Source organism: Shewanella mangrovisoli, from assembly GCF_019457635.1.
Classification (GTDB): Bacteria; Pseudomonadota; Gammaproteobacteria; order Enterobacterales; family Shewanellaceae; genus Shewanella; species Shewanella mangrovisoli.
The window spans coordinates 4436240-4666925 of the sequence record NZ_CP080412.1 but is presented as its reverse complement, the minus strand read 5'-3'; the positions used below and the strand labels follow the sequence as shown (position 1 = coordinate 4666925).

Below are 230686 nucleotides of genomic sequence, written 5' to 3'. Positions count from 1 at the left end.
CTTTAGCGGTAAACAGCTTGTCTTGAATATCGTTAGCGCTTGGCATTCCCGCGTGTAACAGGCTTAACCAGTGGCGCGAGGTGGTGTTGCGTGTCTCTGTGGGTTTGGCGGCTAGCTCAACGGGCGTTTCGATTTGCACATCTTCCAAATTCGCTAAATCCCGTGCGCCTATCATGCCAGTGCGGTCGAAACATAACTCTACATGGCTGCCTTGGTCCTGCAACACTATGGCGCTTGGCGCATCTTTAGTGCCGTTGAAGGCAACAAACTGCTTGGTTTGGCGTAATCCGCTGTGGCTGCCGTCGGCAAAAAATGCCAGCAGATGTTGGTAGTAAACCACATAGCTGATCACATCCTGGTGCGAACCCGCATCCAGTGGGAAATGACGGTCGAGGAACTGCTTCGCCTGGGCCAGTTTTTCATGCTCGGCCACGTTCACTTGGGCGACGGCAAGCACTTCTTCTGCGATGAAGCTGTTTAGATTCGGTTGGATCTGGTGGCTATTGATAATTGACATATTCATCGCTGTATCCTCTACACATTCAAATTAAAAATTAGGGCCTTGATTTCACTTCTAATGGTTCAACGTTTGTCTTCAATTTGGTTTGTCCGACAGAGTTAATGGTTAAGCAGTGTCAGGTGGATAACCTGTCTCGATTGCTTAATTTGTAGTCTAGTCTTTTTTTGACTACAATTTCACAATAAAAATTTTACAATGTGAATTTTACAAAATGCGCAATGACCAGAGCTTGATGAGAAAGTCACATTTCCTAGGGACAAAAATACGTAACCTACGGAAACGTAACAATTTAACCATGGAAGATTTATCGGCACGTTGCATCCGCGTCGATGCGGGCAGTGCGCCCTCTGTGTCATATTTGTCGATGATCGAGCGTGGAAAACGCGTACCCAGTGCCGAAATGTTGGCCGTGATTGCCACGGTTTTTCAAAAGGATGTTGACTGGTTTTTAGACGACGTGCCCGAGGAAAGTGCCATCACGCCGGACAAAGGCCGCCGTGGTGGGATTAGCGGCATGGCGCTCGAACCCAGCTTTTTGTTTTCAAATGATATTTTGCAAATAGCCATCCCTGAAATGCTATCCCAGACTGGGATCTCGGGCCGGCAATTTGCCCACTTATTAATCCGCGCCCATCAGGAACATCATCAAAACCATTTCCCCGATCTTGAGCGTGCCGCCGAAGAGGTTGGGTTAAAACGTATGCCCTTATCCCTCGAGGAGATGCTGGATATTGCCAAGGGCGTAGGCTTAAAAATTAAATGGATAGATAGTACGCCCCAGGAAGTGATCGACGAGCGCGGCGTAAGCTCTCATCAGTTAGTGACTTCCTTCTTCGAGCCGCCCAGCACAATTTACATCAATAAAGTCCTTAAAAATCGCCCCAGTCGACTGAAGTACGATCTCGCCGCCCATATCGGCCATTGCGTATTGCACAACAAGGATGGGCTTAAGAGTGTGATGATCTCCGGCCGTAAATTGGAGATGGATGAAGAAGTGACGATGCAATCTAATACACTGAACGCACAAGATATTTTACATGCGTGGCGCGACTTTGAGTCAAGCTTTTTTGCCGGAGCCTTGTTATGTCCTAAGGTGCCCTACCGACAGCTACTCGACCGCCACGGTTACGAAATTGAGGTGCATAAGCAGCTGCAAGTGTCGGCCTCGGTCGCCATGCGGCGGATGACTGTCGTATCGCCTTATCCCCATTGGCATTATTTTGATGCTTACGCGCCGGGCAAACTCAAAGCAGTTTACCGTGGCAATGGTATTCCCCTGCCTTGGGGCAACATGCGGCTGGTGGAAGACCCTTGCCAGCACTGGGCGGTGTTTAGAATGATCAGCGAGCCTTCAGTTGGGACATCCGCGCAAATTTCGATTTTAAATGTAGGCAATGAGCCACGGATTTACTGCTGCGAGTCGATTAAGGTCGAAGACTCGGCGGGCAACCCCCATGTGCTCTGTGCCGGTATCGATTTGAATCCGGCCATTGAAGCCCAAGGCAAAGATGCGCTCTCTATCGCCCATGATTTAAAAGCCGCCTGTGTCTCTGGCGGCGGCTCGGTCGCGATTCCCAAGCATATTAAAAGCGATCTAGTCAGCGTGGCTAAGATATTGAATATCAACTGGATTGAGCGCGGTATTAAAAATGATGCCCGACTGATTTGCTCCCGCGGCGCCGTCTGCCCACGGCAACCCAGCTGTTATCAAGCGGGTAAATCGCAGTGTGATGGGGCAACGTAAATCACTATTTGATTTACGTTGAGTTTTGCGGCCTTACGGCCGAGAAAGTCGTGGGGCTTCACCCCACACCCGACCAAGGAGGACTGCTCGTCCTATCCTCCTTGGATGCTCCATGACGCCCCAACGGAGTTGAAAGCCCCTTGTGCTCATAGCCAAATTTGCTATCGCTTCCGAAGGATGCGTCCATGCACCTGCGAAAGCTAGCTCGCCATCCATGGCGAGACTCACGCAATTTGTCTATTCGCCCTGCGGCAACTCCGAGGGGAGTCGTATTCTGCGGCATTAGAGGTGAAACTATGTCAAAAAAACAAAGCCTTGAAAAATATTCTAGGCAGATGATAAGTTGCTGCTAAAACTAAACATTTATCAAAAAAATAACATTTAAGATGTTTCTAATGGGTTTCACGAGAAATCTAATAATGCACTGTTAAGGGATATACATGGAAGTCAGGAACGTAATAGAGATAGATTTCAGTCAGAAACTTGAAATCAAAATTAATAACCAATCCCCTGTAGTGCTGACAGATCTTACAATGTCGCTTCTCAGTATTAGTCAGCAATATCATAGATTTATCGAGTCTGAAACTAACCAAGACTACAACCCTAGTACGGAGCTTTTTGTAAAAGAAGTTCGCACAGGCTCGATCATTGTCGAGCTGGTAGCTCTTACGATGCCAATTCTCCCATTAGTATGGAATGGTGGGTCGCTCTCTGAGTGGACAACTCAGGCTAAAGCTGTCATCGATTGGCTACTGGGTAAAGTGGGCACGCCGCCGAAAGAGATATCCAAGCAAGACTTGAAACAATGGAAAAATATTCTAGAGCCAGTAGCAAAAGACCATGGTTCTCAACTTAATTTCACCGTATCTGACGGTGGAACTGTAATTAACCAGTTTTTTATAAACTCTCAAGAAGCCAGTGCCGCCCAAAATACAATTCAGCGCCAACTCGAGCGTCTTGAAGAGCCTGATGATCACATTCATAAAAATAAGGTAATGTACTGGTATCAAACAAAATTTGATACAGAGTCCCATACTGGCGATAAGGCGACAATTGAAGATATTTCAAAAAAACCGTTAAAAGTAATATTTGAAAATAACGCAGTGAAAGAAGCTATGCTTGCAGGGGATGAGCGGTTTGCTAAGCCTTGGCACAAGCTTGCATATGTCGTTGATGTTGAAGTTCAGACAATAAATAGTGTGGCAAAAATGTACACTATTCTTCGTTACCACCAAGAGCATACATTTGACCCATTAGAATAAAAATATATTTCAATTAAATTAAGTAATTATATTTTTGTTTAGTTTCTGTAGGTGTTTAGTTTCACGCATACTTTAAGATTAAGCACTGGCATGTAAGTGACCGTTGGTGGCATGGATGCCGCCGTCGAGCCTATAGGGATATATTCACGGCGAGTCACTGGAATGCCAGTGCTTAATCATTCACAAGGCTTTAGTAATTGCTTTGGAAGTAAGAAAGCTAAGCCCTAATCTGTCCTGTGCCTGAAACCAGATATTTTTCAGTGGTTAAGGCTTCGAGTCCCATGGGGCCGTAGGCATGCAGCTTAGTAGTGGCGATACCGATTTCGGCGCCGAGGCCGAGTTCGCTGCCATCGGAAAAGCGTGATGAGGCATTCACCATAACGACCGAGGCATCCACTGCGCGTTGAAAGCGGGCGGCGGTGAGTTCATTGTCGGTGCAAATCACCTCGGTATGGTGGCTGCCAAACTTAGCGATATGTTGGGTGGCGACCTCAAAACTGTCGACTTGGCGAATGGCGATTTCTAAGTCCAAGTATTCTTGGCCAAAATCTTCTTCTGCCATATAAGTGCAGGCGTCGAAATACGCGGCGGCCGGAGGACATGCATTGATTTTAACTTGATGCTCGGCTAGTGCTTTGGCGACGCGGGGCAAGAATCGCGGTGCGATATCCTTATGCACTAACAAGCCTTCGAGGGCGTTGCATACGCCTGTGCGTTGGGTTTTACCATTAAGCAGCAAATCCAAGGCGATATCTTGATTGGCGTCCTTATCCACATATAAATGGCACACGCCCTTAAAGTGCTGAATAACCGGAATGCTACTGTTTTCAGTGACGTAATTAATCAGTCCTTCGCCACCGCGGGGGATGATCACATCGATAAATTCCCGCTGCTGCATCAGTTCGAGCATTAGGGCACGGTCAGGATCGGGGATCACGCTGATAAGTGCTTTAGGCAAGCCATAGGCGGTCAGTACCGCCTGTAAAATGCTGGCGATCACTTGGCTGGTGTGTAGCGCTTCCTTACCGCCACGCAGGATCACCGCATTGCCGGATTTAAAGCACAATGCGCCGGCATCGGCGGTGACATTAGGGCGCGCCTCATAAATCATACACACCACGCCGAGTGGCACGCGCATCTTACTGATAGATAAACCATTGGGGCGTTTACCGATAAAACGCTCACGCCCAACGGGATCGGGCAGAGCGGCGATGGTTTCGATTCCTTGCGCCATCGCCTCGATGCGGTGTTGGTTCAGCGTGAGGCGATCGACCATTGCAGGGCTTAAGTTATCCTGAGTCGCTCGGTGCACGTCAATTAGGTTCGCGCTTTGGATTTCATAACTTTTTTCCCTTAATGAGCGCGCCATATCCAGTAATACGGTGTTTTTAAGCGACTCATCGAGTTGGGCGAGTGTGCGGGCCGCATGGGCGGCATCGGCAGATATTTGTTTAATTAGGCTCATAGTTTCTCCACTCAAATGGATTTAAGAATGGCGATATTCTTATCGGAAATGATGGGGCCGGTTTTTTGCTGGAATTCACTGGCAAACGCCTGATCATCCTGCTCGGTAATAAAGCTCAGTAGGCAACTGCTGTAGTTAGATTTGGCTTTCGCCAACTTAGTGCCATCGCCTTTACGCACCAGAATGGTGTCGCCTACTGAGAAATCCCCTTTGACTTCAACCACATCATCGCTGGTTAATTGCTCGCTGTGCTGATCGAGTGCGAGGTCAAAATCATCCTCGACGATCACTTCGCCCTGCGCCTGCGAGGTGTGGGTCATCCAATGCAAATGCTCCTGCATCGGTTTTTCGTAGGGGGTAAAGAGGGTGCCCGGATTTTGCCCCTTTAGCAGTTGGCTAAAGGAATCGGCATTAAAGCCATTGATAATAAAGGTCTCAATGCCGTGGGAAATGGCTTTTTCGGCGGCTTGGATCTTAGTGCGCATGCCTCCGGTGCCAACATCGCTGCTGACGCCTCCCGCCATGGCATAGATATCGGCATTGATTTCAGTTACTTGCTTTATCAACTTGGCATTGGGATGCTCGTGGGGATTTTGATCGTAGAGTCCATCCACATCCGAGCAAATCACTAAGGTGTCGGCATCGGCCGCAGCCGCCACCATGGCCGAGAGATTATCGTTATCGCCAACCTTGAGTTTGTCGGCGGTCACGGCGTCATTCTCATTGATAATCGGCATTAAACCGTGTTCGAGCAGGCTAAAAATAGTGTCTCGAATACTGATATAACGCTCGCGATTACGTAAGTCGCCATGGGTCAGCAGCAGTTGGGCGGTAGGAAAATCAAATAGCTTATTCCACGTCGCCATCATATCCGCCTGACCCGCGGCCGCCATGGCCTTTTTGACCGTGACACTCGGCTGAGCTTGGCCCTCAAAATGATGCCACCCAGCGGCAACCGAGCCGGATGAAACCAATACCACTTGAATACCTTGGACACGGCAATAAGTAATAAACTGCGCGATCCCCAAGAGATAATGACTACTGCAACCTTGCTTGTGGGGCGCGATTAAGGCGCTCCCCACTTTGACGACGATACGTTTACGGGGAGAGTCTGTCATAACGCCTCCTTAGCTTTCCTCGGCCAGTACACGACCAGCCTGATGGAACTGCTTAGTGGTTTTAGCGCACGGGTCGTTATCGAATTTGCTCACCAGATAAATCACTGTGCTGCTGACACCAAAGCCTGGGATCATCTCATACACTAAGCTACTCAATGCCTTACCATCGGCAAGCACGGGGGCATAAATCCAAAAGAGTACCGTGAGCGCGCCCGAAATAATCCCCGCAATCGCTGCCTTATGGGTGAGATTGGCTTTATACAAACTAAACAGCACCAGTGGACCGAAGGCGGCACCAAAGCCTGCCCACGCATTACTCACGAGGGAGAGGATGCTGTTAGAGCGATCAAGCGCCAGCAACGTTGCGACAATGGCAACACCAGCGACCCCGTAACGACCCATTTTCACCATCTCTTGCTCGCTCGCTTGTTTCTTCGAGAGGGTGCGATAAATATCTTCGGTCAACGAACTCGACGAGACTAATAACTGCGATGAAATCGTGCTCATAATGGCTGCGAGAATTGCTGCCAGCAGGAAGCCGCTGATTAAGGGGTGGAACAGTAGCTCTGAAAACACGATAAAGATGGTTTCAGGATCCGAAAGCTTCATGCCAAATTTATTGGCGTAGGCGATACCGACCAAGCCCGTCGCTAGGGCGCCGATAATGGTCACTGTCATCCAACTGATGCCGATGCGGCGTGCGGTTTTAATATCGGCGACCGAGCGGATCGCCATAAAACGCACAATAATATGCGGCTGGCCGAAGTACCCGAGTCCCCACGAGAGGCTGGAGATTAAGCCAAGTAGAGTCACATTTTGCATCGCGTCGGTAAAATGCGGGATCGACTGATAGGCAAAGTTCATCATACGATCTGCGCTGGTAAATTCTTGATATGCCACGAAAGGTACTAAGACCAAGGCGACAAACATAATGCAGCCTTGCACAAAGTCGGTAAGGCTAACGGCTAAAAATCCCCCCAACAGAGTGTACGACACCACGACGGCTAAGGTGACGACTAGGCCAATATCGTAGTTCAGCCCAAAGGCGGATTCGAACAACTTGCCGCCTGCGACTAATCCCGCCGAGGTATAGAGGGTGAAAAAGATCACTATGATGGCGGCGGCAATTATACGAATGCTGTTATCGGCCTGACCAAAGCGTTTGGCGAAGAACTCAGGAATCGTCAGCGCGTTATCGGCGACCTCAGTGTAGACCCGCAATTTAGGGGCGACAACCAGATAATTGATTAGAGCACCAATTAATAATCCGAGGGCGATATACAGGGTTTCAAACCCCACTAGGAACATGGCGCCGGGCAGGCCCATCAGCATCCAGCCACTCATATCCGAGGCGCCAGCCGAGAGAGCCGTTACGTGCGGACTCACTTGGCGGCCACCTAAAATGTAACCAGAGACATCATCGGTCGACTTACGATAGGCGAACAAACCAATAGCGAGCATGGCAATAAAGTAAATTGCCAATGAAACGTAAGAGAGGGAATTCATCGATTATTTTCCTCCTAACGCTTTGTTATTTTGAATGAAGCTCGGTTTCAAAATGACAAAGAGATAGGTACTTAGAATGGCGAACAGGCAGAAATATTGTAGTGTTCCATGAAGGCGTTCCCGGGTGGAACGGATGATCTGTGAGATGGGGTTTTCATCTGTAGCATGCTTAGCTGACATAATGCCTCCTTGTTTTATTTAAGATGAATAATAGTTAGTGCTATAACTATAATAAGATCTTTATTAGTGAAATATCAAGTTGAAATGCCCAGTTTGCATGCTTTTGGTTGGCGTAAAACAAGGGAAATTGATTTGAATACTGATAAATTTACCTGTGCATTTAATGGTAAATTGGGGCGAAAGAGCTGGATGTTAAGTGCGGATACATAAGCTTGATGGCTTAGCGTTGAACATAAAAAAGCGGCGCTGAGAATATCAGAGCCGCTTCGATAAAATGCAATATTCACAGGCTATAGAGCCTGATTTAAGGCTTGAGTCATGCGCTTAGCGCATAGTCACAAATTCCTCAGCACCAGTGGGGTGGATGGCGACAACGGCATCGAAATCGGCTTTGGTGGCGCCCATTTTCATGGCGACACCAAACCCTTGGAGAATTTCGTCCATACCAAAACCAATGCCATGAATACCCACGACTTTTTCTTCTTTACCCGCGCAGACTAGCTTCATTTTACAGGCCTGACGGTGGCTAGTGACGGCGGTATACATTGAGGTAAAGCCTGAGGTGTAAACCTTTACATTATCATCACCGTATTGCGCGCGGGCTTCTGGCTCGGTTAATCCCATAGTGCCAATCGGAGGATGGCTGAATACCACGGTTGGGATTTGGCTGTAATCCATTTTGACATCGCTCATGCCGTTGAATAGGCGCTCAGAGAGTAAACGACCGGCCTTAACTGCAACGGGAGTCAGCTCCACACCGCCCGCCATAATATCGCCCACGCAATAAATGCCTTTGTGGGTGGTATTTTGCTGCGCGTCGGTAATCACATAACCTTTGCTATCCAGTTGCACCTCGGTGTTTTCTAAACCGATATTGCCTGTTGCTGGTGAGCGGCCAATGGCCCAAATCAGGCAATCGACGGTCACGCTTTCGCCATTCTCCAGATTTAGAGTCAGGCTGTCGTCGGCATTTTTGACCACAGATTGTGGGACGCTGTTAGTGTGCAGGGTTGGGCCTTCGGTCTTCATGGCATCGACTAGGGCATCGATTAGCATAGGATCGAAGTTACGCAGCGGCGCATGTTTACGCACAAACAGGTGAGTCTCACTGCCAAGTGCATGTAAAACGCCCGCGACTTCGACGGCGATATAGCCTGCACCGACGACAGCGACACGTTTAGGTTGTTCGCGCAGGGCGAAGAAACCATCGGAATCAATACCGTATTCCGCACCCGGAATGTTTGGGATAGTTGGCGCGCCGCCAGTGGCGATCAGGATATGGTCAGCCGTGTAGTGCTCACCATTTACTTCAATCGTGTTGCCATTAACGAAGCGGCCATAGCCATTCAGCAGGGTGACTTTGTTATTGGTAAAGCCGCGACCGTAGGCCTCGTGGATACGACCGATATAGGCTTCGCGGCTGTTCACTAAGGTGTTCCAGTCGAATTTGTTGACTGAAACATCAAATCCATAATCTTTGGCGTAGAGGTTCATGGCTTCGGCGATATGCGCGCCATACCACATGACTTTTTTAGGTACGCAGCCCACGTTTACGCAGGTGCCGCCAACATGTTTTGCTTCGATGAGTAGAACTTTAGCGCCACGCATGGCAGCTCGGTTAGCTGAGGCGATACCGCCGCTGCCTGCGCCTAGGCTGATATAGTCAAAATGTTGAGCCATGAGTTTCTCCGTCTAACTCTAAGAATGAGGTGCTTATTAGCAGAAGGTCATTGTAGGTTGGAATGGGTTTGCAGACCAGCCCATTAGGTTGCTTTGCTATAGACCTTGTTTTGCCGCCAAAAATCTCAGCAAAGCACCTACTTTATCTTTGGGCGGTTAGCTCAAACTTAACGGCGATATTGGCAACGATAGTGATCGTCTTGGTTTGGCCCTTCGGCGCCGCATTTGAGGCATTGCCATTCCTGCTGACGGGCACTGAGTTCATCGGTCTGATAGCTCGCGGCTTTGTCGGGGCGGTTGCCAATCTGGGTTTCGAGTTGTGACATGCGGGCATTGAGCCAACGACAACTGGGGTTGTTAGCGACTCTCTCTCGGCTGGCGAGTTGTTGCTTGCGGCTCTGCTTTTTCTTTTTCGATGACGTCGACTTTGCCTTATGGGTATTTGTTTTCGCAGGCACATTGTCAGTATCTATGACGGGAGATTGGTAATCTAAGGCGCTTTGTTGAGTCGGGATCGGGAGCGGTTTCCCTTCACTATCGAGTAGGGTTCCTAAAGGTAGGGGCTCAGTTGTGGCTTGTTTGGATAATGCTCCTAACTCAGGCTCGGCAGCAAATGATGATAAGCCATAAAATATCAATAAGATAAATGCGTTAGACAGCCATTTTATATGATGAGTTAACATTCCCTGTTCCTCGCCCATGCTGAGTCGTTCCATCGACTTCTTGAGTGTAGTTAGGGCGAGAAGAGTTTGCCAAACGGAGAAGCGTGCTTAAAAACTTAGAAACTCATATTAAAGTGGACACCCGCATAGGTTTGATCCTGCGAGCTAAAGTCGCCATTGGCGGCCGCTTCTAGTTCAATATCGTCCTGGGCAATGCTGTGGCTAATATGGCCACTGAGACTCATATTATCGGCCAGATCATAATTAGCCTCCAAACCAAATTGGAGGTGATTACGGCCATTGTGTTCTTCTGTTCGATATTTAAAATCAAGCCCTTGGGTTATATAAGGCGCGAGAGTAAAGCTTTCACTCAGTTGCCAATAACTGTGTAGACTCAGCTCGACAAAATAGCCTGCCGCCTCGGTGGAATACACATAACTCACCGAGGGCACTAACCAAGGGGCGGCGGTGTAGGCTAATTCTGCGAACAGTTCGTTATCCTGACAGCGACTGCTGCTATAACCTTCAATCCGCTGATAGCCCAGATTCGCCTCTAAGTGTTCGCTAAGGTTTAACGCGTATTCGAGACCAATGTTCCACTCGGTATAAGCTTGGCTATCGCCGCGTCCGACAAGGGCGTAGGTGGTGAGATTGCCGTATTGGACGCTAGCATTTAGCCAATAAATTCCGCCCTCGGCCAGATTATTGCGCCCCTGGGACACATATTTGCTATCCCAACCTAAGTCTAGATTCGCGGCCCAAGGTGCTGTGGTTGCTGCGGGTAATACGCTGCTTGAGACACCTTCGGTTTGCACTAAGCTCTCGTTCGCCAAGCACGGGTGACTCAAGTAAATGACGCTAATCACGCCGACGGCACTAAGGATGGGATGAAGTGAAGCTGCCATATTTAAGCCAATCTGATAAAAGATGCGGAATATGTGCAGATATTAACTCAGGCGAATATGATCGTTAATGAGAATGGATTCGATTTGCGATCAGCTCGTCAAGATTGAATAAGTAAATTTGGTGTAAATCTTAATTGTGAACTGGTTCGCTTTTTTCTTTGTTGAATACGGCTAGGTGTATCTGCGAAGGGGGCAATCGGTTTTCTCGCCTTGATAAATAGTAGATAAGCCCTTATTTATTAGCTACACAGATTGTAGAGGAACCATTATGAGCAACCCTTTGCTTAACGGCGCAAAATTACCGCTTTTTTCCCAGATTAAACCTGAACACATTCAAGTTGCCGTTGAGCAGGCCATTGCTCAGTGTCGTGCCAAGATTGATGAAGTGCTGCAAACCCCAGGGCCTTTTACCTGGGATAACTTAGTCGCTCCGCTCGAGCAAGTGGATGATGAGTTAAGTCAGATTTGGTCGCCTGTCTCCCATATGAACTCAGTGGTGAGCACAGATGAATGGCGCGCCGCCCATGATGCTTGTTTGCCACTGTTATCCGAATACGGCACCTATGTGGGTCAACACCAAGGGCTGTATCAGGCCTATAAATCCCTGCGTGCATCGGCAGACTTTGACCAATTAAGCCAAGCACAACAGATGGTGATTGAGCACAGCTTACGGGACTTCGAGCTTTCAGGTATCGGCTTAGACGATGGGCAAAAAGTGCGTTATGGCGAAATCGTTAAGCGTCTTTCTGAACTTACCAGCGGTTTTTCGAACCAACTGCTCGATGCGACCCAAGCTTGGACTAAGTTAATTACTGATGAGGCAGAACTAGCCGGTTTACCCGATTCAGCCAAGGCGGCCGCAAAAGCGATGGCCGAGGCGCGCGAACTAGAAGGTTGGTTATTTACCTTAGATTTCCCTTCCTATTTACCCGTGATGACCTACAGCGAAAACCGTAGCCTGCGTGAAGAGTGTTATCGCGCCTTCGTGACGCGCGCCTCGGATCAAGGCCCAAATGCGGGCGAATTCGATAATGGTCCCTTGATGGACGAAATCCTTGCGCTGCGCCACGAGTTGGCACAGTTGTTAGGCTTTGATAGTTTTGCCGAAAAATCCCTCGCGACGAAAATGGCCGAAACGCCTGCGCAGGTGATGGCATTCTTAAACGAATTAGCGCTGCGCTCTAAGGATCAAGCCAAGACCGAACTGGCTGAGTTAAAAGCCTTTGTGCTGGAGCAGTACGGCGTGAGCGAAATGGCTTCTTGGGATTTGAGTTTCTACGCCGAGAAGTTACAGCAACATAAGTATGAGATTTCTCAAGAGTTGCTGCGTCCTTACTTTCCCGAAGATAAAGTGCTTTCTGGCTTGTTTTACACCGTCTCGCGCCTATTTGGCTTAAAGATTGTCGAGCAAACTGAGTTCGACCGTTGGCATAAAGACGTGCGTTTCTTCGATATTTTCGACGAAGCGGGCGAGCATAGAGGCAGCTTCTATTTAGACCTATACGCCCGCACGGGTAAACGCGGCGGCGCTTGGATGGATGATTGCCGAGTGCGTCGTCACACGCCTACGGGTCTACAAAAGCCTGTGGCTTATCTCACCTGCAACTTTAACGGCCCAGTAGATGGCAAACCGGCACTCTTCACCCACGATGAAGTGACGACGCTGTTCCACGAATTTGGCCATGGCATTCACCATATGTTGACCAAAATCGACGTGGCAGGCGTGTCAGGTATCAACGGTGTGCCTTGGGATGCGGTCGAATTACCTAGCCAGTTTATGGAAAACTGGTGCTGGCAAGAAGAAGCCTTAGCGGAGATCTCCGGTCACTACGAAACCGGTGAGCCTTTACCAAAAGCCATGTTAGACAAGATGTTAGCGGCGAAAAACTTCCAATCAGGCATGATGATGTTGCGCCAGCTGGAGTTTTCACTGTTTGATTTTAGACTGCACCACGAATATGACCCCGCCAAAGGGGCGCGTATTCAAGAGACCTTGGACGAAGTGCGTCGTCAGGTAGCCGTGTTAATTCCGCCTGCATTTAACCGTTTCCAACATGGTTTTGCGCATATTTTTGCGGGCGGTTATGCCGCGGGTTACTACAGCTACAAGTGGGCAGAAGTGCTGTCGGCGGATGCGTTTTCTCGCTTCGAAGAGGAAGGCATCTTCAATCCTGACACTGGCCGTAGCTTCCTACACAACATTCTCGAAATGGGCGGTTCAGCCGAGCCTATGGACTTGTTCAAACAGTTTATGGGTCGCGAGCCGAGTATCGATGCGCTGCTGCGCCACTCTGGGATTGCTGCTTAAGCCGCGCTAAATAGGAAAGCTTGAGCATAAAAAGGCGCCATTTGGCGCCTTTTTTGTGAGCTAGATCTCGCTTGCCCTCTGGTATGACCTCTGTTAGCCTGTGGCTCTTATTTTTAGGGCGACTGCATATGAATCTGTATTTCCGTTTGTTTTGGTTGTTGTTTTGGCGCACGCGTCACTGCCGTAAGATTGATTTTTTGGGCACGAGCCGCATTACTTACCGGGCATTGCCTAGCGATTGCGATATCAACTTCCACCTGACCAACTCCCGCTATCCGGCGTTTATGGATCTGGCGCGCACTTATATGTTGGCCGAAATGGGGTTGTTGAAGCGTTTCCTCAAATTGAAGTGGATGCCGATTGTTAACGCCGCCGAATTTACCTATATCCGCGATATCAAGCCCCTGAAAAAGTTTGAGATTGAAACCAAGGTCGTGGGCTGGGATGAGAAATATTTTTATATTGAACAACGCTTTGTGAGCGAACGCGGCTTGCACTGCATAGTGCATGTGCGTGGGGTGTTTGTCTGTAAAGGTAAGCAAGTTCCCTTGGATGTGTTAGTCAAAGAGGCGGGTTATACCGATCCTGCTCCCGAGTTGCCGCCAGAAGTCATTAAATGGAAAGCGTTTTTACAGTTGAAGAAAGAACGCAATCTCTAATGTGTTGGCATTAGGGAATACTCCTAATGCCAGTGTCTTCCTCCATTTCGGCGAGTAGCACTTCTTCAAGCACCAGCATCCAGGCGCCGCGCAGCTGCGCCTGTTGCCAGTAACGTACTAACTCATCTAAATCCAGCAGGTTTAAGTGGGCAAAACTGTAGCTTAAACAGGGAATAAGTGCGCAGTCGGCCAAGGTAAAACTGTCGCCGCATACCCAGTGGTTTTGGCTCAAATGGGCATCAAGTCGCTGAAACTGGATAAACATCTGCTTTTCTATCTGCTTGATCTCAAATTCATGCCCTTCGGGCGCATGCTTTAATTTTTCCAATTGAAATAATGGGTTATTGATATCGTTATCAAAAATGCGATCGAATAAGCGCACCGCTAAATTGCGCTCGGGTTCGGCGGGCAGTAACTCGGTACCGTTTCGAAAATGCCTGTCTAAGTATTCGATGATGATGCTGGACTCGGGGAGCAGTTGGCCTTCGTGGGTTTTGAGTAACGGCAGTTTGCCGGGAGGATAAAATTGCTGGAATGTTTGACGCGCTAACGGGTCGCGCAAATCGGTGATCCGCGGGTAAAAGTTCGCTTGTTTTTCATAGAGAGCAATCAACACCTTCTGTGAATAACGTGATAAAGGATGATAGAACAGCTCCATAGGTGTCGACCCCACAACCCCTGCATTTTTTGACTCTACGACTTAACTTTAGTCGCTATCAAGGCGCTTGCTGTAGGATTTCCCTTAAAAGTAGTGGAAGTGACGTAAAAGTGGTTTGCCATGCGGAATGATCCACTCGCGCGAAAATTCGGTACTATTAGCTTTAACATCGCAGTGAAATAGAGATAACCAAAGGTAACCGTATGAGCCAGTTAGAAAGTTTCTCATCCATCTATGCCAGAGCGAGTGAGCGCAAGGGCGGTAAAAAGGGGCTCGAAGCATTGTTGCCAGGCTGCCTGACCAGTGCCGAAATTCGCCAGTATGATGATGCCACACTGCTCTCAGCTATGAGTCGGCAGGTGTTTCAGAGTGGCTTTGTCTGGCGTGTGGTCGATAATAAGTGGCCCGCCTATGAGAAGTCTTTCTTTCATTTCGTGCCTGAAAAGGTATTGATGTTGTCGCCCGAGCAGATCCAAACCCGCGCCGCGGATGCGACCTTAATTCGCCATTTAAAGAAGACCCAAGCGATTTATGATAATGCCTTGATGATCCATGATATCGCCCGCGAACATGGCAGCTTGGCTAAGCTGATTGCCGACTGGCCGACCGAAGATATCGTCGGGCTTTGGGCACTCTTAAAGAAACGAGGCGCTCGCCTCGGCGGCAATACTGGACCGTATTTCCTGCGCGGCATTGGTAAGGATACCTTTTTGTTAACCGATGATGTGCAAGGTTATTTTAAGGCGCATAAGTTGGTGGATGCCGGTTTTAGCTCGCAAACCGCGCTAAAGCAGGTGCAGGCAGCCTTCAATCAATGGCAGCAAGAATCGGGTCGGTGTCTTGCGGATATTAGCCGAGTCTTAGCCTGTAGCGTGGGTGATAATCGTATTTAGATAAAAAAGGACCAGCCAAATTGGCTGGTCAAGGCTCGATATTTCAAGCAATTGGAGTACTGCAGGGAAGCAGCGGGATGAACGGGTAAGTCACATAACGATTAAAAGCTTTTACTGATCCCAATGACGACTCTGTCATCGAAGATTTGAGTTTGAGTGCCATAGACCTTATGGTCACTGTCGACAGTGCTGCCGTGGTAGCGTAGGTCGAAGTTGAGGCCGTAGTAAGCTTTGCTCAAGCCAATGTTCCAGTGGCCCCAACCTTCGGCGCCATCACCCGTGAGGTCTTGATAACCCACAGAGGCCGAGATTTTTACGCCATTGTCAAAGCTATAGCTTGGGTGCAAGGCATAGTTAACCCCGTGCCAGCCATCGACACCAAACCAATCATCAACCGTTGGGGTGACTTCGAGTTGCAGATTTGCGCGGCCAAATTGTTTACCCACTTTTAACCATAACTCGGTGTAGTTGGAGTAGGACGCACCTGGGTAGAGGTATGAAAACAACATCACATCATAGGTAAAACCTGAGTCGCCAAATTCCCCCGCTTTACCAATAAAAGGTGCGGTAACGATCTCTAAGTTAGGGTCGGCGAATTTGATGTTGGAGCTAAATACCCCAGCATACCAGCCTTGGTTGTGGTTCCAGCTCAGTGTGCCTTGTACGACGGGAATATCGCCGTCTAAGGTTTCTGATTCACCACGAAACACATAGTCGGATGCAAAGTTAAGGTTGCCGTTAATGGTGCCGCCAAAGAGTTGATTATCTTCGGCGCCGTGGGAGCTTGCCGCCAAAGAAAGCAACGCCCCTGTCAGCAAAAATTTAGTACGAGTCTTCATAATCATCATCTCAAAGTATTGGGAATTGTTAGCGCACCTTTATCGTAAAAATAAGTTGTGAATAGCGCTGCAACTTGGGATGAACCAATGACGAAAAGATATGAATGAATGTGAACAAGCGGCGAAATAACCGAGTTTGCCGGAGATGTGTTTGTGATCTAATTAATAAAAATACGTTTTTTGGGAAGCAGAGTTTCATTAAATGGGGTGTAAAAAGCCATTTCAGATTTGCCCTCAATTAAGCTTGGTCATAAAATGTCGCGTTCAAAGAGTTGAGTGTCACTCATTTCTGCTGATATGTAGATTCAAAGCGAATTTACATAAACCATACATCATTACCGTTACATCAATAGAATTAAGCATTCGAGTTTTGTAGCGTCTTGTTTGCATCACCATGAGTGAGAGAGCCATATTGGTCTCTGGCAGACAAGCCAAGCTAAACGACTGATGGTATATGCAAAAATGCTTATTTATTGGCGTAATGTAGTCGGATAAGTGTCATTTATATCGAATAGACTGTTATCAGGGTTCGCTTGATAGCAGCCTGTGGTGTCGAACAGGTTTGCAACATTTTCGATATAGAGTAGGCTGAATAAGTGTTTTGTATCGTACAACGCTAACAAGCTTATCCACTATTAACATATTTCTTAAATAGGATAACAATTCAATCAATAAGGTATTCGCGAAGGTGTGAATATTTTCATTAGTTTACACTTTAGTTTGTTTATCTTTCTTGTTCATCCTTATAGGGTATGCGATAAGTAACAGATTTGATTTTAGTTATAATTACGGCCGTCAGTTCACCTTTGAAAGCGTGAAAAAACGGTAGCGTTAATATTTAAAGGAGTTCTCATGCGGCAGACAATTAAACTTGCCTCAGTAATCAGCGTGGCGTTGTGGATGGCAGCTTGTAGCCCTCAAGAGGATAAGGCAGCTCAAGCCGGCGCTGGGCCGCAGAGCATGGAAGTTGGTGTAATCAACGTGGCGGCTAAGCCTCAGGTTATCCAAATCGAATTACCCGGCCGTAGCAAGGCGTTCCTCGAAGCCGAAGTACGTCCTCAAGTCAGTGGTATTATTACCAAGCGTAGCTTTGTCGAAGGCGGTCATGTGAAGCAGGGCGAGTCCCTCTATCAAATCGATTCCGCGCCTTACAAGGCAGCACTGGTGAGCGCTAACGCCGATTTAGCCAGAGCGAATGCAAGTCTTGCTTCTGCTAAGGCCAAAGCGGCCCGTTATCAACAACTGGTTAAGACTAACGCCATCAGTAAGCAGGATTTCGATGAAGCCGAAGCGGCTTACAAAGAAGCGCTGGCAAGCGTGACAGTCGCTGAAGCGGCAATCAACACCGCCAAAATCAACCTCGAATACACCGAAGTGTTAGCGCCAATTTCTGGCCGTATCGGTAAATCGAGTGTGACTGCGGGTGCGCTGGTCACGGCAAACCAAAGCCAAACACTGGCGACCATTCAACAGCTCGATCCTATCAATGTGGATATCGCCCAATCGAGTGCCCAATTGCTGCGCCTAAAAGCGAAATTACAGCAAGGCAAGTTGCAAGCGGCTGATAACGCTGACGTGCAGTTAGTGCTCGAAGACGGCACTGTTTATGGCCACAGCGGTAAGCTGCAATTTGCTGAGGTGAGTGTGGATGAAAACACGGGCTCAGTGATCCTGCGTGCTGAATTCCCTAACCCAGATGGCCTCTTACTGCCTGGCATGTATGTTCGCGCCGTGCTGAATACTGGTACCGATCCTCAAGCTATCTTAGTGCCACAAAAAGCCATTAGCCGTAACGCTAAAGGGCAAGCCGTGGCCATGGTGGTGAACGATCAAGGTGTAGTGGAAGCAAAAATTGTGACCACAGCTGAAGTTATCGACAATCAATGGCGTATTACTGCCGGTTTGGAAGCGGGCGATAAGTTGATTGTGGAAGGATTACAAAAAATCCGTCCAGGTGCACCAGTCACTCCCAAAGTTATTTCTGAAACCCAAGCACAATAGGGCATAGCTATGGCACGTTTTTTTATTGATCGCCCCATCTTTGCGTGGGTGATCGCCTTAATTATTATGTTGGCGGGGGTTCTGTCGATCCGATCCCTGCCAGTCTCGCAGTACCCCAGTATTGCGCCACCGACAGTGGTGATCAGTGCGAACTACCCAGGTGCATCGGCCAAAATCGTTGAAGACTCAGTGACTCAGGTGATTGAGCAACGTATGAAAGGTATCGACCACCTACGTTATATCGCATCGACCAGTGATAGCTTTGGTAACGCGTCTATTACTTTGACCTTTAACGCGGAAGCCGATCCGGATATCGCGCAGGTTCAGGTACAGAACAAGTTACAGGGCGCAATGACTTTGTTACCACAAGAGGTGCAATCTCAAGGGGTTAACGTTAACAAGTCAAGCTCGGGCTTCCTAATGGTACTGGGCTTCGTCTCGACTGACGGTTCTTTAGATAAGGGTGACATCGCCGACTATGTGGGCGCTAACATCCAAGATCCTATGAGCCGTGTACCTGGCGTGGGCGAAATTCAGATTTTCGGTGCCCAATATGCGATGCGTATATGGTTAGATCCACTGAAGCTGACCCAATACAATCTCACCAGCTTAGATGTGGTGAGCGCTATCCGTGCGCAAAACGCGCAGGTATCAGCGGGTCAACTCGGTGGTACACCATCACTGCCTGGACAAGAGTTAAACGCGACTGTATCGGCACAGAGCCGTCTGCAAACGCCAGAACAATTCCGCAAGATCATCATCAAATCCGATACATCGGGTGCGAACGTGTTCTTGGGTGATGTGGCGCGTGTTGAGCTAGGTTCTGAAAGCTATGCGGTAGAGTCGCTGTATAACGGCAAACCCGCTTCTGGTATTGCGATTAAGTTGGCTACTGGTGCTAACGCCTTAGACACGGCAGAAGCCGTTCGCGCTAAAGTTGAAGAGTTACGTCCCTTCTTCCCTGCTGGGCTAGATGTGGTTTACCCCTACGATACAACGCCATTCGTTGAGAAATCGATTGAAGGCGTGGTACACACTCTGCTCGAAGCTATCGTACTGGTGTTCGTCATCATGTACCTCTTCCTGCAAAACTTCCGTGCGACGCTCATTCCAACCATCGCAGTACCTGTCGTATTGCTGGGTACCTTTGCGATTCTGTCGGCAACGGGCTTCTCCATCAACACCCTCACCATGTTCGCTATGGTGCTGGCAATTGGTCTGCTCGTGGACGACGCGATTGTGGTGGTGGAAAACGTTGAGCGGGTAATGGCTGAAGAGGGTTTAAGCCCACTCGAGGCGACCCGTAAGTCGATGGATCAAATTACTGGCGCGTTAGTCGGTATCGGTCTGACCTTGTCAGCGGTATTCGTACCTATGGCGTTTATGTCGGGTTCAACCGGGGTAATTTACCGTCAGTTCTCGATCACTATCGTTTCTGCGATGGCGCTGTCTGTGCTGGTGGCCTTGATTTTAACGCCTGCACTCTGTGCGACCATGTTAAAACCTTTGAAGAAGGGCCATGGCCATATCGAAACCGGTTTCTTCGGCTGGTTTAACCGTGGCTTCGATCGCTTAACGAATCGTTACGAATCGAGTGTGGCTGGCATTATAAAACGTAGCTTCAGAGTCATGATGATTTACGCTGCATTAGTTGTGGCTGTGGGCTGGATCTTCATGCGCATGCCAACGGCATTCTTACCCGACGAAGACCAAGGTATCTTGTTCACGCAGGCGATTTTGCCAACTAACTCAACCCAAGAAAGTACGCTTAAAGTGTTGGAGAAGGTCTCTGATCACTATCTGGCTGAAGAGGGCGTGAGATCGGTATTCAGCGTGGCGGGCTTCAGTTTCGCGGGTCAAGGCCAGAACATGGGTATTGCCTTCGTTGGTTTGAAGGATTGGTCAGAGCGTGAAGCGCCAGGTATGGATGTGCAATCCATTGCGGGCCGCGCGATGGGCGTATTCAGCCAAATGAAAGAAGCCTTTGTATTCGCCTTCGTACCGCCTGCGGTAATCGAGCTGGGTACGGCTAACGGTTTCGACATGTACCTGCAAGATAAGAATGGCCAAGGGCACGACAAGTTAGTCGCTGCGCGTAACCAATTGTTGGGCATGGCGGCACAGAATCCAAACCTCGTGGGCGTTCGTCCAAACGGTCAGGAAGATGCGCCAATCTATCAGTTGCATATCGACCATGCCAAACTGAGTGCCTTAGGCATTGAGATTGCGAACGTGAACAGTGTACTCGCAACCGCATGGGGTGGCTCTTATGTAAACGACTTTATCGACCGTGGTCGTGTGAAGAAGGTTTACGTACAGGGTGATGCGCAATACCGTATGCAACCAGAAGACTTAGACACTTGGTACGTGCGTAACAGCAAGGGTGACATGGTGCCATTCTCGGCCTTCGCAACGGGCGCATGGGAATATGGTTCACCTCGTCTAGAACGCTTCAACGGTTTACCTGCCATGAACATTCAAGGCGCAACGGCTCCTGGTTTCAGTACCGGTGCGGCGATGAATATCATGGAAGACATGGTGAAGCAGTTACCTCCAGGCTTTGGTATCGAGTGGAACGGCTTATCCTATGAGGAACGTTTATCCGGTAACCAAGCGCCAGCGCTGTATGCTCTGTCGATTCTGGTGGTATTCCTCGTACTGGCAGCACTTTATGAGAGCTGGTCTGTACCGTTCGCAGTAATCCTAGTGGTTCCGCTCGGTATTATCGGTGCCCTGCTGGCGATGAATGGTCGTGGCTTGCCAAACGACGTGTTCTTCCAGGTGGGTCTGTTGACGACGGTCGGTTTGGCGACGAAGAACGCCATCTTGATTGTGGAATTTGCCAAAGAGTTCTATGAAAAAGGTGCGGGTCTTATTGAGGCGACCTTACATGCGGTCCGCGTGCGTTTGCGTCCAATTCTGATGACGTCACTCGCCTTCGGTCTGGGTGTTGTACCGTTAGCGATTAGTACGGGTGTAGGTTCTGGTAGCCAGAACGCCATCGGTACTGGGGTACTCGGCGGTATGATGAGTTCGACCTTCCTGGGTATCTTCTTCGTGCCGTTGTTCTTTGTGATTGTGGAACGTATCTTTAGTAAGCGCGAGAAGAAAGGTAAAGAAGAAAAGCCGACCTCGGCGGAGTAATCTAACCTAACACTCTTAAAGCCCTGCACATGCAGGGCTTTTTGTTGGTGTATCGTTACTACGATGGATAGCCAGCATTAGCCAATTCAGGCATATTGGTGGAATCATAATGGATGGAGAGCTTGGTAGTCGGCACAGGAACTTGCGGCACTGGATAAAGCCATAGCCAAGGGAAAGTGGTTTTTTATCCTAGTGGTTGGCGTGTTGTTTTGGGGTTGTATGACTTCAGTCGTGGTCGCCACTATCCATTATTTGACCTCAGATACATCCTTTTGGGGTGAATTAGCTCGGGCACTCTATCTTTATCCTGCGGCAGGTATTTTATTTGGTTGGTTTGCTTGGGTGCGACTACAACGTAAAAGAGATAGACTGCGCGCCGAATATTATCAGCCGCATAATGAGTAACAGTGCGTTGGCTTTAGGAGCAAAGTGGTGTCATCGGTGAGAGGTTTTATGACTAAGCAGCTTATCATGGCCGTCGTTTGCCATTGCATCGCCGTGGGCATGGTCGCCTATGGCGCCTATGAGTTTTATCTTGAGCAGCTGGTCGTTCCTGAGCTGACTCGACTCTTCGCCGTCGCAGTATTTTTTATTGGCATGGGGCTCGACCCTAATATGTTTTTTACTCCCCTCAACCAAGTGATGAGTCAGGCCGAGGATAAATCGCCTAAGGCAAAATTACAGACTGTGGTGTTTAATCTGGGGGTTTTCTTGCTGATCTGTAGTTTTTTAATGGAATGGTTGTACGACTGAAGCCGTTAATCCCTGCATGAATTCGCACATCAAAAAGGGCGTCGAGCTTAGCTTCGACGCCCTTTTTGTTAGAGATGGAGTTAGACCGGCTTAAGGCGTGTAGTAAGTGGCTGCGCCTGGCCCCACTGGCAGACCAAAACCAAACACCCACAGGAAGAAGAACGCCGTCCAGCCAACGAAAAACACTAAGGTGTACGGCAGCATAGTGGCGATAAGCGTGCCTATGCCAAGGTTTTTCTGGTAACGGCAAGCCACGGCTAAAATCAACCCGAAATAACTCATCATAGGCGTGACTAAGTTAGTCACTGAGTCGCCAATACGGTAGGCCGCTTGAATGGTTTCGGGCGCATAGCCGACTAACATCAGCATGGGCACAAAAATCGGTGCGGTAATGGCCCACTGGGCCGAAGCGCTACCCAGCATCAAGTTGATAAAGCCACAGAGCATAATAAAAAACAGGAACAGGATTGGCCCAGTTAAGCCAATGGATTGCAGGGCATCGGCACCCAGCACGGCTAGCACGGCGCCGAGATTACTCCAGTTAAAAAAGGCCACAAATTGCGCCGCAAAGAACACCAGTACGATATACAGTCCCATAGTGCTCATACTGTGTGACATGGCATTGATAACGTCTTTATCGTTTTTAATGCTGCCAACGACCTTACCGTAGACAAAACCTGGGATAGCAAAACAGATAAAGATAAAGGCGACTATGCCTTTGAGGAACGGCGAACCCGAGACCAGGCCGGTTTTAGGATCGCGCAGTGGCGCACCCTCTGGCACGACTGACAGCGCAAGGATTACCGCTAGCACTAGCATAGATAATCCCGCCCACTTGAGGCCGCGTTTTTCCAGCTCGGTGACATTGCCCATGGATTGATGCACGGTTTCATCGGCATCATCGCCTTGATACTTGCCCAGTTTCGGCTCGACAATTTTCTCGGTCACAAAGGCCCCGAGGAAAGTGATCACAAAGGTCGAGACAAACATAAAGTACCAGTTAACCTCAGGGCCGACGTTGTAGTCGGGATCGATCATTCGCGCCGCCGCCTCAGTGATACCCGATAACAGCGGATCGACAGTACCGAGCAATAGGTTAGCGCTGTATCCCCCCGATACCCCGGCAAATGCCGCGGCCAGTCCCGCCAGTGGATGACGACCTAAGGAATGGAAGATCATCGCCGCCATGGGAATTAATACCACATATCCAAGCTCTGCCGCGGTGTTCGACATAATGCCGGCAAATACGATAGTTAACGTCACCAATCGCTTCGACGCGCCCATAACGAGTGCCCGCATCGCGGCGGATAACAGTCCAGAACGCTCGGCGATACCCACACCCAGCAGGGCGACCAGCACAGTGCCTAAGGGCGTAAAGCCGGTGAAGTTAGTGACCAAGTTGGACACTATCATCCGCAAGCCTTCGGCATTCATCAGGCTGACGACATGGATAAGTCCATCGGCGCCACGGCCGTGGGCGCCTTCGGGGCGCGGATCGGTGACCGTTAATCCAAAGTAGCCCGCAATGCCGGACACTAAGATCACAGCGACACAAAACAGGGCGAACAAGGTAATAGGATGGGGGAGTAAGTTCCCTAAGCGTTCGACAATATTAAGAAAACGGACAAACCAGCCGCGAGAACTCATGTCGTCGGCCTGTGGTGAATTGACGGGAATATCGTTGGATTTCGAACTCATTCTCTTGCCTCTGTCGACCTTTGCTAGCGCATTCTTTACCCGGGAGCAGAATCGATGCGGCGTACTTGGCAGAGCTATGTCTGGCCCAAGTGGTTTGATTAACGCTAAGGTGAAAGTTAAAAAATTGGCCGAAAAGTATGATGGTTAAGCTTTAATTGAAACTTAAATGTTGCAACTGCGGCTGTGCGGCGGATTATGGGGGAAATGCGGGGTAAAAAAATGGACTCACTAGGAGTCCAGTATTCACGAGCAAAAAGGTTGCTCTTAACGTTGTGCATATACACTATAGCCTAGTTTTTCTGTATCCAAGCTGAATAATCTCGCTGGTTATTTTGTTGCTTAATGCTCTGACCAGAATCGCTAAAGCTAATATTTCATTGCGTTAGCTATCGCTTTAGATGAAATTCTTAGCCATTTATGTTTAGCTGTACCCGTTGAGACTAAGAACAAACCCTAAGGATGGAAGATGGACAAACTGTTATTAGGATTAGCGCTGATTTTTATCGTCACCTATCTTTGGTACGTCAGCCTAGTCAAAAAGCGCAATACCGCCCTCGAAGCCCTGTCGGGGATCGATGTGCAGTTAGCCAAGCGCGCCGATCTTGTGCCCAATATCCTCAAAATCGCCAAGCGATTTATGGATCATGAAAAGTCATTACTCACTGAAATCACTGAGCTACGTACGCAATTAACCCGCAATTACAACAAGACAGATCCGAATGCGGTGAAAGAGCATATCGCGCAAGCCGAGAAGCTTAACGATAAAATGGGTGCCTTGATGGTGAGCGTTGAAAGCTATCCCGAGCTGAAGTCAGACAACACTATGCTCGAGGCGATGCAAACCTATAATGAGGTTGAAGCCCATATCTCTGCTGCCCGCCGTTTCTATAATTCGGCGGTGTCTGAGCTAAATACCGCCGTTGAGATTTTCCCTGGGTCGATTATTGCGTCGATGGCAAACATTAAGGTGATGCCATTCTACGAGGTGAATGAAGCCTCTAAAGCGCCCATTGACGCGGCGGATTATCTGTAATCCTTCGATATTTGCGGGGCCAATATAGGCTCCGCAAACATATTAACTGAATGAATATAATCACCTTTATCTTCGGCAGTCCTATCAAGGCTCAGCGGCAGGCGGCAAGATTGTCGGCGGACGCTTCGGATAGCGAGTCGCTGCAGGAGTACTACGATACCCAGCTGGCGCCGCTGGCCGCCCGCTATGAAACCAAGCGCGTCAACAGCCTTAAGGCGACACGTAAACGCTTGTATCTTAGTTTGGCGATTGTCGCAGGTCTTGTGCTGTTAGCGCTATTGGGGCATAGCCGTGGACTCATGCTGTTTCCACTGCCGTTAGTCGCGCTATTGGGATTAGGGTTTTGGAGTTTTACACCGACTCGGCAGTTTAAGCGGCAAGTGCAGCAAGAAATTTATCCCATCATGTTTAAGTACTTTGGTGAGGATTTTATCTACAACCGTGAGATGCGCCTCGACATGAATCGCCTCACTGCGGCTAAGGTGCTACCCAATTACGATAAGGCGAGCTTTGGTGATTATATTCAAGGTCAATACAAGGGCATTGAGTTAGTCGTCAATGAGTTAACCCTGACCAAAGACGTGCGAGTGGAGGAGTGGGACGGCAATAAACGCCGAACCGTGACTCGCACCGAGACTCGCTTTCGCGGCACTGTGGTTGAGCTGAGTAGCCATAAGCAATTTATTGGTCATACCGTGGTATTAAAGGATCGCGGCGGACTGGCAAATTTTTTATCCGACAGCCACTCAGGGCTGCAAAGGGTGAAGCTTGAAGATCCCCTGTTCGAAAAAGAGTTCGATGTGTTTTCAACGGATCAAATCGAGTCGCGCTATTTGCTCAATACCGCCTTTATGGAGCGCTTGCAGCAATTGGCAAAGTCCTTCGATGGGGAGATTCAATGCGCCTTCTTTCGCAACCGTTTGATCTTGTTTTTGCCTAATCGCCGCAGTCGTTTCCAAATGCGATCTATCTTTGACAGTGCGCATTTTTCGGCGGAATTTAGCCAGTTAAACCGTGAGATGAAGCAACTCTTTGCTATTATTGAAGTACTTAAACTCAACGAACATACGGGACTTTGATGCCAGCAACGCATTCTTCGCCACTTTGCCTTAAGTCGATAGCCATAGCTAGCCTTGGTTTGTGCTTGGCTTGGGGAAGTGTTGCGGCCGCGTTTGCCGAAGAAGCCAAGCCTAAGCCCCGTATTGTGGCCCGTTATTCTGAAAGCGGTATTGTGAGTAACACTGGGCAAGAAAAAGTCAAAGTTTATCAATATCTACAGGCCAATGGTGTCACTGCTTTTACCGATAAAGCGCCGACCACCAATGAGTATCAAATCCTGCTCTATGACTGTTTTGCCTGTCGTCCTGATTCCAAAATTGACTGGAATGGCATTCGGTTGTTTACCCGCAATTACGATAGTTTGATCAGCCGTGCGGCCCATAAACATCAATTAGATCCAGCACTTATCCGTGCCGTGATTCATGCCGAGTCGGCTTTTAATGCCAGAGCCTTGTCGCGCACTGGCGCAATGGGTTTGATGCAATTGATGCCCGAAACGGCCAAAGAGATGGGCGTGACCAATGCCTTTTTACCGGAGGAGAATATTCTCGGTGGCAGTAAGTATTTGGCGCAAATGCTAAAACAGTTTAATGGTGATATTGCATTGGCCTGCGCGGCCTACAATGCAGGGCCAACCACTGTGACCCAATATAACGGTATTCCTCCCTATCCAGAAACCCAAGCCTATGTGGAGCGGGTGCAAATTCTGCTAAAACGTTACCGCAGCGCCAAAGTCTAGCGGCACTGCCACTCTCTATTTAACCTGAACTCGGGGTAAAGAGTGTCGAAAAGATGCCAATTCAGTGGCTCTACTTATCCCGAGCTTAGGTGATTTCATGCTGAAAAAACAAAAGCAGCGTACCTAGGAGGTGACGCTGCTCTGCTACATGCGATGAGGACGCAATAGGATTTGCTTATTCGCCGACTTCCCATTTGACGATGACATTGCCATCCGCTTGGCCTAAGTTTTTGCCAAGATAGTCGAGCATGTCGGTCGCGATTTCATCCAGTTGCCAAGGTGGGTTAATCACCCATAGGCCTGCGGCTGTCATGCCAAATTCATTGGAGTCCGGTTTGATTGCCTGTTCGATACGCAGCTGGCGCTTAATACCGCTGCCAGCTAAGCGGGCAAGCATTTCTTCCGTCTGCGCGCGGTTAACTACGGGATACCAGAGCATAAATACGCCCGTGGCAAAGCGTTTATGCGCCTTGATTAAGGTCTCGGCGACCGTTTGATAGTCAGTCTTAATCTCATAGCTGGGGTCGACAAGCACCAGTGCGCGGCGCTCTAGTGGCGGTACCGCAGCAATCAATCCTTTAAGGCCGTCGCCCTTGATGACTTTTACCTGCTTATCCTGCTCGAAATACTCATCCAGCAGCAGATGATCGGTACCGTGCAATTCGTGCAGCAGCATACGATCCTTCGGCCCCAGCTCCATATCGATAATGGCGGGAGAACCTGGGTAAAAGTTGAGTTCTTCTGGATTGTCTTCGTTAAAGTGACGCACCGCATCCACATAATCCTGCAGAGATTTTGGCAGATCGGTTTTATTCCAAAGCTTAGCTACGCCTTCGAGGTATTCACCTGTCTTCTGGGCAAACTCATCCGTTAACGCATAACCACCCGCACCCGCATGGGTATCGATATAGACTAAGGGTTTGTCTTTCTTATGCATTAACTGCAAGGTTTGCAGCAAAATAGCGTGTTTCAACACATCGGCATAATTGCCGACGTGATAACCGTGGCGGTAACTTAACATGGAGGATCCTAGTTATTTGCAAACAATGCAAAGGGAGGCAAACGCATGTGGGCAATTATACCTAGGATGCCCTAAAGCGTAAAACGAATGCCTCAGTTAGCTGTTTTTTTCTGGGCTAACCAGTGGGTGGGTGTTTGCATTTGATAGGTTTTTAGCCACAGCGAGGCTGGTGCAGGTTTGCCAAATAAGTAGCCTTGGAACTGCTCACACCCTAGCGCCGTGAGTTGTATCAATTGGGTTTCTGTTTCAATCCCCTCGGCAATTACATTGAGTTTTAGACTCTTCGCCAACAGAATCGCCGCGTTGACTATTTGCGTATGGCGCTCGCTAATGCCGAGCTGGCTGACAAAGTAGCGATCAATTTTTATGGTGTCGGCACTGATATCGATCAGCTGGCTCAAGGATGCGTGGCCAGTCCCAAAATCATCGATAGCAATGGAAACGCCCATTCTCGCGAGTGTATTTAAGCGCCTGCCGGTTTCTTTGTGCGTAGAAAACACTGAGGTTTCGGTGATTTCAATTTCTAAAATTGGAATGAGTTCGGGATGGTTAATGTACGTCTGGATCAGCACCTTGAAGAAGCGATCCGACAGAATATCTTGTCCCGATAGGTTGAAGGCAATCTTAGTCATAGGCACATTTTTTGGCCAAGCACGGATCAATTGGAGTAATTGCCTAAACACTTTAATGGCGAAAATTGCCTGCAACTGCGATGACTCTATGATGGGGATAAAGGTGCTTGGCATAATCATGCTGTCGTCTTTGTCGAACATTCTGGCGAGTGCTTCGAAGCTGACAATATGGCCATCGGCTAACACTTTGGGTTGCAGCCACATTTCCAGTCGGTTGTGTTTTAGTGCGTCGCGGATTTTGCTTTCTTGCGAGGAGGCTTCAAGTAAATTGTTAATTAAACCAACGTAATACACCATAACTGGGTTAGCTTGGGTGGTTTGTTTAATGGCAATCAAGCATTGCTCTGCGGCTTGTTGTGGAGCGGATTTATTACCCGAACTACAACCAACGCGACACTCTAAATGGTATTCAATTTGTTGTTCTTGCTTTAGTTTTAAACTTGTGGGGATGCGTAGACGCAACTGTGGTGCGAGTGTCTCTGGCGAGATGAGTGGCTGTTCAGTGAGTTCCAGGGCGAAGGATGCCCCCCTAAAGCGGTAAATTTTGGCCTGATGGCCGAAGCGTTCTTTAAGCTCTAATGCAAAGGTTTTGAGGATAGCGTCTCCCACACTGATGCCAAAGGCGGCATTGATTTGGCTCAGGTTATCAATCTTAATCAAGGCCACAGTCATTTCTTGATGAATTGCACTGGGGGCCGGATTGTACCAATGGTTCTCGTTGGGTAAGCCCGTGACCAAATCATAAAAATGGGTGCTGATATGGTGTTTTTTGAGCCGATTGAGTTCGAGCTCATGGTTGGCTTGTGCCGTGATATCGTGGCAATGGAATAGCAGTGTATCGTGGTGCTCTAATGACGCTTTTTGCAGGAGGTATCGGCTGCTGTCATTATTTTTTAGACGGGTTTGAAATGAGGCGGCCAGCAAATTTATGTTGGTATCTTGGTCCACTGCAAAAATGTCACACAGGCGAGTGCGATTGAGCGTGACGTCCGCCGCGATTTGTTTCGCCGCATTATTCAAGTTGAGGATCACTCCATCTTCATTACAGAAGAAGGAGGCGGTGCCATTGTTGTCAAAGATTTCAGCATATTGATCCAAAGAGCGCTGTAATGCGTGCTGATGCTGGATCATTTGCTTCGCATGGACTTTTTGGGTTTTTAACAACCGCATGGCTGACAATGGGATGCAGATATTAAAAAACATAAACAACAGCCCATTGAGATAAGCATGGGTCGCGGGCAGGCTAATATCCACATCGACAATAGGCGGGAGATTTTGGTTACGCAGCAGCAATAAAAAAGGCAGCGTATTGAAGCACATCATCCAGAAGGCGACTTTTCTACCAAACAGGAAAAGCGCCATCAGTGGCAGCGTATACAGGAAGGTAATGCCCGCCTGCGACAAGGTAAAATCGGGAATAAACAACAGCATTGCCAAGCAGGCCGCTACCACCATGGCCAGCAAGCAGATTGAGCTCGCCAGTAAATATTGACGGGTGAACCATAACGCGAGGAATAATACGGTTAAAAAACTGACCGTAATGCCAATAATAAAGCTGAGATTGAGTTCATATGCGATCAATGAGCTGTGCAGCACTATGCTGGTGGTCAGAATGGCGCCACTCAGCAAAATAATCCGCAATAAACTGGTTTTTAATATGGTTCTATCGGGGTTTAAAAAATCTTGCTCCCTGATAAACAAAAAACCTTTCAGCCAGTTAAGCAAAAAATGTCCTTATTCCATACGGAAGTCGCTAAGGTTGACTGGGGATAAGAGATATAACATAAATTGCTTAACTGTCATACAAATAGATTATAATTTATATAAATCAGTAGATTACAATGTGATTCATGTTTGAGCTTATGTCGGATGAGTTAGACAAATTGACCAATAAGCAGAAACTCGCAAATAGGGGGATTTGCTTGCATGTTCATCAAGGCGGTTCTTTGGCATAATGGCCGCAATTTCTCCCCGTTAAACAGTGATCCCTTTGCCTATTCCAGTCTTTTTTAATCAGCAATTTCCAACTCTTGTGGACATTTGTGCCCGCTGGCAACTGGTGTTTGATGCCGATGCGCCATTTGAATTGCGTTTTGAATCAGACACCTTGACGCTACATAAGCGTGATGAACCTAAGCTCGATGGCATAGTGGTGGATTTTGTAACTGGCGCGGTTGCCCATAGGCGCAAGTTTGGTGGCGGTCGTGGTCAGTCGATAGCTAAGGCTGTCGGGTTAAAGCAGGGCGTTACGCCAAAAGTGGTCGATGGTACTGCGGGCCTTGGTCGCGATGCTTTTGTGCTGGCAAGCTTAGGTTGCACTGTGACTATGGTAGAGCGCCATCCTGTGGTGGCTGCATTATTAGAAGACGGTCTGCGCCGCGCCTATCAAGATACCGAAATCGGCGACTGGATGCGTGCACGTATGCAGCTTTTCCATGGTTCCAGCCTCGAAGCGCTTGCTAAGCTCGAGCAAGAGGTCGATGTCGTCTACCTCGACCCTATGTACCCTCACCGCGACAAATCGGCCTTAGTTAAAAAGGAAATGCGGGTCTTCCAAACCTTAGTCGGTGCAGACCTCGACGCCGATGGTTTGCTCGCCCCCGCCATGGCCCTAGCCAGTAAGCGTGTGGTGGTTAAACGCCCCGATTATGCCGAAGATCTAGCTGGGGTTAAGCCCAGCATGGCTATAGAGACCAAGAAAAACCGCTTCGATGTTTATGTAAAATCAGCAATGAAGTAGGCTATAAGCTGAGTATTAAATCTATATAGCTGTCGCTGAACCCATAGATTGACAAATTTAAAGCATATTTTGACATAAAATGGGGTTCTGTAATTTACAAATAAAACACAACACCAATTAAATTAATGAGTTACATTGGTGCTGAAGTGTTGTCTGACAAATCCATAAAAATAGAAGCAGTAATGCTTCTATTCAACCTCTTACTTCCAAAGTCTCTAACAAAGAAATGCCCCATTCCTCGTTAGCAAAGTAGTATCTAGCTCACTTTAACATCAGTATGTTGACTCAATTTTAGTAATGCTACAGAGTTACAAAAGGACTCTGACATTTATAATGTGTCTAACGGGCTAGTTGTTCCCGCAAAATGTTGGCCAAGTACATGTGTATAGATTTGTGTGGTACTAACGTCATTGTGGCCCAGTAACTCTTGAACACTTCTTATATCACGACCAGCTTGAAGTAAATGGGTTGCGAAGCTATGCCTAAACGTATGGCAGGTGACGCGTTTATTCATTTGAATATTACGCACGGCATTCCCGAGCGCTTTACGAATAACACTTTGATGTAAATGATGCCTGCAAAGTGTTCCTGTATAAGGATTGATACAGGTTGTGCTGGAAGGGAAAATAAACATCCACCCGTGTTGCCTAAACGCATTGGGATACTTACGTTCTAATGCATTTGGCAGAGATGGACCTATCCCTTGCTGGTTATCATTCTGTTGAATTTTAATAGCCTTTTCAATATATGTAGTGAGCTTTTCTGCGCATCTATGGCTGAGGATGGTTTGCCTATCTTTATGTCCTTTACCGTCTCTAACGGTCAGCGAAGCTCTCACAATATCAATATCTTGGATACGTAACCTGAGGCATTCTGAAACTCTTAGTCCACTACCATAGAGTAGTTCTATTATTAGCCTATCGCGGCCATCAAGTTCATTTAGTATTAGTGAGATTTCTGATGGGGATAACACTGTCGGTAAATGTCTCTGTTTAGTGGCATAGCAAAAACCTAAATCCCCAAGCTCATGGTGCAAATGCTTCTGATACAAATAGGCTAATGCGTTAAGTGCAATTTTTTGTGTGTTGATGGCCACATTTCGTTGATTGGCAAGGAAGGTTAAAAATTGTGTAACTTCTTCCGTTCCCATTGTTTCAGGGTGACGCTTGTTGTGAAAGTTAATAAAGGCCTTGATCCAATAGAGATAGGTTTTTCCGTTCTAATACTGTAACCACGCATACGCATTTCTTCTTGAAGGCCGCTTAGAAATGGGCTTTTTAGACTCATGATAACCCTCGCTCTTAAATACTGTTATTTTATACAGTATTGTTTAAAATTCCCGGATATCAAGGAAAATAGTGGAAAAATTTTGCGCGTTTGTACACGGACTAATTTATATAATTATTTTATTTCAATCAGTTATGTGCTTGCGATTTGAGATAATAGGTTTGGAAAACGCGCATGCGCGTTTTTCCAGATAGTATATTTAAAGAGAAGCTGATAAGTTATTTGCAATACAAGTAGTTAACTGTGCGCGTTTTTACTGGTCAAACGAGGTAAACGCGCATGCGCACTAATAAAATGTTAGGCAAAACATACATCCAGATAGAAGTAGATAAAAATGACATTTACAGAAGCAAAACACGAGTTTGACAATAAATACGGAACGGCAACAGAATACGACTGTTTCTTACCAGAGCATTTGACTTTTGGACGAAAGACCAATTTCAAAAAGAAGAACGGACAACCTAACGAACAATATTACAAGTGGCAATTCCTGTATTCTATTGTGCAATCAGGTCTTTTTGCCAAAGATTATATCGGGACAGAAGTTCAATTTCCGAAAGGCAACAAATCTTCTGCACCGCTCAAACTTGACGGAGCAATTTTTGACGACATTACTTGGTTTGACAAATACAAAGACTATCACGAAAACGGAAACAATGAGAGTTTAGAGTGGCTTCGTGAACATTTGATTGTTGCACTTGAATTTAAAAAAGAAGACAACAAAAATGTTGCTGATGTTTGGGACAAACAACTCAAAGCATATCTAAACGAAAGTCGCAGACCTTTTTGTTTGGCTGTTTTGTATGACACCGAAAGACTTTATTTATTCCGAAAGCACAACAATAAATTTTTACGATACAGCGAAGAGTTTAACACCAAAGGAGAAGAAAGCAAAACCAAAGAACTTGCCTTACACCTTCCCGACCCCTACATAAATCTTCCAACTTTTGAAGACTTATTAGAGTGGACAGAAACCTTTGCAATTGACCGCTCAAAAAGAGCCATCACCGACTTAGATATTATTTCAGGAGTTCATTCAACGCAAATCAATGATGCTATGAGTAGCATTTTGCGGACAATGGATAAAGTTGGAATGGTTAACCAAAAAGGATTTGAAATTCTTATCCAAATTCTTTCACTGAAAATTTATGATGAAAAAAGAAATGAAAAAACGCCAAAGCGTTTTTTAGACTTTTACATTACAGACGAAGAAAAAAATTTCAAAACTCTTGCAGATAAAGCACTTCAAGAATTTATCAAGCGTTTTAATGCGTTAAGAGATGAAGCAGCAGGAACTTACTATCGAATATTAAAAGACAATCCACTAAACGTAAAAAACGAAAATCATATCAAAGTTTTAATTGAAGTAGTTTATCAATTTCAAGATTACTCTTTTGTGCGCTCACATAAAACCGACCTTTACCAGTTGGTATTTTATAAGTTTGCAACACCATTTTCAAAAGATCAAAATGCTCAATTTGTTACACCACTTCCATTGATTGACTTTTTGGTAAACATTGTAAATCCGAGAAATGGTGAAACCATAATTGACCCAACCGTAGGAATTGCCGATTTTCTTTCCGTCTCCTACGTGAACTCAAATAGCAAGTTGGACGACAACAACATTTTCGGAATGGACATTGACGACCAAATGGTCATGCTTGCAACCTTGAATATGCTTTTGAACGGAGACGGAAACGCCAAAATAAAAGCAAAATCGGGTTACGGCTCTTTACTTTCTAAGTTTGACCACAAAGGTGACATTCTCGACCTTGTGCCGTCAATGAACCAAAAAGGGAATTGGGACGACAGACCAGATGATAACCAACTTAAAAAATTTGATGTAGTTTTAACCAATCCACCATTTGGCGAAGACCGTGCATTTGTGCCGAAAGACGACAAAGATTTGGAAATGATACAATGCTACGAGCTTTGGCACTTGTATAGCAACAAAGGCGAAGAGCAACCAACAGGCAAAAAGAAGAAAGCCGAAAAGCAAGCGAGCAAAATAGATTTAGGTGTAGTATTCCTTGAAAATGCTTACCGTATTTTGAAAGAAAACGGAAGGATGGGAATTGTTTTATCCAACTCAATTGCCAGTATTGACACTCATAAAATTGCCCGTAAATGGTTAATGGACAAAATGCGAATTGTTGCCATTTTTGACTTGCCAGCTAATGTATTTGCAGAGACAGGTGTAAACACTTCAATCATTGTTGCCTATAAGCCAAATGAAAAAGAATTAGCAAAACTGAAAGAGCAGAATTATCAAGTATTTTTCAAAGGCATTGAAAAAGTTGGATATGAAGTAAAGACCAGCAAACGAGTAAAATTCTTCTCACCAAACTATAAAATCAATTACGAGAACTTTGAAGTTGAGATTGACAAAGACGGACGAGCTTTACTTGATGAGGAATTTACAGAAACCGTTGCAGACTTTAAAAAATGGTGTTTAAGCCAAGAAAAACAATTACAGGATATTTTTATTAAGGCGAAGTAAGTATGAGCAATAGTTACGTTAGAACACCAACCGCAATTTCGTTTTCTCATATTGTAGAGAAAGACTTTACGCTTTCTTCTTCGCAGTATATGGATTTGGTAATGCCAAACCAAAACTTCCTTTATGTAAGGGATTTTCTTGTCAGGCCTTTACAACGTAAAGATTTAGGCGTAGAAGTAGGCTCATTGAATTATATAGGAAAATCAACTCATTATTTTTTAAGGACAAAAGCACTTCAACAGCATACATTTTCACCAGAAATAGCAAGCGAAACAGCATTACCAATAATGCCAAATTGCTTTGTGAAAATGAATTTGAAAAAAGGCGATTTGATTATTTCCAAAGACAGCAATATTGGAGAAATCGTGATTTTGGATAAAGATTATCCAAACTATATGCTTTCAGGTGCTTTATACAAATTGCCAGTTTCAGAAAAGAAATACTATTTGTTGGCTTTTATCAAACACAATGTTTTTCGGGAGCAGTTAGACTTTATGGTTCCCAAAGGGGCGACAATTAGACACGCAAAAACATTGTTCTTGGATTGTAAAATTCCAATGCCAAATCACAATTCAGATAACACAATCAAATTTGTTGAGATGCTAACACAAGCTATAATCAACAAAGAACAACTTATCAAGAATAGGCTCGAGAACATTTTAAATCTCATAGAACAAGAACTTTTATCTAATCAAAAGTCAAACAAGTTTAAGTTTGAATTGCCTAATATAAATGAAATTGAAAATATTGGGAGATTAGATACAAACCTCTATCGTGAACATTTCAAGAAAATTGTTTTTCAAATAGAGAACTACACAAACGGATTTCAGACCATACAGGAATTAGGTTTTTCGCTTTCACGTGGACAAAACTTACAAGTGTCAAATATTGGCGACAGTGTTTACAGTAAAAAGAAATACAACAGATTCTACACTTTGATGTTACCAAAGTTTCTTTCAAAATATGGAACTGTTGACAAAATAGAATATTTAGGAAACCCTAATTCATTAAAGACACTGAAAAAAGGAGATTTAATTTTTGGTGCAGAAGGTTTTGAAAAAGGTAGGTCAATCGTAATTATTGAAGAACAAGACAGAGTAATTACAAATATTCACGGTATAACAATTCAACAAGAAGAACACAACGTGAATAAAGCAATCTTTGCAAAGTGTTGCTTAGATTATTTTAGAAGTAAAGGGCTAATTGACCTTTATGCGGTTGGCGGAAATGGCGGGAGTTTGGCTCAAAAGTATTGGGACTTAATTCCATTCCCAAAATTTGACAAAAAGAAACAAGACGAGATTTCATTGCTTTATCACAACCCAAACAGCAATTACCAAGCAGAAACATTCACATTGGACAACTTTTTAGAGCAAGACAATGCTTTCAATGAAACGGCAGGAATTTATGAGTTGGACAAGACAGCCAAACAATTAAAAGAAATACTAAACAAAGCGATTGACGACATAGCAAACGACAGAGAAGTTTATATCGGTTTTAAATAAAATGCCTAACAAAAAATACAGCGGACGCAAAATGCCGCGCCGCTGATTTTGTCGTTAAACCCATAGAATTTTTAATCCGAAACTCAAAAATTAGAGTTGGGGATCTAACACGCTTTTGTCCCGAAGCGTGCTGAGTAAGGTTATTAAATCTACAGACAGGCTACGCTGATGCTAAACAGGTGAGCAAATTCCATGGGTCATCTATAACTCGTTGATTGAATTTAGAGCTTTTAGTCACAGGTAACTCAGTTGTTTTTCCATGCATTTTAACGCCCTCTTGTCCCTTAGTTATTGAGGATTAAGGCAATAAAAAAGCGCTAACCTAGGTTAGCGCTTTTGTTTTTGAATAAAGGTTATGTTTATCGCACTAAGGTAAACAGTGGGGTTTGACTGACCGCTTGAAAATCCAGCGCCATGGTTACACTGAGTGCTGTGATGGTAATAATTGAAAAACCAAACACTTGTCTGGCCCAACGTGGCATATCCACATCTTGACGATAACCTTTGAGGGCCATAGTTAGCCACCAGAGGCTGGTGGCACAGGTCACGGCCATAAAGGCGGTGCCTGTGTAACCTGCGAGTGGCAGCATGGTGCTGACCAAGGCGAACACTGCGATATAGAGCACTATATGGTGCTTCGCCTTGGCCATCCCTTCGGCGACGGGCAGCACGGGGATCTTCGCGGCTGCATAGTCATTAAAGCGGAAAATCGCGATGGCGTAGGAGTGTGGCATCTGCCAGAGACTGAACATCAGCAATAAAATCACTGCGCCCATATCCATTTGCCCCGTCACGCTGCAATAGCCCACCACGGGCGGTACTGCGCCCGAAAAGCTGCCGACTAAGGTGCCGTAAACCGAGTTTCGCTTCATATAGAGGCTATAAATCCCGACATAAACGACATAACCAATCGCGGCAAACAGCAGGGCTAAGGCATTGGTGAACAGGGCTAAGATGCCAAATCCAAGCACGCCTAAGGCGATGCCAAACAGCAAGACATGGCTTAGGGGGATTTCGCCCGTGACGGTGACGCGTTTGCAGGTGCGCTGCATTTTGGCGTCAATGTCACGGTCAATACAGTTATTAATCGCACAGCCTGAGGCGACGACTAAGGATAATCCCACTAAGCTTGCCAGCATCAAGACCAGATCCACATCGCCCTTCGCGGCCAATAGGAAGCCGCCAGCAACGGAAATCAGATTCCCGAAAATGATGCCAGGCTTAGTCACCTGTACATACCCTTTGAAGCGTGCTTTCCATTGCGTCGATGTCAATCTAGCTTGTGTGTTCATTTGCTGTGTCTCGTTACATCATCAAAGCGTTAGCTTCGAGAATGATCCATACCGACAAGCCAACCACCATCACGATGATCAGCGCGGTAAATAGGAAGGAGAAAGTGTTGATCTTGCCTTCCTTAGAGAAGTCCAAGTGCAGGAAGTACTTAAGGTGTACCAAAATCTGCACCAGTGCCGTGACAATAACGATGGCAAGCGTCGTCGATTGCTCGAAGTGATGGGTCATTACCGCCCAGAATGGGATGGCAGTTAACACCACTGACAGCACAAAACCGACTAAGTAGGACTTGATGCTGGCGGCCAGATCGTCTGCGCCATGGCTATGGTCATGTGATTGAGTATGTGCGCCCATTACAGTGCTCCCAATAAGTACACAACGGTGAATACGCAAATCCACACGATGTCGAGGAAATGCCAGAACAAGCTTAAGCAGCTCAGGCGAGTGATGCTGCGGTTGCCTAAGCCAGTTTTGGCGACTTCAATCATCATGATTGCCATCCAAACTAACCCAGCGGTCACGTGCAAGCCGTGCATGCCCACTAAGGTGAAGAAAGATGACAGGAAGGCGCTGCGTTGTGGGCCGTTGCCATGTTCGATCAGGTGATGGAACTCATAGACTTCCATGCCGATAAACACACAGCCCAGTGCAAAGGTAATGGCTAACCAAGTGAGGGTTGCCGCCTTGTTGTGGCGCTTAGCGAAAATCAAGGCAAAGCCATAGGTAATACTACTGAGCAGCAGGGCTGCGGTTTCGATCAGCACAAAGTCCAGTTCGAAAATGTCTTTACCCGAGACACCGCCGTCGGTGTTCATATAGAGCACGGCGTAGGTGGCGAATACCGAAGCAAACAGGATGCAGTCGGTCATCAGGTAGAGCCAAAAACCAAACAGGGTGTTGCCACCCGTGTCATGGTGCTCGTGGTGCTCCTCGGCGTGAGCAACTTCTAAATCAGCTGGGATTGCAACACTCATATCAGCCCCTTACTACATTGTTTAAGTGAGCATTTTCAATGCGTGCCACTTCATCGGGTTGAACGTAATAGTCGACATCGTTGTTATAAGCACGGAATAAGAACACGATAAACGCGCCCACCATGCCCACAATCGCGAGCCACAGAATGTGCCAAATCGCAGCAAAACCAGCGGCAGTAATGCCCAGCGCCATTAAGATCCCGCTCGGGGTATTCTTCGGCATATGGATTGGCTGATAGTGTTTGAGGCGTTGATACGCGGAGCCTTTTTCTTTGGCATCGGTAAAGGCATCGATATCAGATACTTGTGGCAACTTAGCAAAGTTGTAGAACTGTGGTGGTGAGGCGGTTGACCATTCCAGCGTGTGGCCATTCCATGGGTCGCCCGTGGTGTCACGGTTTTGGTCGCGGTCACGGATACTCACGTACAGCTGCACGAATTGCAGAATGATACCGACCATGATGATGCAAGCACCCACGGCAGCGATATAGATCCACATGTTCCATGCTGGGTTATCGATGTGGTTGATACGGCGAGTCATACCCATAAAACCGAGTACATACAGCGGCATAAAGGCCACATAGAAACCAATTTGCCAGCACCAGAATGAGGCTTTACCTAAACGCTCATTTAAGTGGAAACCCGTCGCTTTCGGGAACCAGTAAGCAAAACCGGCTAAGTAACCGAACACGGCACCACCGATAATGGTGTTATGGAAGTGAGCGATCAGGAACAAGCTGTTGTGCAGTACGTAGTCGGCGCCAGGTACGGCCAATAACACGCCCGTCATACCACCAATGGTGAAAGTCACCATAAAGCCTAAAGTCCACAGCACTGGCACAGTTAAGCGCAGGCGGCCGCGGTAAATAGTGAACAACCAGTTAAACAGTTTTACCCCAGTCGGGACCGCAATCACCATGGTCATCACACCGAAGAAGGCGTTGACGTTGGCGCTCGAGCCCATGGTAAAGAAGTGGTGTAACCACACGATAAAACCGAGGATCGAAATCGCGCCACTGGCCCATACCATGGAGGAATAGCCGAACAGACGCTTAGAGGTAAAGGTTGAAATCACATCCGAGAAGATACCGAACGCAGGTAAAATCAGGATGTAAACTTCAGGGTGACCCCAAGCCCAGAACAGGTTGATATACATCATGGCGTTACCACCACCATCATTGGTGAAGAAGTGGAAACCCATGTAGCGATCGAGTGTTAACAGCGCTAAAACCGCAGTCAGGATCGGGAACGATGCCACGATCAGGATGTTGGCCCAAGTACAAGTCCAAGTGAAGATGGGCATTTGCATCAGCTTCATGCCTGGAGCGCGCATCTTAAGCACAGTCGCGATAAAGTTGACCCCGGTTAAGGTTGTCCCTATCCCCGAAATCTGTAGTGCCCAGATATAGTAATCGACCCCGACACCCGGACTGTAAGCCAGCTCAGACAACGGCGGGTAAGCCACCCAACCGGTACGGGCGAATTCACCTAAACCTAATGAAATATTGATCAGCACGGCACCAGACGCGGTTAACCAGAAGCTGAGGTTGTTCAAGAAGGGGAAGGCAACGTCGCGGGCACCGATTTGCAGTGGCAGCACTAAGTTCATTAGACCGATCATAAATGGCATCGCCATAAAGATAATCATGATCACGCCGTGGGCAGTGAAGATTTGGTCGTAATGTTCTGGCGGCAGATAACCTGCGGCGCTATTGGTGGCCAGTGCCTGTTGGGTACGCATCATGATGGCGTCGGAGAAACCGCGGATCAACATGATGAAGGCAAGCACTATGTACATGATACCGAGGCGTTTATGGTCAACCGAGGTTAACCAGTCGTGCCAAAGCACGCCCCATTTTTTGTGTTTAGTGATCAAGGCTGCGACGTACAGGCCTATCACGGCAACAACCGCAAGGGTCACCATGATGATAGGCTCATGATACGGGATCGCATCTAAGCTTAATTTACCGAGAAAAGACATGATTACTCCGCCTCCACTTGGTGAGTGGATGAGTGTTCTGTTGATGAAGTGTCAGAATGGGTTGAGCTTTCCATGTCGGCCATCTTCTGTTCGCTCGCCATATGCGCCATATCGTGGTGCATGCCAGCCATATTGTGGTCGGTACCCATGTGTTCCATACCTTCATGGCCTGCCATGTTCTCATTTGAGTCCATGTGCATGTATTGCATAACGATTTGATCGAACATGCCGCGACTAACTGAGCCAAAGTATTCAACAGGATTGTTTTCACTCTTCTGTGCTAAGGCTTGGTAAGTTGCAGAGTCTAAGGTCTTAGTCGCCTGTTGTTTGGCCTTGGCTACCCAAGCATCGAAGTCGGCTGCCGTTGGCGTGGCAATGGCTTTAAACTTCATGCCCGCAAAACCTGCACCGCTATAGTTAGCGGAAATACCGTCATAGGTACCGGGTTCGTTGGCAATCAGGTGCAACTTAGTCGTCATCCCTGCCATGGAGTAGATTTGGCTACCTAACTGCGGGATAAAGAAAGAGTTCATAGCGGTATCAGAGGTGATCTTAAAGTTCACTGGTACATTCGCAGGGAACGCCAGCTCGTTTACCGATGCAACACCTTGTTCTGGATAGATAAACAACCATTTCCAGTCCATAGAAACCACTTCAACCGTAATCGGCTTGGCGTCGTGTTCGAGTGGTTTGTAAGGGTCGAGATCATGGGTTGAACCCCAAGTGATCACGCCTAAAATCACGACGATCACAATCGGCACAATCCAAACCACGGTTTCAATCGCACTTGAGTGGGACCATTTAGGAGCAAAAACCTCATGATCTCGGCCATCGCGGTATTTCCATGCGAAGAACAAGGTCATGAAGATCACGGGGATAACCACAATCAGCATGAGTAGGGTAGCGATGATGATCAGGTGCTTTTCATCGACACCGATCTGGCCCTTGGGATCCAATACGCCGCCATCACAGCCTGCGAGCATCAGGGCAAGCGCCGCGAATGCTACTTTACTTAAATTTCGAATTAACAAAGGAAGATTCCTCTAACCCTAAGGTTTACAACTCTGCCCAGAGAGATAGGCAGTAGCATTGAGCGGCGTTATCCGAAGGCAAATCCGAAAGTGGCTCGAGCGCGGCACAAAAAATGCCTGCCACCCCAATACGAGATTGAGGATCGACTTTCAGCGCTTAATGCTAAATTTGAATTTTAAAACAGAGAGTTACAATGGGGGGGCGCGACAACCGTGCGCAAGGTGCTCGAGGGATTTTAGCCTTGGGGGTGCTAAAAACTGGCCAGCATTAGTGAGGTCTAAGCTGTTGAAAAACTTAAAGCCATTGTCGAACAGATTCCACAATTGCTTAATTATCTGGGGGTTGAGCAGCAATACGCTCAGTAGCGTGGCGCCGAAGAACTCAATTAAAAAGCCATCGCTTAGGGTGATTAACTCGCCAATATCGATACAGCCACCAACCATCACCGACACTAGGTCAGCAGCGGGCAGCACAAACAGTAACCCAAAGAGTAGGGTTAGGTTTGTCATACTGAAGTGGGAGAACCTCGCAACGAGATTCAATCCTTCAGCGATAAATTGGCTGAGTGCGAATTTCAATTAACAGGTCCGGCTGAACGGGAGGAAATCGTTGGCTGAATAAAAATTCAAGCTGCAACTTTTTTGTGCGGGCGGGAGGATAACAAGAAGCGGGGATTGATTGAAAGTGGATCACTGGCTCAAAACGGCTTTTGCATTAAAAAAACCTTAATTAAAACTAAATTTAAACACTTCATTAACCAATTTAACTGAATTTATATCGATTACACTCGCAAAAAATAGGGTTAATGTGAGCTGAATCAGAAAATGCCTTGGGTTAAATGTGAACAGTTTTAGGCAAGTTTTGATGGCTTATCCAGCGGATTTTGTCGTCTGTCTTGGCTAAAATTAGCGATAGCTTATTTAGATTGAATATGAAATGTTGAGCCGTCATCAAGGCTGTAGAAGGTCGATGGCTTTCGTACCTAGTCGGCGAAATTGGCGCGAGTTTACCAGATAGATGCCTGCAAAAAGAACCTCCACAAGCCGATTTTTAGGGGACTTTTCAATACAGAGTCTGTTATCAGCTTGAGATTGATTTGCGGATTAAGGCATTATGGTGCCTGTCTGAGTTCCAGCTTAGTAATAAAAAGGGATTGTATATCAAAGCATTTGCTCATTATCTTAAGGTCAATATCCTCATTGCCTTGGCCTATTTTGTCGTTGGCAAAATAGGCTTGTTGATTGCCCTACCGCCAGGTTACTCGGCCGCCATCTGGCCCGCGTCGGGGATTGCCATCGCCTCCTGCATTATGTGGCGCCAATATGCCCCTTGGTTTGGGGTGCTGCTTGGCTCTTGGCTGATTAATATCAATATCGGCGGAGCGCTTCACTTCGGTTGGCTGCCCTTAGCCATTGCCTCTGCTTCGAGCTTACAAGCCTATGTTTCGGCCAAGGTGATCCGTCGTATCGACCCCGTTTTCACCTTAGATAAACCCAACACTGTGATTAAATCCTGCCTCAGCCTCGCGCTGACCTGCATGATTGCCACTTTGTTTGCAAATGCCGCCTTGGTGGTCCACGGCACCATTCCGCTCAAGGATGCCTTGGGAAGTACGGTTAATTGGTGGATTGGTGACTTACTCGGGGCGGTGATCTTTATTCCGCTCACTATGTTGATCTTCGATCAGCGCTCAATTTGGCGTTCGAGGCGTGTTCAGACAGGACTGCCGCTGTTGGTTGGTTTTTTATTCTGCGTCGGGATTTATTACTACTCGGATATGAACCAGCGGCAACAACTGCAAGATAAGTTTCAAATCCAATCCAATGCCATTATCAGCAGTGTGGAGAGTTTCCAAGAGTCTAACTTACAGCAAGTGATTGCCTTGGCCAGCCTGTTCGATAATAGCGAACAAGTGTCCGAGGATGAATTTATTCAGTTTGGTAAGCGTAACCAACTGCAACTCGATGGTTTTCGGGCCTGGGCTTGGTCGCCACTGATTGCCGCGAACGATAAAGACAGTTTCGAGACCGAGACCAGCACCGAGCTCGGTGAGCCCTATAAGATTAGATACTTAGAAGGCGGTGCACCGAATGCCGACGGTTGGCTGGTGCCCGTTAAGTTTGTGCAACCTATGAATACTAGCCGCGCCGCACTCGGGTTAGACATCAATGGCGAGCCCTCAAGGGCGGCTGCGATAGCAAAAGTGCGCGCGACCCTATCACCTGTGATGACGGGTAAAATTCAGCTGGCGGAAGATCCTAATGGTCCTGGTGGTACTCTGTTCCTCGCGCCCGTATTCGACCGCATAGGCAATATCGTCGGCTTTTGTTCGGCGGTGATCGATCTGCAGTCGATTATCAATGAGGTCGAGCAGGTCAAAGGCTTGCATTGGCGCCTGACGGACATGAGCGCCAATGGCGCCTTGCTTTACGCCAATAGCCAGAAGACGTTTCCTGATTTTGAAGGCAATATCCATAGCGACAAGATGGGCCAGTACTTTCAGGCGAACCTCATGCTGGCTGACAGGCACTGGCATATAGTGATCTATGAATCCTATTCCTCCTTGATGGGGGATACTTTTAGCCTGTCGCTGCTGATGTTACTGCTCGCCTTTATTACCTGCGCCGTAGTTGGCGGTATGACCTTAGTTTCATCGGGAGAGCGCCACCGCATCGCCGAAAAGGTGGCTGAAAAAACCATGGCCCTCTCGAAGGAAATTGCCCGCAGCCAGACCTTCCAAGCCACCTTGATGGAGAGTGAGCAAAGGTATCGCACCTTATTCGATAAAGCCCCCGTTGGGCATGCCTTAAAACGGTTAGAAGACGGGCAGTTTGTCGCCATCAACCAAGCCTTTATGGAGATAACCGGTTACACCCTAGAAGAGTTGCAAGCCATAGACCCATGGGAACTCACCCCCATTCGTTATCAGTCGAGTGAAACCGAGCAGCTCGAACGCCTCAAGCAAACCCGTCGTTATGGCCCCTATCAGAAGCATTATCGCCATAAAGATGGTCAGCTAGTGGCCGTGAGGCTGAATGGTTCCCTAGTCACCGCTGCCAATGGTGAGCAGCTGATCCTGTTTATTGTGGAAGACATTACCGAGCAGGAACGCACAGTTGCACGGGTTAACCTCTTAGCTCAGGTGTTCCAACAAAGTGGTGAAGGCATCACCATCATGGACGCCAATGACATCATAGTGGATGTGAACAGCGCCTTTACTCAGATCACTGGCTACTCAAGGGACGAGATTATCGGTAAAAATTGCCGTTTCCTCGAGGCCGAGCGCACCGACCGTAGTATCGATGCACAGGTGCGCGCCGCCCTCGAACAGACCGGATTCTGGCAGGGGGAAGTGTGGGACAGACATAAAGAGGGCTTTGATTTCCCGAAATGGTTAATGATGTCGATAGTGCGGGATGAGACGGGCGCGATTAGCCATTACATCGGCAGTTTTACCGATATCAGTGAGCGTAAGGTGAATGAGGAGCGTATCCACTTTTTAGCTCACCACGATTCGCTAACCTTGCTGCCGAATCGTTTGAGCCTGCAATCGCGTTTGGAGAAAGTCTTTCAAGAGGCATTTATCTCCAAAACTCAGATCGCCGTGATGTTTATCGATATGGATCATTTCAAAAATATCAACGACACCTTGGGCCACCATGTCGGTGATATGTTGTTGCTCGAAGTGGCGCGGCGCTTGAAAAATATTATGGGCAATGACGATATCGTCGCGCGTCTCGGCGGCGATGAGTTTGTGGTGGTGTTGTCCGATACGGATCACGATAGAGTCGCTAAGGTGGCAGAAGCGCTACGTAGCGGTTTGAATCAAACCTATCTTATTGATAATAAGCCATTACACTCATCGCCGAGTATTGGTATTAGCCTGTTCCCAACCGATGGTGACAGTGTTGAAGCGCTTATGAAAAATGCCGATATGGCCATGTATCGTGCTAAGGCGGCGGGACGTAACAACTACCAGTTTTTCACCGCTGCGATGAACACCTTAGTGACTGAGCGCCAGCAAATCGAAACAGGGTTAAGGCAGGCGATAGCCTGTAATGAACTGCTTCTACATTACCAACCACAGGTGGATATCAGTTCCGGGCAAGTGGTTGGGGTCGAGGCGCTGATCCGCTGGCAACATCCGGAATTAGGGTTAGTCGCGCCCGATCGTTTTATCCCGATCGCCGAAGAAATTGACATGATCATCCCCATCGGCCAATGGGTATTAGAAAACGCATTAGCACAGCTGGCCGAATGGCGTGACAAGGGCGCTAAAGGATTGCGGATGGCGGTTAATCTCTCGGCGCATCAATTACGTAAAGACACCATAGTCGCGGATATTATCAACGTGCTTACCAAGCATAAGTTGGGCAAGGGGGCGCTCGAGCTTGAAATTACCGAGAGTGTCGCCATGCAGTATCCCGAGCAAAATGCCAAGTTACTGGCCGAGTTGCGCCAGCATGGCATCGAATTGGCCATCGATGACTTTGGGACGGGTTATTCATCACTCTCTTACTTGAAGTTATTGCCCTTAGACAGGCTCAAGTTAGACCGATCCTTTGTGAAGGATATTGAGAGCGATCCGAACGATGCCGCCATCAGCGCGGCGACGATTTCAATGGCACATGAGTTAGGGCTGACAGTGGTGGCCGAAGGGGTCGAGAATGAGGCGCAACTGGTGCTGCTCTCGAGCATGGGCTGCGATTTAGTGCAGGGATATTATTTTAGTAAACCACTGGCTGCCGATGACTGTTTCCGCTTTATCGAGCGCAATTTTTAGGCCGTTTTTTTATCCATTTAGAACTATACTTGGCTAAATCCGGCGATGGAAAGATGGATAAACTAAGGACGGCGTCATGCAAGTTATCTTCACCAAAGGTTCGAAGCGTTACGGGCAATTGCGTTGTGTGCGCATGGATGGCAGCGAGACCCAGACTCAAATGCCCGAGCAGGGGATAGCACCCCACGATATGATCCACTATGTTGTTGAAAAACGTCTGCATATTCAGGGGGCATTTTTTGCCCAAGTGCGAGCGGGGGCCGATATTAGCTTCTCTCTCGAACATAACGAAGCCTCCTTAGCCGTCGCAGATAAGACCTTAATTTGGCAAACCGAGTCGATTGTCGAATCCCTGCAATCCCTACTATGGTCCGCCGATACACCGACCTATGCTGGGTTTTTATACCTGTTAGAGCAGAGTTGCAGTAACCGTAAACTCGCGTTGCCCGAGGTCTCTCAAACGGACTTTGAGCATATTATCAATGAGATAATGGATCTAACCCTCGAATGGCAGGGCATGGGAGAAGGCCAGTCCTTGACCTTAAAGTTTTAAGCTGTTGAACATAAAAAAGAGCGCGAATTTTCGCGCTCTTTTTATTGGTAAAGATTATTCCCGGTGGCGGCGCTCTTGGCTCTGCGCCGATCTGCCTTGGTTATGCTCAGGGCTGCGGGCCATCTGCATATTTTGGCGTGGCTCGCTCTGCCTAACTCTCGTTTCTTCCCGCTGTCTTGGCTGCACTTGGCGGGGTTGTTCAATGCGCTGCGGTTCGGCGCGTCTCACCTCGGGGCGAGTTTCCTGCCTCTGTGGCTGAGTACGGGTCTCAACGCTGCGCGGCTGCTGCTCTCGAGTCTGATACTGGCGTTGTGGACTCTCCTTAGCTTGCTCCCTCGTCGCTTTTGCCTGCATTTGCCTTACCTGATTATCATTGCGGACATTGTCGTTACGCTCTCTTTTGTAACCGTCCTTGTTCGCTTGCGCAGCGTTTGTCGGTGTCACGCGGCGCTCTTTTAACTCGGCCTGAGTGTTTTGGTAACTGGGCGTACGCTCGCGGCTGTAGTGATTATCGCGGCTTACGTTGTTGCCTCTGTCCTTATCTTGGCGCTTGTCATAGTTCTTGTTGTCGCGGTTATAACGTGCGTCTTGATGTTCCCGCGATTTCGAGTATTGGCTGGTAAAGTGTTGACCACTGCCAGTGGAGTGAGAATCGCGGCCACGGAACTTGTTGTCACCGTAGTAGCGTTCTTTCACCACGGGATTATGGTACACCACGCCGCGTCTATGCTCGGGCTTATGCTTCCAAGGTTGAGCACCGTAGCTGACTGAGTATCGCTCCCTTGGGCGATAATGGTGGGAGTGACGGTGATCGACAACGACAACTCTGTGGCTGTGCCAATGGAACGAGCTAAAGAAGTAGTTGAAGGAAATATGGATCCCGGGTGACCAGTAAAAGTAACTATGACTTGGGCGGTAAGGGTAGCCCACATAACCACCGAATTCCCAATACACGGGGGGATAGGCCACGCCCCAGCGCCAAGTGCCGTAAACCACGCGGGGATCATAGTAGGGCACATATACTACTTCGCGGCGTGCGGGCTCTATGATGATTTGGTTGTTGGCACGGGTCACCGCCATATTGTCCATATTGGTCAAGCTGTTGGCTTTATCCGCTTGTTGTCTGAGCGACTGGATGCCGTCCATTACTTGGCCTTCATCGGCCAAGAAGGCTTCGCCGAGCTTCTGGGTCCAATCTAAGTCTTCGCTCATTTTTTCTAAGACGTTAGGGAACGCCATCAGGGCTTTAACACTCGGATCCCAGTCCTTGTCTTCGGTGCGAGACATCACCTCGTCGGTCGATAGCTTAGGATTATCCTCTAACCAACGCTGCGCTTGTACCACTTCGAGTGGATAGGTTGAGGCGATCAAAATATGGCTCAATAAACTATCGGGATAGAGTGCAATGGGCGCAAGCATCTGTTCGAGTTCGGCTTGGCTCAATGAAGCACTTGAACCTTGGCTGACTGATACGCCTTCGGCTTGAGTTGGCGCGGTGAAAGGCAAGGTCATTAATGCCGCCGATAACACCAGCCATTTCCATCGATGTAATCTGTTCATGGTTCGCTCCAATAATCCTATTTGAGGATGTTATTGGCATCATAGGCGCGTGAATATGAACATAAGCTGAAAGTATTTTGTAGGGTAAAAAGAGTATTGCAGCGCCATTCTCAGCTTAAAAATTAACTATCTTTATGAAAAATTAAAGATTAAGCCGAGTGAGTGAAGTTAACGGTAAACTTGGCGCCGCCTAAGTTTTCTGAACGGGATACAGAAATGCGGCCGTTATAGCTATCCACTAAATCGCGGACAATCGCTAGGCCAATGCCGTTGCCTTGGCGGTAAGAATCGGCGCGGATCCCACGCTCAAATATTTGAGTTTGCAGGGCTTCGCTGATCCCAGGACCATCGTCCTCAATACAGAGCTGTAACTGATAGGCATTGCCTGTGACGGTTAATTTGACCTGTGACTTGGCAGCCTTACAGGCATTATCGAGCAAGTTACCTAAAATTTCGGTGAGATCGGCCTCATCGCCCTTAAATACGGCCTGTGGGGCCATTTCACCACTGAGATCTATCTGCGGTTCTCGATAAATCTTGGCTAAGGTGCGAAGCAATTTGGCGCCAACCTCATCCACCTTAATCCCTAAGTGCCATGATGCCGATGCTGCCGTTTGGGCGCGTTTAAGCTGATGACTGATGATGCGACTGATATTCGACACTTGCTCGCTCGACGCCTCGCTTAAGTCTGCTTGGCTCTTAATCACAGCGAGTGGTGTTTTTAAGCTATGGGCCAAATCCGCAAGAGCATTGCGATAGCGTTTACGCTGGGTTTGCTCGGTATTGAGCAGGATATTCAATTGCCGCGCGACTTCCTGCAACTCGCTCGGGTACTGGCTACTGAGCTGGGTCGATTTACCCTGTTCGACATCGTGCAGTTCTTGGGTAAAGCGTGCCAGCGGTCTAATAGTCCAAATCAACCAACTCAACTGAAACACCAGCATGACTAGGATTAAGATCAACAACCAAGTCCAAAGCTGTTGATTAAACTGGGCAATTTGCTGTTGAAATTCCAACTCATCCTTAATGATATGGATAGTCACAGGCACGTTTTCGTTCAGGCTGGCAAAGCTGACGCTAAAGCTGTAGATAAGATGCGGCGCACCATCGAGGTCGATTTGCTCAAATGCACTCTTGCCCGTGGGAGGAATCGTAAAATGCTCTGGCGGCGTGATGCCCATAAAGGATTGCGAATGCCAGACTATGTTCTGCTGATGCTCGGCATTCTCTGTGGTGGCAATGGCATAGAGGCCCGATTGGATCAGGTTAAAGCGGTTTTCGAGCACTAATTCGGGGATAAAAATCCGTTTGTTTTCGACCTCTGTCACCGCTAATACCGAATACACATAGGCGCTCAGCTCGTTTTTGGCGGCGCTTTTTACTTGTTCGGTAAAGGCATCATTGAGGGCGACCCCAATCAGTGGCAGTAATACCAAAATAAACAGCAGCGCGCTGAGGACGAGCCGAGTTTTGAGGGAGTTTAATAACTGCCATGCAAGCGCACGTTTACTCATCTGGGGAGATGACTCTTAAGCGATAACCTTGGCCGCGCAGGGTTTCGATCAGATTGTATTGGTTATCTGGGTCGAGCTTTTTGCGTAAACGGCGGATAAAGACTTCGATAACGTTGGAGTCGAGGTCAAAATCCTGATCGTAGATATGTTCGGTGAGCGCGGTTTTTGACTTCACCTCGCCCTGATGCAGCATAAAGATTTCGAATAGCTTGTATTCAGAGCCGCTTAGGGTGACGAGTTCATCCCCTTTACGCACCTCTAAGCTACTGGTATTTAAACTAAAGGGACCGTTAGTGATCACAGGACTCGCCTTACCGGCCGAGCGGCGGATCAAAGCTTTGAGTCGAGCCACTAATTCTTCGGGATGAAAGGGCTTGGTGAGATAGTCATCGGCACCCGCATCGAGTCCCTCGACTTTATCCTGCCAGCTGTCGCGCGCGGTTAAGATCAAGATGGGGAACGCGCGTTCCTTTTGGCGCACGCGGCGAATCAGGCTAATGCCGTCGAGTTTAGGTAAACCGACATCGATAATCGCGGCATCATAATTATATTCAATGGCTTGGAATAAGCCTTCTTCACCGTCGCTGGCGACATCTATGCTGTAGTGAGCATCGAGCAAGTGCTGTTTTAAGTTGGCTTGAAGTGCTAAATCGTCTTCAACGAGTAAGAGTCGCATATTAATTCCTCGACACGCGCCCAGTGGCGGCATCCACCGAAACAGAAAAGACTTGGCCATCGTTATTGAGGATTTTGACTCGGTAGCCCGAACCACTCGACTGCACGCTGAGCACTTTTCCTCGATATTGACGTTGCGCCATGGCCACGGCTTGATCTGGGCTATTCACCACTAGGCGGCGCTGTTCATTCTTCACGCCTTGGCCGCGCGATTGATTACGATCATCGTGTTTATCATTGCCCGCCATGCTGCCAAAGGAGGTGCATAAGCAAGCGACTAGGGTCAGTGTCAAACCAAGTTTCATATCTGTTACCCGCGCATGTTCGGCGATCTTAAGTGAATAGCTAGATGGATAGCTTATCGAGTCGACTAAGAATACCTCATCACCATAACAAACACATAGAGATCAGCCAATTGGTAAACACAATTCCTTTAAAATTCACTGTGATTCAGGTGAAATCGATTTGTAAATTACCGCCTGAACCTATTTAGCGCCCACGAGTCATATCCAGTGTTCGTGTGACATATTAGCAGTGTTAACCAAAACAGATGAATTGAGGCTGAACGGCATTTTTGCTCGCAAAAACGGCAGATTTTAATGTTCAGCTTATGTTCACCTTGAGTGCCCTCTAATGTCACCAATTTGAACGGATTATCCAATGGGGTATTCAAGATGAACGCACTCAATAAACAAGGTATGGCTACCACCACAAACACCGCTTTCGTTAAGGCGATGGCATTGGCAGGCGCATTACTGACATCATTCGTGGTAAATGCAGAATCCTCTGATGAGCCAAACCTAGCGCCTTTTAGTGCGGCCAGTATCGGGATAGCGAAAAAAGCCGATACCGAGCAAGCCGCCGCGCAAGAGCAACAAGCCTTAAGCCTACTGCAACAGGCTGCACCTGCTCAAACAGTGGGGGAAGCCGCTGCGGCTGCGGTCAAATCTTTAGCGCCGTCGTTATCGGCGAAAAGCCCGAGTGCTCATCGCGTGCAATTGATGGGCGCGACTCCGATGACTCGCGAACAAGTGATTGCTAAGCACACGAGTCAGCCTATCCCAAGCTCGAGTGCGACCAGTGAAGATCCTTACCGTGCGCCCGTGTATCACAGCTTTGCGATTTTTGATGCCAGCAGCCGTTTGTTTGAAGACTTTGATTACGATGGTTTTTATCAAACCTTCAGCGTGACCTTCGATGTGGATGTGTTTGGCTCATATCTTAATGAACGCGCCGATCTGTTTGCCGAGTTGTACCTCAGTCGTAACGGTGGCCCTTGGGTGCATTACTACACCACGGACGTGTTTACCATTTACGGTGACTCGACGCAGGACGATTACGAAGTGCTGACGACTCTCTACACTGGCTATCCAACGGATCACTACGATGTATTAATCGATGTTTATGAAGTGGGTTATAGCGATATTGTCGCCACCATTAGCGCCGATGACACCGATGGCTTATATGCCTTACCGCTGGAAAGTAGCGACCGTGACCGTGTTGACGAAGTGATTGTGGTGGAAGAAAGCGGCGGCACATTGTCTATCTTTGCCTTGCTTGGCCTTGGGTTGTTCGCTGCACTTCGCAAGCGAGAAAAATGGATTAATACTCTGAAATAAACTCTTATGTAAGACCAACAGGGTTATACAGAGTCATCACGCCTACCTAGAGTAAACAGCATGTCTTACACTAAAAAGCAGCGTATATCGATACGCTGCTTTTTTAATTTAGTAATGCGCAAAGTAAAACCTGCAGAAATTATGCGTATGCTCACTTTCTACACAGAATGATTTTTGTTATTGTGGAAATCAAATTTTAAATCAGTGAGTTGTGGATAATCTTGTCGAGTGAACTGAGGTGAGATTAGCGTATGCACACAATAAAAATGTTACAGAGTAGATATATAGGAGCTTTATTTGAATAAAGATATTCAAAAAGATATCTATCGAATTCGAGAAATTCTTGCAGGATTTGAAAAGTCTGACTTTCATAGTATGACTAGCTTTCATTTTTCATCAGGCTTTCCCGCTGGCTGCTGTGGAGACGCTACCGATCTGCTTGGTTTATATTTATTGAAATATCATGGTTTAGATAGTGTGTACGTTTGTGGCAGCGGATTAGGAGATAACTCAAACCAAACTCACGCATGGTTGGTATGCCAAGGTTACATTATCGATATCACCGCCGACCAGTTTAACGATGACGGTTATGATCTACCTTCAGTTATCATCGATAAACAAAGTCTATTCCATGAACTATTCGATGAAACGACAAGTCGTCCAATAAGTATTGAATATCTCAAAGGTACTGGCATTCCAAGTGTATTGACAAAAGTACTGTCAGTAATGCAAAAGCGGGAAAGTGCTCTATAACTCTGGGCATTAGGACGTATTATTCATGCAACGTAGCGAACTAATACTTAAAGAAAAGCTTGGAATGCTCATTGACTCAATATTTGAAGGGCAGCCAACAGTTTTCGAATCATATTCAAAATACGATTTGGATACCTGTCGCTTCGATCGCGCTGAGGATCTTAAAATATATGTTGAATCTGAAAGAAGCAAAGGTGAATGTTTTATCGATCTGGCTATACATTATCCAGCAACTAAAGGATTCGTTTATGAGCAGCAAATTAGTCTCAACTCAGCTAAATTTAACGGTGCGAAACTTAGGTTTCGAACCAGCGGCTGGGGGCTAATTCACTTTCAACTAGATTTCAGAGCGTCTAGTAAATTGGAGTGCAGGATTGCCGTGAACTCTGAAAAGAGAGCTCTGGGCTGGAGTAGCACTTATCCTGATTTGCAATCCCCAGCACTTTGGGATTGGAAAATGGTCGAAACAAATGCACGAAGACTTATTCGAGTATTAAGGAAATGCTCCTAACAGTTGCTCATACTCACTTCGTCAGCCAAGGCAGGCCTCTATCCCAAAGTAAAAACTTGCTATTCCCCTATATGTGTTCTTGCATAGCAATTTGCTTCACTGCACAAATCCCCTTTTTCTCTCTGTGTTTATCATTTCCGATTCGGGCTAGTATGGGCAAGTTACGTTAACTAAAGGAAGAGAGACATGATTGCTCAAGGTCAAACATTACCAGCGGCGACGCTAAGCCAACTGACTAAAGATGGCGTGGTAAATCATCAAGTTACCGAGCTGTTCGCGGGTAAAAAAGTGGTATTATTTGCAGTGCCTGGTGCTTTCACACCAACCTGTTCTGAAGCGCATTTGCCAGGTTATGTCGTACTGGCCGATCAATTTAAAGCTAAAGGCGTGGATTTAATTGCCTGTGTATCGGTTAACGATGCCTTTGTAATGAAAGCCTGGGGCGAAGCGCAAAATGCGTCTGAACTACTGATGTTAGCCGATGGCGATGCGAGTTTTACTAAGGCGCTGGGACTCGAGATGGATACCGCTGGCTTTGGCGGTGTACGCTCACAACGTTATGCGATGATCATCGATAACGGTGTGGTGACTTTACTGAATGTAGAAGCACCTAAGTCATTTGAGGTGAGCAAAGCCGAAGTGGTATTAGCGGCACTTTAATGCCTGATTAGAAAAAAATGGGAGCCTAGGCTCCCATTTTTATTGGTATCAAGTTTAAGCCGCTCGGGCTGGTACAGTGTTGGTGTCGGCTATGCCCAGGCTGGTCTCAATATCTTCCACACTTTGTTGCACTTCTTGGGCAATCACTTCACTCTGCTGCGAACTGGTTTGCGCTTGGTCTTTTAGGTTATCCATGCTGCGAACAAACTCATCGAGGTAATCGACTTGTTCTTTGGCGTTAAGCGAACCCTGCTTGGCGGTATTGGCCATTTCACTCGCTTGATTTTGCACGGTTTGCGCCACATGCCATAGGCTCTGTGCCCGTTGTTTTTGGCTGTCGGTTGCTTGGGCAATGCCATCAACACTTTCGCCGAGAGCGAGGTTCGATTGGGTGAGCTGATGCAGGATTTTCACGATTTCATTTAACGACACCTGAGTGCGTTGACTCAGGCTTCGCACTTCGTCGGCGACCACGGCAAAGCCGCGGCCTTGCTCGCCCGCACGGGCGGCTTCGATAGCAGCATTCAGTGCCAATAGATTGGTTTGCTCGGCAATATTGCCAATCACATCAATAATTTTGGCCACATCTGCTACCGAGTTATTCAGACTTTCGAGCGAGGCGTGGCAAAGGCCGACTGCCGTTTGGGTTTGTTCTGTGGCACTCAGTACCGCTTCGGCCTCGGTCTGGCTCGACTGCATTTGGCGCATGGTTTCGGCTGCGCTTTGTTCAACAAGGGCCGAGGTGTGACTGACCTCATTGGCGAGGCTGCGGATATGTTCGGTTTGCGACTGAGTGTCGGCGACTATGGTCTGAGTGTGTTCGGTGTGCTGCGACAGTTGGGTAATGCGTGCGACCAACTGACTTAAGGATTGAGAAACCTTAGTCATTTGTTGGCGTTGGAGTTCGTCTTCTTGCTCGAATCTGTGTAGCAATTGATTGAAATGGCCTGCAATTTGGCCGGTTTCGCAGCGGCGATTAATGTCCAAGCGTTCGCGACTGTTGGACTCGCTTAATTGCATAAAGGCTTGGTTGAGGCGTTTAAGGGGTTTAACCACGCGGTTCTGTTGCAGGATTAAATAGCCGATAGCAAACAGCGCCATAATCGAAACCATTGCATAAAGAATGACTTGTAACTCATATTTGAGTTGTTGGTTTTTGGCGGCCTGCGCCTCACCTAGGGCGATAAGTTGCTGTTCAACTCTGCTAATGGCTTGAATTAACTGCTCTTGCATCTCCTGATTGGCTTGCAGCAGTTGGTGGGTATTGGCGACTTCTTTATTGTATCGATTGGCTAGACTTAACAGCTCGCTGCGATCATTTTCACCCACTTCAATCTGCTCAGGTTCACTTGCGCCAAGGGCAAATTCATCGGCTTCCTGCTGCTCGTACACGCCGATTAACGGCAGGGCGTTCAGTTGGTCTCGCCACTGGTTTAGTTCTTTGCTGGTGCTGTCGAGAATATTTTTAAGCTGCTGATTTTTATCGATGAGATAGCCATCGGTCAGCTGCGATAACTGATAAACAATGCTGGGTAAGTCGCGGCTTAATTGCAGATATTGTTCGGCCACAGTGGCATTAACGGCTAAACCTCTGTCGGCGTAACTGCCGAGCCTGCGGTTATAGTCGAGCATTTCGGATTCGGCGTGGGCCAGTAGCTGTCTTGGATTGCCCGCGAGTTTGCCGGCGGCGCGGTATTTGGTATCTAAGTCTTGAATAAATTGACTCAGGCCAGTTTGCAATTCCTCATCGGCACTGCCCGCTGCGGCGAGGTTGAGTTCGCTGAGCTCAGTTTTAATTTTACTCAGTTTGGCTTTGGCTTCTTCGAGTTGGGTCGCGTTGCCGCTGGCTAAATAGCCATCGAGATCGCGGCGTACCCCCACGAGAAAATCCTGTTGTAAGCCTTGGAGCACTTGGGTTTGTTGCTCAATCTGTTGTCTTTGATCGCTGCTCCACAGCACCACGGCTGCTAATAGTCCAGCAAGCAATAACAACAGCGCCGAAGCTGAGAGTGACAGCGTTGAAATCTTCATGATGCAATCTTCATTGGAAACTTTAGGAAGTTAACTGCCTAGAGTTTATGAATTTCGCGTGACATAAATATGACAACACGAGTTGAATGTCAGCGTTGTCATTCTGAATTTAGGATTTATTCTAGGGGGAGCCAGACTTGGGCTTTTAAGCCGCCCTCAGTGCGGTTAGATAAGGTCACTTGGCCTTGGTGACGGTCGATAATTCGTTTGATGATAGCCAGCCCTAGGCCCGAGCCAACACTACCGCGTGCAATATCACCTTGGGTAAATGGCTGAAACAGTTTGGGAATTTGTGATTCATCAATCCCGGGGCCATTATCCTCAACGCTAAAACCGATCCGCTTGCCATCAAATTGCGAGCTGATTCGCACCCAGCCCGAACCATAGCGGAAGGCATTTTCGACCAGATTGCTGAGCACTCGCTTAATCGCCAGCCCTTGGAACAGGGCCTCGGGGCAATCGCTCAGTACGACTTCAATTTCACCGTCGCGGTTGGCTTCGGCCTGCGCGATATCTTGGATCAGTTTATTGATTTGCCCGGGCTCGCGGCTCGCCTCCTGATCTTGGCGAATATAGGCAATAAACTGGCTGATAATGGCGTCCATATCTTCGATATCGTTGACGATACCGTCTTTAAGATATTGATCTTCTTCGACCATCATTTCGGAGGCGAGGCGAATGCGCGTCAGTGGCGTGCGTAAATCGTGGGAAATTCCCGCCATCAACAGGGCTCTGTCCTGTTCGAGCTGTTTCATGCTGTGGGACATCTGGTTAAAGGCATTAGTCACTTCGACCAGTTCGCTGGAGCCTTTAAGCGGCAAGGGCTCGGGAAACTCACCGCGGGAGACTGCTATTGCGGCTTTTTGTAAGCGTCTGAGCGGCCTGTTTTGCTGGCGGGCAAACCACCATCCACCGGCGACACTGAGTGCACCGATCACCATTAAGTACAGTGTGAGTGGTGACAAGTCGGAAACGTTTTGCCCTATGAGTGGCACTTTAATCCACACCGAAGGCGCCTGCGGCGGGCGGATCCAAATTTGTAATACTGTGCCGTGGGTGACGCGAACTTCAGCATCGCCACCTAGGTATTCCGACATCTGCGATGACCAAAAACCGTAGTAGGTGGCCTGTTCGATTCCCGCTTCGCGGGCCTGTTGTTGGTTGTAGACCTTCATGCCATCGTCACGGACTTTGGCATTGAGTGCATCGACTATGGTTAAGTGTTCGCGGCCGATATCGATACCATCGACAAATAACAAATTGATTTGGCGGGCAATTAACTGGTTGATTTGCTGATAACTGGGCTTTAACACATATACAGCCACAGTGACATAGGAGACCAGCTGATTGATCAACAGTAGACAACCAATCAGCATGACGGTTTGGCTAAAGGCGCTGCGGGGAAGAAAGCGCCACCAAAACTTAGGTTTCATCTTGATGCCAACGCACTGGCGACTTCAGGCAAGAATGGCTCATCGACGGGCTGCACCATCGGGTACAAACACATAGCCAAGACCCCACACGGTTTGAATGTAGCGCGGATTAGCGGGATCTTTCTCAATCAATCGGCGCAGGCGCGAAACCTGTACGTCAATTGAGCGCTCCAGCGCCGAATAATCACGGCCACGGGCGAGGTTCATCAATTTATCCCGCGATAAAGGCTCGCGTGGATGAGTCACTAACACTTTTAATACCGCAAACTCGCCACTGGTGAGGGCGATGGCCTCATTGCCGTGGTACATCTCACGGGTGGCTAAGTCGAGGGAGAATTCGCCAAAGCTAATTTCGGCTTCCTGCTGCGCGGGTGCGCCGGGCACATCTTGGATTTGACGACGCATTACCGCTTTGATCCGTGCCAATAATTCCCTTGGGTTAAAGGGTTTCGGCAGGTAATCATCGGCGCCGAGTTCTAGGCCGATAATGCGGTCGACCTCATCGCCCTTGGCGGTGAGCATCACAATCGGAATCGTGCTGCCCTGTTGGCGCAGGCGACGACAGATGGATAAGCCATCTTCTCCAGGCAACATCAGATCGAGCACTATCAGGTGAAAATTTTCCCGCTCCAATAAACGGTCCATCTGCTCAGCATTGGCCGCACTGCGCACCTGATAGCCTTGCTCCATCAGGTAACGCTCGAGTAGTGCTCGTAGGCGCATATCATCATCGACGACGAGGATTTTCGAGGTTTCTTGTCCCATGGGATGTCCTTAAATTGCTCGGATTATTGCTTTTATTCTTTATGCCGTCATACAACAAAGATTAACTGGCTGAAATTGAAAACGAATCTGCCAAGAATGTGCTTAATATAGCCGGATTCAATCTGAGCGACTAGCTCATGATGTAAGCCAATCGTGGTCGAATTCGGCTAATTGCTAACTCATGTTAATACTAAGCAAATGAAATTGCATGGGAATCATGACATTTATCTAGTATGTAACTGAAATTGTAACTAAATTGGCACTAGCGACTTTTGACGCATTTATTGGCTTAAACGCTAAGCTTTATGGCAAAAGTATTTTGATTAGTCCAGAATCATAACTCTATGATTATTAATTATTAGGTGCATATGACCCTGTCGATGAGTTACAAGCAAGCCTCCAAGTGGGGGTTATTCGTCTTGCTCGTGGGACTGTTTTTCAGTGTCGTGCTTGCTTGGCAGGTGAGTCGTATCAATGCACAAACTATTTCGCAGGCGCTAGAAGAGCGCGCGCAGCAGATCAGTGAGAATGTGACTAACCGGATTACCCTGTACCAATATGGCCTGCGGGGCGCCCGAGGCATGATATTGACGGCGGGCGAAGACCATATTAGTCGTTCCATGTTTCAAAACTACAGCCTGACGCGGGATGTGGATGAGGAGTTCCCTGGCGCCCGGGGTTTTGGTTTTATCAGGCGCGTCACTAAAGAGAACGAAGCGCAGTTTTTAGCGCGGGTTAAATCGATGGATTGGCCTGACTTTCATATTCGTCAGCTCAATCCAAACGAGGGCGAAAAATATCTTATTGAATATATTGAGCCGCTCGACCGCAATAAGGCGGCAGTCGGCTTAGATATTGCCTCCGAAAGCCATCGAAAAGAAGCCGCAGACCGTGCCTTGTTGTCGGGGGCGGTGCAAATCTCTGCACCTATTACCTTAGTACAAGCTACGGGTAAGCCACTGCAATCGTTCCTTATTTTATTACCCGTTTATCGTACCAATGTGGTTCCCGCTACTCCGGAAGAACGTCTGGCTCAGGGCTTTGGCTGGAGCTACGCGCCGCTGGTCACGACCGAAATCTTAACGGGCTTATCTCTTCATCAGAAAATGACCAAATTGATGCTGAGCGATGTGACGGATGAGCAGCAGCCGATCAATTTCTTCGAAACCCACGCCAATGACTTAAGCGAGTTATCGGATTACAGCTACAAGTCCACTAAGACGATTTTTGGGCGGCATTGGCAGTTTGAAGTGATTGCTTATCCGGCATTTATCAAATCATTACATTTAAATAAGCCGAGTCTAGTGTTGTTCAGCGGCTGCCTGTTTAGCCTGTTGCTGGCGGCCTTGATTGCTATGTGGTCTTTGAGCTTACAGCGTAAACAGCAAGTGTTGACCGAGCAGGCTCGGCGCGCCAGCATGTTGGAACACTCCCTCGACGGTATTATCAGCTATGACCTTGCCGGCAATATCACCAGTTGGAACCAAGGCGCAGAGCGACTCTTTGGTTATACGGAGCCAGAAACACTGGGATTGCCGAGTAGTGAGTTGATTGTGCCCCCCAGCATAGTGCTCGAGGAGCAGGCACTATTTGCCGACGTGTTAGCCGGAAAAACTGTGCTGAACAGGGTATCGCGCCATCAACGCGCCGATGGCAGTAACCTGTCGACTTCGACCACGGCGTTGCCCATTTACGATGAACATGGCGACATTGTTGGCTTGAGCCAAACCATACGGGATATCACGGCGCAGCAGGATGCCGAGCGGCATATTCTTAACCTCAACGCCAGTCTTGAGCGCCAAGTCGCGAAGCGCACCCATGCGTTGCAACAGGCTCTACTCGAGAATCAGGCGCTGCTCGATACCATCAACCAACAGTTGCATTACTCAGTCACCGATTTAGACGGGGTAATCTTAGATGTGAATGAACACTTCTGTTTGATCAGTGGCTATGCGCGGGAAGAATTAGTTGGTAAGACCCACGCGGTGCTTAAGTCGGGTGAGCACGATGCTGCGTTTTGGAAGACGATGTGGGAACAGATTAAGGCGGGTAAATCCTGGCATGGAGAAATCTGTAACCGAGGGAAAGATCAAGAGCTGAAGTGGTTCGATACTGTGATTGGTTCAGTATTCGATGAGCATGGTGAAGTCGAGCGTTTTGTGGCGCTGCAAACCGATATTACCGAACGTAAATTGGCACAGATTGAAAAAAATCGGATTGCGACACTCCTAACTAATGTGCTGGATGCCGCCTCCGAAATGTCGATTGTTGCCGCCGATCCGCAGGGCATCATCACCATCTTTAACCGCGGTGCCGAACGCATGCTGGGGTATTCTGCCGAGGAGATCATAGGTAAAACCACCCCTGCACCATTCCATATCCCCGAGGAAATAACCGCAAGGGCGGCTGAGCTTTCTGAGGAGTATGGCCAAACAATTCAAGGCTTTGATACGTTTGTGCATAAGGCGCGGGAAGATGGCTCCGAAACCCGCACTTGGACCTATGTGCGTAAAGACGGTAGCCAATTCCCGATATCGCTCTCGGTGACGGCGATGCGTGGTAATGATGGTGACATTTTGGGATACCTTGGCATTGGGGTGGATATCTCGCAAATTGTGGCCCAGCAAGAAGCCTTACTCACGGCGAGTAACCACCTAAGCAAGGCGGCCGAAGTCGCTAAGCTCGGGATCTGGACTTGGAACTTGCTCGATAACTCGTTGCAGTGGAACGATCGCATGTTTGCTATGTATGACCAGCCTGAAAGTCTAAAGCAGCAAGGACTTAGCTATGAACATTGGCGGATGCGAGTGCACCCTGATGATGTAATCGAGGCCGAAGAAACGCTTAAACGCGCGGTCGAGCATGATGAACCCTATGAGCCGATTTTTAGGATCCTAACAACGGACGGTGAGATTAGGTATGTGCAGGCCGCCGCTAAAATCGAACGGGACAGACAGGGTCATATGATTCGAGTCATTGGCATCAATATCGACATCACCGCCCAGCGGCAGTTAGAAAAAACACTCAGAAATGCCAAGCAGGAGGCGGATACCGCCAATGCAGCTAAGTCGGCGTTCCTTGCCAATATGAGCCATGAAATCCGCACCCCGATGAATGCCGTGTTGGGGATGTTGCAGCTGATGCAATATACCGCCCTCTCGGTGCAGCAGCAGGGTTATGTGACTAAGGCGCAAACGGCCGCTAAATCATTGCTTGGGCTGTTAAATGATATTTTAGACTTCTCAAAAATTGATGCGGGTAAGTTGAAGCTCGACCTTCATCCTTGCTCGATTGAATTGCTGATGCGGGATCTCGCAGTGGTACTGTCGGCCAATCATGGCAATAGCGATGTCGAAGTGATGTTCGATCTCGACTCAGCGCTGCCCGCGTGGTTGCTGGCCGATCAGTTAAGGTTGCAGCAGATTTTGATCAACCTTGCTGGTAATGCCCTCAAATTTACCCCACACGGTCAAGTGATCGTCGGGCTGGAATGTCTACGCCACGAGGCGGAGAGCGTTACTGTGCAGTTTTCGATTGTCGACAGCGGTATTGGCATCAGCGAGGAGCAAATCGAGCGGATTTTCACTGGCTTTGAGCAGGCTGAGTCTTCCACTTCACGCCGTTTTGGCGGTACTGGGCTTGGGCTTGCGATTAGTAAACGTCTCGTCGAATTAATGGGCGGCCAACTGCAAGTGACCAGTAAGGTCGGTGTGGGCAGCCGTTTCTGGTTTGATTTAACCTTCCCCGTGATGGAAGTGGAGGCTAACCCACGCGCCGATTTGAGCGGTTATCGTATTTTGGTTGTTGATGACAATCAGATCACGACTGAGATCCTATCGAAAATCCTCAGCGATTACGGCTGTGTGGTTGAAACTGCCTCGGGTGGTTATCAAGCCATAGAAAAAGTGAAACAAGCCACTGCCAATGCTCAGCAATTTGATGTGGTATTGATGGATTGGCGCATGCCGGATATCGATGGTTTACAAACTGCAGAGATGCTGAAAAATGCTGGAACTGGCAATTATACCCCGCTGGTGGTGATGTTAACGGCCTACGGCCATGAAGTGATAGCCGAGAGCCAGCATATCAACAACGTGCCTTTTGTGAACTTTTTAACTAAACCTGTGACTTCACAAATTCTGGCCGAAGCCGTGCTCAATGCCATCGAAGGCAAGACCATGGACGCCAATCCTAAACCGCGCTCACAGCGACTCTTGGCGGGGCTCACGCTGTTAGTGGTTGAAGATAATCAATTAAACCGCGAGGTGATTGACGAGCTGCTCACCTACGAGGGCGCAACCGTTGTGCTGGCCGAAGGCGGCATTGAAGGGGTTACCCAAGTATTAGACAGCGGCGACATGTTTGATGCCGTGATTATGGATATGCAAATGCCGGATATTGATGGCCTTGAAGCCACGCGGCGGATCCGCGCCGATGGCCGCTTTGACCAGTTGCCTATCCTGGCGATGACGGCGAATGCCTCGCAGGCAGATAAACAGGAATGCCTCGAGGCGGGCATGAATGCCCACGTGAGCAAACCCATAGATATGCAGCAGTTATTGCCGAATATTCTGCGGCTGGTGGGGCGTGATGCGGCACAGTTCGCAGAGCCTGAGTCAATGCATCTTGACGCTCAACATAATCTCGAAGGCGAAACCCTGCTTGACGATATTCGCTTGATCCTGCGCCGCTTTGGCGGCAACCAAGTGTTTTTCGAGAAAATGGCGAGCAGTTTTGCCCCTGAAATGACCAAACAGCTAAGCTTATTCAAGCAATCGACAAAAACCTTTGATTACGCCACCACAGCGGCGATTAGCCATGCGATTAAAGGCATTGCCAGCAACTTTGGCGCGAGGCGTTTAGCTGTGCATGCAGCATTTTTAGAAAAACAATTTAAACAAGAAGGCCTAGAGCTGCTGGAAATAAAATGCTGGACGGATACACTGGAGTCTTTAATTAATCAAAGTATTGAGCAGCTTTCTGGCTTTTTACCCAAGACACAGTTAAAACAGCCGCAATTGAGCGAGCCTGCAAACGGTGTTTTGGATATACAAAGTGTTCGAGCCGAGTTGGATAACTTGGCCTCCCTCTTACAGGAAAATAACTTAGAAGCCGTGACTCTTGTAGATAAACTCGCAAAACCGCTCTCACAGCATCCACAATGGACGGAGCTGAATGGACAAGTGCAATCCCTCGCCTTTATGCAAGCCTTAGAGACATTGCGTGCGATGATGTTGGAGAATGCCTAGTGCAGTATTTAAGTGAATTAATGGCGACGCAACAGGCCACCAAAGGCAAGATTTTGATCGTGGATGATCAGCCACTGAATATCAAAATCTTGCACCAACTCTTCCATGAGGAATATGAGATGTTCATGGCGACGAGTGGTGAGCAGGCGCTGCAGGTATGCCAAAAAATGCAGCCCGATCTGGTGTTGTTAGACATCGAAATGCCTGAGATGACAGGTTATGAAGTCTGTCAGCGACTAAAAGCCGATCCTGCCACCGCCAATATTGGGGTGATCTATATAACCGCCCATTTTGATGAGATGGAAGAAGTGAAGGGCTTTCAACTCGGCGCGGTGGATTTTATTCACAAACCGATCAACCCCATCATCACCAGTGCGCGGGTAAAGAACCAATATCTACTTAAGCGCCAATCCGATGTATTGCATTCCATCGCCTTGCTCGACAGTTTGACTGGCGTGGCTAACCGTCGCCAATTCGAGCAACGCTTACCCGAAATCTGGCGTCATTGCAGCCGTAATCAGGCGTATTTGTCCGTTATCATGCTGGATGTGGACTTTTTTAAACGCTATAACGATCGCTATGGTCATCAGGAAGGAGACCAATGTTTGCGACTGGTCGCCGATGCCGTCAAAGGTATGTTAAAACGTCCTAACGATCTTATCGCCCGCTACGGTGGCGAGGAGTTTATCTGTATCCTGCCAGAGGCTAAGCTGTCTGGCGCCATGCGTCTCGCACAGGCGATGGTAGATGCGGTGCATGCCCTGCATTTAGAGCATCTAGACTCAGAGTTTGGTGAGGTCACAGTGAGCGCCGGAATTGCCACAATTCAACCAGTCGCCGAGCAAAGTTGGGAGTCTTTGGTTGAAGTTGCGGATCAGCAGCTATATATCGCTAAACATAATGGCCGTAATCAAGTCGTTGGTATCGATATCGAACCGGCGCAATAATCTTGTTTGAGTGTCGAGTAAAGTGACTCGACATGGTTAAACCTGTGGATAGTTGAGTTATGAAAGCGCATTTGATCACCCGCCAAGGCTGGATGACCTTAGATAAAGAATTAAAGTACCTGTGGAAGGAATATCGTCCGCAGATCACCCTTAAAGTGCAAGAGGCAGCCGCCCAGGGCGATAGAAGTGAAAACGCGGATTACACTTACAATAAAAGACTTCTACGTCAAATAGATAGTCGGGTTAGATATCTGGTCAAACGCCTCGAAGAACTCAAAATCGTCGACTATTCTCCCCAGCAGGAAGGCAAAATTTATTTTGGCGCTTGGTTCGAGCTCGAAAACGAAGTGGGCGAGCGCGTGCGTTATCGTATCGTCGGCAAGGATGAGCTCGACACTAAACTCGGCTACATCACCATAGACTCCCCCATGGCGCGGGCACTGATCGGCAAACTGGTCGATGATGAAGTGGTCGTGCAAACCCCCTCGGGTCCGAAGGAATGGTATATCAATGACATCCGCTATACCCCATTCGAGACGCCGCTCGAGGGCGAGCCTGAATAACCTTTAGTAGATCAAACTCTCGTCGATTTTCATGCTGAAATCGACAGCATCATATGAAATAACGACTGCGCCTGTGGTATCTTGGGCGCAATTAGGATCAATCAAACCCTTAGGCACGATACTTTATTTATGCAGACTATTGCCCAAATTATTGCTCAGGAACTGAATGTTCAGGAGCATCAAGTCACTGCCACCATAGATTTGCTCGACAATGGTGCCACAGTTCCCTTCGTCGCCCGTTACCGTAAAGAAGCGACCGGTGGTTTAGATGACACCCAATTACGTACACTGCACACCCGTTTAGGCTATTTGCGTGAGCTGAATGACAGACGTCAGGTCATTTTATCCAGCATTCAAACTCAGGGTAAGTTAACGCCTGAATTACAAAGGGAAATCGAAGGTGCCGACAGCAAGACCCGCCTCGAGGATCTGTATCTTCCCTTCAAGCCTAAGCGCCGCACTAAGGGCCAAATAGCGATTGAAGCAGGAATAGAGCCGCTTGTTGAAGCTGTGCTTGCCGATCGCAAGGCGGATATTGAAGCATTGGCGGCGGGTTATCTGAATCTCGAAGCGGGTTTTGCCGATACTAAAGCTGTGCTGGAAGGCGCCCGTTATATTCTGATGGAACGTTACGCCGAAGATGCGGAATTACTGCGTAAAGTTCGTGACCACCTAAGTCAAAACAGTGTGTTAGAAAGCCGTGTTATCGCTGGCAAAGAGAAGGAAGGCGCGAAGTTTCGCGACTATTTCGAGCACAACGAACCTCTGGCGAAAGTGCCATCACACCGCGCCTTGGCGATGTTGCGTGGCCGCAATGAGGGTTTCCTCTCCTTATCGATGAATGCCGATCCTGCTGCCGAAGCGGGTCAGGGCAGTTACTGCGAAGTCATTATTAGCGAACACTTAGGCCTAAAACTTGGCGAGAGCAGTGTCGACCAATGGCTTAAGACCGTTGTGACCGCTACATGGCGGATTAAAATTGCCCTGCAAATGGAAACCGAGTTTATCTCGCAAATGCGTGAGCGCGCCGAAGCGGAAGCCATTAAAGTGTTTGCCCGTAACTTAGGCGACTTGTTAATGGCCGCACCAGCGGGTGCCAAGGCGACTATGGGGCTAGACCCAGGTCTACGCACGGGCGTTAAAGTGGCTATAGTGGATAACACGGGTAAGTTAGTGGCACACACGACTATCTTCCCCCATGCGCCGCAGAATTTGTGGGACAAGTCAATTCGCACCCTCGCCAACTTAGCGCAAATGCATAAGGTGGAGTTAATCGCGATTGGTAACGGCACTGCATCACGCGAAACAGACAAGTTAGCGGGTGAGTTGATTGCCAGCCTTAAGGACAGCCAACCGCAACTGACCAAGGTGATGGTGAGTGAAGCGGGCGCGTCCGTGTATTCCGCCTCCGAACTCGCCGCACTGGAGTTCCCAGAGCTAGATGTGTCTATCCGTGGCGCCGTTTCTATTGCTCGCCGTTTACAGGATCCCTTAGCGGAACTGGTGAAGATTGAGCCTAAGTCCATCGGTGTGGGTCAATACCAGCACGATGTGAGTCAAAGTCAGCTATCTAGCTCGCTCGAGGCCGTGGTCGAAGACTGCGTAAACGGTGTGGGCGTGGATTTAAACATGGCATCGGTGCCTTTGCTGTCGCAAGTTGCTGGCTTAAACAAAACCTTAGCGAAAAACGTGGTCGATTACCGCGATGCTAATGGCGCCTTCAAAAACCGTAAAGAGCTGTTAAAAGTACCACGCTTAGGCCCTAAAGCCTTTGAACAAGCTGCGGGCTTTTTGCGGATCCGTGATGGCGACAATCCCTTAGATATGTCGGCGGTTCACCCCGAAGCCTATGCACTGGTCGAAACCATTGCGAAGACCAAGCAAGTGGAGTTGGCGAGCCTTATCGGTAATTCTGAGCTGCTACGCAACATCAAGCCGCAGGAGTTTACGACCCCTGAGTTTGGTTTACCGACAGTGACCGACATCCTAAGCGAACTGGATAAACCGGGCCGCGACCCCCGTGGTGAGTTTAAAACCGCCAAGTTTAAGGATGGGGTTGAGGAGCTTAAGGATCTGAAGCCTGAGATGATCCTCGAAGGTGTTGTCACTAACGTGACTAACTTTGGTGCCTTTGTGGATATCGGCGTGCACCAAGATGGTTTAGTGCATATCTCATCATTAACCGACAAATTTATTACCGATCCCCATACCGTGGTGAAAGCGGGTGATGTCGTGAAAGTGAAGGTGATGGAGGTCGATGTCGAGCGTCGTCGTATTGGCTTGAGTATGCGTCTGGATGAGGCTATCGATCAGAGCAAGAGTCAATCACGCGGCCCATCTCAAGGTAAGCCACAGGCTCATAAGGGCAATATACAGCATAAATCTGCGCGTCCCGCGCCAAAAGCTGCACCTGTCAACGCGGCCATGGGCAATGCCTTTGCCGACGCCTTCGCTAAGCTGAAAAAGTAATCTGACTCTGGTCGGCTCGAATATACACTTGTGTGCGAGCCGACATTTTTTTACTTGTTAGCCACAAAATTGTTGCATATATGCTGTCCTAGGTAATATAAAGTCGGCATTTAATGCAACGTTAAGCAAAATCGGTTGTCATAACACAACTTTTTCACCGATTTTTCTCAAATTGACACTCCAAAGCTGAGTGGAAGTTTACTGTTTTGGGGTTATACATGCAGTCAGGTTTATCCGCTCGTGGACGTCAGCCCGCCCATGGGCCGTTTCGCGTCATTCTTATTTTCAGTCTGTTAGTACTCGCTATTGCTACGGCTAGCCGCGTTGGCTTAGGTCTGTGGCAGGGCGAACGTGTGGCCGCCGTTGACGGTTGGTCGCATCTGTTACTGCAAGGTATTCGTGTCGATATCGCAACCCTGTGTTGGTTATGGGGTGTCGCCGCCTTAGGTACGGCGTTGTTTTCAGGCGATCATCTGCTTGGCCGCATTTGGCAAGGAGTGCTGCGCCTATGGCTAACCTTAGGTCTGTGGGCCATTGTATTCCTTGAGGTTTCAACGCCAGCCTTTATTGAAGAATACGGCATTCGCCCGAACCGCTTGTATGTGGAGTATTTGATTTACCCCAAAGAAGTGCTGTCGATGCTGTGGGCGGGACGCAAGCTGGAGCTGATTTTCTCTGTGTTGCTCACCCTCGCGACGCTGTGGGGCGGTTGGACTCTCAGTGGTAAGTTGACTAAGAATCTGCGTTTCCCACGTTGGTATTGGCGTCCTGTGTTAGCTGTCATGGTGATCGTCGTGACCCTGTTGGGCGCGCGCTCAACCTTAGGCCATCGTCCAATCAACCCCGCGATGGTGGCATTTGCCGATGATCCATTAGTTAACTCTTTGGTGATTAACTCCGCTTATTCGCTGGTGTTTGCGATTAAGCAAATGGGCAGCGAAGAAGACGCCTCTAAGGTGTATGGCTCCTTAGACAGAGAGGAGATCATCAAGACAATCAGGCAAGAGAGTGGCCGCCCTGAGAGTGCCTTTACCTCGAGCGACATCCCCTCATTAAGCTTTAACCAAGCCAGTTACAACGGTAAACCGAAAAATCTCGTGATCCTGTTGCAGGAAAGCTTAGGCGCCCGTTTTGTGGGGAGTTTAGGCGGTATGCCTTTAACGCCGAATATCGATGCGCTCTCACAGGAAGGTTGGTATTTCGATAATCTCTACGCTACTGGCACACGTTCAGTGCGCGGAATCGAAGCTGTGACGACAGGTTTTACCCCAACGCCGGCCCGTGCCGTGGTGAAACTTGGTAAGAGCCAGACGGGCTTTTTCACCCTCGCCGAATTGCTGAAAAACCACGGCTATACCACCCAATTTATCTACGGTGGTGAGAGCCATTTCGACAATATGCGCAGCTTCTTCCTTGGTAATGGATTTAGCGACATTATCGACCAGAAGGATTATCAGTCCCCGGCCTTTGTTGGCTCTTGGGGCGCTTCAGACGAAGATTTAATGCGTAAGGCGAACAGTGAGTTTGAGCGTCTTCACAGTGAAGGTAAGCCATTCTTTAGCTTAGTCTTTAGCTCGAGTAACCACGATCCATTCGAATTCCCCGATGGCCGTATTGAGCTGTATGAACAACCTAAGCAGACCCGCAATAACGCGGCTAAATATGCCGATTATGCAATTGGTGAGTTCTTCAAACTGGCGAAAAATGCTGACTACTGGAAGGACACTATCTTCATCGTAGTCGCCGACCACGATAGCCGTGTCGGTGGGGCCGATCTGGTGCCAGTCTCGCGCTTCCGTATTCCTGGGCTAATTATTGGGGATAATGTTGCGCCAAAACGCGATCACCGTGTCGTGAGTCAAATCGATTTACCGCCAACCTTGTTATCTTTGATTGGTATTTCAGACTCTTACCCTATGCTCGGTCGTGACTTAACTCAGGTTAGCGACGATTGGCCGGGGCGTGCGCTGATGCAATACGATAAAAACTTTGCCCTGATGGAAGGTAAAGATGTAGTTATCCTGCAGCCGGAGAAAGCGGCGCAGGGCTTCCAGTATGATGAAAAGACCGAGCACTTAACCCCTTATGCCCCAGCGGCGCAGTCGCTGGAGAAAAAGGCCTTAGGTTGGGCTCTGTGGGGCAGCCTAGCCTACCAGCAAGAGCTGTATCGCTCGGGTAAATAACCGAATTAAAAATGCCGCTGATTAGCGGCATTTTTATTTTGAAACTTGTCTTTAAACCAGCAGATCTTAAATCCAAGCCGACATAGCAGGTTCGGCTTCGGGCTGAGTCTGCTGCGCATAGTATTGTCCAATACGCTGGCCAACCTGTTGATAAAACTGAGGAGACTCCCCTTGCATCGGCTGACGCGTCGTCGCTGTCGTGGTTTTCGCTGTGGTATTGGCGGGGCGAGGAGTGTTTTGACCGACCTTTAGTCGAATATCTTTACGCTGCAGCGCCGCTGGGCCGCGCACTGGCACTTTAAGGGTTTTTGGGAGCGCCCGATCGGCAGCAACTATCGGAGCTTGTTTCTCTTGCTGTTGCTGACTCTGTTGCTGTGAAGACTGCTGTTGTTGCTGTTTGTCTTGAACTTGTTGCTGATTTTGCTCGAGCAAACGTGCCTGCTGCTGAGTTTGATCTGCGGTACGTTCATTTTGCGGATTAAAGGCGCGCTCTTCATGGCCCTTAGTCGCGGCCTGCGGCGGGATAACCACGGGTTTGAGCTGATTGTCGACCCGAGCCGAGTCCGTCGCGACATTGGTCGTCGCTATCGGAACTTGGGGGTAGTTACTGACAAGCAGCATGAAAAATTCCTTGTGGCCTTAATGGTTAAATACTAGCCACTTATTGCTCAAAGATAAAGCGTTAGTCCTTGAATTGCGCCAGCCAAGGTGTAATTGCCTGCACGAATTCTTCCCTGTGGGACACAAACGGTGCGTGGGATGCCTTGGCGAGCATCACATCTGTGATGTGGCTTGCTGTGGGCATCTTAGGTTGAACGCGTTTGGGCACGAGTCCATCGAGTCGACCCCAGATCCGCAGCCAAGGTTGCTGTATCGCCGATAATTGCGGCCTAAGATCGATTTGATTCAACATATCAAGACCTTGCGTTAAGGCGGCTGCATCAGGTAGCGGGCGCGCTAGCACTAAATCCCGCAGCTGCTTGATATCGTCTTTAGCGGTTTCGCTGCCCATGGCCTGAATCGCTAAAAAGCGCTCAATCGTCTTTGGTAAATTTTGTCCAAGCTGCTCGCCAAACATGCTGAGCACCTGCGGTGGAATGCCAGGCCATGCTTCTTCCTCCCTCGCCATAAAACAGGGCGAGGACGCGATAGTCATTAAGCCTTTGACATGGGAGGGATAGCTTATTGCGGCTTGGGTGGCCACTAAGCCACCCAGTGACCAGCCGGCCCAAATCGCATTGGCGGGCAAGGCATGGATTAGCGCATCCACCCAAATCGCTAAATTGCCTGCGATTGGCTGACTTAGGCCAAAGCCGGGCAGATCGACATAGTGGACTCTATACTCAGAAAGCTGCTCATGGAGCGGCGTGAAGACGGCGCTATTAACCCCCCAACCGTGGAGTATCACCAGATCCGGCCCTTGGCCTCGGATGTCGATATGCAGTTGGGGATGATGGGCTGGCGTCGCAGAGTTCACTAAAATACCTCTAATAGGAAGTTGTATGTCGGGCGATAGCAAATGGACTTGGTCGCAACAGGGAGCGAAGCTGTTACGCATAGTTTCGCATTTGGGGCAGCGTTACTTGGCGGGCAGTTTACCTAACCGCTGCTTACTGTGCCACCAATCCCTCAATGCAAAGGAAGCGGGATTTTGTCAGGTATGCCTGCAAACGGGTTTGTATCACAGCCCAATTTGTTTAGGTTGTGGCAAATCCATGTCACTTGAACTCGAATATTGCGGAGAGTGCCAACGGCATCAACCGCGAAAAGTCATCGCACCTTGTAGTTATCATCAAGGTTTTGGCCCTTGGATAGCGGCCATTAAATATCAGGGGCAACTCGCCGCCTTACCCATATTGTGCCAAGCCTTAGTGGCGCGCATTGATCAGCTTGAACAGCAAGAATTTATCACGCTGCCGCAGGCCATAGTGCCAGTCCCTTTACACCCTAATCGGCTGCGTCAACGTGGATTTAATCAAGCATGGTTAATTGCCCATGAATTATCGAAGCAGCTCTCGCTGCCACTGGCCTGTGACGGATTAATTCGGCGGCAGGATACCCGCCCACAAGCCGGACTCAATGGCACACAGCGACGACGAAATCTACAGGATGCTTTTGAGTTAAATGCAGATTTTGCTTATCAACGGATTGCGCTGGTGGACGATGTGGTGACGACTGGCACAACAGTGGCAGAAATTGCCCGTTTGTTCGAGGCGCGATATATACAGGTGCAAATATGGTGTCTAGCCAGAGCCGAAGCGCCGGGTTTATTGGATGATATTGCGAGTGAAAACGACGATCCGCGTTAGCTATCCGCTAGTGCTCTACAGGTTAAGTTGTTGCATTGAAAGCGTGATGGATTTTGCAAAATTCCAGAACTTGCTACCCTAGGGACTACAAAGCGCGTGTGAGTAGGAGTATCATACGCCTAATTCTTACTAAAACACTCAGGTATCCCCTGACGGAGCTGGTTTCCATGATTACTATTTCCGATGCGGCTCAGGCCCATTTTGTAAAGTTGTTAGCCGATCAACCTGAAGGCACTCATATTCGCGTATTTGTGATCAGTCCAGGTACCGCACAAGCCGAGTGTGGCGTGTCTTACTGCCCGCCTGACGCCGTTGAAAGCGATGATATTGAATTAGAATTCAATGGCTTTAGCGCTATGGTTGACGAGAAGAGTGCGCCTTTCTTAGAAGAAGCCTCAATCGACTTCGTGACCGATCAATTAGGTTCGCAATTAACCCTTAAAGCCCCTAACGCAAAAATGCGTAAAGTGGCTTCAGATGCGCCTTTAGCAGAGCGTGTTGAGTATGTGATCCAATCTGAAATCAACCCACAACTGGCAAGCCATGGTGGTAACATCATGCTGGTTGAAATCACCCAAGAAGGCGTAGCGGTACTGCAGTTTGGCGGTGGATGTAACGGTTGTTCGCAAGTTGATATCACCCTAAAAGATGGTATCGAGAAGCAGCTATTAGATATGTTCGCAGGTGAACTCTCTGGTGTGAGCGATGTGACCGATCACCAACACGGCGCGCATTCTTACGCTTAAGCTGGTGTTGAACTGAATAAAAAACGCGACCTGTGAGTCGCGTTTTTTTATGGCGTTTTGTGGCTACAGCTGGGTTTTCAGGTTGTCAGCTAAAAACTTATCGAGCGCCTTAAAGGTGGTTAACCTATGGTCATTGTTACTTAAATAATGGTCACCATTTTCGAGCTCAATATATTCGACGTTTTTCTTACGTGATTTCAGTTCGTCGAACATTTCGCGGCTATGTTGCACCTTAACCACTCGGTCCTTATCGCCATGCAGTAGTAATACCGGGATGCTGATCTTATCGGCCTTACTGACGGGTGAGCGCTCATAGAGGGCGCTAAAATCATCGCCAATTTGTTCTTTAACGACTTCATAATTGGTAAAACGGCGACTGGATTTTACCAGGTAAGCCACGTCTGTCACCCCTGCCACACTGACCGCGCAGCGGTACAGGTCGGGTGTCATCGCCGCACCCATTAAGGCGGCATAACCACCATAACTCGCGCCGACGATACAGATACGCTGTGGATCGCTAATCCCTTGATTGATTAGGTAACGTGTACCATCTTCCACATCGTTTTGCATTTCGAGCCCCCAGCTTTTGAGGCCGGCCTTCATAAACTCATAGCCGTAGCCCGCCGAGCCCCTAAAGTTCATTCGAAATACCGCGTAGCCACGGTTGGCGAAAAACTGCGCCCAATAATCGAAGTCGTTACTGTCGTAACTTATGGGGCCGCCGTGGGGAAAGATAATGGTGGGGAGTTGCTTGGCCTCCAAACCCTTTGGCACTGTAAGGTAAGCATCGATTTTGAGTTTATCCCGCGCTTCGTAGCTCAGATAGTGAGTATCGGCGAGTTGTTCGCTGCTTAGCTGGCTATATCTATCGGCAATCGGAAATAACGCCTTTTCATCCCTATCGCCGAAGTAATAGGTGCCAGGTTGAGTCGAACTGGTGGAGTAGACGATATAGCGGCGTTCATCCGCGCTAAATTGGGTGATGTAGTTATGGGCATTGGGCAATACTGCTTTTAGTCCATTTTGCAGACCCGCATATTCAGGATCCCAGAAGGTGTACTCTTCGCCGTCGCCTTCACTGATCCCAATGACTTTTTTCTTGAGTTCTGAATAGATGAGATTGCCTTCAACATCGGTATCTTTGTTGGCGTACACCAGCTCCTTGGTGAGCTTAGGATCGGTTAAATTCACCTTGAAGATAGCTTCAAAGCCTTGGTGGTAGGCGCGTACGAATAAGATGTTGGGGTCGGCATCGAAACCTAGTGGCCAGACGCTCTCGTCGGAGAAGGCTTTAAAGGTCCAGAGTAAGCGTGGCTCTGCCTTTTGTTCCGGTTGCTCGTAGATCCGGTACTCAGTGTCATCGTTATAGATGGAGATACGGACCTTGTGCTGCCTGTCGGTAATCCAGCCGATGATTTTACGTTTAGAGTTTTGAATAAACGAGGATTTACCCTGAGAGAGATTGACTCTAAGCACGCTGTCTTCACCCACTTCTTCGCCCATACCATCGAGGGAGAGCAAGATATTATCAGGGTCATCCGGCATCATATCGATAATCTGTCCCTGATGTTGGGGGATCCAACTGAGTCGGTCGATGACGCTACGGGCGAGCACGCTCGTGGTTTTTCGCGTGGTTAAATCGTACTTCACCAAGCGAGTTTCGGTCGTCGGTGTGCCATAGCGATTTGCCGGAAACTTAGCGCTGATCAGCAAAGTGGTGTCATTTGCCCACTGTAATGACAGCAGGACAAACTTCTGGTTATCGGTGTGAATCGCGTAATCTTTGTTGCCCGTTTCTAAATCGAGAATACTGACCACTGTGCCCTTAAGTTTGGGCTGGTCTACCCGAACGATAGAGGCAATTTTTTTGCCATCGGGCGACAGTTGCACTGAGCTGACATCGGGAATACTGGCAAAGGCCTCGACGGCAAGCTGAGGAACGGTTTGGGCAAGCAGTGGCAGACTTAGCCACAGGAGTAACAAAGGTAAAATCCTTTTCATAACGCATCACAATTTTATTACAATGATGCCGCGTATCTTAATGGGATAACCTTAAGTAAGCTACTGTCTTTACAGAACTAATTAAGAATAAATGCCTTGCTAAAGCGGTAATGTGCCGCTAGGGTGAAGCTGCGCGTTAGCATAAAGGCTGTCATGGCCGCCCACAGTGCATGGTTAGCCTGCTCGGGAGGCAACAGCGATTGCAGCAAATACCATGTCGGGAAGAAGGCGCCAAATGTCGCGATAATCATACTGTTACGCATCACTTTTCCCTTAGCGGCGCCAATATAAACCCCATCAAACAGATAGGAACTAAAAGACCAAAGCGGCAGTAATATCAGCCAAGGCAGATAAATTTGCGCTGTGGTTCTCACCTCATCAATATTGGTTAGCAGCCCGATGATACGGTCTCCAAAAAGATAAAATATCAGGCTGAAACCCAATGCAGAGATGGCGGACCAACACCAAGCCAGGAGTACAGCTTCGCGCAGTGGCTGTGTGCGTTTTTGTCCGTAGGCTTTGCCCACTTCCGCCTCGGCATAATAGGCAATGCCATCGAGGGCGTAGGCGATTAATAACAGTAAATTCAACAAGACGGCATTGGCTGCGACCGTATTATCCCCAAGGCCTGCACCGTGAAAAGTCATAAAGGCGAAAGCGACTTGCAGGCATAGGCTGCGGATAAATATATCGGTATTGAGTCTAAGCAGCTGGCCGTAACCCGACAAGTTCAGGTGAACTCTAATATCGGCAAATTGGAATCGAGGTATTAACTTAAGCTGTTGTAATACCATGTAGAGCGCAACGCTAAAGGCGGTGATATCCGCACATAGTGAGGCAAGTGCTGCCCCTTTAACTCCCCAGCCTAAACCTAAGACGAACAACACATCGAGGATAATATTGGCTAAGTTGGCGAAGATAAGCTGCCACATGGCCGCCTTGGGCTGTTGTCTGCCAAGGAGCCAGCCGAGCATCACTAAATTGAGCAGGGCGAATGGTGTCGACCAGACTCGGACTTGAAAATATTCTCGGCAATAACGCTCGACTTCCACACTCGCCTCGGAGAGGCCGAGCGCTAAATTCAGTATCGGGATCTGTAATAGGATCACAGCGATACCCAGCCCTGTCGCCAGTATGGCGCCTTGGACCAGCAACTTTAATTGGCGCGCGGTATCGTTTGCGCCATAGGCCTGTGCGACCAATCCGGTAGTCGCCATCCGTAAAAAGCCTAATAACCAAATGATTAATGTGATAATCGTTGACCCGAGTGCGACGCCCCCTAAATAATAGGCGTCACTTAAATGCCCGATGACGGCCGTATCGACCAATCCCAACAGCGGTACCGTGATATTGGAGAGGATCATCGGCAGGGCAAGCGCGAGCAGCTGGCGATTCTTGGTGCCATTCAACAGGAGCGCGAGTGCGGTGGATTTTGCGGTAGTCATTGATTCAGAGGTATTCACATTATGGTTAAACGTGCGTTATTGGCACTCTTAGGGCTGATGACTTTCTCGGCCCATGCTGTGGTCATTTTACAGTATCACCATGTGTCAGAAACCACACCGGCGGCGACGAGCGTCACGCCTGCACAATTTCGTGAGCAAATGCAGTTTCTGGCGGACGATGGTTTTAAGGTTATCCCTTTATCCCAAGTGGTTGAGGCGATCAAAAACAAGCAAGATTTACCCGCAAAAACGGTGGCGATCACCTTCGATGATGGTTATCGCAGCATCGCGACCACAGCGCACCCTATCCTAAAGGAATTTGGTTTTCCCTACACCCTATTTGTGGCAATTGAGCCGATTAAACAAAAGTTTACCGAGATGATGACCTGGGAGGAGCTGATTAAGCTCTCCAAGGAAGGGGCTGACATTGCTAACCACAGCTGGGCCCATGAGCATCTGATCCGCAAACTCGATAATGAATCCCAAAGCCAATGGCTAGCGCGAATTAAAGCCAATATTCAGGACACCGAAAACGCGATTCGTGAGGCGACGGGACAGAATTTTAAAATGCTGGCCTATCCCTATGGCGAATACAATCAGGCGATTCAAGATATGTTGAGTGACAATGGCTTTGTTGCTTTTGGTCAGCAGTCAGGTGCGGCTGGTCCCTATTCGCCACTCACGGCGCTGCCGCGCTTCCCTGTAGCGGGGCAATATGCGGATCTAAAGAGCTTAAAAGCCAAGTTATACAGCCTCAATATGCCAGTGCTTGAGCAAACGCCTAGCGATCCTGAGCTTAAGGGCGGGCATTGGCGCCCCGAGCTTAAGGTTAAACTCGATATGAGCGATATTTCGGCCAAGCAGGTCATGTGTTATATCCAAGGGCAAGGCGCTAAAACGCCGACTTGGAGCAGTGATAATGAATTTAGTATTCAAGCCGATTTAGCCTTACCAGCGGGGCGCTCACGCTACAATTGCACGGCGCCAAGCAAGACGCGCAACGGCTATTACTGGTTTTCGCAGGCATGGGTGAGACCCAAAGACGACGGCACTTGGGTTAAAGAGTAACACCTCAGCGGCGGCTATTTAGGTTTGTAGCTTTTGACTATTTTATCGAAGTCGCCGATCAAGGCTTGGTTGAGTACTTGAGGGGCTTTACCTAAGGCTGCGGTGGGTTTAAACACCGCAACCCGCGTGCCTTGGGGAGAAATCAGTACATAGCCAGCACTATGATCGACTTGATAATTATCCCCTTCGCCGACCATGGCATAGGTGAGGCCTAGGCTGCGGGTGAGGGGGAATATTTGGGTTTGCTCACCCGTCACTGCCTTAAACTCAGGATTAAAGAAATTCACATAGGTGAGGAGTTTCTCTGGGCTGTCCCGCTTCGGATCTACGGATAAAAACACGATTTGAATGGGGGCAATTTTTTTCAGCTCAGGATAGGCGGCGGCGAGTTTGTTTAAGGTGGTCGGGCAGACATCGGGGCAATAGGTAAAGCCGATAAAGAATAGGCTCCATTGATCCTTCAAATTCGCATTGGTAAAGGGTTTCTGCTGTTGATCGACAAGCTCAAAGGGCGCTAGCTCGAACGCCTCAGGAAACAAAAAACCACTCTCTAACTCAACGGGCTTAGGTGGATTGAACTTCACTGCAAATAGTCCACCCAACCCTATTAATAGAATCGCTATCACTAAGATCTTGTTGGAGATTCTTGCTTGCATATTTTGTCCTTTGACCATGCTCGCCCTATCGCTCGTTGCACATTAAGCCCAAAGATAGTGGTCGAGCAGTAATGCCATGAATAACAACATTAAATGATAAATCGAAAAACGAAACACCTGCATCGCCAGCCCTTCACGATCCTGATACTTTAACTGCCACGCTTTATAGATAAATCCCGTGCTGAGCAAGCTTGAACACACAAAGTAGAGCGGTCCGCTCATCCCGACTAGTACTGGCAATAGGCAAGCAATCGCCAGCAAAATCGTATAGAGCAAGATACAAGTCTTAGTAAATTCTACCCCATGGGTCACGGGCAGCATGGGAATATCCACTTTGGCATATTCTGCGCGTCTGTGAATCGCCAGTGCCCAAAAATGCGGCGGCGTCCACAGGAATATGATGATCACTAGCAATAGCGCATGACCATGGAATTGATTCGTCACCGCCGTCCAACCCAAGAGCGGCGGCATCGCGCCCGCTAAACCGCCAATAACAATGTTTTGTGGCGTGGCCCGTTTTAAATAGGCGGTATAAATCAAGGCATAACCAATCAAGCTGGCAAAGGTCAGCCAAGCGGTGAGTGGATTAGTAAAAACATAGAGGATCACAAAACCTAGGCTGCCTAAGAGTGCCGCGAACAACAACGCCCTCGTCGCCGAGACTCGGCCCTTGGGCAGTGGTCGGTTATAGGTGCGTGCCATCATGCCGTCGATTCGCCTATCAATCAGATGGTTTAAGGCGGCGGCCGAACCCGCCATCATGGCGATGCCGAGTAAGCCTGCCACTAAAGGTTTGACTGGCAGTATGGTGGGCATGGCTAAACACATGCCGACTAAGACGGTGAGCAGCATTAAGGCCACTACCTTAGGTTTGGTCATCTCGAAATAGGCACGCCAAGCTAAGTGAACACTGGGGTGACTGCTGATAGAGAGTGGTTTTGCCATGATAAATCCCCCGATGATTAAGGTGCCCTGCGCCAAAGGAAATAGTTAATCGCGACTATGGTGAGTAGTAACAGCGCCGCGCCGCCGTTGTGGGAAACGGCAATCCCCAGTGGTAAATGCATCACCACGTTTGAAATCCCTAAACTGACCTGCAGTATCACTAAGGCGACCAACAATAGGCTTAGGGCCTTGAGCTGGGTGCTGAAAAATAACCGATAGGCGAGCAACAACAATAGACTGGCGGTAATGATGGCGCCGACGCGGTGGGCGATATGAATGGTCATGCGGGCATGGTAATCCAATACGCCAAATTCAAAGCTTGGGTGTTGCCCTTGGAAAGGGGAAAACGCATCGGCAATCGCGAGATTATCCATCCAATTTCCTTCGCAAATCGGCAGAGCCGTACAGGCGAGGGCGGCATAGTTGGAGGAGGTCCAAGCGCCGAGCATGATCTGACCTATCAGCACCACCAGACTCAGCAACGCCAGTTTCGGTAAGTGTTTACTCTGGCCGAGAAATTTAAGGCTCGTGCCTATCCGCGAACCATGGGCGCCATTAAATCCTACGCTCGCAACACGCTGATTGTGAATATCAGCGGTTTCGAAAATTCGCCTCGGACGCGTTCGCAGATACAGCAAGAGCAGGAGCGAGAGCAGGCTAAAGCCGCCAATTAAATGGGACATCACGACAATCGGCATTAATTTCATCGTCACAGTCCACATCCCCAACGCCGCCTGAAAGATGATGAGTAACACTATGGCAAAGGGGAGCTTTTTTGGGGCTTGGGATGTTTTCAAGCAAAGGATCAAAATCAGTAACACTAGGATGCCCAAGGCGCCCGCGATATACCTGTGGATCATCTCGAGCCAGGCTTTTTCGGGATGGATATCGTGGTCGGGAAACAGGGTTTGGGCATGGGAGATCTCATGGTCGTGGGTGGGCACTTTGATATGGCCGTAGCAACCGGGCCAATCTGGGCAGCCAAGTCCCGCGTCCGAGAGCCGAGTGTAAGCCCCCATTAAAATCACTAACAGAGTAAAGACTATGGTGATGCGTAGGAGCCAAGTCAGTTGCATTAGTCTACCCTCGATAGTTTTAATAACTTACGGAGATCAGCGACCAAGGCCTTACCCTGAGCTAAGTGTGCCGCCTTGCCTTGCACTTGGGGGTAACGCAGTACGAGTGCGCCGAGTGGATCGACAATAATCAGCTGCTGTTGGTCAAGCCATTGGCTGAGGCTTTGGCTGGCGGGCTGAGTGTTGAAGTTAAAGCTGCTTAATGCGCTTAAGTCACTGTCTGGATTCACCAGAATAAGCGGTTCGACACGAGCCTGATCCGGCCCTAAGGCGGTATGACTCTGACGCAGGATATACAAGCGCTCGCGGCAAGCTTCATCGCACTTTGCGGGCAATAAATACAGCAGTTGCCATTCCTTAGGCTGAGGATTGTTAAGGCCAAGACTGGTATAACTGGTTTCTGGGCTGATGAGCTCGCCATGGTTGGTGGAGCCGCCTTGATACCAATGCATGCTCAGCACTAACTTAGCGATGACTACAGGCGCGATAAAGGCCAGTAGCAATAACCCCAATGCGCGGTATTTGGCTGTTTGTTGGGAGTCCATATTTGCTCCTCTTATTGTCCCTAATGCTTTGTTTTATTAAAATTTTGCAGGTATCTGTTACTCGGTCTTAGTCGCTTCCTTATCGGTTTGATGCCGTTGTCGTGATTTTTTGAGGTATTTCGCTCCTTGCCAACCCATCAGCCCCGCAAACACAGTTGCCATGGCAAACCATTGCAATGCATACCCCCAATGTTTTTGGGCCGAGAGGGGGAAAGGCTGCCAAGGGTGGGGCAAGGCCTGCGCTGGTTGTAATTGGGGTAAGGCATCGGGTTGTAACACCGCGGGCAGGATGGGATGCCCTAACATTTGTGCCATCTCGGGTAGATTGAGATTTTGAAACCGAATCCGTTCACCTTGTTCCGTGGTGAAGGATTCTGCTAATAAATGATGGCTCAAGGGATTAATCTGTTTTTGATAGAGGCGGCCTGTAAGAGCCAATTCACCAACTATGGGGCTGACTTCGGGCAAGGCATCTCGGTGGGATTTAGCGGCAATAAAGCCGAGTTCGAGTAACAGCCAAGGTTGTTCAGCATCGTTTGCCTGATTTTCAGGAGATATTTGCAGCAATTGAAAGGCGAGATAGCCCACTTGTCCTTGATAGACCTGATTGTCGAGTAACCAGATTTGTGGATTAACGGGGCTGGCTTGAACCTCAAGGCGATACCCAGTAACGCCACCTTTAGCTAATTCAGCTATGAGCTGTTCAGGATTGAGTGCGGCAGCGGATTGTCTGGCCTCCATTTGTGCGAGTAGTTCGGTTTTTTCAGCGGCCCTGTCCATTTGCCACAAACCCAGCTTGACCAAAATCACGAATACCACCACAGTCAATATCAGCAGTAACAACATTCCCCTATGCCGCCAAATATATCTAGGCAGCTCCATTAATTTGGTCAACAAAACATAAGGATAGCGTATGAACATCCCGTTCATTTTTAAGTGTGTTTTAGTACTGCTGTTACTGTTTATCATTTTTAACCTAGGCAGAGCCTTAATCATTATGGTTAAAGGTGACGATCAAACCGCTGATCACCCTGTGCCTATGAGCCGCTATTTGGGCCGTAGGGTGATGTTTTCCGTACTGGTTATCCTGCTCTTGCTGGTGGCTTTAGGGACTGGACTGCTTGGTCTCAATCCCACGCCTTAAGCTTTCAACTAATTGTTTTAATGAATCTTTAAAGCACATAAACAAAGATAAACAGGCAGAGCCAGACTACGTCGACAAAGTGCCAGTACCAACTACCCGCTTGGAAGGCAAAATGCTTATCCGCACTAAAGTGGCCCTTTAACACTCTGAAAAACAAGACTAATAGAAAGATGGTGCCCAAGGTGACATGCATGCCGTGGAAACCCGTCAGCAGGAAAAAGGTGTTGCCATATACGCCCGAGGTGAGCGTTAGCCCCATCTCATGGTAGGCGTGGCTATATTCCTCGGCCTGCAAAGCAAGGAAGCTAATTCCGAGCAAAATCGTGAGTCCCAGCCAGAGGGTGATGGCCGAACGCTTACCCTTTTCTAAGCTGGTATGGGCAAAATGCAGCGTGACAGAGGAGGTTAGCAGCACAATGGTGTTGACTAGCGGTAGTCCATTCCATGGCATGGCTTCGGTTTTGGTACCATCTGGCGTGGTGAGGAGTGGCCAAACAGCCTCGAAGTGTGGCCACAGGACTTCGTGGGTCATGGCATTGTTGGATGCACCGCCGAGCCAAGGTACTGCGACCATGCGGGCGTAAAATAAGGCGCCGAAGAAGGCGGCGAAGAACATCACCTCGGAGAAGATAAACCAGCTCATGCCTTGGCGAAACGATCTATCCATTTGATGGGAGTAGAGGCCCGTCATCGATTCTTGGATCACGGTTCTAAACCAGCCTACCAGCATAAACAGGATGACGGCTATGCCTGCAAGTAGAATATAGCCGCCACCCGAAGCGCCAGATTTGAGTTGATGAACAAAATGTCCTGCACCAAAGGCAATTAAAAACAAGCCGATAGCACCAACAATCGGCCAAGCACTCTGGGCGGGGACGTAGTAAGTCTCATGTTTAGTGGTCATTTTGCAGCTCCTTGCTCTATGGCAGACGCTAACTGCTTGTCGGTAATGTCGTAGAGGGTGTAAGAGAGGGTTAAAGTGTGGATAGACTCGGGTAATTGAGGATCCACGAAGAAGATCAACGGCAGCTCGGCGCGACTCGCCGCGGCTAAGTGTTGTTGGTTAAAACAAAAACATTCGGTTTTATTAAAATAAGCCGCACCTTGTCCGGGCGAAATAGAGGGAATCGCCTGGCCCACAGTCGCTCTATTCGAGACGTTTTGCGCCAGAAATGCCGTGTGAATGAGTTCTCCTGGATGCACTTCGAGTCGCTTCGTTTGTGGCTCAAATTTCCACGGCATCCCCGTCTGCACCTGCGAGATAAACTCCACAGTTACCACGCGGTTCTTATCCACAGTGATCGCCTGATAACTGCTGGCAGTATTGGAGGTTTTGCCATTAATGCCCAGTTTTTCGCACAGGACATCGTAGAGCGGCACTAAGGCGAACCCAAAGCCAAACATTGCAAGGCAGCCCAACACCAGTAGGCTGATAAGCTTACGGTTTGACTTGATGTTGGGCTGATGGGGTTGGCCTTGCATGTTATTTCACCTCGGGTGGCGTGGTGAAAGAGTGGTAGGGCGCGGGACTTGGTAGGGTCCACTCTAAGCCTTCACTGCCTTCCCAAGGTTTGGCGGGCGCCTTTTCACCGCCCCGAATGCACTTAATCACCAGCACGAGGAAGATCAGCTGAGATAGACCGAAGGCAAAACCCCCAATCGATACGATTTGGTTTACATCGGCAAATTGAATCGAATAATCGGGAATACGCCTTGGCATACCCGCAAGACCTAAGAAATGCATCGGGAAAAACAACACGTTGACCGAAATCACCGAGCACCAAAAATGCCATTGGCCGAGCTTTTCGTTGTACATATGGCCGGTCCATTTAGGTAACCAGTAATAGGCCGCCGCCATGATGGAGAAAATCGCACCCGTGACCAACACATAGTGGAAGTGAGCCACTACAAAGTAAGTATCGTGGTATTGGAAGTCGGCCGGCGTGATGGCGAGCATCAAACCCGAGAAGCCGCCAATAGTGAACAGGATAATAAAGGCCACCGCGAACAACATTGGGGTTTCAAAACTTAGTGAGCCGCGCCACATAGTCGCTACCCAGTTAAACACTTTTACCCCAGTCGGCACGGCAATCAGCATAGTGCAGTACATAAAAAACAACTCGGCAAACACAGGCATACCGGTGGTGAACATATGGTGTGCCCACACGAGGAAGGACAGAATCGCAATACTCGCCGTGGCATACACCATGGATGAATAGCCGAACAATTTCTTGCGACTAAAGGCTGGAACTATGGCGGAGATAATGCCGAAGGAAGGCAAAATCATGATGTAGACCTCGGGGTGACCGAAGAACCAGAAGATATGCTGGAACATCACAGGGTCGCCGCCGCCTGCCGCCTCGAAGAAGCTAGTACCGAAAAACTTATCGGTTAACACCATAGTGACGGCGCCCGCGAGTACGGGCATAACGGCGATCAGCAAGAAGGCGGTAATCAGCCAAGTCCAAACAAACAGCGGTAACTTCATCCACGTCATACCGGGGGGGCGTAGGTTGACTATGGTGACGATCACGTTGATGGCGCCCATGATCGAACTTATCCCCATGATATGAATAGAGAATACAAATAATGCTGTGCTGTCAGGGCTATAAGTGGTCGAGAGTGGTGCGTAGAAGGTCCAACCGAAATTAGGGCCGCCGCCTTCCATAAACAGTGAGCTCAGTAAAATAGTAAAGGCAAAGGGTAGGATCCAAAAACTCCAGTTGTTCATCCGTGGAAGCGCCATATCAGGCGCACCAATCATCATCGGGATCAGCCAGTTAGCCAGCCCTGTAAAGGCTGGCATCACGGCGCCGAATACCATGATTAACCCATGCACTGTGGTCATTTGGTTGAAGAAGTTAGGTTCAACGAGTTGTAATCCGGGCTGAAAGAGTTCGGCGCGGATCACCATGGCCATAGCACCACCGGTTAAAAACATTATGAAACTAAACCACAGGTATAGGGTGCCAATGTCCTTGTGGTTGGTGGTGAGTAACCAGCGCATGATGCCTTTAGGTGCACCGTGATGGTGTTCATCATGGGCGGCAATTTGGTCTTGAGTCAGTGTGCTCATCTTAATCCCCTACTGTCCATGGCGAGCAATATCAGCGGGTTGCACTGTATCGCCGGTATTGTTGCCCCATGCATTGCGCTCATAGGTAATGATGGCGGCAAGCTGTTGTGGCGTAAGTTGTGTGCCAAATGCCTGCATCGCCGTGCCCGGTTTACCGTGCATCACTATGTCGATGTGATTGGCGATCGGACCCGTTGCGATAGCGCTACCAGCAAGGGCGGGGAAGGCGGGAGGCATACCTGCACCCGTTAGCTGGTGGCAGGCGGCGCAAATCGTGGCATAGGTCTTTTCCCCTTCGGCCATCAGTTCATCATGGCTAAGCGTGGGGAGACTCGCGGGATCGACGCTGGCGGTAGGTTCTGTCGCCGTTTTGGGTGCATCGGTGGTTGCTGGGGGCGGAGTCGTTGCTACTGGCTCGCTATTGGTGCCACCGGATTTATGGGCATCAACGTCTTTGGCTTGTACCGCATCACCCGTGTTATTGCCCCATGCATTACGCTCATAGGTAATCACGGCGGCAATTTCTTGGGTCGTTAATTGTTTGCCAAAGGCTTGCATGGCCGTACCCGCTTTACCATTGAGCACGATTTCAAGATGGCCGCTCAGTGGTCCTGTCGCAATGGGGCTGCCTTTGAGGTGTGGGAATACCCCCTGTAAACCTTCACCGTTGGGTTGGTGGCAGGCGGCGCAGTGACCAAGGTAAACTTGCTCACCCTGAGTCATTAGCTCTTCTTTCGTCAGTGTTTGCGATAACGCGGCTTGTGCGGCTTGGGCTGCGGCATTGGCGGCTTGCTTTTGCTCTTCAACCCAAGCATCGAACTCTGCTTCGGGTAATGCCTGCACCACTATCGGCATAAAACCATGGTCTTTACCGCAAAGCTCGGCACATTGGCCACGGTAAATACCGGGTTTGTCGATACGGGTCCACGCCTCGTTGATAAAACCTGGGTTAGCGTCTTTTTTAACGGCAAAGGCGGGCATCCACCATGAGTGGATGACATCCTCTGAGGTCATCAAGAAACGGATTTTGCGATTGATGGGTAATACTAGGGGTTTGTCGACCTCGAGTAAGTAGTGCTCACCCTTGGCTTCACTACCTTCGATTTGAGGTCTTGGGGTTGCGAGAATACTGTAAAAATCAATGTCTTGATCGAAGTAACTATAATGCCATTTCCATTGAGAGCCCGTGACTTTTACCGTGAGATCGGCATTGCTGGGATCTTCCATGGCAATCAGAGTTTTCGTGGCGGGAATTGCCATTAAGATCAGAATGACAAAAGGAATGATCGTCCACGCGATTTCGACTTTTGTACTCTCATGGAAGTGAGACGCGACTGCGCCCTTGGATTTTCTGTGGTTGATCATGGCATAAATCATCACGCCAAAAACCACTAGGCCTATTGCGCAGCAGATATACAGAATCGTCATGTGAAGGTGATATACCTTGCCACTGATTTCTGTTACGCCAGGGGTCATGTTGAACCGCATGTCCGCTGCGGCCAACGGTGGGGCGAATAGCACCACGAGTAAACAATACAACCATTGCTTCACAAGACTTCTCCTCTGCCAATTGCGAATAGCAACTACAAAGAAGAGCAACACAGTAAGTCTCAACTCTATGCAAACTCTTCAGTTCCCAAAAAAGCTTCTCTGACTTCAACGTGCGTTGGCGGCTTACTTTTGATTAAGTATTGTTACTGCTGGTATTAGCCACACTGGCACATACTGCTGAATAAAACCCATTATTCTCGATTTTTGTGGGCAAGAGATATTCGATAAATCGTCGATATTTTTTGCCTAAACGGGCGATATATTATGCTCGTCTGAATCAAACATACTTGCTGTTTAAAAATTGATCAAGATCACTTCTTTTTCTAATTGTCTGAAAAATTGCCAAAAAAAAGCCCCACATTCACAGGTGAGGCGGCTTTCAAGGCTAAATACGCGGTGCAAAAAATTTTAATGAACAGAGCTAAAAAAACTACCTTGGGCAAAGTGAGCGGGTTGCTTGAGTGTCGCGTCCGTAGTCGAGTGATTTACAACACCTTCGAGCACGATTCCCATGGCGCGGGCACTCTTGGCCACAATTTGCAAACGACGATTGTCGCGGGCATCGAGTGAGTGGATCCAAGTAATTACTGCGCTGGAAGTGCCACTGGTTAAGGCTTTTTCCATTGCCCACAGGGTTTCGACTTCATCTTTCGCATGGACTAAGAGAACTCGGTCCATACGCACGCCAGCGCTAGCCAGTAACTGCTTGTAGCCAATACTAGGTGGGTTGATGAGCACGACCCAGCGGCCTTGTTGGCTCAGTTGTGCTAACTGCTTGCTAAGTTGCATTAGCTCTTGGCGACCTTGGCTCTCGGTAGGCATAGTGATGATAGGCGTATGCTGCCAGTCAGTATCGGTTTCGCGCACCGCATCGAGCCATAAACCGGGGTGACGCGGGGCATTACCTAGTAGTTTGTTCATAGCCAATCTCCATTGCGGATCACCCCTACGGCGAGCCCTTCTATTGTTAGACTTTGGAAACTTAAATCGACTTTAATTGGGGAGTAATCTTCATTCTCTGCATGTAGATAAACTAGATTCCCTTTCTTTTCAAAGCGTTTAACTGTTACATCATCGTCGACGCGAGCAACAACTACTTGGCCATTGCGCGCTTGCTGTACTTTATGAACGGCGAGCAGATCCCCCTCGAGGATGCCGATGTTCTTCATACTGTCGCCTCTGACGCGTAATAAGAAATCGGCAGCAGGGTGGAACATGCTAGGGTCGACTTGGTAATACTGCTCGACATGCTCTTGGGCGAGGATAGGTTCGCCCGCAGCCACTTGGCCAATCAGTGGCAAGCCTGATTCGCTGTTATCTTCTTCCTCAACTGGGAGACGGATCCCGCGGGAAGTGCCAGGCATGATCTCGATGCAGCCTTTTTTCGCCAATGCCTTAAGGTGTTCCTCGGCGGCATTTGCACTTTTAAAACCCAAACGGGTGGCGATTTCGGCCCGGGTGGGTGGCATGCCAGTCTCGGCAATATTACGTTTAATCAGCTCTAAAATTTCGGCTTGGCGTGGCGTCAACGGTCTCATGTTCTTTCCTGTTTTTCTATACAGTTACTGTTAGTATATACAGTATTATTCGTAGTGCAAGTATTAACCACTTTTTAACGCGATTGGAGAGTATTAGCGAATGTTCCCTAGAATCTGGTATTCTATGGGGCTAATGAACGTACTTACATTGCATAAGAATAATGCCTAAACAAGACTCTCTTTGGTTGAAATCATTACGCTGGATCCAAAAACACTTAGTGCACACTATTGTTGTGCCGCAGGATCCCTTTGCCGATCTGAATCTGGACGCCTCCAGACCGCTTGCTTATGTAATGAAAACAGAATCCCTGAGTGATATTGCTGCGTTAAGCGAGATCACTACTAAGCTGGGTTTGCCAAGCCCCTACGAGCCGCTCGTGGTAAATGGCGTTGTCGCGCCCCGCGTAGTTTGCCTTGAAGGGCGTAAGCCTTTGTTTGGCGACCGTGCCAGCAATGAGCCATTCCTCGAATGTTTTATGCGTTTGTTGGCCGTACATAAAGAAAAGCCTGAGTTAGATATTCAGCTGGTGCCTGTGAGCCTGTATTGGGGCCGTACTCCGGGTAAAGAAGACGACACCATGAAGGCGGCTGTGCTTGAACGCGAGAATCCAACTTGGTTGCGTAAGTGCCTGATGATTCTATTTTTAGGTCGTCACAACTTTGTTCAGTTTTCTAATGCGGTATCGCTGCGTTACATGGCCGACGAGCACGGCACCGATATGGGGATTGCCCATAAGCTTGCGCGGGTGGCGAGAGTGCATTTCCGCCGCCAACGCAAGGTGATGACAGGACCTGTGCTGCCTAATCGTCAGGCGATGTTCCACTCCCTGTTGAAATCCGAATCCTTACGCAAGGCGATTCAAGAAGAAGCGGCGAGTAAGAAGATTTCCGAAACCCAAGCTCGTGAAACAGCAATTGAATATCTTGATGAAATTGCAGCGAATTATTCAGACAGCCTAGTGCGTATTGCCGAGCGTTTCTTAACTTGGTTATGGAACAAGCTCTACAGCGGTATCAATATCAAAGGTGCCGAGCAAATCCGCCAGCTGCACCATGATGGTCACGAGATTGTGTATGTACCTTGCCATCGCAGCCATATGGATTACCTGCTGTTATCTTACATACTGTATTACCAAGGCATGGTGCCACCGCACATTGCGGCGGGGATTAACCTAAACTTCTGGCCAGCAGGGCCGCTGTTCCGCCGTGGCGGGGCTTTCTTTATTCGCCGTAGTTTTAACGGCAATAAACTCTATACGGCCGTGTTCCGTGAATACCTCGATCAGCTGTTTGCTAAGGGATATTCGGTTGAGTATTTCTCTGAGGGTGGCCGTTCTCGTACCGGTCGTTTATTAGCGCCGAAAACGGGCATGATTGCCATGACGATCAACAGTGTGCTGCGTGGTATCGAACGCCCAGTCACCTTAGTGCCTGTGTATTTAGGCTACGATCACGTGATGGAAGTGGCGACTTATCACAAAGAGCTGAGTGGTAAGAAAAAACAGAAAGAATCTGTATGGCAAGTCTTTGGTGCTATTCGTAAATTAGGTAATTTTGGCCAAGGTTATGTCAACTTTGGTGAGCCGATTACACTGCAAAACTTCTTGAATGAAACGGCGCCAAACTGGCGCACTGAAGTGGCCGACGATCCCGAACAAAAACCGACTTGGTTAACCCCTGCGGTGAACGTGTTAGCGAATCGTGTGATGACCCGCATTAACGATGCTGCTGCCGCCAGTTCAATTACCTTAACCAGCTTAGTGCTGCTGGCGTCGGAGCAAAATGCCCTAGAGCGTTGCTTGCTCGAGCGTCAGTTAGATTTGTACTTAACTCTGCTTAAGCGTGTGCCTTACACTTCGTTTACGTCGGTGGCCGAAGGTGATGGCAAGCACTTAGTGCAGCAAGGATTAGAGCTGAATAAGTTCTCCATCCACGCCGATCCTCTGGGTGAGATAGTATCTATTGATGCGAACCAAGCGATTTCAATGACTTACTATCGTAACAATATCATCCACTTGTTTATCATTCCGTCGTTAATTGCCAGCTGTTTAACCAACAATAAGCAGATTTCAAGAGCTCAGATTTTGGGAATTGTGAGTGACTTCTACCCGCTACTTAAGGCGGAGTTATTCATGGGTATCAAGGATCTGCCAAGCTATGTGAATCAAGTGCTGGATCTGTTTATTGAGCAGGGCTTAGTGCAGGAAAGCGATACGCTGTCGGTGGTGACTGAGCACACTAGCCAAATGTTGTTGCTGGCCGGAAGCGTTAGCGAAACCTTGCAACGCTATGCGATTATTTTCAATCTCCTGGCCCACAGACCTAAGATGGAGCGTTCGGAGCTGGAGTCTGAAAGCCATCTGCTGGCCCAACGTTTAGGGGCGCTGCATGGAATTACCGCACCAGAGTTCTACGACAAGAAACTCTATAACACCTTGAGTGTTAAGCTTAAAGAGTTGGGTTATTTTTCCGAGAAGGAAGATAAATCCGACGTTGAGCGCATTCGCGATCAAGCCAATAGCTTACTTCGAGCCTCAGTGAGACAAACCATAGTGGCGAGCGTGACCGCGGAGCATATCGTTTAATGGCTAACCATATGAATGCGGCGAAGAATAAGCCGGTGGGCAAGTCTTTGCTTGGTGGTGCCATGATTATTGCTGGCACCACAGTCGGGGCGGGGATGTTTTCTTTGCCCGTTGTGGGCGCTGGCATGTGGTTTGGTTACTCGGTACTGATGTTACTCGGTATTTGGTTCTGCATGTTGATGTCGGGGCTGTTACTGCTCGAAACCAACCTGCATTTCGAGCCGGGGGCGAGTTTCGATACCCTGACCAAGGAAACCCTAGGCCAGTTTTGGCGGATTGTGAATGGGGTATCGATTGCCTTCGTGCTCTACATCTTAACCTACGCCTATATCAGTGGCGGCGGCTCGATTGTTAACCATAGCCTACAGGGCATGGGGATTGAGTTACCCCAGAGTGTCGCCGGATTAGTATTTGCGGTTGTGCTCGCCTGTATCGTGTTGATCAGTACCAAGGCGGTGGACCGTATTACGACCATAATGCTCGGCGGGATGATCATCACTTTCTTCCTCGCGATTGGTAATTTACTGATCGAGATTGATGTGACTAAGTTGCTCGAGCCGGATGGTAATCAAAGCTTTATGCCTTATCTGTGGGCTGCCTTGCCCTTTGGTCTGGCAAGTTTTGGCTACCATGGCAACGTGCCGAGTTTGGTGAAGTATTATGGCAAAGATTCATCGACCATCATCAAAGCGATTTTCGTCGGCACTTTCATCGCGCTGATCATTTATGCCTGCTGGTTAGTCGCCACTATGGGCAACATTCCACGCAGCCAGTTTAGTGAGATTATTGCCCAGGGCGGTAATATGGGCGTGCTAGTCGGCGCCTTGTCGAAAGTGATGGAAAGCAGCTGGTTAAACAGCATGTTAACCCTGTTTGCTAACTTAGCTGTGGCGTCTTCTTTCCTCGGTGTGACCTTAGGCTTATTCGATTATTTGGCCGATTTATTCGGGTTCGATGATACGCGCTCGGGGCGGATGAAAACGGCGGTAGTTACCTTTGTGCCGCCGACCATTTTAGGTTTGTTATTCCCCGATGGCTTTTTGATTGCCATAGGTTTTGCTGCCTTAGCGGCAACCGTGTGGGCCGTAATAGTGCCTGCACTGATGGCCTATAAATCGAGACAGCAGTTCCCTAACCATCAAGGTTTTAGAGTCTTTGGTGGCACGCCCTTAATTATCCTTGTGGTGTTATACGGCGTGGTGACTGGGGCTTGTCATCTACTCGCGATGGCGAATCTATTGCCGCAGTTCTCCTAAGTATTTCTCGTACGAATCAAGCCCTCAAATTGAGGGCTTTTTCTTTATATTCATCTTTTTATCGCCAAAACTGGACAGTTGCCTAAACTCCAGCTTAACTCGAACACATTATCTGTTTGATTGGAGTCTGCAATGAGGATTACTCAGTACGCGCAGGGACAGGCCTGTTGGGTCGAACTGGCGAGCCATGACTGGCAGGGTGCACAGGCGTTTTACCACGCGCTGTTTGGTTGGAATGCGGTGGAAATGGCGATTCCTAATGGCCATTTCTCGTTGTTCAACCTCGACGGTGATGACTTAGGTGCCATGTATCAAATCCCTGAGTCAGAACCACAGATCCCTAGCCACTGGCGGATCTATTTTGCGGTTAAGGATATCGAAGCCACGGTTGCCGCCATCCTTGCTGCGGGTGGGCACTTACATATGGGACCGCATGTGGTGGGTGATGCGGGCGTGATGGCGCAGGTGAGTGATCCCGAAGGTGCACGTTTTGCCCTGTGGCAGGCGAAAAACCACCCTGGCTCACGTCGCCAAGGCGAAGAAAATACCCTGTGTTGGGTTGAACTGGCCTGTCGTGAACCTGGCGCCGAAGCCAGTTTTTACACTCAAGTGTTTCCTTGGACCACGCTCCCCAGTCATGTACCCGGCATCGATTACACCGAGTGGCAAATCGACGGTCAGTCTATGGGGGGCATGATGAAAATGATGCCGGAATGGGGCGAGATCCCCGTCCATTGGATGCCTTATTTTGTAGTGGCTGATTGTGATGCCTTTGCCGCTAAGGCGCAGGGGCTAGGCGCACAGATATGCGTGCCGCCAAGTGATATCCCTGATGTGGGACGTTTTGCGGTGATTGCCGACGCGCAAGGGGCAACGTTTGCAATAATTCACTTAAAGTGAAGTGAAAATTACTGAGCAAAATCAAAGTGAGTTAGTTTGGCATATCAATTAATAACAGATCTGGGCAATTAGTCTTTTTCGCCTTCGGCGCCTTTGCGAGCAGACTCGGTAAAGAGTCGGATCTGTTGATGACCTGAGGCAGGCTGATGCGGATTTCACTCAAGAGTCCTTTGGCACAGTCTAGGGTGACCTTAGTGTGTGCACCTTGGCCAAAGCTGGCATCAAAGCTTTGATTTAGCTCTTGTTGAGTCACTTTTTTACCAATTCTTTCATGGATAAATTGTTGTACCCATGCCGAGGCATTCACTTCCTGCGTCAGCTGAGTCGCCAGTAAAAAGTAGTCATTAGGGTCTTGGTTGCGACAGGTGCCATGTTTCCACCATTCATGGCGTTCTAAACAGCTGCCGTAGCGGGCACTTGGCATCACTTCCTCGAGATTTTTTTGGACAGAGGCATTGAGTGGCACCTCGGGATAATCACAAAAATCACTCGGTTGTTGTTTCACGCTGCTGCAAAAGCCATAACGGGTGCCACATTGCTGGCGATTTGGCCACAGGCCATGCAGGCTAAAGTGTTGCCACTGAGGCGCATCACTCGTTTGGCTTAAGGCGCGGCACTCGGCTTTACGGCTGCCATAGAGTTCGCAAAAGGTGCTCTGCCAACTTAGGGCGAGCACATTGGAGTCGTAGTTATCCTCGATTTGGCACACATTACCTTGGCGCTTTTCTGGCGTGCCACGTTCTTGCGGGCTTTCACTCTTAACCGCCGTGCTCTCGCTAGTTAGGGTTGTTTGCGCGGGCTCGACATTCGCAGTGGGCTGAGCGGTCGCTATGGATTCGGCGGGCGCTGTAGCTGCGGCATTGTATTGCCCGCAATTACCTTTTATCCAACGCAGTGGCGAGCTGTTGGCATTGGTTCGCACCCTGAGCCAATCGGGATTCGTGCTATTACCTAGAATTTCGGCAACGGGATAACGCTCGCCAATATTGCTCTGCCAATCATCGGGATTGGTTTGTTTATTTTTAGACTGAAACAGTTCGCAGCGCTTGTTGGCGACAAACTCCCCCGAGGCGGGCGCTGCCTGAAGGGCTGTGGGCGTAAAACCAATCAACAACAGCCCCAGCAAGCCAAAGCTATGGCGATAAATACCTGCGCGGTTGTGGATGAGTAGAGAAAATAAAGCTGTCATTCGCTGGCGTCCTTTCTGCTATGGCGGTGGCACAAACACATGGCGTTGCATGCTGCTATTGTGCAGTGAAATTGCCGAATACGCGAATAGGATATTGACTGAAAAGCTAATTCGAATTCAAAAAACATAACCCCTAGCGTTAATCACGCTAGGGGTTATGGTGAGTTAAAGCGAACGATTATTCTGCTTTATTGATTTGGCGAGCGTAGATCAACAGATACAGTGCTGGCAGTACAAACAGCGACAGTATAGGTGCTGTGACCATACCGCCGACCATAGGTGCGGCGATTTTTTGCATCACATCGTTACCCGAACCTGCGCCCCACATGATGGGCAAGAGGCCGAAGAAGATGGTTGCGACTGTCATTGCTTTAGGGCGAATACGCATGACCGCACCTTCAATCAAGGCTTCTTTTAAGTCCTCGACTGTGTGGTAAGTGTTTTTCTCCTGCCGATGTTTAATGGCGTTATTGAGGTACACCAACATCACCACCCCGAATTCGGCTGCGACCCCAGCAAGGGCGATCATCCCCACTGCGACGGCGACCGAAATGTTGTAGTCGAGCAGATACAATAACCAAGTGCTACCCACGAGGGCGAAGGGGAGGCTGAGCATAATAATGCTGGCCTGCATGGTCGAGCCAAAGGTCATCATCAGTAGGATAAAGATCACCCCGAGTGCCATAGGGATCACTTGCTTAAGCTTGGCATCGACCCGCTGCATGTACTCGTACTGACCCGCAAAGCTATAGCTGTAACGGGGCGGAACAACGAGTTCTTCATCTAAAGCGGTTTTTGCCGCGGCGATATATTCACCAATCGAAGTGCCTTCGATATCGATAAATACCCACGAAATTAACCGGCCGTTCTCACTCTTAAGCATTGGCGCGCCATCGTTAATTTCGATATCAGCCAAGTTACGCAGCGGCAAATAATGCCCTGATTTAGTGATCACCGGTAGCTCGCGCAGTTTCTCGATATTGTCACGCAGTTCACGGGGGTAGCGCAGGTTGATGGGGTAACGCTCCGCGCCTTGAACTGACTCACCAATATCCATACCGCCAATCGCGTAACGTACTACATCTTGGATATCCTGTAGCGTCATGCCATAGCGTGCGGCCACATCGAGTTTAGGGCTGATATCGATATAGCGACCGCCACCACTGCGTTCGGCGTAGGCCGATTTAGTGTGTGGCACTTTACTCAAGATGGCCTCAATCTTAGCGCCTAGGGTTTGTAGCTCATTGACATCGGCACCAGTGATCTTAATACCCACGGGGGTTTTAATCCCCGTCGACAGCATATCGATACGAGTTTTAATCGGTTGCACCCAAGCGTTGGTTAGGCCGGGCACTTTTACCGTTTGTTGCAGCTGATTGATGATGCCGTCTAAGGTCATGCCCTCACGCCACTCTTCGTGGGGTTTAAGCATAATCGTGGTTTCGAGCATAGTCAGTGGCGCAGGATCGGTCGCGGTTTCGGCGCGGCCGACCTTACCAAATACGCGGGCTACCTCAGGGACGGTTTTAATCAAACGGTCGGTCTGTTGCAGCACTTCGGCGGCTTTACTGGCGCTGATCCCTGGCAGTGCCGTTGGCATATAGAGTAAATCCCCCTCTTCTAGGGCGGGCATAAACTCACTGCCCATACGCGTCATAGGATACCAAGCGCTCGCCAATGCCACTAAGGCAAGCAGAATGGTGATTTTAGGGAACTTAAGCACCAGCTTTAATGCCGGTTGATACAGGGCAATCAACACGCGGCTGATAGGGTTACTGCGCTCGCTTGGGATTTTCCCACGGATAAAGTAACCCATGAGAATCGGCACTAAGGTGATAGATAAAAATGCGGCCGCCGCCATGGCAAAGGTTTTGGTGTAGGCGAGCGGTGCGAATAAGCGTCCTTCCTGCGCCTCTAGCGCGAAGACGGGCACAAAGCTTAAGGTGATGATAATCAGCGAGAAAAATAGCGCGGGGCCGACTTCAATCGAAGCCTCGGTCACAATACGCCAATGCTCTTTTACCGAAGGCTCACGGTCGTACTCGGCTTTAAAATGCTCCAAATGTTTGTGTAGGTTTTCGATCATTACGATGGCGCCATCGACGACCGCACCGATAGCAATGGCGATCCCGCCAAGGCTCATGATGTTGGCATTCACGCCCATTTTGTTCATCACGATAAAGGCGATAAGAATCGACAACGGCAAGGTGATAACGGCGACTAAGGTTGAGCGGGCATGCAGCAAAAACAGCAGACATACTAAGCCCACGACCAGCATTTCTTCGACCACTTTGCTGAACAGGTTATCGACGGACTTTTGGATCAGTTGCGAACGGTCATAGGTTGGAATGATTTCCACGCCGTCAGGCAGACCAGTTTTTAACTCTTCGAGTTTGGCTTTGACCGCATCGATCGTCGCGAGGGCGTTTTCACCGTAACGCATGACCACAATGCCGCCCACGACTTCGCCTTCGCCATCTAGCTCGGCAATACCACGGCGAGAAGCCGGGCCTTTACGGACGGTGGCAACATCCTTAAGCAACAAACCTGTGCCTGATGGGCTAGTGATCCCTAAAGGAATTTCGCGAAAATCCTCTAAGGTTTGGCGATAACCCTTAGCGCGCACCATATACTCGGCTTCGGCCATTTCGACCACAGAACCACCTGCCTCGCTATTGGCTTTATCGATAGCTTGTTTAACGGCGGCGATATCGAGCTTGTAAATCGCCATTTTGTCCGGCTCAAGCACGATTTGATAGGTTTGCTCCATGCCGCCGACGGTCGCGACTTCGGAGACACCAGCAACACTTTGTAGCTCAAGTTTGAGATACCAATCCTGTAAGCTTTTCAGTTGCGACAGGTCTAAGTTGCCGGAGCGATCGACCAGTGCGTACTCAAACACCCAACCCACACCTGAGGCATCGGGGCCGAGCGAGGGTTGCACCCCTTGAGGCAAGCGACTGCTGATCTGGCTTAAATACTCCAACACTCGTGAGCGTGCCCAATAGATGTCGGTGCCATCTTCGAAGATCACATAGACATAGGAATCACCAAACATCGAATAACCTCGCACGGTTTTTGCACCGGGCACGGCTAACATGGCGGTTGAGAGTGGGTAAGTCACTTGTTCTTCAACCAATTTTGGCGCTTGACCCGGATAAGGAGTCTTAATGATCACCTGCACATCGGATAAATCCGGCAGAGCATCGAGCGGCGTTTTACGCAGCTCCTGTATCCCCCAGACAGTGATCATCATGGCGATAATCAACACCATGAGCCTTTGCCTGATCGAGGACTCGATAATATATTTCAACATAATCCGCTCCTAGTGCTGATGGCCGCTGCTTAAACGCATTAAGCTGCCCTTGAGGCTGGCCTCGGAGTCGAGTAGGAATTGTCCCGATGTCACCACGCGTTCACCTTCGCTCAGGCCCGAGACTATTTCGGCCTTACCTTGGCTCATCATGCCGACCGTCACGGCCTTAGCGGTGAAGCTGTCATCGGCCTGTTTCACTATCACGCGGTTTTCTTTACCCGTTTGGATCAGGGCTTCCTGTGGGATCACTAACACATCTTTATTCGGACCGCCGAAGAGCGAGACCTTGGCGAGTGTCTTAGGTCTTAGGGAAATATCGGTATTATTCAGCACCACGCGCACTCTTAAGCTGCGGGTGACGGGGTCCAGCTCGGGATAGATATAGTCAATGGTGCCTTCGATACCGCTGATATTCATCGCGGGTACCGAGACTTCGGCTTTTTGCCCTAGGGCAATCCAGCTTTGCTCATTTTCAAACACGTCGGCGATGACCCAGACTTTAGAGAGGTCGACGATTGACATCACTTCTGTTGATGGCTGGATATACATGCCATCGCGCACAGCTAACTCTTTAACAATACCATCTTGCAGGGCATAGAAAGGCACCCGGTATTGGGTTTTGCGTGAGTCAGCAAGTTGTTGGATTTGTTTTTCATTCATGCCTAGCAGCGATAAACGCAGCCCGGCTTTGCGGACTAGATCCTGATAACGGCCACTGTTACCCGCAGATTTGGCGGTATCGAGTGCTAACAGATAATCATCCTGGGCGTTAATCAGATCGGGTGAATAGATCTCGTATAGTAACTGGCCTTTTTTAACTGAGTCGCCCACAGATTTGATCATCAGCTTCTCAATCCAGCCAGTTACACGGGCGTGCACATGGTTGATTTGGCTCTCGTCGTAGTCAATTTGGCCGACGGTTTCGACAAACTTCCACAGGGTATCGCGTTTTGCTTCGGCGACTTTCAGCGCAAGCGCCTGTTGCATGCTGCCAGAGACATTAATGTTGATTTCCTGAGTATTACCGCCAGTTTCGACCTTCTCTAAATTCATGCCGCAGATAGGGCAAGTGCCTGGCACATCACTAATAATGTGGGCGTGCATAGGGCAGACATATTTAATGGTCGCACCCGAGCTTTGGCTTTTAACTAAGCTATTCGCTTTGGGTGTTGGTGTATCAAAGACTTGCGCCGCATTTTGGCTTGCCGCTTGATGCTCTGCATGTTGGGCGGCAGTGCTGGTTTCTTCCTCTTCTTCTTTTTCAACGAGGAACATATTGCACTTAGGGCAACGACCGGGTTCGTGGCTTTCGACCTCGGGGTGCATAGGGCAAGTGTAGGTTTTGACTTGATTTGCACTGTGAGTATCGTGCGCATGCTCGTGGCCTGCCTCTGCTTGAGTGGCTGGATTCGCGAGCTGGGCCTGGGTTAACCAAGGCGTACCCATCAGTAAACTACTGAGTATCAATACTGCCTTAGGGCCCGGCTTTTTTACTTTGTGAAATTGGTTCATATGCCTCATCTCCAGCCTAGCTTAGTGGTGCGCGTGATCTTTGTGCATTGCACCGTCAGCCATTTTTTCTTCCGTCGCTTTTGGCTCTAAGTTCATGCCACATTTAGGGCAAGTATCACCTTTGTTGCCTGTCACTTCGGGGTGCATAGGGCACACATAGGCTTGGGCTTGTTCCTGTGGCGCAGCATTGTTGTGGTGATGCTCATGGGGTGTTGCCGTAGCAAACACACTGGTGCTGGTCATTAAAAATGCAACTAAGGCAAGATTAGTTAAGGTTTTCATATTGTTCACTCCATCGGGTTTTATAGCCGAATATGAGTGCATAAAACGTGACTGCGAGATTCTAGCGCTTTGAGGCGCGAGAAAGGGTCGACACAGTGGCCTGTGTGTTCAGTACAACGCTTTTGCTTTACTCTGGGTGCTTAGATGTTGGCGCACCACAATAAACGGCGAAATAAATTGTTTTGTTAGCTTGGTTTGCCCTGAAAAAAGGGCGCAATGAGGCTAGGCTATCGGCGGTTTAAAGGCCGAAGACAAAGAGATCGAGTGGAAATGAGGCATAGGAGTGGCCACTGGGGTATCGCTCAGACTCACACTCGGCCAAAGGTGTGGGCTGAAAAGAGTGCCAGCAACTGAAATCATTAAACAATGTCCACAGTCGTTGAGACAGGATGTGGTGCCATCACAGCAGTGCTGCTTCGCGCCGGGAAGCATTTGATCGTTACAGCAATCTGTATTGGCCATTGTACTTGAGTCAGAGCGGTTCTCTGTGTTCATCTGCATCATGGCTGCATGGTCCATTCCTTGGCTGGAAGGATGATGAACCATAGCGCTCATCTCCATAGAGCGCATCACCATCGCGTGACCATTAGACGCAACACTTTGCCCGACGAGTGCGAGTAAAGTGAAAATGACTAATAGTGAACGACCCAGTGTGTGATGCATATGTATTCCAAATAATGAACGACTCGATTTTAGCATAGAGGCATTATCCTGCAATGCGTTAACTCACATTTCAGTTAATGCCCCTGCTTGTAAACTCCTAAGGTTTATTATTTAGAAGGGTGACTTTCCAGCATATCCGCCATTAATTGGCTGTGGTTTTGCAATGGTAGTTGCTGCGGAGCGGCGCCATCCACGCTTAACTGAATACTAGGGTTTTTAATAAAACGTTTAGCATCGGATTCGCTGACTAATTTAGTTGGGGTGTTGATTTGGTAATTGGATTCCGGCGCGACATTTAGGGTAAAGAATAAAGGCTCTGATTTGACCCACGTGCCGCTATCATCGGCGCGATAGCTAAACAGATCTTGATATTTAACTTCGACCAGCACTTTACCTTCAGGCAATTGCACAGGTTTAAAGGCTTTAGTGGCTTGGCCATTAATACTGACCACATTGAGGGTATCAGTGCCTTTTAAGGTTGCCGCAGTTGCAGTCACGCTAATCGCCAGAGTGCTCATGATTAAAGTAGCGCCAACGAATGCTTTATTTAATAAAGTGGCTTTCATAATAAACTCCAAAAATTTGCTGTATCGCGAGGGTGCGCAATCGTGGTGGCACAGTCGCAGAATATTGAATCGATTTAATCGTTAAAAAAGATCGGTTACAGCAAATCGGAGTTGGGAGGTGGCGTGGTTAACCCGAGGTCGGCCGTTTGAATCGCCCAACCTTGGACCGCAATACGCTTACTTGCATGATTCATCAAGGCAAGTTGAGGCTGTGAGGCGGTAAGATAAAGTTGTGCGAGACAATGGGTTTTACAATGGTTGGTAAGGGAGTCTTGGCAATGCAGCATGCATTCGTCTGGAGGACAATCTGGCATAGTACACTTCATCTTGCCATCGACCATCTGCATGCTGGGCGTATCGTGGAAGTCATTCATCGCTGAAGTTGGCATAGCATTCACCATCGCCGATTGGGCGATAAGTGAAAATAACAGTGCTATGGTGATCCAAAACTTAGCCATAAAAACTCACATAAAATAATGTCTACCTCTAATGACCATTAAAGTTGGTGAAAAGTTTCATATTTATTTTGTTTTTTATGTATCACACTGTGGCTTTGCAGGTTAAATGTCGTCTTGATCACATTTTTGTATTCTAAAAATGATTTCATTGCCTTAGCTTCATAAGGTAGTACTTAATCATTGGTCGCTTAGCATAATGATTAATGTATTAGCGTGAGTTGAAGTACCCTCAAGCTCTGCTAAGCTGGGTTGAGTGAGTTATGTATTAAGAGTTAGACCTAAGTCTCATTTTGCACTTTTAAGTTTAAATTAATGGGCATTTTTAGGCTTAGAATCAAATTTCTAATAAATGAAAAAATATAAAATAGTCTTATAAAAACTAATTTTGACAATATTTTTTGGAGATAGAGTGATGAACTGGCGTGCACTATTTAAACCAAGCGCAAAATATTCCATCCTGGCGCTGATCGTCGTCGGTATTGTTATCGGTGTTGTCGGCTATTTTGCAACCCAACAAACCTTACATGCGACAAGCGAAGACGCATTCTGTATGAGCTGCCATAGCAACCACTCATTGAAAGATGAAGTGTTAGCTTCTGCCCACGGCGGTGGTCGTGCTGGTGTGACTGTACAATGTCAAGACTGCCACTTACCACATGGTCCTGTGGATTACTTGATCAAGAAGATCATCGTATCTAAAGACTTATATGGTTTCTTAACGATCGATGGCTTTAACACTCAAGCTTGGTTAGACGAAAACCGCAAAGAGCAAGCAGACAAAGCTTTAGCTTACTTCCGTGGTAATGACTCTGCGAACTGCCAACACTGCCATACTCGTATTTATGAAAATCAACCTGATACCATGAAGCCAATGGCTGTGAGAATGCACAGCAATAACTTCAAGAAAGATCCTGAAGCGAGAAAGACCTGTGTGGATTGTCACAAAGGTGTCGCTCACCCCTATCCAAAAGGATAAGGTTTAGCGCTTCAATAGCTTGATATTCAAATCAAAAGCCCTCGAAAGAGGGCTTTTTGCTATCAGACCTTATAAGTCTTGGCTATTGATTAATGCCACTCTGCGGGACAAGGCGGTTAGCGAAATGTGATGCACCATTTGCGTGGGAGCAGTGCAGGCATCGGCAATCACTTGTACTGAGTAGGCTTGTGCCGCGGGCGATAGCGCCGTATGGGTCACGCAGTTTTGCGTCATGATGCCGCATAACAGTAAATGCTTGACCTGCATATCTTGGAGTAGATTGGCCAGCTCTGTGCCATCGAAACTGTCGGCAAATTGTTTTACCACAATAGGCGCTTTGGGCAGCTCTGCTAAAAGCGCTGGATGGATTTCAACCCCTTGGGTGTTTGGGTTAAAAAAGGGCGCCTCACCCTGAGTCGTATCGGCAATATGCTGCACGAGAATAATAGGTATCGCCTGTTGCTGGGCACGTTGCACTGAGTGCAAGGTGCGCGCTAATGCCTCATCGACTTGCCATTGTGGGTAAGCCCCATTGGGAAAGTAGTCATTCTGCACATCAATAATCACTAAGGCGCTGTTCGCTGAGATCTTGTTTAAGCTCGACATAATTTTCTCCTATTCGTTTTCTCTTGCAAAAGATGTCTTCGAAGGAGAGTTTGCGGTAGATTCATGCCCATTAAGAGTGGCAGAAATGACATCTATGGTGCTTAAATTGACAAATTTTGCCGAGCCATCCCCATTAAAAGTGGCGATATTAGCCATACCCGGTTGTTTAACTTCTGCCGTATTTGGCCTAGAAGAGATGTTGCTGGTGGCTAACAAGCTGATGTTAGCTGACGAAAATAATTCCCTAAGCTCAAGCAGTTTTGCAGTGACTCGGTTATCCCTAGAAGAGATGAGTCTCGAAGAGAGTTATCAGTTAGTGATTATCCCGCCGAGCATCGAGACTGAGTTTTACTTCAATGCGGCGCCTTCATTGCGATTATGGTTACAACAGCAACATGCCCAAGGCGCTATCCTGTGCTCCGCTTGTGCGGGAGCATTTGTGCTGGCCGCCGCGGGTTTACTTGATGGTCGCAAGGCGACAACCCATTGGGGATTAGTGGAAACATTTGAGACTCAATATCCGCAGGTAAAACTCGAGATCGAGAAAATCATGGTCAACGAGGGCGATATCATCACAGCTGCTGGCATGATGTCTTGGCTCGACTTGGGGTTGGAGTTAGTCGCGCAGTTTTGCCATGTGAAAGTCATGCGCCAGCTGGGTAAGTACCTTGTTATCGACACCGGCGGGCGTGAACAGCGTTATTACCAACAGTTTTTACCTAAGCGAGACCATGGGGATACTGTTATCTTGAATCTGCAAAATCGCCTACAAACCGACTATGGTCAGCCGATTAGTGTTGCGGCTTTGGCGCAGCAGTGTTGTATGGGCGAGCGAACTTTTTTGCGACGTTTTGTGAAAGCGACAGGGCATAAACCTAATGAATACCTGCAAAAACTCAGGATCCAAAAGGCCTGTGACTTACTCGAAAATAGTCCACAGAGTTTCGAGACCATAGCGCACCAAGTGGGCTATGAGGATGTGAGCGCCTGTCGTAAGGCCTTTACCCGTATTACCGGCCTAACCCCGAGTGCGTTTCGACAACGTTTTAGTACGCTTACGCCTGCGCCAACACCTGTCGACGATAGCTCAATAAACTAAATACGCCGAAGATAAACACTTGCAGATAATCTTGTTTGCGTAGTGTCAGCAGGTTTTTAAACAGCATATGGAAGATGGCAACTTGGAAGCAATGCATCAAGCAAGTAATGCCAAGCAAGATATTGAGAATAATGCCGATATTGCCTGCAAAAGGCATAACAAGGTTATAAGCCATCATCAGCCACGCGATTAAGGTAATGGCTTTGCCCATATTGATCAGTAACGACATGCTATTCCTCGGTGTTAGCCGGAGAGTCTTCGGCTTGGTATTGATATAAGCGATAGCTGACTTGCCCTGCGGTCTTGTCTTTGAGCGGTTGCCAAGTCGCTGGGACTGCCATTTGGGTTAATTCCGACTCAATCTCCACATAAATTAACGCACCATCATTAAGCCAACCTTTGCTATCCAATAGCCGAATGGTTTTTTCTGCCAAGCCTTTACGGAAAGGTGGATCGATAAACACCACATCAAACCCTTGGTCGCAGCCATTTTGCAGCACGACTAAAGTATCGGCGTTGAGTACCTCGGCATTGTCGCACTTGAGGGTATTGAGATTCGCTTTAAGTTGCATGGCGGCAGGGCGTTGCAACTCGATAATCTTGGCGTAACTGGCGTAGCGCGAGAGAGACTCAAGCGCCAAGGCACCACTGCCACCAAAGCAGTCGAGCACCCTTGCATGGGCAATATCATTGGCGAGCCAGTTAAATAGGGTTTCGCGGACTCTATCTGTGGTCGGCCGCAGGCCGTCTAAATCATGGATGGGCAGTTTGCGCGAACGCCATTGCCCGGCAATGATCCGCACTTGGCCGCTACCGGCTTTCTTGTTGGCCGTTTGACTCTTGGTCACTTGCTTGTTGTTTGCACGATTATTAGCCAAAGTGCCCCCGTGATTTTGCCTGAAGAAAGAAAGTGGTAGACTATGCCACCTTTATAAAGGCCACTATTTTATATCAAACTCCTAGTAAAAGGTGAGAAGGCTGATAGAGCAGAACTAATTGCCGACTTTTTGGGCGTAATTGCCGCGGTAATCTGGTATAACGGCAGGGTCTTATTTTAAATTCAACACTGAAGTAGAGCGCTGGAATTACACATGGCAAAGAAAGGTTTTTTCTCCTGGTTTCGTAAAGATAAATCACAAGATGAGGTTGTCGAGCAAACCCCAGTCTCTACTCCATCGCAAACCGAGCAAGCCGAAGCATTAGCAAAGCAGCAAGCTGAAGAAGCCCGTCTCGCGGCTGAAAAAGCCGCAGCCGAGCAGGCGCTAGCCGACAAATTAGCGGCCGAGCAAGCACTGGCAGAACAGTTAGCCGCTGAAAAAGCACAAACAGAGAAAGCCGAAGCGGAAAGAATTGCTGCGGAACAAGCCGCAAAAGCCCAAGCTGAAGCACTGCGTGTTGCAGAAGAGCAAGCTGCACGTTTAGCCGAACAGCAGGCAGCCGAAGCCGCGCGTTTAGCGGCGGAGCAAGCGCAGGCAGAACAGTTAGCCGCAGAAAAAGCCGAAGCAGAAAGAATTGCCGCAGAACAAGCCGCAAAAGCTCAAGCTGAAGCCCAGCGTGTTGCCGAAGAGCAAGCTGCACGTTTAGCCGAACAACAGGCTGCCGAAGCCGCGCGTTTAGCGGCGGAGCAAGCACAGGCAGAACAGTTAGCTGCAGAAAAAGCCGAAGCGGAAAGAGTTGCTGCGGAACAAGCCGCAAAAGCCCAAGCAGAAGCGGAAGCGCAGCGTGTTGCTGAAGAACAAGCCGCACGTTTAGCGGCGGAGCAAGCTCAGGCAGAACAGTTAGCCGCTGAAAAAGCCGAAGCGGAAAGAGTTGCCGCGCAGCAGGCCGCAGCAGCCCAAGCAGAAGCCCAAGCTGAAGCAGAACGAATTGCCGCTGCACAGAACCAAGCTGAACAACCCCTTGAGCAACAACCCGAACCTCAGGCAAAACCCGCCAAAGAAAGCTTCTTCGCGCGGTTAAAACGCGGCTTGATGCGCACCAGCGAAAATATTGGTAGCGGTTTCATTGGTTTATTCCGTGGTAAAAAAATCGATGATGATCTGTTTGAAGAGCTGGAAGAGCAGCTATTAATCGCCGACGTGGGTGTAGAAACTACTTCACGCCTTATCCAGAGCCTGACCGAACATGCGTCCCGCAAGCAATTAAAGGATGCCGAAGCACTCTACGATTTACTGCGTGATGAAATGCAGAAGACGCTCGACCCTGTCGCTATCCCTTTAGTGCCTGAAAATGCTAACGGCCCCTATGTGATTTTAATGGTTGGTGTTAACGGCGTGGGTAAAACCACCACTATCGGTAAACTGGCGAAGCAATATCAGCGTCAGGGTAAGTCTGTGATGTTAGCGGCGGGCGATACCTTCCGTGCTGCAGCGGTTGAGCAATTACAGGTTTGGGGTCAACGCAATAATATTCCCGTGGTGGCTCAGCATACGGGCGCCGACAGTGCCTCGGTACTCTTCGATGCGTTGCAAGCGGCCAAGGCCCGTAAGATTGATATCTTGATTGCCGATACTGCCGGTCGTCTGCAAAACAAGTCGCATCTGATGGAAGAGCTTAAGAAAGTGGTGCGGGTGATGAAGAAGCTTGACCCAGAGGCGCCGCACGAAGTCATGCTGACCTTAGATGCGAGCACGGGCCAAAATGCTATTAGCCAAGCGCAGCTATTCCAAGAGGCTGTGGGCGTTACCGGCATGACCATCAGCAAGCTCGACGGTACTGCTAAAGGCGGCGTGGTGTTTGCGATTGCCGACAAGTTTAAAATCCCGCTACGCTATATTGGCGTGGGTGAGCAAATTGATGATTTGCGTACCTTTAATTCTAAAGAATTTATTGATGCCTTGTTCACTCAAGAAAAAGCGGATAGCTAATTTATGATTGATTTTCAGCAGGTCAGTAAGATTTATCCTGGTGGCCAAATGGCACTGGAAGAGGTGAATTTTCATCTACAAAAAGGTGAAATGGCATTCTTAACCGGCCATTCGGGCGCGGGTAAGAGTACCCTGTTGAAATTAATCACAGTGATCGAGCGCGCAACCACTGGCCGGGTAGCGATTAATGGTCACGATATTGCCAAAATTAGCCCTAAACACGTGCCCTATTTGCGTCGTAATATTGGGATGATTTTTCAAAACCATCATCTATTGATGGACAGAAGCGTATTCGACAACGTTGCCTTGCCATTAGTGATTGAAGGTTTCTCCCACGGTGAGATCCGCAAACGTGTCGCTGGCGCGCTGGATATGGTGGGTTTATATGGCAAAGAGCGGCATAACCCCATTATGTTATCCGGTGGTGAGCAGCAACGTGTCGGTATCGCCCGCGCCATTGTGAATAAGCCGCCACTATTGTTGGCCGACGAGCCAACGGGCAACTTAGACCCTAAGTTGTCGATGGATATTTTGCGCTTATTCGAAACCTTTAACGATGCAGGCACGAGCGTGCTTATCGCTACCCACGATTTAGGACTGATCGCGCGGATGAAGTATCGCACTTTTACCCTGAAACAGGGTCGCATGCTCGGCGCACAGGAATTACACCATGGACACGCGACCGCTCGAGGTGATGGGCTATGAGTGACAATGCCAAACTAACGCGCAGCAAGTTGCCCATCTCGGGGCGTATCGTGATGTTTTTTATTCGTCATGTGCAGCAAGCCATGGCGAGTATGGGTGAGTTGTGGCGCAGCCCAGTCTCTTCGCTGATGACCATGGCGGTTCTTGGGGTGAGTTTAAGCTTACCTGCGGCGCTGCAAGTATTAGTGAAAAATGCCGAGACCATTACTAGCTCTTGGAACAGCGCGGCGGAGATTTCACTGTTTATCGATGAGAATCGCAGCGAGCAGACGATTCAAAGTTTACTGACCCGCATCCGAGCCTATGCCGAAGTGGAAAAGGTGCAGTACATCGACCGCAATCAAGCGCTCGAAGAGTTTCAGCGCCTGTCGGGGTTTGGTGAGGCGTTAGCCTATCTCGATAAAAACCCGCTGCCAGCGGTGATTACTGTGACGCCGACCCAGCGTTACTCCACTCCTGTGGGTGCCCGTGAGTTGCTGTCTAAGCTGGAGCGCGAGCCTGAAATCAGTTTTGGTCGCTTAGATATCGAATGGCTAGAGCGCCTGCAAGCCGTGGTGCGCTTACTCGAACGTACCGTGATGGCGATTGCAGCCTTACTGGTGCTCGCCGTGGTGTTGGTGATAGGTAACACCATTCGCTTGGCGATTATGAACCGTCGCACCGAAATTGAAGTGATGAAGCTGGTCGGCGCGACAGAGTCCTTTATTCAGCGCCCCTTCCTTTATACCGGCATTTGGTATGGAGTGATTGGTGGCGTATTGGCTTGGCTTATCATTAACATATTGGTTTGGTATCTAGATTCTGCCCTAGCCGAACTGCTCGGTTTGTACGGCAGTCAGTTAGAGATGAAGTCTTTGACCTTTACCGAACTGCTACAATTAGTGGGCTTAGCCTCCTTCTTAGGTTGGCTGGGCTCTTACCTTTCGGTAAGACAACATTTAAGAGCGATTGAACCCTCTTAATGATCAATCGTTTATCGTTTAAAAATGCGGCTAGATAAGGCAGGCGATGAACTTTTGTTCACTTGCAATGTCTATTCAACGGGGTTAAAAGTAACACCCCAGACGAGCGAAGGTTGACATACTCTGTCAATTAGCCGATAGTTCGTCAGCTCATCCTTAAGGTGTTTTGAGTTAAACCACAGGATGAAATCGACTTATATTTGATAAGTAGTAAGAGAGTAGGAGCGCGAATGACCTTTCAAACGCAATCAATGGCACTAACAGTCCCTCAGGGCAGCAGTAGTTTAGAAGCTTATATCCATTCAGTGACTAGCATGACAATGTTAGACGCTGAGACTGAGTATGAGTTAGCCAAGCGTTTGCAGGAAACGGGTGATCTGCAAGCGGCGAAGCAACTGATTATGTCGCACTTACGTTTTGTGGTGCACGTTGCTAAGGGCTACTCAGGTTACGGTCTGCCACAGGCGGATTTGATCCAAGAAGGCAACATCGGTCTGATGAAAGCGGTTAAGCGCTTCGATCCCGATGTGGGTGTCCGTCTAGTGTCTTTTGCTGTGCACTGGATTAAAGCCGAAATTCATGAATATGTGCTGAAAAACTGGCGCATTGTAAAAGTCGCAACCACTAAAGCACAACGTAAGTTGTTCTTTAATATCCGTAAAGCGAAAACTCGCCTCGGTTGGTTTAGCGATGATGAGGTCGCAATGGTGGCAGAAAACTTAGGTGTATCTAAGGCCGATGTGACTGAGATGGAATCACGTATGGCGGCGCAGGATCCTGCGTTTGACCTCAGCAGTGATAACGATGATGAGCAGGATTTTGCTCCTGTACATTATCTTGAAGATCATTCATCGGATTTAGCCGAAAACATCGAAAACGATAACTGGGAATCCAATGCCCAAGGTCGTTTATTATCGGCCATCAAAACCTTAGACGAGCGTAGTCAGCACATTCTGCGTGCCCGTTGGTTAGATGATGATAAAACCACACTGCAGGAATTAGCAGAAACCTATCAAGTCTCGGCTGAGCGCATTCGCCAGTTAGAGAAAAACGCCATGAACAAGCTTAAGGCTTGTATGGAAGCCTAATTCGGCTCGGCGTGAGAACATAGAAAAACCTGCTACGGCAGGTTTTTTTATGTTTGAAATTAACAGGATTCGGATTGAATCGTGGCAATAAGTTGCTTGCGATTCACTTTTAAACCCGTTTGTTCGGCATGCTCTGGCCAAGGGTAATAGCGGCGCGGCCTTTTAAAGCGAGCGATTTTATCGGCGAGAAAGACTTCAAGCTCAGCCTCTATCGAACTTATCTCTTGGCTTGTGCTGCCGAGAATAATGTCGCCACGAATAATGGCGGCGGGGAGTTGGTCAAAGGTCACGTCAGGCTGAGGAAAGACGATCGCCTCATCTATAAGCGGATGCAGTTTTAGCGCCGCTTCAATTTCCTCTGGCTGAATGTTTTCGCCACCACTGATAAACATATTATCGACGCGGCCCAAGATCTTAAGATTGCCGTTAGCATCCCATTCGCCCCTGTCTTTGGTATAAAACCAACCCTCGGCATCGAGTGGTTTTTCAATGCCTTTATCCGTGAGATAGCCCATAAATAAGCAATCTCCCCGTACCCAAATCACCCCATCGACAATTTTGAGCTCACGTCCTGGGAGTAATTTGCCACTGGTGCCATCGCTTAGCGCGGGGCCTGTGGTGATTTGCGAGCCCATCTCCGTCATGCCGTAGCTGGTAAAGCTGGCAATATGCCGCTGTTCGAGCTGTTTAAGTAAATCAATAGAAACTGCACCGCCGCCGAGTAGCAGGGCTTTAATACTCTTGAGTGAAGCCTGTTTGTCGGCGAGTAGATTGAGTAACTGTGTCGGCACGAGGGAAGCATGGGTTAAGCCGTCGCGCTCGATTTGCGCCTGCAGCGGGAGAGTCGGATCCGGCAGTACCACTGTCGCCGCCACTAAGGCGCAGCGGTTGAGAATGGCGAGGCCGCCAATATGAAACAGAGGTAACGACAATAACCAAGCATCACCTGTGACCAGCGGGATAAGACTGCGGGCGCCCTCGGCATTGGCAATATGATTCCCAAGATGGTGCACGGCCGCCTTAGGAAAACCACTGGAGCCAGAGGTTAAAATCACATTGCTTGGGCGATAAATATCAAAAGCTATCGCTGCTTGCTCATTGTTTGGACTCACATCGAGGCTAAAATCCAGCGTGAGTTGATGACTGCCTGACAAGGCCAACTCAGTTTCGCTCCAATAAAAAGGAATTTGGTGGCTATCGATAAGCCCTTGAACTTGCGCCAGCGGAAAACGTGGCGAGATAGGAAAAAAGATTGCGCCAATATCCACACAGGCCCAATACAGGCAAATCATCTCTAAATTATTGCGGCTGATGCATACCAATGGTTGCCCTTGGCCAACACCAATGCGCATGAGCTGTTCACCCAAGGCCAACACCATTTGGCTTAAGCGGGCGTAGCTGACGTCCTGCCCGTTGCACTTAACCGCCGTTTGTGTGGGCGAGGTGAGCGCGGCGTTATGTAATGGCGAAATACCTTGCTGTGGAATGGATTGGGATGATGTCAATGTTTTAGATTCGGACATTGGCGACTAATCCTGCTGCGTACTGGCGACAAGCTTAAGTTGATGAGGCTTCAAGCATTGTGGCTTGCCGCTTGGTACGATTAAGTCTTGGCTAAAGGCGCTCAAAGTAGCGAGCCCTGGGATTTCATCGGGCGTCAGTATGGCGGCTAAATGGGCCAAGTCATTGATGCCTAAGCTGGACTCAAGGCTTGAGCTTAAGATGCAGCGCACGCCATGGCTGTGAGCCTCATCGATAAGGCGCTGAAGTTTTTCAATACTGCCCAGTAGCATGGGTTTGATGATGAGTGCCGTGAGTCCCTCATGCATCACAAATTGATAATCCGGATCATTGAGGGATTCATCTAAGGCGTAGGACAGAGGAATAGCGCGATACAGGGTTTGATTATCCTGCGGATGCTGACAAGGTTCCTCAATATATTCAATGCTCTCTAGCGGTAAACAGGCAGCAAAATCGAGGGCTTGTTCTAAGCTAAAGCCACGGTTGGCATCTAAGCGCAGCTTGAGATCGGGTCTCTGACCTAAGATGCCATAAATCAGGCCCAACTCATCTTCCATTGAGGTTTGTGCGACTTTCACTTTGACTGAGCGCACGCCGCTATCGAGACTCGCAATGTTAGCGATCAATTCGGTTTTGGGCGCATCCGCCGGCTGATAGATGAGCGGCACTGTGCTGGTAACTGGGCGCACCGATTCGAGTTTTCCGCTAAGTTTGGCGTGCAATAGACTCAAGCCAAAGGCAATGGACGGATAGGGGCTCGCTTCGGCCTGCTCGAGTAAGTAATCGATAGGCTGATTTTGCAGTTCGGGCAATAGCGCCACTAAGGCCTGCTGTACTTCATCTAGGCTCTCGCGGCTAAAGCCGGACAATGGCTGTTGGTCGATATCAAACCCTGAGAGCGGCGCTATTTCAACCCGTTGCTCGCTTTCTTCGCCCTCTGCTTGTGCCTTTGCCTGCAACACTAAGCCCGTTCTGTGGTCGATGCGTTGTTTCCCCACGGGCAAAAAGCGGTCTAAGGGCAGGCGATATAAGTACAAGCTGAGCGACGTTAAGATCATATTTTCCCTAAATTTATCTGTTTCAAGTCATCGACTTTTTAAGCTTTAGTGCACTTAAGCAGGCGACTAATGCCGCTGGATTGGCTTGATGTATGTTATGCCCAGCCTGTTCAATCTGATGCAAGATGATGGGTTGTTGTGCTTGCCAATCCTTTGCTATCGCGGTGAATTTCGCATCTTGGCTGCCCGCAAAAAAATGGCTCTCACAGCTAAGGCTTGCAGGTACATCCCAGAGAGAGGCTTGGCGAGCCAGCGATGTGGCTAAAAAAATCTGTTTTACCGTTTGCTTGGGGTGTTGGTCGAGCAGCGCCGCACGCTTGGCTATCAAGGCATGCCGCGCCTTGTCCGACATATCGACAAACACTGCCTGTTGATACCAAAGCTGTAAAAAATCCCGGCTGCTTAAGCTGTGCAAGCGCTTAGCCCACAGGTTGTCGTTTTTACTGCGTGCGGTTTGCTCTGCGGTATCGGTTAGCCCGGGATGACAGGATTCTAGCCATAAGCTCAAAATGCGCTGCGGATACGCCTTGGCAAGGTGCAGGGCGATGCGGCCGCCGAGGGAATAACCGTAGAGAAAAAAAGATCCAATACCCAGGCGGTCGAGGCGGCCGATAATGTCTTGGACACAATAGTCGAAACCAATGGCGAGCGTCGATGGTGGCTCTTGCTGATTGTCACCGTGTCCGGGTAAATCGAGGCAGATACAATGGAAATGCTGGCTCAGTTCGGGGATAAGCGGCAACCAATCGGCCTTAGTCCCTAAAAAGCCGTGAAGCAGGACTAAGTTTGGCTGCGAGACTTCCCCGTAACGGGCCACGGTTGGCATTAGCTTTGTTTCACCCATAAATTCAGCGCGGCAATCTGCTCGCTGGCTTGATGTTGGCTCACACTGACTTCGATCACCGAAGCGCCCTGATAATCGAGCGCTTCGTGATAACAGCTTTGGAAGTCGGCTAAGTTATCCACTTGATTATAGGGCAGATTGAACATGGCTGCGGCATAACCAAACTCTAGACCATGGCTTAGGCGGTAGTAATCACTGCGCAGATCCTCATTGGGAACGGGCAAGAGATTGAAGATATTGCCGCCGTCGTTGTTGAGAATAATGATCACCAGCGGACTTGTTAAGCTACGGGCAATGGCAAAAGAGTTGAGATCATGCAGCTGGGATAAGTCCCCAATAATCAAGCTTGTGGGTTTACCTTGATGCGCGGCGATGCCGCAGGCGGTGGCCAGTAAGCCGTCGATCCCCGATGCGCCGCGGTTGGTATAGGTGGTGGCCGTGCAGCAACTCACTGGGGCGTACATATCGTATAAGCGCACGGGCAGACTATTGCCGATAAACAATTGCTGTTCTAACGGCCGCGTATTGGCAATGGCGCGGATAACCTGCGCCTCACCAAACTCACCTTGATCGATATTACGCACAAATAAACTATGCAATTCATCGTTGTAGGTGACTAAGGTGTTGGCCCAATTAGCCGAAGAGGAACGATACCAATTAAGTTGAGCAAATTGTGCTGCGTTGGCGTGCCAAATGTGTTTGGCATTATGGCTTGGATCGAGTCTGTCCTGCTGTGGCAGCACTTGCCAGTAACTGTGCCAGTTTTGCTCGGCAAGGTAAGCAATCAAACGCTTAGACAATAAGCGTCCACCAAACACCAGCACTCGGTCAGCCTCTTGCAACAGATTGCGCGCCTTGGGGTGTTGCAGTAGTTGGTCAATATTGCCGATCGCCGCCGGATGTTGTCGCAGTTGCGACTGGGCATCGGTCAGCAAGGGCCAACCAATCTTTTGCGAGAGTGCGATAAGCTGCTGTGGATCTTGCTCCGGCGTGAGCGTACCCGCGATGATGACACCCTTACCGTGGACGAAACGCATAATGGCGTCATCGCTAGGGCTGCTGAGTTGTTCACTCTTACCGTATTGAGTGTAGGGTCTGGCGTGTTGCAACCAAGTTTGCAGTGGCTTGAGATAAGGCGATTCGCTATCGAGAATGCTGCCATTCATCTCACTCGGATAGAGGGGTTCACGGTACATGCAGTTGATGTGCACAGGGCGTGTTTGGTTTGCTACCGCCTCATCGAGCGTTGTGAGCAACATCTGCGGCGCAATGTGGGCATCCGGCGTGGGCAGGTTTACCTGCTGGGCATAATTGGCAAAAATCGCCGGTTGCACTATGGCTTGGTTGGCGCCACAGCCGAGTAATTCTGGCGGTCTGTCGCCGCTTAAGACAATCAAGGGCACATGGGTCAACCAAGCCTCGACTATCGCAGGATAAAGGTTGGCGACGGCCGTGCCTGAGGTGGTGATAATTGCCACCGGGGCGCAGCTGGCTTTGGCTAATCCGAGGGCCATAAAACCTAAGCCGCGCTCATCGAAATGCAAGTGACGTTTAAGCTTAGTTTGCTGAGCCGCAGCTAAGGTTAGCGGTGTTGAGCGAGAGCCCGGTGCCATGCAGACATGCTGCACACCAAGACGTGCTAATTCTTCCAGAATAAGTGCGCCCCACATCAGGTTCAGTGTGGCTGTGTTTTCGGTTCGCATAGCAAGATCTATCAGGATAAAGATGGGCTTAGTGTAACGTGTTTGGCGGCTAAGATGTATGTCTGGCTTAACAAAACTTGGGGTTGTGCGCAGGAGGGTGAGGTGGAGCCTAAGCTAAGGCGCAGGTTGCCTATCACCTCGTATAACAAGATGGAAAATAAACAGTTATTATTGGTTAGATAATATTATCGACGATTTTCTTTATCTGCCCGCTTAGCCAGAGCAAGTCTTCATTCACCTTATTCGGTTGGTTTTTTTGCACGAGGAAAATCGTCGGCGCCTCGGTATGGGCGTACAAACGTTCGGCCTCAAGTTGCGATAACTGGCAGGTGTGTAACTCGGGAATATCGCTCACCATTTCATAAACTACCCGATAGGGCAGTAAGGAAATCGTCTGACTCTCGCCGAGATATTCAAACAGACTCGAAATACTGGTAATGGTAATTTCAGTATTGAGTTTTATGCCATGTTTAATACAGAACTCTTGGTACGGACTGAGCCGAGTGCTGGGATTACCGAGGTCCGTGTTCACATAAGGATATTCGGCAATGCTCTCAAGCGTGATTTCGCGCTTAAAAATCGGATGATTACGACTGGCGATGAGATAAACCTTGTCCATGTGTTGCAGCGTCGTGGTTTGCAACTTATCACCAAAAGCCGCCACATCGGCGGTGCTCTTATTGCAGCAAATGCCTAAGGACACATCGCCATTGATGATGTCCTGCGTCGTATGCAGCGACCAGGGGGTGATATTAATCTGCATGGGCTTTTGTTCATCCTTAATGGCCTGCATCAAGGCTTTAGGAAACGCATAGGCAATAAGGCCCGGCGCTGCGATTTCAACGTGGGTTTTGACTTGGCTTGCATTTGCCGCGCGCACCTTTTGAAATTTATCCGAGCATTCTATGGTTTGTTTCGCAATCGGATATAAATGAGTGACAAACTCATTGGGAAATAAGCCGTATTTTTTTCGAATGAAAAGCTCATCACCAAATGTCTCCCGCAGGTTTTTAAGGCTACGACTTATTTTTGGGGCAGGAATGTCCAGCGCCTTTGATACATAGGTTGCGGATTTGTTCTCATATAATGAAACAAGTATTTTTAAACTCAAAATATCGAGGTTGTCCATGTTATTAATATGCATTTTTAATATTCCTTAATATTGAGTTAACGCTATGAATAACACCTGATTATGATGTTATTTATTAGATTTAATGTGAAACCCGTCCCAAGTTTTGCACCTTTGATTTATCTATGTGTAACAGAAAGTTTAGATTTATATTTTTTATTTTTCAAAAAATATTTTTAATTTAATTTGAAATTTTACTTTCTGATATTTGGTTATTTGAATTTCAATTTTTCAATTAACTATTATCAATATATGCATTTAAGATTTATGTTAAACAGTAATGTGTTCCGTATCTTAACTTGTTGTTTATGTTTAATTTGTCATTTTTAAATGTGACGAAGATCAAAAAAATAATTCGGATTAACAATAATACTGAAGCTGCTTTAAAAGGAGATAACAAAAATATAATTGTGTTATTGGAGGCGTATATGAACACTTCAGTCATTCTCAGCTATGCGTTTATGTACTTTGTACTATTCGTCGCAGTGCCATTCGTGTTTGTAATGTTTGTCATGACCTGCATTAAGTTTTTTAGAGCAGATCCTGATGAAGCACATCATGAAATGAAACTGAAACCAGTGTTATTTGATGAAGAGAGTTTTAACTTTTTTAAATCACTCAAAACTGTCGTAGAAGGTAAATACGATGTCTGCTGCAATGTGCCATTAGACACAGTATTTGATATGGACCAGCATGATGCTGATTTAAATCATGAATGCCGTCTAGACTATGTGTTGATTGACCATGACTCATCTGAAGTCAAAATGGTGATCAGTGATGCTGGTAAGCAAATCAACTCACCCATGAAAAAGCTGTTCGGTAAATTCAATATTGGTTTTATTGAAATGAACCAACATAAGCAGTGGGATCCCCAAAGCCTTAAGCAAGCTTTAGCCGTCTGACCACGACTGTCGGGTTCGGAGCCTTCCGAACCCTGCTTCCTCTTTGCCTTCCCAATCTATCGATATGAGGACTCGCTATGTCTACACGACAATGGCTGTGGTCATTACGCTTGGGTGCCGTGGCTTTGCTACTCAGCTTTTCTGCAACGAGTGCCGAACCCGCTCAGCAAATCAACAGTGATGCTTGCATGAAGTGTCATAAGCGTAATGGTCAAATGTTAGGGCATCACGGCCAGGATGCCATGAAAATGACCTGTTCAAGTTGTCATGGTGAAAAGGGTGATCACCCTAAGAAACCGAATGATTTAGTGGTATTTGGATTAGAAGATGCGTCCGATACCGCCGCCCAGTTGAAAGTATGCCGAAAATGCCATACTCCCGCCAAGCTCAGTGCCCAAGAGTGGACGCATAATGTGCATGCACAAAAAGTGGCTTGTGCCGCTTGCCATAAATTACATAGCCCCACCGATCCTATGGCGGAGATGACGCCTAAGGTTCGCAGTGAGCTGTGCCGTAATTGCCATACAGGCCAGCAGGAGTAAGGTTATGGAAAATTCAAAAAGAAGATTTCTCAAAGGGACATGCGCCCTGTTAGCCGGTGCTTCGGGAGCGACCTTACTCGCGACTGTCAGTGCTTCGAACGAGGCGAAGGCCGAACCCAGTGTGAAGTATGCGCTGATCCACGATGAGACTAAGTGCATAGGTTGCAAGGCCTGTGAGGTCGCTTGCCGTGAAACCAACCAGGTGCCAGAGGGAGTTTCTCGGCTGAAGATAGAGCAAACTGGGCCCTACGGAGAATATCCTAACCAGTTTTATCACTTCAGTCGTAAGTCTTGCCAGCACTGTGAGGATGCGCCCTGTGTCAATGTTTGCCCGACTGGTGCCGCTTTTATCGATAAAGAGACGGGAATCGTGTCGGTGGATGCCTGGAAGTGTGTCGGCTGCCAGTATTGTATTGCGGCCTGCCCTTACAAAATTCGCTTTATCAATCCCGTTACCCACGCCGCGGATAAATGTGATTTTTGCCGTGAGACCAACCTTGCCCAAGGTAAACAGCCCGCCTGCGTCGCGGCTTGTCCGACTAAGGCATTGGTGTTTGGCAACTTAAAGGATCCCACTTCACTGGTGGTGCAAGTGCTGAAGGCGAACCCGACCCAAAGGGCTAAGGTCGACCTAGGAACGCGGCCAAAACTGTTCCGTATCGTGGCCAAATCAGGGGAGGTGGCAATATGAGCGCCCTACATTTTGATACGCTAGTGTGGCATTGGCCGATTGCGATTTACCTGTTTTTAGCAGGCGCATCGGCTGGCGCCATGTTCTTTGCGGTGTTACTCAAACATTTTGTGTTAAAGCATAACGCCTACCAGTCTGGCTTTGTGCAGGCGGCCTGTATTGTGGCGCCTGTGGCTGTGATGGCGGGTTTGGGCATCTTAGTCTTGGATTTAACTAAGCCCTTCGATTTTTGGAAGATCTTAGTCTTCTATAATCCTAAGTCAGTGATGTCGATGGGGGTGCTTATTCTACTGATTTACCAAGTCTTTATGTTTATGTGGATTGGCTTGTTATTCCGTAAACCTATCGATGCTTGGTGTGAGAATCGCTTCCCCATAGTGCTTAAGTTCACCGCTTGGTTGAGCCGTTTCGAGGCGACGATTACTGGTTTGTTGGTGATCTTCTCCCTTGCGCTTGGGGCCTATACCGGCTTTTTGCTGTCGGCCTTACCCGGCTATCCGATGTTGAAAAACCCCGTGTTGCCACTGCTGTTTTTGGCTTCGGGACTGTCATCGGGCGCCGCATCTTCTCTGCTGGGTGGCGTGTTGCTTAATGCGAATCCTAATGCCAAGGAAGTGCACTTTATCCACAAGGTTGAGATCCCACTGATTTTGGTGGAGATAGTGCTGATTTTCACCTTCTTTATGGGGCTGGTCTTGTCTGGAGGTCAGAGTAAGTTTGCCGCCTTCAATGCGATAGGTTACGGCTTCTGGGGATGGATCTTCTGGATTGGCATTGTCGGGCTGGGATTGTCTGGCCCATTGGCGATGAACCTGTTTATGACGGCCACTTCAAAACGTAAGTGGGTTTATGTTGCAGGCACAGCATGCTTAAGTCTCATTGGTGTGCTACTGCTGCGTAACTTTATTCTCTACACGGGGCAAATGACGGTCGTTTAATTGGGCACGGTTCGCCCAAGGTTATAGATAATAAGGAATTACGGTGAATGGCGAAGCGGTGTTTAAGGAATGCACCGTGAGCCAACCCCTTTAATGGACGCTGGCTGAGTGATTAAAGGAGTGTTGTCTTGTCGCGATTTGCTGTCACAGGGAGGTTATTGGGAAGGGAAGCCATATTTTTACATTTAGGTATTGTTTGCCCTGCCTCCACAAGGGCCTCGCCACCTTTATTCCTTAGGGGTGGCGTTTCTTGTTTGGGGGCAAAGCATGTTTATTCACCCGCGTTATTTATCCACTCGCTCATCACCACATGGGTTTTAATTTTAATGATGTCCGTGTGGGTATCGATATATTCACGAATTTCATGCAAGCGGCGCATCGACGGGGCGTGCACATACACCAGTAAATCCATATCGCCAGAGATACCGCGACAAGTGATCACCTCGGGGATAGCATGGAACACATGCACCACATCGGCGCAGCGCGGGCATTTATGCTGGATTTCGAAATAAGCCGATACTCCTTCCTTTTGCGATTCGCTCAGTAAAACCTGATAGCCGCGGATCACCCCAGTTTGCTCGAGTTTTTTGATCCGCTCGGCAACGGCGCTACGGGAAAGGTTCACCTGCTCGGCAATACTGGAGACACTCTGGCGAGCATCTTGGCGCAGGCTGTGGATTATGGCGGTATCAAACTTATCCAACTTGAGCTCCGATAAAAACGGGTTGTAAAAAAGCGCGAGGCACATCGCCAAGGCAAGCTAATATCAGTTAAGCACCTTGTGCTGGGGCTGTGCCGTCATTTTGCCGGAAATATGCATTTTTGCCGTCATTTTGCCGGTGTTTGCCACTAAGAACACTGAGATTGACGGCAGATTGCGGCGTAGAATCTCACTATACTGACGGCTTCAAAACCACTGAATTTTAACAGATGAACTCACATAGCGGAACTATAGGACGTTGGCAAGGCGCAGGCTTAATGGCCACCACTTTGCTGGGCACAGGGGTGTTTATTCTCCCGCAAATGACAATCGACAAAGCCCAAGCTGGCGCGCTTATCGCTTGGTCACTCCTGACCTTAGCCATTATTCCAGTGGCATTGATTTTTGGTCGACTGGCGAGCGTCTTTCCCCATGCTGCGGGTCCCGCTTATTTTGTGGAAAAGGCCTTTGGTCGAACCGCGGGCCGTACTATTGGGCTGATTTTTTTACTGGTGGTGCCCATGGGCGCACCGGCCGCGATTTTGATGACCTTCCAGTTTGTGAATGCACTCATTCCCCTCGATGGCTGGCCTAAGGTTGGCGCCGAGGTATTAGTGATTTTCGGCTTATTCCTACTCAATCTGCGTGGCATTCAAGTCTCGGCCAAACTGCAATTTGGCTTAACCCTTTGTATTGTTGCGATTGTGGTGCTGTTATTTGGGGCGAGCAGTGTGCAACCCGGGCACTTAACCTCATTAGCAAGCTATGGCACGCCAGAAATCCCCACCATTATGATTGCCGCAGGTATCGCCTTTTGGAGCTTCTTGGGGATTGAGGCCATGACTCACCTCGCCGATGATTTTCGCCGTCCACAGCAGGATATGATCCCTGCGATGATGATGGGCACTGTGCTGGTGGGCATTATTTATGTGGCCTGTACCTTGATTTTACTGTTAGTGCCGACCGATAAAAGCGTGGCCATGATCGGCGTGTTCGATGCGCTCTTGGGCGGCTATGGCGCACAAGTGATTGGTGTGCTGGGTATTGCCAGCGGTCTTGCCACGGTTAACGTGTATGCCGCCAGTGCCGCGCGTCTTATCTGGAGCTTTAGTAACGAAGGTATTTTGCCGCGCTGCTTTGCGGTAAAGAATCGTCACGGTGTACCTATCCGCGCTTTGGCGGCGTTACTCAGCGTGATGGCGAGTGTGATAGTGCTGACTCACACCACGGGCCAAGAGCTCGAACATTTGATTGCCTGGAGTAATGGAGTGTTCGTGGTGATCTACTTAATGGCGATGTTAGCCGCGGCAAAGTTATTGCCCCGCAGCAACTTACCCTTAGTGGTATTAGGTTGTGGCTTCTGTTTAGCCTTAGGGATCGCGCTTGGGGCAAGCATGGCCTATGTATTGGTATTGATTTTGTTCGTGGCGCCATTCCTGTGGTGGCAGAAGACGCATATCAGTCGCAAACAGAGCTTAGCGGTAAATAAAGTGTCCTAGTGGCCGAAGTGCTGAGCTATCACTGAATGACAGACCAGAACGCCAACCATAGCGCGTTCTGGTCTCTTGCCTTAAATCTTCTGATCCAGTTTAAAGTCGAGCTGCACCTGTTGATTCAGCTGTGGCACGGCCTTGCCCGAATCAAACTTAGGTTTGTATTTCCAGTTTTGCACCGCTGACAGCGCCGCCTTATCAAACACCCGCTTCGGATTGGCATCGAGCACGCGCACATTGCTAACAGTACCATCCGCCGTAATATCAAATCCCACGACCACATAACCTTCCTTGCCATTTTGTGCCGCATCAATGGGATAGCGAGGGGACACTTGCACCACAGGTAAGGCTTCGGCAGTCATTGCCGATTGGGTAAAGAGTGTGGTTTGGGTTGGCATTTCGGGGGTAAAAGTCTGAGTATTGAAGTCGACGAGCTGATTGCTCTCACCCTGAGCGGTAACGCGCTCCCTTGCCGGAATGGGTTTAGGTGGCTCAGGTTTACGGCTTTCCTTCGGCGGAATTGGCGTTCGCTCCGTCATCAAAATATTGATCTGCGGCGCATCGCTCGCTTGTCCGCTCAAGGGCTGCGGATTATGGATAAGTTGCGCCATAAACACGAACAAACCTAAGGTGATCAGTGCGCTAACAAGGATAATACCTGTGCGATTAACGAGTGCATTTTGGCCCATAGTGCTTCCTTACAATGGATGAACAAGATTTAATCTATATCACTCATTACTAAAATGTAGAAACATTTATTTACAAATAAGCATAATTGTTGAACGATTTTTCAGGGGCTGGAATGGCATAAAGCTCGAGCCCATCGCGTTATCGAGCGGATTTGTGGGGGATTGCTGTCTGTTTTAAAAGCCGTTTGAAGGCAGGCGAAAGTTGCAGACGCCATTGATATACGGCGATATCTTTGCAAGCGAGGCGAAGTTCTGTGTTCTATATTTTGATCATTCACGTCGAAGGAGAATAAATATGGATTCTGCTGCGCTACTGAGTCGAGTCGATGACTTACCCCGTTTACCTAAAGCCATCAGTGAACTGCTTGAAGTGGTTAACGATGATAATGCCACGGTCAAAAATATTGCGACTAAGGTGTCCCACGATCCCTTGATCAGCGCTAAGGTGCTGAGACTGGCCAATTGCGCCCACTATGGCCACAGCCGTGAGGTGGGCAGTATTGACGAAGCCGTAGTACGCCTTGGCATGCAGACGCTGCGGACGTTAGTCCTAGCGTCGGCGGTGATGGGGTCAGTGCCTAAATGCCAAGGGGTCGACCTCGCGCAGTTTTGGGGACAAACCTTTGAAATTGCACTCTATTGCCAAGAGATGGCCAAACGTTGTGGAGTGCAGCCCGATGAGGCCTTTACCTGCGGTATCCTTCACCGGATTGGTGACTTACTGATCGCGGCGATTTCCCCCGAAGATGCCGAGAAGATTACCGTAGCGGTGGCTCAGGGCAAAGATAAGCACATGTTTGAGCGTGAACTACTTGGCTATGACTCGCCCGATATTGGCGCTTTGTTGGCTAAAAACTGGAAATTCACCCCCGCGCTAGTACAGGGCATCCTTTATCAGGACCATCCCAAGGATTCGAACCCTTTCTCTAAATTGGCCGCCTTGCTGTGCCTCGCCTATAAAGTGCTGGAGGAGTGGGACAGCATAGACGATGACGATAAAACCAGTTGGTTATCGCAATTAGCGACTAAGAAGGGCTTAAAGATGGAAATGGGGGGATTGCGAGCCAAGTTAACTGAGCTTAGAGGCGCAGGATTCGAAATCGGTAAGGCGCTCGCCTAAGCCTGCTGGAACAGTCTGCGGCAATCTACGGCCTTGATTCAAAAGCATGAATGGCAGCACTGCGATTCATGCTTTTTTATGGGGTGCTTTTAGTGTGCCGCTTGGGTCGTTTCGATAGCCTGATTACGCATCTGGATCAGTTCACTGTGTTTGAGGTACAACAAATCGGCGGTGCGGCGAATGATTTGATCTTCGTACTGGGAGAGTTGTCCATCGGCATAGGCTAATTGCCACATAGCTAACAGCAATTGTTGTTTTTGCTCCAAGCTAAATTCGGCATTGATTGTATTGGTAAACTCAAATAACGAGGTGGCATTACCTTGGGCTTTTTTCGCTTCTTCAATCAGTTTATTGGCTTCCTGCGCTGGCATCGACAATGTCTCTGTCAGCAAGGTCGGCAGTAACGCCATTTCTTCCGCCGCGAGGGTTTCATCGGCAAATACCACTTCGAGCAACATACTCGCCGCCGCCAACTTGAGCTGGTGGGCTTTCTCCTCGGGGGAGATGGCCTGAGTGTGGGATTGAAGGAATCGTTTCAGCTTAGCAATCATAAAAGGGCACTGCTCTGGCAAGAAGGGATAACTAAATAGAGTGATTTACGGCGCTAAAGTTCACCCTAAGCGATGGGCTTAGGGTGAAAGCGAGGATTACAGCAGGGAATTTAGGCCCTTCATCAGGAGATCTGAGCTGCCTTCGGCGCCATTTGTCTCAAGGTAAGACTTGGCGATATTGATCATCGGCATGGCCAAATCTTTAGAAATACCCAATTTTTCAAAGGCATCTAACACCATAGCACTGCCTTGAAGGGAAGAGCCAATATTGCCAGCCTTAGATAGCAGGCCTGAAACGCCCGAGTTCGCGTCGAGTTTAGGCGCTGCGGCTAATAGGCTGTCTGCATTCGGAATGCTGGCGGCTAATTTGGTGTAATCATTCGAACCTAGGCTAGACTGGGCTAGGCCTAACAGGCTGCCTAAACCGCCTTCGGCTTGGTTTTGGCTTAAACCGAGTTGCGACATCACGCTACCGACTAACTCGTTAGATTGAGTCGCGGTGCCTGTGGCTACTTTTTCCGTTTTTGCTTGTGTTCCTGCGAGGTTATCTAACCAGCCTGCACTGGCGGGAGCCGCTAAAAGCGTGGCGCTGATCAGGATTGAGAGAGTGAGAGTGTGTTTCATGAGTGGCATCCTTTGAGGGTTTGCGCGCAATAAAGGGCCACAGTGTAACGGCTTTGCGACTTTTGTTGCAGTCCTTTTCTGTGATTTACGGTTCACTCAAGTGATTTGTGTTGTGCATTGGGGCGGGATTTTGGGTATCCTTAGCGGCAATTCACGGTGTTAATTTACTTCAATTATTTTGGAAAGGCGCATGTCACTATCCGCAATTTTGACCGAAGCTTATAACTTTTTCCGTAATCATCTCACTCAGCTTGCCATGCTGACAGTGCCATTGCTGTTAGTGCAGGTGGGGATCCAGCTGTGGCTAGGTACAGAGATGAGCAAAGTCGATCTGGAAAACCCGCAGTTTGGCGCGCCGCATATGATCGCCATGATGCTACTGCTGCTGATTTTTTCGGTGCTGATCGCCGCATTAACGCTGTTTTTAGAGCTGAGATCCCAAGGGCATAATCCCTCGACGGGAATGGTATTGAAGGCCAGCTTACCCTTTGTACCACCCCTGCTGCTGGCTGGCGTGTTTTCGGGACTGGCGATTTTAGCGCCTGTAATGCTATTTGCTGCGTTTGGCCCACTGTGGTTAGTCGGCCTCGTCATCAGTTTCTATCTATTTGCGCGACTCGCCTATGTGAACTTTATGGTGGTAGTTGAACGTTTAACACCACTGGAAGCCATTAAGGCAAGCTTTAGCTTTAGTGGTCCTATCGTACTGAAAACCATCGCCTTATTGATGCTTTATCTGCCGCTTTCTGTCGTGGGTGCTCAGCTCTCTGGCGCCGCTTCTCTGGGCGGTTTGCCTGTGCAAATGCTGGCGGATACCTTGATGGCATTTATCGGTCTATTCGTGAACTTAGCGCTGTTCCGCCTGTATATGGTGACTAAACAGCCCACCGCTGAATAACATCAACCGAGTACATTCGAGCTGAGGTAAGAATTTATGGGAACAGGGGCTGAGTTACTGGATAGCGAATTTATCCAAGGGTTTTCGGCCTCTCTCCTCGATGATTACCTCAACGCCAAAAACTATGTGCAGGATGTGCCTACTCAGTCACTGCTGCATATCCGCAGTTTTACCCACAGGCTGACCGAATTGCTCGGTCAGGATAAAGCCGTTTCCTTCACCAGTCCTAATCTCTATGACCGTATCGAGCTGTTAAACCAAAAGCGGCTGATCGATGTGAAGACGACCAGAGCCTTACATTGTCTGCGTGGCGATGGCAATCGTGGCGCCCACCCTGAAAAATACCATTTAACTCAAGAGCAGTTGCTCGCCTTGGCCCAAAAGGCCATCAAGGATGTGTTGGCCTTAATTGAGCACTTGTATCCTAAGGTGATTGGGCGAGCGGCTCCCGCTTATCGTTACCAAGCCAGTGACGCCGTAACTATCAAAGATCTCTGTTACCGCGCTGTGATGGAAGACGACCCTAAGGCACAATACCTTGTGGGGATCTCTTTTAAAACCAAAGCATTAATGCTTAAAGAGCAAGAGCTTGCCTTGGCTGACCAATCCTATGGTAATGAAGATGAAAATGGCCCAGCGGTAAAGGAAGTGGCACAAAAAGCCAGTGATACCTTTGCTAAAGCCGCCTATTGGTTTGCCCTTGCGGCGCCAAATCATTCCGATGCCCTCTATGAACATGGGGTTGGGCTTATCCATGGCTATCAAGGACAGGCCGATGCCATTCAGGGCGAAGCTGCAATTGCCAAGGCTGCTCAGGCGGGTGTCGTCAATGCAATGGCGTTACTCGGATATTTTTATCTGGTAGGCAGCGAATCATTTAAGCCGGATTTAGCGCAGGCGAAGCACTATTTACAGCTGGCGGCCGAGAGTGAACAGACCGAAGCCATGGCGAATTTAGGTGTGCTCTATTATCAGACCAAAGATCTGACTCAAGCCTATCATTTTATTAGTAAAGCGGCGCAAGCGGGTTATCCCCATGCCCAGTACCATTTAGCCTTAATGCTCGCCAACGGCGATGGTTGTCAGCGCGATCCTATCGTGAGTGAGTATTGGATGGCCGAAGCGGCCGAGCAAGGTCAGCTGGATGCCATGCTTACCCGCGCGCAGCACATGCTAAACGATGAAAGTGGTTTGGGTGGCGATGTGAGTCAGGCGGAGCGTTATCTACGTGAAGTAATTAAATACGGTCACAGCGTGCCAGCCATGATTGAATTGAGCATGGCACTCGCGGACGGTATTTTAGGGCGTATCGATGTGGTGGGCTCTGCGGCGCTGCTCAACCTGGCGCGCCGTCATGCTAATGCCAAAGAAGCCGAGATCATCGAGCCCCTATGGCAATCACTCGCATTGCAAGTTGATACTGTGCTGGAGATGACCCAAGATCCCGGCGAGATTCAAACCCTTAAGCGGGCAAAAACCTTACTCAATACTTAGTATTATTTCTCATCCTGTTGATGTTCAAAGGTGCGGCCGCGATATTGCTCTGCATGGGTTTCACGCACCACATTAGTGGAACGATAAAACTCAGTCTCTTGGCTTGCGGCTTCCTGCGCTTGTGCTTGGGCACGATTAAATTTACTCACTTGGCGCGCCACGTAAATGCGGCTAAATAACACTAAGCAACCGAGCGCAATGGCGCCAAATAAAAGCACAAAAGGCAATAAAAACAGTGATAAACAGATTAGGCTAACACTAACGGCCATGGCTAACCAAGCCCGTGCTCCTGAAATGCGTGGCTGAAATGGGCTCTGTTGAAATTGTTGATAGATCATAAGAACTCCTAATCAAAATGGGCGAGGCGTAAGGTCAATCATCTAAGGATTTGCCAACTTGGCGTCATCGAGAGGCCTCTTCCCAATGTTATGGAGAGTCAGTGTGCAATAAATAAACGGATTGGGTCACGTTAATTTGGGTTAATTTACGTTGTTTTACGTCTAGAAGCTTACATTGTTGTGTAATCTGAGGTGTCTGTGATCTTTTGGTTATCATTAGGTTTTTAATGATTTTATTGAAGTTATCTTTATGTTTTTGCTTAATTATTTATTAATTTGATGATAAGTGATTCTTTGTTTGTTGTGCAAGATGTGCGAAAATTTAACCGATATTTTGATTGGTTATGGCTAAATCTGTAAATTTATTACATTGAGTGATGACCATTCGTCCAATACCTTCCTTCAGTGCTGTGTAAATCGTAGAAACCAAAATGAACTCATATTCACTTAAACAAAAGATCCTGATTTCGGTCGTGATCGCCTTGTCCCTCGTGATCAGCTTGCTGTCTTGGCAAAGCTACTCCAGTCAAAAATCATTGTTATTGCAAAATAGCCTAGAGCAGGTGCAGCGCTTGGGTGAACAACAAGCCGAGCGCATTCAAGAATGGCTGGCTGGACGCCAAGATATCGTCGGCGCATTGGCCTCTAAGGTGGAAGATAACAGTTTAAGTGCATTGCAACAGGCGCAGGCCTCAGGGCGATTTCAGCTGACTTATTATGGTACCGAGACTGGGCAGATGTTGGACTCAGACCCAAGTATCGACCGTACAGGTTACGATCCGAGAACGCGTCCTTGGTATAAACAGGCGATGAATGAGCGCGGTTTAATCCTGACTAAACCCTATGTTGATGTGGCCTATAACGTGTTAGTGGTCACTATGGCGCAGGCCACTTCTCAAGGTGTGGTGGGTGGCGATCTCTCGATTGCGAGCCTAGTCGAGAGCGTGAATCGCATGACGCTCCCTGCCAATGGCTATGCGATCATGATGCACAAAGACGGCACTGTGATTGCTTACAAAGATGCCTCTAAGGCGATGAAACCTGTCGGCCAAATCGACAACGATCTGAATCATGACTTGCCGCAGCAGAGCCGCCAAGCGGGCGCCTTGCTGCCCATGTATTTTGAGAATGAGGGCCGCGACAAGTTAGTCTGGGGCGTCGATATTCCCAATACCGATTGGGAGTTGGTGATAGTGCTGGATAAGGAGACCCTAGAGGCACCTCTGACCGATCTTCTGCTGACGCAATTTGGACTTTCTGCCGTAGTGTTATTGCTGAGCGTATTGGCGATTTCGTGGTTGGTGAATCTACTATTAGGTCCACTAGGGCGCGTGTCTCAGGCGCTGGCACGCATTGCCGACGGCAATGGCGATTTAACTCAACGCATCGAGGTCGATACTCAGGATGAAGTAGGCGTGTTGGCCGATAGCTTTAACCGTTTTGTCGGCAGCCAGCATCAATTGATCAGCCATATTCGTCAGTTAGCCAGCGAGCTAGATGCGGATGCAGAGCGCAGCCTTAAAACCAACCATATTGCTGTGGCGGAGCTGCAACGTCAGCAGCAGGAAGTGGCCATGGTGGCAACTGCGGTGACCGAAATGGCGAGTGCGACTAATGAAATTGCCGCCAATGCGGAAAACACTGCGACAGCGGCGCAGCAGTCGGCCGCGAGTAGTTTCCAAGGCAAAGAGTTGGTTAATAAAACCCGCAGTTCGATCAACTCCTTGGCCGATGAAGTCGCTCAGGCAACAGACGTGATTGAGGATTTAAGTCGCCATGCTCAGTCGATTTCTAGCATTTTAGCTACAATTCAAGGGATTGCGGAACAGACTAACCTATTAGCGCTCAACGCAGCGATTGAAGCCGCCCGCGCGGGCGAACAGGGCCGCGGTTTTGCCGTGGTCGCCGATGAGGTGCGGGTATTGTCACGCCGGACTCAAGATTCGACCCAAGAAGTACATGCGACCATTGAAACCTTGCAACGCACCACAGCAAAAGCGGTGAGTTTGATGGAAAGCAGTCAAATGCTTGCGGGCAACAGCGTGGAAGATGCGAACGCCGCCGCGAAGGCGCTGGAAGAAATCACCCAAGCCGTGAATGTGATTTCGGATATGGCGGGGCAAATTGCCACTGCTGCTGAGGAACAAACGCAGGTTACGGGGGAAATCACCCAAAATACCGTGGCGATCAAGGACGTGACCGACGAAATCACTGAGGCCGCGAAGTCGGATCTGACTCAAGCCCAAGGATTAAAGGCGCGTGCGAACGATCTCAACGCCCAGGTCGCGACCTTTATTCTGTAAGTGTGTTGAGTTGAATCGGCCTAGGGTACGCTTGTACCCTAGGCTTTTTTTATGACTTTTATCCTAGGGTTGCATAAGCTTTTCAACACTTTGGCAGATGGTATCGCGCATCCATTTATGGCCTTGGTCTTCATCGTTGCGCTGATGCCAAAGCAGCACATAGGCCATAGGGATAAATTCAAAGGGTAGAGGCAACAGCCTCAGTGGATACAGCTTGCATGCGTGCAGTGCAAAGCTAGATGGTAAGGTAAAAATTAAATCACTGTGGGCACAGATGCTGGCCGCGCCATAAAAATCGGGCACAGTCGTGCTGATTTTGCGCCTGTGGCCAAGGTCGGCCAGAAAGTAATCCAGCGCCCACCAATCACTCCCTTCACAGCGCACCTGCACATGCGCCATATCCAAATACAAATTTAAATCCCACTGGGGCGAGGTGAGTGCGGTCATCAAAGGATGATCTTGGCGCACCAAACACACTTGCCTGTCGGTAAACAGGGTTTGGCAGCTAATGCCATCTGGGAGTCTGTCCGTTTGAGAGTCTGACAGTGGGTGTAGATCCCGCCCCGAGATCCCAAAGTCAATTTGTCCCTGCTGCAAATCGTGCATCGATTTCTCGGTCCACACATAGGAGTCGAGCTTCAGGTTCGGCGCAGTGCTTAATAATGGGCCGATAAAATAGGGAATTAAGGTTTCATAGGCGCTTTCAACCATGGCAAAGGAAAACTGCCTGTTACTGCTGGCTGGCGTAAACGTCGGCGGCTGCGTGAGTTGATATAAGTCCTGCAAAATATTCGGCAACTTGAGCCCAATATTGAGCGCATGTGCCGTGGGTTTAAGGCCATGGGCAGTGCGTTGGAACAGGGGATCATCTAAGGTTTCTCGCAGGCGATTCAAGCTCTTGCTCAACGCCGATTGGCTAATATGTAATCGACTCGCTGCGCGGGTGACACTCTGTTCTTCGAGCAAAACCTTCAATATCACCAGTAGGTTGAGATCGATTCTGGCTAAGTTGTCGAGATTCATAGATATTCCTCAGAGGAAATTCACTTTGGAAATTATACCATTTCTGTTCATACCTTGAGTTATTTAAAATAGCGCACATTGAAATACCTTTTACTGTTTAACCGAGATAAGTTTTATGCGGCGCAATCTGTTACCTATTCTGATGTCTTTGGTGCTACTCAGCCCATTGGCGATTGATATTTATCTACCTTCTATGCCAACCATGGCGGCAGAGTTCGCCGTGTCTGCCAGTGAAGTACAGTCCACATTAGTACTGTTTTTATTTGCTATGGGTGTGGGCCAAATTTTGATTGGTCCCTTAGCCGACCGTTACGGACGTCGACCCGTGGCACTCTTTGGTGTGTTGCTCTACGGCGCGAGTAGTTTACTTGCCGCCGCTGCGATTGAATTCCATTGGTTACAACTTGCCCGCGTGTTGCAAGGGTTAGCGGCCTGTTCAACCTCGATTGTGGTCTTTAGCGCGGTGCGTGACTGTTATTCGCCCAAGGAAGGCGCCCGTATCTACAGTTACTTAAATGGGGCTATCTGCGTGATCCCCGCACTGGCGCCCACCCTTGGCGGACTATTAGCCATGCAATTTGGCTGGCGTTCGACCTTTGTGTTTATGACCCTATACGCGATTTTGATGATGCTCTTGGTGGGCTATCGTTTACCCGAAACCCGTCCAGCCAATACGGTTAGCACAGGTCCTCTGTACCGCTGGAGTCGTTATAAACCTGTGCTGAGCAATACCCATTTCTTGTTCTATGCCTTTGCCTGTATGTCGGCGATGGCGGCGATTTTAAGTTATGTGTCTTACTCTCCCGTGTGGCTTATCGGCCATTTAGGCGTGTCAGAGTTAGCTTTCAGTGGGTTGTTTGGCTTGAATGCTTTGGTCAATATTGTGGCCTGTTTTGCCGCGCCAGTGGTGATCCGCAAGTTAGGCAACCGTCCAACTGCCATCCTTGCCTTAGTGCTACTGGTGCTCTCGGCGGTATTGATTATCGCAGCGCAAGCCTTTGGCCCAAGTGTGGGTATAGCTGCCGCCTTTGCCTTTATGCTGCCTATGATGTTGTTGTGTATTGGTTTTGCTTTCTTATTAGGCCCAGCGACCAGTATGGCGTTGTCTGCCTTTGGCGAGCGTGCAGGCACTGCAACGGCGATGTTAGGTTTTATTCAGATGAGTGGCGCGTCAGTCATAGCAGGCCTAGTGCAGCAAACTAACCTGACTGCACCCTATGCGGTGGCGTTAGTGATGGGCGTATTTTCTGTCGGATTACTCTCGATGATGGCATTAAGCCGCTTCGACCACTGGCACCAAGAGCAGTTAGCCGCCGAGCATTAATACGCCCTAAACGGCTAATCAAAGAAACACCCTTTGCCCGTAGCTTATTTGACCATAGCTACGGGCATTTTTTATCCATAATTCAAGCTGCTATACTGCAGGATAAACGTTTTATAGAGATTTTGTTTTGAGCCGCCACTATTGCCCTCATTGTCGTTATCCCCTTACAGCTTGCCTCTGTGCCAATGTGCAACCCATACAGCCGCAAACGCAGCTAGTGGTATTGCAACATCCCTCCGAAGTCGAGCATAAAAAGAATAGCGTTAAGGTATTAAGCCTAGTTATCCCAAACACCCAAGTGTATGTGGGCGAGACGGAAGCGGATTTTGCCTTATTGCGTGAACAATTGATGGATTGTGGGCGCCCTATCTATCTTGTGTATCCCTCTGAGCAGAGTGTGAGTGTCGAACAACAGAGGCTTAACACCGATTGTGTACTGTTGTTGATCGATGGCACCTGGCGAAAAGCCTTTAAAATCTTGCAACTCAATCCATGGTTGGCTCAATTGCCTGCGGTGCACTTGGCCGAAGGTTATGCCTCGAGATACAAGATCCGCAAATCGAGCCGCAGTGATAGTTTGTCAACCTTAGAAGCGAGTGCTTATATGCTAAAAGCCCTCGAGCCGGATTTAGATGTGTTGCCTTTACTGAATGCCTTCGATGCTATGGTGGAGCTGCGCATTCGGGCCATGCCAGCTCAGGTTAGGTTGCGTTATCAGAACGGAGAGTAAGTGATTTTAAATTCTTACGTTTTTGAGACCCCGTACGAATTAAAATAGTTAAAATCTTATTCAGATCACGCTAACGTAACGTAAAACAAGGTTTAATAATGAGGATTCATTTGCGCTGCAAATGATGAGATAGCTTTGCCAGCCAATTGCTTTGCAGGGGAGTGATTCCATACTTTATGGTGTGCTGGCAGGGCTATCGAGCCAATGATTCACCTTGAAACATCCACTCGATAAATCAATCAATTCTTACTGCATTGCAGCTCAACCTTAAGCGATACACCTTTCGGCTAAAAAGGCTTGGGTAAACTGCTCAACTGAACTGGGATAGCCAAACAAAAAGCCTTGCGCAAAACCTTGCCCCATATTGGTAATGATGTCTTTTTGCTGCTGCGTTTCAATGCCTTCTGCCACAAAATGAATGTCGAGAGCCTGTGCTAATTGCACTATGGCATGGCAAAGTTTTTGCCCGGAGGCATCATGTAAACGCAGGGCAAATTCAGCATCAATTTTCACGCTATCGATTGGTAAAGTGCCTAAACGACTCAGTGATGAGAGGCCTGTGCCAAAGTCATCAATCGCGATACCGACACCTAAGGCTTTAATGCGCTCAAGGGTCTGGCGAGCCAACTCGGGTTGACGTAACAATGCAGACTCGGTGATTTCTAAAATCAGTGCTTCAGCGGGCAGGGCGACCATTTCTAGGGCGCTAATTACTTGACCGACAAAATCCACATGCTCCAGCTGCAAGGGAGACACATTGACCGACACTTTAAAATCAGGCTGATAACTTGCGCGCCATATGGCCGCTTGTTTACAGGCTTGCTCAAGTGCCCATTGCCCAATGGTGATGATGAGCCCGGTTTCCTCGAGTAAAGGGACGAACTCGGCCGCTTCATAATGCTCACTTGGGGATTTTTGCCAGCGCAACAGCGCCTCGGCACCTATGGGCTTATTGGTGTGCAAATCCACAATCGCTTGATAGGCAAGATTGAACTGTTTGAGACTATGGGCATGCCTTAGATTATTGATAAGTTTTAATTTAAGCTCGGCGGCTTGGCTCATCGCTTTATCATAAAAGACTAAGTGTGGTTGGTTTTTCTTAGCGCTGTACATAGCGGTATCGGCTAAGCTAATCAGCTGTCCGGCTTGATCGCTGTGGGTTGGGAACAGCGCGATACCAATACTGGTACCGAGGAAGAACTTTTGCCCTTCGATTTCAAATGGACTGTCGAAAAGACTCAGTATTTGCTCGGCAAATAATTGAATTTCTTCCTTACAGCTGCATTCCTGTAGCACTAAGGTAAACTCATCGCCCCCCATACGGGCGATATCGGCCTTCTCAATGCAGCCCGCTTCTAAACGCGCGGCTACCAGTTGCAATACCCTGTCACCCATGGAATGACCAAAGCTGTCATTGATGTTCTTAAAACCATTGAGATCTAAAAACATTAGTGCGCCGAGGGCAGAAGGATCATCCCTCAGTTTCTCGAGGGCGCTATTGAGTATTTGCTTGAGATGATAACGGTTCGGCAGCCCTGTGAGTGTGTCGTACATGGCGCGGGTAGTGAGCTGCGTTTCGAGCAGCTTTTTGGTGCTGATATCGCTAAAAATATTCACATGATACAGGGCATTATCATCGGTCTCGATGCGGCGACTGCTCTGCCATGCGGGAAAGTGACTCCCGTCGGAGCGCTGTTTAAGTGTCTCGCCATGCCAAAATCCCCGAAGTTTCATGGCGGCTTGGCAATCGGTTTCTTGCCCTGACGGCAGGAGTTTGGCCTCTAAAAACTCAGGGGTTTTACCGATCAATTGTTCGGCGCTGTAACCACAGATACGGCACATTGCCTTGTTCACGGCCAAGATACGATTGTCAGCATCTGTGATATAAACGGCCTCAGCACTCTCTTCGAGCGTGGTCGCCATTATTTCCCGTGGGATATGGGCAAAGCCGTCGGAGATCGACGGTCGAACTTGAGTGCGACGATTGAGGGCTTGCAGCTCAACGAGCACCACGACCTGTTGCTGCAAATAACAAGGGTAGAGTCTTACCTTGGTTGGGAGTTCTTTACCCTGTTGGCTTAGGTGGAGCCAGCTAAATTCGACATGGTTCCCCGATGCCGCCTCAATAATCATTTCCCGAGCAAATTCAACGCTATTACGCCCGGAAGATTGGATCCTCGGTGAAAAGTCATAGGGCGTGGTATTCACTAAGGCATCGTATTCGGTGCCAAAGTAATCGAGGGTGGCGCTATTTGCGCTAATAAAACTAAAGCCTTGGATCAGGGCGAGGGGAGTCTGGTGCGGCTCGGCTTGCCAGCATGACAGCTTATCTTGCAATACAGGGTCATCTGTACTGAGTTTATTGAGCAAGTGTTGCCATCTGATCATTTAGGATACTCCCTTGTGACGCAAATTAAGGTCACATCCTACAGCCTAGGTACTTCGTTTATAACGAAATTAATTCAAATAGTACATCATTCCATTGAGGTTAAAAATAAACCTAATCGAGGTTTTGTTTAAATCACAACTAAAAACTGACAGTTTAAGATAGCTGATTTTCAGTGTTATACACGAAAATCCTCCTAACTCATCACTGCAAAATACGGTTTTATGCTATGTTTTGCCCTGAATGTTCAGTTTGCCGTGTCAATCAGCCGAGGAAGGACTCTAAGGAACATAGGATGCAAAAACTTATCCCCACCATCGCATTAAGTGTCGTTGTCGGCTTGGTATTGCCTACCGCGCAAGCGGCTGAACAGCCAAAGCCACGGCTGACCTTAGAGCAAAGGGCCGATAAGGCGCGCATCGATTCAGAAAGAATCGAGCAAGCGCAGCTGGAAAAGGCCCGCCGAGCCGCCCAAGAGACCTCGTCACGGGAAGAGAAAATCAGGCAACAGTCCAACCCGCAAGATTGGGAAGCCCAGCAAAAGCTCAAGGCACAAAAGCAGTTCGATGAACGGGAAAGCCGCGAGCAAAAATATCTGCAAGAAGCCAAGGAAGCGGCCGCCAAAGAGCGTAAAATCCCCAAACCTTAATCTTTTTAGTTAAAGGCAATATCCGTCGTTTGCCTTACGATGTCTCTAGGAACCGTCGTTGAACATCTGTCCCCTTTGCCACAGTGCCGATTTAGTGGCCTACCACCAAGATAAACGCCGTCGTTACCAACAGTGCCTGCAGTGTGCCTTGGTGAGTGTACCTGCCGAATTTTATCTAAGCCCTGAAGCCGAAAAGGCCGAATACGATAAGCACGAAAATCACCCGCAGGATCTCGGTTATCAGCAGTTTCTAGACAGAACCCTCGCCCCTTTGTTGGCGCGCTTTTCCCCTTCGGCTGCAGGGCTCGATTTTGGCTGTGGCGAGGGCAAAGCATTAAGTCTGCTGGCGAAAACGCGGGGTTATCGGGTTGAGAACTATGATCTCTATTACGCTAATCACCCCGAGTTACTCACGCGGCAATATGATTTCATTACCTTGACAGAGGTCATTGAGCATGTGAGTGATGCCGATGCTTTACTGACCTTATTAAACACTTTACTCAAACCCAAAGGCATTTTAGCCGTGATGACCAAGCGAGTGCTCAACCCCACGGCATTTAGCACTTGGCATTATAAAAATGATCCCACCCATATTAACTTTTACTCCGAAGCCACCTTTCAATGGCTCGCCGAGCATTACGGCTGGCAATTGGAAATCATCGACAAAGACGTCGTGTTTTTGCATCAAGCTAATTAACCTGAACTCAGGTTAATTAATGCGCTTGAGGCTTTTGCTGCCGCAGATAAGTTGGGATCTGTAAGTTTTCCAAATCAAACTTGGATGGCGCGGGGTCGGCGATTGATATCGCCTGACGCTTAATAAAATCATGCACATTGATATAGTTGTCATTAACTGCTTGGATAGGATCTTGAATTTCCGGCTGCGCAAATCCAATCCCCGTTGCTATCACCATGATTTCGAGCTCCGATTCGAGCTCAGGGTCGATAGTGAGCCCAATAATCACTAGGGCATCCCGCGGTAATTGCTCGTGTACAGTTGCGCCGATTTGGTTGTATTGACTGAGCTCTATCGTGTCTTTTGCGACAACGCTGACAATTGCCGCTTGCGCTTGATTGAGTTCGATATTATCGAGCAAGGGATGTTGCATGGCGCGTTTTACCGCCGAGATAAGATCCTCATCGCCCTGAAGGCAACTTACGCCCATTGCGGCGCGACCTTGGCGGCTGATGACGGAAATAAAGTCATTTAAATCAATATTGATAAGCCCAGCTTGGCTGATGGTATTAGCAAGTCCCAATAACACATCCTGTAAAATTTTATTACTCTCTTTGAAGGCATTGAGCAGGGTCACTTTGGCCCCAAGCACCTCGGCAAGCTTATCGTTGGGGAGAACGATAACGGCATTGGCGCTCTCCAATAATTCTTGCAGTCCGGCTTCGGCATTGGCCTTTCTGTGCTGGCCTTCAAAGCTAAAAGGCATGGTCACAACGGCGATAACGGGTTTGGTTAACTCTCGAGCGAGCTTTGCCACCTGTGGTAGCGCGCCCGTACCTGTACCACCGCCTAATCCCGCGGTGAGAAACACTATATCGCTATGCTGCATTTGTTCAGTTAATGCCTGTGCCGATTCAATCGCTGCCGCGCAGCCAACATCGGGCTTAGCGCCTGCACCTAAGCCTTTCGTCGTTTGTGGACCAATTTGAATGCGGTAATGGCTGCTAGTGGCGGCCATGGCTTGTGCATCGGTATTGACAGAAATTAATTCTACGCTGGATGGCAGATTGACTTGGCTGAGTTGATTAATGGTATTACAACCACAACCTCCGACGCCGAATACCGTTAATTTAGGTGTGGCGCCAGTTGCGGTTTCATGAATAAGTTCAAACATAGCGACTCTCGCAGTTAGCAATGATTAAGCAAGACTAACCTTGAGTTGCGACTCAGCTTGTCGCATCAATGCGATAAACGGTTTAACGGTATTTCGCCGCCATTTTTTGGCTGAGTGCGGCAAAGTGCTCCCGCAGTTTTACCGGTGCCAGTACCTCGGCGGTATCGGCCATTTCCCATAATGCTGCGCGCAGTTTTGGGGTATCAGTGACTTCTGCTACTACATAAAAGCGGCCATCTTCACGTAATTGCATGGTCTGGTTATCACTAAACTTGGCTTCGCGCATGATAAAGCTCGCCTTATCGGAGAGCAGCAGTTCGAGACGCATCTTCTCGCCACGCGAGCCCTGTGCGGTTTTATTGATATCAAAATCGGCACTCTTAACCGCCGCGCTGGGCAATAGCTGCGCGTTACGCAGTAAGACTATCGGTTTGTGGTGGCGGCGCTTATCAAAGCTGCCAATGGTAAAAGCGAGTAGCGCCACCCCATCACGAATTAAAATTCCTTGTGGATTAATGGGGTTGTAATGCAGCCAATGCATTTTGCCATTGATCCATTTTTTGATATCGCAGCGAATTTGTTTCTTATCCAAAATAGCTTGCTGTATGACTTCTAAAGATTGAGGTTGGTGCTGGGGTAGGATAAAGGGGTAAGGCTCGGGAAGTTGTGCGACTCTGCACGCCCAATAGAGCCAAGGATTTTCTGGATCGCTAGCCAGCACCTGATCTGCCCTGTCGAAGTAGGGCTGTAGTTGTTGCAAGCTTTGTGGTGGCATCAACTGACTGGCACTGCGCTTTAAAGTGGTTAAAGCCAGCGCCATATGTTGGTCCATTAGCTCTAGGTTCAACCCGCGCCAGCAGGACTCAATCGACCAACCATAGGGCTTGTTTCTATCATCGAGGCGTAAGCCAAAGGTGCCCATTTCATACATGGCCTTTAAATCCCTTTGCACTGAACGCTTACTGATATCCTGCGTGCGGTTTGCCAGCCGCTCGACTAATTCGTTTACCGAGATTTTACGTGGCGCCCGCGGGATTAAACTCAGTAGTGTCACTTGGCGTTGAAAGTTAGGCTGCATAGTGGATTTTTCGATATTTAGCGGAATAACAGCATATTAATCAAAGGCTGCGACAAAAGCTGTCGCAGGTTTCGAATGGTGTGTGAAAATCTCTCAAAATCCCGGCTGACTCACCTTGTGCGAGTAATCGCTTTGCCTCGTCTTTTGATTTCAGAAGGCCATCAACAATGGGTTTCGGCATGTTTTGCAAGCTGCGTGATTTACACTGAGTACACTAAAACATCCTTGCGCAATGTCTCCTTACTATTAAATCTATTAACAATTTCTCAATGTCCGTGTAGTTTAGATAGCTTATAAAAACAACAATAGGTTATCGCTATGACTGTATCCTCGGTATCGCGCGCTTTATCAACATCCTCTGTAGCCACATCCTTTGCACCTTATGTGAGTTCATTCGGTGTGAATACATCAAGATTCACCAAGAGCTTAATCGCCTCTGCTCTAACTTTGAGCTTGCTGGGGGCAGGGTTAAGTTCTGCCAATGCGGCGCAGCCCGATGCGGCCAAGTTGGCGGCGGGTGTGGAGCAAAAAGTGATCGACTGGCGCCGTGATTTGCACCAACATCCTGAGTTATCTAACCGTGAGTTTCGCACTAGCAAGATTATCGAAAAGCATCTGAAATCCCTCGGATTAGAAGTGCAAACGGGCATCGCTCATACCGGGGTTGTTGCTATCTTGAAAGGCGGAAAGTTAAAGGGCGGTAAACCCGGTCCCTTGATTGCGATTCGTGCCGATATGGATGCGTTGCCAGTGACCGAAGTCGTCGATGTGCCCTTTGCCTCCAAAGCGACGGATACCTATCGCGGTAAAACCGTTGGGGTGATGCATGCCTGCGGCCATGATACCCATGTGGCTATGTTAATGGGCGTGGCCGAGAACTTAGTGAAAGTGAAAGATAGCCTTGCCGGCGATGTGATGTTTATCTTCCAGCCCGCCGAAGAAGGTGCGCCCGATGGCGAAGAGGGCGGTGCGGAATTAATGCTAAAACAAGGGCTGTTTGCCAAGCGTAAACCCGACCAAGTGTTTGGCATGCATGTGACTTCGAGTATGCCAAGCGGCATGATTGGGGTGCGTAGCGGCCCAGCCATGGCGAGTGAAGATTCCTTTACGATCAAAGTGAAAGGCCGCCAAACCCATGGTTCGCGCCCTTGGAATGGCGTCGACCCTATCGTCGCCGCGGCGCAAATTATTACCAATGTGCAAACTATTGTCAGTCGTCAGGTGGATATTACCAAAGCGCCGGCTGTAGTGAGTTTTGGCGCGATAAATGGCGGTATTCGCTCGAATATTATTCCCGATGAAGTGGAACTGATTGGCACCATCCGCACCTTTGACCAACCTATGCGTGCCGATATTAAGGTGCGCTTGGCCGAAATCGCCGAGTTATCGGCAAAGACCTTAGGCGCGACAGCGACAACCGAAATCCATCAAGGTTATCCCGTGGTGGTGAATAATCCTGAATTGGTCGCCAGTATGCGCCCCGTGCTTGCTAGCGTGGTCGGCGATAAGATGCTGATTGAGCCGGGATTAATCACAGGTGCCGAGGACTTTTCCTTCTATGCTTTGGAGTCTCCTGGGATGTTTTTCTTCCTTGGGGTGACGCCGAAGGGCACTGATCCTGAAACGGCGGCCAGTAACCATTCTCCCGCATTTTATGTGGATGAAAGTGCACTCAAAGTTGGGGTAGAAGCCATGACCAAGGTTGCACTTACGGCACTTAAGGCGCAATAAATCGCTTAAGCCTTATTCCGTCACCTTTTCGGTATAACTTGAGCTTACAAAAAATCGGCGTGGGAAGGCCTTCCCACGCTTGATTTGCTAGGCAATTTGCCTTCATATGTGGATTTTTACAGCAAGGAGCGAACAAGATGAAGCGCACGCTATCGGCGCTGGTGTTGGCGATGGGACTCTTTAATCCCTTAAGCCAAGCACAGGCCACAACGGCAGAAGACATCAAGAGTTTTACGCTAGCCAACGGCATGAAAATCATGGTGCTAGAGGACTCTTCTATTCCCAATGCCAACATGTATCTGTTTTGGAAAGTCGGTTCCCGCAACGAAGTCCCGGGGATTACCGGTATCTCACACTTTTTCGAACATATGATGTTTAACGGCTCGAAAAAATACGGCCCAAAGATGTTCGACCGTACCATGGAAGCCGCAGGTGGGGCTAACAATGCCTACACCACAGAGGATATGACGGTCTACACCGACTGGTTCCCAGCTAATGCGCTAGAAACCATGTTTGACCTCGAGGCCGACCGTATCGCCAACTTAGATATCAATCCCGATATGGTGGAAAGCGAGCGTGGCGTAGTGCAGTCGGAGCGTTCGACTGGGCTTGAAAACTCCAACTGGAATACCCTCGAAGGCGAAGTTAAAGGCGTGGCCTTTTTAGCCCATCCTTACTCTTGGTCTGTGATTGGCCATGAGTCGGATATTGCCGCTTGGACCTTAGAAGATTTAGTGCAATACCATAAAACCTACTATGCGCCGAACAATGCGGTTGTGGTGATTGCCGGTGATGTAAAGCTGGCCCAAGTTAAGGCATTGGCGGATAAGTATTTTGCGCCCATTCCTGCGCAAACACCGCCAAAGGCTGTGCGTACCGTCGAGCCTTTACAAAAGGGTGAGCGTCGTACCTTCGTCCAAAAAGCCTCGGTCAGTACACCTAACGTGATGTTGGCGTACCATGTGCCAGCGGCGACCCATGCCGATTATTATGCCTTGGATCTGCTTAGCTCTATCCTAAGCCAAGGTAATAGCTCGCGTTTATATCAAGCACTGGTGGATAAACAAGTCGCGCTCGAAGCCGAGACCTATATGCCGATGTCGGTCGATCCTAACCTGTTCTATGTGATGGGCGTCGCCACGCCTGAAGTGAATGCTAACACCTTAGAGCGCGCGCTGATCGAACAAATCAATAGCATCGTGACCAATGGTGTGACCCAGCAAGAGCTAGATAAAGTCAAAAATATCAAATTGATGGACTTTTATCGTGCGATGGAAACCATCAATGGTAAGGCTAACACCATAGGCACCTATGAAATGTATTTTGGCAGCTACGATAAATTATTTAATGCGCCAGAGGCCTATAACAAGGTAACGCCTGCGGATATCCAACGTGTTGCCCAAACCTATTTACGCAAATCGAATCGCACTGTTGCGGTGCTGGCGGCAAACGAGGAGTCGGATCAATGAAACTCTCCTTTGTAAAATCATCCTTTATAACATCATCTCTGCAGCCGACTAAGTTAATGGTCGCATTAGCCCTAGGCACTAGCTTAGCCTTATCCGGCTGCGCCTCCACCACGGCACCTAAACGCGTAGATACTGGCAGCTTTGCCATGCCAAGTTACGACAAGTTAGTGCTAGATAACGGCCTGACGGTGTATTTAATGCCGCAGCGCGAAGTGCCGTTGATCACCCTAAACGCGGTCGTGCGTGCCGGGGCGGTTAACGACACTACAGCGGGTATTGCCCAAATGACCGCCGAAGGTTTACTCCTTGGCGCGGCGGGTAAGTCCAAGGCTGAGATTGAGCAGCAAGTGGATTTTCTCGGCGCTAGTTTAGGGGCCGAAGCCGACAAAGAAGGTAGCTATCTGGCCGCCGATTTTATGGCGAAAGATACCGATGTGATGCTCGGCCTATTCAGCGCCGCGCTATTAAGCCCCGACTTTGATTCGGCCGAGTTCGATAAGCTTAAGCAGCGCGCCATTGCGGGGTTGCAGCAGGATAAAGAAAGCCCGCGCGCCGTGATTGGTCGCTACTTCGATAAACTGGTGTTCGGCGCTCATCCTTACGGTAATGCCTCATCGGGTAATCGTGAGTCACTTGAGCAAGTCACAGTGTCGCAGCTGCGCGCCTTCCATAAGAGCTACTATCAACCCGCCAATACCGCATTAACTGTAGTGGGGGATTTTGATGTGGCGGCGATGAAAGCCAAGCTAACCCAGACTTTTGGTCAGTGGAAAGGCAGCGAAAAACTCGTTCAGCCCGTCTTAAACCAAGGTTTACCTAAGTTAACCCAGGCCAAAGTGCTGCTGGTGGATAAGCCAGATGCGATGGAAACCACCTTTGTTATCGGTGGTTTAGGCATTAGCCGTGATAACCCTGACTATGTGGGGCTAACGGTAGTGAACACCATTTTAGGTGGCCGCTTTACCTCTTGGCTGAACGATGAACTGCGGGTGAATGCGGGGCTAACCTATGGCGCGCGCTCCGGTTTTAGTCCTTATACCGACGCAGGTGTGTTTACCATTAGCACCTTCACTAAGACGGAAACCACTCAAGAAGCGATTGATTTAGCGCTGAAAACCTATGCTCGTTTATGGGAGAAAGGCGTCGACCAAGCGACTCTGGATTCGGCTAAGGCCTATGTTAAAGGTCAGTTCCCGCCTAAGTTTGAAACCTCGGGCCAATTGGCTGGACTCTTATCTGGCATGTATCTCTACGGCTTCGATGATAAGTTTATCAACGAGTTCCAAGCAAAAGTGGACGGCTTAACCTTAGAAGAAACCCAAAGGTTAGTGAAAACTTACTTCCCGCAAAAGGACTTACAGTTTGTGCTGATCGGCAACGCCAGCAAGATAGCGCCTATCGCGGCCAAGTATGGCCAAGTGCAAACCGTTGATATTAATGCTGTGGGTTTTGGTCAATAATCACTGGCGTTAGTGTATTTCGCCCAATAAAAAGGTCTGCATAGTGCAGACCTTTTGTTTTTCTGTTCTAGGTGTTATTGCGCACCGGGCTTAGCGTAATGAGTCATCCAATCCTTCACTTGGTTATACCAATAGATGGAGTTGTTTGGCTTCATTATCCAATGGTTTTCATCGGGGAAATAAATCATCCGCGATTCGACATTACGGGTTTGCAGGGTACGGAACAGCTCAAAACCTTGGCCGACGGGTACACGGTAATCGAGTTGCCCATGGCTGACTAAGGTTGGGGTATTAAAGTTGGCGGCAAAGTAATGGGGCGAAATGGCTTTATACAGCTCAGGATTATCCCAGTAGTTACCAAAGCGGGTGCTGTGGACGGCAAAGTCCGCCGACATTTGTGAGTACATGTCGTACACCGCCGCGTGGATCAGCAGCGCCTTAAAGGGATGAGGCTGGCCTAAAATAATCGAGGTTAAGTAGCCACCATAGCTGGCGCCGCCGGCAACCATACGCTCGCTATCGATCCAACTTTGTTGCTTAAACCAGTCTGCGGCTTTGAGCACGTCTTCGAGGGATTTGTTTTTCCAATCCGGGTTAATGGCGTCGGCAAACTCTTGTCCGAAGCCGCTAGAGCCGTGGAAGTTTGGCCAGGCGGTGACATAACCCCAAGAGGCAAAGGTTTGCGCATTCCAGCGGAAGTGGAAACCATCGCTAATGGCGTTATGTGGGCCGCCGTGGATCAGCATAAACAGTGGGTACTTTTTGCTGCGATCGAACCCAGGTGGATAGTGCACCCACATTTGAATGTCTTGGCCCTGATAACCTTTGTAGGTGACCGACTCATAGCTGCCTAAGTCGACATCCTTTAAAATCTCGTCATTAAACTGCTCTAAACGCTCGGTTTTACCATTGCGAGGGTTGATGCTGACTAAACGCGCGGGATACAAAAAGCTCTGATTGGTCGCAATCAACTGGCCATCTTTAGCGATAGCAGGTTGGCTATAGTCGGTCGCTTGGGTGATGGCCTTGGTCTTACCGCTCTTGGCATCGATATGATAAATACGGTTTGTCGCCGCATCATCAATGCTGGCATAGAAGCCCTTGCTATCGGGTGTCCATTCAAATTGAGACACAGAGCGATCCCAATCCGCAGTGAGCGTGGTGAGTTTGCGATTGCTCACATCCAGCAGCATCAACCTTGCGGTATCGGCATAAAATCCGGGGATTTTTTGACGAGTAAAGGCGAGGGTTTTACCGTTAGGGCTAAATGTTGGGTTTAGATCCGGCGCTGGGTTATCTGGAGTGATGTTGTCGGCTTTGCTGCCGCCAATGGTGGCGAGGAACAAGTCTAACTTAGGGTCGACGCGATTATCCGAACCATAGGCGCTGAAGGCGATTAAGCGTTCATCGGGGGAAATATCGTAACTTGAACTGCTTTGGCTTGAGCGTGGCAGTTCATGGCCTAAAGGCTGAGTCACGGCTTCAACCGCGCCGCCTATGGCTGGGATCCTAAACACATGGGCCTGACGGCGTTCGTCTAACCAATGATCGAACTGCGAATAGGGCAGCGCATTCCACTGGCGGGCGGAGACTTTATTGTCTTTATCTGTCTTGAGCTGGGCCTTCATTTGCTCCCAGTTCTGCTCAGGGAAGATATTGCTGATAAAATACAAATGCTTGCCAACCCACTTGATGCCATTGACGCCAGTGGGAATGTCCGTGAGTTTGCTAGCTTCACCCGGGCCGTCCATAGGTAAAAGGTAAATTTGGCCAGCGTCATCATCGTTACGTTCGCTGATAAAGGCTAAGGTTTTGCCGTCTGGCGAGAACACTGGCTCGCTGACTTTTAAGCCTTTGGCGGTAATCGCACGGCTCTGTTTACCTTCACCGTCGAAGCGCCACAGTTGGGTTGAGCCCTTGTCTTCCTTCAGGTCATATTCAGTCACAGGCGCAATAATGTGCTCGCCCGTGGAGGACACCACTGGGCTACCTATGCGTTTGAGTTGCCAAAGTAATTCGACTGAGAGTGGTTTGCTGGCTTCTGCAAATGCCGTGCTGAGGGGCATAAGCAGACTCAGCAGTATAATTCCTGCCTTCTTCACTAGATGTCTCCTTATCATTCAGAGTGTTATCGTTATATTTCCCATTAAACCCCAAAGTATAAAAACCGAGCATGAAATCAAGCTGAGTCTGTGAAGGTTGAGGCGGACTTTTATGTAAGTAACTGTAACCACTGGGCGCATTTTGATGACGAGGTAGGTTGGTCATGGCGCAAACTGTCGTGGTGTATTTGTGGCTAAGGTGTTTTAACGCTAATGTATTGGAAGATTGAAATAGGACTCGAATATGGCGTTAATCATCCCACAAAGACTGAGCAAGCTATTGGTCAAAAATGTATTGATACTCGCCTTGGGCAGCTTGGCTCTCTTTCCTGCGCAAGCCGCTAAGATCAGTTTTAAAGCCTTTTGTCCGCAAATGGTGGGGCAGTGGCAGGGCAATGCAGCTAAGGTGGGGGAGATCCCTAAGCAAGTTATCGTCAACGGCTTTTGCTCCCATGATCAGCGCCAGTTGATCCTTTCCGTGAGTGTCGGTACGCGCGCTCCCTACAGCGAGACATGGTGGTTTCGGGAGCAAGGCGAGCAAGTGCTGTTAACCTATTACGACGGTGTCTCGCAGGAAAAGCAGCAATTCTTTAGTTTATATCAACAAAATGGCGATTATTCCCTGCTGGGTGAGGGAGTCGTGAATGCGCGCGCCGCCTTAATCCAACTGTTATTCGAAGCTAAATCGCCCCAAGGCGCATGGCAGTGGACGCAAAATATCCAATATTTAGATGATGATATCGATCGCTATCAGCTCTTTCGCGGGATAGAGATGGCGCCTGTCGCGCCATCTTATTAAGCATACTTATTGACACCCGAATGGGCAGTTTTGAGTATGTTGTACGACTTAATCGTAAATGTTCGGCTCGAAACTTACGCAACTCACTTCGGGACAGAAGGACGCTAAATATAGAAGGGCTAATAACACTAAATGATTTATTGCTTGGTCATTTAATGCAAAGCTCATATTGAAGGGCGAGCCATGGTATTTGCTCACCGACACGCAGCAAGTCCATCCGTGGATGCTCGACCGCCCCATCCATGGGGCGGACGGTCGTGTCGCGAATCACCATGGCTCACCTTTTTAGCATTAGCTTAACCGGTAGATTTAAAAGCCTACACAGCATGCTTTGGGACATTTTCGAGTTAAAGCCTTAACTCGAAAATGTCTGTTTTGGATAAAAATATCTATGGAGATAACGTTGAGCGCAGGGGCGCGTTGTAAGTTGCGCATGTGCGATAAACTTCGCGCAGCGATTCGCTAAATGCGCGACTTACAATGCGTCCAGCAAACGAAGTTTGCGAGCCTGACGCGACTTGTTAAGTATTTGATGGTTTGAGAAGCAAAAGAAAACGTTCTTGAACCAGCAACTACTTGCGATTAATAAAAAGTAACCCGCTCAAGATTACTGCATTTTCCCTTATTGGCAATAGTTCAAAAAAAACGCGGACTTTGCGCCGCAGCATACTTTTAGAAACTACCTGCCATTGTATTTCACTGAAACCTCAGCAGATAAAAAACCCAACAGACTTGTTCAGTGCTGTGGTGGGTAGTGTGCCGAACTTTCTGTGAACGCATAACGATTTCATTTGGAACACAGACTTGGAAGAGCAAAAGGGCTTAATTACAAACTTTCCAAGTGAGACCCTTGCTTAGCGTAAACACAGCTCAAAAAGTACCAAGGCCAACACGGTTACGAAAACACTAAAACAAGTTCGAATATTTAACGCTTTGCTAATTGGCTGCCGCAGCGGAGCGTAGGCAGTCCAGTGGAGGCCACGCTTTTTGTGGCCGGAACGAAATTAAGCAACTTGTTATAAGCCGCCTACTCAATATTAACAACTTGGTATTTTGCCCCAAAACCATTGTTTTTATCTAGTTCTCGAAGTGTTATTACAGCACCATTTAGATCCTGTTTTAACAGAGCATGACGACCATAAATTACTTTAAATGAAGCGTTAGGTTCAGTGCCAACAATGACTTTTTTAACTTTCGCATTAAACAAATAGAAAGTTGACCACGTCGAGCAATCAGTTTCACCAAAGCATAGTTTTCCAGATTCCTTTTCAGTATCTAAAAGGAACTCTAGATCAGCCTGCACTTTGATTTCGTTTGCTGCGAATACAAAGCAAGGTAAAAGCAAAAAAGTGAAGATTAATAAGTTTTTCATAAAGGCTTATAACATTTTATTAGTGCGCATGCGCGTTTACCTCGTTGGACCAGTGAAAACGCGCACGGTTAACTATCTGTATGCAAAGAACTTATCAGCTTTCTGCCAAATACACCATCTGGAAAAACGCGCATGCGCGTTTTCCAAACCTATTAACTAAAAGTCTGCTTCTATAGTCACCTGATTTTATAGAGTTTTATCCTTTGCAGATGGAGTTAATGCGCACTGATATTGTCTGAAAATCATACCAAAACACCTAAATTTAAATACGACTGTATACCCACACATTGTTAGCCAATTTCTGGTAAGGCCAAACATAGGCAGATAGATAAGAATTTGTATGACAGCAGGAGTGGGAATTTTCGGTTGAGATAACGAGCCTAAACAAAGAATGGGGCAATATCTTTTAGCCAGATGAACAGTTCAATGGTCGTAAAGATTGTCATTGTTGCAACTGTGACCGTTGGCGGCATGGCCGCTCTTTCACATCCATGTGAACGCGGCATTTACACTTCCGTGTGCTGCAGATGCCGCCGTCGAGCCCTTAGGGATGAGTTTATGGCGTGTCACAGGGGAAACAATGACAATTCATCCAACATACCTGACGACAAAATTACTGGCTTTCAGCCCGAATTGAGTTAAAGCAATCTTTCGGAGTTGATGACTTAGTAATTGGAAAATTGGCTGGTTCAGCCCAGCCAATTCAAATCAGTATTCCTACCTATTAAATAGCGCCTTCAAACCCGAGCTGACGCCAGGCTTCGTAGCTGATAATCGCCACAGCATTGGAGAGGTTGAGGCTGCGACTGGTGGCCGCCATGGGAATACGTAATCGCTGCTCGGTTGGAATTGACTCGATAATCGACATAGGCAGCCCACGGGTTTCTGGGCCAAACAACAGCACGTCATCCTTGGCAAAACTGAGTTCAGTATGGGGGCGGCTGCCCTTAGTGGTACAGGCCATAATGCGTTTGCCTGCCATGGCTTCGAGGAAGGCATCGAAGTTTTTATGGCGAGTCACATTGGTTAAATCGGCATAGTCTAGGCCCGCGCGGCGCAGTTTTTTCTCTTCAAAATCAAACCCAAGCGGCTCAATTAGATGCAGTTGGCTGCCGTTGTTTGCGCAAAGGCGAATGATATTACCCGTGTTGGGTGCGATTTCTGGCTCATAGAGTGCGATATGGAACATGCTTGCCCGCCTATAAAAAATGACGCCCGATTATACGGCAAACAAGCCTTAAGCACAGCTCTGTGTGCGCATATCTACAGCGGCATAAACGCTAGTCCATTTTCTTTTCTCCCTATTCACCTTATCTCAGCACTTGCCTGTTTTATTCTCTCAAAGTAATATATCTCAATATCAAGATACTTTTTGAGAAGTCATTATGTCGTTTGTGATTGCGTTACTCGCCCCGGTGTTTTGGGGGACCACCTATGCACTGGTGAGTCTTTACTTACAGGATATGTCGCCTTACTGGGTGGCGGTTTGGCGCGCGCTGCCTGCCGGTATATTACTGCTGATGCTGCGGCCACGTTTGCCGACGCTGGCATGGTCTAAATTAAGCTTGCTGGCGTTTTGTAATATTGGCGCCTTCTTTGCGCTGCTGTTTATTGGCGCCTATCGGCTACCGGGTGCCGTCGCGGGCACGCTGGGGGCGACATTGCCATTAATCTTTTTGATCCTTGCTTGGCTGATCGATAAAATGCGCCCGGGGATGAAGTGGCTACTGCTCGGCTTAATGGGCCTCGGTGGCGTGATTTTATTGCTTAATCCCTCGGCGGATCTCGACCCGATTGGTGTCCTATGTATGCTGAGCGCAACGACTCTGATAGCCTTTTCTTCCCGCTGGATGCAGCGCTGGGATGTGGGCGACTTTTTAGTGCTTACCGCTTGGCAATTACTCTTGGGGGGATTGATGTTGATCCCGCTGGCGTGGTTTATGGCGGGGCCGCCACAGATACCGAGTATGGATGTGGTTCCCTCATTAATTTGGCTAGTGACCGCCAATACCGCGGTGGCCTATTGGGCTTGGCTCTGGTCAATGCGAAATTTAGGGCCAGAAATCATGGGGATGGTGGCTTTAGTCAATCCCGTGGTTGCCGTATCATTAGGCGTATTGATTGTGGGTGAAGCCTTAGATATGCGCCAGTGGGCAGGGATTTTAGTGATTTTACTGTCGCTACTGCTGATGAAGTTGCCGCAAAACTTGAGGTGGAATCCCTTAAAAGCGAGGGGTTAAATGCTAAAACACTTAGACTTGAACTTACTGCCCGTACTGGAAATTCTCCTCGAGGAGCAGAGTGTCACGGCCGCGGCGGCGCGGCTGCATTTGAGTCAGTCGGCGGTGAGCAAGCAATTGACTCGCCTGCGTGAAGTGTTTGATGACCCCTTATTCGAGCGTACCGCCTACGGTCTCAAGCCGACGCCCAAGGCGCTGTCGCTGGCACCTGACTTGCGCCAATGCTTACAGCAATTAGCGCAATTTACTCGACCAGACAGTTTTGAGCCCGCCTTAAGCCAACGCCAGTTTCGGATGCATCTGGTCGAAACAACCTATTCGCTGACCTTTCCACATTTTATGCCTTCGCTTTTAGCGCAGGCGCCCGGTGTGAGCATTAATTGCCAAACCTGGCGGCTGGATACCATGGAAAGATTGATGCGCTGCGATATCGATCTCGCCATAGGTTGCCGCGAATGGGATGAGCGTTCGCCCATGCATGTAAACCATATCCCGGATGATATCCATTATGTTGAATTAGTTCAGGATTACACAGTGTGCCTGATGCGCCGTGACCATCCAGCCCTTTCGCAGGAATGGAATCTCGACACCTTTTTAAGCTATCGCCAGTTACAGGTCGCCTTTGGTGGTTTGGAGCATTGGTTGTTAGACGATGTGCTGCAAATCCAAGGGCGTAAACGGGATATTGCGGTGAATATGACGGACTTTCAGAGTGCACTGGCCCTGTGTGAGCAGAGCGATTTGATCCTCTGCGCCCCTTCCCGTTATGCCTTAGCTGTGATGAAGTCGTTTGATCTTATGTATTTACCTTCGCCGATTAAGCTGATCCCCGGTGCGTATCTGCTGATGTGGCATAAGCATTTCGAGCACGATCTCAGCCATAAATGGCTGCGGGAACTAATTATCGACAAGGTCCGCGCCTCGCTCCCTAACTAACTTCTGCCCCAGTGTTTAGCCAAGCCCGCAGCTTAGGCAAAATCACCTGTCCATCGGCTAGGCCTTGGTGATACACGGCGGTCACTTTATCGATATTGCGGTCAAGCCGCGAGAGATTAAGTGGCGCAGCAGGGCGGATCACAAAGGTATTGCCGCTGGCTACACTCTGGGCGAGTTCCTCTAGGGATTGGTTATAACGTTGGTGGCGTACTTTGAGCGCGGTGGCTACCGCCGGATAAGCTTGATAACGCTTGCGCGCTAACCAATTGAACTTCATTGGCGATTTTCGATAGTTTGCGTCCTGAGTCAGGATCACCACCTGGCGTTTATAGCCCTCTTGCTGCGCCTGCGTGACCGGAATGGGCGCGGCGATGCCGCCGTCGAGGTAGGTTTGGTGGTTTATCCGATGGGGATTGGCCATAAAAGGCAGGCTAGAGGAGGCGATGAGCACGTCGAGCAATTTGTCGTGCTCCTGAAAATCGGCCATGCCAAAGTAATCGGTTTGTCCTGTCTGGCAGTTAAATGCCCCGACCTTAAACTCGGTTCCGCTGGTTAAAAAGGTTTTAAAATCAAAAGGCAGTAACTCATAGGCCATGCGCTTATAGGTAAAATCGGTATTGACGTAATTACCCGTGGCTAACCAGTGGCGCAGCCCCATGTAGCGCTTATCCCGCAGATATTGCTGCTGAATTTGTAAATTGCGGCCAAATTGGCGTGAAACATAAGAAGCGGGATAAATCGCCCCCGCCGATACACCAATCACATAGGGGAAGTGCAATTGTTGTTGCAAAAAGGCATCTAACACGCCGGCGGTATAAATTGCCCTCAGGCCGCCGCCCTCTAACACTAAGGCCACATCTTGCATTGAGTTACTACTGTTTAATCGAATGGATAGAACAGCATACTCTAACTCCACTGAGAAATGAAACGCGTGCCTACGAGTGCTTAGGCGAGGATGGCAAATCTTGGCGTGAGCTCGCAGGCGTTGGGCTGAGCCAGTGACGCTGGGGTCGGGCTAAAATCCATCTGGCTAAAATATTGACTGAGTGCCGCTATGGCTTCTTTCACTTTAGCGGGCTGTTTGTCCCGCGCGGAGGTCACGCTGTAAACGCTGTAGGTACGTAGCGACCACTCGGGTAAAAGCGTCACTAGTTGGCCAGATGCAAGATATTGATGTACTTCGGGCTCTGGCAACACGGCAAAGCCTAATCCATCGAGGGTGAGCTGGATTAGCGTCTGCATATTATTGACGTTGATGCGCTGGGCAGGGAGTTCTATTCGCTCTTGAGTCTGTGAATGGGTTAAGAACTCGGGTTTAGCATAGCTGTGGCTAATACGGTTGAACCCTTGTAAGTCGGCAGGGTGTTGCAGGCTCTGATGCTGGGGAATATAGCTAGGAGCAGCGCACAGCAACATGCGCCAATCCGCCAAGGGGCGAGCGATAAGGTTCGAATCCGATAGAGGGCCGATGCAAATCGCTAGATCGATTCCTTCGTTAACTATATCGATTGGGCCGTCCTGCAACTGCAGATTGAGGCTGATCTGCGGATGAGCCGCCAACAGGTGCGCTAATGGCTGGCTGAGTAAACCACCGCCAAAACCGACTGGGGCGGCGATTTTAAGCTCCCCCGAAGGTGTGCCCTTTAATGCGTGCAGCTGATGTTCGGCGCTTTCTACTATTTTTATGATTTTAATGCAGTTTTCATAAAATAATGTCCCCGCCTCTGTGAGTGTAAGATGGCGGGTATTACGGTGAAACAGACTAATTCCCATATCCATTTCAAGTTTTGCGACTTGTTGGCTCACCGCCGATGAACTCAGATTAAGCTGTGTTGCCGCAGCACTCATCGAACCTTTTTCCGCGATGGCGGCAAACACGATCATGCCCTTGACCATATTTCTATTCATTCTTAAGCAACTCTTACAAGTGATTACTCAAAGTCTAACTTGAGCCGATTGTAACATAGGGATACATTGCCGTATTGAAAATTATTATCATTTACAAAGGATCGAGGGAGATTCGTTGGTTATGTTGTTACGTCGTAAAAAGATCCTCGCACAGCTAGTTTCTGCCGCATTATTGCTACCCGCCACTCAGGTTTTGGCGGATGCCGCACCCGATCAAGACAAGATGATGGAAAGAATCGTTGTTACCGCATCGGGTTTCGAGCAGCAAGTGCGTGACGCGCCCGCTTCTATCAGCGTGATCACCCGGGAGGATCTCGATACACGTTTTTACCGTGACTTAACCGACGCCATGTTAGAAGTGCCCGGCGTGGTGGTGACTGGCGGTGCTGACCGTCGGGACATTAGTTTGCGGGGCATGGGCAGCCAATACACGCTGATCCTCGTCGATGGTAAACGTCAGTCTTCCCGCGAGACCCGCACCAACAGCGACGGTCCTGGTGTTGAAGGCGCTTGGACGCCGCCGCTCGCCGCAATCGATAGGATTGAAATTGTCCGCGGCCCCATGTCATCCCTTTATGGCTCCGATGCTATCGGTGGGGTGATCAACATTATCACCCGTAAAGTGCCCAATGAGTGGCAGGGGGAACTGCGCCTCGACACCACGCTGCAGGAAAAGTCGTCCTCGGGCAATGTGTATCAGGGCAACTTTTTTGTGAACGGTGGCTTGATTAAAGATCTGCTCGGCGTGCAGTTATACGGCCAATATACCCAGCGTGAAGAAGATAGTATCTACGGCGGTTATCGAGGTCGCGATGCGGATAATCTCACCGCCAGATTTGCCCTCACGCCTAACCAAGACCATGACATTATGTTAGAAGTCGGTATCGCCAACCAAGAGTTGGATAGCACCTTAGGGAAAACCGTTGCGCCATTGGCGCCGGGCGCCAGTTGTGGCCGCAGTGGTTGCCCAGCTTCGTCGACAACCGAATATGAAAACAGCACCATTTCGCTATCGCATACTGGGCGTTGGGACTTTGGTACCTCGGACACTTATATCAAGCACGAAGTATTTGATAACAAGTCCCGCAAGATGAAGATCAAGAATACCGATGCTCAAACTAGCCTGATCGCCACCTTAGGGGAAAGCCATACCGCCACCTTCGGCGCGGCCTTCAATAAGCAAGATCTTACCGATGAAACCGGCAATCAGGTCAGCGACTTAACCGATATTAGTCGCCGCCAATGGTCGGTGTTCTCAGAGGATGAATGGCGTATCGTCGATAATTTTGCCTTAACCTTAGGCCTGCGTTTAGACGATGATGAAAACTTTGGCGACCACCTCAGCCCGCGGATTTACGGTGTCTGGGGGCTGACCGAACATACTACCTTAAAAGGCGGTGTGTCGACCGGCTTTAGGGCGCCGAGCCTGAGGCAAACCGTGCCCGATTGGGGGCAGGTAAGCCGAGGCGGCAATATGTACGGTAACCCGGATTTACAACCCGAAACCTCTGTAAACTATGAGCTAGGCATTTACACCGATCTCACCGATTCCATTACCACCAGTGCTGGCGTGTTCTATAACGAGTTTGAGGACAAGATCACCCGTGTCGCTTGTCCTGCGACTCAATGTACCGATGGGCCGAATCAGTTTGGCTCCGACCCGACTACCTATGTGAATATCGATGAGGCAGTCACCCAAGGGGTTGAGTTTAGTATCGACTATAAAATCTTGAGCAACTTGGCATTGACGGGTAACTACACTTATACCGACTCGGAGCAAAAGACGGGTGCCTATAAAGGTAGTCCATTGAATCAATTGCCTAAACATCTGGTGCAATTGTCGGTTAACTATGAGCCGATCGATAAGTTAAGCACTTGGCTGCGGGTCAACTACCGTGGCGAAGAGAGTCAACCAACCACTGGGCCTTCCTCCAGCAGCTTGATTGCACCTTCCTATACGCTGTTAGATTTAGGGGCCAACTATCGCGTTAATGACAGCATTAAATTCAGCGCGGGTATTTATAACGCTTTCGATAAGGACATCACGGAAGAAGAGTACGGTTATATCGAAGACGGCCGTCGTTACTGGTTAGGTATGACCTATAGCTTTTAACCGAGTTTAAAAATAGTCGCTTAATACAAAAAGCCAGCATTTAGCTGGCTTTTTTGATTATTCAAAATCCGGTTTACGGATAAATAGGATGCTGAGATCCTGCGTTGGCGTGAACTGCTTTTGCTGGAACTCAAAGGTGAGTGGATCGGTTTTTTTAAGCTCGCCATCAAAACACAGGCTAATGAGATCTGTGGGCTGGGATTTTTTCAGCGTCAGTTTGAAGTCCTTAATCGCCCCTTGCCAGTTATTGGCCGTGACCAAAATATAGCTAAGGTGGCTCCATTCCACGCCATATTCAACATCTTCGCCGTCTTGTTTAACGATAAGGTTTCGCTTTCGAATACCTTGCTTAGCGCTTTCATCTAAACAGGCAAGTTCAGTGTAAGTATCGATAATACTATTGGCAGTATCGGGGATGCCCGTTGAGAGGCTCGGTGTATAACTGTGGCTGATAGAGACAGATTGGCCCGCGGGAAAGGTTTGTTCCCATACAAAGTAGTCACTCAGGGTAAAGGCGATTTGTTGCTCCTCATCTAACCATTCCTTGGGGAGCGCGGGTTTGCCCTTGGGGACTTCGCCAGATTCGACAAAGTAAGCGACTTCCTCTACGCCCCAGCCGAGATTTTTAAGCTCTAGTGAAATATCCGTCTTATCGGCAAGTTGGGCGACGAGCCTGTGCTCGGTTGGTTGGTTTTTGCCATTTACTTTGAGGGTGAAGTTATCGATGCTGCTGTGATCGGCTGAGCCAAAAAACATCGGCGGCATGGGAAAGGCGATGGGGACGATAAGATCCTGCGAGCTGGTATTGGTAAACACATAATCGACCCTAACTTCGGCCTCGCTGATAAAGAGCGACTCCTTGTCCATACTGATATGCGGCTGATATTTAAGGGTGATAGAGCCATTAGCATCGCCAAAACTGCTGTCATTGGCTAAGGCCGAAAAGCTCAGCAGCAAGGCGAGTAAACTGCCCACTAAGGTGCGAACATGGATTGGCATAAACATCTCTAAAAATAGCAATAAGGATTAGGCGCGGCGGGCAAGCTCAATGGCAGCGGCAATAGCATTGCGTGCCTGTGGGCTGTTCTTCCAGCAAGTGGTGCGTAACATGCTGGCGACTAGGTTGGCGATATCCTCGACCTCATGCTCGGCCAACTGCGCGAGTGAGCTAATGCCGATTTCTTCAAAGCGTTTAATGACTGTCGGGCCAACGCCTTTAACGGCGAGTAGTGCTTGTTTTTCTTGCTCATTAAAACCCATAACGAATACTCCTTTATTACTGGGTGACAGACTCATGCATGAGTGGTGGCAAGCGTAGCCTGAAATGGCGCTAACAAAAAGGCCCATCATGGGCCTTTTGTGGTTTAACTGATATTTACATATCGCAGGGCTTGAGTGGTTTACGTAACTGCGCACGTACGTTATCCATGCCGGCGTAGAACTCTTTCATCATTAACAGGCCCATCATCTTACCGTTATCTGTGATGATCAGATTATCGGGATCGGTGGGGTCATTCTTGATGGCGCCAATCAGCTTCATCGAGGTCATTTCCTTAAACAGCGCTGTGTCTAAGTTAACGCCAAAGGTCTCGCGGAAATATTTGCGCGATAGACGGCCTGAGAACATTCCCAGCAGGAAGCGATACTGCATTACATCCTTTTTACTGTAGTTTTTCTGTTGCTCGACGCCCATCTTGCCAGCGGCGATCCGCTCTTGGTATTTACGCAGGGAGAAGGTGTTGACGTATAAAGTGTCGTTCAGGAAGCTAAATGAGCCAGAACCCACCCCTAAATACTCATCGTAGTCGATCACATATTCGTCGAAGCCTTCGTCATTTGCCTTACCAAAGGCCCATGCAGACAACTGATTGTATTGACCATTTAAACTGTTTAAGATCTGGCGATATTGGTTGGCCATATCCGCCTGTGGTGCGGCCAGCTTGCCCTTAACACTCTTACGCGTTTGGTGCGTAATCATCAGCGGATAGGTGGTGATCTGTCTGGGGTCGAGGCGCGAGGCCATGTCTAAGTCGTGCTGGATCACTTCATCGGTTTGACCGCGGAAGCCAAAAATCAGGTCGACGTTGATAATAGGGAACAGCTCTTTGGCCGCCATAATCTTGTCGAAGGTTTGCTGACCCGTGCCGAATTTTTCGAGGCGGTCGGTCATTTTTAAAATGTCGTCGTTAAAGCTTTGTACGCCGATGGACATGCGGTCCACTAAGCCCTTGAGTTGCTTAAAGCCTGGGCTGTCTAAATGCTGTGGGTCCGACTCGCAGGACACTTCTTTAATACTTGGGAAGAGGGTCTTGGCATGCTCAATGGTGCGGGCGAGTTCGTCTTCTAATACTGTGGTGGTGCCGCCGCCAATGTACATAGATTCAAAGTCATAACCTAAGGCTTTGACCATCTCCATCTCTTTACGCAGAGAGATAAAGTAAGCGCGCGCCTTGTCTTCCTTAAACATAAAACGGTGGAAGGTACAGTATGAACACAAGGTATGGCAGAAGGGTACATGGGCATAAAGCATGTACTTTTTACCTTCAACCGGGGCGGGCATGATGTCGGCGGAGAGCGTATCGAGGCGAAGATTCTTATCGACATAATACTGCATGACTCGTTCCATCGAGCTGAGCATCCAGTTAGGGACGGTAATATTCGCTTGATAAGGCGTTGCGATCGCGCCATTGAGCGTTTGAATAACTGAAGACATAACGATTCCTATCTGAGAGTGCTAACCGTAAACACCGAAATTGCTTTAGGTAATTCACGACCACCTAGCGCAATTAGACTACCTCGTATGGAGTAAGCAAAACGTGAACTGGTTATAAGTTACGGTTTCCTAACAAGGAAATCACTGGCTTTTTGTTAAGCAGATCATGTTTTAGTAATTGTAGATGCATATTTACTGAGGTTTTTGGGCCTTTGTTGTTGAATTTGAGCGATTAACTTTAGGGCTCAATCGAAAGACTGAAATGATAAAAAGTTGAGCTTCTTACTTGTGGGTATTTTGACTTGTACTGAGGGTATCAGGCTGTCATTATCCCTGCGGTCATGGCTTTATCTCGCCAAACTGCCTGAAATCTCGGAGGATCCCCATTGGTTAATATCAACCGCTTTTTTCCGCTATTTGCCTTACTCGGGGCGGGTACGGCGTATTTGATGCCCGCGTGGTTTAGCGGATTGAAAACCAGCATAGTGCCGCTGCTGGTGGTGATTATGTTATCCATGGGATTGACCTTAGATGTGCGGGATTTTGCCAATGCATTCAAGCAGAAGCGCGCTGTTGTCACTGGCTTAATCTTGCAATTTACCCTAATGCCCTTAAGTGCCTTAGCCATTAGTTTGCTACTGGGGCTCAATCGTGAATTGACCATAGGCATGGTGCTGGTGGGGAGCGTGGCGGGCGGCACGGCATCGAACGTGATCTGCTATTTGGCCAAGGGCGATGTCGCCTTATCTATCACTATGACGGCGCTCTCCACCTTAGCGGGTGTGGTGCTCACGCCGTTGATTATTCAGCTATTAATCGGTGAGATGGTCGCCATTCCTTTAATGGATATGCTAGTCAGTCTCGTTAAAATCGTGCTTATTCCTGTGACTGTGGGTGTGGTGTTGAATCATTTCTTTAAACCGCAGGTGGCTAAACTTGCTCCTGCATTACCCATCATTTCTATCGTGGCGATAGTGCTGGCCATCAGCATTATTGTGGCCTTAAATGCGGGCCAATTTACGCAGGTAGGGCCTGTGATTTTACTTGCTGTGTTTCTACATAATGGTTTGGGACTCGTCTTGGGTTATACCTGCTGCCGCTTGCTCGGCTTTAACCATACAGTGTGTAAAACCATTTCGATTGAGGTGGGGCTGCAAAACTCAGGTCTTGCGACCGCACTATGCATCAAGTTTTTTAGCCCGCTCTCCGCCGTTCCCAGCGCGATTTTCTCGATTTGGCATAACCTATCAGGTGCCCTGCTGGCAGGATATTGGGCGAGCTTAGAGCAAGATCCAGATGGGGTGAAAACCATCACCAAATAGTGGGAAACGATAGCAGCCTTATTAATAGGTTGAAGCAACGTATATCTTAATGTCGTAGATGAAATATATGAGTGTTTTATTGATAAGTTAGAATGTGGTCACTCACTCATAAATGTGCATCGCTTAATTAGCATTAACTTATGCTGGCCGATTAACTTGTTGTTAAATTATGGATACTTGTTGTTAACTTTAATTAATTCGGTAAAGTAGCAGGCAAATTAAAAATATGATCTGTTTTTGCTAGTTTAGGGAACGAATATGACCGCAAAAGGAATCTGTCTATTACTTGGCAGCACACTAGTCTTATCTGCTTGTGGCGGTGGAGGTGGCGAATCTACAGCGCCCACATCACCGACCAATCCTCCTCCGACAACAACTTTTAAAGTTGCTGATTACCCAACGGAAGTTGCTGTCACTTCGCTATCGTTAGCGGAGAGTGTTTTGCAGGTTGGTTTTTTTGCTAATGACATCTTACGCAATTTCGATATCGAGGCTAATGGTGCTGAAAAGTCTTGCTCTAATGGTGGTTTAGCGACGATTGAGTTGATTGATAACGATGACTCAAAAGGCATTTCTGTCGGCGATAGTCTTAATATGTCCTATCGTGATTGTTACATTCAAGCACTCGACAGTACTGTGAATGGCGAAGGTTCATTAACGCTATCTGAATATCAACAGGGCACTAAGACAAAGGGGTCGATTGATATTTCTAATCTGCAGGTTAATGGAGATGATAACTTCAATTTGGTTGGTCAAATGTTGTTCGAAAATAACATTTCGCCGCAGCAAAGACAGTTGAACATTCAAAGCAAAAGCACTGTCAAATTAATTGTAAATAGTAATTCGGCGTTAAGTTTTACCAATCTCTCTATAACGAGAGTGGAAAACTTTTCCGATGCAACTTATGCGATTAGTGGTAAAGGCCAGATTTCGGTCGCACAATTTAATAATGGCTTTGGTTTTGAGTTTACTAAACCATTGAAAGGACATTTTAACGAATTTCCCCATGAAGGCTCGATTGTCGCCAGTACATCAGCTCAGGACTCAGTTCAAATGACGAGTAACTTCGTTACTGACTCTAAAATGCTCAATGTGAATACTGCTAAAGAAGCTTACATGGTTTATTGGAGTCAAATTGTTGAGGGAAGTTTGTGGCATCTTGAGGGTGGAAAATCCAACTCATCATTTGAGTTCCGCTCTGACAACTTTAACTATGTTGGCATTATTGAAGATCAGGATTTACAAGCATTTCCTGTGTCCGGCGGGACGATTCGATTACTCATGTCACGCCCTATCAAAGACCAAGTTTACGAAAGTTCTTTTGATGAGGATTCATGGCCATACCGAAAAGTTGCAGCCAAAATTAGCGTGAATGGTGCGATATTAAACATCACGCCAGAGACAGATTTAAAGGCGAATACGGTATATCGCTTTAATGGTGTTTTGCTTGAAAGCAAATTTGGTGCAGTGGCGAATACCATGTGGTCTGAACGTTTTAAAACCAGTGATGCAATCATTATCGATGTGGCTGCAAGTAGCTATTTATATAAAGCCAACGACACGCCAAAGCTCGATGCTTCACAAACCGTCATGAATAAAGGTAGTGCGCTGACATTTAAGTGGGTAGATGTGAATAATGTCGGTATTGTTTTTTCAAATCCAACCAGTGCCAAGACAGGTTTTACCGTTCCAAATGAAGTGACATCTGATGTCGAGATAAAGTTAGAAGTGTCCAATGGACAGGGATACCAAGTATTCCGAACTTTAACGATTCACTATTACGCTGGCAGTGACACATTCATGCACTATGTGAGCCCGCAAGGCGACTACATTGGTGGTGGGAAAACAGTGATTATGGATTCGAGCAGTGCAGTGTTCACGCCAACGAATTACGACAACCGCTTAAATGCAATCACCTTATCTATTGACGGAAATACTTGGTGGAGCTTTGATATTGCTGCACCCGCTGGTGAAAACCTGCAAGTGAAGAAATATATCAATGCTACTCGTTATCCGTTCCAAGGCCCCTTGACGGCAGGTTTGTCATTTACGGGTGATGGTCGTGGCTGCAATCAAAGTATCGGGGATTTTGAGGTGCTTGAGTTAAGCTATAATGCTGATAAATCTGTTAAATCTCTAGCAGTTAACTTTAATCAGCGTTGTGAAAATACCATGCCGCCTTTAAATGGTGTGATTCGTTATCACTCTTCGGTGGGAATTAACCACTAATCGATTATGAAGGCACCTTAGGGTGCCTTTATTTTTTTGATGTATTTAATGGCTCATTATGAATGAAGTGTACGAGTGCAGAGATTGTGATGTTGTCATTAATATCTGTTCAGCCCTTAATCGAAAATGGCCTAACATCTTGCGATATTAGGCCATGGTAACGACTTAGCTGACTCGAATTAGAGTCTAAAATGCGAGACTACGCCTGTTAACTGTTCTTTAGTGGCGGCCAAAGAGGTCGCGCTATTGAGGGTCGCTTTACCACTTTGATTTAACTCTTCAACCATTTCGCGAATGGTATTCAAGTTACGATTAATCTCTTCACTCACTGCGCTTTGTTCTTCGGCGGCGGTTGCGATTTGATTGCTCAATCCATTGATATCAAATACATAGGTGGTCAATGTCTCAAGGCTTTCGGTGACCAGCGTGGTGGTGTCCGCTGCGTCTTGGCAACTCTGCTTAGTCTCATCCATCGCATTAACGGCGCTGTTAGCACCCGTGCGTAGGCGTTCTAACATTTGATTGATCTCGGCCGTGCTTGCCTGAGTGCGAGCGGCGAGGGCGCGTACTTCGTCGGCGACGACGGCAAAGCCTCGACCCTGTTCACCGGCGCGGGCTGCTTCGATGGCGGCGTTAAGGGCGAGTAAGTTGGTTTGGTCGGCGATATCTCCAATCACATCTAAAATGGTGGCGATATGGCGAGTGTTTTCATTCATTTCCGCTATGGTGTGAGCGGCGGTATCGACCTTACCAACCAAGGCGACGACGGTGTTTGCCGCCTGTTCGACAGCCTTTTTCGACTTATCAGCCTGTTCATTCGCCTGTTGGGTAAAGCGTGCGGCGGAGGCGGCATCACCAGCCACGTTATGGGCTGTTGCACTCATTTCGGTCATGGCGGTAACCACTTGGTCGGTTTCTACCGCGTGGGTTTGCAATGCGTGGCTATTGGCATTGGACTGCACATTCAGCTGCCCAATTTGATCCGACATATGTTCAGAGGCCTGGGCAATATCGGAAATCATATGGCGCAAGTGGTCAATCACTCGGTCTAGATCGGCGCCAAGCGCGCAGAGTTCATTTTGACCACTGATTTGAGTCTTCTGGGTGAGATCGCCTGCGGCAAGGTGTTCTACAACCCGCTTGATTTGATTAACGATATTGACCAAACGTCTGCTCATAAACAGGGCGCTTAGTAAAGAAGCGACTATGGCGATCAGGATTAAACCAAGGAGCAAAGCCTCGGTGGCATTGACTTTGTCTTCGGCCTGTTTGCCTAGTTCATGGTTGCGTTGAGTGATCAATTTGACTAATTGATTGATCTCATTGCTCACTTTGGGCCCAAGTGCACCACGTTCTGGCGTGAGTTCAGGTTCGGTGCCCGTTTGTTTGGCGAAGGCTAACTCCTGCTGATAGAGACGCACATATTGCTCGATTTGTGGCAATAGCGTGCGGATCGTTCTGGCATCTTGCCCCATAAAATCGGTGTTAAATTCTGCGAGTTGCTCGACAAGCTGCCGCACATTGCGTTGCTGCAAGCTGATGGCGTCGCTGTTATGGACTAAGGTGGCTAAGCGCAACTCGAAGAAGGCTTCACGCACATTGGTGAAGGTTTCGGCGAGCTTGGTATTGTTGACGAGTCGACTGCTTGTGTTATTGAGTTCAGCAAAGCCCCGATAGGAGGAAATGCCGATAATGATCAATAAAATACTCGCAAACACTGATGGCAGCGCCGTCAATGTGCTGGTTTTTGCATTGTTAAACATGGTGGCCTACTGGGGTATCAATCAAGAAGGGGTGTAATTAAATTACACATTGAGGCCATTTTAACGCTTGGATTTCACTCGTCGCAAGGCGATATTTTGGACGTAATATCCATAACACTATGTTTTTAAATATGTTGTTTTTAGTGTGTTAACTATGGATGGCGTACTGGTTGCTAGGTGTTATGTAAGTTAAATTCATTTAATTTGCAGGTTATTGATTTTATTGCGGAAGTGGTTTTGCGAGCGAGTGCGCTTCTACAGTGCATTAACAGGCCAAACAGCCATTGTGAAGCGGATCTCAAAAGTCACAAATGTTTTAAGTTGTATCGTTAACATTTGTCTGTGCGTTCAAAATAAAACACCCCAGCAGTTGCCCTGCTGGGGTGTTTAATCAGTCAGCGAATCGCTTACTCTTTATATTTGAGTGTGCCGTTAGCCTTGATTTCGTCGTACCACAGGTTGTGGTGTTGGGTTGCCCAGTTTTCATCACAATAACCAGACACCATACACTCCATACCGCCTTCAGACATGACCGTTGCCATGAAGATATGCACGATAGAGAAGGCGCAGATCACGATGGCGCTCACTGAGTGCAATACCAGCGCGATTAAGCTTAAGGTGCGGCTTGGTTCGAAAAGATTTGGGAACAGTAACAACATGCCTGAGGCAGAAATCACTAATCCAAACAGGGCGAAGGCCCAGAACCACATTTTCTCACCGGCGTTAGCAAAACCTGCGTCAGGGTGCTTACCTTTGAAGGGACCAAAGTTGATGTAACCGCCAACAACGAGGAACCACTTCACGTCGTACATTTTTGGCAGCTGGTTCTTCGCCCATAACACTGTCATCAATGCCCAGCCGATCATGAACGGAATCGCCATCACATCGTGGATTTGCTTCGCGCCATAGACTATGGCTTCCCAGATGCCTTCGCCCAACCAAGGTTGGAAGAAGAAACGACCCGCTAACAAAGTTAAGCCCGTTAAAATCAACATTAAGCACGGAATCGCACCTAACCAGTGGATTGAAACGTCGAACTTTGACCAGCGATGCACTAGCTTGCCCGAAAAACCATGGTGTAGCTTGGAGATGCCGTTCACCTTGATAAATAAGACAAAGATAATGATCATGCCGAATAACGCCGCCATTAAGGCCGGCGCTAACCAGTCGCTACGCAGCTCCAGCACGCGCAGATCATAGGTATTGATCGGTTGTGCGTGGAACTCGCTTTGGGAGGTAGTGTATCCCGTGGCGCCGTCCTTCAGCTGTGCCCAAATTTGGGCATCAGAGGCTTGAGGTTGGAGCGCCTGTTCATCACCACCATTGGCTAGACACACGGCACTAAATAGCAGTGCTATGGCTAAACCTATGTGTTTGAACCATTTGTTCATCATACATCCTCTCTCGCTTAGTGGCGCCTGCTCGCAGGCGCCAAGCTAAGTCTGTGGACAGATCCTGTGACCTGAATTAATTCCAAGCCGCGTTTTTAGCGCCACGGTAAGCCACACGCTCACGGAAGATGCTAGAAACCACTTCTGCATCACCCGCTAACAGGGCCTTAGTCGCACATAGTTCTGCGCACATTGGCAGTTTGCCTTCGGCAATACGGTTTGAGCCGTACTTCTGGCGCTCTGCCTCTGAGTGGTTTTCTTCTGGGCCGCCAGCACAGAAGGTACATTTATCCATCTTACCGCGGCTACCAAAGGCACCTTTTTTCGGGAACTGTGGTGCGCCAAATGGACAAGCATACAAGCAGTAACCGCAACCAATACAGGCATCTTTGTTGTGTAGCACAATGCCGTCTTCGGTTCTGTAGAAGCAGTTTGCTGGGCAAACCGCCATACATGGCGCGTCTGAGCAATGCATACAGGCGACAGAGATTGAAGCTTCACCGGGTTGACCATCATTGATAGTCACGACGCGGCGGCGTTGGATACCCCACTCGAGAGCGGAATCGTTTTCGTTTTTACATGCGGTGACACAGCCGTTACATTCGATGCAGCGCTTGGTATCACACAAAAATTTCATTGTAGCCATAGTGGCAATTCTCCTAGCTTAAGCTGCACTTACGCTTTAACGATCTGACAGAGCGACGCTTTGGTTTCCTGCATTTGAGTCACAGGGTCATAACCATAGGTCAGTGCCGTGTTAGCGGATTCACCGATAACGTAAGGCACAGTGCCCTCAGGGTAGTTAGGCGCTAAGCTTTCACCGTGCATCACACCCGCAAAGTGGTATGGCATAAAGGTCACACCTGGTTTAACGCGTGGCGTTACCAGAGCTTGTACTTTAATGCGGCCACCTTCGGCGCCCTCTAACCACACAAACTCACCGTTGCGGATACCGCGATCGGCTGCGTCACCTGGGTTGATTTCAACAAACATTTCCTGTTGAAGCTCAGCCAGCCATGGGTTAGAACGAGATTCTTCACCACCACCTTCGTATTCCACTAAACGACCAGAGGTCAGTACCAGTGGGTACTTGCCGCTGAAGTCTTTCTCTTGGATTGACTTGTACAGTGTTGGCAGACGATGAACTTGCATATCGTCGTAGGTTGGGTATTTAGCCACTAAGTCACGGCGTGCTGTGTATAACGGCTCGCGGTGAACTGGCACTTGGTCTGGGAAAGTCCAAACAATACAACGGGCTTTAGCGTTACCAAATGGAATACAACCGTGCTTGATTGCCACGCGCACGATACCGCCTGATAAGTCGGTCTTCCAGTTGCGGCCTTCTGCTTCGGCTTTTTCTTCCGCTGTCAGGTCATCCCACCAACCGAGTTGCTTCAGCAGCTTATCGGTAAATTCTGGGTAACCGTCTTGGATCTCGGCACCTTTAGAGAAAGAGCCTTCGGCCAGCAGGTTTTTACCATTGTATTCAACGCCATAACGAGCACGGAAGTTACCGCCGCCGTCTTTAACGTGTTTGGATTGGTTATACAGAATTTGGGTACCAGGGTGTTTAGCTTCTGGTGTGCCCCAACATGGCCAAGGTAAACCGTAGGTTTCGCCCTTCGCTGGGCCGCCAGCGGCTTCGAGCGTCTTGTTGCTGAAAGTGCCCCAGTTTTGGGTGTGCAGCTTGATACGCTCAGGGCTTTGACCTGTCATACCGATGGTCCACATGCCGCGGTTGATTTCACGGGTGATTTCTTCGATAACCGGTAAGCCGTTTTCTTTGGCGATGCGTTTAGTGTATTGCTCGGCGATACCGAGTTTTTGCGCTAAACGGTACATGATTTCGATGTCGGTTTTTGACTCGAATAAAGGTTGGATAACCTGCTCACGCCATTGGATAGAACGGCCTGAGTTAGACACTGAACCTTGAGTTTCAAACTGAGTCGCAGCAGGTAACAGATACACGCCATTCTTACGACGGTGCATAACACCCGCCATGGTTGGGAATGGGTCGACAACTACTACTGTGTCCATCTTGTCTAAGGCATCACGCACTTCACGTTGACGGGTTTCAGTGTTGACCGATTGACCCCAGAAGAAGGCCATACGGATGTTGTCTTTCTGTGCCAGCTTGCTCTTGTCTTCTAACACGCCATCATGCCAGCGAGAACAAGGAATACCTGGGGTGGTCATTGGATCTTTGCCTAAGTAGGCGTTTTGATCGAAGCGGCTCTTCACCCACTCCATATCCAGATCCCACACATGGGTCCAGTGAGTCCAAGCGGCTGAGGTTAAACCGTAGTAACCTGGCAGGTTGTCGAACAGCAGACCTAAGTCAGTCGCGCCCTGTACGTTGTCGTGGCCACGGAAAATGTTAGTACCGCCGCCAGAAACGCCCATGTTGCCTAAGGCTAATTGCAGAATACAGTAAGCACGGGTGTTAGCGTTACCGACGTGGTGCTGAGTACCACCCATACACCAAATCACAGTACCTGGACGGTTTTCTGCCATCAGTTTTGCGGCTTGATAAACCACTTCTTCGCTCACGCCAGTGATATCCGCCACTTCTTTAGGTGGGAATTTTTTCACTTCTTCGCGGATGGTTTCCATCTCGAATACGCGTTGTTGGATAAAGGTTTTATCTTCCCAACCGTTTTCGAAAATGTGCCATAACATACCGTAGATAAAGGGAATGTCGGTACCTGGACGAATCGCGCAGTGCAGATCTGAGTGTGCGGCAGTGCGAGAGAAACGTGGGTCAACAACGATGATTTTCGCGTTGTTTTTCTCTTTGGCGATCAGAATGTGTTGCATTGATACTGGATGCGCTTCCGCTGGGTTTGCCCCGATCAGGAAGATAGCATTGGCATTCTGAATGTCGTTGAAAGAGTTAGTTTGCGCACCGTAACCCCAAGTGTTAGCAACACCGGCTACCGTGGTAGAGTGACAAATACGAGCAGAGTGGTCGACGTTGTTTGTGCCCCACATGGCCGCCAGTTTGCGGTACATATAGCAGCCTTCGTTAGAGAACTTAGCGCTACCCATGAAGTACACAGAGTCTGGGCCAGATTCTTTACGAATGTTGAGCATTTGGTCGCCCACTTCGTTAATCGCATCTTCCCAAGAGATTTTTTTCCACTTGCCATCAACCAATTTCATTGGGTATTTCAGGCGTTTTTCACCGTGGCCATGCTCACGCAGTGCAGCACCTTTCGCGCAGTGACCGCCGGCATTGAATGGGTGATCGAATGCAGGTTCTTGACCTGTCCACACACCATTTTGCACTTCGGCATACAGACCACAACCCACAGCACAGGCACTACAAATCGTACGTTTAACTTCGATCGGCGCGTCGTGTGGCACATCTTTGGCTTCTGCGCGGCGCATCATGCCAGTACCCAGCAGAGAAGCGGCTGCGATACCACCGGTAGTAATACCTGCTTGCTTGATAAATTGACGACGGCTAATGCCTAACGTCGGTTTGTCGGCCACTTGGGCGACATCGGACTTGCGAGTTAACTTCATCGCTGACTTCTCCTAGATTAGCTACGCAGGCTATCGTAATAGCTGATAATGTGCGCAGTTTCGTGGTAACCCTTAGGCTCTTTGGTTGTTACCTTGCTGCTCTCGCTGGCTTGGGCTGCGCTCATGCCGGTAGCGGCAATTGCGGCGCCGGCAACGCTGCCAACGGTGAGTGCTTTAAGCAAAGAACGGCGAGATAAATCGCTAGGTTGTTGCTTCATGCTGACTCCTGAATGAGGGGTTATGGTTCTTGGATGGCGCGACTTTTCGAGGGGTTTAACTTGTTATCAAAAAGTGAAGATTAGAGGTGGAAAAGATAATGAAATCATCTTGCTTGCCGTTAATCATCGCGCGTGAGGGCAATATAGTAGGAAAAGATTGAGTAGGATTTGATCTAGAACAGTTTGCAGCCTGACAGGCAGGCGCGCTGATGCAAAAGCGTTAACTCGCTCATGGTTTCAGCACTTGTGTGAGCGCGAAAAAATGGGTCGATTTTCGGATAAAAATGAAACGCTTGTTAATGGTTTGTTGTTTGGGTTCTGGCTAAAAAAACACCCCGCTGTGCGAGGTGTTTTTATTGGGGTAAAGCATTAGGTTTTAGTTAGTCTTTATAACGCAGACTGCCGTTGGCTTTGATTTCGTCATACCATAAATTGTGGTGCTGGATTGCCCAGTTTTCATCACAATAGCCAGACTTCATACACTCCATACCGCCTTCACTGAGTACGGTCGCCATCCAGATATGCACTATGGTAAAGGCAATCAGGATAACGGCACTGATCGAGTGGATCAGCAGCGCGCCCATTGAGGCTTCACGGGGCAGATCTAAGCCGGGTAATACCAACATGATGCCAGACACACTGATAAACAGCCCGAATAGGGTCAGTGTCCAGAACCACATTTTTTCACCGGCGTTAGCAAAACCACTGTCAGGGTGTTTGCCTTTGAATGGGCCAAAGTTGATATAGCCACCGACCACTAAGAACCATTTAAGATCGTACATCTTAAAGGTTTGTAGCGGCATCCATTTCACCACGCAGACAATCCACGCCATGATGAAAATCGGGCCAGCCCAGTCGTGCACGGTTTTACTGCCGTAGATCAGCGGTGCCCAGATGTCCGGCCCTAGCAGCTCTTGCACAACATGCTTACCGAGCATAATGGTTAAGCCGGTAAACATCAGTGTGAGACAGCTAATTGCCATGATCCAGTGGATCCAAAGATCCGCCTTAGACCAACGTGCCACCATCTTGCCTGAAAAGCCGTGGCTGAGTCTTGAAGGACCATTCACCAGGTAAAACAGTAAGAAAGCGCCAAACACACCCGTTACAGCCAAGGCCATAATTGGGGTGATGTATTGGTTTCTCAGTTCTTTACCTTGGTTACCGGCAACGTTAATCAACACTCCAGTTTCGACCCCTTTGGCCGTGGTATAGCCAGTTTCACCCGACTTTACTGCGCGCCACAGATCGGCTTCGCTGGTTTGCGCTTTCGCCTGTTGTTGACTCGATTGCTGATCACTTGCCTGTACTGGGCTTGCGCTCATTACTGAACCTAGGCCCAATCCCATCACGAGTACCATCAGAGCAAACAGACTGCGCAGTGATTTGTTTAACTGTTTGTTTAACATTTTCACTCCTTGCCAGAGGTTAGGGATGACTCCCTAACCTTCACTCTGCTTAGTTAATCTCACCGGTCTTTGGGTTGTAGCCCCAAATCACGTTAGGATTGCCTCGAGAGGCCATACGTTGACGGTAGATGTTTGATACCACTTCCGCATCACCCGCAAGCAGCGCTTTGGTTGAGCAAAGCTCAGCACACATAGGTAGCTTGCCTTCTGCAATACGGTTTGCACCGTATTTTTTATGCTCGGCTTCGGAGAAGGTTTCTTCTGGGCCACCGGCACAGAAAGTACACTTGTCCATTTTACCGCGGCTACCGAAGGCGGTTTTCTTCGGAAATTGTGGTGCACCAAACGGACAGGCATAGAAGCAGTAGCCACAACCGATACAGGTATCTTTGTTGTGTAGCACAATGCCATCGTCGGTACGGTAGAAACAATCTGCCGGACATACGGCCATGCAAGGAGCGTCGGTACAGTGCATACATGCGACTGAAATTGATGCTTCACCCGGTTGACCATCGTTAATCGTCACCACGCGGCGACGTTGAATACCCCACTCAAGCGCGGAGTCGTTTTCGTTTTTACATGCTGTGACGCAGCCGTTACACTCGATGCAGCGTTTGGTGTCACACAAAAATTTCATGACTGCCATAATGGCTTATCTCCTCATCAAGTAGGTTAGGCTTTGCTAACTTGGCAAAGGCTGGACTTAGTTTCTTGCATCTGAGTCACAACGTCATAGCCGTAAGTTAAAATGGTGTTTGCCGATTCACCTTGTACATAAGGTACTGTACCTTCTGGGTAATTCTTCGCGAGGTTTTCACCTTCGAAGATACCGGCGAAGTGGTATGGCATAAAACATTCACCCGGAACAACCCGTGGTGTCACCATGGCCTTCACTGTGATCTTGGCGCCTTCAGGGCTATGAACAAAGACATTGTCACCGTCACGGATACCACGGTCAGCAGCGTCTGCCGGGTTCATTTCGATAAACATTTCTTGTTGTAGCTCGGCCAACCAAGGGTTAGAACGAGATTCTTCACCACCACCTTCGTATTCCACTAAACGACCAGAGGTCAGTGTCAGTGGGAAGCCTTGGGTAAAGTCCTTATCTTGAATTGACTTATACAGCGTCGGTAGGCGAGCAACCATACGGTCTTCGTAGGTTGGGTACTTAGCGACTAAGTCACGACGAGGAGTGTAGAGTGGCTCGCGGTGCAGCGGGATATCGTCTGGGAAAGTCCACACGATACAACGTGCCTTCGCGTTACCGAAAGGAATACAGCCGTGCTTGATTGCAACACGTTGGATACCGCCAGACAGGTCTGTCTTCCAGTTTTTGCCTTCGGCGTATTTTTTCTCTTCTTCGGTTAAGTCATCCCACCAACCCAATTGCTTGAGCATGTCGGCGGTAAACTCAGGATAACCATCTTGAATTTCACTGCCTTTGGAGAATGAACCGTCGGCAAGAATGCTGACGCCATTGTGTTCAACACCATAACGGGCACGGAAAGTACCGCCGCCGTCTTTCACTTCTTTAGATTGATCGTAAAGAATTTGGGTACCAGGGTGTTTCATTTCTGGTGTACCCCAACATGGCCAAGGTAAGCCGTAAACTTCACCTTTAGCTGGGCCGCCCGGTGCGGTCAGGCTGTTTACATCGAAAGTGCCCCAGTTTTCTTGGTGCATTTTCAAACGTTCTGGGCTTTGACCTGTGTAACCGACGGTCCACATACCTTTGTTGAACTCGCGAGTCACATCTTCAATCAATGGCTCTTCGCCATTTACTTGGATGTGCTTACAGAATTCTTTTTCGATACCTAGCTTTTTCGCCAGTTTATACATGATCACGTGGTCAGGCAGAGACTCAAACAGTGGCTCGATGACTTTAGAGCGCCATTGAATCGAACGGTTAGTGGCAGACACTGAGCCGTAGGTTTCAAATTGGGTCGCCGCTGGGAGCAGATATACCCCATCTTTACGCTGGTGCATCACACCTGCCATGGTTGGGATTGGGTCGACAACGACCACTGTATCTAACTTGTTCAGCGCTTCACGCACTTCACGGCCACGGGTTTCGGTGTTAACCGATTGACCCCAGAAGAACGCCAGACGGATATTGTCCTTCTGCGCGATCTTGGTTTTATCTTCTAGTACACCGTCGTGCCAGCGAGAGCAGGGGATACCCGTTGAGGTTTGTGGCGTTTGACCTAAGTATTCGCCTTGGTCGAAACGGCCAGCAACCCATTTAGGATCTAAGTCCCAAACGCCAGACCAGTGCGCCCAGGCGCCTGAGGTTAAGCCGTAGTAACCGGGTAAGTTATCGAATAACAAACCAAAGTCGGTTGCACCTTGCACGTTATCGTGGCCACGGAAAATGTTGGTACCGCCGCCAGACACGCCCATGTTGCCCAGTGCTAACTGTAAAATACAGTATGAACGGGTGTTGGCGTTACCGACGTGGTGCTGAGTACCACCCATACACCATACGATGGTGCCTGGTTTGGTTTCGGCTAACATTTTAGCGATACGGTACATTTGCGCCTTAGGCACACCAGCAACGTGTTCGACTTCTTCAGGGGTATATTTTTTCACTTCATCGCGAATACGTTCCATGCCGTAAACACGTTGATTGATGAACTCTTTATCTTCCCAGCCGTTTTCAAAAATGTGCCATAACAGACCATAGATGAAGGGGATATCGGTACCTGGGCGGATATGCACGTACTCGTCAGACTTGGCAGCAGTACGGGTGAAACGAGGGTCAACAACGATGATCTTAGCGCCGCGCTCTTTTGCCACCAGAATGTGTTGCATGGCGACAGGGTGTGCTTCACTTGGGTTTGAACCCACGAACATGATGCACTTAGAGTTGCGGATATCGTTTAACGAGTTGGTTTGCGCACCGTAGCCCCAAGTGTTAGCAACACCGGCTACCGTGGTAGAGTGACAAATACGGGCTGAGTGGTCGACGTTGTTTGTGCCCCACAGTGCCGCGAGTTTGCGATATAAATAAGCCTGTTCGTTAGAGAACTTAGCACTACCCATAAAGTAGATAGAGTCTGGACCCGATTCTTGACGAATCGCCGTCATTTTATCGCCTACTTCATTGATCGCTTGTTCCCAAGAGATCTTCTTCCACTTACCGCCTTCTAACTTCATTGGGTATTTCAGGCGTTTTTCACCGTGGCCGTGTTCACGCAGTGCAGCCCCTTTCGCGCAGTGGCCGCCTTGGTTAAATGGATGATCGAACGCGGGTTCTTGACCTGTCCACACACCGTTTTGCACTTCAGCATAGATACCACAACCCACAGCGCAGTGAGAGCAAATGGTACGTTTGACTTCAGTCGGTGCATTGTGGGGGATATGTTCCTGCGCCTGTGCTTTACGCATCATACCTGTGCCAAGCATAGACGCGGCGGCGATACCACCAGTGGCAAGACCTGCAGATTTTAAGAATTGGCGACGATTAAGACCGAGGGCGGGCACTTTTGGCTCGACGACTTGGTCTGTTTTGCGGGTTAATCGCATCACACACACTCCTCTGGTTAGTTGTTCAACGACGCATAGTAGTTACGGATATGGTCGGTTTCGCGATAGTTGTCACTCTTAGGTTCGCTTGGGGCAACTGTTGGGGTGGCAGCCAGAGCTTGGCTACTGACAGTCGCAACCGCGCCAGCCGCACTGCCGAGTGCCAATGCTTTGAGCAATTGACGACGGCCCATGTCGGAAGCTTGCTTCTTCATAGTGTCTCCTTGTGTTACTGGATGAGGTGATGCATACCACGACCACCTCGGTTACTGTGGAAGCCTAAGCTTCCTTTTTGTGGCAAAGGTGAACCTTAAGTCCACCTTTGCCTATCAAACTAAAACGCGATAGGCACTGAATCTGCGTATCGCCAACCGTTTTAAGTTTAGTTCATTAATTCCACTTGTTTTTCTAAATCGCTGGCGGCGGGTTGTAGCTCCGCACTGCCGGGGCAATTGACGGGAATGTCTAAACTCAGTTGCTCAAATTCGGTGGCTTCCATCTCGAAAAATGCCTTCGCAAGATGGGCAACTGTGGCATAAAACGCCGCGCTTGGGGCTTTGCTGACGGCGTCGCAGAAGCGTTGAATCCAACTGCCGATGTGGCGTTGATAGAATGCCAATTGACGGTAGCCTGGCGCTTCTAGGATCAAGATGCCCATAACTTCGCACAGCGCGGCCACATGATCCTCGGGTTCTTTGACGTTTTCTTCACGTTCAAAACCGAGTTGCATTAAGTCTTGGCGCAGCAGAGCTAAAGGCTTATCCATCAGTGAGCCCGTCATAAACCAACTGCCATAGGGTAGGATTTCGCCACAACCCACACCGAGGAACAGGGCAAAATACTCATCTTCTAATTGTTCACTGCTGAACTGCTGGGCGGCCAATTGCAGGGATAACCAAGCCTTGGTCATCTCATTGTCTTCATTGGCATCGATTTCAAGATTGGCCAAAAATTGCAGCAGTTCAGGGCTTGGATGGCGACGCAACAGGGCGGCCAACAGTTGATAGATATCGGCTCTCAACTGATCGTTTTCTGATACTTGTCTTACTGATTCGGTCATAGCGGATCTCTTATCGCAGTTGCTTTTCAGGATCTTGAAGAATGTCTTCAAACATGTCTTTTACCCGGCAATCGCCACACATTTTCAGTCGTTCAATATTGGCTGAGAATGCGCTGTGCGCGCCGACCATATCCAGCATCCGATGCACCATAGATTGGGTCGCAAAAGGAGAGCCGCAGCGAATACATTCGAATGGGGCTTCTTCTTTCAGGGTTTGTAATTGCTGACGAGCAGCTTTATCAAAGTTAATTTGTGGCGTCAGGCTGATGACCTTTTCAGGGCACGCCGCCTCACATAAGCCACATTGAACACAGTTTTGCTCAATAAAGTGTAGTGCAGGTTTGTCGCCACCATCTTGCAATGCCATGGTGGGGCAAATCGCCACGCAGGACATACACAGAGTACATTTCTCGACATTGACGCTGACTTTGCCGTAGGGGACGTTGTTGATACTTAAACTACTGTTGATTTCACCTGCCTGGCTGTTCAGATGGTCAATCGCGTCAAACAAGGTGTTACGTTTAGTGGTCGATGCAAAAGCGCCCGGCACAATCACCGGCCAATCGAGGCTGATATCGAGCAGCGGCTCTAAATTCGCCAGCATGCTTGGGTCGATAAGGCTCAGGCGCTGCGGTTGGCCGATTTCATCTAACATGCTGTTGGCTAAGGCGAGTTCACCTTTCAACATTTGCGTGAGCGTGGGAGCTGTCGCCTCGGTATTGAGGATTAACACTTGGCGTGCGCCCCAAGCCAAAGCCGCTAACCAATGGTCAATGCTGGCAACGGTGATTTCTTCTAGGGCAACGGGGAGTACATCCCCGGCTAAGTCGTCACCTATCAAGCTGGCGCCAACCGCATTGTCGTGGAACAGGATCACGGGCGCGGTTTGGGCTTGTTCGCGATAACGGTTGATAATCTTATTCAGGTAAGAATGCAGTGCCTGTGGCGTCGGTAAGTCGTAACCAATCGCACCCGTTGGGCAGGCGCTCGCACAGCTGCCCGCGCCGTGGCAGAGGTAAGGGTCGACCTCAATTTTCTTGGCGACACTGCTAATCGCATCGGCTGGGCAGAAGTTGAGGCAACGGTTACAGCCGTTGATGCCATTACGGTCATGGGCGCACAGGTCGGCATTGATTTTGACGTAACGGGGTTTATCAAATTGCCCCACTAGTTCGGGCAATTGCTCCAGCGCATCGGCCAGTTTGGCTTCGTCTTGACCGACATAGAAATAACCCGGTGGCAGCATCTCTAAATTCAAGCAAGGTGTGCTGCTTAAATCGAGAATCAAGTCGAAATGAGGTTTACGAATGGCGACAACACTCAATTCCGCCGCGCCATTTTGATGCTCAACGCTGACCTGAAATTGACCTAAAAATCCTTTAATGCCAATGAGTTTGTTGTAGTAGCTTTCAACATCCGTCGCTGCAGCCATCACCTGTTCAAGGTGGGTTTCATCTTGGCTGGTAATCGCTTCGTTAGCCAAAATCACACGGCTCGCCATAGTGGACAATTTGTCCGCCGCGAGGCGTGCCAGATCCTCTGGGCCAATAATTAGCACTGTGCCTTCAGTGGTGTAGCTCACTGTTGGCGGGATCAGATTCTGTAAAATCTGCGTTTGGGCTAACACATTTTGCCGCGCTTGTTTTAGCGCAAGCTGGGTTTGATTGGTCATCAAATGAGTGCTCACATTGCGTTCCTGAACAGTACTTTGGCTGCTCTTTTATAGCTGTTTTGCTGCAGATTTAGGCGGTGATTTGAGACTAAGTCATTGCCTTTTCTGCTTTTATCTAAGTTTTTATCCCTTAGTACAGCAATTCACATACCAAAGTTATGGACATAAAAATTAGCTAAACTGACATTAAACAACTGGCTTTTGCATCTGAGCGGCAGGCTCTGGTGCATTTTGGGGTAGGTCATCAGTCTCCCCATCCAAATTGTCCGTGATCTGAGTGTTTGCTAATTCGGTTTCGACATTACTGTTTTTTGATTCCATTGCATTTTCTGTATTCACCACCGCGTCGCTGGGGATTGAGGTCGGATCTTCGTCTGACTCTTCATTCTCTTTGGTGATAAAACGGAATACTTTTTGAGCCAACTCGGCAGAGACCTCAGGCGTCAGCTTTGGCTGATTACTGTAGTCGAGCGCATATTCCAAGAGACCATCTATCTCATTGAAATGTGGCTGTTTCCACAAGGCTCGTAGCGCCGCTGTTTTGGCCGCAGGGTCAACATTGGCTCCCATAAACTTAGCAAAGCTGCCACCAATCTCAATTTCTTCGGGATTGGGTAGTTCTTCCGCGGTGAGGAGGCGATTGGGATTCTCATCGGTTTGTGGGAGGGGATCCTGAGGTTCAGAAGTCGGCGCGGCTGCCGCAACCACAGTTGGCTCAACAGGGGTATTTAAGTTTGCTTCCGCAGTTTTTTCGGCCGTTTGAGCTGCAAGTGCGGCTTCTTCGGCGGCGACCTGCTCTCGGCGCTGGGTCCAACGGCTAAAAAAGCCGTTTGCCTTTGGGGTTGAGTCAGCCATTAGTCCCTCCGCAATGGGTCGCGGCTAGGGCCTTGATTTTTACGGTGGTCGACATGCTTGCGACGATATGCGGCGATTTCAACTTCGCCGTATTGGGTGATAAAGGCTTCAATCCAGCAGGCGATCGCCTCGGGCATCAGCATGTTGATAACGGGGGTGTTGCCTTCAAGGCAGCCTGCCGCCACGTTTTGATCCGCCGAGAGTAGCGCGGGTACCCAAGTGCCATCTGCCATTTCATCGCAGACCAAGTACAGCATGGCATTGTCCATGTCGAGGTTGATGCGATAGCTGGCGCGCTCATCTTTGTGCAGTTCGAGCAGCACTAAGGTCGCGCCTTCGGGGGCGTCGTGGGTAGCAGGTAGCAGGTGATCGATTTCCCATTGTACCGAGGTCCAACGGCCCATTTGTTTCTCTACTTTTTTGAGCGAAACGTACATTGGCCAAACACTAGTGGTATGTTGCATTGTCTCTCCGTTTCAGCCGAGAGGGGGCGAACCTGAGCGAACGGTTCTCTTTCCCCTACTGATTGCGATAAAAGGTCACTGCAATATTAATGCCATTAAACAGGGGGGATTTGTTTGAGGTGGATCATCAAAACAAGGGTAAATTTAGGACATTTTGTCTAATTGGTCATTTTGTCTGGGACATTTACGCCCACTGGAATATTCATAATTGCGACGGATCACGCATTTAGCCCAGAGTTTCATACCTAGGTATAAATATTGCTATGCTGATGCCATCACACGTAAAGCGGTAACATTATGATTTCTGATAATAGTTCTAATATTGCTCAGCAAGCACAGCCCAATGACCCTCCATCGTCAGCGAAACCAGCCTTCACTTTCGTGAAAACCCAGGCTGAAGTGCCGTTAACGATTGCCGTCAAAGCCGTAGACGAATCGGGCGAAGTGATCGATAAGCATGTTGCCTGTGAGCGACCTTTAACGGTTTACCTGAACTGGCGTCCGATTGTGACCCTGATGACCTTAGGGGCTAAACCTGAGTCGCTTGCGTTAGGTTATCTTAAAAATCAGGGCTTTATTTCCGATGTCAGCCAGTTGGATTCAGTGATTGTCGACTGGAATGTGAACTCCGCCGCCGTGTTATCCCGTGAACAAACCGCCGATATCGAGCAAAAACTATCGGAAAAAACCGTGACCTCAGGCTGTGGCCAAGGAACAGTTTATGGCAGTTTTATGCAGGATTTAGATGATATCCAGCTGCCCACGCCAAGCCTTAAGCAGAGTACGCTCTACAGTTTGCTTAAAAATATCAATGAATATAATGACACTTATAAGAATGCCGGCGCCGTTCATGGCTGTGGTGTTTGCGAAAACGACCAAATTCTTGCCTTCGTAGAAGATGTAGGGCGCCACAATGCCGTGGACACCTTAGCGGGTGATATGTGGTTGGCTCAGGATCGGGGCGATAACAAGATTTTCTATACCACGGGGCGACTCACCTCGGAGATGGTGATCAAGGTTGCCAAAATGGGGATACCCGTATTGCTATCGCGCAGTGGCGTGACGCAAATGGGGCTAGAGCTTGCGCAGCAGCTGGGTATCACCATTATTGCCCGAGCGAAAGGGCGCCATTTCTTGATCTATCACGGTAGTGAAAATATCGAATTTGATGCGAATACCACTGCAGGCAAATAAGCTGCTAATGATGGTATCGGTTGAATTTAGAAGAGATAGGACGACAAGGATATAAGATGACATCCGCCAGTGAATTGATTTACATGAGCGCGAAGCAGGTTGCTGAGTATTTAGATCTGAACGAGAAGAAAGTCTACGCTATGGCGAATGACCGAATTCTGCCTGCAACGAAAATCACCGGTAAATGGCTATTCCCTAAGGTTCTAATTGACCGTTGGGTGATGGACTCCTGCCACAGCGGTATGTTAACCGACCGGCTCTTGATCACTGGCAGCGATGATCCTCTGCTTTCTATGTTAGTGGCGCGCTTGATGGCACAGGTGGGTAGCCGCGAACTGATCAGTTACAGCGCAACGGGCTCACGTCTTGGGCTAGAGCTATTAGCAAAGGGCTATGCCGACGTTTGTACTCTGCACTGGGGTAGTATGGAGGATAGGAATATCCGTCATCCAGCCTTACTTAAAGGTTATCAGAACCACCAACAATGGATCATGGTGCATGGTTATTCCCGCCAGCAAGGCTTGATCATGCGTACCGATATGCACCACAGATGCCAAGAAGAGGATAAGGTACTCACCTTACCCTGGCGTTGGGTCAGCCGCCAAGGTGGTGCTGGTAGCCAGCAACATTTAGAACAATGGCTATTAAAGCAAGGGGCACGTTTAGATCAACTCAATGTGGTGCTAACGGCCTATAGCGAGCGTGAACTTGCAGGGTATATTGCACGGGGTGATGCCGACATTGGTTTCGGTTGCCAATCCGTTGCCCTAGAGAGCGGCTTAAGCTTCGTGCCACTCGTCAAAGAGTCCTTCGACTTTGTGATGCCGCAAAGCATTTACTTCCGCAGACAACTGCAGCAGCTCTTTACAATGCTGAGCAGCGGGCATACGCGCCAAATGGCCACGTTATTAGGTGGATACGATCTTACCGATTGCGGGCAGTTACTGTGGAGTGCTAACTAACACCACAAGTAAGCGCGCGTTGCACGACCTTATACTTTTATATAGCAATATAAGTATAAGGTCGCGACTTCCTCTATTTACCTTTTCTATCCTCATTGCCGAATTTCATCTTTATTCCTTCTTTAATATTGCAACCACGCGTCTGTATTGAGTGATAAATCGTTTCACTTAGCGATTTTGAGCCGCACTCAGTGGTGATAAATACAGCGGTTGTGGATAACTATGGGTATAACTCGTGGGTAGCTTGTGCCTAGCTTGGGTGTAAAAAGGCATTTGAAAAATAATGCAAAAAACTTCAAAAAAGCCCTTGCACAAAAGTTTTCGGTGCCTATAATGCGCATCCACTGACACGGCAGACAGCGAGAGCGAATGCGGTATCAGTGCGAATCGAATGCAAAATGTGCAGTTGATTCGAAAGCGCCAAGAAGTTTTTAAAAACGCCTTGACGCGACAAGGGAAATGCGTAGAATACGCAGCCCTGACCCGCTGAGCGGTAACGCGAAGTGAGTGGTCAAATGCTCTTTAACAATCTAAACAAGAAATCTGTGTGGACACTCACAGGTGTTGAGTTAATCGAAATTACTCTGTCGTTTGGCGAGTAATCAAAATTTACATCAATGAATGAGTGTTCATAGCAATATGTACAGTTTGTTTTGACTTTCGGGTTGAAACGACAAATCAGAATTCATTGAGCCGAACCTTAGGGTTCACAAAACTTTTAATTGAAGAGTTTGATCATGGCTCAGATTGAACGCTGGCGGCAGGCCTAACACATGCAAGTCGAGCGGCAGCACAAGGGAGTTTACTCCTGAGGTGGCGAGCGGCGGACGGGTGAGTAATGCCTAGGGATCTGCCCAGTCGTGGGGGATAACAGTTGGAAACGACTGCTAATACCGCATACGCCCTACGGGGGAAAGGAGGGGACCTTCGGGCCTTCCGCGATTGGATGAACCTAGGTGGGATTAGCTAGTTGGTGAGGTAATGGCTCACCAAGGCGACGATCCCTAGCTGTTCTGAGAGGATGATCAGCCACACTGGGACTGAGACACGGCCCAGACTCCTACGGGAGGCAGCAGTGGGGAATATTGCACAATGGGGGAAACCCTGATGCAGCCATGCCGCGTGTGTGAAGAAGGCCTTCGGGTTGTAAAGCACTTTCAGTAGGGAGGAAAGGTTGTAAGTTAATACCTTGCAGCTGTGACGTTACCTACAGAAGAAGGACCGGCTAACTCCGTGCCAGCAGCCGCGGTAATACGGAGGGTCCAAGCGTTAATCGGAATTACTGGGCGTAAAGCGTGCGCAGGCGGTTTGTTAAGCGAGATGTGAAAGCCCCGGGCTCAACCTGGGAATTGCATTTCGAACTGGCAAACTAGAGTCTTGTAGAGGGGGTAGAATTCCAGGTGTAGCGGTGAAATGCGTAGAGATCTGGAGGAATACCGGTGGCGAAGGCGGCCCCCTGGACAAAGACTGACGCTCAGGCACGAAAGCGTGGGGAGCAAACAGGATTAGATACCCTGGTAGTCCACGCCGTAAACGATGTCTACTCGGAGTTTGGTGTCTTGAACACTGGGCTCTCAAGCTAACGCATTAAGTAGACCGCCTGGGGAGTACGGCCGCAAGGTTAAAACTCAAATGAATTGACGGGGGCCCGCACAAGCGGTGGAGCATGTGGTTTAATTCGATGCAACGCGAAGAACCTTACCTACTCTTGACATCCAGAGAATTCGCTAGAGATAGCTTAGTGCCTTCGGGAACTCTGAGACAGGTGCTGCATGGCTGTCGTCAGCTCGTGTTGTGAAATGTTGGGTTAAGTCCCGCAACGAGCGCAACCCCTATCCTTATTTGCCAGCGCGTAATGGCGGGAACTCTAGGGAGACTGCCGGTGATAAACCGGAGGAAGGTGGGGACGACGTCAAGTCATCATGGCCCTTACGAGTAGGGCTACACACGTGCTACAATGGCGAGTACAGAGGGTTGCAAAGCCGCGAGGTGGAGCTAATCTCACAAAGCTCGTCGTAGTCCGGATTGGAGTCTGCAACTCGACTCCATGAAGTCGGAATCGCTAGTAATCGTGGATCAGAATGCCACGGTGAATACGTTCCCGGGCCTTGTACACACCGCCCGTCACACCATGGGAGTGGGCTGCAAAAGAAGTGGGTAGCTTAACCTTCGGGAGGGCGCTCACCACTTTGTGGTTCATGACTGGGGTGAAGTCGTAACAAGGTAGCCCTAGGGGAACCTGGGGCTGGATCACCTCCTTACCTATACGACTAACTCGATGTTTGTTGAGTGTTCACACAGATGGCTTGTTGAACTTCTCGAAAGGGAAGGGAGAGCGAAATGCACCGCTTGCCGGTAAGCATTGTTCTTTAACAATTTGGAAAGCTGATAGTAATTAATACAATGATGTCTGTCGTTGTGTTAATACGAAAAATTGAGTTCTTAAAACACTTTTTAAGTGTCTTGAATATTCAAGTCTAAGGCGAGTCCATCTTCTTGGTCGAAGATGAGACAAGTAAAACCAGCTGGTCGCAACGGCTCAAGTGATGTGAAACTCATTTGGGTTGTATGGTTAAGCGACTAAGCGTATACGGTGGATGCCTTGGCAGTCAGAGGCGATGAAGGACGTAGTAACTTGCGAAAAGCGTTGGCGAGCTAGTAACAAGCATTTGAGCTAACGATGTCCGAATGGGGGAACCCGGCCGCATAAGCGGTCATCGTAACGTGAATACATAGCGTTGCGAGGCAAACGAGGGGAACTGAAACATCTAAGTACCCTTAGGAAAAGAAATCAACCGAGATTCCCCTAGTAGCGGCGAGCGAACGGGGATTAGCCCTTAAGTCAGAGGGGTGTTAGTGGAATGGTCTGGAAAGTCCAGCGGCACAGGGTGATAGCCCCGTACACGAAAACTAACCTTTGATGAAAACGAGTAAGGCGGGACACGTGATATCCTGTTTGAATATGGGGGGACCATCCTCCAAGGCTAAATACTCCTGACTGACCGATAGTGAACCAGTACCGTGAGGGAAAGGCGAAAAGAACCCCTGTGAGGGGAGTGAAATAGAACCTGAAACCGTATACGTACAAGCAGTGGGAGCGGTTCTTGAGACCGTGACTGCGTACCTTTTGTATAATGGGTCAGCGACTTACGTTTTGTAGCGAGGTTAAGCGAATAGCGGAGCCGTAGGGAAACCGAGTGTTAACTGCGCGTTTAGTTGCAAGGCGTAGACCCGAAACCCGGTGATCTAGCCATGGGCAGGTTGAAGGTTGAGTAACATCAACTGGAGGACCGAACCGACTAATGTTGAAAAATTAGCGGATGACTTGTGGCTGGGGGTGAAAGGCCAATCAAACCGGGAGATATCTGGTTCTCCTCGAAAGCTATTTAGGTAGCGCCTCGGACGAACACCTTTGGGGGTAGAGCACTGTTAAGGCTAGGGGTCATCCCGACTTACCAACCCTTTGCAAACTCCGAATACCAAAGAGTGCTATCCGGGAGACAGACGGCGGGTGCTAACGTCCGTCGTCAAAAGGGAAACAACCCAGACCGTCAGCTAAGGTCCCAAAGTGTATGTTAAGTGGGAAACGATGTGGGAAGGCTTAGACAGCTAGGATGTTGGCTTAGAAGCAGCCATCATTTAAAGAAAGCGTAATAGCTCACTAGTCGAGTCGGCCTGCGCGGAAGATGTAACGGGCTAAACATACCACCGAAGCTACGGGTGCAATTCATTAGAGTTGCGCGGTAGAGGAGCGTTCTGTAAGCCGTTGAAGGTGAAGGGGTAACCCACACTGGAGGTATCAGAAGTGCGAATGCTGACATGAGTAACGATAAAGGGGTGAAAAACCCCTCGCCGAAAGACCAAGGGTTCCTGTCCAACGTTAATCGGGGCAGGGTGAGTCGACCCCTAAGGCGAGGCCGAAAGGCGTAGTCGATGGGAAACAGATTAATATTTCTGTACTTCCGCTAACTGCGATGGAGAGACGGAGAAGGCTAGGCTAGCGCGGCGTTGGTAGTCCGCGTTTAAGGTGGTAGGTGGGTGACTTAGGCAAATCCGGGTCACTATACACTGAGAGCTGATGACGAGGTCCTAAGGGACTGAAGTAGTTGATGCCATGCTTCCAGGAAAATCTTCTAAGCTTCAGGTTAGCGGGAATCGTACCCCAAACCGACACAGGTGGTCGGGTAGAGAATACCAAGGCGCTTGAGAGAACTCGGCTGAAGGAACTAGGCAAAATGGTACCGTAACTTCGGGAGAAGGTACGCTGCTGTTGGTGATGGGACTTGCTCCCTAAGCTGACGGCAGTCGCAGATACCAGGTGGCTGCAACTGTTTATCAAAAACACAGCACTGTGCAAAATCGCAAGATGACGTATACGGTGTGACGCCTGCCCGGTGCCGGAAGGTTAATTGATTGGGTTATCGCAAGAGAAGCTCATGATCGAAGCCCCGGTAAACGGCGGCCGTAACTATAACGGTCCTAAGGTAGCGAAATTCCTTGTCGGGTAAGTTCCGACCTGCACGAATGGCGTAATGATGGCCACGCTGTCTCCAGCCGAGACTCAGTGAAGTTGAAATTGCGGTGAAGATGCCGTATACCCGCGGCTAGACGGAAAGACCCCGTGAACCTTTACTATAGCTTGGCACTGAACATTGACCCTACATGTGTAGGATAGGTGGGAGACTTTGAAGCGGGAACGCTAGTTCTCGTGGAGTCGTCCTTGAAATACCACCCTTGTAGTGTTGATGTTCTAACTTGGGCCCCTAATCGGGGTTAAGGACAGTGCCTGGTGGGTAGTTTGACTGGGGCGGTCTCCTCCCAAAGAGTAACGGAGGAGCACGAAGGTTGGCTAAGTACGGTCGGACATCGTACGGTTAGTGCAATGGCATAAGCCAGCTTAACTGCGAGACAGACACGTCGAGCAGGTACGAAAGTAGGTCATAGTGATCCGGTGGTTCTGAATGGAAGGGCCATCGCTCAACGGATAAAAGGTACTCCGGGGATAACAGGCTGATACCGCCCAAGAGTTCATATCGACGGCGGTGTTTGGCACCTCGATGTCGGCTCATCACATCCTGGGGCTGAAGTCGGTCCCAAGGGTATGGCTGTTCGCCATTTAAAGTGGTACGCGAGCTGGGTTCAGAACGTCGTGAGACAGTTCGGTCCCTATCTGCCGTGGGCGTTGGATGATTGAGGGGAGTTGCTCCTAGTACGAGAGGACCGGAGTGAACGAACCGCTGGTGTTCGGGTTGTCATGCCAATGGCATTGCCCGGTAGCTATGTTCGGAATCGATAACCGCTGAAAGCATCTAAGCGGGAAGCGAGCCCCAAGATGAGTCATCCCTTGGACTTTAAGTCCACTAAAGAGCCGTTCGAGACTAGGACGTTGATAGGTCAGGTGTGTAAGCGTTGTGAGGCGTTGAGCTAACTGATACTAATGACTCGAGAGGCTTAACCATACAACCCAGATGGGTTTTGCTAAGAGTACTTAGCTTGAATACAAACACTTAAGAAGTGTAACTCAAACCAGCTTTCCGAATTAATTTACTGCCTGCATGAGATAAGACGGGTAAGTGAATAACAAATTTGCTTGGTGACAATAGCATTGTGGTCCCACCTGATCCCATCCCGAACTCAGAAGTGAAACGCAATCGCGCCGATGGTAGTGTGGGGTCTCCCCATGTGAGAGTAGGTCATCGCCAAGCGCCTAATTAAACAATGAAGCCAGCTGCATAAGCTGGCTTTTTTGCTTTTGGCGTTTGCCATTTTAGATTGTGATTTTGAAATCATTCATTTCAATTTTCACCCTCTTTAACTCGCACATTCCTAATGTGCGCTAAATCGCGACTTGTAACCTTATTTCCTTCACGCTACAGAACCCGACCTCCGATAGTGGCTCTTGCTATTACTTCAGAGGTTACTTACCTTATGCAGTAATTTATTGGGGTAGCTAAGGATCTATGATGAAGTTAGAGATGATTTGTACTGGGGAAGAGGTGCTGTCGGGTCAGATTGTTGATACTAACGCGGCCTGGTTTGCCAGCACTATGATGGAGCATGGCATTGAGATCCAACGACGAGTGACCGTGGGGGATCGCCTCGAGGACTTAATTGCGGTTTTCCAAGAGCGTAGCTTGCATGCCGATGTCATCTTAGTAAATGGCGGATTGGGGCCTACCAGTGATGATATGTCTGCCGAGGCAATGGCTAAGGCCAAGGGAGAGTCTCTGGTTGAGAATCGCGAGTGGCGCCAACGTTTAGAAGATTGGTTTACGCGCAATAATCGCGAGATGCCAGTGAGTAATTTAAAGCAGGCGATGCTGCCTGAGTCTGCAGTGATGGTAGACAACCCTGTCGGTACGGCCTGTGGATTTAGAGTGAAGTTGAATCGAGCCTGGTTATTCTTCACTCCTGGTGTGCCATTTGAACTCAAACATATGGTGAAGGAACAATTTATTCCTTTTATCCGTGAAGAGTTTGACCTCGACGCTAAGGTGGCATTGAAGAAGTTGCTGACTATAGGTCATGGCGAGTCTTCCCTTGCCGACAAAATTGAGCCACTGGAGTTGCCTGAGGGGATTACTATTGGTTATCGCTCCTCCATGCCGCATATTGAAATCAAGATCTTTGCCCGCGGTGAGAAGGCGATTGCTTTGCTGCCACGGGTGACTGGGCACATCAAGATGGTGCTAGGTACTGCGGTTGTCGCCGAAGATAAAGCGACGCTTGCCGAGGAAATCCATGCTAAGTTACTGAATTCTGGATTGACCTTGAGTGTTGCCGAGTCTTGCACGGGTGGGATGATTACCAGCCAATTAGTCGACTTCCCGGGCAGTTCTTCCTATTTGCAACACGGTCTGGTGACTTACAGTAATGAGTCTAAGGTGCGAGTGTTAGGAGTTAATCCTGCAACCTTAGACGATCACGGCGCTGTCTCTATTCCCACGGTCGAAGAAATGGCTAAGGGTGCGCGTGCTATTTTAGACAGTGATTTTGCCTTAGCAACCAGTGGGATAGCGGGACCTGATGGTGGAACCGAAGAAAAGCCCGTCGGTACTGTCGCAATTGCCTTGGCAACCCGCAGTGGCGTCTACAGCCAAATGATAAAACTGCCGCGACGTTCACGGGATTTAGTGCGTAGCTTAAGTGCGGCGGTGGCCTACGATATGTTAAGGCGTGAATTACTCACCGAAGCTGTGATTGTGGATTACCAGTCGATAGGGCGTTTCAGCAAGTAACTTTTGGATACTTAAGGGTTTTAGTCAGTCTAGCTGGATTAATAAAAATGCTCCCTCGGGAGCATTTTTTATGACGAATGGTTTGCAACACAAGCCGCTATTTAGTGAATTTAAGGACTAATTTGCCAGGAACTACTTGAATGCTCTCGGTCATCTTGGCCATCAGCGCCTGATTACTGTCCTTCGTATCGAGCACATAAACAGGCTGATTCTCGAGGAAATGCCTTAAGTAGCTCATAACCTGTGGCGTCGCGCTACTGATGGCCTTTTCGATATCCTTAGGCGTTGATTCGACTTTCACCAATTCAAGCTGGCGTAGGTAGACGCTGTGGGTGGCAGTGTCATACCAAGGCTTGGCCTCAAAGGTGGTTGAAAGTTGCGCTTTCAACGGAAAAATAGGATTAGTGATGGACACTTGAGTGGCCGCACTTACGCTCATAGTGTCAGGCTTTTCGCCGAGTCTGACACTGATGTCGTTAATGCGCACTTGCGCGCCCACCAGTTGATTACCTTGTTTCACCTCAAAATGGATCTCTTTGCTGAGATACTGCTCCATTTCATGCTCGCTGATACTGTACTGCGTGACGCAGCCGCCAAGCAGTACAGATAATCCCAAGCAAAGGCTAAGCGTGAGTTCTTTCATTAACCTGTGTTTCTCATACCCGCCGCGACACCGGCAATCGTCAGCATTAAGGCGAGTTGCACGTGTTCGGAAGCGGGAGCTTCGGTTGTTTCCTTGCGGGTACGAGCCAATAACTCGGTCTGCAGGAAGTTTAATGGATCGATATAGGGATTGCGCAGTTTGACTGATTCGCGATTCCACGGTGTATGCGCCATTAAGGTATCTGATTTAGTCAGCTCCAGCACCACTTTAATGCCGAGATCTAAACGCTGGCGTAAAGTTTCGCCTAAGTGATGTAGATTGGTCGGTACTAAGCAGGTTTCATAGTAACGCGCCAAGTTAGGTTCTGCCTTGGCGTATACCATCTCCAGCATGGAAATCCGTGTGCTAAAGAAGGGCCATTCGCGCTCCATATCCTGTAGCAAGCCCATTTCGCCACGTTGGCAGGCAGCCTGTAATGCTTCACCGGCGCCGAGCCATGCTGGCAACATTAAGCGGTTTTGTGACCAAGCAAAAATCCAAGGAATGGCACGTAAGCTCTCGATACCACCATCGACACGGCGTTTGGCTGGGCGACTACCTAATGGTAGTTTGCCCAGTTCAACTTCCGGTGTGGCTGCACGGAAATAAGGCACAAAATCAGGCTCTTCACGGACAATACCGCGGTAAGCACTCACTGACTCCTCTGCAATTCGCTCCATACAATTGCGCCATTCCTGCTTAGGCTCGGGCGGCGGAAGCAAGGTCGCTTCTAACACCGCTGAGGTGTACAGGGCTAAGCTTTGCACCGCCAATTTAGGCAGGCCGAACTTAAAGCGGATCATCTCACCTTGCTCGGTGACGCGAATACGACCATCAACTGAACCGGGCGGTTGTGACAGAATCGCTTTGTGAGCTGGGCCGCCGCCGCGACCAATACTGCCACCACGACCATGGAACAGCGTCAACTTAACGCCAGCCTGTTTACAGACGGCGACTAACTGCTCCTGTGCACGGTATTGCGCCCAAGCGGCTGCCATTACACCCGCGTCTTTGGCCGAGTCAGAATAGCCGATCATCACCTCTTGCATACCTTTGGTGTAACCACGGTACCAGTCGATATCGAGCAGTGCGGTAATGCACTCGGCGGCGTTATTTAAGTCGCTTAAGGTTTCAAATAGCGGCACAACGCGCATTGGGTGAGTGCAGCCAGTTTCTTTGAGCAGCAATAATACGGTTAATACATCTGAAGGTTTACTCGCCATGGAGATCACATAGGAGCCCAAGGCCTTCGCCGGATGCTTAGCAATTAAGCGGCAAGTGTTAAGCACTTCGGCTACGTCGGCGGAAGGTTGCCAGTTGCTTGGGATCAGCGGACGACGGTTACTGAGTTCACGCAGTAAGAAGGCTTGTTTTTCAGTTTCATCCCAATGGTTAAAGTCCCCCATACCCAAATAGCGGGTTAATTCTGCAAGGACATCGCAGTGACGGCCTGCATCTTGGCGAATGTCGAGCCTTAACATATGGATGCCAAAACAAGCGAGACGGCGCAGAATGTCGAGTAGTAAACCGTTAGCAATCAAACGCATGCCGCAGTCACATAAACTCTTATACAGCATTTCTAGCGGCGCTTTCAGGTCGCTTTCTTGCCAAATCAGCGTCGATTTATCCACTTCAGGATTATGGCCCTCGATGCGGGCGTTTAAGTAGTCGATGGTGTCGCGCAGTTTTTGTCTTAATGAACGCAGCACAAAACGATAGGGTTCACAGCTATTGTTGGTAAACGCCATCAGCTCGCTGTTGGCTTCTTCCATCGATAACTCGCCAACCAGCAACACTATATCCTTGAGGAATAAACGGGCGGCGGCATGGCGATTACGATCTAACACTTCTTGGGTGACTTTGGCAGTCACAAAGGGGTTGCCGTCGCGATCGCCACCCATCCAGCTTGAGAAGCGCACTGGCGCGATATCGATAGGCAATTGCTGGCCAGTGCGATCTTGCACTTGATCGTTGAGCTGCCTTAAAAAGTCGGGAACAGCATGCCAGAGAGATTCTTCAATGGTGGACAATCCCCAGCGGGCTTCATCCACTGGTGTTGGGCGTTCACGGCGAATTTCATTGGTGTGCCAGATCTGGGCGATTAACTGGCGCAGACGCAGGTTAATTTGGCGGCGCTCTCTGTCCGACAGTTGATTGTTTTCTTGCTCGGCGAGGCAATCCACAATCGCAGCATATTTTTGGATCAGTGTGCGGCGAGAGATTTCCGTTGGATGCGCTGTGAGGACTAAGTCGATATCCAGCGTCTTTAAGCAATCCAACATCTTGGTTTGATCGATACGGCCATTAAGCATGCGGCCAAGCAACTGTTCGACCGGATCCGGTACGCAAACCAGTTCATCGCAGTTACGGCTAATAGTATGAAATTGTTCGGATAAGTTTGCTAAGTTGAGGAATTGGTTGAAGGCTTTGGCAAAAGGCACTAACTCTTCATCGGGGAGTGCGGTGAGCAGTTCTAGCATTTGCTCCCGTGCCGCTTCATCGCCACGGCGGGAGTCTTTTGCGAGTTTACGAATTTGCTCAACCTTCTCGAGGAATGAATCACCGAGGTGGGTGCGCATCGTATCGCCCAAGATCTGCCCTAACATACTCACGTTCGATCTTAACGACGCATACATGTCGGTCACATTGTCTGCCACATTACCTGCCATAGTTACTCCGAATAGAAAAACATAAAAATCCGCAATATACCCAAATAACCTGTAGGTGATGAGAATCCTATCTTCAGGTCGCTTGGGTATATAGCCCGCTAGCACAATACCCACCACTGAGGGCAATGGTCAACAGCAGAACTTATAACTTATACGACTGGCTTATCTTATATGCAACTAATCACGATAATTGTTGAAGAATATTCAATATAAATGCGAGCTAACGCAATATTTTATTATGTTTAGCGGAAGTGAATATGAACTGCATCATTTTCGGTTTTGCGGGTATGTGTATTCGGTGTTAATAAAAAGGACTGATTTTTCAGTCTTTCATCCATAGATAACTGAGTTATTAAGCAGTTAGTGAAGTATGGTGTTATTTGCTAAGCGTGCTTGAATGCCGCTAAAAGATAAAATTTAATAAAAATATATATTCACATATATTGCATAAATAGATCTTTGTGGTAGTCTAGCCAGCAGTTGAGATGAGTCACCCCTTGTGACCTGTAGAGTAAATATCATGATGTATAGCGTTAAGCCGTCAGTGAATAAAATAACGACCCATTACGATTTCCTACGACGATAGTCTTGTCATCATAGATATACGCTGGTGCGTGTACGCTATTCATCTATTCTTTAAGTCTCTTTGATTCGGTTTATAAAAATACATATGAAAAACATCGCCATTATCGGTGCCAGTGGTTACACAGGCGCACAACTAACAGCTTTAGTCCATGCGGAGTCTGAATTATCGATTCAAGGTCTGTATGTCTCTGAAAATAGTTTAGATAAAGGTAGAGCTTTAGCAGATTTGTACCCTGTCTACAGCCACATTGACTTAGCTCTGTCACCACTGACTGAAGCAGCGAAGGCGAAGATCGTCGCAGAGGCGGATGCCGTAGTGTTAGCGACCGAGCATTCGGTGAGTTTGCATTTAGCGGCTTGGTTCTACAACCAAGGTTTAGCCGTGTTTGACTTAAGCGGTGCCTATCGTTTCAGCGATGTGGCGCAGTACCCTAAGTGGTACGGTTTTGAACATGAGTATCCCGAAGTGTTGGCCAAGGCAGTCTATGGTCTGGCCGAGTGGAATGCCAAAGAAGTCGCCGCCACTAAGATGATTGCCGTGCCAGGTTGTTACCCAACAGCATCATTAACTGCATTGAAACCATTAAAGAATTTACTGACCTCAGCCTATCCAGTGATCAATGCGGTCAGCGGTGTGACGGGCGCGGGTCGTAAGGCACAGTTGCATACCAGTTTTTGCGAAGTGAGCCTCACTCCCTACGGCGTATTAGGCCACAGACATCAACCCGAGATTGCCACTCAACTGGGACAAGAGGTGATCTTCACGCCGCACCTTGGCAACTTCAAGCGCGGCATTTTAGCGACCATCACGGTACAGCTAAAACCGGGCACCACCACCGCCGATGTGGCTGCGGCATACAGTGTGTATGACCAAGCTCCGCTGGTGACGGTGAAACAGAACCAGTTCCCGAAAGTGGATGATGTGGTGCTGACCCCGAATTGCCACTTAGGTTGGAAGTTTGATGAGAACAGTGGCTACTTAGTGGTTGCCAGTGCTATCGACAACTTGATGAAAGGCGCGGCGAGCCAAGCCCTGCAATGCATAAAGATTCACTTTAACCTTTAACCGTTCATCCTTATTTAAGAGAGTCGTCAAGATGTCTACCAACAACTCAGTATTAGTTCTTAAGGTCGGCGGCGCCCTGCTGCAGTGTGAAATGGGAATGGCGCGTTTAATGGATACCGCAGCTGCAATGATCGCCAATGGTCAGCAAGTGCTGATGGTGCATGGCGGCGGCTGTTTGGTCGATGAGCAATTAGCCGCAAACGGCATGGAAACCGTCAAGCTAGAAGGCTTGCGGGTCACTCCGCCGGAGCAAATGCCGATCATTGCCGGTGCACTGGCCGGAACATCAAACAAGATCCTCCAAGGCGCAGCGACAAAGGCTGGGATTGTGAGTGTGGGCATGAGCTTAGCCGATGGCAACACAGTATCGGCCAAGATCAAAGATGAGCGTTTAGGGTTAGTGGGCGAGGTTTCTCCTAAAGACGCCACCTACCTCAAGTTTATTCTGTCCCAAGGTTGGATGCCGATTTGTAGCTCGATTGCCATGATGGACGATGGCCAAATGCTGAACGTGAACGCCGACCAAGCGGCGACGGTATTAGCTAAGTTGGTCGGTGGCAAGTTGGTCCTGCTATCGGATGTGTCTGGCGTGCTCGATGGTAAAGGTCAATTAATCCCTTCGCTGACTGGCCAACAGATTGCCGAGTTGGTGAAGCAAGGCGTGATCGAAAAGGGAATGAAAGTAAAAGTAGAAGCTGCGCTCGAAGTGGCGCAGTGGATGGGGCAGGCGGTTCAAGTTGCCTCATGGCGTGATGCAAGCCAATTAGTCGCATTAGCAAAAGGTGAGGCCGTGGGCACACAAATCCAACCATAAGCGGAGTAGGTTATGAAGCATTTACTATCGATAAAAGAGTTAACCCAGCAACAGTTGCTGGATCTGATTACCTTAGCCAAGACAATTAAAGCGAATCCCGCTGAGTATCGTCATGCGCTGGACGGTAAGAGTGTGGTGATGTTATTTGAAAAGCCATCCCTGCGTACTCGTGTTAGCTTCGATATCGGTATTAACAAGCTCGGCGGCCACTGTTTATACCTAGACCAACAGAATGGTGCCTTAGGTAAGAGGGAATCGGTCGCTGACTTTGCTTCTAACCTATCCTGTTGGGCCGATGCCATTGTGGCGAGAACTTTCTCCCACAAGACCATCGAGCAATTGGCCGAGTTTGGCACTGTGCCTGTGATAAATGCACTTTCGGATTTATATCATCCCTGCCAAGCGCTGGCCGATTTCTTAACCTTGGCCGAGCATTTTGAAAATATCAGTGATGTTAAGTTAGCGTACGTAGGTGACGGTAATAACGTGACGAATTCATTGATGTATTGCGCGGCCATTCTCGGTGCCACCATGACAGTGATCTGCCCTGCGGGTCACTTTCCTGATGGCTACGTCGTGGCCGAAGTGCAAGAACTTGCCAGCCGATATGGCGGCAAGGTTGTACTGACTTCAGATATTGGTGCTATCGAAGGTCACGATGCTATCTATACTGATACTTGGATTTCCATGGGTGATCCAACACCGTTAGCGGAAATTAAGGATAAGTTTGCACCTTATCAGGTCAATAAGGGCTTGATGGCGAAAGCGGGTGCTCACTTTTTTATGCACTGCTTACCCGCTCACCGCGGTGTTGAAGTGACCGATGAGGTGATGGATGGTGAAGGCTCCTTGATCCTGCAACAAGCAGAGAATCGGATGCACGCCCAAAACGCAGTACTGGTAACCCTATTTAGTTAATTTAACCCTGTTTAGCAGCCTACTTTCTCCAAGGTGAGAAACGAGTTATAGGAATTTAAGATGTCTATCGAGAACAAAAACACTGGCGTGAAAAAAGTCGTTTTAGCCTATTCGGGTGGTCTAGATACTTCGGCCATTATTCCTTGGTTAAAAGAAACCTACGACAACTGTGAAATCATCGCCTTTTGCGCTGACGTAGGTCAGGGTGAAGAAGAGTTAGTGGGTCTGACTGAAAAGGCATTGGCTTCTGGCGCATCTGAATGCCATATCGTCGATCTGAAAGAAGAATTCGTTAAAGATTACATCTATCCAACCATGGCAACGGGTGCTATCTACGAAGGGACTTACCTATTAGGTACTTCAATGGCGCGTCCGATCATCGCTAAGGCGCAGGTTGAAGTAGCACGTAAAGTGGGTGCCGATGCCCTGTGTCACGGTTGTACCGGTAAGGGTAACGACCAAGTGCGTTTCGAAGGTTGCTTTGCGGCATTAGCACCTGATTTAAAAGTGATTGCACCATGGCGTGAATGGACCATGCAGAGCCGTGAAGATCTGCTGGCTTACTTAGCCGAGCGTAATATCAAGACGTCGGCTTCTGCCACTAAGATCTACAGCCGTGATGCGAACGCATTCCATATCTCCCACGAAGGTGGCGAGCTGGAAGATCCATGGAACGAGCCAAGCAAAGGTGTGTGGACGCTGACTGCCGATCCAGAAGATGCGCCAAACCAAGCAGAATATGTGTCACTGGAAGTTGAACATGGCCGTGTGACTAAAGTAAACGGTGAAGCATTAACACCTTACGCTGCACTGATGAAGCTGAACGCCATCGCTGCACCACATGGCGTGGGTCGTATCGATATCACCGAAAACCGTTTAGTGGGCATGAAGTCTCGTGGTTGCTACGAAACTCCAGGCGGCACTGTGATGTTTGCTGCGCTGCGCGCGATTGAAGAGTTAGTGCTGGATAAAACCAGCCGTACTTGGCGTGAGCAAGTGGGTGCCCAAATGGCACACTTAGTCTACGACGGTCGTTGGTTTACACCTCTGTGTAAGTCTCTGCTGGCAGCATCTGAGTCATTAGCCGAGTCTGTTAACGGTGAAGTTGTGGTTAAACTCTACAAAGGTCACGCGATTGCCGTTAAGAAGCGTTCGCCAAACAGCTTGTACTCTGAAGCCTTTGCCACCTTCGGTGAAGACCAAGTGTACGACCAAAAACACGCTGAAGGCTTTATCCGTCTGTACTCGTTAGCGAGCCGCATCCGCGCGCTCAACGCTAAGTAATAGGCAGACTCAAAGGGCGCCTAGCGCCCTTTTTTATATCTTAAGTTTTAATGGCTTTAACGTATTCAAAGCAGTGACCGAGGGGATTGAGCATGGCTTTATGGGGTGGAAGATTTCAGGGCGAAACGAGCGCGCTATTTAAATTATTCAACGATTCACTGCCGGTGGATTACCGTTTGTTTGAGCAGGATGTGGTCGGCTCTATCGCTTGGGCCGATGCGATTGCTAGCGTCGGCATTATCACTGCCACCGAGTGCAGCGACTTAAAGAAAGCGCTGAACGAGTTGCTGGTGAAAGTGAAGGGCGATCCTGCGATTATTCTCGCATCGGGCGCGGAAGATATTCATAGCTTCGTGGAGTCGGCGCTGATCGCTAAAGTCGGCGATCTCGGTAAAAAACTCCATACGGGCCGTAGCCGTAACGACCAAGTCGCGACCGATTTAAAACTCTGGTGTCAATCCGAAGGTGCGGCATTAGTGGCTCGCCTGCAAACCTTACGCTGCGAACTTATTGCGCTTGCTGAGCGTGAGTTCGACGCTGTAATGCCAGGCTATACTCACTTGCAACGTGCTCAGCCTGTGACCTTCGGCCATTGGTGTTTAGCCTATGTGGAGATGATTGAGCGTGACCTTAGCCGCTTAACCGATGCCTTAAAGCGTGCCAATACCTGTCCGCTCGGTTCAGGAGCTTTGGCGGGCACCGCCTATCAAATGGATAGACATGCGCTGGCTGCGGCACTGAACTTTGCTTCGCCAACCTTAAACAGTTTAGACAGTGTGTCGGATCGCGACCATGTGGTTGAGCTGTGTTCTACGGCCTCAATCAGCATGATGCACCTAAGCCGCATGGCCGAAGATTTGATTTTCTTCAACTCGGGTGAAGCGGGCTTTATCTCATTAAGTGATGAAGTGACCTCGGGGTCATCTTTGATGCCACAAAAGAAAAACCCCGATGCGCTGGAACTTATTCGCGGTAAAACGGGCCGTGTGTACGGTAGCTTAGTGGGCATTCTCACCACCATGAAAGCGCTACCTCTGGCCTACAACAAAGATATGCAGGAAGACAAGGAAGGCTTGTTCGATGTGGTTGACAGCTGGGCAATCTGCTTGGATATGGCGGCGTTAGTGTTATCTGGCTTAGTAGTGAATCGCCCTAATGCACTGTTAGCCGCGCAGCAAGGTTATGCCAACGCGACCGAATTGGCGGATTATCTGGTGTCTAAAGGCATGCCGTTCCGCGAAGCGCACCATGTGGTCGGCGTGGCAGTGGTTGCGGCGATTGCCAAGAAGATCCCATTAGAAGGTTTTACGCTGGCCGAGTTTAAAACCTTTGCCGAGATTATCGAAGATGACGTCTATCCTAATCTCACCATCGAAGCTTGTTTGGCAAAACGCGATGTCCTCGGCGGCACAGCGTTGACTCAGGTGAAGCAAGCCATCGCGGCGAAGAAAGTTGTTTAATGCTTTAATCGAGTAATAAAAAACGCGACTCTAGGGTCGCGTTTTTTGTTTCTGTTACAGAGGCTTATTGGAATAAATCGTCTGTCGGCGCATCGATGAACAGATTGTTTTCATCTTGGCTTTCACTGATGTATTCCTTAGGTTCAGTGCCCGAGATAAAGTATTCAAATGCGCTGGTGTAATCTGTCTTGCGAGTTAGCTTGCCGGTCGCCAAATCGATCCGTACCGAGACAATCCCCTCTGGCGGAATCGCTGTAGTTTCAGGTACGCCTTTCAGCACGTTATTCATGAACTCGTTCCAGCCTGGGCCTGCGGTCTTAGCGCCCGCCTCGGTACCCGTGATCTGATCCTTCTCGCCGTTGGAGTTCCATGCGGTTCTGCCTAACTGGCGACCATGGTCGTCAAACCCTACCCAGAAGGTGCTGGTCAGTGTCGGGCCAAAACCACTGAACCAGGTATCGCGTGATTCGTTGGTTGTACCCGTTTTGCCTGCAATATCATGACGTTTGATTAACTGTGCCGCACGCCACGCAGTACCTTGCCAGCCAGTGCCTTTACTCCAATCGCCGCCACCCCAGATCACGCTCTTCAGCGCTTCGGTGATCAGGAATGCCGTTTGTTCAGAGATAATTTGCGGAGCATAACGGCCCGTTTGCTCAAAGCAATGAGCGACAGGTTCATCGGTCTGAGTCGTTGGCTCACCAAAACTCATTGGATCGCTGCTAGGCTGCATTGAGCCGTTGTTAGGCTTACAGGCTAAGGTCGGATTGGCCTTCTCAATCACATTACCGAAGGAGTCTTCTACTCGTTCAATATAGTAAGGTTCCACCAAGAAGCCGCCGTTCGCGAACACATTGAAAGCGGTTGCCACTTGCAGCGGGGTGACCGAAGGAGAACCTAAGGCTAACGACTCGTTACGAGGTAAGTCGTTAGGATCGAAGCCAAACTTAGTCAGCTCGGAGATGGCCGCATCTAAACCAATATGGCGCATGGCGCGAACCGACATTACGTTGATCGATTGCGCTAAGCCCACACGCAGACGTGTTGGACCGCCATAGATATCGGGCGAGTTTTTAGGGCGCCACGCCGTACCTTGGCTAATATCGGGTTTGTTAATCGGCGCGTTGTTAATCAGAGTCGCGAGGGTAAAGCCTTTCTCTAATGCCGCAGCATAGATGAAAGGTTTAATATTCGAACCTAATTGACGTTTCGCTTGGGTCACGCGGTTGTATTGGCTTTGGCTGAAGCTGTAGCCACCCACTAAGGTACGGATTGCACCATTTGTAGGATCGAGCGCAACAGTGGCGCTGGCCACTTCGGGCACTTGCGACAATTGTAAGTACTGACCGTTATCGCGGATCCAAATACGCTCACCGACTTTTAGCATATCCGAGGCCGATTTTGGCACCGAGCCTTGGCGTTTATCGGTGATAAATTTGCGCGCCCATTTTAGGCCATCCCACTTAATGATTTTGGTTTCGCCCTTGGCGGTTAACACGCTGGCTTGCTGACCATCGATGTTTAATACCGCAGCAGGTTGTAACTCTTGCACAGGTGTTATTTTTGCGAGCTCGGCTTTGATTTGTGCATCGTCAGGCTTGGCGTCGGTCCATAAAACGGCCGCAGGACCACGGTAACCGTGGCGCTCATCATAGGCATAGACGTTATTGCGTAATGCTTGCTGTGCTAGCAGTTGCTGCTCTGATGAAATCGTTGTGTAGACGTTATAGCCATTGGTGTAGGCCTCTTCTTCACCGTATTTTTGCACCATATAATCCCGAGCCATTTCAGAGATATAAGGGGCGTAAAGATCGATTTCAGCACCATGGTATTTGGCGATGAGCGGCTCTTGCACAGCTGCTTGGTATTCAGCCTTGCTGATGTAACCCACTTCGTTCATCCGCATCAATACCACGTTGCGGCGTGCGAGTGCACGTGAAGGGGAGGTGATAGGGTTTAGGGTCGACGGTGCTTTAGGCAGACCCGCGATCATGCTCATTTCGGAAAGCGTCAGGTCTTGAACGTTTTTACCAAAATACACTTGAGCGGCCGCGCCGACACCATAGGCTCTCTGACCTAAATAAATACGGTTAACGTAGAGCTCTAAAATCTCATCTTTAGTTAACAATTGCTCGATGTGATAGGAAATAAAAATTTCCTTCACTTTACGGATAATGGTCTTGTCGCGGGTCAGGAAGAAGTTGCGCGCCACCTGCATGGTGATCGTACTCGCACCTTGCTTCTTTTCGCCTGTGGTGAGCATGACGATTGCGGCACGCATCACCCCAACAGGATCGATGCCGCCATGCTCATAAAAGCGCGCATCCTCGGTGGCGAGGAAGGCTTGCAGCAGCGGTTTAGGCACTTCTTCGAGTTTCAGCGGAATACGACGCTTCTCACCAAATTGAGAGATGAGTTTGCCGTCGCTACTGTAAATGCGCAAAGGTGTTTGTAATTGCACATTTTTTAGTGTCGAAACATCCGGCAGATCCGGCAAAACATAAAAGTATGCTGCAACAATGGCGCCCACGCCCAAAAGGGCTAGACTGAATAGAGCTATAACAATACGTTTTAACCACTTCACCTAAATTGATCCTAATGTTCAGTTAAGTGCGACAGTATATAAGGCGCGCACGTTTGGGTGAAGCAAAAACGTGACGGCCCTAAAATAGCGTTTGTAAAATCTTGAAACATTCTATACAAATACGTATAACGGGTTGATTTTGTGCTAATCTCTTTTACTACTGAATACAAATAATAAAGTGACAACGGACTATGCTTTCAAATTTATGGAAGCGTCAGGCTCCGCAAATGGTCGGGATTGATATTGGTTCCCATGAAGTAAAGGCTATTCTGCTGAGTAAGACTGCTGATGGATATAAAATACTAAGTCATGCAGCGGTTCCCGTAAAAAAGGGGGCTATTAACGATCATGATATTCGTGATGCCGATGCCGTTGTTGAATGTCTCAAACAGATTAAGCGTATTTTGCCTAAATCGGTTAAATATGCAGCGGTTGCGGTCTCTGGTTCTGCGGTGATGACTAAGGTTATCTACATGGATGCCTCACTGAGCGAGGAGGAAATGGAAGCGCAAATTGAGATTGAAGCCGATAACCTGATCCCATACTCCCTCGATGAAGTTAGCATTGATTTTGAAACTCTAAATGTTAATAGTACCGATCCTTCTAAGGTCGACGTGCTCCTGAGCGCATGCCGCACTGACAATATTGATGCTAGAGTCGATGCGCTCGATGAAGTCGAGCTCGAAACCAAAGTTGTTGATGTGGAAGGTTATGCTCTGGGCCGAGCCGTTGAGTTGGTGCTAGGGCAGTTACCCGAAGGCGCTCGGCAGAAGGCGGTGGCCATGGTCGATATTGGCGCCAACATGACGACCTTCAGTGTGGTGGAGTCGGGCGAAACGACCTTTATTCGTGAGCAAGCCTTCGGCGGCGAGTTATTTACTCAGTCGATTCTGTCGTTTTATGGCATGTCCTACGAACAAGCAGAGAAAGCCAAAATTGAAGGCGATTTGCCACGTAATTATATGTTCGAAGTGCTATCTCCCTTCCAAACGCAATTACTGCAACAAATTAAGCGAACGCTGCAAATTTATTGTACGTCGAGCGGCAAAGATAAAGTCGATTATCTCGTATTATGCGGTGGAACATCTAAACTGGAAGGCATGGCTAACTTATTAACGAATGAGTTAGGCGTTCACACCATTATTGCCGATCCTTTTCAAGGATGTCTGCACGCAGATGAATCCGTTAAAAATATACTGCAACCTAGCATTAGCAAATATATGGTTGCTTGTGGCTTAGCGCTGAGGAGCTACGGTCAATGGCGAACATAAACCTGCTTCCTTGGCGTGAAGAAGCGAGAGAAAAGCAGAAGCGCGATTATATTGGCATATTGGCCGCGGTATTTTTAGGCTCAGCGATTTTAGTCTATGTGGCTCTGTCTTTACTCGACATGATGACCGATGAACAGCGCGGACGTAATGCTTATTTACAGTCCGAAATTCAGCAACTCGATGCTCAAATTGCCGAGATTAAAAAGATCACCGAGCGTAAGAAAGATATTGAGCGTCGCACCGAGATCATTTTGAACCTTCAGCAATCCCGTAATTTGCCGACACACGTATTAGATGAGCTGGTGCGTATCGTGCCGCCCGGAATATATCTATCTAGCCTAGAGAAAAAAGGCAGTCTATTACTGATTGAAGGTCGAAGTGAATCGAACAACAACGTAGCGAACATGATGCGTAAGGTGAAGGCATCCGAATGGTTAACCGATCCCAATATGCAATCTATCGTGTCTCAAGATGATGAGCTAAGACAATTACAACGCTTTAGCTTAAGAGTGAGCATTAAAGGTGCCATGGCTGATGAGCCTATTAAAACGGCAAAAGGAGCGAGTAAATGAAGCTCGATCTAAGTCAGTTTAATGATATTGATTTTGAAAATATCGGCGGTTGGCCAAATCAAGTCAAAGTGTTTTTCGCTGTGCTATTGGCACTCTGTGTATTTGCTGCGGGTTATTTTCTCGTGGTTTCGGATGCTATTGATGTGTATAACGCGGAGCAACGAAAAGAAGAGCAACTCAGAGAAGATTTTAAAACCAAATATCAGCTTGCCGCTAACCTTAAATTGTACCGTGAACAGTTAGCTGTGATGGAGGAGCAATTTGCCGAGTTACTCAAAATGCTGCCCTCTGAAAATGAAATGCCAGGGCTGCTCGATGACTTAACCTTTGTGGCCACTGACGCTGGATTACGGATTAACAGCTTAAATTGGGAACCTGAGATTCAACGGGATTTCTATATTGAGTTCCCGATTAAAATGTCGGTTACAGGTGATTATCATCAAATAGGCAATATGGTCAGCGGCGTGGCTAAACTGCCTCGTATCGTCAGCTTGCACGATTTTATGATTAAGCGCGATGAGAGCGGTAATCTGGCCATGGATATTCTGGCGAAAACCTATCGCTTTAAAGAGGGCGCTGAATTACCTCCCGAAAAACCAGCCAATAACAAGGGGAAGAAATAATGAAACTCTTACCTCTGTTAGCATTAAGTCTTTTTTTAATGGGTTGTGTTGGCGATCGTAGTGATTTAGAGCTATTTGTTACTACTACCAAGGCACAGCATGTGGCGCATATTCCACCCTTAAAAGAGCCACCTAAGTTTGAGCATTTTGCGTATCAAGCCGAATTAATGCGTAGCCCCTTTGTCCCTCCTTCTAGAGAATTAACGGAAGAAGTGGTTGATACCAGCAAAAACTGCTTACAGCCGGATTTAAAACGTCGTAAAGGCCGTTTAGAAACCTATGCATTAGACAATCTAAAAATGCGCGGCACCTTAAGCGAAGGAAATTCGATTTGGGCGCTTATTGAAACCAATGATGGCAGTGTATATCGGATGGGCGTGGGTGAGTATCTTGGATTGTTTAATGGCCATATAGCGAAAGTGACTTCTCAGAATGTGGAAGTTGTAGAATTAATTCCCGATGGTTCTGGTTGTTGGTCTGAACGCACAAACAACATCGAACTTTCTGGAAAATAACAAGCGAAGGATGAGGGAATAATGAAATCTTCTGCCGCGATAAAAATCCCGTTATCGTTTTTATCTTCAGGCTTAGCCAAGTCTGTTATTGGGATCGCATTAGTATTTGGGTTTTTGCCATCGAGTTTTGCGGCAAATAGGTTGATGGATGTTAAATACCATGCTCTTGTCGATCATCAATTAGAAGTCGAGTTAGTTTTTGAGGAGGCGATTAGCGCGCCCACAATTGACTCTAATGCTTCTCCTGCTCAGTTGGTATTAACCTTCGATGACAGTATTTCGGGTCTTTCTAAGGACCGTCTGCCGATTAACCAAGTCGGTGTGAAGGACATAGTGACAACGCAGCAAGATGCCCATCTAATGGTGACGTTGGGCTTATCTAAGGTTAAACCGTATCAAGGCAGTGTCGTTGGTAATTCTTACCGTTTAACCATTAACGACGAAGTTGCGGGCTCACAAGCGGGTAATAATCCGTTCGTTAATAGTGTTAAAAATATCGATTTTCGTCGCAACGCGAATGGTGGTGGTGATTTATTAGTCTATTTAAATAATCGCTCAGTTGCAGCTAACGTTGAACAAATCGGTGCCAAACTTGAGGTTCAGCTCTACAACACTGATATTAACAGTGATTTGTTATATGTGATGGATGTGCAGGATTTCTCCACCCCCGTAAAGCATTTTGAAACCTTTAAAGACGATTTAACGACCCGGATTTTAGTCGATGTCTCGGGCAATTATGAGTTCAATTACAAACAGGAAGACAATCTCTTTAGGCTCTCAATCAACAAAGTAGAGCGCGCTGCGGCGACCAAAGAGGTGAAGAAATATAACGGTAAAACCCTTTCGTTAAATTTCCAGAATATTTCAGTCCGTACTGTGTTGCAGATTATTGCCGACTACAACAACTTCAACTTAGTCACCAGTGACACGGTTGAAGGTGATATCACTTTAAGACTTGATGACGTGCCTTGGGACCAAGCATTGGACTTGATCCTGCAAACCAAAGGACTCGATAAGCGTATCGAAGGTAACATTCTGATGGTGGCGCCAAGTGAAGAGCTGGCGATTCGCGAAAGCCAAAACCTCAAGAATAAGCAGGAAGTGAAAGAGCTGGCGCCACTCTACTCTGAGTATCTGCAAATCAACTATGCCAAGGCGACTGATATTGCTGAGTTACTCAAAGGGGCGGATTCTAGCTTATTGTCACCACGTGGATCTGTGGCTGTCGATGAGCGTACCAATACCGTGTTAGTGAAAGATACCGCTGAAATCATCGAGAATATTCATCGTTTGGTCGAAGTGCTCGATATTCCTATCCGCCAAGTGTTGATTGAATCTCGCATGGTCACGGTAAAAGACGACGTGTCTGAAGATTTAGGTATCCGTTGGGGCGTAACTGACCAACAGGGGAGTAAAGGGACGTCAGGAACGCTTGAAGGGGCTGGAAGCATTGCTAATGGTGTGGTCCCATCTCTAGATAATCGTTTGAACGTGAATTTACCTGCGGCGGTAACTAACCCAACCAGCATTGCTTTCCATGTGGCCAAGCTTGCCGATGGCACTATTTTAGATTTAGAACTGAGTGCGCTTGAGCAGGAAAACAAAGGTGAAATTATCGCGAGCCCTCGTATCACCACCTCTAACCAAAAGGCGGCGTATATCGAGCAGGGTGTGGAAATCCCTTATGTGCAATCCACTTCCAGCGGCGCCACGTCGGTGACCTTTAAGAAGGCTGTATTGTCATTAAGAGTGACACCACAAATTACGCCTGATAACCGTGTAATTCTGGATCTTGAAATCACTCAAGACTCTCAGGGTAAAACGGTGGACACACCCACAGGACCGGCAGTCGCTATCGATACTCAACGTATTGGTACACAGGTGTTAGTGGATAATGGGGAAACCATTGTGCTCGGTGGTATCTATCAGCAGAACTTGATCAGCCGCGTGAGCAAGGTGCCTATCCTGGGTGACATTCCTTTAGTCGGCTTCTTATTCCGTAACAGTACCGACAAGAATGAGCGCCAAGAGCTTTTGATTTTCGTGACGCCTAAAATTGTGAACGAGAAACTCTAATCGTTTGTTACGAGTCGAATAAAGCCAGCATTCCTTGCTGGCTTTATTGTGTCTGAAATACAATTCTTATCATAAATAGCGTGCATCACTTGCCAGACTAGACATGAAACTGAGATAATCCTCGGTCAAGTCTCATTAGAGCAAGGTAACATACAGTAGGTCGGCTTGTTCATGAGTCGACATAGGCATACTTTTCATTAAGATTCAGACGTACAAGAAATGGCTGAAAAACGTAATATTTTTCTGGTAGGCCCAATGGGCGCAGGTAAAAGCACAATTGGTCGCCATCTGGCGCAAATGCTGCATTTAGAATTCCACGATTCAGATCAAGAGATTGAGCAACGCACAGGCGCCGACATTGCTTGGGTGTTTGACGTTGAAGGCGAAGAAGGTTTCCGCCGTCGCGAAGCTCAGGTTATTGCTGATCTGTCTGAAAAACAAGGTATTGTCCTTGCCACTGGTGGTGGTTCAGTTCAGAGCAAAGATATCCGTAATCATTTATCTGCTCGCGGTATCGTGGTGTATCTCGAAACCACTATCGACAAACAGGTTGCGCGTACTCAAAGAGACAAGCGTCGCCCATTACTGCAAGTAGATGATCCGCGAGAAGTATTAGAAAACCTCGCAGAAATCCGTAACCCTCTGTACGAAGAAATTGCTGATGTGATCGTTAAGACCGACGATCAAAGTGCAAAGGTTGTTGCGAATCAAATCATTGAGCAATTAGGTTTCTAGGCAGAATGACAAAACAAATTCAGGTTGATTTAGGTGAACGTAGTTATCCCATTTATATTGGCCAGAGTTTGATGAGTGATGGCGAGACTCTGTCTCGCTACCTGCTGAAAAAACGTATCCTTATCGTCACCAATGAAACTGTCGCGCCCTTGTATCTTAAGCAGATCCAAGACACGATGGCTTCGTTCGGTGAGGTAACCAGCGTCATCCTTCCCGATGGCGAGCAATTCAAAGATTTAACGCATTTAGATTCTATTTTTACGGCTCTGCTGCAACGCAATTATGGCCGTGATTCAGTGCTGGTGGCCCTCGGTGGCGGGGTGATTGGTGACATGACGGGTTTTGCCGCTGCCTGTTACCAACGTGGCGTCTATTTTATTCAAATTCCAACCACGCTACTATCGCAAGTTGATTCTTCCGTTGGTGGAAAAACCGCAGTTAATCATCCTCTTGGCAAAAATATGATCGGGGCTTTTTACCAGCCACAGATCGTCATTATCGATACTGAATGCCTACAAACCTTGCCCGCGCGTGAATTCGCGGCTGGGATGGCAGAAGTCATTAAGTATGGCATCATGTGGGATGCTGAATTTTTTCAATGGCTTGAGAACAATGTTCAAGCATTGAAAAGCCTAGATACTCAAGCTTTGGTCTATGCGATTTCTCGCTGCTGTGAGATTAAAGCCGATGTCGTGAGTCAGGATGAGACCGAGCAGGGCGTCCGCGCGCTATTAAACCTTGGGCACACCTTTGGTCATGCGATCGAAGCCGAGATGGGTTATGGTAATTGGCTGCATGGTGAAGCGGTTGCGGCTGGCACAGTCCTTGCTGCACAAACGGCTAAGTCCATGGGATTGATTAATGAGTCAATTGTTCGTCGTATTGTGCAATTGTTCCATGCTTTCGATCTGCCAGTAACAGCGCCGGAATCTATGGATTTCGATAGTTTTATTAAACACATGCGTCGCGATAAGAAAGTGTTAGGTGGTCAGATCCGGCTGGTACTCCCGACGGCCATTGGTCGAGCTGATGTCTTTAGCCAAGTCCCGGAATCGACCCTAGAACAGGTTATCTGCTGCGCATAAACCTTGTGTGGTGGATTAGTGACGTTTCAGGGGCAAGTCTTGCTTCCTTCACAGGAAGCACTCGTAGAAAGATTGCATCATGTGGCCAGTTATAGCGACCAGCTACTGGTGCTTGTGGGTGCGCTCGGCTCGGGTAAGACGACACTGCTGACTGCGTTAACCACAGATTTTGATGAGTCGAATGCCGCGTTAGTCATCTGTCCTATGCACGCCGACAATGCTGAAATTCGTCGCAAGATTTTAGTGCAATTGGTGTCATCCCCGATTTTTGATGACGAAATCTCCCTCGCTGAAACCATACTGCGTGTCGCGCCGAAACAAAGTAAGCCGCTGCACATCATTATCGATGACGCCCATTTACTTTCTAAAGAATTGTGGGCCGAGTGCATCATACTCAATCAAGTGCAATGTGCGGGTCAGCGTATTGCCGTGACCTTAGCGGTACCGCCTGCATTTTTAGCCGACTTACTCCCTCAGTTGCCAGAGTCGTTAAGACGACAGATCCTGCCGGTCAGCATTGATCCCTTAAGCTTGCCGGAGCGTGAGGCGCTGTATCAAACCTTGCTGCGCTATAGTGACCAAAATCCGTTTACGCCAAGGGACATAGTGCGCGCTCAGCTCGAGAAGCAAACGGGTACTCCGCAGGAGGTGGTTGCCTTACTGGAGCTGGCTCTACATGGTCAGGGTGAGAAGAAATCAGTATGGACACAATACAAAGTCGCGCTCATTGGGTTTGCTAGTGTGCTGATTGCTGTAGTTATTTGGCTTGGTCTGGCTAAACCCTTTTCCGGTGAGCCAATTCCCGAGGTGGTGACTTATCCTGCTGTGGATTCCGCAGAGTTTCTTGCCCATGGCAAACAGATACTAGCGCCGTATTTTAAGCAGCGAGCCGAGTCGTTAACGCAGGCATTATTAGCGGAAGCGGTGGAGCAAGCGGACCCATTGGCGAAGTTCCATGGGGAGGAGCCTCAAGCGGAAGGAGAGACAGGCATAGCACCACCTGTCGATGAAGCGACAAGTAAGGGCGACAGTAGCGCCACTGAGATTGATGAGGCAGAGCCTGCGCCAGCTCCTACAGAGCAAGCGAAAGATGACACGGCTACTCAGGTGGTGCATGCAACTGCTGAGCCTGCATCAGCCGTATCGGTGCGGCCAAAAACGGGCTATGCCATCCAAATTGCCACAGTCTCCCAGCGTGAAACTGTACAGTCGCTCCTTAAGAAACTGCATAACGTGCCAGAGGTGCGAGTTGCCAAGTACAAACAGTTTTGGGTGGTGTTGGTAGGGCAGTTTAATGACAGTCAATCGGCACAGCAGGCGGCCGCAGAATTGGTCAAAGAGTATCATCTTAGCCAACCCCTGATAAAAAAATGGGCAGAACTCGGCGGTTATCAACTACAAGAAACACGCTCAAGCGGTGAAATTTCAGAATAAACAGAGTACAATCATGGCCTTTATTTTTGTCGGCATTCATCAAGTTAAATGATCAAAAAACATAGAGCCTTCCTGAAATGGGCCGGCGGAAAATTTAAATTGGTGGATGAGCTCGCGAACTACTTACCAACTGGTGAGCGTTTAGTTGAGCCCTTTGTCGGCGCAGGTTCAGTCTTTTTAAATACTGACTATCCCAGCTATTTACTCTGCGACATCAATCAAGATCTGATCAATCTCTACAACATAGTTAAAGAAAGGCCTGCCGAGTACATTGCGGCGGCCAAGAAGCTATTTGTCGATGAGATGAATCAAAAGGATGCCTACTATCGCGTGCGTACAGACTTTAATAAATCCCGCGATCCTTTTTTGCGCTCGGTTTATTTTTTGTACTTGAATCGCCATGGTTTTAATGGCCTATGCCGTTATAACCGCAAAGGGGGCTTTAATGTGCCCTTTGGCTCCTACAAGAAACCGTATTTCCCTGAGAAGGAAATTCTAGCCTTTTCAAAGAAAGCGCAGCGCGCCGAGTTTAAGTGCATCGGCTATGAAAAAGCCTTCGAGCAAATCCGCACTGGCGATGTGATCTATTGCGATCCACCCTATGCGCCGCTATCGACCACCGCGAGTTTCACCACTTATGTTGGTGCGGGTTTTAGCTTGGATGATCAGGCGCTGCTGGCGCGTTATTCGCGACATATGGCCTTAGAGCAACGCATTCCTGTCGTGATCAGTAACCATGATATTCCGCTGACACGTGAGTTGTATCGCGGTGCTCACCTTGCCAAGATCCAAGTGCAACGCAACATTAGTCAAAATGGCAGTGGTCGCAATAAAGTCGATGAGCTGATTGCGTTGTACGACGAGAATTATGACCCACAGGATGATTGATACTAGGTTGTAGTATCGAGTGACTTAGCCAACGACTTGGCTAACAAGCAGAATCAGGCTGGCGACTAAGGCAATCGCTAGCACTATCCCCATCAAAATGTACGGTAATGGCGAGTTGGTCTGGAAGTCTTTTTGACGATTTCTATCTGACTGCACCCCAAAGAAGGCGGCTATCGTACTGTGAAAGACTTGCCAGATCCGGCTTAGCATCAATAGGACTGTTGTGAATTAGCAGGCTTCAGGTCATCGATAGGCTTATCTTGATGACCATGGAGTAATTCAAGCAAGTCGACAAAATGGAACTGGCTAGAGCGATTTTTGCCAGTGAGCCAAGTCTTCCAACTTAAGGTTTGTGCCTGTTCGGCACAGCGGTTATTTGGATGGCTGCTAGGTAAACTGTTGTTGTAGCGAGTATCGCTGCTGCAAGCGCAGGCGGAGGTGTCGTTACTTGCGGTGAGTTTTTCCACGCCAAAGGCTAAGGAGGCGACTACCACTGCGGTAAATGCCAACATCATCGATGACTTAAATGTCACCGAACCTAAAATGTGTGAAAACTGTGTTAACCGCCCCTTCATGATACTTCCTTTGAAACCACTAAATGATCCACGTTAGCGACCCGAGTATAACAAACTCGCTTAGTTTATGAACAATAATTTATCAATCTTCACTAAAAACTTTCTAACGCTTCAGCATCTCCTTGAGTTTACCGTACGTTATGAGTGCGCTAATTGTGTTTCTATTGGGTTTCAATCGCGATAAATGTGGCATTTGCTATAGAGGCACGGCTTAGCTAAGGGTAAAATAAGGCACTTTTTGTTCAATAGCAGCGAGTGTCCTATGCGCCCATTTTTAATTGCTCCATCGATTTTATCCGCCGATTTTGCCCGTTTAGGGGATGACGTTAAAGCCGTGTTAGATGCAGGGGCTGACGTAGTACATTTTGATGTGATGGATAACCACTATGTGCCAAATTTAACCATTGGCCCTATGGTGTGCAAAGCGTTACGCGACTATGGCATCACGGCTGATATCGATGTGCATTTAATGGTTAAGCCTGTTGACCGTATCGTGCCTGATTTTGCCAAGGCGGGTGCATCTATTATTACTTTCCACCCAGAGGCCTCTGAGCATATCGACCGCACTCTGCAACTGATTAAAGAATCGGGTTGTAAAGCGGGTTTAGTGTTTAACCCAGCGACACCGCTGCACTATCTTGACCATGTCATGGATAAGTTAGATGTGATCCTGCTGATGTCAGTCAACCCAGGTTTTGGCGGCCAATCCTTTATTCCTTCGACTTTAGATAAATTACGCCAAGTGCGTGAGCGTATCGATGCCAGCGGTTTCGATATTCGTTTAGAAGTCGATGGTGGCGTTAAAGTGGATAACATTGCCGAAATCGCCGCCGCAGGCGCCGATATGTTTGTCGCTGGCTCTGCCATTTTCGGTAAGCCAGACTATAAAGCCGTCGTCGACGAGATGCGCGCCGAGTTAGCGAAAGTAGAGGCCAAATAATGCGGGAACAGATTAAAGCGATTGCCTTTGATCTCGACGGCACACTGATTGACAGTGTGCCCGATCTTGCGGTCGCGACTCAGGCGGCACTCGCCGAATTAGGTTTAGCAAGGTGTACCGAGACACAGGTGAGAACTTGGGTGGGCAATGGTGCTGAGATGCTGATGCGCCGCGCCATGAGCCACGCTTTAGGCGCAGCTGTTGAGCAAACGGCATTGGATGCGGCTATGCCCATCTTTATGCATCACTATCAAGAAAACCTTGAGAAGCATAGTGCACTCTATGCCGATGTGCACCAAGTGCTGCAAATCCTGTTTGATGCAGGATTTAAGCTGGCTGTGGTGACCAATAAGCCCTATCGCTTTACCTTGCCTTTGCTTGAAGCCTTTAAGATTAATGACTTCTTTAGCCTAGTGCTTGGTGGCGATTCGCTGGCGAAGATGAAGCCAGACCCATTACCGCTACAGCATCTATTAGCCGAATGGCAACTCGATAAAAGTGAGTTGTTGATGGTAGGTGATTCTAAAAATGACATTTTAGCGGCGAAAGCGGCGGGTGTTGCATCAATCGGCTTGACCTATGGCTACAACTACGGTGAAGATATTGGGCTCACTGGCCCTGACGCTGTATGCGAGCAGTTTGTCGAGATCCTGCGCTGGCTAAATCTCGCTCAGCCAGTTTAATCGAATCTTTTTATCTTTATTTGGAGCAATGACGTAATGACCAAACCCATAGTACTCAGCGGTGCACAGCCGTCCGGCGAATTAACCATAGGTAACTACATGGGTGCATTGCGTCAATGGGTTGCGATGCAAGACAGCCACGACTGCCTGTATTGCGTGGTTGATTTACATGCCATTACCGTGCGTCAAGACCCTCAAGCATTGCGTGAAGCCTGTTTAGATACCTTAGCGCTGTACTTAGCTTGCGGCGTTGATCCGAAAAAGAGCACAGTGTTTATTCAGTCTCAAGTGCCACAACACACTCAGTTAGGCTGGGCCTTAAACTGTTACACCCAAATGGGTGAATTGAGCCGTATGACGCAGTTTAAGGATAAGTCACAAAAGCACGCCAACAATATTAACGTCGGTCTGTTTGGTTATCCTGTATTGATGGCGGCGGATATTCTGCTGTATCAAGCGAATGAAATCCCGGTTGGCCAAGATCAGAAACAACATCTTGAGTTAACACGTGATATCGCGACTCGCTTTAACAACGCTTACGGCGAGACGTTTACCATCCCTGAGCCTTTTATCCCTGAGCATGGTGCAAAGGTGATGTCGCTGCAGGATCCGCTGAAGAAGATGTCTAAGTCGGACGATAACCGTAACAACGTGATTGGCCTGCTTGAAGATCCAAAAGCGGTCATGAAAAAGCTGAAAAAAGCCATGACCGACAGTGATGAGCCGCCAGTCGTGCGTTTCGATATGGAAAACAAGCCAGGTGTATCTAACCTGTTGAGCTTAATGTCGGGTATCACAGGCCAAAGCATTGCCAGCCTCGAAGCCGAGTTTGAAGGCAAGATGTATGGCCACTTAAAAGGTGCCGCCGGTGAAGCAGTAGTGGGCATGTTAGAGCCGCTGCAAGAGCGTTACCGTACGCTGCGTGCCGACCGTGCTTACCTCGACCAAGTGATGAAAGCGGGCGCTGAAAATGCCCAAGCTCGCGCGGAAGTGACGCTTAAAAAGGTATACGAGAAGATTGGTTTGTTAGTGTAATTTGCTCTAAAAAGCGCATTACACAACCACTCGATTAAGCCGACCCATTCTTAGGTCGGCTTTTTTATGTCTGTTATTCATCGGGCTGTTTGATACAGAGCTAATACCAATCGTATTAAATATTTGTTCATTCGCGGGAGTTAAACGGGCTTTAGACAAGGCGAAGGCTTGAAGGCATAGTGGCGCTCTGTCGAAAGCCTTAAACGCAGTATAAAGCCCGTTCAACCCCGCCCTTCGGGAGTTTCACAGGCATCTCACTCCCGTGTTACATTGACTTAAAAGGGAATAACCATTTCTTCGTCAATGCGCCTTGGATTGAGATGCCTGTGAGGCTCTGAACTGATTAGATATTTAATACGATTGGTATAAGTGTTTAGGCCTGGGATTTCAGCCAGGAGGAAAAGGCGGCGATGGCAGGCTCTGTGAGACGGCGCTGCTTACAGATAAAACTAAACTCAAAGCCCGTATGGACATCGGGCAGGTTAACCGCCACCAGTCTGCCGGTGCTGATATCACCTGCCACCATAAAATCGGGGGCGAGGGCGAGTCCTTGGCCCGCAATTGCTGCCTCAATTGCCATTACAATATGGCTAAAAATATGCTGCTGCTCGTTATTCAGCGGGATCTGATGGGCCGATGACCATTTGTGCCAATCGAGTCCCAGTGGCCCTTCGTCCACAATCAGCAGTGCCTGTTGCTGGAAATTGCTTAAGTTAATATCACGCCACTTGGGGTAAAAACTCGGGCTGCATACTGGGATGAGCCGTTCCTTATGCAATAACTGTTGCCAATAGCCCCGTTGATTGAGTTTGCCTGCGATAAAGATATCGGCCGTGCTGGTGCTGAGATCGGGGTCTTGAGTGATCATCTCGAGGCGGATTTTAACGCTGGGATACTGGCGTCTAAAATCCGCTAATCTCGGGATCAACCATTTCACCGCAAAAGAGCTGTACACCGCCAAACAGAGTTGTTGGTTTGGGGTGTCGCGGATCTTGAGATTTAGATCGCTTAACTCATTAAAAATCCTTTCTAACTCAATAAATAAGCTTTGGCCTTTAGGCGTGAGTTGCAATTTTCGTCCCTGACGGTCGAAAAGCTGCTCGCCAAAATATTCCTCTAATACACGCACTTGGTGTGAAACCGCGCTTTGGGTAATGCAAAGTTCGGCGGCAGCCTTGGAAAAATGCTGTTGTCTAGCGGCGGTCTCAAAGACTTGTAGTGCGCGTAATGGAGGCAGCTTTCTCATGATTTTCAACGCCTAAAAGATTTAGTATGAATTTAATTCATCTAGCATGAGAAAGCATCATTTCAGCTTAAGTTTTGTGGGGATTATCATGCCAGCATTGAGATTTGCGGATGGTAAAAAATGCAGCGCCCTGTAGTTATCGGTTTGATTTTATTGATAGTGGGTAATCTATTTAGTGCTTTTTACGATGTATCGATCAAATGGTTGCCAGAAGATGCGAATGCGGCCACGTTTCTACTCGTGAGACAAATCACCTCAGTATTGATGTTACTCCCCATTTGGTTGTACTCGCAGCGACCTAAGACGGAACATATTTCGGTCCACCTTTGGCGTGCCAACATAGGCTCGGTTGGCGCGCTTTTTTTAATTATTGGCCTAATGGCTTTGCCGCTCGCGACGGTCAGCTCCCTGTTTTACTCGGCGCCGCTGATGATTATTCTGATGGGCTATTGGTTTTTAAAGGAGAGGATCATCACTGGACAAGTGGTATGCACTTTACTCGGGTTTGTCGGGATCTTAATTATCCTCAGACCGAGTGAGATGAACTGGTTTGGATTGGCAGTGTTATTTTCGGCATTTACCTTTGCGGTCAATCAGTTGACCCTGAAAAAAGTCCCCAATACTGAGCATCCAGTATTAACCTTGATGCTGTATAACCTGCTGGGTATTCCTGCGACTTTAATCATCGCGGCCTTTCAAGGGCTTGAGGGGCTGAGCTGGGGATTGTTAGCCGTAGCGCTGCTCAGTAATGCCTTCTTGCTGATTTATCATTGGTTCTGCGTGCTGGCCTATCGCCGCGCACAGGCGAGCGATATTGCGATTGCCGAATATACAGGCCTGTTATTTATCGTCTTTTTGGGCTGGCTGTTATTCGATGAATGGTTAGATAGCCTAAGTTGGCTGGGCGCCGCGCTGATCGTGTTGCCGTCACTGTTTTTACCTTGGATTGGCATGTGGATGGCCAAGTCACCCAAGGTGATGGATAACATCCAAGTAAAAGCGTTAGGACTGGAAGCGGTAGAAGGCGAGCCTAAACCCTAAGGGCTTAGGCTCAATCGGTTATTCGATGTATTCGAATACTTTAACGACTTTACGCACACCGGCGGTGTTACGCGCGATATCGACAGCCATATCGGCCTGAGAGCGGTGAATGAGTCCGAGTAGGAAGACTTCACCGTTTTCTGTGATGACCTTAATGCGAGTGACATCCAACTCTTTCTCGTTGAGCATGCGACCCTTCACTTTCGTTGTCACCCAAGTGTCATTACTACGGGTGGTGAAAGAGGTTGGGTTACCGATGCGGATCTGGTTGTGGATTTTACCGCCAAGCTTAAGATCTTGTACGACCTTAATCGCCTTATCCCTCAACATCGAGTTGGGGGCTTGGCCAATCATCAGCACATTACCGTTAACCGAAACACCCGTGATATTCGTTTGTTTCTTCAGATCTTCATGCTCCAGCAGGGCACTGGTGATCTTAAAATCGGTATTGGTATCGTCGAGCTGAGTCTTCACCGAACGCTCATCGTTGGCCATCATGGCGCCACTGACTGCGCCCACCATAACGGCACCGGCGCAACCTTGCAGCAGCATGCAAACCATTAACAGTGGGGCAGCATATCTCATTGCTGTTCGTCCTGCGGGAAGAGCGTGCGGTCGATATTGTCACAGAGGCAGTGGATAACCAGTAAGTGCACTTCTTGAATACGTGCCGTCACGTTGGAAGGGACACGGATTTCCACGTCACCCACGCTCAGTAATCCCGCCATCGCGCCACCGTCTTTACCGGTTAAGGCAACGATAGTCATATCGCGGCTCAGGGCGGCTTCCATGGCTTTAATCACGTTGCCTGAGTTACCGCTGGTGGAAATCGCCAGCAGAATGTCACCTGGTTGACCTAAGGCTAAGATTTGTTTTGAGAAAATCTCATCATAGCTGTAGTCGTTGGCAATCGCCGTGATGGTTGAAGTGTCGGTTGACAGCGCAATCGCGGGCAATGGTGGACGTTCAATTTCGTAGCGGTTTAATAGCTCGGCCGAGAAGTGCTGAGCATCACCGGCACTGCCACCGTTACCGCAGGCAAGAATTTTATTGCCGCCCAAAAGACATTGCACCATCATCTCGGCCGCTTTGGCGATGGATTCTGGCAGTGCTTCGGCTGCATCGATTTTGGTCTGGATAGATTCAGTAAAGCTGTCTTTAATGCGTTCTAACATGGATACATCCTTTCAGGATAAAGTGTGGCTATGATGCCATATTTCCACGGTGGAGTTGAGGCATAAGCGTTAAAAATTATTCGATTAGCTGAGTCGAAGGCCTCGTTTAAAAGGCATCGACTAGCCAGTGGATTTGCGCGTCCTCGATGGCGACAACGTCGAATCGGCACGGCACATCCAGTTTATGCGTCTGTAAATAGTGGCTGGCCGCCATGCGGATCCTGCCGATTTGTGCTTTGCTAAGTGCTTGTATTGCGCCGCCAAATTGATTTGCTGAGCGATATTTTACTTCAACAAATACCCAGTGGTGTTTATGGCGCATGACGAGGTCTATTTCACCAAAGGGATAGCGGACATTGCGCTCGACAAAGGTTAAACCTTGCTGTTCGAGGTAACCTTGAGCGAGCGACTCTGCCTGCTGTCCGAGTGTCATAGTTGACGGAAACTGCCTCTTTGATAGCGTCCCCAGCTTAATTGGCGGTTAATCACGCCGTCAGGATTGACGGATAACACGCCGCTACGTCCATTGAACTGGTAACCCGTGAATGAGCGCATCTGCGCCAGTTTGCTGATCAAATCCATGGCATCATAACCCATCACGAACAGGCGTTTTTGGCCGTTATTCCAGCCCGACCATAGTGTGTTAACCATCAGGTTTTCTTCACTGTTTTGCATCAGCCAAGGTGCATCGCTCATGGTCAGGTTATTTAAATCCTGCGCCGTTTGGCTCGATTCGTTGTCGATGCGGCTGCGGCTTGAGGTGTACAGCGGCACTGGCTGAGTAAAGACGCTGAAGTTCACATCGATAAAGGCCTTGAGCAAGGTTAAATCCTGCGGCGTCGAGATCATATAAATCGCATCGATATCTTGGCGTGAGCGAAAATCGGCCTGTACCGAATTGCCGAGCAGCTCCTTGATCCGCGCGATACGCGCTTGGCTATCACGGACACCGAGTGCATCCTGCACTGTGGTTTTCATCTTGTCGCCACCATCGTAGTAATAGACTTCGATAGGGGTGTCGCTTTTCTTTTTCCAGGCTTGGATAAAGCTTTCTGCCATGCGTTTACCAATGGCGTCGTTGCTGGCGAGCAGTAGTGGCATAGTCACGCCATCTTGATACATGCGTGTTGCGGCATCGGCTGCTTCTTGGGCTGGTGACAGCGCAAAGTAGAACTTATTGATATCTGGCACAAACTTATCGGTTTGATTTAAGAACAGTTGCGGGATAGGTGCTATCGGAGCCGTAGGTGTTGCGGGAGCTGTACCTGTTGGCGTGCTGGTCGCAGGGGTTGTATTGTTCAGTGCCAGTAATTGATCGATTTCATTTGGCAGCAAGGGGCCAATAATAAACTCGGCACCCGCGTTCACCGCTTGCTGATAGGCCGCTACGGCATCATTGGCGGTATCGTAAAAATTCACCGCAACCTGCTCATTGGGTTTGGCTAAATAGCTGGCCAAAATCCCTTGGCGAATCGCGTTGGCTGCACCAGCGCGCTGACCTGTAAGCGGAAGCAGAACGGCGATATTCTTCGGCATAAAAGGCTTGGCATTGAGCGCCCGATCCAAATCGGTCGGTAATTTGGCCGCCGCTGGATGATAAGGATTCTGCTTTTGCCAGTCGCCTAAGTAACGAACCAGTTGATTGGGGTCGACCGCATAATGTTTGGCGATATAGGCGAGTTGCAACCAACCAGCAAATACTGGGTTGTTGGCATCGCGGATAAAGGTTTGCAGGGTTTGCTCATGCATTGGCTGCAATACTTGCCAGATTTGGTTATTGACTTCACTCGCCTCGGCGGGCGGTAAGTAGGTGGTCAATAAACTCAGCTCGCGCACTTGCTCGATTGGTTGTTTATTCAGTTGGAATAAATGCGCTCTAAATTGATGATACGCGGCCATTTGCCAGCCGGGTAACACCCAAGTGCTTGGGTAGCTCAGGGTCTTGAGCGCCTCGACATAGGTCGATGTATGCTCTAATACCCGCGCTGTCAGATATTTATGCTCGGCCACCAGAGTCGGGGTTTGGGTCAGACTTGGCTGCATCGACTTCAGCAGTTTCTGCGCCGCCGCATAGTCATTGGCATTGATATAGGCATGCGCCGCCAGCAGCAGGTTAGTGTCGCGCTGCTGTGGATCTTTGCTATTCGCGGCCTGCGCTAAATACACATTGGGCGCCAATGGAGCAGAGGCTAAAGAGGTGGCCACTGTGGGGGCAGTGCCGGTTGAGCTGGGCGCTTGGCTGCCGCAACCCGCCAACACTGCGGATAAAATGGCCACGGAAACGAACTTAGTTGTATTCAGGCTTTTTAACACTGGGCTTCACTCTGGTAAGATGCTGCCTCTAGTTTAACCTTCTCTTGCGCTTGACGAAAGTCTTGGCACTGTCATTACCGAGGTATATATGGACCAAAGCGTCGCACTCTACATTGTTCCCACTCCCATTGGTAACTTGGGGGACATGAGCCCACGTGCTATCGAAGTGCTCACTCAGGTCGCATTGATTGCCTGTGAAGATACGCGCCACAGTGGCAAATTATTGAGTCATTTCGGTATTTCTACCAAAACTATCGCACTGCATGATCATAACGAGCGCGCCCGCGCCCAATGGATTGTGGAGCAGTTAGCCGCAGGGCAATCGATTGCGCTGATTTCCGATGCAGGTACACCGCTGATTTCTGACCCCGGCTATCACTTAGTCTCACACGTGCGTCAGTCGGGTTTTAGAGTGATCCCATTGCCCGGCCCTTGCGCGGCGATTACCGCATTAAGCGCGTCGGGTTTACCGTCGGATCGTTTCTCCTTCGAAGGCTTCTTACCTTCTAAAGAGAAGGCGCGCGCCGATAAGTTACTCGAGCTTAAGGAAGACTCTCGCACGCTGATTTTTTATGAATCACCGCACCGCATCGAACACAGTTTAACGACCATGGTCGAAGTGTTAGGCGGCGAGCGGCAAGTGGTGATGGCGCGGGAAGTCACTAAAACCTTCGAGACCTTCCTCTCAGGCCCTGTGGCCGAGGTGCTGGCTACGGTCAGCAGCGATCCTAACCAGCAAAAAGGCGAGATAGTGCTGATGGTACATGGTCATCGCGCCTCGGAGGATGATGACGCCATTCCGACTGTCGCCATCAACACCTTGAAATTACTCTGTGAAGAATTGCCCCTCAAAAAGGCCGCCGCCATTGCCGCGCAAATTCACGGCCTTAAAAAGAATGCCCTGTATAAGTTCGGTTTAGAGTCGGATTTATAAGCGGATCTTTGAGATAGGCGCACATGGGCGGGATTAACAGTGGTACGCGCAGATTGCTTAGGCTATAATCCGCGCCGAGTTGGCCAGACAGTCGCTGCGCTCGCAAGAGCGGGGAGGAAAGTCCGGGCTTCAAAGAGCGGGGTGCCAGGTAACGCCTGGGCGGTGCGAACCGACGACAAGTGCAACAGAGAGGAGACCGCCATCATAGCTTCGGCTAAGGTGGTAAGGGTGAAAGGGTGCGGTAAGAGCGCACCGTGCGGCTAGCAATAGTCCGTAGCAAGGTAAACTCCACCCGAAGCAAGACCAAATAGGGTTCCGTATGGCGTGGCTCGCGTTGGAACCGGGTAGGTCGCTTGAGCCTGCGAGCGATTGCAGGCCTAGATGAATGACTGTCCAAGACAGGACCCGGCTTATCGGCCAACTCATCAAATTCAGTAAAAAGCCCGTTTATCTATTAGATAAATGGGCTTTTTATTTGCTGAGTGATTAGCGGGTTGGATAGCAATAAAAGAAGATTCTTCCCTATTATCTATTTGTTGCTATGGGCTTCATTATTTGGTGTTGGTTCTACTGTTGCCGATAAGTGTTTTTGTTCACTCGCAAGCACTTGCGCAATATTAATAAGATTCTGAGCGAGTTCTTTCGCTTTATCCTCGGGGAACTTGGTCGCCAGTGAGACTTGCAGTTTTTCCTGCAGATTTGCTAATACGGCTTGTTTATCGATATCTGTGACTGACTGCTTGAGGTTAGTGACTCCACTGGCGAGGGTCTGTAGCTCTGGGAACAATTGCGCGTTCTTTAACGGGGCTAAGAGTGCTAAGTCCTTTAAATTTGCGTCGTCGACTTTATTGTCTAAGGTCAGAAGCAGATTATCGACTCTGTCGAAGGTCTGTTCGCTGCGACTAATTAAAGGTGCGATGGCGGCATCTTCTATGAGTCCGGTGAATTTATCGACGGTGGCGTATAACAATCCCGCGACGATAATCAGCGGCAGCATGATCCCCGTGAATAATCCGACCCAAAAGTTGTTAAGCCCAGCGGCGAAGTTTTTCATCTTAGTCCCTTATTCCCGTTAAACGCTTAAGTTACGCTATGCGCTTTGTCGATGGCTGACAAGCGTTTACTGCTAAAACTGCGTGCTCAGCGATAAAACGAGGCGCATATCCGATGCGCGATAAATCACGGATTAGAAGCTGCGCTTCACTAAGAATCGCCATTCCCAACTGTTGACCGAATCGCCGCCAGTGTAGGGCACTGAGAGGTCAATATGGGCGACGTTGCCGTAACTGGAGCGAGAGGAATAAATCCGCGCGCCAATACCGATACTGGCAAGCGGGCCGCTGACCTCGTTATTGGCCGCTAACGGACCGCCCGAGGCTTGGCCGACATCGGCAAATACCGCCCAGCCGAGTTCGGCCAATTGGTATAGGTTGATATTGGGATAATTACGGATTTCGGCGGTGAGTAACCATTGGTTATCGCCCTGTTGATATTCGTTGGGATAACCGCGTACCCCAGTTTCATCGCCGAGCCCTTCGGTGAGATCGAGGTAAGTGTTATTCGACACACTCGCCCACGCCTTGCCATAGGCTATCCATTTAGGATTGATTTGATAGAAGTACTCGGCCTGAACATTGGCTTGATAGGTATCTTTTTGGGTGGTGCCTAAGGTGCTGGTGGCACCCATTTCGAGTAACCATAAATGCTCATCAAACTTATAACCGCGAGTGGTTTGCCATTTGAAGTGGTAACCCACTGGGTTATTGTCGCCTATATCATTGGTCTCGATACCCAATTGAATATAGTGGTGCCAACCTAAGTTAAAGTCTTCGTTATTACGAATAAGATGCACGTTATTGAGCACCTGAAAGTCATCCTGAATAAACTCATAGGCGACCCAGGGATACATAAAATCCCTGTCCTGCGGTAACTCGGAAGTGGGGTACACCTCTGAATTGGCAAACTCGTGCTTATCTTGGGTGAAACCAGTGATAAAGCGCGATAAGTGATCGTTATTCTTATTGATTAACCAGCCATATTGCAGATTGAGATAGTCGACAGTGTGCTCAAACTCGTTCACCTCTTGGCCGTTTTGCCGCAAGATATCGGTGCGGCTATCATCTAAAAACTCTGCCGAGTACATGGTCTCAGTATTCAATGAATAGAAGGGCTTACTGACATACACATGCTTAGCTTGGCCGTCGCTATTATCGTAAAACTCGGCGGCAACAATACCGTGGTCGATAATGCTAATGGGCGCTTCGAAGGCAAACTTATAGCCAGTACGGGATTCATCGGATTGATATTTTAAGCGGGTGCGTATGCCTGTTCCGAAGAGATTGTCTTCTTTCACCCCAAAGGAGTAACGGGTGTCACCGCCTGAGCTACTAAAGCTGGCCGTGGGGAGCAATGACCAGTTATCCCAGGTTTCGATAACAATCGACTCATCATCGGGGTGAACATCTGCCTCGGGGTCTTTCTCGCTGACATAGACTTTTGCATCGCGAATATAAGGTTCGGCGCGCAGCAAACGTTGGGATTCGTCGAGGTCTTTTTGGGTAACAGTATCGTTTTCACCAAAGGTCAGCCTATCCTTAACCACATATTCCTTAGTGTTGATATGCAGATAGTTTGCCCAGCGGTGGATGAAAAATGTATCGGGATCGGATTCATCGAAAATCGGGTTGCTCACCACGACAATCTTACTCACCTTTTTCGGGGCCTCGGCGGTTGCAGTTTTGGGCACGACCTCATCCGCTCTGGCTAGGCTGACTAGACCACAGAGGCAACAAGGTAGAATCGATGCATACAGGGTAAACTTCTGCATAAAACCACTCCCGTAAACTGGATGGAGACAGCTTAAGATTCTGCTGTGTTTCACAATTTAATAACACACGGGAAGTGGCGATTAGTCAAGGAAACATTTTAATAAGATTATGATTTTACTTAAGGTTACTTTAAGAATCGGGCTGGAGTTGGCGCCAGCCCTGAGAGAGGGGATGTTACAGCGTACGTCTTGGTGGTACCACGACGTTGGCAAAAATCAGTCCGGCGATAAGCGACATAAAGATCAAAAAGATCTGCGATCCAATATGGGATTGGTTAAGCATAGTTTCGCCGGAGATCAGTGCGTTCAGCCCTATGTAGGTTTTACTGCCTGGCACTAAAATCACAATACCTTGCAGTAATGCAATCGAGGCGGGCGCCTTCATCCAACGGGCGAAGAGATTGGAATACACTCCTACCGCCAAGGCGCCGAAGAAGATCCCCACAGAATCCCCAAAAAAGTGCCCGCCTAACATGGCGGAGAAGAATGCCACTATCCCCGCCAGTACGCCCCAGGGCGAATCTTGCATCCTTGCCTTAAAGATAAACACCAGCGCCATCGAGAGAATCGGTACTGCCGACCAAATCGCCCAGCGTGGTAAGCCCTCAGGCTCGATATGAATGGCTTCACCGAAGAAGGCTTTACCTATCGCCATTCCCAGCACAGCGCCAAAATACAACTTAAACAACAACATACTGGCATCCATAATCCGCGCTGTGCCCGAGATCAGGTCGCGTGCCGCCAGTTCTGCCAACCCTAAGGTTAGGGCTAAGCCGGGAATAAAGATGATGATGGAGGAGAGGATCACCACGGGAATATTAATATTGGGGTCAACGCGGGCAATGGCGCAGGCGGCAATGGCGCAAACAATCGTCGCAAAGGGCTCTAAGACTTCCGCCATGCGAGTCGAGCGCTCGGCGCGGTACACAAAGCCATAGACCAGTAAGCCTAACAAGCCTGACCAAAAGACATCGTTCCAACCCGTGCCCATCAACATGGCAAAGGCGGCCGCTGAGGTGCCAAAGGAGAAACAGGTTAATGCTGGGCCGTAGGGGTTGGGTTTGTTGGCGATTTCCTCTAGCCTATCTAAGGCTTCGGTGAGCGTGCGTTTACCCGAGGTGAGTTCATCCACCAGTTCATCGGTGCGGGCGAGGGAGCCTAAATCCAATTCGCCGGGTTTAACCCGCGCAACATGGTTATATTCTTGATCGGTATCGTGTTGTAATACGAAGGTCATGGAGGTCGGTGAGATTAAAAAATAACCTTCGATTCCGAGCGTCCGTGAGACGGTTTGCAAATGGGTTTCAAGACGGTAAGCGGGTGTGCCAAACTTATGTAAAGCCTTGCCTAGCTTAATGATAAATTTACGCTTTTCGAGAAACTGTTCGTTATCCAATCGGGCTATTCACTGTATAAAAAGTTGTAAGAGATCACGCGCGCATATTAACCTATCTTGTCGCTAAAAGGTTAATGGCTTTTAAGCTTAATACAAATAAATTGCTGAATTTTTGCGGCAAATGCCGCGGTGGTGTTAATTAAAAGGGAATCGCTATGCCGTTGATGGTAACAGGGTTTTACGCCAGCTTGACTGGGTTGTTGATAATCGCGCTGGCTTATCGAGTGGTGAAATTAAGACGAAGCCAAAAAATCGGACTCGGCGATGGCGGCAACAATGCCTTGGCGCTGGCGGGCAGGGTACATGCGAATCTGATTGAGAATGCGCCCATCGTATTGATTTTAATGCTGGTGGCCGAGGCGGGTGGTTTGGCGCATTTCTATTTGCATTGTTTCGGTACTGTGTGGATTGTGGCGCGCTTGCTCCATGCAATAGGGTTAACTCAGGGGAAAGGCGGTTATCATTTCGGCCGTTTTTGGGGCGTGTTGCTCACTTGGTTGGTGACTATCAGCTTAGCCTTAGTCAACTTAGTGCATTTTGTCCAAAGTCTGTAATTGCTGAGATAGGGTAATGGCCGTCTAAGCCATATCCCTAGCCACTTTAGGGGTATTGAGCACATTGGTGCAAATACCCCGAAAAACACCTCGGCTGCTGTTTTTTTAATCGCACTTATCCCTGTTTGCCTGCTATACTCCGCGTCCCTAAATCGGTGCGGCCCGTTTTTGCCTGCACCTTTGTTTGACATTACGCTTTTGGGTCAAAATCGATGCAAGTTGAATCCACACTGTTTAGCCATCCCAAGTATTGGGCCGAGTGCTTTGGCACCGCGCCTTTTTTACCTATGTCTCGCAAGGAGATGGAGAAATTAGGCTGGGATAGCTGTGACATTATTATTGTCACTGGTGACGCCTATGTGGACCACCCAAGCTTTGGCATGGCGGTCATTGGCCGGATGTTAGAAGCCCAAGGCTACCGCGTTGGGATTATTTCTCAGCCCGATTGGTCGAGCAAAGATGCCTTTATGCAGCTTGGTCGCCCGAATCTGTTTTTTGGTGTTACCGCCGGCAACATGGATTCGATGATCAACCGTTACACCGCTGACCGTCGTATTCGCAGTGATGATGCTTATACTCCTGGCGATGTGGGCGGTAAGCGTCCCGACCGCGCCGTGACCGTTTATACCCAACGTTGTAAAGAAGCCTTTAAAGATGTGCCAGTGATCATTGGCGGCATCGAGGCGAGTCTGCGCCGGATCGCACACTACGATTATTGGTCGAACAAAGTCCGCCGCAGCGTGATTTTCGATGCTAAGGCCGACATCTTAATGTATGGCAACGCCGAGCGTCCGCTGGTTGAAGTGGCGCGTCGTTTAGCCGCGGGTGAAGCGATTGCGGATATTCAGGATGTACGCGGTACAGCCGTTATCCGTAAAGAACCTATGCCCGAGTGGCGTGGGATGGATTCGCGTAAGATCGACCAGCTGCATAAGATCGATCCTATCCCGAACCCCTATGGCGCAGACGATGTGGGCTGTGCCAACTTATCTGGCCCATCGGATGTAAAAATTTTCGATAACGATGCGCCAAAACCTATTAGTGTGCAGCCAGCACGCCCTAAGCCTTGGGATAAAACCTATGTGCTGCTGCCTGCCTTTGAAAAGGTCTCTGAGGACAAATACTTATACGCCCATGCCTCGCGGATTTTGCACCAAGAGCAAAACCCGGGGTGCGCGCGAGCGCTGTTCCAGCCCCACGGTGACCGTGGCGTGTGGGTGAACCCGCCTGCTTGGCCGCTCAATACCGACGAGATGGATGCCGTATTCGATTTACCCTATAAAAGGGTGCCGCATCCTGCCTACGGTAAGGACAAAATCCCCGCCTATGACATGATCAAAACGTCGATCAACATCATGCGTGGTTGCTTCGGCGGCTGTTCATTCTGCTCGATTACCGAGCATGAGGGCAGAATTATCCAGAGCCGTTCGCAAGAATCGATTATTAAAGAAATCAAGGATATTCAGGATAAGGTTCCCGGTTTTACTGGGGTGATTTCCGACTTAGGCGGCCCCACCGCTAACATGTATCGCCTCGGCTGTACCAGCGAAAAAGCGGAGAAAACCTGTCGCCGTTTATCCTGTGTGTATCCATCGATTTGCGGCCATTTAGGCACAGATCATAAACACACTATCGACTTGTACCGCGCCGCTCGCGCCGTGCCCGGCATTAAGAAAATCTTGATTGCTTCGGGTGTGCGTTACGACTTAGCGATTGAAGATCCGGCCTATGTCAAAGAGTTGGTCCAGCACCATGTGGGCGGCTATTTGAAAATCGCCCCTGAGCATACCGAAGAAGGGCCGCTCAGCAAGATGATGAAACCCGGCATGGGCGCCTACGATAAGTTTAAAGAGTTGTTCGACAAGTATTCTAAGGAAGCGGGTAAAGAGCAGTTCCTGATCCCTTATTTTATTTCGGCGCATCCGGGCACGACCGACGAGGATATGCTCAACCTCGCGCTCTGGTTGAAGGAGCGTAAGTTTAAGCTCGACCAAGTACAAAACTTCTATCCATCGCCAATGGCAAACGCAACGACCATTTATCACACTGAGTTGAACTCGTTGAAAAACGTGAAGCACAGCAGTGAAGTGGTACCAGTGCCGAAGAAGGGCCGCCAACGCCGCCTGCATAAGGCGCTGCTGCGTTACCATGACCCAGCGGGTTGGCCTATCATCCGCGAAGGTTTGATTGCCATGGGGCGTGAAGATTTGATTGGTAACAGCCCGAATCACTTGGTTCCACCAGAGGGGCGCAACGAACGTGGCCCGAAATGGATGAAGGATGCTAACCAAGGCCAAAAAGCCCTGACGCGTTTCTCGGGCAATCAGTTCGATGAGCGTAAGGGCAAAGGCAAACCGAGCGCAAGCAAGCCTAAGGGGCCCAAGTCTGGGGCGAATGCAACGCAAGGTCAGCAGCCTAAGAGCAGCCGTCCGGGCGCTAAGGCACCTTTTGGTCAGTCGGGCTTTAAGGGAAAATCAGAGCAGAGTAAGGCGGGCCACCAAGGTCGCGGAAACAAAGCCTCTTCAGGCCGTCAGCACGCTAAGTAACGGCGAAAAAAAGCCACTCCAGTAAACCTATTTGGAGTGGCGCAGAGATGATGGTAAACCAGCGGTACCATCCAATGAGTGTGTGGCGAGCGTTTGTAGACGGAACGTGCGCCGCACCTCAGTCTCAAATGGGCCCACGGATATGAGGAACGTGAGCCACTATCCCTCAATGTACGGGAGAGCCTGATGAAGACTTTCCATTCCTAAAAGAAGTAGTTAATCCCTACCGCAAAGCCATTATCTTCCTGCGCTTCGAGTGCTGGATCATCCATGTTGCTGAAATCTAACTTCATTTCGGCAAACATCACAGTGTCGTTACTGTAACGGTAGTGCAGGCCAAGCATAGCGAATTGGCGGGTCCATTTGCCTTGGATGGGCGTGCTGGCATCTGTATCTAAGTCCAAATAGCTGAGGACAATCATAGGCACAAAGCCATTATCGAATTGATAGGCCGTCATCAGCTCGGCACCAGTGGCATCGTAGAGATCGCCGCCGACCAGCTCATTGTTCTTGCTCTGATGGGCGTTAAAGCCGACGTAGAGACCACTGGCTTCGCGGTTATCGGCATAGTGGTAATAGTCACCATACATGGCGCCGATACCGACGATTTCGTTGGTTTCATCGACTTGCGTATTACCTAGGTGGCCTTCAAAGTCGCCACGGTTAAAGCCAGCGAGCAGTTTAAATTTGTCGGTGAGTGAGTAGGTTAGGCTGGCACCGTAACTGCTGTCGAAATCGAGCTCAGAGTTAGCCATTTCGCTGCCGTCATCGTTTTTTAAGGTGACATTACCATTGGTTTTGGCGGCGTATTGTAGGGCAATTTGCACTGGGCCAAAGCTATTACGGTAGATAAACGCAGAGTCGGCGCGGCCTGTTCCAGTTAGTCCGCCATCGCTAAAGGCGTAGGCGCCGACACTGTATCCGGCGAAGACGTTCGGTAAATCCGTTGTGCCTGCCACATCGTAGTAAGCGCCCCATTGCTTACCAAAGCTGAGGCTACCCCATTCATCGTGCGACATACCGACATAACCTAAACGGTTGTAGAGGAAGTCTTCGGTTTTTTCAGCGGCCAATTTGCCACCTTGCATCACTAAACTGTCATCGCTGGACACCATGTTGATGCCCCATTCCGTGGTGGCAAAGGCGGTCCAGCCATTTCTTTCGCTGCGTTCAAAGCTAAATCGTACTCGGGAAGAGTCATCAATGACAGAGGTATCGTGGCTGTCGTTAAGTGCCGCGAAGCCTAACCAACCACTTAAATCTAATGAGTTTTTTTGTTCGTTATAGAGCTCAACCGCTTGGCTGCTGGTGGCGGCCAACAGCACAGGTAGCATTAGAGCGATGCATGTTTTTTTCATAGTTCCACCGAAATTAGGCAAGTTTTGTCTGGGGACCTTAGGCACTGTGGCTTAAGGTCCCTGAAGACGGATTGGTTTTATGTTTCTTATCTAGTAATGGGTGAGAATCGCAGAGGAGGCGTGCTCACGCTGCTTTGATCTCAGCTGTTGGTGTTTTATTGGAAATCACCCCGTAGATGGTCCAACCGAAGAAGGTCGCGATAGCGCCTAACATCACTGCGGTTTCACCAGAGCTATAGAGGGCGTAGAAGCTATACAGGGCGCCGATAACCGCAATCACGTTGGCGACACGGGCCTTGTTCGCTGGTACTTTGAGTTGTTTTTGCATCACGCCTAGGGCTGCCATCGATAGGATGTAAGGCACAATGTTAGTCACAACGGCGAGGTTCACTAGGGCTTCAAACTGTTTGCTCAGTGATGGACTGATAGTCATCAAAGACAGTAGGGTTTGAATCGAAACGATGATAGTCATACCCCAAATTGGCGCATCGGCTTTACTGACCTTAGAGAACACTTTAGGGAAGAAACCTTCATCGGCAGAGGCTTTAAACACTTGCGCGATAGTGAACTGCCAACCCAGCAGTGAGCCAGTACAGGAGATAATGGCGCAGGCCATCACGATTTTACCGACCACAGGGTTAAACATTTGCGCAAAGGCGAGACCGAAAGGTGCGTTTGAGTTGGCAAGGTCGGCGTTAGGCACAATACCAGCAATCACGTTGGTTGAAACGATATAGATAAGTGCTGCACCTAAGGTACCACCCATTACGGCGATAGGAACGTTTTTCTCTGGGTTATCAACTGTCTCTGAGTTAGCACAAGCCGATTCTAAGCCAAGGAATGCCCATAAAGTCATCGCGATTGAACCGCCTAAGGCTTTAAAGAAAGGCAGTTCATGTGGGTTCCAAGCGCCTTTGTAGAGGTCGATGTCGAACCAGAACCAACCGATTAACGACACGCCAATTACAGGCAGAATAATCCCCCACACGGTGACGCTACTCACGCGACCCGTAATGCGGGCGCCACCAAAGTTAGCCACGGTTGCTAACCAAAGCACGCCAATGGTCGCAAGACAGATAGCCATTGGGCTTAAGTTCACTTCGAGTAGCACCGCGGCATAACCCACGGCAGAGATAGCGATGGCGACGTTAGCGATTAATAGCGATACCGCATAGGTGTAGTTCGCCATAAAGTTACCGCTGCGGCCGAAGGCATATTCGGCGTAACCGCCCATACCACCGGATTTTTTACTGAACATACCGCATTTGGCAAAAGCATAGGCAAGGGCCGTAGAACCCGCCGCCGTAACTAACCATGAAAGGATAGAAATAGTACCGACTTGGGCTAATTGGGTAGGCAACATGATAATACCTGAACCCATCATATTGACTATGGTGATAATAGTTAATTGGACGACACCAATTTTATTTGCTGATTTACTCATAATAATGGCCTAATAATGTTATTCATTATAGAAGTTTGAAATTGACTGCAGAGCGGGGTTAATTAACTCTGCAGTTGGGTTTCAATTATTTATTTAATACATAACCTAGGGCTTGGATTTTTCCGTCTGGGGTATTTTCAAGGTAAACACCTTGTAATTCAGGGGAGAATCCGGGTAATAAGTTGATGCCTTCTTCAAGGGCTAAGAAATAACGTTGTACCGCGCCGCCCCATATTTCACCTGGGACCACACATAACACCCCTGGTGGGTAAGGCAATGCACCTTCTGCGGCAATGCGTCCCTCAATTTGTGACAGCGGCACTAACTCCACTTTGCCACGGATAAACTCGAGGTTGGCTTCCTGTGGGTCCATCACTTTGGTTGGGAAATGCGCCTGGCGGAACATTTCTTTTTGCAGTTGTTTTACGTCATGGCTGACATAAAGGTTATGCATTTCTTGGCACAATTGACGAATGGTATAGTCTTTATAACGGGCTTTATTGGCGTTATAGACGTTAGGTAATACTTCAGATAATGGTGCATCTTCGTCGACTAATTTTTCGAAGCGAGATATTTGCGACACTAAGTGTTGCATCTTTGCCATATCTTCCGCAGGCGTCATTAGGAATAAAATCGAATTTAAGTCGCACTTCTCTGGAATAATATTATTTTCACGTAAGAAGTTAGCCAGAATAGTTGCAGGAATACCAAACTCAGTATATTTACCGGTTTCGGCATCGATACCCGGTGTGGTTAATAGGAACTTACAAGGGTCTACGAAATATTGGCCTTTTTCGTAACCATCGAAGGAGTGCCATTTTTGTCCTGGCTCAAACTCGAAGAAACGTAAATCATCGGCCATTTGTTCGGTTTGATAATCCTGCCATGGGCGTCCCTCGATCATACTAGGGATAAATGGCTTGATATATTTACATTTTTTGAGCAGTAACTTGCGAGCTTCGATACCGGCTTTGACCGCTTCACGCCACAGATAACGGCCGCTGGCGCCTTCGTGCATCTTAGCGTTCACATCCAATGCGGCAAACAGCGGATAGAAGGGGCTGGTAGAGGCATGCATCATAAAGGCGTTGTTGAAGCGTTTATGGTTGCAATATCTGGCTTGGCCTTTGATATGTGAGTCTTTTTTGTGAATTTGCGAGGTTTGTGAGAAGCCGGCCTGCTGTTTATGCACTGACTGAGTCACGATGATACCGGGATCTTCAGGCGTCAGTTCGAGCAGCAGAGGTGAGCAGTCATTCATCATAGGAATAAATTGCTCATAGCCAACCCAGGCTGAGTCAAACAGGATGTAATCGCATAGATGACCAATACGATCAACAACTTGGCGAGCATTGTAGATAGTACCGTCGTAGGTGCCCAGCTGGATAATGGCTAAACGGAATGGACGTTGTTCATCGGCACGCTCAGGCGCAACGGCGCGGATTTGTTCCCTTAAATAAGACTCTTGGAAACAGTGGGCATCGATGCCACCAATAAAGCCGAAGGGGTTACGGGCGGTTTCTAAATAAATCGGTGTTGCACCGGCTTGTATTAACGCGCCATGGTGGTTGGATTTATGGTTGTTACGGTCGAATAATACTAGGTCGCCCTTCGCCAGCAGTGCGTTGGTCGCCACTTTGTTTGAAGAAGAAGTGCCGTTGAGCACAAAGTAGGTTTTATCGGCGTTAAAGACCTTGGCCGCGTATTTTTGTGCATCCAGCGGCGCACCTTCGTGGATTAACAGATCGCCGAGTTTAACGTCGGCATTACACATATCTGAGCGGAAAATGGTTTCGCCAAAGAAATCGAAAAATTGGCGACCCACAGGATGTTTACGGAAGAATTGACCACCCTGATGGCCCGGGCAGGCGAAGGTGGAGTTGCCCATTTCCACGTATTTTTTCAGTGTGCCAAAGAACGGCGGTAATAGGGCTTGCTCATATTTTTGGACGGCGGTTTCGACCTGTTTACCATAGAAATCGGTATTGCTACCGCAGAGCTCAAATACCCCGGTAATAGAAGAGCAAATATCATCTGGGAAGGTTTCTTCACAACAAACTGATACGAAAATAGGCAGTTTTAATCCGGTATTTTTAATTTTTTCAACAATACCATTTTTAACATCATCAACAGAGACTACAGCCGCGCCAACATCGCAAAAATCTGTGGTTAATACATTGACAACTTCTCTGTCTATTTCAAAACATGATCTAACAGATAAGCTGGCGGCAACTTTTAATGATTTCATCGTTAATTTCCCTTTTACTTTAAAAAGTTTTGGATACAACTTGGCCTATACCTAATTAAAAAATATTAATGGCATTAAATTAGATATGGCTATTCCGTGTGCAGATATGATGAGGCTATAAATCGTCCTAGAATAAAATAGATAGATTTATTCCGAGAGAATTATTTGGCCGCAGCTTGGCTGCACTGACTAAAGAATGCTTTGATTTAGATGCGAGATAATAAACCTGCAAAAACAGTACGATAAGTGTATGCGCTTACAAGGGCAATACCACTTTAGACCTGTTAATTGGCCTACTACCTACGCGAAGATTAGCGAAGGAAGATGTATGAATGGTCGAAATAGTCGCGTTGGCTAGGCATCATGATATGTCTAGTGCGCCGGATATGTGCCATGATTTTTGATTTCCTCTTCATATACAACTCCATTATGAGATTAGAGAAAATGATTGATACGTTTTATTACGGTATGGAGTTTATCTATGTGTTATCAATAAAAATATGATCTGTGTCTTATTTTTAATTAACTGTAATTATTTATTTCACTATTTTTTATCTATTTAAATACAGTCAATCATCCTTAAGTATCATTATCTAAATAACGAAAGTAAATATTGTCAAATTAATTTAAAAATCAAAACTGCATAAATTAATAAAGGATAAATATCTAATTTCGCTCTAATCACTGTATTAATTCATTTGGTGATTTATAAGGTACGCTATATTTGAATAAAAATGCAGATAAAGTCTTTACAAAATCACTTGGGTGCTTAAAGATGACAAAAAGTCGCCACTTTTTCTCAATTTTGAGCATTTAGGGAAGAAACTTGGCGTTTTGAGGCAGGTTTGCCACTTAAGACTGACGTAAATTAGCCCTGTTACCTAAAGGAGATAAAGATGATGCATTTACATAAGTGGATAGTCGGAGTTGGCTTATTAACGGCGGTATTCGGCTCGGCGCAGGCCATGACCTTATCGAGTAAAGATATTGGCGAAGGTCAGCAATTATCGAATCAATTTGTTTTTAATGGGTTTGGCTGTAATGGCGAGAATCTTTCTCCCGAACTCACTTGGAGCGACGCACCAAAGGGCACAAAAGCCTATGCGGTGACGGCTTATGATCCCGATGCGCCAACGGGCAGTGGTTGGTGGCACTGGGCCGTTTACAATATTAACGGCGAGCAACAACAGCTAGCCCAAGGTGCGGGCTCTAAAGCCAATGCCTTACCTAAAGGAGCGATTGCGCTAAAGAATGACTTTGGCACCACAGACTTTGGTGGCGCTTGCCCGCCGCAGGGGCATGGCATGCACAGATATATATTTACTGTGTGGGCGCTAGCCTCGCCATTAGCGTTACCTAAAGAGGCATCTCCTGCGCTATTAGGCTTTATGCTCAATGCGCAGGCCTTAGGCAGCGCTAAGCTGACCGCTGTGTATCAGCGTTAATAGTGTAGGGCTGATGCATGATCCGCATGTTTGAATACGACTCTAAACTGGCGCAGTCACTTTCGCGGGTGCCAGTGCATCAGCCCTCGATTATCCGTGTGATCCAAGGGGAGAAATCGCTGCTCTGGCAAGATGATGCCCTCGCCGTGAATGCCGAGCAGCTATTATTGTTACCCGCCGGAAGCCATATCAGCTTCGTCAATCGACCGATGAGCGGACGCTACCGAGCGGTGCAACTCCTCTTGCCCTATGAGTTGCCCTCGG

189 protein-coding genes, 3 rRNA genes, 1 other RNA gene and 3 pseudogenes (2 of these 196 cut by a window edge) are annotated in these 230686 nt (G+C 48.7%); 91 read left to right on the top strand and 105 right to left on the bottom strand.

Annotated elements, in window-relative coordinates; genetic code table 11:
* On the bottom strand, nt 1-523 hold the 5' portion of the coding sequence (locus K0H60_RS20275; protein ID WP_220056862.1) for an aldolase/citrate lyase/malate synthase family protein. 41 nt of this gene lie to the left of the window's left edge; the window shows 523 of its 564 coding nt (coding positions 1-523); its start codon is at nt 521-523; the stop codon falls past the left edge of the window.
* 208 nt (nt 524-731) lie between these two features.
* Between K0H60_RS20275 and K0H60_RS20270 the strand changes: the two genes are divergently transcribed.
* Complete coding sequence (locus tag K0H60_RS20270; RefSeq protein WP_088212799.1) at nt 732-2264, top strand: DUF3612 domain-containing protein; 1533 nt, start codon at nt 732-734, stop codon at nt 2262-2264.
* 440 nt (nt 2265-2704) lie between these two features.
* Complete coding sequence (locus tag K0H60_RS20265) at nt 2705-3526, top strand: hypothetical protein (RefSeq protein ID WP_220056861.1); 822 nt, start codon at nt 2705-2707, stop codon at nt 3524-3526.
* A gap of 217 nt (nt 3527-3743) precedes the next feature.
* Here K0H60_RS20265 and K0H60_RS20260 read toward each other — a convergent pair whose 3' ends face one another.
* The 7 genes from K0H60_RS20260 to K0H60_RS20230 form a co-directional block, all read right to left on the bottom strand.
* Nucleotides 3744-4991: a glutamate-5-semialdehyde dehydrogenase gene (locus K0H60_RS20260; protein ID WP_011627648.1), complete on the bottom strand. Its 1248-nt coding sequence runs from the start codon at nt 4989-4991 to the stop codon at nt 3744-3746.
* Between the two features lie 11 nt (nt 4992-5002).
* The gene (gene proB, locus K0H60_RS20255) at nt 5003-6109 is read right to left on the bottom strand and encodes a glutamate 5-kinase (RefSeq protein WP_011718769.1); all 1107 of its coding nucleotides are present in this window, start codon (nt 6107-6109) and stop codon (nt 5003-5005) included.
* Nucleotides 6110-6118: 9 nt separating this feature from the next.
* Entirely contained in the window at nt 6119-7615 is a 1497-nt protein-coding gene (gene putP, locus K0H60_RS20250) for a sodium/proline symporter PutP (RefSeq protein WP_220056860.1), read from the bottom strand.
* A 3-nt stretch (nt 7616-7618) separates the two neighbouring features.
* Nucleotides 7619-7795: a hypothetical protein gene (locus K0H60_RS20245; RefSeq protein WP_176400016.1), complete on the bottom strand. Its 177-nt coding sequence runs from the start codon at nt 7793-7795 to the stop codon at nt 7619-7621.
* Between the two features lie 324 nt (nt 7796-8119).
* Nucleotides 8120-9475: a glutathione-disulfide reductase gene (gorA, locus tag K0H60_RS20240; protein WP_220056859.1), complete on the bottom strand. Its 1356-nt coding sequence runs from the start codon at nt 9473-9475 to the stop codon at nt 8120-8122.
* A 167-nt stretch (nt 9476-9642) separates the two neighbouring features.
* The gene (locus tag K0H60_RS20235; protein ID WP_220056858.1) at nt 9643-10158 is read right to left on the bottom strand and encodes a hypothetical protein; all 516 of its coding nucleotides are present in this window, start codon (nt 10156-10158) and stop codon (nt 9643-9645) included.
* A 95-nt stretch (nt 10159-10253) separates the two neighbouring features.
* Nucleotides 10254-11042: a hypothetical protein gene (locus K0H60_RS20230; RefSeq protein WP_220056857.1), complete on the bottom strand. Its 789-nt coding sequence runs from the start codon at nt 11040-11042 to the stop codon at nt 10254-10256.
* 268 nt (nt 11043-11310) lie between these two features.
* Between K0H60_RS20230 and prlC the strand changes: the two genes are divergently transcribed.
* On the top strand, nt 11311-13350 hold the full coding sequence (prlC, locus tag K0H60_RS20225; RefSeq protein WP_220056856.1) for an oligopeptidase A: 2040 nt from the start codon (nt 11311-11313) through the stop codon (nt 13348-13350).
* Between the two features lie 128 nt (nt 13351-13478).
* Entirely contained in the window at nt 13479-14009 is a 531-nt protein-coding gene (locus K0H60_RS20220; RefSeq protein WP_011624562.1) for a thioesterase family protein, read from the top strand.
* Between the two features lie 10 nt (nt 14010-14019).
* On the opposite strand, the gene K0H60_RS20215 is transcribed toward K0H60_RS20220, so the two are convergent.
* Nucleotides 14020-14667, bottom strand: a complete 648-nt coding sequence (locus tag K0H60_RS20215) for a glutathione S-transferase family protein (RefSeq protein WP_220056855.1) — start codon at nt 14665-14667, stop codon at nt 14020-14022.
* 203 nt (nt 14668-14870) lie between these two features.
* Between K0H60_RS20215 and K0H60_RS20210 the strand changes: the two genes are divergently transcribed.
* Nucleotides 14871-15560, top strand: coding sequence for a DNA-3-methyladenine glycosylase I (locus tag K0H60_RS20210; protein ID WP_220056854.1), 690 nt, complete (start codon nt 14871-14873; stop codon nt 15558-15560).
* 101 nt (nt 15561-15661) lie between these two features.
* On the opposite strand, the gene K0H60_RS20205 is transcribed toward K0H60_RS20210, so the two are convergent.
* Nucleotides 15662-16408 (bottom strand): TorF family putative porin, encoded by a 747-nt coding sequence (locus K0H60_RS20205; protein WP_086902476.1) that lies wholly within the window; start codon nt 16406-16408, stop codon nt 15662-15664.
* A gap of 843 nt (nt 16409-17251) precedes the next feature.
* Between K0H60_RS20205 and K0H60_RS20200 the strand changes: the two genes are divergently transcribed.
* From K0H60_RS20200 to K0H60_RS20185, 4 genes and pseudogenes are all read left to right on the top strand, one after another.
* Nucleotides 17252-18400, top strand: coding sequence for an efflux RND transporter periplasmic adaptor subunit (locus K0H60_RS20200; RefSeq protein ID WP_220054241.1), 1149 nt, complete (start codon nt 17252-17254; stop codon nt 18398-18400).
* Nucleotides 18401-18409: 9 nt separating this feature from the next.
* Nucleotides 18410-21544: an efflux RND transporter permease subunit gene (locus K0H60_RS20195; RefSeq protein ID WP_220056853.1), complete on the top strand. Its 3135-nt coding sequence runs from the start codon at nt 18410-18412 to the stop codon at nt 21542-21544.
* Nucleotides 21545-21653: 109 nt separating this feature from the next.
* Nucleotides 21654-21949: pseudogene (locus K0H60_RS20665) on the top strand (hypothetical protein).
* A 48-nt stretch (nt 21950-21997) separates the two neighbouring features.
* A complete protein-coding gene (locus K0H60_RS20185) occupies nt 21998-22297 on the top strand; it encodes a hypothetical protein (RefSeq protein ID WP_220056852.1) in 300 nt (99 codons plus the stop codon).
* A gap of 90 nt (nt 22298-22387) precedes the next feature.
* Here K0H60_RS20185 and K0H60_RS20180 read toward each other — a convergent pair whose 3' ends face one another.
* The gene (locus tag K0H60_RS20180; RefSeq protein ID WP_286670296.1) at nt 22388-23995 is read right to left on the bottom strand and encodes an AbgT family transporter; all 1608 of its coding nucleotides are present in this window, start codon (nt 23993-23995) and stop codon (nt 22388-22390) included.
* A 466-nt stretch (nt 23996-24461) separates the two neighbouring features.
* Between K0H60_RS20180 and K0H60_RS20175 the strand changes: the two genes are divergently transcribed.
* Genes K0H60_RS20175 through K0H60_RS20165 form a run of 3 tightly spaced genes read left to right on the top strand, consistent with a single transcriptional unit; the run spans nt 24462 to nt 26826 of the window.
* The gene (locus K0H60_RS20175; RefSeq protein WP_011624553.1) at nt 24462-25028 is read left to right on the top strand and encodes a LemA family protein; all 567 of its coding nucleotides are present in this window, start codon (nt 24462-24464) and stop codon (nt 25026-25028) included.
* Nucleotides 25029-25078: 50 nt separating this feature from the next.
* Complete coding sequence (locus K0H60_RS20170) at nt 25079-26107, top strand: DUF3137 domain-containing protein (protein ID WP_220056851.1); 1029 nt, start codon at nt 25079-25081, stop codon at nt 26105-26107.
* Complete coding sequence (locus K0H60_RS20165; protein WP_011718753.1) at nt 26107-26826, top strand: lytic transglycosylase domain-containing protein; 720 nt, start codon at nt 26107-26109, stop codon at nt 26824-26826. The genes K0H60_RS20170 and K0H60_RS20165 overlap by 1 nt, the downstream gene beginning before the upstream one ends.
* Before the next feature lie 175 nt (nt 26827-27001).
* Here K0H60_RS20165 and K0H60_RS20160 read toward each other — a convergent pair whose 3' ends face one another.
* Together K0H60_RS20160 and K0H60_RS20155 are read right to left on the bottom strand one after the other, a co-directional pair.
* The gene (locus K0H60_RS20160; protein WP_220056850.1) at nt 27002-27847 is read right to left on the bottom strand and encodes a 23S rRNA (adenine(2030)-N(6))-methyltransferase RlmJ; all 846 of its coding nucleotides are present in this window, start codon (nt 27845-27847) and stop codon (nt 27002-27004) included.
* A gap of 92 nt (nt 27848-27939) precedes the next feature.
* Nucleotides 27940-30204 carry a GGDEF domain-containing phosphodiesterase gene (locus K0H60_RS20155; protein WP_220056849.1) on the bottom strand — a complete coding sequence of 755 codons (2265 nt, stop codon included), beginning with the start codon at nt 30202-30204 and terminating at the stop codon, nt 27940-27942.
* 265 nt (nt 30205-30469) lie between these two features.
* Between K0H60_RS20155 and K0H60_RS20150 the strand changes: the two genes are divergently transcribed.
* A complete protein-coding gene (locus K0H60_RS20150; protein WP_220056848.1) occupies nt 30470-31219 on the top strand; it encodes a class I SAM-dependent methyltransferase in 750 nt (249 codons plus the stop codon).
* A gap of 328 nt (nt 31220-31547) precedes the next feature.
* Here K0H60_RS20150 and K0H60_RS20145 read toward each other — a convergent pair.
* Nucleotides 31548-32506, bottom strand: a pseudogene (locus tag K0H60_RS20145) (integron integrase).
* A 334-nt stretch (nt 32507-32840) separates the two neighbouring features.
* Between K0H60_RS20145 and K0H60_RS20140 the strand changes: the two are divergent.
* Together K0H60_RS20140 and K0H60_RS20135 are read left to right on the top strand one after the other, a co-directional pair.
* Nucleotides 32841-35006, top strand: a complete 2166-nt coding sequence (locus tag K0H60_RS20140) for an HsdM family class I SAM-dependent methyltransferase (RefSeq protein ID WP_220056847.1) — start codon at nt 32841-32843, stop codon at nt 35004-35006.
* Nucleotides 35007-35008: 2 nt separating this feature from the next.
* Entirely contained in the window at nt 35009-36511 is a 1503-nt protein-coding gene (locus K0H60_RS20135) for a restriction endonuclease subunit S domain-containing protein (protein WP_220056846.1), read from the top strand.
* Between the two features lie 359 nt (nt 36512-36870).
* On the opposite strand, the gene cyoE (K0H60_RS20130) is transcribed toward K0H60_RS20135, so the two are convergent.
* The 6 genes from cyoE (K0H60_RS20130) to K0H60_RS20105 form a co-directional block, all read right to left on the bottom strand.
* Complete coding sequence (gene cyoE, locus K0H60_RS20130; protein WP_011718749.1) at nt 36871-37803, bottom strand: heme o synthase; 933 nt, start codon at nt 37801-37803, stop codon at nt 36871-36873.
* 13 nt (nt 37804-37816) lie between these two features.
* Complete coding sequence (cyoD, locus tag K0H60_RS20125) at nt 37817-38158, bottom strand: cytochrome o ubiquinol oxidase subunit IV (protein WP_011718748.1); 342 nt, start codon at nt 38156-38158, stop codon at nt 37817-37819.
* Nucleotides 38158-38778 (bottom strand): cytochrome o ubiquinol oxidase subunit III, encoded by a 621-nt coding sequence (gene cyoC, locus K0H60_RS20120; RefSeq protein ID WP_220056845.1) that lies wholly within the window; start codon nt 38776-38778, stop codon nt 38158-38160. Before cyoC ends, cyoD begins: the two co-directional genes overlap by 1 nt.
* A 1-nt stretch (nt 38779) precedes the next feature.
* Nucleotides 38780-40759, bottom strand: a complete 1980-nt coding sequence (cyoB, locus tag K0H60_RS20115; RefSeq protein ID WP_220056844.1) for a cytochrome o ubiquinol oxidase subunit I — start codon at nt 40757-40759, stop codon at nt 38780-38782.
* A gap of 2 nt (nt 40760-40761) precedes the next feature.
* On the bottom strand, nt 40762-41790 hold the full coding sequence (gene cyoA, locus K0H60_RS20110; protein WP_220056843.1) for a ubiquinol oxidase subunit II: 1029 nt from the start codon (nt 41788-41790) through the stop codon (nt 40762-40764).
* A gap of 189 nt (nt 41791-41979) precedes the next feature.
* A complete protein-coding gene (locus K0H60_RS20105) occupies nt 41980-42300 on the bottom strand; it encodes a hypothetical protein (RefSeq protein WP_011718744.1) in 321 nt (106 codons plus the stop codon).
* A gap of 644 nt (nt 42301-42944) precedes the next feature.
* Between K0H60_RS20105 and K0H60_RS20100 the strand changes: the two genes are divergently transcribed.
* Nucleotides 42945-46574: an EAL domain-containing protein gene (locus tag K0H60_RS20100; protein WP_220056842.1), complete on the top strand. Its 3630-nt coding sequence runs from the start codon at nt 42945-42947 to the stop codon at nt 46572-46574.
* 76 nt (nt 46575-46650) lie between these two features.
* On the top strand, nt 46651-47127 hold the full coding sequence (locus K0H60_RS20095; protein ID WP_220056841.1) for a cytoplasmic protein: 477 nt from the start codon (nt 46651-46653) through the stop codon (nt 47125-47127).
* A gap of 54 nt (nt 47128-47181) precedes the next feature.
* Here K0H60_RS20095 and K0H60_RS20090 read toward each other — a convergent pair whose 3' ends face one another.
* The 4 genes from K0H60_RS20090 to K0H60_RS20075 all read right to left on the bottom strand — a co-directional run bounded on the left by K0H60_RS20090 (nt 47182) and on the right by K0H60_RS20075 (nt 51181).
* Entirely contained in the window at nt 47182-48687 is a 1506-nt protein-coding gene (locus tag K0H60_RS20090; RefSeq protein WP_220056840.1) for a DUF3300 domain-containing protein, read from the bottom strand.
* A gap of 149 nt (nt 48688-48836) precedes the next feature.
* Entirely contained in the window at nt 48837-50201 is a 1365-nt protein-coding gene (locus tag K0H60_RS20085) for an ATP-binding protein (protein ID WP_220056839.1), read from the bottom strand.
* Nucleotides 50194-50877: a response regulator transcription factor gene (locus tag K0H60_RS20080; protein WP_220054229.1), complete on the bottom strand. Its 684-nt coding sequence runs from the start codon at nt 50875-50877 to the stop codon at nt 50194-50196. The genes K0H60_RS20085 and K0H60_RS20080 overlap by 8 nt, the downstream gene beginning before the upstream one ends.
* A 1-nt stretch (nt 50878) precedes the next feature.
* Nucleotides 50879-51181: a PepSY domain-containing protein gene (locus K0H60_RS20075; protein WP_011624537.1), complete on the bottom strand. Its 303-nt coding sequence runs from the start codon at nt 51179-51181 to the stop codon at nt 50879-50881.
* 369 nt (nt 51182-51550) lie between these two features.
* Between K0H60_RS20075 and K0H60_RS20070 the strand changes: the two genes are divergently transcribed.
* The 4 genes from K0H60_RS20070 to K0H60_RS20055 all read left to right on the top strand — a co-directional run bounded on the left by K0H60_RS20070 (nt 51551) and on the right by K0H60_RS20055 (nt 54419).
* Nucleotides 51551-52495 (top strand): choice-of-anchor H family protein, encoded by a 945-nt coding sequence (locus tag K0H60_RS20070; protein WP_220056838.1) that lies wholly within the window; start codon nt 51551-51553, stop codon nt 52493-52495.
* A 297-nt stretch (nt 52496-52792) separates the two neighbouring features.
* Entirely contained in the window at nt 52793-53248 is a 456-nt protein-coding gene (locus K0H60_RS20065; protein WP_220056837.1) for a hypothetical protein, read from the top strand.
* Nucleotides 53249-53273: 25 nt separating this feature from the next.
* Nucleotides 53274-53759, top strand: coding sequence for a hypothetical protein (locus tag K0H60_RS20060; protein ID WP_220056836.1), 486 nt, complete (start codon nt 53274-53276; stop codon nt 53757-53759).
* A gap of 186 nt (nt 53760-53945) precedes the next feature.
* Complete coding sequence (locus K0H60_RS20055) at nt 53946-54419, top strand: peroxiredoxin (protein WP_220056835.1); 474 nt, start codon at nt 53946-53948, stop codon at nt 54417-54419.
* Nucleotides 54420-54473: 54 nt separating this feature from the next.
* On the opposite strand, the gene K0H60_RS20050 is transcribed toward K0H60_RS20055, so the two are convergent.
* The 3 genes from K0H60_RS20050 to ompR form a co-directional block, all read right to left on the bottom strand.
* Nucleotides 54474-56450 (bottom strand): methyl-accepting chemotaxis protein, encoded by a 1977-nt coding sequence (locus tag K0H60_RS20050; protein ID WP_220056834.1) that lies wholly within the window; start codon nt 56448-56450, stop codon nt 54474-54476.
* Between the two features lie 116 nt (nt 56451-56566).
* Nucleotides 56567-57883, bottom strand: a complete 1317-nt coding sequence (envZ, locus tag K0H60_RS20045) for a two-component system sensor histidine kinase EnvZ (protein WP_133181711.1) — start codon at nt 57881-57883, stop codon at nt 56567-56569.
* A 39-nt stretch (nt 57884-57922) separates the two neighbouring features.
* Nucleotides 57923-58648 (bottom strand): osmolarity response regulator transcription factor OmpR, encoded by a 726-nt coding sequence (ompR, locus tag K0H60_RS20040; RefSeq protein WP_011718733.1) that lies wholly within the window; start codon nt 58646-58648, stop codon nt 57923-57925.
* Between the two features lie 368 nt (nt 58649-59016).
* Between ompR and K0H60_RS20035 the strand changes: the two genes are divergently transcribed.
* The 5 genes from K0H60_RS20035 (at nt 59017) to K0H60_RS20015 (ending at nt 70059) form a co-directional block, all read left to right on the top strand.
* On the top strand, nt 59017-63897 hold the full coding sequence (locus K0H60_RS20035; protein WP_220056833.1) for a PAS domain S-box protein: 4881 nt from the start codon (nt 59017-59019) through the stop codon (nt 63895-63897).
* A 20-nt stretch (nt 63898-63917) separates the two neighbouring features.
* Nucleotides 63918-64844, top strand: a complete 927-nt coding sequence (locus K0H60_RS20030) for a diguanylate cyclase (protein WP_220058212.1) — start codon at nt 63918-63920, stop codon at nt 64842-64844.
* A 59-nt stretch (nt 64845-64903) separates the two neighbouring features.
* On the top strand, nt 64904-65407 hold the full coding sequence (greB, locus tag K0H60_RS20025) for a transcription elongation factor GreB (RefSeq protein ID WP_220056832.1): 504 nt from the start codon (nt 64904-64906) through the stop codon (nt 65405-65407).
* Nucleotides 65408-65536: 129 nt separating this feature from the next.
* Entirely contained in the window at nt 65537-67876 is a 2340-nt protein-coding gene (locus tag K0H60_RS20020; RefSeq protein ID WP_220056831.1) for a Tex family protein, read from the top strand.
* Between the two features lie 218 nt (nt 67877-68094).
* Entirely contained in the window at nt 68095-70059 is a 1965-nt protein-coding gene (locus K0H60_RS20015) for an LTA synthase family protein (RefSeq protein WP_220056830.1), read from the top strand.
* Nucleotides 70060-70125: 66 nt separating this feature from the next.
* On the opposite strand, the gene K0H60_RS20010 is transcribed toward K0H60_RS20015, so the two are convergent.
* Nucleotides 70126-70680, bottom strand: a complete 555-nt coding sequence (locus K0H60_RS20010) for a hypothetical protein (RefSeq protein ID WP_220056829.1) — start codon at nt 70678-70680, stop codon at nt 70126-70128.
* A gap of 61 nt (nt 70681-70741) precedes the next feature.
* Entirely contained in the window at nt 70742-71536 is a 795-nt protein-coding gene (bioH, locus tag K0H60_RS20005; protein WP_220056828.1) for a pimeloyl-ACP methyl ester esterase BioH, read from the bottom strand.
* 25 nt (nt 71537-71561) lie between these two features.
* Between bioH and K0H60_RS20000 the strand changes: the two genes are divergently transcribed.
* Nucleotides 71562-72368 carry a ComFC family protein gene (locus K0H60_RS20000; protein WP_220056827.1) on the top strand — a complete coding sequence of 269 codons (807 nt, stop codon included), beginning with the start codon at nt 71562-71564 and terminating at the stop codon, nt 72366-72368.
* 167 nt (nt 72369-72535) lie between these two features.
* Complete coding sequence (nfuA, locus tag K0H60_RS19995; RefSeq protein ID WP_220056826.1) at nt 72536-73114, top strand: Fe-S biogenesis protein NfuA; 579 nt, start codon at nt 72536-72538, stop codon at nt 73112-73114.
* 63 nt (nt 73115-73177) lie between these two features.
* On the opposite strand, the gene K0H60_RS19990 is transcribed toward nfuA, so the two are convergent.
* Together K0H60_RS19990 and K0H60_RS19985 are read right to left on the bottom strand one after the other, a co-directional pair.
* Entirely contained in the window at nt 73178-75115 is a 1938-nt protein-coding gene (locus K0H60_RS19990) for an alpha/beta hydrolase family protein (RefSeq protein WP_220056825.1), read from the bottom strand.
* Between the two features lie 77 nt (nt 75116-75192).
* Complete coding sequence (locus K0H60_RS19985) at nt 75193-76560, bottom strand: MATE family efflux transporter (protein ID WP_220056824.1); 1368 nt, start codon at nt 76558-76560, stop codon at nt 75193-75195.
* A 21-nt stretch (nt 76561-76581) separates the two neighbouring features.
* Between K0H60_RS19985 and K0H60_RS19980 the strand changes: the two genes are divergently transcribed.
* Nucleotides 76582-77628 carry a polysaccharide deacetylase family protein gene (locus K0H60_RS19980; RefSeq protein ID WP_088212508.1) on the top strand — a complete coding sequence of 349 codons (1047 nt, stop codon included), beginning with the start codon at nt 76582-76584 and terminating at the stop codon, nt 77626-77628.
* A gap of 14 nt (nt 77629-77642) precedes the next feature.
* Here K0H60_RS19980 and K0H60_RS19975 read toward each other — a convergent pair whose 3' ends face one another.
* Genes K0H60_RS19975 through K0H60_RS19955 form a run of 5 tightly spaced genes read right to left on the bottom strand, consistent with a single transcriptional unit; the run spans nt 77643 to nt 81819 of the window.
* Nucleotides 77643-78302, bottom strand: a complete 660-nt coding sequence (locus K0H60_RS19975) for an SCO family protein (protein ID WP_434086663.1) — start codon at nt 78300-78302, stop codon at nt 77643-77645.
* Nucleotides 78303-78326: 24 nt separating this feature from the next.
* Complete coding sequence (gene cyoE, locus K0H60_RS19970; protein ID WP_220056823.1) at nt 78327-79229, bottom strand: heme o synthase; 903 nt, start codon at nt 79227-79229, stop codon at nt 78327-78329.
* A gap of 17 nt (nt 79230-79246) precedes the next feature.
* Nucleotides 79247-80305 (bottom strand): COX15/CtaA family protein, encoded by a 1059-nt coding sequence (locus K0H60_RS19965; RefSeq protein ID WP_220056822.1) that lies wholly within the window; start codon nt 80303-80305, stop codon nt 79247-79249.
* Complete coding sequence (locus K0H60_RS19960) at nt 80305-80850, bottom strand: redox-active disulfide-containing membrane protein (protein WP_089068793.1); 546 nt, start codon at nt 80848-80850, stop codon at nt 80305-80307. Before K0H60_RS19960 ends, K0H60_RS19965 begins: the two co-directional genes overlap by 1 nt.
* 57 nt (nt 80851-80907) lie before the next feature.
* Complete coding sequence (locus tag K0H60_RS19955; RefSeq protein ID WP_220056821.1) at nt 80908-81819, bottom strand: SURF1 family protein; 912 nt, start codon at nt 81817-81819, stop codon at nt 80908-80910.
* On the opposite strand from K0H60_RS19955, the gene K0H60_RS19950 reads away from it, so the two are divergent.
* Nucleotides 81764-81994 (top strand): DUF2909 family protein, encoded by a 231-nt coding sequence (locus tag K0H60_RS19950; RefSeq protein ID WP_041412864.1) that lies wholly within the window; start codon nt 81764-81766, stop codon nt 81992-81994. The genes K0H60_RS19955 and K0H60_RS19950 overlap by 56 nt on opposite strands.
* 28 nt (nt 81995-82022) lie before the next feature.
* Here the strand turns inward: K0H60_RS19950 and K0H60_RS19945 are convergent, their stop codons facing one another.
* From K0H60_RS19945 to lexA, 6 genes are all read right to left on the bottom strand, one after another.
* Nucleotides 82023-82898 (bottom strand): cytochrome c oxidase subunit 3, encoded by an 876-nt coding sequence (locus K0H60_RS19945; RefSeq protein WP_133181674.1) that lies wholly within the window; start codon nt 82896-82898, stop codon nt 82023-82025.
* Nucleotides 82895-83476, bottom strand: a complete 582-nt coding sequence (locus K0H60_RS19940) for a cytochrome c oxidase assembly protein (RefSeq protein WP_188870788.1) — start codon at nt 83474-83476, stop codon at nt 82895-82897. The genes K0H60_RS19945 and K0H60_RS19940 overlap by 4 nt, the downstream gene beginning before the upstream one ends.
* A gap of 1 nt (nt 83477) precedes the next feature.
* Nucleotides 83478-85070 carry a cytochrome c oxidase subunit I gene (gene ctaD / locus K0H60_RS19935; RefSeq protein ID WP_220056820.1) on the bottom strand — a complete coding sequence of 531 codons (1593 nt, stop codon included), beginning with the start codon at nt 85068-85070 and terminating at the stop codon, nt 83478-83480.
* 9 nt (nt 85071-85079) lie between these two features.
* On the bottom strand, nt 85080-86621 hold the full coding sequence (gene coxB, locus K0H60_RS19930) for a cytochrome c oxidase subunit II (RefSeq protein WP_220056819.1): 1542 nt from the start codon (nt 86619-86621) through the stop codon (nt 85080-85082).
* A 408-nt stretch (nt 86622-87029) separates the two neighbouring features.
* A complete protein-coding gene (locus tag K0H60_RS19925; protein ID WP_011718708.1) occupies nt 87030-87542 on the bottom strand; it encodes a cell division inhibitor SulA in 513 nt (170 codons plus the stop codon).
* Nucleotides 87539-88159: a transcriptional repressor LexA gene (lexA, locus tag K0H60_RS19920; RefSeq protein WP_011624510.1), complete on the bottom strand. Its 621-nt coding sequence runs from the start codon at nt 88157-88159 to the stop codon at nt 87539-87541. Before lexA ends, K0H60_RS19925 begins: the two co-directional genes overlap by 4 nt.
* A gap of 161 nt (nt 88160-88320) precedes the next feature.
* Here lexA and plsB point away from each other — a divergent pair, with 161 nt between their 5' ends.
* The 3 genes from plsB (at nt 88321) to K0H60_RS19905 (ending at nt 92900) form a co-directional block, all read left to right on the top strand.
* Entirely contained in the window at nt 88321-90744 is a 2424-nt protein-coding gene (plsB, locus tag K0H60_RS19915; protein ID WP_220056818.1) for a glycerol-3-phosphate 1-O-acyltransferase PlsB, read from the top strand.
* Nucleotides 90744-92000: a tryptophan permease gene (mtr, locus tag K0H60_RS19910; protein WP_220056817.1), complete on the top strand. Its 1257-nt coding sequence runs from the start codon at nt 90744-90746 to the stop codon at nt 91998-92000. Before plsB ends, mtr begins: the two co-directional genes overlap by 1 nt.
* Before the next feature lie 132 nt (nt 92001-92132).
* On the top strand, nt 92133-92900 hold the full coding sequence (locus K0H60_RS19905; protein WP_220056816.1) for a VOC family protein: 768 nt from the start codon (nt 92133-92135) through the stop codon (nt 92898-92900).
* 31 nt (nt 92901-92931) lie between these two features.
* Here K0H60_RS19905 and K0H60_RS19900 read toward each other — a convergent pair whose 3' ends face one another.
* From K0H60_RS19900 to K0H60_RS19870, 7 genes are all read right to left on the bottom strand, one after another.
* Nucleotides 92932-94089, bottom strand: coding sequence for a ribonuclease T2 (locus K0H60_RS19900; protein WP_220056815.1), 1158 nt, complete (start codon nt 94087-94089; stop codon nt 92932-92934).
* Between the two features lie 178 nt (nt 94090-94267).
* Entirely contained in the window at nt 94268-97405 is a 3138-nt protein-coding gene (locus tag K0H60_RS19895; RefSeq protein WP_220056814.1) for an efflux RND transporter permease subunit, read from the bottom strand.
* A gap of 9 nt (nt 97406-97414) precedes the next feature.
* Nucleotides 97415-98917, bottom strand: a complete 1503-nt coding sequence (locus K0H60_RS19890) for an efflux RND transporter periplasmic adaptor subunit (RefSeq protein WP_220054163.1) — start codon at nt 98915-98917, stop codon at nt 97415-97417.
* Between the two features lie 21 nt (nt 98918-98938).
* Complete coding sequence (locus K0H60_RS19885; protein ID WP_220056813.1) at nt 98939-99199, bottom strand: heavy metal-binding domain-containing protein; 261 nt, start codon at nt 99197-99199, stop codon at nt 98939-98941.
* Between the two features lie 222 nt (nt 99200-99421).
* Entirely contained in the window at nt 99422-99862 is a 441-nt protein-coding gene (locus K0H60_RS19880; protein ID WP_258405769.1) for a hypothetical protein, read from the bottom strand.
* Between the two features lie 107 nt (nt 99863-99969).
* Nucleotides 99970-100428: a DUF2057 family protein gene (locus tag K0H60_RS19875; RefSeq protein WP_220056811.1), complete on the bottom strand. Its 459-nt coding sequence runs from the start codon at nt 100426-100428 to the stop codon at nt 99970-99972.
* A 95-nt stretch (nt 100429-100523) separates the two neighbouring features.
* Nucleotides 100524-100886 carry a hypothetical protein gene (locus K0H60_RS19870; protein ID WP_220056810.1) on the bottom strand — a complete coding sequence of 121 codons (363 nt, stop codon included), beginning with the start codon at nt 100884-100886 and terminating at the stop codon, nt 100524-100526.
* Nucleotides 100887-101298: 412 nt separating this feature from the next.
* Between K0H60_RS19870 and cymA the strand changes: the two genes are divergently transcribed.
* Nucleotides 101299-101862 (top strand): NapC/NirT family cytochrome c CymA, encoded by a 564-nt coding sequence (gene cymA / locus K0H60_RS19865; RefSeq protein WP_011718695.1) that lies wholly within the window; start codon nt 101299-101301, stop codon nt 101860-101862.
* Nucleotides 101863-101931: 69 nt separating this feature from the next.
* On the opposite strand, the gene K0H60_RS19860 is transcribed toward cymA, so the two are convergent.
* On the bottom strand, nt 101932-102468 hold the full coding sequence (locus tag K0H60_RS19860; RefSeq protein ID WP_220056809.1) for a cysteine hydrolase family protein: 537 nt from the start codon (nt 102466-102468) through the stop codon (nt 101932-101934).
* 97 nt (nt 102469-102565) lie between these two features.
* Here K0H60_RS19860 and K0H60_RS19855 point away from each other — a divergent pair, with 97 nt between their 5' ends.
* Entirely contained in the window at nt 102566-103567 is a 1002-nt protein-coding gene (locus K0H60_RS19855; protein ID WP_350354861.1) for a GlxA family transcriptional regulator, read from the top strand.
* Here the strand turns inward: K0H60_RS19855 and K0H60_RS19850 are convergent.
* The gene (locus tag K0H60_RS19850) at nt 103524-103796 is read right to left on the bottom strand and encodes a DUF1145 domain-containing protein (RefSeq protein ID WP_047537927.1); all 273 of its coding nucleotides are present in this window, start codon (nt 103794-103796) and stop codon (nt 103524-103526) included. The two genes, K0H60_RS19855 and K0H60_RS19850, sit on opposite strands and share 44 nt — an antisense overlap.
* A 1-nt stretch (nt 103797) precedes the next feature.
* Nucleotides 103798-104445, bottom strand: a complete 648-nt coding sequence (gene rsmD, locus K0H60_RS19845) for a 16S rRNA (guanine(966)-N(2))-methyltransferase RsmD (protein ID WP_220056807.1) — start codon at nt 104443-104445, stop codon at nt 103798-103800.
* A 213-nt stretch (nt 104446-104658) separates the two neighbouring features.
* Between rsmD and ftsY the strand changes: the two genes are divergently transcribed.
* The 4 genes from ftsY (at nt 104659) to rpoH (ending at nt 109189) form a co-directional block, all read left to right on the top strand.
* The gene (ftsY, locus tag K0H60_RS19840) at nt 104659-106434 is read left to right on the top strand and encodes a signal recognition particle-docking protein FtsY (RefSeq protein ID WP_220056806.1); all 1776 of its coding nucleotides are present in this window, start codon (nt 104659-104661) and stop codon (nt 106432-106434) included.
* A gap of 3 nt (nt 106435-106437) precedes the next feature.
* A complete protein-coding gene (ftsE, locus tag K0H60_RS19835; RefSeq protein WP_011718689.1) occupies nt 106438-107139 on the top strand; it encodes a cell division ATP-binding protein FtsE in 702 nt (233 codons plus the stop codon).
* The gene (ftsX, locus tag K0H60_RS19830; protein ID WP_088212483.1) at nt 107136-108101 is read left to right on the top strand and encodes a permease-like cell division protein FtsX; all 966 of its coding nucleotides are present in this window, start codon (nt 107136-107138) and stop codon (nt 108099-108101) included. The genes ftsE and ftsX overlap by 4 nt, the downstream gene beginning before the upstream one ends.
* Before the next feature lie 230 nt (nt 108102-108331).
* Nucleotides 108332-109189 (top strand): RNA polymerase sigma factor RpoH, encoded by an 858-nt coding sequence (gene rpoH, locus K0H60_RS19825; protein ID WP_011624492.1) that lies wholly within the window; start codon nt 108332-108334, stop codon nt 109187-109189.
* A gap of 59 nt (nt 109190-109248) precedes the next feature.
* Here the strand turns inward: rpoH and menE are convergent, their stop codons facing one another.
* The 5 genes from menE to K0H60_RS19800 form a co-directional block, all read right to left on the bottom strand.
* Nucleotides 109249-110712, bottom strand: a complete 1464-nt coding sequence (menE, locus tag K0H60_RS19820) for an o-succinylbenzoate--CoA ligase (RefSeq protein ID WP_220056805.1) — start codon at nt 110710-110712, stop codon at nt 109249-109251.
* Nucleotides 110713-110718: 6 nt separating this feature from the next.
* Nucleotides 110719-111768: an o-succinylbenzoate synthase gene (menC, locus tag K0H60_RS19815; protein WP_220056804.1), complete on the bottom strand. Its 1050-nt coding sequence runs from the start codon at nt 111766-111768 to the stop codon at nt 110719-110721.
* Between the two features lie 22 nt (nt 111769-111790).
* The gene (gene menH, locus K0H60_RS19810; RefSeq protein WP_220056803.1) at nt 111791-112594 is read right to left on the bottom strand and encodes a 2-succinyl-6-hydroxy-2,4-cyclohexadiene-1-carboxylate synthase; all 804 of its coding nucleotides are present in this window, start codon (nt 112592-112594) and stop codon (nt 111791-111793) included.
* Nucleotides 112594-114315, bottom strand: a complete 1722-nt coding sequence (gene menD / locus K0H60_RS19805) for a 2-succinyl-5-enolpyruvyl-6-hydroxy-3-cyclohexene-1-carboxylic-acid synthase (protein ID WP_220056802.1) — start codon at nt 114313-114315, stop codon at nt 112594-112596. The genes menH and menD overlap by 1 nt, the downstream gene beginning before the upstream one ends.
* Nucleotides 114316-114490: 175 nt before the next feature.
* Nucleotides 114491-115459 carry a LysR family transcriptional regulator gene (locus K0H60_RS19800; RefSeq protein ID WP_088212478.1) on the bottom strand — a complete coding sequence of 323 codons (969 nt, stop codon included), beginning with the start codon at nt 115457-115459 and terminating at the stop codon, nt 114491-114493.
* A 413-nt stretch (nt 115460-115872) separates the two neighbouring features.
* Between K0H60_RS19800 and K0H60_RS19795 the strand changes: the two genes are divergently transcribed.
* The 4 genes from K0H60_RS19795 to nrfD all read left to right on the top strand — a co-directional run bounded on the left by K0H60_RS19795 (nt 115873) and on the right by nrfD (nt 118517).
* A complete protein-coding gene (locus K0H60_RS19795) occupies nt 115873-116346 on the top strand; it encodes a DUF2726 domain-containing protein (protein WP_088212527.1) in 474 nt (157 codons plus the stop codon).
* Nucleotides 116347-116423: 77 nt separating this feature from the next.
* Nucleotides 116424-116888, top strand: coding sequence for a nitrite reductase (locus tag K0H60_RS19790; RefSeq protein ID WP_088212477.1), 465 nt, complete (start codon nt 116424-116426; stop codon nt 116886-116888).
* A gap of 4 nt (nt 116889-116892) precedes the next feature.
* Nucleotides 116893-117579, top strand: coding sequence for a 4Fe-4S dicluster domain-containing protein (locus K0H60_RS19785; protein WP_220056801.1), 687 nt, complete (start codon nt 116893-116895; stop codon nt 117577-117579).
* Nucleotides 117576-118517, top strand: a complete 942-nt coding sequence (nrfD, locus tag K0H60_RS19780) for a cytochrome c nitrite reductase subunit NrfD (protein ID WP_220056800.1) — start codon at nt 117576-117578, stop codon at nt 118515-118517. Before K0H60_RS19785 ends, nrfD begins: the two co-directional genes overlap by 4 nt.
* Nucleotides 118518-118788: 271 nt before the next feature.
* Here the strand turns inward: nrfD and K0H60_RS19775 are convergent, their stop codons facing one another.
* The gene (locus tag K0H60_RS19775) at nt 118789-119220 is read right to left on the bottom strand and encodes an Lrp/AsnC family transcriptional regulator (RefSeq protein ID WP_011624482.1); all 432 of its coding nucleotides are present in this window, start codon (nt 119218-119220) and stop codon (nt 118789-118791) included.
* 227 nt (nt 119221-119447) lie between these two features.
* Between K0H60_RS19775 and yjeH the strand changes: the two genes are divergently transcribed.
* Nucleotides 119448-120716: an L-methionine/branched-chain amino acid transporter gene (gene yjeH, locus K0H60_RS19770; protein ID WP_220056799.1), complete on the top strand. Its 1269-nt coding sequence runs from the start codon at nt 119448-119450 to the stop codon at nt 120714-120716.
* Nucleotides 120717-120787: 71 nt separating this feature from the next.
* Here the strand turns inward: yjeH and K0H60_RS19765 are convergent, their stop codons facing one another.
* Nucleotides 120788-121399, bottom strand: coding sequence for an energy transducer TonB (locus K0H60_RS19765; protein ID WP_220056798.1), 612 nt, complete (start codon nt 121397-121399; stop codon nt 120788-120790).
* A 295-nt stretch (nt 121400-121694) separates the two neighbouring features.
* On the opposite strand from K0H60_RS19765, the gene K0H60_RS19760 reads away from it, so the two are divergent.
* Nucleotides 121695-122519 carry an HDOD domain-containing protein gene (locus K0H60_RS19760; RefSeq protein ID WP_220056797.1) on the top strand — a complete coding sequence of 275 codons (825 nt, stop codon included), beginning with the start codon at nt 121695-121697 and terminating at the stop codon, nt 122517-122519.
* A gap of 89 nt (nt 122520-122608) precedes the next feature.
* Here K0H60_RS19760 and K0H60_RS19755 read toward each other — a convergent pair whose 3' ends face one another.
* Together K0H60_RS19755 and K0H60_RS19750 are read right to left on the bottom strand one after the other, a co-directional pair.
* On the bottom strand, nt 122609-123070 hold the full coding sequence (locus K0H60_RS19755) for a tellurite resistance TerB family protein (protein WP_220056796.1): 462 nt from the start codon (nt 123068-123070) through the stop codon (nt 122609-122611).
* A 96-nt stretch (nt 123071-123166) separates the two neighbouring features.
* Nucleotides 123167-123694, bottom strand: a complete 528-nt coding sequence (locus K0H60_RS19750; RefSeq protein WP_011624477.1) for a DUF2780 domain-containing protein — start codon at nt 123692-123694, stop codon at nt 123167-123169.
* Nucleotides 123695-123884: 190 nt separating this feature from the next.
* Here K0H60_RS19750 and K0H60_RS19745 point away from each other — a divergent pair, with 190 nt between their 5' ends.
* Nucleotides 123885-124592 (top strand): hypothetical protein, encoded by a 708-nt coding sequence (locus K0H60_RS19745; protein ID WP_011718673.1) that lies wholly within the window; start codon nt 123885-123887, stop codon nt 124590-124592.
* A 36-nt stretch (nt 124593-124628) separates the two neighbouring features.
* Complete coding sequence (locus K0H60_RS19740) at nt 124629-126086, top strand: DUF4145 domain-containing protein (RefSeq protein ID WP_220056795.1); 1458 nt, start codon at nt 124629-124631, stop codon at nt 126084-126086.
* Nucleotides 126087-126088: 2 nt separating this feature from the next.
* Here K0H60_RS19740 and K0H60_RS19735 read toward each other — a convergent pair whose 3' ends face one another.
* Nucleotides 126089-126424, bottom strand: a complete 336-nt coding sequence (locus K0H60_RS19735; RefSeq protein WP_220056794.1) for a hypothetical protein — start codon at nt 126422-126424, stop codon at nt 126089-126091.
* A gap of 431 nt (nt 126425-126855) precedes the next feature.
* Between K0H60_RS19735 and K0H60_RS19730 the strand changes: the two genes are divergently transcribed.
* Complete coding sequence (locus tag K0H60_RS19730) at nt 126856-128727, top strand: methyl-accepting chemotaxis protein (protein ID WP_220056793.1); 1872 nt, start codon at nt 126856-126858, stop codon at nt 128725-128727.
* A gap of 63 nt (nt 128728-128790) precedes the next feature.
* Here K0H60_RS19730 and K0H60_RS19725 read toward each other — a convergent pair whose 3' ends face one another.
* Nucleotides 128791-129750, bottom strand: coding sequence for a LysR family transcriptional regulator (locus K0H60_RS19725; RefSeq protein ID WP_088212468.1), 960 nt, complete (start codon nt 129748-129750; stop codon nt 128791-128793).
* 115 nt (nt 129751-129865) lie between these two features.
* Between K0H60_RS19725 and K0H60_RS19720 the strand changes: the two genes are divergently transcribed.
* Complete coding sequence (locus tag K0H60_RS19720) at nt 129866-131074, top strand: multidrug effflux MFS transporter (protein ID WP_220056792.1); 1209 nt, start codon at nt 129866-129868, stop codon at nt 131072-131074.
* Nucleotides 131075-131201: 127 nt separating this feature from the next.
* Entirely contained in the window at nt 131202-131804 is a 603-nt protein-coding gene (locus K0H60_RS19715; protein WP_220056791.1) for a tRNA-uridine aminocarboxypropyltransferase, read from the top strand.
* A 267-nt stretch (nt 131805-132071) separates the two neighbouring features.
* On the opposite strand, the gene K0H60_RS19710 is transcribed toward K0H60_RS19715, so the two are convergent.
* The gene (locus tag K0H60_RS19710) at nt 132072-134192 is read right to left on the bottom strand and encodes a putative bifunctional diguanylate cyclase/phosphodiesterase (RefSeq protein ID WP_220056790.1); all 2121 of its coding nucleotides are present in this window, start codon (nt 134190-134192) and stop codon (nt 132072-132074) included.
* 293 nt (nt 134193-134485) lie between these two features.
* Here K0H60_RS19710 and K0H60_RS19705 point away from each other — a divergent pair, with 293 nt between their 5' ends.
* The gene (locus tag K0H60_RS19705; protein ID WP_220056789.1) at nt 134486-134839 is read left to right on the top strand and encodes a hypothetical protein; all 354 of its coding nucleotides are present in this window, start codon (nt 134486-134488) and stop codon (nt 134837-134839) included.
* Nucleotides 134840-134897: 58 nt separating this feature from the next.
* Nucleotides 134898-135536, top strand: coding sequence for a class I SAM-dependent methyltransferase (locus tag K0H60_RS19700; protein ID WP_220056788.1), 639 nt, complete (start codon nt 134898-134900; stop codon nt 135534-135536).
* A 16-nt stretch (nt 135537-135552) separates the two neighbouring features.
* Here the strand turns inward: K0H60_RS19700 and ftsZ are convergent, their stop codons facing one another.
* Nucleotides 135553-136689 carry a cell division protein FtsZ gene (gene ftsZ / locus K0H60_RS19695; RefSeq protein ID WP_220056787.1) on the bottom strand — a complete coding sequence of 379 codons (1137 nt, stop codon included), beginning with the start codon at nt 136687-136689 and terminating at the stop codon, nt 135553-135555.
* Between the two features lie 82 nt (nt 136690-136771).
* Entirely contained in the window at nt 136772-137767 is a 996-nt protein-coding gene (locus K0H60_RS19690) for a helix-turn-helix transcriptional regulator (RefSeq protein WP_220056786.1), read from the bottom strand.
* A 318-nt stretch (nt 137768-138085) separates the two neighbouring features.
* Here K0H60_RS19690 and K0H60_RS19685 point away from each other — a divergent pair, with 318 nt between their 5' ends.
* From K0H60_RS19685 to K0H60_RS19675, 3 genes are all read left to right on the top strand, one after another.
* Nucleotides 138086-139498, top strand: a complete 1413-nt coding sequence (locus K0H60_RS19685; protein ID WP_220056785.1) for an amidohydrolase — start codon at nt 138086-138088, stop codon at nt 139496-139498.
* A 137-nt stretch (nt 139499-139635) separates the two neighbouring features.
* Nucleotides 139636-140967: a M16 family metallopeptidase gene (locus K0H60_RS19680; protein WP_011624463.1), complete on the top strand. Its 1332-nt coding sequence runs from the start codon at nt 139636-139638 to the stop codon at nt 140965-140967.
* Nucleotides 140964-142427: a M16 family metallopeptidase gene (locus K0H60_RS19675; protein ID WP_220056784.1), complete on the top strand. Its 1464-nt coding sequence runs from the start codon at nt 140964-140966 to the stop codon at nt 142425-142427. The genes K0H60_RS19680 and K0H60_RS19675 overlap by 4 nt, the downstream gene beginning before the upstream one ends.
* A 74-nt stretch (nt 142428-142501) precedes the next feature.
* Here K0H60_RS19675 and K0H60_RS19670 read toward each other — a convergent pair whose 3' ends face one another.
* On the bottom strand, nt 142502-144529 hold the full coding sequence (locus K0H60_RS19670; RefSeq protein ID WP_220056783.1) for a S9 family peptidase: 2028 nt from the start codon (nt 144527-144529) through the stop codon (nt 142502-142504).
* A 244-nt stretch (nt 144530-144773) separates the two neighbouring features.
* On the opposite strand from K0H60_RS19670, the gene K0H60_RS19665 reads away from it, so the two are divergent.
* Nucleotides 144774-145328 (top strand): hypothetical protein, encoded by a 555-nt coding sequence (locus K0H60_RS19665; protein ID WP_220056782.1) that lies wholly within the window; start codon nt 144774-144776, stop codon nt 145326-145328.
* Between the two features lie 1027 nt (nt 145329-146355).
* On the opposite strand, the gene K0H60_RS19660 is transcribed toward K0H60_RS19665, so the two are convergent.
* Nucleotides 146356-146700 carry a hypothetical protein gene (locus K0H60_RS19660; protein ID WP_220056781.1) on the bottom strand — a complete coding sequence of 115 codons (345 nt, stop codon included), beginning with the start codon at nt 146698-146700 and terminating at the stop codon, nt 146356-146358.
* Nucleotides 146701-147424: 724 nt separating this feature from the next.
* The gene (gene trmL / locus K0H60_RS19655; RefSeq protein ID WP_088212461.1) at nt 147425-147889 is read right to left on the bottom strand and encodes a tRNA (uridine(34)/cytosine(34)/5-carboxymethylaminomethyluridine(34)-2'-O)-methyltransferase TrmL; all 465 of its coding nucleotides are present in this window, start codon (nt 147887-147889) and stop codon (nt 147425-147427) included.
* A 196-nt stretch (nt 147890-148085) separates the two neighbouring features.
* Here trmL and K0H60_RS19650 point away from each other — a divergent pair, with 196 nt between their 5' ends.
* Both K0H60_RS19650 and K0H60_RS19645 read left to right on the top strand, forming a co-directional pair.
* Nucleotides 148086-148940, top strand: a complete 855-nt coding sequence (locus K0H60_RS19650) for a DMT family transporter (RefSeq protein ID WP_220056780.1) — start codon at nt 148086-148088, stop codon at nt 148938-148940.
* Nucleotides 148941-149876, top strand: coding sequence for a LysR family transcriptional regulator (locus K0H60_RS19645; protein WP_220054132.1), 936 nt, complete (start codon nt 148941-148943; stop codon nt 149874-149876).
* Here K0H60_RS19645 and K0H60_RS19640 read toward each other — a convergent pair.
* Both K0H60_RS19640 and K0H60_RS19635 read right to left on the bottom strand, forming a co-directional pair.
* Complete coding sequence (locus tag K0H60_RS19640; RefSeq protein ID WP_220056779.1) at nt 149869-150741, bottom strand: patatin-like phospholipase family protein; 873 nt, start codon at nt 150739-150741, stop codon at nt 149869-149871. The two genes, K0H60_RS19645 and K0H60_RS19640, sit on opposite strands and share 8 nt — an antisense overlap.
* An 80-nt stretch (nt 150742-150821) precedes the next feature.
* Nucleotides 150822-151784: a LysR family transcriptional regulator gene (locus K0H60_RS19635; protein ID WP_220056778.1), complete on the bottom strand. Its 963-nt coding sequence runs from the start codon at nt 151782-151784 to the stop codon at nt 150822-150824.
* Nucleotides 151785-151905: 121 nt separating this feature from the next.
* On the opposite strand from K0H60_RS19635, the gene K0H60_RS19630 reads away from it, so the two are divergent.
* The gene (locus K0H60_RS19630) at nt 151906-153897 is read left to right on the top strand and encodes a ligand-gated channel protein (protein WP_220056777.1); all 1992 of its coding nucleotides are present in this window, start codon (nt 151906-151908) and stop codon (nt 153895-153897) included.
* Between the two features lie 57 nt (nt 153898-153954).
* On the opposite strand, the gene K0H60_RS19625 is transcribed toward K0H60_RS19630, so the two are convergent.
* The 3 genes from K0H60_RS19625 to K0H60_RS19615 all read right to left on the bottom strand — a co-directional run bounded on the left by K0H60_RS19625 (nt 153955) and on the right by K0H60_RS19615 (nt 156610).
* On the bottom strand, nt 153955-154896 hold the full coding sequence (locus K0H60_RS19625) for a DUF4424 domain-containing protein (RefSeq protein WP_220056776.1): 942 nt from the start codon (nt 154894-154896) through the stop codon (nt 153955-153957).
* Nucleotides 154897-154923: 27 nt separating this feature from the next.
* Nucleotides 154924-155157 carry a hypothetical protein gene (locus K0H60_RS19620; protein ID WP_011718648.1) on the bottom strand — a complete coding sequence of 78 codons (234 nt, stop codon included), beginning with the start codon at nt 155155-155157 and terminating at the stop codon, nt 154924-154926.
* Nucleotides 155158-155272: 115 nt separating this feature from the next.
* Nucleotides 155273-156610, bottom strand: coding sequence for a coproporphyrinogen III oxidase family protein (locus K0H60_RS19615; RefSeq protein ID WP_088212454.1), 1338 nt, complete (start codon nt 156608-156610; stop codon nt 155273-155275).
* A 386-nt stretch (nt 156611-156996) separates the two neighbouring features.
* Between K0H60_RS19615 and K0H60_RS19610 the strand changes: the two genes are divergently transcribed.
* Both K0H60_RS19610 and K0H60_RS19605 read left to right on the top strand, forming a co-directional pair.
* Entirely contained in the window at nt 156997-157932 is a 936-nt protein-coding gene (locus K0H60_RS19610) for a bile acid:sodium symporter family protein (RefSeq protein WP_220056775.1), read from the top strand.
* A gap of 258 nt (nt 157933-158190) precedes the next feature.
* Nucleotides 158191-160161, top strand: a complete 1971-nt coding sequence (locus K0H60_RS19605) for a hypothetical protein (RefSeq protein ID WP_220056774.1) — start codon at nt 158191-158193, stop codon at nt 160159-160161.
* 179 nt (nt 160162-160340) lie between these two features.
* Here the strand turns inward: K0H60_RS19605 and K0H60_RS19600 are convergent, their stop codons facing one another.
* The 13 genes from K0H60_RS19600 to K0H60_RS19540 form a co-directional block, all read right to left on the bottom strand.
* The gene (locus K0H60_RS19600; RefSeq protein WP_220056773.1) at nt 160341-161924 is read right to left on the bottom strand and encodes a methyl-accepting chemotaxis protein; all 1584 of its coding nucleotides are present in this window, start codon (nt 161922-161924) and stop codon (nt 160341-160343) included.
* A 407-nt stretch (nt 161925-162331) separates the two neighbouring features.
* The gene (locus tag K0H60_RS19595; protein ID WP_011624447.1) at nt 162332-163315 is read right to left on the bottom strand and encodes a formate dehydrogenase subunit gamma; all 984 of its coding nucleotides are present in this window, start codon (nt 163313-163315) and stop codon (nt 162332-162334) included.
* Between the two features lie 76 nt (nt 163316-163391).
* Nucleotides 163392-163961, bottom strand: coding sequence for a formate dehydrogenase FDH3 subunit beta (gene fdh3B, locus K0H60_RS19590; protein ID WP_011627524.1), 570 nt, complete (start codon nt 163959-163961; stop codon nt 163392-163394).
* A gap of 29 nt (nt 163962-163990) precedes the next feature.
* Nucleotides 163991-166843: a molybdopterin-dependent oxidoreductase gene (locus K0H60_RS19585; RefSeq protein WP_220056772.1), complete on the bottom strand. Its 2853-nt coding sequence runs from the start codon at nt 166841-166843 to the stop codon at nt 163991-163993.
* Between the two features lie 17 nt (nt 166844-166860).
* On the bottom strand, nt 166861-167061 hold the full coding sequence (locus tag K0H60_RS19580) for a twin-arginine translocation signal domain-containing protein (RefSeq protein WP_011624444.1): 201 nt from the start codon (nt 167059-167061) through the stop codon (nt 166861-166863).
* 380 nt (nt 167062-167441) lie between these two features.
* Complete coding sequence (locus K0H60_RS19575; protein ID WP_011624443.1) at nt 167442-168470, bottom strand: formate dehydrogenase subunit gamma; 1029 nt, start codon at nt 168468-168470, stop codon at nt 167442-167444.
* A 49-nt stretch (nt 168471-168519) separates the two neighbouring features.
* Nucleotides 168520-169116 carry a formate dehydrogenase FDH3 subunit beta gene (fdh3B, locus tag K0H60_RS19570; RefSeq protein WP_007651894.1) on the bottom strand — a complete coding sequence of 199 codons (597 nt, stop codon included), beginning with the start codon at nt 169114-169116 and terminating at the stop codon, nt 168520-168522.
* A gap of 26 nt (nt 169117-169142) precedes the next feature.
* The gene (locus K0H60_RS19565) at nt 169143-171995 is read right to left on the bottom strand and encodes a molybdopterin-dependent oxidoreductase (RefSeq protein WP_220058210.1); all 2853 of its coding nucleotides are present in this window, start codon (nt 171993-171995) and stop codon (nt 169143-169145) included.
* A gap of 17 nt (nt 171996-172012) precedes the next feature.
* Complete coding sequence (locus K0H60_RS19560) at nt 172013-172210, bottom strand: twin-arginine translocation signal domain-containing protein (RefSeq protein ID WP_011074127.1); 198 nt, start codon at nt 172208-172210, stop codon at nt 172013-172015.
* Nucleotides 172211-172377: 167 nt separating this feature from the next.
* A complete protein-coding gene (locus K0H60_RS19555; protein WP_011718641.1) occupies nt 172378-173055 on the bottom strand; it encodes a TorD/DmsD family molecular chaperone in 678 nt (225 codons plus the stop codon).
* Nucleotides 173056-173065: 10 nt separating this feature from the next.
* The gene (locus K0H60_RS19550) at nt 173066-174727 is read right to left on the bottom strand and encodes a 4Fe-4S binding protein (RefSeq protein WP_220058209.1); all 1662 of its coding nucleotides are present in this window, start codon (nt 174725-174727) and stop codon (nt 173066-173068) included.
* 186 nt (nt 174728-174913) lie between these two features.
* Nucleotides 174914-175582 carry a DUF3306 domain-containing protein gene (locus K0H60_RS19545; RefSeq protein WP_220056771.1) on the bottom strand — a complete coding sequence of 223 codons (669 nt, stop codon included), beginning with the start codon at nt 175580-175582 and terminating at the stop codon, nt 174914-174916.
* Complete coding sequence (locus K0H60_RS19540; protein WP_089068732.1) at nt 175582-176046, bottom strand: DUF3305 domain-containing protein; 465 nt, start codon at nt 176044-176046, stop codon at nt 175582-175584. Before K0H60_RS19540 ends, K0H60_RS19545 begins: the two co-directional genes overlap by 1 nt.
* A 297-nt stretch (nt 176047-176343) precedes the next feature.
* On the opposite strand from K0H60_RS19540, the gene K0H60_RS19535 reads away from it, so the two are divergent.
* The 6 genes from K0H60_RS19535 to K0H60_RS19510 all read left to right on the top strand — a co-directional run bounded on the left by K0H60_RS19535 (nt 176344) and on the right by K0H60_RS19510 (nt 185440).
* A complete protein-coding gene (locus tag K0H60_RS19535) occupies nt 176344-177240 on the top strand; it encodes a formate dehydrogenase accessory sulfurtransferase FdhD (protein ID WP_220056770.1) in 897 nt (298 codons plus the stop codon).
* 56 nt (nt 177241-177296) lie between these two features.
* Nucleotides 177297-178202: a substrate-binding domain-containing protein gene (locus K0H60_RS19530; RefSeq protein ID WP_220056769.1), complete on the top strand. Its 906-nt coding sequence runs from the start codon at nt 177297-177299 to the stop codon at nt 178200-178202.
* A gap of 719 nt (nt 178203-178921) precedes the next feature.
* Nucleotides 178922-180463 (top strand): 16S ribosomal RNA (locus K0H60_RS19525).
* A gap of 309 nt (nt 180464-180772) precedes the next feature.
* Nucleotides 180773-183661, top strand: a 23S ribosomal RNA gene (locus tag K0H60_RS19520).
* A 130-nt stretch (nt 183662-183791) separates the two neighbouring features.
* Nucleotides 183792-183907, top strand: a 5S ribosomal RNA gene (gene rrf / locus K0H60_RS19515).
* Together the 16S, 23S and 5S rRNA genes form the textbook arrangement of a ribosomal RNA operon.
* A gap of 258 nt (nt 183908-184165) precedes the next feature.
* A complete protein-coding gene (locus K0H60_RS19510; RefSeq protein ID WP_220056768.1) occupies nt 184166-185440 on the top strand; it encodes a CinA family nicotinamide mononucleotide deamidase-related protein in 1275 nt (424 codons plus the stop codon).
* 97 nt (nt 185441-185537) lie between these two features.
* Here K0H60_RS19510 and K0H60_RS19505 read toward each other — a convergent pair whose 3' ends face one another.
* A complete protein-coding gene (locus K0H60_RS19505) occupies nt 185538-186083 on the bottom strand; it encodes a YceB family lipoprotein (protein ID WP_220056767.1) in 546 nt (181 codons plus the stop codon).
* Nucleotides 186083-188752 carry a phosphoenolpyruvate carboxylase gene (gene ppc, locus K0H60_RS19500; RefSeq protein WP_023266415.1) on the bottom strand — a complete coding sequence of 890 codons (2670 nt, stop codon included), beginning with the start codon at nt 188750-188752 and terminating at the stop codon, nt 186083-186085. The genes K0H60_RS19505 and ppc overlap by 1 nt, the downstream gene beginning before the upstream one ends.
* Nucleotides 188753-189422: 670 nt before the next feature.
* Here ppc and argC point away from each other — a divergent pair.
* The 5 genes from argC (at nt 189423) to argH (ending at nt 194879) form a co-directional block, all read left to right on the top strand.
* The gene (gene argC / locus K0H60_RS19495) at nt 189423-190403 is read left to right on the top strand and encodes an N-acetyl-gamma-glutamyl-phosphate reductase (protein ID WP_220056766.1); all 981 of its coding nucleotides are present in this window, start codon (nt 189423-189425) and stop codon (nt 190401-190403) included.
* Between the two features lie 31 nt (nt 190404-190434).
* On the top strand, nt 190435-191217 hold the full coding sequence (argB, locus tag K0H60_RS19490; protein ID WP_011624812.1) for an acetylglutamate kinase: 783 nt from the start codon (nt 190435-190437) through the stop codon (nt 191215-191217).
* Between the two features lie 12 nt (nt 191218-191229).
* Complete coding sequence (locus K0H60_RS19485) at nt 191230-192135, top strand: ornithine carbamoyltransferase (RefSeq protein WP_011624429.1); 906 nt, start codon at nt 191230-191232, stop codon at nt 192133-192135.
* Between the two features lie 60 nt (nt 192136-192195).
* Nucleotides 192196-193419 carry an argininosuccinate synthase gene (locus K0H60_RS19480; protein ID WP_011624428.1) on the top strand — a complete coding sequence of 408 codons (1224 nt, stop codon included), beginning with the start codon at nt 192196-192198 and terminating at the stop codon, nt 193417-193419.
* A 92-nt stretch (nt 193420-193511) separates the two neighbouring features.
* Nucleotides 193512-194879 carry an argininosuccinate lyase gene (gene argH, locus K0H60_RS19475; protein ID WP_220056765.1) on the top strand — a complete coding sequence of 456 codons (1368 nt, stop codon included), beginning with the start codon at nt 193512-193514 and terminating at the stop codon, nt 194877-194879.
* A gap of 64 nt (nt 194880-194943) precedes the next feature.
* Here argH and K0H60_RS19470 read toward each other — a convergent pair whose 3' ends face one another.
* The gene (locus K0H60_RS19470) at nt 194944-197463 is read right to left on the bottom strand and encodes a penicillin-binding protein 1A (protein WP_220056764.1); all 2520 of its coding nucleotides are present in this window, start codon (nt 197461-197463) and stop codon (nt 194944-194946) included.
* 191 nt (nt 197464-197654) lie between these two features.
* On the opposite strand from K0H60_RS19470, the gene K0H60_RS19465 reads away from it, so the two are divergent.
* From K0H60_RS19465 to K0H60_RS19425, 9 genes are all read left to right on the top strand, one after another.
* A complete protein-coding gene (locus K0H60_RS19465) occupies nt 197655-198734 on the top strand; it encodes a pilus assembly protein PilM (RefSeq protein ID WP_086904088.1) in 1080 nt (359 codons plus the stop codon).
* The gene (locus tag K0H60_RS19460) at nt 198722-199306 is read left to right on the top strand and encodes a PilN domain-containing protein (protein ID WP_011718627.1); all 585 of its coding nucleotides are present in this window, start codon (nt 198722-198724) and stop codon (nt 199304-199306) included. The genes K0H60_RS19465 and K0H60_RS19460 overlap by 13 nt, the downstream gene beginning before the upstream one ends.
* Nucleotides 199303-199929, top strand: coding sequence for a type IV pilus inner membrane component PilO (locus K0H60_RS19455; protein WP_220056763.1), 627 nt, complete (start codon nt 199303-199305; stop codon nt 199927-199929). Before K0H60_RS19460 ends, K0H60_RS19455 begins: the two co-directional genes overlap by 4 nt.
* Complete coding sequence (locus K0H60_RS19450) at nt 199929-200444, top strand: pilus assembly protein PilP (protein ID WP_011718625.1); 516 nt, start codon at nt 199929-199931, stop codon at nt 200442-200444. The genes K0H60_RS19455 and K0H60_RS19450 overlap by 1 nt, the downstream gene beginning before the upstream one ends.
* A gap of 21 nt (nt 200445-200465) precedes the next feature.
* A complete protein-coding gene (locus K0H60_RS19445) occupies nt 200466-202520 on the top strand; it encodes a type IV pilus secretin PilQ (RefSeq protein WP_220056762.1) in 2055 nt (684 codons plus the stop codon).
* Nucleotides 202521-202739: 219 nt separating this feature from the next.
* Entirely contained in the window at nt 202740-203255 is a 516-nt protein-coding gene (gene aroK, locus K0H60_RS19440) for a shikimate kinase AroK (RefSeq protein ID WP_011718623.1), read from the top strand.
* 5 nt (nt 203256-203260) lie between these two features.
* Nucleotides 203261-204340, top strand: coding sequence for a 3-dehydroquinate synthase (aroB, locus tag K0H60_RS19435; RefSeq protein ID WP_220056761.1), 1080 nt, complete (start codon nt 203261-203263; stop codon nt 204338-204340).
* Nucleotides 204341-204358: 18 nt separating this feature from the next.
* Nucleotides 204359-205774 carry an SPOR domain-containing protein gene (locus K0H60_RS19430; RefSeq protein ID WP_220056760.1) on the top strand — a complete coding sequence of 472 codons (1416 nt, stop codon included), beginning with the start codon at nt 204359-204361 and terminating at the stop codon, nt 205772-205774.
* 48 nt (nt 205775-205822) lie between these two features.
* Entirely contained in the window at nt 205823-206662 is an 840-nt protein-coding gene (locus K0H60_RS19425) for a Dam family site-specific DNA-(adenine-N6)-methyltransferase (protein WP_011718620.1), read from the top strand.
* 24 nt (nt 206663-206686) lie between these two features.
* On the opposite strand, the gene K0H60_RS19420 is transcribed toward K0H60_RS19425, so the two are convergent.
* The gene (locus tag K0H60_RS19420) at nt 206687-206872 is read right to left on the bottom strand and encodes a DUF2970 domain-containing protein (RefSeq protein WP_011624416.1); all 186 of its coding nucleotides are present in this window, start codon (nt 206870-206872) and stop codon (nt 206687-206689) included.
* A complete protein-coding gene (locus tag K0H60_RS19415) occupies nt 206872-207237 on the bottom strand; it encodes a hypothetical protein (RefSeq protein ID WP_011624415.1) in 366 nt (121 codons plus the stop codon). The genes K0H60_RS19420 and K0H60_RS19415 overlap by 1 nt, the downstream gene beginning before the upstream one ends.
* A gap of 262 nt (nt 207238-207499) precedes the next feature.
* On the opposite strand from K0H60_RS19415, the gene rpe reads away from it, so the two are divergent.
* The 3 genes from rpe to trpS are packed head-to-tail and all read left to right on the top strand — an operon-like array spanning nt 207500 to nt 209895.
* The gene (gene rpe, locus K0H60_RS19410; protein ID WP_023266401.1) at nt 207500-208177 is read left to right on the top strand and encodes a ribulose-phosphate 3-epimerase; all 678 of its coding nucleotides are present in this window, start codon (nt 207500-207502) and stop codon (nt 208175-208177) included.
* Entirely contained in the window at nt 208177-208860 is a 684-nt protein-coding gene (locus K0H60_RS19405) for a phosphoglycolate phosphatase (RefSeq protein ID WP_220056759.1), read from the top strand. Before rpe ends, K0H60_RS19405 begins: the two co-directional genes overlap by 1 nt.
* Before the next feature lie 36 nt (nt 208861-208896).
* Nucleotides 208897-209895 (top strand): tryptophan--tRNA ligase, encoded by a 999-nt coding sequence (gene trpS, locus K0H60_RS19400; RefSeq protein WP_220056758.1) that lies wholly within the window; start codon nt 208897-208899, stop codon nt 209893-209895.
* A gap of 18 nt (nt 209896-209913) precedes the next feature.
* Here the strand turns inward: trpS and K0H60_RS20680 are convergent.
* Together K0H60_RS20680 and K0H60_RS19395 are read right to left on the bottom strand one after the other, a co-directional pair.
* Nucleotides 209914-210107, bottom strand: a pseudogene (locus tag K0H60_RS20680) (hypothetical protein).
* 161 nt (nt 210108-210268) lie between these two features.
* Nucleotides 210269-211141 carry a LysR substrate-binding domain-containing protein gene (locus tag K0H60_RS19395; RefSeq protein ID WP_011624411.1) on the bottom strand — a complete coding sequence of 291 codons (873 nt, stop codon included), beginning with the start codon at nt 211139-211141 and terminating at the stop codon, nt 210269-210271.
* Nucleotides 211142-211261: 120 nt separating this feature from the next.
* Between K0H60_RS19395 and K0H60_RS19390 the strand changes: the two genes are divergently transcribed.
* Nucleotides 211262-212182, top strand: a complete 921-nt coding sequence (locus K0H60_RS19390) for a DMT family transporter (RefSeq protein ID WP_220056757.1) — start codon at nt 211262-211264, stop codon at nt 212180-212182.
* An 18-nt stretch (nt 212183-212200) separates the two neighbouring features.
* On the opposite strand, the gene dolP is transcribed toward K0H60_RS19390, so the two are convergent.
* From dolP to K0H60_RS19370, 4 genes are all read right to left on the bottom strand, one after another.
* A complete protein-coding gene (gene dolP, locus K0H60_RS19385) occupies nt 212201-212767 on the bottom strand; it encodes a division/outer membrane stress-associated lipid-binding lipoprotein (RefSeq protein ID WP_011624409.1) in 567 nt (188 codons plus the stop codon).
* Complete coding sequence (locus K0H60_RS19380; RefSeq protein WP_011070670.1) at nt 212764-213357, bottom strand: phosphoheptose isomerase; 594 nt, start codon at nt 213355-213357, stop codon at nt 212764-212766. Before K0H60_RS19380 ends, dolP begins: the two co-directional genes overlap by 4 nt.
* A 106-nt stretch (nt 213358-213463) precedes the next feature.
* Complete coding sequence (locus tag K0H60_RS19375; RefSeq protein WP_023266395.1) at nt 213464-213790, bottom strand: YraN family protein; 327 nt, start codon at nt 213788-213790, stop codon at nt 213464-213466.
* A complete protein-coding gene (locus tag K0H60_RS19370; RefSeq protein WP_220056756.1) occupies nt 213787-215670 on the bottom strand; it encodes a penicillin-binding protein activator in 1884 nt (627 codons plus the stop codon). The genes K0H60_RS19375 and K0H60_RS19370 overlap by 4 nt, the downstream gene beginning before the upstream one ends.
* Nucleotides 215671-215758: 88 nt before the next feature.
* Here K0H60_RS19370 and rsmI point away from each other — a divergent pair, with 88 nt between their 5' ends.
* Complete coding sequence (rsmI, locus tag K0H60_RS19365) at nt 215759-216604, top strand: 16S rRNA (cytidine(1402)-2'-O)-methyltransferase (RefSeq protein WP_220056755.1); 846 nt, start codon at nt 215759-215761, stop codon at nt 216602-216604.
* Between the two features lie 75 nt (nt 216605-216679).
* Nucleotides 216680-217033, top strand: an RNA gene (gene rnpB, locus K0H60_RS19360) — RNase P RNA component class A.
* Between the two features lie 100 nt (nt 217034-217133).
* Here the strand turns inward: rnpB and K0H60_RS19355 are convergent.
* From K0H60_RS19355 to K0H60_RS19345, 3 genes are all read right to left on the bottom strand, one after another.
* Nucleotides 217134-217658, bottom strand: coding sequence for a hypothetical protein (locus tag K0H60_RS19355; protein ID WP_220056754.1), 525 nt, complete (start codon nt 217656-217658; stop codon nt 217134-217136).
* A 132-nt stretch (nt 217659-217790) separates the two neighbouring features.
* Nucleotides 217791-219431, bottom strand: coding sequence for a BamA/TamA family outer membrane protein (locus K0H60_RS19350; protein ID WP_220056753.1), 1641 nt, complete (start codon nt 219429-219431; stop codon nt 217791-217793).
* A 175-nt stretch (nt 219432-219606) separates the two neighbouring features.
* The gene (locus K0H60_RS19345; RefSeq protein WP_220056752.1) at nt 219607-220827 is read right to left on the bottom strand and encodes a threonine/serine exporter family protein; all 1221 of its coding nucleotides are present in this window, start codon (nt 220825-220827) and stop codon (nt 219607-219609) included.
* A 155-nt stretch (nt 220828-220982) separates the two neighbouring features.
* Here K0H60_RS19345 and K0H60_RS19340 point away from each other — a divergent pair, with 155 nt between their 5' ends.
* Nucleotides 220983-221381: an MAPEG family protein gene (locus K0H60_RS19340; protein ID WP_220056751.1), complete on the top strand. Its 399-nt coding sequence runs from the start codon at nt 220983-220985 to the stop codon at nt 221379-221381.
* 212 nt (nt 221382-221593) lie between these two features.
* Nucleotides 221594-223927 (top strand): YgiQ family radical SAM protein, encoded by a 2334-nt coding sequence (locus K0H60_RS19335; RefSeq protein ID WP_220056750.1) that lies wholly within the window; start codon nt 221594-221596, stop codon nt 223925-223927.
* Nucleotides 223928-224130: 203 nt separating this feature from the next.
* Here K0H60_RS19335 and K0H60_RS19330 read toward each other — a convergent pair whose 3' ends face one another.
* The 4 genes from K0H60_RS19330 to speFL form a co-directional block, all read right to left on the bottom strand.
* On the bottom strand, nt 224131-225285 hold the full coding sequence (locus K0H60_RS19330; RefSeq protein WP_220056749.1) for a porin: 1155 nt from the start codon (nt 225283-225285) through the stop codon (nt 224131-224133).
* Between the two features lie 124 nt (nt 225286-225409).
* The gene (gene potE / locus K0H60_RS19325; protein ID WP_086904100.1) at nt 225410-226729 is read right to left on the bottom strand and encodes a putrescine-ornithine antiporter; all 1320 of its coding nucleotides are present in this window, start codon (nt 226727-226729) and stop codon (nt 225410-225412) included.
* Between the two features lie 85 nt (nt 226730-226814).
* The gene (speF, locus tag K0H60_RS19320; RefSeq protein WP_220056748.1) at nt 226815-228977 is read right to left on the bottom strand and encodes an ornithine decarboxylase SpeF; all 2163 of its coding nucleotides are present in this window, start codon (nt 228975-228977) and stop codon (nt 226815-226817) included.
* 311 nt (nt 228978-229288) lie between these two features.
* Nucleotides 229289-229372: a leader peptide SpeFL gene (gene speFL, locus K0H60_RS20660; protein WP_227499260.1), complete on the bottom strand. Its 84-nt coding sequence runs from the start codon at nt 229370-229372 to the stop codon at nt 229289-229291.
* Nucleotides 229373-229873: 501 nt separating this feature from the next.
* Between speFL and K0H60_RS19310 the strand changes: the two genes are divergently transcribed.
* Together K0H60_RS19310 and K0H60_RS19305 are read left to right on the top strand one after the other, a co-directional pair.
* Complete coding sequence (locus tag K0H60_RS19310) at nt 229874-230422, top strand: YbhB/YbcL family Raf kinase inhibitor-like protein (RefSeq protein WP_220056747.1); 549 nt, start codon at nt 229874-229876, stop codon at nt 230420-230422.
* Nucleotides 230423-230439: 17 nt separating this feature from the next.
* Nucleotides 230440-230686 carry the beginning of a helix-turn-helix transcriptional regulator gene (locus tag K0H60_RS19305; protein ID WP_220056746.1) on the top strand. The gene runs 512 nt beyond the window's last position, so only the first 247 of its 759 coding nucleotides appear in the window; it begins with the start codon at nt 230440-230442; its stop codon lies beyond the right edge, outside the window.

What these genes read in the sequence shown, in the direction of transcription:
- rpe (WP_023266401.1), top strand. Translation starts at nt 207,500, where the DNA reads ATGCGCCCATTTTTAATTGCTCCATCGATTTTATCCGCCGATTTTGCC.
- K0H60_RS19885 (WP_220056813.1), bottom strand. Translation starts at nt 99,199, where the DNA reads ATGAAAACCTTAACTAATCTTGCCTTAGTTGCATTTTTAATGACCAGC.
- K0H60_RS19850 (WP_047537927.1), bottom strand. Translation starts at nt 103,796, where the DNA reads ATGTCGTTACTGATCAATATGGGCAAAGCCATTACCTTAATCGCGTGG.
- K0H60_RS19890 (WP_220054163.1), bottom strand. Translation starts at nt 98,917, where the DNA reads ATGAACCAATTTCACAAAGTAAAAAAGCCGGGCCCTAAGGCAGTATTG.
- cyoC (WP_220056845.1), bottom strand. Translation starts at nt 38,778, where the DNA reads ATGAGTGTTGCAATCCCAGCTGATTTAGAAGTTGCTCACGCCGAGGAG.
- K0H60_RS19765 (WP_220056798.1), bottom strand. Translation starts at nt 121,399, where the DNA reads ATGGGCCAAAATGCACTCGTTAATCGCACAGGTATTATCCTTGTTAGC.
- K0H60_RS19660 (WP_220056781.1), bottom strand. Translation starts at nt 146,700, where the DNA reads ATGAAAAACTTATTAATCTTCACTTTTTTGCTTTTACCTTGCTTTGTA.
- K0H60_RS19450 (WP_011718625.1), top strand. Translation starts at nt 199,929, where the DNA reads ATGAAACTCTTACCTCTGTTAGCATTAAGTCTTTTTTTAATGGGTTGT.
- K0H60_RS20010 (WP_220056829.1), bottom strand. Translation starts at nt 70,680, where the DNA reads ATGCTGCTTGTCAGTAACTACCCCCAAGTTCCGATAGCGACGACCAAT.
- K0H60_RS19635 (WP_220056778.1), bottom strand. Translation starts at nt 151,784, where the DNA reads ATGAATAGAAATATGGTCAAGGGCATGATCGTGTTTGCCGCCATCGCG.
- K0H60_RS20220 (WP_011624562.1), top strand. Translation starts at nt 13,479, where the DNA reads ATGAATCTGTATTTCCGTTTGTTTTGGTTGTTGTTTTGGCGCACGCGT.
- menH (WP_220056803.1), bottom strand. Translation starts at nt 112,594, where the DNA reads ATGCCAACCGTGGCCCGTTACGGGGAAGTCTCGCAGCCAAACTTAGTC.
- K0H60_RS20160 (WP_220056850.1), bottom strand. Translation starts at nt 27,847, where the DNA reads ATGTTAAGTTACCGCCACGGTTATCACGTCGGCAATTATGCCGATGTG.
- K0H60_RS19790 (WP_088212477.1), top strand. Translation starts at nt 116,424, where the DNA reads ATGTCTACACGACAATGGCTGTGGTCATTACGCTTGGGTGCCGTGGCT.
- cyoB (WP_220056844.1), bottom strand. Translation starts at nt 40,759, where the DNA reads ATGTCTTTTCTCGGTAAATTAAGCTTAGATGCGATCCCGTATCATGAG.
- K0H60_RS19980 (WP_088212508.1), top strand. Translation starts at nt 76,582, where the DNA reads ATGGTTAAACGTGCGTTATTGGCACTCTTAGGGCTGATGACTTTCTCG.
- K0H60_RS19565 (WP_220058210.1), bottom strand. Translation starts at nt 171,995, where the DNA reads ATGCGATTAACCCGCAAAACAGACCAAGTCGTCGAGCCAAAAGTGCCC.
- trmL (WP_088212461.1), bottom strand. Translation starts at nt 147,889, where the DNA reads ATGTTCCATATCGCACTCTATGAGCCAGAAATCGCACCCAACACGGGT.
- K0H60_RS20265 (WP_220056861.1), top strand. Translation starts at nt 2,705, where the DNA reads ATGGAAGTCAGGAACGTAATAGAGATAGATTTCAGTCAGAAACTTGAA.
- K0H60_RS19335 (WP_220056750.1), top strand. Translation starts at nt 221,594, where the DNA reads ATGCAAGTTGAATCCACACTGTTTAGCCATCCCAAGTATTGGGCCGAG.
- K0H60_RS19425 (WP_011718620.1), top strand. Translation starts at nt 205,823, where the DNA reads ATGATCAAAAAACATAGAGCCTTCCTGAAATGGGCCGGCGGAAAATTT.
- K0H60_RS20060 (WP_220056836.1), top strand. Translation starts at nt 53,274, where the DNA reads ATGCAACGTAGCGAACTAATACTTAAAGAAAAGCTTGGAATGCTCATT.
- K0H60_RS19555 (WP_011718641.1), bottom strand. Translation starts at nt 173,055, where the DNA reads ATGACCGAATCAGTAAGACAAGTATCAGAAAACGATCAGTTGAGAGCC.
- menC (WP_220056804.1), bottom strand. Translation starts at nt 111,768, where the DNA reads ATGATCTTAACGTCGCTCAGCTTGTACTTATATCGCCTGCCCTTAGAC.
- gorA (WP_220056859.1), bottom strand. Translation starts at nt 9,475, where the DNA reads ATGGCTCAACATTTTGACTATATCAGCCTAGGCGCAGGCAGCGGCGGT.
- K0H60_RS20195 (WP_220056853.1), top strand. Translation starts at nt 18,410, where the DNA reads ATGGCACGTTTTTTTATTGATCGCCCCATCTTTGCGTGGGTGATCGCC.
- K0H60_RS20015 (WP_220056830.1), top strand. Translation starts at nt 68,095, where the DNA reads ATGCAGTCAGGTTTATCCGCTCGTGGACGTCAGCCCGCCCATGGGCCG.
- K0H60_RS20050 (WP_220056834.1), bottom strand. Translation starts at nt 56,450, where the DNA reads ATGAAGATTTCAACGCTGTCACTCTCAGCTTCGGCGCTGTTGTTATTG.
- K0H60_RS20020 (WP_220056831.1), top strand. Translation starts at nt 65,537, where the DNA reads ATGCAGACTATTGCCCAAATTATTGCTCAGGAACTGAATGTTCAGGAG.
- K0H60_RS19540 (WP_089068732.1), bottom strand. Translation starts at nt 176,046, where the DNA reads ATGCAACATACCACTAGTGTTTGGCCAATGTACGTTTCGCTCAAAAAA.
- K0H60_RS20215 (WP_220056855.1), bottom strand. Translation starts at nt 14,667, where the DNA reads ATGGAGCTGTTCTATCATCCTTTATCACGTTATTCACAGAAGGTGTTG.
- K0H60_RS19560 (WP_011074127.1), bottom strand. Translation starts at nt 172,210, where the DNA reads ATGAAGAAGCAAGCTTCCGACATGGGCCGTCGTCAATTGCTCAAAGCA.
- rpoH (WP_011624492.1), top strand. Translation starts at nt 108,332, where the DNA reads ATGACCTTTCAAACGCAATCAATGGCACTAACAGTCCCTCAGGGCAGC.
- argB (WP_011624812.1), top strand. Translation starts at nt 190,435, where the DNA reads ATGTCTACCAACAACTCAGTATTAGTTCTTAAGGTCGGCGGCGCCCTG.
- aroK (WP_011718623.1), top strand. Translation starts at nt 202,740, where the DNA reads ATGGCTGAAAAACGTAATATTTTTCTGGTAGGCCCAATGGGCGCAGGT.
- K0H60_RS19460 (WP_011718627.1), top strand. Translation starts at nt 198,722, where the DNA reads ATGGCGAACATAAACCTGCTTCCTTGGCGTGAAGAAGCGAGAGAAAAG.
- K0H60_RS20170 (WP_220056851.1), top strand. Translation starts at nt 25,079, where the DNA reads ATGAATATAATCACCTTTATCTTCGGCAGTCCTATCAAGGCTCAGCGG.
- K0H60_RS19690 (WP_220056786.1), bottom strand. Translation starts at nt 137,767, where the DNA reads ATGCAGCCTAACTTTCAACGCCAAGTGACACTACTGAGTTTAATCCCG.
- K0H60_RS19620 (WP_011718648.1), bottom strand. Translation starts at nt 155,157, where the DNA reads ATGGGTTTTAATGAGCAAGAAAAACAAGCACTACTCGCCGTTAAAGGC.
- cymA (WP_011718695.1), top strand. Translation starts at nt 101,299, where the DNA reads ATGAACTGGCGTGCACTATTTAAACCAAGCGCAAAATATTCCATCCTG.
- K0H60_RS20175 (WP_011624553.1), top strand. Translation starts at nt 24,462, where the DNA reads ATGGACAAACTGTTATTAGGATTAGCGCTGATTTTTATCGTCACCTAT.
- K0H60_RS19575 (WP_011624443.1), bottom strand. Translation starts at nt 168,470, where the DNA reads ATGTTAAACAAACAGTTAAACAAATCACTGCGCAGTCTGTTTGCTCTG.
- K0H60_RS20075 (WP_011624537.1), bottom strand. Translation starts at nt 51,181, where the DNA reads ATGAAACTTGGTTTGACACTGACCCTAGTCGCTTGCTTATGCACCTCC.
- K0H60_RS20205 (WP_086902476.1), bottom strand. Translation starts at nt 16,408, where the DNA reads ATGATGATTATGAAGACTCGTACTAAATTTTTGCTGACAGGGGCGTTG.
- K0H60_RS20230 (WP_220056857.1), bottom strand. Translation starts at nt 11,042, where the DNA reads ATGGCAGCTTCACTTCATCCCATCCTTAGTGCCGTCGGCGTGATTAGC.
- ftsX (WP_088212483.1), top strand. Translation starts at nt 107,136, where the DNA reads ATGAGTGACAATGCCAAACTAACGCGCAGCAAGTTGCCCATCTCGGGG.
- ftsY (WP_220056806.1), top strand. Translation starts at nt 104,659, where the DNA reads ATGGCAAAGAAAGGTTTTTTCTCCTGGTTTCGTAAAGATAAATCACAA.
- K0H60_RS20245 (WP_176400016.1), bottom strand. Translation starts at nt 7,795, where the DNA reads ATGTCAGCTAAGCATGCTACAGATGAAAACCCCATCTCACAGATCATC.
- proB (WP_011718769.1), bottom strand. Translation starts at nt 6,109, where the DNA reads ATGACAGACTCTCCCCGTAAACGTATCGTCGTCAAAGTGGGGAGCGCC.
- K0H60_RS20135 (WP_220056846.1), top strand. Translation starts at nt 35,009, where the DNA reads ATGAGCAATAGTTACGTTAGAACACCAACCGCAATTTCGTTTTCTCAT.
- ppc (WP_023266415.1), bottom strand. Translation starts at nt 188,752, where the DNA reads ATGGCAGGTAATGTGGCAGACAATGTGACCGACATGTATGCGTCGTTA.
- K0H60_RS19580 (WP_011624444.1), bottom strand. Translation starts at nt 167,061, where the DNA reads ATGAAGCAACAACCTAGCGATTTATCTCGCCGTTCTTTGCTTAAAGCA.
- K0H60_RS19875 (WP_220056811.1), bottom strand. Translation starts at nt 100,428, where the DNA reads ATGAAAGCCACTTTATTAAATAAAGCATTCGTTGGCGCTACTTTAATC.
- K0H60_RS19650 (WP_220056780.1), top strand. Translation starts at nt 148,086, where the DNA reads ATGTCGTTTGTGATTGCGTTACTCGCCCCGGTGTTTTGGGGGACCACC.
- K0H60_RS20055 (WP_220056835.1), top strand. Translation starts at nt 53,946, where the DNA reads ATGATTGCTCAAGGTCAAACATTACCAGCGGCGACGCTAAGCCAACTG.
- K0H60_RS19665 (WP_220056782.1), top strand. Translation starts at nt 144,774, where the DNA reads ATGGCGTTAATCATCCCACAAAGACTGAGCAAGCTATTGGTCAAAAAT.
- K0H60_RS19505 (WP_220056767.1), bottom strand. Translation starts at nt 186,083, where the DNA reads ATGAAAGAACTCACGCTTAGCCTTTGCTTGGGATTATCTGTACTGCTT.
- K0H60_RS19405 (WP_220056759.1), top strand. Translation starts at nt 208,177, where the DNA reads ATGCGGGAACAGATTAAAGCGATTGCCTTTGATCTCGACGGCACACTG.
- K0H60_RS19735 (WP_220056794.1), bottom strand. Translation starts at nt 126,424, where the DNA reads ATGATCTATCAACAATTTCAACAGAGCCCATTTCAGCCACGCATTTCA.
- speFL (WP_227499260.1), bottom strand. Translation starts at nt 229,372, where the DNA reads ATGGCACATATCCGGCGCACTAGACATATCATGATGCCTAGCCAACGC.
- K0H60_RS20185 (WP_220056852.1), top strand. Translation starts at nt 21,998, where the DNA reads ATGACTAAGCAGCTTATCATGGCCGTCGTTTGCCATTGCATCGCCGTG.
- K0H60_RS19860 (WP_220056809.1), bottom strand. Translation starts at nt 102,468, where the DNA reads ATGTCGAGCTTAAACAAGATCTCAGCGAACAGCGCCTTAGTGATTATT.
- fdh3B (WP_011627524.1), bottom strand. Translation starts at nt 163,961, where the DNA reads ATGGCTACAATGAAATTTTTGTGTGATACCAAGCGCTGCATCGAATGT.
- K0H60_RS19685 (WP_220056785.1), top strand. Translation starts at nt 138,086, where the DNA reads ATGACTGTATCCTCGGTATCGCGCGCTTTATCAACATCCTCTGTAGCC.
- K0H60_RS19355 (WP_220056754.1), bottom strand. Translation starts at nt 217,658, where the DNA reads ATGAAAAACTTCGCCGCTGGGCTTAACAACTTTTGGGTCGGATTATTC.
- K0H60_RS19975 (WP_434086663.1), bottom strand. Translation starts at nt 78,302, where the DNA reads ATGGTCAAAGGACAAAATATGCAAGCAAGAATCTCCAACAAGATCTTA.
- K0H60_RS19895 (WP_220056814.1), bottom strand. Translation starts at nt 97,405, where the DNA reads ATGTTGAAATATATTATCGAGTCCTCGATCAGGCAAAGGCTCATGGTG.
- K0H60_RS19395 (WP_011624411.1), bottom strand. Translation starts at nt 211,141, where the DNA reads ATGAGAAAGCTGCCTCCATTACGCGCACTACAAGTCTTTGAGACCGCC.
- potE (WP_086904100.1), bottom strand. Translation starts at nt 226,729, where the DNA reads ATGAGTAAATCAGCAAATAAAATTGGTGTCGTCCAATTAACTATTATC.
- K0H60_RS20095 (WP_220056841.1), top strand. Translation starts at nt 46,651, where the DNA reads ATGCAAGTTATCTTCACCAAAGGTTCGAAGCGTTACGGGCAATTGCGT.
- nrfD (WP_220056800.1), top strand. Translation starts at nt 117,576, where the DNA reads ATGAGCGCCCTACATTTTGATACGCTAGTGTGGCATTGGCCGATTGCG.
- ftsZ (WP_220056787.1), bottom strand. Translation starts at nt 136,689, where the DNA reads ATGTTTGAACTTATTCATGAAACCGCAACTGGCGCCACACCTAAATTA.
- K0H60_RS19545 (WP_220056771.1), bottom strand. Translation starts at nt 175,582, where the DNA reads ATGGCTGACTCAACCCCAAAGGCAAACGGCTTTTTTAGCCGTTGGACC.
- aroB (WP_220056761.1), top strand. Translation starts at nt 203,261, where the DNA reads ATGACAAAACAAATTCAGGTTGATTTAGGTGAACGTAGTTATCCCATT.
- K0H60_RS19705 (WP_220056789.1), top strand. Translation starts at nt 134,486, where the DNA reads ATGCAAAAACTTATCCCCACCATCGCATTAAGTGTCGTTGTCGGCTTG.
- K0H60_RS20105 (WP_011718744.1), bottom strand. Translation starts at nt 42,300, where the DNA reads ATGACAAACCTAACCCTACTCTTTGGGTTACTGTTTGTGCTGCCCGCT.
- K0H60_RS20085 (WP_220056839.1), bottom strand. Translation starts at nt 50,201, where the DNA reads ATGAGTAAACGTGCGCTTGCATGGCAGTTATTAAACTCCCTCAAAACT.
- K0H60_RS19530 (WP_220056769.1), top strand. Translation starts at nt 177,297, where the DNA reads ATGACATCCGCCAGTGAATTGATTTACATGAGCGCGAAGCAGGTTGCT.
- K0H60_RS19510 (WP_220056768.1), top strand. Translation starts at nt 184,166, where the DNA reads ATGAAGTTAGAGATGATTTGTACTGGGGAAGAGGTGCTGTCGGGTCAG.
- K0H60_RS19645 (WP_220054132.1), top strand. Translation starts at nt 148,941, where the DNA reads ATGCTAAAACACTTAGACTTGAACTTACTGCCCGTACTGGAAATTCTC.
- yjeH (WP_220056799.1), top strand. Translation starts at nt 119,448, where the DNA reads ATGAACTCACATAGCGGAACTATAGGACGTTGGCAAGGCGCAGGCTTA.
- K0H60_RS19965 (WP_220056822.1), bottom strand. Translation starts at nt 80,305, where the DNA reads ATGCAACTGACTTGGCTCCTACGCATCACCATAGTCTTTACTCTGTTA.
- menD (WP_220056802.1), bottom strand. Translation starts at nt 114,315, where the DNA reads ATGCGAACCGAAAACACAGCCACACTGAACCTGATGTGGGGCGCACTT.
- K0H60_RS19940 (WP_188870788.1), bottom strand. Translation starts at nt 83,476, where the DNA reads ATGCAAGGCCAACCCCATCAGCCCAACATCAAGTCAAACCGTAAGCTT.
- putP (WP_220056860.1), bottom strand. Translation starts at nt 7,615, where the DNA reads ATGAATTCCCTCTCTTACGTTTCATTGGCAATTTACTTTATTGCCATG.
- K0H60_RS19725 (WP_088212468.1), bottom strand. Translation starts at nt 129,750, where the DNA reads ATGAATCTCGACAACTTAGCCAGAATCGATCTCAACCTACTGGTGATA.
- K0H60_RS19420 (WP_011624416.1), bottom strand. Translation starts at nt 206,872, where the DNA reads ATGCTAAGCCGGATCTGGCAAGTCTTTCACAGTACGATAGCCGCCTTC.
- K0H60_RS19595 (WP_011624447.1), bottom strand. Translation starts at nt 163,315, where the DNA reads ATGAACAAATGGTTCAAACACATAGGTTTAGCCATAGCACTGCTATTT.
- K0H60_RS19455 (WP_220056763.1), top strand. Translation starts at nt 199,303, where the DNA reads ATGAAGCTCGATCTAAGTCAGTTTAATGATATTGATTTTGAAAATATC.
- envZ (WP_133181711.1), bottom strand. Translation starts at nt 57,883, where the DNA reads ATGAAACCTAAGTTTTGGTGGCGCTTTCTTCCCCGCAGCGCCTTTAGC.
- K0H60_RS20270 (WP_088212799.1), top strand. Translation starts at nt 732, where the DNA reads ATGCGCAATGACCAGAGCTTGATGAGAAAGTCACATTTCCTAGGGACA.
- ompR (WP_011718733.1), bottom strand. Translation starts at nt 58,648, where the DNA reads ATGGGACAAGAAACCTCGAAAATCCTCGTCGTCGATGATGATATGCGC.
- K0H60_RS20080 (WP_220054229.1), bottom strand. Translation starts at nt 50,877, where the DNA reads ATGCGACTCTTACTCGTTGAAGACGATTTAGCACTTCAAGCCAACTTA.
- lexA (WP_011624510.1), bottom strand. Translation starts at nt 88,159, where the DNA reads ATGAGACCGTTGACGCCACGCCAAGCCGAAATTTTAGAGCTGATTAAA.
- K0H60_RS19445 (WP_220056762.1), top strand. Translation starts at nt 200,466, where the DNA reads ATGAAATCTTCTGCCGCGATAAAAATCCCGTTATCGTTTTTATCTTCA.
- K0H60_RS19600 (WP_220056773.1), bottom strand. Translation starts at nt 161,924, where the DNA reads ATGTTTAACAATGCAAAAACCAGCACATTGACGGCGCTGCCATCAGTG.
- K0H60_RS19905 (WP_220056816.1), top strand. Translation starts at nt 92,133, where the DNA reads ATGAGGATTACTCAGTACGCGCAGGGACAGGCCTGTTGGGTCGAACTG.
- K0H60_RS19960 (WP_089068793.1), bottom strand. Translation starts at nt 80,850, where the DNA reads ATGGACTCCCAACAAACAGCCAAATACCGCGCATTGGGGTTATTGCTA.
- K0H60_RS19760 (WP_220056797.1), top strand. Translation starts at nt 121,695, where the DNA reads ATGGATTCTGCTGCGCTACTGAGTCGAGTCGATGACTTACCCCGTTTA.
- K0H60_RS19550 (WP_220058209.1), bottom strand. Translation starts at nt 174,727, where the DNA reads ATGACCAATCAAACCCAGCTTGCGCTAAAACAAGCGCGGCAAAATGTG.
- K0H60_RS20235 (WP_220056858.1), bottom strand. Translation starts at nt 10,158, where the DNA reads ATGTTAACTCATCATATAAAATGGCTGTCTAACGCATTTATCTTATTG.
- trpS (WP_220056758.1), top strand. Translation starts at nt 208,897, where the DNA reads ATGACCAAACCCATAGTACTCAGCGGTGCACAGCCGTCCGGCGAATTA.
- K0H60_RS19605 (WP_220056774.1), top strand. Translation starts at nt 158,191, where the DNA reads ATGACCGCAAAAGGAATCTGTCTATTACTTGGCAGCACACTAGTCTTA.
- K0H60_RS19925 (WP_011718708.1), bottom strand. Translation starts at nt 87,542, where the DNA reads ATGAACAAACTACTAGGTAATGCCCCGCGTCACCCCGGTTTATGGCTC.
- cyoE (WP_220056823.1), bottom strand. Translation starts at nt 79,229, where the DNA reads ATGGCAAAACCACTCTCTATCAGCAGTCACCCCAGTGTTCACTTAGCT.
- K0H60_RS19870 (WP_220056810.1), bottom strand. Translation starts at nt 100,886, where the DNA reads ATGGCTAAGTTTTGGATCACCATAGCACTGTTATTTTCACTTATCGCC.
- argC (WP_220056766.1), top strand. Translation starts at nt 189,423, where the DNA reads ATGAAAAACATCGCCATTATCGGTGCCAGTGGTTACACAGGCGCACAA.
- K0H60_RS19750 (WP_011624477.1), bottom strand. Translation starts at nt 123,694, where the DNA reads ATGAAACACACTCTCACTCTCTCAATCCTGATCAGCGCCACGCTTTTA.
- K0H60_RS20035 (WP_220056833.1), top strand. Translation starts at nt 59,017, where the DNA reads ATGACCCTGTCGATGAGTTACAAGCAAGCCTCCAAGTGGGGGTTATTC.
- K0H60_RS19615 (WP_088212454.1), bottom strand. Translation starts at nt 156,610, where the DNA reads ATGTCTTCAGTTATTCAAACGCTCAATGGCGCGATCGCAACGCCTTAT.
- K0H60_RS20030 (WP_220058212.1), top strand. Translation starts at nt 63,918, where the DNA reads ATGGCGACGCAACAGGCCACCAAAGGCAAGATTTTGATCGTGGATGAT.
- ftsE (WP_011718689.1), top strand. Translation starts at nt 106,438, where the DNA reads ATGATTGATTTTCAGCAGGTCAGTAAGATTTATCCTGGTGGCCAAATG.
- K0H60_RS20200 (WP_220054241.1), top strand. Translation starts at nt 17,252, where the DNA reads ATGCGGCAGACAATTAAACTTGCCTCAGTAATCAGCGTGGCGTTGTGG.
- menE (WP_220056805.1), bottom strand. Translation starts at nt 110,712, where the DNA reads ATGTCCGAATCTAAAACATTGACATCATCCCAATCCATTCCACAGCAA.
- plsB (WP_220056818.1), top strand. Translation starts at nt 88,321, where the DNA reads ATGCCTAAACAAGACTCTCTTTGGTTGAAATCATTACGCTGGATCCAA.
- K0H60_RS19330 (WP_220056749.1), bottom strand. Translation starts at nt 225,285, where the DNA reads ATGAAAAAAACATGCATCGCTCTAATGCTACCTGTGCTGTTGGCCGCC.
- K0H60_RS19640 (WP_220056779.1), bottom strand. Translation starts at nt 150,741, where the DNA reads ATGCAAGATGTGGCCTTAGTGTTAGAGGGCGGCGGCCTGAGGGCAATT.
- dolP (WP_011624409.1), bottom strand. Translation starts at nt 212,767, where the DNA reads ATGAGATATGCTGCCCCACTGTTAATGGTTTGCATGCTGCTGCAAGGT.
- K0H60_RS20070 (WP_220056838.1), top strand. Translation starts at nt 51,551, where the DNA reads ATGAACGCACTCAATAAACAAGGTATGGCTACCACCACAAACACCGCT.
- K0H60_RS19900 (WP_220056815.1), bottom strand. Translation starts at nt 94,089, where the DNA reads ATGACAGCTTTATTTTCTCTACTCATCCACAACCGCGCAGGTATTTAT.
- K0H60_RS20000 (WP_220056827.1), top strand. Translation starts at nt 71,562, where the DNA reads ATGTCGGGCGATAGCAAATGGACTTGGTCGCAACAGGGAGCGAAGCTG.
- K0H60_RS19955 (WP_220056821.1), bottom strand. Translation starts at nt 81,819, where the DNA reads ATGATAAACAGTAACAGCAGTACTAAAACACACTTAAAAATGAACGGG.
- speF (WP_220056748.1), bottom strand. Translation starts at nt 228,977, where the DNA reads ATGAAATCATTAAAAGTTGCCGCCAGCTTATCTGTTAGATCATGTTTT.
- K0H60_RS19310 (WP_220056747.1), top strand. Translation starts at nt 229,874, where the DNA reads ATGATGCATTTACATAAGTGGATAGTCGGAGTTGGCTTATTAACGGCG.
- K0H60_RS19625 (WP_220056776.1), bottom strand. Translation starts at nt 154,896, where the DNA reads ATGCCAATCCATGTTCGCACCTTAGTGGGCAGTTTACTCGCCTTGCTG.
- nfuA (WP_220056826.1), top strand. Translation starts at nt 72,536, where the DNA reads ATGATTACTATTTCCGATGCGGCTCAGGCCCATTTTGTAAAGTTGTTA.
- K0H60_RS19465 (WP_086904088.1), top strand. Translation starts at nt 197,655, where the DNA reads ATGCTTTCAAATTTATGGAAGCGTCAGGCTCCGCAAATGGTCGGGATT.
- K0H60_RS19990 (WP_220056825.1), bottom strand. Translation starts at nt 75,115, where the DNA reads ATGAAAAGGATTTTACCTTTGTTACTCCTGTGGCTAAGTCTGCCACTG.
- K0H60_RS19340 (WP_220056751.1), top strand. Translation starts at nt 220,983, where the DNA reads ATGCCGTTGATGGTAACAGGGTTTTACGCCAGCTTGACTGGGTTGTTG.
- K0H60_RS19945 (WP_133181674.1), bottom strand. Translation starts at nt 82,898, where the DNA reads ATGACCACTAAACATGAGACTTACTACGTCCCCGCCCAGAGTGCTTGG.
- K0H60_RS20210 (WP_220056854.1), top strand. Translation starts at nt 14,871, where the DNA reads ATGAGCCAGTTAGAAAGTTTCTCATCCATCTATGCCAGAGCGAGTGAG.
- K0H60_RS20090 (WP_220056840.1), bottom strand. Translation starts at nt 48,687, where the DNA reads ATGAACAGATTACATCGATGGAAATGGCTGGTGTTATCGGCGGCATTA.
- K0H60_RS19785 (WP_220056801.1), top strand. Translation starts at nt 116,893, where the DNA reads ATGGAAAATTCAAAAAGAAGATTTCTCAAAGGGACATGCGCCCTGTTA.
- K0H60_RS19745 (WP_011718673.1), top strand. Translation starts at nt 123,885, where the DNA reads ATGTCACTATCCGCAATTTTGACCGAAGCTTATAACTTTTTCCGTAAT.
- K0H60_RS19585 (WP_220056772.1), bottom strand. Translation starts at nt 166,843, where the DNA reads ATGAAGTTAACTCGCAAGTCCGATGTCGCCCAAGTGGCCGACAAACCG.
- K0H60_RS20165 (WP_011718753.1), top strand. Translation starts at nt 26,107, where the DNA reads ATGCCAGCAACGCATTCTTCGCCACTTTGCCTTAAGTCGATAGCCATA.
- prlC (WP_220056856.1), top strand. Translation starts at nt 11,311, where the DNA reads ATGAGCAACCCTTTGCTTAACGGCGCAAAATTACCGCTTTTTTCCCAG.
- K0H60_RS19950 (WP_041412864.1), top strand. Translation starts at nt 81,764, where the DNA reads ATGAACATCCCGTTCATTTTTAAGTGTGTTTTAGTACTGCTGTTACTG.
- K0H60_RS19740 (WP_220056795.1), top strand. Translation starts at nt 124,629, where the DNA reads ATGGGAACAGGGGCTGAGTTACTGGATAGCGAATTTATCCAAGGGTTT.
- K0H60_RS19795 (WP_088212527.1), top strand. Translation starts at nt 115,873, where the DNA reads ATGAACACTTCAGTCATTCTCAGCTATGCGTTTATGTACTTTGTACTA.
- ctaD (WP_220056820.1), bottom strand. Translation starts at nt 85,070, where the DNA reads ATGAGCACACTGACTCAAGACCAAATTGCCGCCCATGATGAACACCAT.
- K0H60_RS19675 (WP_220056784.1), top strand. Translation starts at nt 140,964, where the DNA reads ATGAAACTCTCCTTTGTAAAATCATCCTTTATAACATCATCTCTGCAG.
- K0H60_RS19985 (WP_220056824.1), bottom strand. Translation starts at nt 76,560, where the DNA reads ATGACTACCGCAAAATCCACCGCACTCGCGCTCCTGTTGAATGGCACC.
- K0H60_RS19535 (WP_220056770.1), top strand. Translation starts at nt 176,344, where the DNA reads ATGATTTCTGATAATAGTTCTAATATTGCTCAGCAAGCACAGCCCAAT.
- K0H60_RS19680 (WP_011624463.1), top strand. Translation starts at nt 139,636, where the DNA reads ATGAAGCGCACGCTATCGGCGCTGGTGTTGGCGATGGGACTCTTTAAT.
- fdh3B (WP_007651894.1), bottom strand. Translation starts at nt 169,116, where the DNA reads ATGGCAGTCATGAAATTTTTGTGTGACACCAAACGCTGCATCGAGTGT.
- K0H60_RS19630 (WP_220056777.1), top strand. Translation starts at nt 151,906, where the DNA reads ATGTTGTTACGTCGTAAAAAGATCCTCGCACAGCTAGTTTCTGCCGCA.
- K0H60_RS19375 (WP_023266395.1), bottom strand. Translation starts at nt 213,790, where the DNA reads ATGACACTCGGACAGCAGGCAGAGTCGCTCGCTCAAGGTTACCTCGAA.
- cyoE (WP_011718749.1), bottom strand. Translation starts at nt 37,803, where the DNA reads ATGAACACACAAGCTAGATTGACATCGACGCAATGGAAAGCACGCTTC.
- K0H60_RS19720 (WP_220056792.1), top strand. Translation starts at nt 129,866, where the DNA reads ATGCGGCGCAATCTGTTACCTATTCTGATGTCTTTGGTGCTACTCAGC.
- K0H60_RS20140 (WP_220056847.1), top strand. Translation starts at nt 32,841, where the DNA reads ATGACATTTACAGAAGCAAAACACGAGTTTGACAATAAATACGGAACG.
- K0H60_RS19480 (WP_011624428.1), top strand. Translation starts at nt 192,196, where the DNA reads ATGTCTATCGAGAACAAAAACACTGGCGTGAAAAAAGTCGTTTTAGCC.
- K0H60_RS19880 (WP_258405769.1), bottom strand. Translation starts at nt 99,862, where the DNA reads ATGCATCACACACTGGGTCGTTCACTATTAGTCATTTTCACTTTACTC.
- K0H60_RS20180 (WP_286670296.1), bottom strand. Translation starts at nt 23,995, where the DNA reads ATGAGTTCGAAATCCAACGATATTCCCGTCAATTCACCACAGGCCGAC.
- K0H60_RS19350 (WP_220056753.1), bottom strand. Translation starts at nt 219,431, where the DNA reads ATGCAGAAGTTTACCCTGTATGCATCGATTCTACCTTGTTGCCTCTGT.
- mtr (WP_220056817.1), top strand. Translation starts at nt 90,744, where the DNA reads ATGGCTAACCATATGAATGCGGCGAAGAATAAGCCGGTGGGCAAGTCT.
- K0H60_RS19485 (WP_011624429.1), top strand. Translation starts at nt 191,230, where the DNA reads ATGAAGCATTTACTATCGATAAAAGAGTTAACCCAGCAACAGTTGCTG.
- K0H60_RS20260 (WP_011627648.1), bottom strand. Translation starts at nt 4,991, where the DNA reads ATGAGCCTAATTAAACAAATATCTGCCGATGCCGCCCATGCGGCCCGC.
- rsmI (WP_220056755.1), top strand. Translation starts at nt 215,759, where the DNA reads ATGGACCAAAGCGTCGCACTCTACATTGTTCCCACTCCCATTGGTAAC.
- K0H60_RS19415 (WP_011624415.1), bottom strand. Translation starts at nt 207,237, where the DNA reads ATGAAGGGGCGGTTAACACAGTTTTCACACATTTTAGGTTCGGTGACA.
- greB (WP_220056832.1), top strand. Translation starts at nt 64,904, where the DNA reads ATGAAAGCGCATTTGATCACCCGCCAAGGCTGGATGACCTTAGATAAA.
- K0H60_RS19380 (WP_011070670.1), bottom strand. Translation starts at nt 213,357, where the DNA reads ATGTTAGAACGCATTAAAGACAGCTTTACTGAATCTATCCAGACCAAA.
- K0H60_RS19730 (WP_220056793.1), top strand. Translation starts at nt 126,856, where the DNA reads ATGAACTCATATTCACTTAAACAAAAGATCCTGATTTCGGTCGTGATC.
- K0H60_RS19800 (WP_088212478.1), bottom strand. Translation starts at nt 115,459, where the DNA reads ATGCATATTAATAACATGGACAACCTCGATATTTTGAGTTTAAAAATA.
- K0H60_RS19390 (WP_220056757.1), top strand. Translation starts at nt 211,262, where the DNA reads ATGCAGCGCCCTGTAGTTATCGGTTTGATTTTATTGATAGTGGGTAAT.
- cyoD (WP_011718748.1), bottom strand. Translation starts at nt 38,158, where the DNA reads ATGGGCGCACATACTCAATCACATGACCATAGCCATGGCGCAGACGAT.
- K0H60_RS19755 (WP_220056796.1), bottom strand. Translation starts at nt 123,070, where the DNA reads ATGATTGCTAAGCTGAAACGATTCCTTCAATCCCACACTCAGGCCATC.
- argH (WP_220056765.1), top strand. Translation starts at nt 193,512, where the DNA reads ATGGCTTTATGGGGTGGAAGATTTCAGGGCGAAACGAGCGCGCTATTT.
- K0H60_RS19710 (WP_220056790.1), bottom strand. Translation starts at nt 134,192, where the DNA reads ATGATCAGATGGCAACACTTGCTCAATAAACTCAGTACAGATGACCCT.